At 35.1% G+C, this 205,827-nt stretch carries 205 protein-coding genes, 5 tRNA genes, 1 other RNA gene and 1 riboswitch; of the genes, 89 read left to right on the forward strand and 122 right to left on the reverse strand.

Annotated elements, in window-relative coordinates:
- Positions 1 to 107: 107 nt before the first annotated feature.
- From NCE97_RS08010 to NCE97_RS08040, 7 genes are all read right to left on the reverse strand, one after another.
- Positions 108 to 674, reverse strand: a complete 567-nt coding sequence (locus NCE97_RS08010; protein ID WP_353778502.1) for a pentapeptide repeat-containing protein — start codon at positions 672 to 674, stop codon at positions 108 to 110.
- Positions 675 to 879: 205 nt separating this feature from the next.
- Positions 880 to 1,092, reverse strand: a complete 213-nt coding sequence (locus NCE97_RS08015; protein WP_353778503.1) for a hypothetical protein — start codon at positions 1,090 to 1,092, stop codon at positions 880 to 882.
- A 262-nt stretch (positions 1,093 to 1,354) separates the two neighbouring features.
- Positions 1,355 to 1,705, reverse strand: coding sequence for a 50S ribosomal protein L19 (rplS, locus tag NCE97_RS08020; protein ID WP_353778504.1), 351 nt, complete (start codon positions 1,703 to 1,705; stop codon positions 1,355 to 1,357).
- Positions 1,706 to 2,027: 322 nt separating this feature from the next.
- Positions 2,028 to 2,756, reverse strand: coding sequence for an SDR family NAD(P)-dependent oxidoreductase (locus NCE97_RS08025; protein WP_353778505.1), 729 nt, complete (start codon positions 2,754 to 2,756; stop codon positions 2,028 to 2,030).
- Positions 2,749 to 3,078 carry a hypothetical protein gene (locus NCE97_RS08030; protein WP_353778506.1) on the reverse strand — a complete coding sequence of 110 codons (330 nt, stop codon included), beginning with the start codon at positions 3,076 to 3,078 and terminating at the stop codon, positions 2,749 to 2,751. Before NCE97_RS08030 ends, NCE97_RS08025 begins: the two co-directional genes overlap by 8 nt.
- Positions 3,079 to 3,092: 14 nt before the next feature.
- On the reverse strand, positions 3,093 to 3,770 hold the full coding sequence (gene trmD / locus NCE97_RS08035; protein ID WP_353778509.1) for a tRNA (guanosine(37)-N1)-methyltransferase TrmD: 678 nt from the start codon (positions 3,768 to 3,770) through the stop codon (positions 3,093 to 3,095).
- Positions 3,771 to 3,787: 17 nt separating this feature from the next.
- Entirely contained in the window at positions 3,788 to 5,782 is a 1,995-nt protein-coding gene (locus NCE97_RS08040; RefSeq protein WP_353778510.1) for an endonuclease, read from the reverse strand.
- A 191-nt stretch (positions 5,783 to 5,973) separates the two neighbouring features.
- Here NCE97_RS08040 and NCE97_RS08045 point away from each other — a divergent pair, with 191 nt between their 5' ends.
- A complete protein-coding gene (locus NCE97_RS08045) occupies positions 5,974 to 6,648 on the forward strand; it encodes a hypothetical protein (protein ID WP_353778511.1) in 675 nt (224 codons plus the stop codon).
- A 69-nt stretch (positions 6,649 to 6,717) separates the two neighbouring features.
- Here NCE97_RS08045 and NCE97_RS08050 read toward each other — a convergent pair whose 3' ends face one another.
- From NCE97_RS08050 to NCE97_RS08080, 7 genes are all read right to left on the reverse strand, one after another.
- Positions 6,718 to 9,024: a chorismate transformation FkbO/Hyg5 family protein gene (locus NCE97_RS08050; protein ID WP_353778512.1), complete on the reverse strand. Its 2,307-nt coding sequence runs from the start codon at positions 9,022 to 9,024 to the stop codon at positions 6,718 to 6,720.
- Positions 9,003 to 9,749 (reverse strand): ABC transporter permease, encoded by a 747-nt coding sequence (locus NCE97_RS08055; protein ID WP_353778513.1) that lies wholly within the window; start codon positions 9,747 to 9,749, stop codon positions 9,003 to 9,005. Before NCE97_RS08055 ends, NCE97_RS08050 begins: the two co-directional genes overlap by 22 nt.
- Positions 9,746 to 10,468: an ABC transporter ATP-binding protein gene (locus NCE97_RS08060; protein WP_353778514.1), complete on the reverse strand. Its 723-nt coding sequence runs from the start codon at positions 10,466 to 10,468 to the stop codon at positions 9,746 to 9,748. Before NCE97_RS08060 ends, NCE97_RS08055 begins: the two co-directional genes overlap by 4 nt.
- Positions 10,468 to 11,445, reverse strand: a complete 978-nt coding sequence (locus NCE97_RS08065) for an ABC transporter substrate-binding protein (RefSeq protein ID WP_353778515.1) — start codon at positions 11,443 to 11,445, stop codon at positions 10,468 to 10,470. Before NCE97_RS08065 ends, NCE97_RS08060 begins: the two co-directional genes overlap by 1 nt.
- Positions 11,446 to 11,630: 185 nt before the next feature.
- Positions 11,631 to 12,239, reverse strand: a complete 609-nt coding sequence (locus tag NCE97_RS08070; protein WP_353778516.1) for a tRNA (guanine-N1)-methyltransferase — start codon at positions 12,237 to 12,239, stop codon at positions 11,631 to 11,633.
- A gap of 133 nt (positions 12,240 to 12,372) precedes the next feature.
- Entirely contained in the window at positions 12,373 to 13,821 is a 1,449-nt protein-coding gene (locus NCE97_RS08075; protein ID WP_353778517.1) for a glyceraldehyde-3-phosphate dehydrogenase, read from the reverse strand.
- A gap of 163 nt (positions 13,822 to 13,984) precedes the next feature.
- A complete protein-coding gene (locus tag NCE97_RS08080; protein ID WP_353778518.1) occupies positions 13,985 to 15,400 on the reverse strand; it encodes a trypsin-like peptidase domain-containing protein in 1,416 nt (471 codons plus the stop codon).
- 137 nt (positions 15,401 to 15,537) lie between these two features.
- Between NCE97_RS08080 and dapF the strand changes: the two genes are divergently transcribed.
- From dapF to NCE97_RS08105, 5 genes are all read left to right on the forward strand, one after another.
- Positions 15,538 to 16,311 (forward strand): diaminopimelate epimerase, encoded by a 774-nt coding sequence (dapF, locus tag NCE97_RS08085; protein WP_353778519.1) that lies wholly within the window; start codon positions 15,538 to 15,540, stop codon positions 16,309 to 16,311.
- The gene (locus NCE97_RS08090) at positions 16,311 to 16,838 is read left to right on the forward strand and encodes a GNAT family N-acetyltransferase (protein ID WP_353778520.1); all 528 of its coding nucleotides are present in this window, start codon (positions 16,311 to 16,313) and stop codon (positions 16,836 to 16,838) included. The genes dapF and NCE97_RS08090 overlap by 1 nt, the downstream gene beginning before the upstream one ends.
- A complete protein-coding gene (mltG, locus tag NCE97_RS08095) occupies positions 16,838 to 17,881 on the forward strand; it encodes an endolytic transglycosylase MltG (RefSeq protein WP_353778521.1) in 1,044 nt (347 codons plus the stop codon). Before NCE97_RS08090 ends, mltG begins: the two co-directional genes overlap by 1 nt.
- A gap of 3 nt (positions 17,882 to 17,884) precedes the next feature.
- Positions 17,885 to 18,793, forward strand: coding sequence for a DUF2279 domain-containing protein (locus NCE97_RS08100; RefSeq protein WP_353778523.1), 909 nt, complete (start codon positions 17,885 to 17,887; stop codon positions 18,791 to 18,793).
- A gap of 110 nt (positions 18,794 to 18,903) precedes the next feature.
- Positions 18,904 to 19,563: a peptidoglycan-binding protein LysM gene (locus NCE97_RS08105; RefSeq protein WP_353778524.1), complete on the forward strand. Its 660-nt coding sequence runs from the start codon at positions 18,904 to 18,906 to the stop codon at positions 19,561 to 19,563.
- Positions 19,564 to 19,566: 3 nt separating this feature from the next.
- Here NCE97_RS08105 and NCE97_RS08110 read toward each other — a convergent pair whose 3' ends face one another.
- From NCE97_RS08110 to dnaA, 4 genes are all read right to left on the reverse strand, one after another.
- The gene (locus NCE97_RS08110) at positions 19,567 to 20,286 is read right to left on the reverse strand and encodes an SAM-dependent methyltransferase (RefSeq protein WP_353778525.1); all 720 of its coding nucleotides are present in this window, start codon (positions 20,284 to 20,286) and stop codon (positions 19,567 to 19,569) included.
- 2 nt (positions 20,287 to 20,288) lie between these two features.
- Positions 20,289 to 21,689: a PQQ-dependent sugar dehydrogenase gene (locus tag NCE97_RS08115; RefSeq protein WP_353778526.1), complete on the reverse strand. Its 1,401-nt coding sequence runs from the start codon at positions 21,687 to 21,689 to the stop codon at positions 20,289 to 20,291.
- 62 nt (positions 21,690 to 21,751) lie between these two features.
- Complete coding sequence (locus NCE97_RS08120; protein ID WP_353778527.1) at positions 21,752 to 22,201, reverse strand: low molecular weight protein-tyrosine-phosphatase; 450 nt, start codon at positions 22,199 to 22,201, stop codon at positions 21,752 to 21,754.
- 12 nt (positions 22,202 to 22,213) lie between these two features.
- Positions 22,214 to 23,641 (reverse strand): chromosomal replication initiator protein DnaA, encoded by a 1,428-nt coding sequence (dnaA, locus tag NCE97_RS08125; RefSeq protein WP_353778528.1) that lies wholly within the window; start codon positions 23,639 to 23,641, stop codon positions 22,214 to 22,216.
- Positions 23,642 to 23,797: 156 nt separating this feature from the next.
- On the opposite strand from dnaA, the gene NCE97_RS08130 reads away from it, so the two are divergent.
- A complete protein-coding gene (locus NCE97_RS08130) occupies positions 23,798 to 24,250 on the forward strand; it encodes an acyl-CoA thioesterase (protein ID WP_353778529.1) in 453 nt (150 codons plus the stop codon).
- Here NCE97_RS08130 and NCE97_RS08135 read toward each other — a convergent pair.
- The 4 genes from NCE97_RS08135 to NCE97_RS08150 are packed head-to-tail and all read right to left on the reverse strand — an operon-like array spanning position 24,247 to position 26,941.
- Complete coding sequence (locus tag NCE97_RS08135; RefSeq protein WP_353778530.1) at positions 24,247 to 24,855, reverse strand: IMPACT family protein; 609 nt, start codon at positions 24,853 to 24,855, stop codon at positions 24,247 to 24,249. The two genes, NCE97_RS08130 and NCE97_RS08135, sit on opposite strands and share 4 nt — an antisense overlap.
- Complete coding sequence (locus NCE97_RS08140) at positions 24,856 to 25,488, reverse strand: HAD family hydrolase (protein ID WP_353778531.1); 633 nt, start codon at positions 25,486 to 25,488, stop codon at positions 24,856 to 24,858.
- Positions 25,481 to 26,485 carry a bifunctional diaminohydroxyphosphoribosylaminopyrimidine deaminase/5-amino-6-(5-phosphoribosylamino)uracil reductase RibD gene (gene ribD / locus NCE97_RS08145; RefSeq protein WP_353778532.1) on the reverse strand — a complete coding sequence of 335 codons (1,005 nt, stop codon included), beginning with the start codon at positions 26,483 to 26,485 and terminating at the stop codon, positions 25,481 to 25,483. Before ribD ends, NCE97_RS08140 begins: the two co-directional genes overlap by 8 nt.
- Positions 26,486 to 26,941, reverse strand: a complete 456-nt coding sequence (locus NCE97_RS08150) for an LEA type 2 family protein (RefSeq protein WP_353778533.1) — start codon at positions 26,939 to 26,941, stop codon at positions 26,486 to 26,488.
- 55 nt (positions 26,942 to 26,996) lie between these two features.
- On the opposite strand from NCE97_RS08150, the gene NCE97_RS08155 reads away from it, so the two are divergent.
- The 5 genes from NCE97_RS08155 (at position 26,997) to NCE97_RS08175 (ending at position 31,905) form a co-directional block, all read left to right on the forward strand.
- Positions 26,997 to 27,488: a GNAT family N-acetyltransferase gene (locus tag NCE97_RS08155; RefSeq protein WP_353778534.1), complete on the forward strand. Its 492-nt coding sequence runs from the start codon at positions 26,997 to 26,999 to the stop codon at positions 27,486 to 27,488.
- Between the two features lie 4 nt (positions 27,489 to 27,492).
- The gene (gene prmC, locus NCE97_RS08160) at positions 27,493 to 28,365 is read left to right on the forward strand and encodes a peptide chain release factor N(5)-glutamine methyltransferase (protein WP_353778536.1); all 873 of its coding nucleotides are present in this window, start codon (positions 27,493 to 27,495) and stop codon (positions 28,363 to 28,365) included.
- On the forward strand, positions 28,362 to 28,943 hold the full coding sequence (locus NCE97_RS08165) for an LOG family protein (RefSeq protein ID WP_353778537.1): 582 nt from the start codon (positions 28,362 to 28,364) through the stop codon (positions 28,941 to 28,943). Before prmC ends, NCE97_RS08165 begins: the two co-directional genes overlap by 4 nt.
- A gap of 4 nt (positions 28,944 to 28,947) precedes the next feature.
- The gene (ligA, locus tag NCE97_RS08170; protein WP_353778538.1) at positions 28,948 to 30,942 is read left to right on the forward strand and encodes an NAD-dependent DNA ligase LigA; all 1,995 of its coding nucleotides are present in this window, start codon (positions 28,948 to 28,950) and stop codon (positions 30,940 to 30,942) included.
- Between the two features lie 228 nt (positions 30,943 to 31,170).
- Positions 31,171 to 31,905 carry a hypothetical protein gene (locus NCE97_RS08175; protein ID WP_353778539.1) on the forward strand — a complete coding sequence of 245 codons (735 nt, stop codon included), beginning with the start codon at positions 31,171 to 31,173 and terminating at the stop codon, positions 31,903 to 31,905.
- On the opposite strand, the gene NCE97_RS08180 is transcribed toward NCE97_RS08175, so the two are convergent.
- The 3 genes from NCE97_RS08180 to NCE97_RS08190 all read right to left on the reverse strand — a co-directional run bounded on the left by NCE97_RS08180 (position 31,902) and on the right by NCE97_RS08190 (position 34,024).
- Positions 31,902 to 32,288 carry a DoxX family protein gene (locus tag NCE97_RS08180; RefSeq protein WP_353778540.1) on the reverse strand — a complete coding sequence of 129 codons (387 nt, stop codon included), beginning with the start codon at positions 32,286 to 32,288 and terminating at the stop codon, positions 31,902 to 31,904. The genes NCE97_RS08175 and NCE97_RS08180 overlap by 4 nt on opposite strands.
- 64 nt (positions 32,289 to 32,352) lie before the next feature.
- The gene (locus NCE97_RS08185) at positions 32,353 to 33,264 is read right to left on the reverse strand and encodes a metallophosphoesterase (protein WP_353778541.1); all 912 of its coding nucleotides are present in this window, start codon (positions 33,262 to 33,264) and stop codon (positions 32,353 to 32,355) included.
- 4 nt (positions 33,265 to 33,268) lie between these two features.
- Positions 33,269 to 34,024 (reverse strand): 5'-nucleotidase C-terminal domain-containing protein, encoded by a 756-nt coding sequence (locus tag NCE97_RS08190; protein ID WP_353778542.1) that lies wholly within the window; start codon positions 34,022 to 34,024, stop codon positions 33,269 to 33,271.
- Positions 34,025 to 34,095: 71 nt separating this feature from the next.
- On the opposite strand from NCE97_RS08190, the gene NCE97_RS08195 reads away from it, so the two are divergent.
- The 17 genes from NCE97_RS08195 to NCE97_RS08275 all read left to right on the forward strand — a co-directional run bounded on the left by NCE97_RS08195 (position 34,096) and on the right by NCE97_RS08275 (position 53,822).
- Positions 34,096 to 34,614 (forward strand): DUF6913 domain-containing protein, encoded by a 519-nt coding sequence (locus NCE97_RS08195; RefSeq protein ID WP_353778543.1) that lies wholly within the window; start codon positions 34,096 to 34,098, stop codon positions 34,612 to 34,614.
- Entirely contained in the window at positions 34,615 to 35,490 is an 876-nt protein-coding gene (gene dapA, locus NCE97_RS08200) for a 4-hydroxy-tetrahydrodipicolinate synthase (protein WP_353778544.1), read from the forward strand. It abuts the gene before it with no gap.
- Positions 35,491 to 35,615: 125 nt separating this feature from the next.
- Positions 35,616 to 36,428: an outer membrane protein assembly factor BamD gene (locus NCE97_RS08205; RefSeq protein ID WP_353778545.1), complete on the forward strand. Its 813-nt coding sequence runs from the start codon at positions 35,616 to 35,618 to the stop codon at positions 36,426 to 36,428.
- Positions 36,429 to 36,439: 11 nt separating this feature from the next.
- Positions 36,440 to 36,769, forward strand: a complete 330-nt coding sequence (locus NCE97_RS08210) for a DNA-directed RNA polymerase subunit omega (protein WP_353778546.1) — start codon at positions 36,440 to 36,442, stop codon at positions 36,767 to 36,769.
- A gap of 6 nt (positions 36,770 to 36,775) precedes the next feature.
- Complete coding sequence (gene coaBC / locus NCE97_RS08215) at positions 36,776 to 37,987, forward strand: bifunctional phosphopantothenoylcysteine decarboxylase/phosphopantothenate--cysteine ligase CoaBC (RefSeq protein WP_353778547.1); 1,212 nt, start codon at positions 36,776 to 36,778, stop codon at positions 37,985 to 37,987.
- On the forward strand, positions 37,980 to 38,867 hold the full coding sequence (gene porD / locus NCE97_RS08220; RefSeq protein ID WP_353778548.1) for a type IX secretion system protein PorD: 888 nt from the start codon (positions 37,980 to 37,982) through the stop codon (positions 38,865 to 38,867). Before coaBC ends, porD begins: the two co-directional genes overlap by 8 nt.
- A 61-nt stretch (positions 38,868 to 38,928) precedes the next feature.
- Positions 38,929 to 40,581: a DNA repair protein RecN gene (gene recN / locus NCE97_RS08225; RefSeq protein WP_353778549.1), complete on the forward strand. Its 1,653-nt coding sequence runs from the start codon at positions 38,929 to 38,931 to the stop codon at positions 40,579 to 40,581.
- A 50-nt stretch (positions 40,582 to 40,631) separates the two neighbouring features.
- Entirely contained in the window at positions 40,632 to 41,450 is an 819-nt protein-coding gene (locus NCE97_RS08230) for an enoyl-ACP reductase FabI (RefSeq protein ID WP_353778551.1), read from the forward strand.
- 16 nt (positions 41,451 to 41,466) lie between these two features.
- Complete coding sequence (locus NCE97_RS08235; RefSeq protein ID WP_353778552.1) at positions 41,467 to 43,200, forward strand: FG-GAP-like repeat-containing protein; 1,734 nt, start codon at positions 41,467 to 41,469, stop codon at positions 43,198 to 43,200.
- 124 nt (positions 43,201 to 43,324) lie between these two features.
- Positions 43,325 to 44,536 (forward strand): T9SS type A sorting domain-containing protein, encoded by a 1,212-nt coding sequence (locus NCE97_RS08240; protein ID WP_353778553.1) that lies wholly within the window; start codon positions 43,325 to 43,327, stop codon positions 44,534 to 44,536.
- Between the two features lie 106 nt (positions 44,537 to 44,642).
- The gene (locus NCE97_RS08245; protein ID WP_353778554.1) at positions 44,643 to 46,379 is read left to right on the forward strand and encodes a T9SS type A sorting domain-containing protein; all 1,737 of its coding nucleotides are present in this window, start codon (positions 44,643 to 44,645) and stop codon (positions 46,377 to 46,379) included.
- Between the two features lie 234 nt (positions 46,380 to 46,613).
- A complete protein-coding gene (locus NCE97_RS08250; protein ID WP_353778555.1) occupies positions 46,614 to 48,827 on the forward strand; it encodes a T9SS type A sorting domain-containing protein in 2,214 nt (737 codons plus the stop codon).
- 73 nt (positions 48,828 to 48,900) lie between these two features.
- Positions 48,901 to 49,902: a glycosyltransferase family 2 protein gene (locus NCE97_RS08255; protein WP_353778556.1), complete on the forward strand. Its 1,002-nt coding sequence runs from the start codon at positions 48,901 to 48,903 to the stop codon at positions 49,900 to 49,902.
- Between the two features lie 10 nt (positions 49,903 to 49,912).
- Positions 49,913 to 50,875, forward strand: a complete 963-nt coding sequence (locus NCE97_RS08260) for a CdaR family protein (RefSeq protein WP_353778557.1) — start codon at positions 49,913 to 49,915, stop codon at positions 50,873 to 50,875.
- On the forward strand, positions 50,872 to 51,456 hold the full coding sequence (gene coaE, locus NCE97_RS08265; RefSeq protein WP_353778558.1) for a dephospho-CoA kinase: 585 nt from the start codon (positions 50,872 to 50,874) through the stop codon (positions 51,454 to 51,456). The genes NCE97_RS08260 and coaE overlap by 4 nt, the downstream gene beginning before the upstream one ends.
- A 79-nt stretch (positions 51,457 to 51,535) precedes the next feature.
- Positions 51,536 to 53,107, forward strand: a complete 1,572-nt coding sequence (locus NCE97_RS08270) for a sensor histidine kinase (RefSeq protein WP_353778560.1) — start codon at positions 51,536 to 51,538, stop codon at positions 53,105 to 53,107.
- A 4-nt stretch (positions 53,108 to 53,111) separates the two neighbouring features.
- On the forward strand, positions 53,112 to 53,822 hold the full coding sequence (locus NCE97_RS08275; RefSeq protein ID WP_353778561.1) for a response regulator transcription factor: 711 nt from the start codon (positions 53,112 to 53,114) through the stop codon (positions 53,820 to 53,822).
- Positions 53,823 to 53,881: 59 nt separating this feature from the next.
- On the opposite strand, the gene NCE97_RS08280 is transcribed toward NCE97_RS08275, so the two are convergent.
- The 8 genes from NCE97_RS08280 to NCE97_RS08315 all read right to left on the reverse strand — a co-directional run bounded on the left by NCE97_RS08280 (position 53,882) and on the right by NCE97_RS08315 (position 63,788).
- A complete protein-coding gene (locus NCE97_RS08280) occupies positions 53,882 to 54,394 on the reverse strand; it encodes a YybH family protein (protein WP_353778562.1) in 513 nt (170 codons plus the stop codon).
- Positions 54,381 to 55,295, reverse strand: a complete 915-nt coding sequence (miaA, locus tag NCE97_RS08285) for a tRNA (adenosine(37)-N6)-dimethylallyltransferase MiaA (RefSeq protein ID WP_353778563.1) — start codon at positions 55,293 to 55,295, stop codon at positions 54,381 to 54,383. Before miaA ends, NCE97_RS08280 begins: the two co-directional genes overlap by 14 nt.
- A gap of 3 nt (positions 55,296 to 55,298) precedes the next feature.
- Complete coding sequence (locus NCE97_RS08290; RefSeq protein WP_353778564.1) at positions 55,299 to 56,129, reverse strand: ion transporter; 831 nt, start codon at positions 56,127 to 56,129, stop codon at positions 55,299 to 55,301.
- 27 nt (positions 56,130 to 56,156) lie between these two features.
- Positions 56,157 to 58,112 carry a DUF3858 domain-containing protein gene (locus tag NCE97_RS08295; protein ID WP_353778565.1) on the reverse strand — a complete coding sequence of 652 codons (1,956 nt, stop codon included), beginning with the start codon at positions 58,110 to 58,112 and terminating at the stop codon, positions 56,157 to 56,159.
- Positions 58,099 to 59,484 (reverse strand): exonuclease domain-containing protein, encoded by a 1,386-nt coding sequence (locus tag NCE97_RS08300; RefSeq protein WP_353778566.1) that lies wholly within the window; start codon positions 59,482 to 59,484, stop codon positions 58,099 to 58,101. The genes NCE97_RS08295 and NCE97_RS08300 overlap by 14 nt, the downstream gene beginning before the upstream one ends.
- Before the next feature lie 62 nt (positions 59,485 to 59,546).
- A complete protein-coding gene (locus NCE97_RS08305) occupies positions 59,547 to 61,712 on the reverse strand; it encodes an endonuclease MutS2 (protein ID WP_353778567.1) in 2,166 nt (721 codons plus the stop codon).
- Positions 61,713 to 61,751: 39 nt separating this feature from the next.
- Positions 61,752 to 62,984, reverse strand: a complete 1,233-nt coding sequence (locus NCE97_RS08310) for a M48 family metallopeptidase (protein ID WP_353778568.1) — start codon at positions 62,982 to 62,984, stop codon at positions 61,752 to 61,754.
- A 6-nt stretch (positions 62,985 to 62,990) separates the two neighbouring features.
- The gene (locus NCE97_RS08315) at positions 62,991 to 63,788 is read right to left on the reverse strand and encodes a TrmH family RNA methyltransferase (RefSeq protein WP_353778569.1); all 798 of its coding nucleotides are present in this window, start codon (positions 63,786 to 63,788) and stop codon (positions 62,991 to 62,993) included.
- An 80-nt stretch (positions 63,789 to 63,868) separates the two neighbouring features.
- Here NCE97_RS08315 and NCE97_RS08320 point away from each other — a divergent pair, with 80 nt between their 5' ends.
- A complete protein-coding gene (locus tag NCE97_RS08320; RefSeq protein WP_353778570.1) occupies positions 63,869 to 64,663 on the forward strand; it encodes a DUF6503 family protein in 795 nt (264 codons plus the stop codon).
- 11 nt (positions 64,664 to 64,674) lie between these two features.
- Positions 64,675 to 65,061 (forward strand): bacillithiol system redox-active protein YtxJ, encoded by a 387-nt coding sequence (gene ytxJ / locus NCE97_RS08325; RefSeq protein ID WP_353778571.1) that lies wholly within the window; start codon positions 64,675 to 64,677, stop codon positions 65,059 to 65,061.
- A 41-nt stretch (positions 65,062 to 65,102) separates the two neighbouring features.
- On the opposite strand, the gene NCE97_RS08330 is transcribed toward ytxJ, so the two are convergent.
- The 3 genes from NCE97_RS08330 to NCE97_RS08340 all read right to left on the reverse strand — a co-directional run bounded on the left by NCE97_RS08330 (position 65,103) and on the right by NCE97_RS08340 (position 68,232).
- On the reverse strand, positions 65,103 to 66,284 hold the full coding sequence (locus NCE97_RS08330; RefSeq protein ID WP_353778572.1) for a hypothetical protein: 1,182 nt from the start codon (positions 66,282 to 66,284) through the stop codon (positions 65,103 to 65,105).
- An 81-nt stretch (positions 66,285 to 66,365) separates the two neighbouring features.
- Positions 66,366 to 67,127: a LytR/AlgR family response regulator transcription factor gene (locus tag NCE97_RS08335; protein ID WP_353778573.1), complete on the reverse strand. Its 762-nt coding sequence runs from the start codon at positions 67,125 to 67,127 to the stop codon at positions 66,366 to 66,368.
- 1 nt (position 67,128) lies between these two features.
- Entirely contained in the window at positions 67,129 to 68,232 is a 1,104-nt protein-coding gene (locus tag NCE97_RS08340; protein WP_353778575.1) for a sensor histidine kinase, read from the reverse strand.
- 88 nt (positions 68,233 to 68,320) lie between these two features.
- Between NCE97_RS08340 and NCE97_RS08345 the strand changes: the two genes are divergently transcribed.
- The 4 genes from NCE97_RS08345 to NCE97_RS08360 all read left to right on the forward strand — a co-directional run bounded on the left by NCE97_RS08345 (position 68,321) and on the right by NCE97_RS08360 (position 71,594).
- Complete coding sequence (locus tag NCE97_RS08345) at positions 68,321 to 68,785, forward strand: hypothetical protein (protein WP_353778576.1); 465 nt, start codon at positions 68,321 to 68,323, stop codon at positions 68,783 to 68,785.
- A 227-nt stretch (positions 68,786 to 69,012) separates the two neighbouring features.
- Positions 69,013 to 70,056 (forward strand): DUF2911 domain-containing protein, encoded by a 1,044-nt coding sequence (locus tag NCE97_RS08350; RefSeq protein WP_353778577.1) that lies wholly within the window; start codon positions 69,013 to 69,015, stop codon positions 70,054 to 70,056.
- A gap of 9 nt (positions 70,057 to 70,065) precedes the next feature.
- Positions 70,066 to 70,731 (forward strand): hypothetical protein, encoded by a 666-nt coding sequence (locus tag NCE97_RS08355; protein WP_353778578.1) that lies wholly within the window; start codon positions 70,066 to 70,068, stop codon positions 70,729 to 70,731.
- Between the two features lie 2 nt (positions 70,732 to 70,733).
- Complete coding sequence (locus tag NCE97_RS08360; RefSeq protein WP_353778579.1) at positions 70,734 to 71,594, forward strand: TolB family protein; 861 nt, start codon at positions 70,734 to 70,736, stop codon at positions 71,592 to 71,594.
- 13 nt (positions 71,595 to 71,607) lie between these two features.
- On the opposite strand, the gene fahA is transcribed toward NCE97_RS08360, so the two are convergent.
- Entirely contained in the window at positions 71,608 to 72,888 is a 1,281-nt protein-coding gene (fahA, locus tag NCE97_RS08365) for a fumarylacetoacetase (protein ID WP_353778580.1), read from the reverse strand.
- A gap of 110 nt (positions 72,889 to 72,998) precedes the next feature.
- On the opposite strand from fahA, the gene glyA reads away from it, so the two are divergent.
- Positions 72,999 to 74,273 (forward strand): serine hydroxymethyltransferase, encoded by a 1,275-nt coding sequence (glyA, locus tag NCE97_RS08370; protein WP_353778581.1) that lies wholly within the window; start codon positions 72,999 to 73,001, stop codon positions 74,271 to 74,273.
- Here the strand turns inward: glyA and NCE97_RS08375 are convergent.
- The 5 genes from NCE97_RS08375 to NCE97_RS08395 form a co-directional block, all read right to left on the reverse strand.
- Complete coding sequence (locus tag NCE97_RS08375; protein ID WP_353778582.1) at positions 74,270 to 74,653, reverse strand: hypothetical protein; 384 nt, start codon at positions 74,651 to 74,653, stop codon at positions 74,270 to 74,272. The two genes, glyA and NCE97_RS08375, sit on opposite strands and share 4 nt — an antisense overlap.
- A gap of 52 nt (positions 74,654 to 74,705) precedes the next feature.
- Entirely contained in the window at positions 74,706 to 76,277 is a 1,572-nt protein-coding gene (locus NCE97_RS08380) for a hypothetical protein (RefSeq protein ID WP_353778583.1), read from the reverse strand.
- Between the two features lie 84 nt (positions 76,278 to 76,361).
- The gene (locus tag NCE97_RS08385) at positions 76,362 to 77,123 is read right to left on the reverse strand and encodes a carboxypeptidase-like regulatory domain-containing protein (RefSeq protein WP_353778584.1); all 762 of its coding nucleotides are present in this window, start codon (positions 77,121 to 77,123) and stop codon (positions 76,362 to 76,364) included.
- 73 nt (positions 77,124 to 77,196) lie between these two features.
- On the reverse strand, positions 77,197 to 77,586 hold the full coding sequence (locus NCE97_RS08390; protein ID WP_353778585.1) for an acyl-CoA thioesterase: 390 nt from the start codon (positions 77,584 to 77,586) through the stop codon (positions 77,197 to 77,199).
- On the reverse strand, positions 77,587 to 78,618 hold the full coding sequence (locus NCE97_RS08395; RefSeq protein ID WP_353778587.1) for a glutaminyl-peptide cyclotransferase: 1,032 nt from the start codon (positions 78,616 to 78,618) through the stop codon (positions 77,587 to 77,589). It abuts the gene before it with no gap.
- A gap of 134 nt (positions 78,619 to 78,752) precedes the next feature.
- On the opposite strand from NCE97_RS08395, the gene ffs reads away from it, so the two are divergent.
- From ffs to fsa, 4 genes are all read left to right on the forward strand, one after another.
- Positions 78,753 to 78,851, forward strand: an RNA gene (gene ffs / locus NCE97_RS08400) — signal recognition particle sRNA small type.
- A 58-nt stretch (positions 78,852 to 78,909) separates the two neighbouring features.
- Positions 78,910 to 79,713, forward strand: a complete 804-nt coding sequence (locus NCE97_RS08405) for an SDR family oxidoreductase (RefSeq protein WP_353778588.1) — start codon at positions 78,910 to 78,912, stop codon at positions 79,711 to 79,713.
- Positions 79,714 to 79,754: 41 nt separating this feature from the next.
- Positions 79,755 to 80,177 (forward strand): hypothetical protein, encoded by a 423-nt coding sequence (locus NCE97_RS08410; protein ID WP_353778589.1) that lies wholly within the window; start codon positions 79,755 to 79,757, stop codon positions 80,175 to 80,177.
- Between the two features lie 105 nt (positions 80,178 to 80,282).
- Positions 80,283 to 80,936, forward strand: coding sequence for a fructose-6-phosphate aldolase (gene fsa / locus NCE97_RS08415; protein ID WP_353778590.1), 654 nt, complete (start codon positions 80,283 to 80,285; stop codon positions 80,934 to 80,936).
- 48 nt (positions 80,937 to 80,984) lie between these two features.
- Here the strand turns inward: fsa and NCE97_RS08420 are convergent, their stop codons facing one another.
- A complete protein-coding gene (locus NCE97_RS08420) occupies positions 80,985 to 82,406 on the reverse strand; it encodes a thioredoxin domain-containing protein (protein WP_353778592.1) in 1,422 nt (473 codons plus the stop codon).
- Between the two features lie 158 nt (positions 82,407 to 82,564).
- Between NCE97_RS08420 and NCE97_RS08425 the strand changes: the two genes are divergently transcribed.
- Positions 82,565 to 84,190 carry an ABC-F family ATP-binding cassette domain-containing protein gene (locus NCE97_RS08425; protein WP_353778593.1) on the forward strand — a complete coding sequence of 542 codons (1,626 nt, stop codon included), beginning with the start codon at positions 82,565 to 82,567 and terminating at the stop codon, positions 84,188 to 84,190.
- Positions 84,191 to 84,228: 38 nt separating this feature from the next.
- Here NCE97_RS08425 and NCE97_RS08430 read toward each other — a convergent pair whose 3' ends face one another.
- The 3 genes from NCE97_RS08430 to NCE97_RS08440 form a co-directional block, all read right to left on the reverse strand.
- A complete protein-coding gene (locus tag NCE97_RS08430; protein WP_353778594.1) occupies positions 84,229 to 84,465 on the reverse strand; it encodes a putative signal transducing protein in 237 nt (78 codons plus the stop codon).
- Between the two features lie 385 nt (positions 84,466 to 84,850).
- Positions 84,851 to 85,219, reverse strand: a complete 369-nt coding sequence (locus NCE97_RS08435; RefSeq protein ID WP_353778595.1) for a hypothetical protein — start codon at positions 85,217 to 85,219, stop codon at positions 84,851 to 84,853.
- A gap of 84 nt (positions 85,220 to 85,303) precedes the next feature.
- Positions 85,304 to 87,853 carry an ATP-dependent Clp protease ATP-binding subunit gene (locus tag NCE97_RS08440; RefSeq protein WP_353778596.1) on the reverse strand — a complete coding sequence of 850 codons (2,550 nt, stop codon included), beginning with the start codon at positions 87,851 to 87,853 and terminating at the stop codon, positions 85,304 to 85,306.
- A 261-nt stretch (positions 87,854 to 88,114) separates the two neighbouring features.
- Between NCE97_RS08440 and gyrA the strand changes: the two genes are divergently transcribed.
- Together gyrA and NCE97_RS08450 are read left to right on the forward strand one after the other, a co-directional pair.
- Positions 88,115 to 90,643: a DNA gyrase subunit A gene (gyrA, locus tag NCE97_RS08445; protein WP_353778597.1), complete on the forward strand. Its 2,529-nt coding sequence runs from the start codon at positions 88,115 to 88,117 to the stop codon at positions 90,641 to 90,643.
- Positions 90,644 to 90,664: 21 nt separating this feature from the next.
- The gene (locus NCE97_RS08450; protein ID WP_353778598.1) at positions 90,665 to 91,930 is read left to right on the forward strand and encodes a tetratricopeptide repeat protein; all 1,266 of its coding nucleotides are present in this window, start codon (positions 90,665 to 90,667) and stop codon (positions 91,928 to 91,930) included.
- A 54-nt stretch (positions 91,931 to 91,984) separates the two neighbouring features.
- On the opposite strand, the gene NCE97_RS08455 is transcribed toward NCE97_RS08450, so the two are convergent.
- Both NCE97_RS08455 and NCE97_RS08460 read right to left on the reverse strand, forming a co-directional pair.
- The gene (locus tag NCE97_RS08455; protein WP_353778599.1) at positions 91,985 to 92,734 is read right to left on the reverse strand and encodes a C40 family peptidase; all 750 of its coding nucleotides are present in this window, start codon (positions 92,732 to 92,734) and stop codon (positions 91,985 to 91,987) included.
- Positions 92,735 to 92,744: 10 nt separating this feature from the next.
- Complete coding sequence (locus NCE97_RS08460) at positions 92,745 to 93,923, reverse strand: acetyl-CoA C-acyltransferase (RefSeq protein ID WP_353778600.1); 1,179 nt, start codon at positions 93,921 to 93,923, stop codon at positions 92,745 to 92,747.
- Between the two features lie 115 nt (positions 93,924 to 94,038).
- On the opposite strand from NCE97_RS08460, the gene NCE97_RS08465 reads away from it, so the two are divergent.
- The 4 genes from NCE97_RS08465 to NCE97_RS08480 all read left to right on the forward strand — a co-directional run bounded on the left by NCE97_RS08465 (position 94,039) and on the right by NCE97_RS08480 (position 96,553).
- The gene (locus NCE97_RS08465; protein ID WP_353778602.1) at positions 94,039 to 96,084 is read left to right on the forward strand and encodes an HD family phosphohydrolase; all 2,046 of its coding nucleotides are present in this window, start codon (positions 94,039 to 94,041) and stop codon (positions 96,082 to 96,084) included.
- 93 nt (positions 96,085 to 96,177) lie between these two features.
- A tRNA-Ser gene (locus NCE97_RS08470) sits at positions 96,178 to 96,264 on the forward strand.
- A 5-nt stretch (positions 96,265 to 96,269) separates the two neighbouring features.
- Positions 96,270 to 96,344, forward strand: a tRNA-Pro gene (locus NCE97_RS08475).
- Between the two features lie 135 nt (positions 96,345 to 96,479).
- Positions 96,480 to 96,553, forward strand: a tRNA-Arg gene (locus NCE97_RS08480).
- 146 nt (positions 96,554 to 96,699) lie between these two features.
- On the opposite strand, the gene NCE97_RS08485 is transcribed toward NCE97_RS08480, so the two are convergent.
- From NCE97_RS08485 to NCE97_RS08535, 11 genes are all read right to left on the reverse strand, one after another.
- Positions 96,700 to 97,164, reverse strand: a complete 465-nt coding sequence (locus NCE97_RS08485; RefSeq protein WP_353778604.1) for an SRPBCC family protein — start codon at positions 97,162 to 97,164, stop codon at positions 96,700 to 96,702.
- Between the two features lie 2 nt (positions 97,165 to 97,166).
- A complete protein-coding gene (locus NCE97_RS08490) occupies positions 97,167 to 97,631 on the reverse strand; it encodes a TspO/MBR family protein (RefSeq protein WP_353778605.1) in 465 nt (154 codons plus the stop codon).
- Entirely contained in the window at positions 97,628 to 97,795 is a 168-nt protein-coding gene (locus NCE97_RS08495) for a Lacal_2735 family protein (RefSeq protein WP_353778607.1), read from the reverse strand. Before NCE97_RS08495 ends, NCE97_RS08490 begins: the two co-directional genes overlap by 4 nt.
- A 13-nt stretch (positions 97,796 to 97,808) precedes the next feature.
- The gene (locus NCE97_RS08500) at positions 97,809 to 98,492 is read right to left on the reverse strand and encodes an SDR family NAD(P)-dependent oxidoreductase (protein WP_353778608.1); all 684 of its coding nucleotides are present in this window, start codon (positions 98,490 to 98,492) and stop codon (positions 97,809 to 97,811) included.
- Positions 98,493 to 98,537: 45 nt separating this feature from the next.
- The gene (locus NCE97_RS08505; RefSeq protein WP_353778609.1) at positions 98,538 to 98,768 is read right to left on the reverse strand and encodes a hypothetical protein; all 231 of its coding nucleotides are present in this window, start codon (positions 98,766 to 98,768) and stop codon (positions 98,538 to 98,540) included.
- A gap of 9 nt (positions 98,769 to 98,777) precedes the next feature.
- Complete coding sequence (folE, locus tag NCE97_RS08510; RefSeq protein WP_353778610.1) at positions 98,778 to 99,476, reverse strand: GTP cyclohydrolase I FolE; 699 nt, start codon at positions 99,474 to 99,476, stop codon at positions 98,778 to 98,780.
- Between the two features lie 96 nt (positions 99,477 to 99,572).
- Entirely contained in the window at positions 99,573 to 100,001 is a 429-nt protein-coding gene (locus NCE97_RS08515) for a hypothetical protein (RefSeq protein ID WP_353778611.1), read from the reverse strand.
- Positions 100,002 to 100,084: 83 nt separating this feature from the next.
- Positions 100,085 to 101,506, reverse strand: a complete 1,422-nt coding sequence (locus NCE97_RS08520; protein WP_353778612.1) for an SDR family oxidoreductase — start codon at positions 101,504 to 101,506, stop codon at positions 100,085 to 100,087.
- Between the two features lie 90 nt (positions 101,507 to 101,596).
- Positions 101,597 to 102,934 (reverse strand): ABC1 kinase family protein, encoded by a 1,338-nt coding sequence (locus NCE97_RS08525; protein WP_353778613.1) that lies wholly within the window; start codon positions 102,932 to 102,934, stop codon positions 101,597 to 101,599.
- Positions 102,934 to 103,590, reverse strand: a complete 657-nt coding sequence (locus NCE97_RS08530) for a TetR family transcriptional regulator C-terminal domain-containing protein (RefSeq protein WP_353778614.1) — start codon at positions 103,588 to 103,590, stop codon at positions 102,934 to 102,936. The genes NCE97_RS08525 and NCE97_RS08530 overlap by 1 nt, the downstream gene beginning before the upstream one ends.
- 63 nt (positions 103,591 to 103,653) lie before the next feature.
- The gene (locus NCE97_RS08535) at positions 103,654 to 104,325 is read right to left on the reverse strand and encodes an MIP/aquaporin family protein (protein ID WP_353778615.1); all 672 of its coding nucleotides are present in this window, start codon (positions 104,323 to 104,325) and stop codon (positions 103,654 to 103,656) included.
- Positions 104,326 to 104,431: 106 nt separating this feature from the next.
- On the opposite strand from NCE97_RS08535, the gene NCE97_RS08540 reads away from it, so the two are divergent.
- Positions 104,432 to 105,283 (forward strand): DUF2911 domain-containing protein, encoded by an 852-nt coding sequence (locus NCE97_RS08540; RefSeq protein ID WP_353778616.1) that lies wholly within the window; start codon positions 104,432 to 104,434, stop codon positions 105,281 to 105,283.
- A 53-nt stretch (positions 105,284 to 105,336) separates the two neighbouring features.
- Here the strand turns inward: NCE97_RS08540 and NCE97_RS08545 are convergent, their stop codons facing one another.
- The 9 genes from NCE97_RS08545 to NCE97_RS08585 all read right to left on the reverse strand — a co-directional run bounded on the left by NCE97_RS08545 (position 105,337) and on the right by NCE97_RS08585 (position 114,820).
- Positions 105,337 to 107,058 (reverse strand): sodium:solute symporter family protein, encoded by a 1,722-nt coding sequence (locus NCE97_RS08545; RefSeq protein ID WP_353778617.1) that lies wholly within the window; start codon positions 107,056 to 107,058, stop codon positions 105,337 to 105,339.
- A gap of 111 nt (positions 107,059 to 107,169) precedes the next feature.
- Entirely contained in the window at positions 107,170 to 109,692 is a 2,523-nt protein-coding gene (locus tag NCE97_RS08550) for a PIG-L family deacetylase (RefSeq protein ID WP_353778618.1), read from the reverse strand.
- Positions 109,693 to 109,849: 157 nt separating this feature from the next.
- Complete coding sequence (locus tag NCE97_RS08555; protein ID WP_353778619.1) at positions 109,850 to 110,371, reverse strand: mechanosensitive ion channel domain-containing protein; 522 nt, start codon at positions 110,369 to 110,371, stop codon at positions 109,850 to 109,852.
- A 45-nt stretch (positions 110,372 to 110,416) separates the two neighbouring features.
- The gene (locus tag NCE97_RS08560) at positions 110,417 to 111,367 is read right to left on the reverse strand and encodes a septum formation inhibitor Maf (protein ID WP_353778621.1); all 951 of its coding nucleotides are present in this window, start codon (positions 111,365 to 111,367) and stop codon (positions 110,417 to 110,419) included.
- A 35-nt stretch (positions 111,368 to 111,402) separates the two neighbouring features.
- Positions 111,403 to 111,993: a Maf-like protein gene (locus NCE97_RS08565; RefSeq protein ID WP_353778622.1), complete on the reverse strand. Its 591-nt coding sequence runs from the start codon at positions 111,991 to 111,993 to the stop codon at positions 111,403 to 111,405.
- A gap of 8 nt (positions 111,994 to 112,001) precedes the next feature.
- Positions 112,002 to 112,913, reverse strand: a complete 912-nt coding sequence (locus NCE97_RS08570) for a geranylgeranylglycerol-phosphate geranylgeranyltransferase (protein WP_353778623.1) — start codon at positions 112,911 to 112,913, stop codon at positions 112,002 to 112,004.
- A gap of 21 nt (positions 112,914 to 112,934) precedes the next feature.
- Positions 112,935 to 113,465, reverse strand: a complete 531-nt coding sequence (locus NCE97_RS08575) for a KdsC family phosphatase (protein ID WP_353778624.1) — start codon at positions 113,463 to 113,465, stop codon at positions 112,935 to 112,937.
- Entirely contained in the window at positions 113,455 to 114,213 is a 759-nt protein-coding gene (locus NCE97_RS08580; protein ID WP_353778626.1) for a Rossmann-like and DUF2520 domain-containing protein, read from the reverse strand. The genes NCE97_RS08575 and NCE97_RS08580 overlap by 11 nt, the downstream gene beginning before the upstream one ends.
- Before the next feature lie 19 nt (positions 114,214 to 114,232).
- Entirely contained in the window at positions 114,233 to 114,820 is a 588-nt protein-coding gene (locus NCE97_RS08585; protein WP_353778628.1) for a Crp/Fnr family transcriptional regulator, read from the reverse strand.
- Between the two features lie 76 nt (positions 114,821 to 114,896).
- On the opposite strand from NCE97_RS08585, the gene NCE97_RS08590 reads away from it, so the two are divergent.
- The 4 genes from NCE97_RS08590 (at position 114,897) to NCE97_RS08605 (ending at position 120,888) form a co-directional block, all read left to right on the forward strand.
- The gene (locus NCE97_RS08590) at positions 114,897 to 115,190 is read left to right on the forward strand and encodes a hypothetical protein (protein WP_353778629.1); all 294 of its coding nucleotides are present in this window, start codon (positions 114,897 to 114,899) and stop codon (positions 115,188 to 115,190) included.
- Positions 115,191 to 115,192: 2 nt separating this feature from the next.
- The gene (locus NCE97_RS08595; RefSeq protein ID WP_353778631.1) at positions 115,193 to 115,579 is read left to right on the forward strand and encodes a group III truncated hemoglobin; all 387 of its coding nucleotides are present in this window, start codon (positions 115,193 to 115,195) and stop codon (positions 115,577 to 115,579) included.
- Between the two features lie 120 nt (positions 115,580 to 115,699).
- Complete coding sequence (locus tag NCE97_RS08600) at positions 115,700 to 118,891, forward strand: cytochrome c biogenesis protein CcsA (protein ID WP_353778744.1); 3,192 nt, start codon at positions 115,700 to 115,702, stop codon at positions 118,889 to 118,891.
- Positions 118,892 to 119,094: 203 nt separating this feature from the next.
- A complete protein-coding gene (locus NCE97_RS08605; protein ID WP_353778632.1) occupies positions 119,095 to 120,888 on the forward strand; it encodes an amidohydrolase family protein in 1,794 nt (597 codons plus the stop codon).
- On the opposite strand, the gene NCE97_RS08610 is transcribed toward NCE97_RS08605, so the two are convergent.
- Positions 120,885 to 121,451, reverse strand: a complete 567-nt coding sequence (locus tag NCE97_RS08610) for a pseudouridine synthase (protein ID WP_353778633.1) — start codon at positions 121,449 to 121,451, stop codon at positions 120,885 to 120,887. The genes NCE97_RS08605 and NCE97_RS08610 overlap by 4 nt on opposite strands.
- A gap of 174 nt (positions 121,452 to 121,625) precedes the next feature.
- Between NCE97_RS08610 and NCE97_RS08615 the strand changes: the two genes are divergently transcribed.
- Complete coding sequence (locus NCE97_RS08615) at positions 121,626 to 123,032, forward strand: MATE family efflux transporter (protein WP_353778634.1); 1,407 nt, start codon at positions 121,626 to 121,628, stop codon at positions 123,030 to 123,032.
- On the opposite strand, the gene NCE97_RS08620 is transcribed toward NCE97_RS08615, so the two are convergent.
- Positions 123,033 to 123,212, reverse strand: a complete 180-nt coding sequence (locus NCE97_RS08620; RefSeq protein WP_353778636.1) for a hypothetical protein — start codon at positions 123,210 to 123,212, stop codon at positions 123,033 to 123,035. It lies immediately after the preceding gene.
- 45 nt (positions 123,213 to 123,257) lie between these two features.
- Between NCE97_RS08620 and NCE97_RS08625 the strand changes: the two genes are divergently transcribed.
- From NCE97_RS08625 to NCE97_RS08635, 3 genes are all read left to right on the forward strand, one after another.
- The gene (locus NCE97_RS08625; protein WP_353778637.1) at positions 123,258 to 124,433 is read left to right on the forward strand and encodes a trans-sulfuration enzyme family protein; all 1,176 of its coding nucleotides are present in this window, start codon (positions 123,258 to 123,260) and stop codon (positions 124,431 to 124,433) included.
- A complete protein-coding gene (gene bshB1, locus NCE97_RS08630) occupies positions 124,430 to 125,152 on the forward strand; it encodes a bacillithiol biosynthesis deacetylase BshB1 (RefSeq protein WP_353778638.1) in 723 nt (240 codons plus the stop codon). The genes NCE97_RS08625 and bshB1 overlap by 4 nt, the downstream gene beginning before the upstream one ends.
- Positions 125,153 to 125,216: 64 nt before the next feature.
- Positions 125,217 to 125,292 (forward strand) — tRNA-His (locus NCE97_RS08635).
- 114 nt (positions 125,293 to 125,406) lie between these two features.
- Here the strand turns inward: NCE97_RS08635 and NCE97_RS08640 are convergent.
- From NCE97_RS08640 to NCE97_RS08710, 15 genes are all read right to left on the reverse strand, one after another.
- Complete coding sequence (locus NCE97_RS08640) at positions 125,407 to 126,864, reverse strand: amidohydrolase family protein (protein WP_353778639.1); 1,458 nt, start codon at positions 126,862 to 126,864, stop codon at positions 125,407 to 125,409.
- A 245-nt stretch (positions 126,865 to 127,109) separates the two neighbouring features.
- Entirely contained in the window at positions 127,110 to 127,814 is a 705-nt protein-coding gene (locus tag NCE97_RS08645; RefSeq protein WP_353778642.1) for a hypothetical protein, read from the reverse strand.
- A 100-nt stretch (positions 127,815 to 127,914) separates the two neighbouring features.
- Positions 127,915 to 128,400, reverse strand: coding sequence for a hypothetical protein (locus NCE97_RS08650; RefSeq protein ID WP_353778643.1), 486 nt, complete (start codon positions 128,398 to 128,400; stop codon positions 127,915 to 127,917).
- A gap of 465 nt (positions 128,401 to 128,865) precedes the next feature.
- Positions 128,866 to 129,270, reverse strand: a complete 405-nt coding sequence (locus NCE97_RS08655; protein WP_353778644.1) for a hypothetical protein — start codon at positions 129,268 to 129,270, stop codon at positions 128,866 to 128,868.
- A gap of 112 nt (positions 129,271 to 129,382) precedes the next feature.
- Complete coding sequence (locus tag NCE97_RS08660) at positions 129,383 to 130,318, reverse strand: DUF6985 domain-containing protein (RefSeq protein WP_353778645.1); 936 nt, start codon at positions 130,316 to 130,318, stop codon at positions 129,383 to 129,385.
- Positions 130,319 to 130,468: 150 nt separating this feature from the next.
- Positions 130,469 to 130,999, reverse strand: a complete 531-nt coding sequence (locus NCE97_RS08665; RefSeq protein WP_353778646.1) for a DUF5655 domain-containing protein — start codon at positions 130,997 to 130,999, stop codon at positions 130,469 to 130,471.
- Between the two features lie 12 nt (positions 131,000 to 131,011).
- The gene (locus NCE97_RS08670; RefSeq protein WP_353778647.1) at positions 131,012 to 131,422 is read right to left on the reverse strand and encodes a DUF1761 domain-containing protein; all 411 of its coding nucleotides are present in this window, start codon (positions 131,420 to 131,422) and stop codon (positions 131,012 to 131,014) included.
- A gap of 65 nt (positions 131,423 to 131,487) precedes the next feature.
- Complete coding sequence (locus tag NCE97_RS08675) at positions 131,488 to 132,321, reverse strand: DUF6597 domain-containing transcriptional factor (RefSeq protein WP_353778648.1); 834 nt, start codon at positions 132,319 to 132,321, stop codon at positions 131,488 to 131,490.
- 21 nt (positions 132,322 to 132,342) lie between these two features.
- Positions 132,343 to 132,837, reverse strand: coding sequence for an SRPBCC family protein (locus NCE97_RS08680; RefSeq protein ID WP_353778649.1), 495 nt, complete (start codon positions 132,835 to 132,837; stop codon positions 132,343 to 132,345).
- Positions 132,834 to 133,376: a DinB family protein gene (locus NCE97_RS08685; RefSeq protein ID WP_353778650.1), complete on the reverse strand. Its 543-nt coding sequence runs from the start codon at positions 133,374 to 133,376 to the stop codon at positions 132,834 to 132,836. Before NCE97_RS08685 ends, NCE97_RS08680 begins: the two co-directional genes overlap by 4 nt.
- Before the next feature lie 25 nt (positions 133,377 to 133,401).
- Complete coding sequence (locus NCE97_RS08690) at positions 133,402 to 133,905, reverse strand: YybH family protein (RefSeq protein ID WP_353778652.1); 504 nt, start codon at positions 133,903 to 133,905, stop codon at positions 133,402 to 133,404.
- Between the two features lie 165 nt (positions 133,906 to 134,070).
- Positions 134,071 to 135,669 (reverse strand): M28 family peptidase, encoded by a 1,599-nt coding sequence (locus tag NCE97_RS08695; protein WP_353778653.1) that lies wholly within the window; start codon positions 135,667 to 135,669, stop codon positions 134,071 to 134,073.
- An 86-nt stretch (positions 135,670 to 135,755) separates the two neighbouring features.
- Positions 135,756 to 136,787: a M28 family peptidase gene (locus NCE97_RS08700; protein ID WP_353778654.1), complete on the reverse strand. Its 1,032-nt coding sequence runs from the start codon at positions 136,785 to 136,787 to the stop codon at positions 135,756 to 135,758.
- A 92-nt stretch (positions 136,788 to 136,879) separates the two neighbouring features.
- A complete protein-coding gene (locus tag NCE97_RS08705) occupies positions 136,880 to 137,206 on the reverse strand; it encodes an FUSC family protein (protein WP_353778656.1) in 327 nt (108 codons plus the stop codon).
- 3 nt (positions 137,207 to 137,209) lie between these two features.
- Positions 137,210 to 137,989 carry a DUF3108 domain-containing protein gene (locus NCE97_RS08710; RefSeq protein ID WP_353778658.1) on the reverse strand — a complete coding sequence of 260 codons (780 nt, stop codon included), beginning with the start codon at positions 137,987 to 137,989 and terminating at the stop codon, positions 137,210 to 137,212.
- Between the two features lie 194 nt (positions 137,990 to 138,183).
- Between NCE97_RS08710 and NCE97_RS08715 the strand changes: the two genes are divergently transcribed.
- Positions 138,184 to 138,268 (forward strand) — tRNA-Ser (locus NCE97_RS08715).
- 60 nt (positions 138,269 to 138,328) lie between these two features.
- On the opposite strand, the gene NCE97_RS08720 is transcribed toward NCE97_RS08715, so the two are convergent.
- Positions 138,329 to 138,832 carry a hypothetical protein gene (locus NCE97_RS08720; protein ID WP_353778659.1) on the reverse strand — a complete coding sequence of 168 codons (504 nt, stop codon included), beginning with the start codon at positions 138,830 to 138,832 and terminating at the stop codon, positions 138,329 to 138,331.
- 122 nt (positions 138,833 to 138,954) lie between these two features.
- On the opposite strand from NCE97_RS08720, the gene NCE97_RS08725 reads away from it, so the two are divergent.
- The 4 genes from NCE97_RS08725 (at position 138,955) to NCE97_RS08740 (ending at position 142,866) form a co-directional block, all read left to right on the forward strand.
- Entirely contained in the window at positions 138,955 to 139,590 is a 636-nt protein-coding gene (locus tag NCE97_RS08725) for an NAD(P)H-dependent oxidoreductase (protein ID WP_353778660.1), read from the forward strand.
- 30 nt (positions 139,591 to 139,620) lie between these two features.
- On the forward strand, positions 139,621 to 140,028 hold the full coding sequence (locus NCE97_RS08730) for a hypothetical protein (protein ID WP_353778661.1): 408 nt from the start codon (positions 139,621 to 139,623) through the stop codon (positions 140,026 to 140,028).
- Positions 140,029 to 140,032: 4 nt separating this feature from the next.
- Positions 140,033 to 141,229, forward strand: a complete 1,197-nt coding sequence (locus NCE97_RS08735; protein ID WP_353778663.1) for a DegT/DnrJ/EryC1/StrS family aminotransferase — start codon at positions 140,033 to 140,035, stop codon at positions 141,227 to 141,229.
- A 107-nt stretch (positions 141,230 to 141,336) separates the two neighbouring features.
- The gene (locus NCE97_RS08740) at positions 141,337 to 142,866 is read left to right on the forward strand and encodes a glycoside hydrolase family 16 protein (protein ID WP_353778664.1); all 1,530 of its coding nucleotides are present in this window, start codon (positions 141,337 to 141,339) and stop codon (positions 142,864 to 142,866) included.
- On the opposite strand, the gene ribB is transcribed toward NCE97_RS08740, so the two are convergent.
- The 6 genes from ribB to tpx all read right to left on the reverse strand — a co-directional run bounded on the left by ribB (position 142,863) and on the right by tpx (position 150,090).
- Positions 142,863 to 144,008, reverse strand: a complete 1,146-nt coding sequence (ribB, locus tag NCE97_RS08745) for a 3,4-dihydroxy-2-butanone-4-phosphate synthase (protein WP_353778666.1) — start codon at positions 144,006 to 144,008, stop codon at positions 142,863 to 142,865. The genes NCE97_RS08740 and ribB overlap by 4 nt on opposite strands.
- A gap of 32 nt (positions 144,009 to 144,040) precedes the next feature.
- On the reverse strand, positions 144,041 to 145,966 hold the full coding sequence (locus NCE97_RS08750) for an LptF/LptG family permease (RefSeq protein ID WP_503065991.1): 1,926 nt from the start codon (positions 145,964 to 145,966) through the stop codon (positions 144,041 to 144,043).
- A 64-nt stretch (positions 145,967 to 146,030) separates the two neighbouring features.
- Complete coding sequence (lolA1, locus tag NCE97_RS08755; RefSeq protein WP_353778668.1) at positions 146,031 to 146,672, reverse strand: outer membrane lipoprotein periplasmic chaperone LolA1; 642 nt, start codon at positions 146,670 to 146,672, stop codon at positions 146,031 to 146,033.
- Positions 146,673 to 146,691: 19 nt separating this feature from the next.
- Entirely contained in the window at positions 146,692 to 149,103 is a 2,412-nt protein-coding gene (locus NCE97_RS08760) for a DNA translocase FtsK (RefSeq protein ID WP_353778669.1), read from the reverse strand.
- Between the two features lie 103 nt (positions 149,104 to 149,206).
- Positions 149,207 to 149,581, reverse strand: coding sequence for a diacylglycerol kinase (locus NCE97_RS08765; protein ID WP_353778670.1), 375 nt, complete (start codon positions 149,579 to 149,581; stop codon positions 149,207 to 149,209).
- An 8-nt stretch (positions 149,582 to 149,589) separates the two neighbouring features.
- On the reverse strand, positions 149,590 to 150,090 hold the full coding sequence (gene tpx / locus NCE97_RS08770) for a thiol peroxidase (RefSeq protein ID WP_353778671.1): 501 nt from the start codon (positions 150,088 to 150,090) through the stop codon (positions 149,590 to 149,592).
- A 121-nt stretch (positions 150,091 to 150,211) separates the two neighbouring features.
- Here tpx and NCE97_RS08775 point away from each other — a divergent pair, with 121 nt between their 5' ends.
- The 3 genes from NCE97_RS08775 (at position 150,212) to NCE97_RS08785 (ending at position 152,198) form a co-directional block, all read left to right on the forward strand.
- Complete coding sequence (locus tag NCE97_RS08775; protein ID WP_353778672.1) at positions 150,212 to 151,264, forward strand: helix-turn-helix domain-containing protein; 1,053 nt, start codon at positions 150,212 to 150,214, stop codon at positions 151,262 to 151,264.
- A gap of 93 nt (positions 151,265 to 151,357) precedes the next feature.
- Entirely contained in the window at positions 151,358 to 151,711 is a 354-nt protein-coding gene (locus NCE97_RS08780; protein ID WP_353778673.1) for a hypothetical protein, read from the forward strand.
- Between the two features lie 13 nt (positions 151,712 to 151,724).
- Complete coding sequence (locus NCE97_RS08785) at positions 151,725 to 152,198, forward strand: YHS domain-containing (seleno)protein (RefSeq protein ID WP_353778674.1); 474 nt, start codon at positions 151,725 to 151,727, stop codon at positions 152,196 to 152,198.
- 53 nt (positions 152,199 to 152,251) lie between these two features.
- Here NCE97_RS08785 and pheT read toward each other — a convergent pair whose 3' ends face one another.
- On the reverse strand, positions 152,252 to 154,675 hold the full coding sequence (pheT, locus tag NCE97_RS08790; protein ID WP_353778675.1) for a phenylalanine--tRNA ligase subunit beta: 2,424 nt from the start codon (positions 154,673 to 154,675) through the stop codon (positions 152,252 to 152,254).
- A 118-nt stretch (positions 154,676 to 154,793) separates the two neighbouring features.
- On the opposite strand from pheT, the gene NCE97_RS08795 reads away from it, so the two are divergent.
- The 3 genes from NCE97_RS08795 to NCE97_RS08805 all read left to right on the forward strand — a co-directional run bounded on the left by NCE97_RS08795 (position 154,794) and on the right by NCE97_RS08805 (position 158,185).
- The gene (locus tag NCE97_RS08795; protein WP_353778676.1) at positions 154,794 to 156,008 is read left to right on the forward strand and encodes a TlpA disulfide reductase family protein; all 1,215 of its coding nucleotides are present in this window, start codon (positions 154,794 to 154,796) and stop codon (positions 156,006 to 156,008) included.
- A 95-nt stretch (positions 156,009 to 156,103) separates the two neighbouring features.
- The gene (locus NCE97_RS08800; protein WP_353778677.1) at positions 156,104 to 156,862 is read left to right on the forward strand and encodes a DUF5004 domain-containing protein; all 759 of its coding nucleotides are present in this window, start codon (positions 156,104 to 156,106) and stop codon (positions 156,860 to 156,862) included.
- Between the two features lie 96 nt (positions 156,863 to 156,958).
- Positions 156,959 to 158,185 (forward strand): Lcl C-terminal domain-containing protein, encoded by a 1,227-nt coding sequence (locus NCE97_RS08805; RefSeq protein WP_353778678.1) that lies wholly within the window; start codon positions 156,959 to 156,961, stop codon positions 158,183 to 158,185.
- A gap of 56 nt (positions 158,186 to 158,241) precedes the next feature.
- Here the strand turns inward: NCE97_RS08805 and NCE97_RS08810 are convergent, their stop codons facing one another.
- From NCE97_RS08810 to NCE97_RS08825, 4 genes are read right to left on the reverse strand one after another with little or no spacing between them, the layout of a single operon-like run.
- Complete coding sequence (locus NCE97_RS08810) at positions 158,242 to 158,964, reverse strand: head GIN domain-containing protein (RefSeq protein ID WP_353778679.1); 723 nt, start codon at positions 158,962 to 158,964, stop codon at positions 158,242 to 158,244.
- Positions 158,965 to 158,997: 33 nt separating this feature from the next.
- Complete coding sequence (locus NCE97_RS08815) at positions 158,998 to 160,095, reverse strand: hypothetical protein (RefSeq protein WP_353778681.1); 1,098 nt, start codon at positions 160,093 to 160,095, stop codon at positions 158,998 to 159,000.
- Positions 160,073 to 160,627: a hypothetical protein gene (locus NCE97_RS08820; RefSeq protein WP_353778682.1), complete on the reverse strand. Its 555-nt coding sequence runs from the start codon at positions 160,625 to 160,627 to the stop codon at positions 160,073 to 160,075. The genes NCE97_RS08815 and NCE97_RS08820 overlap by 23 nt, the downstream gene beginning before the upstream one ends.
- A gap of 10 nt (positions 160,628 to 160,637) precedes the next feature.
- On the reverse strand, positions 160,638 to 161,192 hold the full coding sequence (locus NCE97_RS08825) for an RNA polymerase sigma factor (protein ID WP_353778684.1): 555 nt from the start codon (positions 161,190 to 161,192) through the stop codon (positions 160,638 to 160,640).
- 228 nt (positions 161,193 to 161,420) lie between these two features.
- Here NCE97_RS08825 and lon point away from each other — a divergent pair, with 228 nt between their 5' ends.
- Positions 161,421 to 163,874 (forward strand): endopeptidase La, encoded by a 2,454-nt coding sequence (lon, locus tag NCE97_RS08830; protein ID WP_353778685.1) that lies wholly within the window; start codon positions 161,421 to 161,423, stop codon positions 163,872 to 163,874.
- 73 nt (positions 163,875 to 163,947) lie between these two features.
- Here lon and NCE97_RS08835 read toward each other — a convergent pair whose 3' ends face one another.
- Entirely contained in the window at positions 163,948 to 164,199 is a 252-nt protein-coding gene (locus NCE97_RS08835; protein WP_353778686.1) for a hypothetical protein, read from the reverse strand.
- A 230-nt stretch (positions 164,200 to 164,429) separates the two neighbouring features.
- Between NCE97_RS08835 and porQ the strand changes: the two genes are divergently transcribed.
- Both porQ and cmk read left to right on the forward strand, forming a co-directional pair.
- Positions 164,430 to 165,449: a type IX secretion system protein PorQ gene (gene porQ / locus NCE97_RS08840; RefSeq protein ID WP_353778745.1), complete on the forward strand. Its 1,020-nt coding sequence runs from the start codon at positions 164,430 to 164,432 to the stop codon at positions 165,447 to 165,449.
- The gene (cmk, locus tag NCE97_RS08845; RefSeq protein ID WP_353778687.1) at positions 165,449 to 166,153 is read left to right on the forward strand and encodes a (d)CMP kinase; all 705 of its coding nucleotides are present in this window, start codon (positions 165,449 to 165,451) and stop codon (positions 166,151 to 166,153) included. Before porQ ends, cmk begins: the two co-directional genes overlap by 1 nt.
- 26 nt (positions 166,154 to 166,179) lie before the next feature.
- On the opposite strand, the gene NCE97_RS08850 is transcribed toward cmk, so the two are convergent.
- Positions 166,180 to 166,557: a LysM peptidoglycan-binding domain-containing protein gene (locus NCE97_RS08850; protein ID WP_353778688.1), complete on the reverse strand. Its 378-nt coding sequence runs from the start codon at positions 166,555 to 166,557 to the stop codon at positions 166,180 to 166,182.
- A gap of 326 nt (positions 166,558 to 166,883) precedes the next feature.
- Here NCE97_RS08850 and rpsA point away from each other — a divergent pair, with 326 nt between their 5' ends.
- From rpsA to NCE97_RS08885, 7 genes are all read left to right on the forward strand, one after another.
- Positions 166,884 to 168,719 (forward strand): 30S ribosomal protein S1, encoded by a 1,836-nt coding sequence (gene rpsA / locus NCE97_RS08855; RefSeq protein ID WP_353778689.1) that lies wholly within the window; start codon positions 166,884 to 166,886, stop codon positions 168,717 to 168,719.
- 72 nt (positions 168,720 to 168,791) lie between these two features.
- On the forward strand, positions 168,792 to 169,907 hold the full coding sequence (locus NCE97_RS08860; RefSeq protein ID WP_353778690.1) for a helix-turn-helix domain-containing protein: 1,116 nt from the start codon (positions 168,792 to 168,794) through the stop codon (positions 169,905 to 169,907).
- Positions 169,908 to 170,017: 110 nt separating this feature from the next.
- Complete coding sequence (locus NCE97_RS08865) at positions 170,018 to 170,974, forward strand: T9SS type A sorting domain-containing protein (RefSeq protein WP_353778691.1); 957 nt, start codon at positions 170,018 to 170,020, stop codon at positions 170,972 to 170,974.
- Positions 170,975 to 171,159: 185 nt separating this feature from the next.
- The gene (gene pyrR, locus NCE97_RS08870) at positions 171,160 to 171,699 is read left to right on the forward strand and encodes a bifunctional pyr operon transcriptional regulator/uracil phosphoribosyltransferase PyrR (protein ID WP_353778693.1); all 540 of its coding nucleotides are present in this window, start codon (positions 171,160 to 171,162) and stop codon (positions 171,697 to 171,699) included.
- Between the two features lie 7 nt (positions 171,700 to 171,706).
- Positions 171,707 to 172,636, forward strand: coding sequence for an aspartate carbamoyltransferase catalytic subunit (locus NCE97_RS08875; RefSeq protein ID WP_353778694.1), 930 nt, complete (start codon positions 171,707 to 171,709; stop codon positions 172,634 to 172,636).
- A gap of 5 nt (positions 172,637 to 172,641) precedes the next feature.
- The gene (locus tag NCE97_RS08880; RefSeq protein WP_353778695.1) at positions 172,642 to 172,974 is read left to right on the forward strand and encodes a ribonuclease Z; all 333 of its coding nucleotides are present in this window, start codon (positions 172,642 to 172,644) and stop codon (positions 172,972 to 172,974) included.
- Positions 172,975 to 172,984: 10 nt separating this feature from the next.
- On the forward strand, positions 172,985 to 173,893 hold the full coding sequence (locus NCE97_RS08885; RefSeq protein ID WP_353778697.1) for a ribonuclease Z: 909 nt from the start codon (positions 172,985 to 172,987) through the stop codon (positions 173,891 to 173,893).
- Between the two features lie 3 nt (positions 173,894 to 173,896).
- On the opposite strand, the gene NCE97_RS08890 is transcribed toward NCE97_RS08885, so the two are convergent.
- From NCE97_RS08890 to NCE97_RS08900, 3 genes are read right to left on the reverse strand one after another with little or no spacing between them, the layout of a single operon-like run.
- Positions 173,897 to 174,667, reverse strand: a complete 771-nt coding sequence (locus tag NCE97_RS08890) for a hypothetical protein (protein WP_353778698.1) — start codon at positions 174,665 to 174,667, stop codon at positions 173,897 to 173,899.
- A gap of 11 nt (positions 174,668 to 174,678) precedes the next feature.
- Positions 174,679 to 175,107, reverse strand: a complete 429-nt coding sequence (locus NCE97_RS08895; RefSeq protein ID WP_353778699.1) for an SRPBCC family protein — start codon at positions 175,105 to 175,107, stop codon at positions 174,679 to 174,681.
- A 42-nt stretch (positions 175,108 to 175,149) separates the two neighbouring features.
- Entirely contained in the window at positions 175,150 to 175,563 is a 414-nt protein-coding gene (locus NCE97_RS08900) for a hypothetical protein (RefSeq protein ID WP_353778700.1), read from the reverse strand.
- Positions 175,564 to 175,618: 55 nt separating this feature from the next.
- Between NCE97_RS08900 and pdxH the strand changes: the two genes are divergently transcribed.
- Both pdxH and NCE97_RS08910 read left to right on the forward strand, forming a co-directional pair.
- Complete coding sequence (pdxH, locus tag NCE97_RS08905) at positions 175,619 to 176,266, forward strand: pyridoxamine 5'-phosphate oxidase (RefSeq protein ID WP_353778746.1); 648 nt, start codon at positions 175,619 to 175,621, stop codon at positions 176,264 to 176,266.
- 196 nt (positions 176,267 to 176,462) lie between these two features.
- Positions 176,463 to 176,960: a CAP domain-containing protein gene (locus NCE97_RS08910; RefSeq protein WP_353778702.1), complete on the forward strand. Its 498-nt coding sequence runs from the start codon at positions 176,463 to 176,465 to the stop codon at positions 176,958 to 176,960.
- 60 nt (positions 176,961 to 177,020) lie between these two features.
- Here NCE97_RS08910 and NCE97_RS08915 read toward each other — a convergent pair whose 3' ends face one another.
- The 4 genes from NCE97_RS08915 to NCE97_RS08930 form a co-directional block, all read right to left on the reverse strand.
- Positions 177,021 to 178,337, reverse strand: coding sequence for a DNA recombination protein RmuC (locus NCE97_RS08915; protein WP_353778703.1), 1,317 nt, complete (start codon positions 178,335 to 178,337; stop codon positions 177,021 to 177,023).
- Between the two features lie 62 nt (positions 178,338 to 178,399).
- Positions 178,400 to 179,185 (reverse strand): ABC transporter ATP-binding protein, encoded by a 786-nt coding sequence (locus tag NCE97_RS08920; protein ID WP_353778705.1) that lies wholly within the window; start codon positions 179,183 to 179,185, stop codon positions 178,400 to 178,402.
- On the reverse strand, positions 179,185 to 180,216 hold the full coding sequence (locus tag NCE97_RS08925) for a FecCD family ABC transporter permease (protein ID WP_353778706.1): 1,032 nt from the start codon (positions 180,214 to 180,216) through the stop codon (positions 179,185 to 179,187). Before NCE97_RS08925 ends, NCE97_RS08920 begins: the two co-directional genes overlap by 1 nt.
- Before the next feature lies 1 nt (position 180,217).
- Positions 180,218 to 181,360 (reverse strand): ABC transporter substrate-binding protein, encoded by a 1,143-nt coding sequence (locus NCE97_RS08930; RefSeq protein WP_353778707.1) that lies wholly within the window; start codon positions 181,358 to 181,360, stop codon positions 180,218 to 180,220.
- Positions 181,361 to 181,400: 40 nt separating this feature from the next.
- A riboswitch (cobalamin riboswitch) is annotated at positions 181,401 to 181,604 on the forward strand.
- A gap of 70 nt (positions 181,605 to 181,674) precedes the next feature.
- On the opposite strand from NCE97_RS08930, the gene NCE97_RS08935 reads away from it, so the two are divergent.
- Positions 181,675 to 183,606, forward strand: a complete 1,932-nt coding sequence (locus NCE97_RS08935; RefSeq protein WP_353778708.1) for a TonB-dependent receptor plug domain-containing protein — start codon at positions 181,675 to 181,677, stop codon at positions 183,604 to 183,606.
- A 9-nt stretch (positions 183,607 to 183,615) separates the two neighbouring features.
- Positions 183,616 to 184,185, forward strand: a complete 570-nt coding sequence (locus NCE97_RS08940; protein WP_353778709.1) for a PAS domain-containing protein — start codon at positions 183,616 to 183,618, stop codon at positions 184,183 to 184,185.
- A 69-nt stretch (positions 184,186 to 184,254) separates the two neighbouring features.
- Here the strand turns inward: NCE97_RS08940 and NCE97_RS08945 are convergent, their stop codons facing one another.
- On the reverse strand, positions 184,255 to 185,472 hold the full coding sequence (locus tag NCE97_RS08945; protein ID WP_353778711.1) for a T9SS type A sorting domain-containing protein: 1,218 nt from the start codon (positions 185,470 to 185,472) through the stop codon (positions 184,255 to 184,257).
- Between the two features lie 87 nt (positions 185,473 to 185,559).
- Positions 185,560 to 186,978, reverse strand: coding sequence for a GFO_1087 family putative carboxy terminal peptidase (locus NCE97_RS08950; protein ID WP_353778713.1), 1,419 nt, complete (start codon positions 186,976 to 186,978; stop codon positions 185,560 to 185,562).
- Positions 186,979 to 187,140: 162 nt separating this feature from the next.
- Here NCE97_RS08950 and NCE97_RS08955 point away from each other — a divergent pair, with 162 nt between their 5' ends.
- Genes NCE97_RS08955 through NCE97_RS08970 form a run of 4 tightly spaced genes read left to right on the forward strand, consistent with a single transcriptional unit; the run spans position 187,141 to position 189,317 of the window.
- Positions 187,141 to 187,650: a GFO_1088 family ECF-type sigma factor gene (locus NCE97_RS08955; protein ID WP_353778714.1), complete on the forward strand. Its 510-nt coding sequence runs from the start codon at positions 187,141 to 187,143 to the stop codon at positions 187,648 to 187,650.
- Positions 187,637 to 188,164: a PG0215 family putative anti-sigma factor gene (locus tag NCE97_RS08960; protein ID WP_353778715.1), complete on the forward strand. Its 528-nt coding sequence runs from the start codon at positions 187,637 to 187,639 to the stop codon at positions 188,162 to 188,164. Before NCE97_RS08955 ends, NCE97_RS08960 begins: the two co-directional genes overlap by 14 nt.
- 25 nt (positions 188,165 to 188,189) lie before the next feature.
- The gene (locus NCE97_RS08965) at positions 188,190 to 188,759 is read left to right on the forward strand and encodes a GFO_1090 family protein (RefSeq protein ID WP_353778716.1); all 570 of its coding nucleotides are present in this window, start codon (positions 188,190 to 188,192) and stop codon (positions 188,757 to 188,759) included.
- A gap of 6 nt (positions 188,760 to 188,765) precedes the next feature.
- A complete protein-coding gene (locus tag NCE97_RS08970; RefSeq protein ID WP_353778717.1) occupies positions 188,766 to 189,317 on the forward strand; it encodes a GFO_1091 family lipoprotein in 552 nt (183 codons plus the stop codon).
- A 41-nt stretch (positions 189,318 to 189,358) separates the two neighbouring features.
- Here NCE97_RS08970 and NCE97_RS08975 read toward each other — a convergent pair whose 3' ends face one another.
- From NCE97_RS08975 to NCE97_RS08985, 3 genes are all read right to left on the reverse strand, one after another.
- Complete coding sequence (locus tag NCE97_RS08975; RefSeq protein ID WP_353778718.1) at positions 189,359 to 189,553, reverse strand: hypothetical protein; 195 nt, start codon at positions 189,551 to 189,553, stop codon at positions 189,359 to 189,361.
- Positions 189,554 to 190,897 carry an adenylosuccinate lyase gene (gene purB, locus NCE97_RS08980; RefSeq protein ID WP_353778719.1) on the reverse strand — a complete coding sequence of 448 codons (1,344 nt, stop codon included), beginning with the start codon at positions 190,895 to 190,897 and terminating at the stop codon, positions 189,554 to 189,556.
- A 112-nt stretch (positions 190,898 to 191,009) separates the two neighbouring features.
- Positions 191,010 to 191,582: an adenylosuccinate lyase gene (locus NCE97_RS08985; protein WP_353778720.1), complete on the reverse strand. Its 573-nt coding sequence runs from the start codon at positions 191,580 to 191,582 to the stop codon at positions 191,010 to 191,012.
- Positions 191,583 to 191,622: 40 nt separating this feature from the next.
- Here NCE97_RS08985 and NCE97_RS08990 point away from each other — a divergent pair, with 40 nt between their 5' ends.
- On the forward strand, positions 191,623 to 192,096 hold the full coding sequence (locus tag NCE97_RS08990) for a heme-binding domain-containing protein (protein ID WP_353778721.1): 474 nt from the start codon (positions 191,623 to 191,625) through the stop codon (positions 192,094 to 192,096).
- A gap of 225 nt (positions 192,097 to 192,321) precedes the next feature.
- Complete coding sequence (locus NCE97_RS08995) at positions 192,322 to 193,611, forward strand: glycosyltransferase (RefSeq protein WP_353778723.1); 1,290 nt, start codon at positions 192,322 to 192,324, stop codon at positions 193,609 to 193,611.
- A 2-nt stretch (positions 193,612 to 193,613) separates the two neighbouring features.
- On the opposite strand, the gene NCE97_RS09000 is transcribed toward NCE97_RS08995, so the two are convergent.
- From NCE97_RS09000 to NCE97_RS09025, 6 genes are all read right to left on the reverse strand, one after another.
- Positions 193,614 to 194,351, reverse strand: a complete 738-nt coding sequence (locus NCE97_RS09000; RefSeq protein WP_353778724.1) for an FISUMP domain-containing protein — start codon at positions 194,349 to 194,351, stop codon at positions 193,614 to 193,616.
- Positions 194,352 to 194,492: 141 nt separating this feature from the next.
- Positions 194,493 to 195,320, reverse strand: coding sequence for an NmrA family NAD(P)-binding protein (locus NCE97_RS09005; RefSeq protein WP_353778726.1), 828 nt, complete (start codon positions 195,318 to 195,320; stop codon positions 194,493 to 194,495).
- Positions 195,321 to 195,342: 22 nt separating this feature from the next.
- Positions 195,343 to 195,846: an anthrone oxygenase family protein gene (locus NCE97_RS09010; RefSeq protein WP_353778727.1), complete on the reverse strand. Its 504-nt coding sequence runs from the start codon at positions 195,844 to 195,846 to the stop codon at positions 195,343 to 195,345.
- A 5-nt stretch (positions 195,847 to 195,851) separates the two neighbouring features.
- A complete protein-coding gene (locus NCE97_RS09015) occupies positions 195,852 to 196,253 on the reverse strand; it encodes a DUF5367 family protein (RefSeq protein WP_353778728.1) in 402 nt (133 codons plus the stop codon).
- Between the two features lie 91 nt (positions 196,254 to 196,344).
- A complete protein-coding gene (locus NCE97_RS09020; protein ID WP_353778729.1) occupies positions 196,345 to 197,199 on the reverse strand; it encodes an AraC family transcriptional regulator in 855 nt (284 codons plus the stop codon).
- A gap of 194 nt (positions 197,200 to 197,393) precedes the next feature.
- Positions 197,394 to 198,311 (reverse strand): hypothetical protein, encoded by a 918-nt coding sequence (locus NCE97_RS09025; protein ID WP_353778730.1) that lies wholly within the window; start codon positions 198,309 to 198,311, stop codon positions 197,394 to 197,396.
- 193 nt (positions 198,312 to 198,504) lie between these two features.
- Between NCE97_RS09025 and NCE97_RS09030 the strand changes: the two genes are divergently transcribed.
- Positions 198,505 to 198,954 (forward strand): hypothetical protein, encoded by a 450-nt coding sequence (locus NCE97_RS09030; protein WP_353778732.1) that lies wholly within the window; start codon positions 198,505 to 198,507, stop codon positions 198,952 to 198,954.
- Complete coding sequence (locus tag NCE97_RS09035) at positions 198,954 to 199,154, forward strand: helix-turn-helix transcriptional regulator (protein WP_503066009.1); 201 nt, start codon at positions 198,954 to 198,956, stop codon at positions 199,152 to 199,154. The genes NCE97_RS09030 and NCE97_RS09035 overlap by 1 nt, the downstream gene beginning before the upstream one ends.
- Before the next feature lie 77 nt (positions 199,155 to 199,231).
- On the opposite strand, the gene NCE97_RS09040 is transcribed toward NCE97_RS09035, so the two are convergent.
- The 5 genes from NCE97_RS09040 to NCE97_RS09060 all read right to left on the reverse strand — a co-directional run.
- Positions 199,232 to 200,422: a tetratricopeptide repeat protein gene (locus tag NCE97_RS09040; RefSeq protein WP_353778733.1), complete on the reverse strand. Its 1,191-nt coding sequence runs from the start codon at positions 200,420 to 200,422 to the stop codon at positions 199,232 to 199,234.
- A gap of 31 nt (positions 200,423 to 200,453) precedes the next feature.
- Positions 200,454 to 201,125 carry an SIR2 family NAD-dependent protein deacylase gene (locus NCE97_RS09045; protein ID WP_353778735.1) on the reverse strand — a complete coding sequence of 224 codons (672 nt, stop codon included), beginning with the start codon at positions 201,123 to 201,125 and terminating at the stop codon, positions 200,454 to 200,456.
- 137 nt (positions 201,126 to 201,262) lie between these two features.
- Positions 201,263 to 203,173 (reverse strand): OmpA family protein, encoded by a 1,911-nt coding sequence (locus tag NCE97_RS09050; protein WP_353778736.1) that lies wholly within the window; start codon positions 203,171 to 203,173, stop codon positions 201,263 to 201,265.
- 12 nt (positions 203,174 to 203,185) lie between these two features.
- Positions 203,186 to 204,103, reverse strand: coding sequence for a PorP/SprF family type IX secretion system membrane protein (locus tag NCE97_RS09055; RefSeq protein WP_353778737.1), 918 nt, complete (start codon positions 204,101 to 204,103; stop codon positions 203,186 to 203,188).
- Positions 204,104 to 204,115: 12 nt separating this feature from the next.
- The coding region (locus tag NCE97_RS09060; protein ID WP_353778738.1) for a T9SS type B sorting domain-containing protein at positions 204,116 to 205,827 on the reverse strand (1,712 nt) is incomplete at its 5' end.

Raw genomic sequence — 205,827 nt, forward strand, 5'->3', positions numbered from 1 at the left:
CCTTGCGAATATACAAAATATTAAGAGTTTTTTAGTCAATTTGCAATTAGACAAGCTGTAATTACCAATATGATAATTTTGATAGCGCCAAATTGAATATTTGCTAATTATTCTAAAATAATTTGATACTTTTTTAATAGGCCAGCGACTTCATCTCTTGAGAACTTGGCTTTTGTGAGTGTGTTTTGCTCTGGATCTATATCAAAATTGAATGAAGAGCGAAGGTCTGCCGCTTTTAAATTGGTATTATTGAATACCGCTCGGTTGAGATCGCACTTGGAGAAAATAGCATGTTCTAGATTCGCTTCTGTGAAGTCAGTTTCAATGAGTTTACAATTATTAAAGTGAGTTCTTTTAATGTCCAAGCTATAGAATGAAGCAAAATCGAGTTGACAGTTTGTAAAGGTAAATTCGATAATAAAATCGGAAGCTGTTTCAAACTTTACACCAATGAGCTTACAATCTTTGAAGTGTACATCTTTAAAAACAGTATTGGTTACATTACAATTGCTGAGATTGCAATCTATGAATTCGCATTCTAGAAACGTAATGTTAGAAATGTCTGAATTCTCAAAATTACAATTGGTAAAGGTACACGCGTCGTACTCACCTTTGTTAAGTAGAGTAGATGTAAAGTCTTGGTTTTTAAATGTTTGTTGATCGTGGAAGGACAAGTTTTGTAGCTTAGATTATATAAAAGACAAAAGCCATATCACTGTAGCAGTACTACTCTGACATGGCTTTTTTTGAAATGGTTCCGCGTGACCTATTTAACGTTGCCGTTAACCTCAGTTGATTCTCCGATGAGTTTCTCCCTTTTCGGTTCAAGTTTCACCTTTTCAATGAAACTTTTCTTAACTTTCAATATGCATTGACCTGTTAATACTTAGTTTCGTTAGTATTGTCTTTCTTGATCTCTTTTCGCTCATTCTTCGCTTGCGCGTCAAACCTGCTCCAAGACATTGCCTCGTCGTTTTCGTGTTCTCTTTCGTTCCCACTACTTTTCGGAAGCTTTCCACTTTTTCCGCTCTGCCTGCTTACACATGCTTCACTTTCCAAGCTTCTTGACTCGTCCGCTACACATGCATACACATGCTGCTTTCAAACCTCAAACTACAATACTTATAAAGAACGTTTCTTTATACAATTTAACATAAACTCGAAATAATTTTCAAAACCGAACTAGGTTCGTTGTTAATTGTTCAGCTAATATAGAACGACATTGCAAATTTCCAAATTTTTTAAGGTTTTAGATATTCACAAGTTTTACACCGAACTTATCAACATTTGTTAATAAAGAAAGCCCTGGATTACTCCAAGGCTTTCTAATGTTTTGAAAACGAAAGACTTCGTCTTATTTTCTAACTTCTTTAATTCTAGCTTTCTTACCAGTAAGACCTCTAAAATAGAAGATTCTAGCACGTCTAACTTTACCTCTTTTGTTCACTTCAATCTTTTGAAGTGCTGGTAAGTTGATTGGGAAGATACGTTCTACACCAATTGTACCAGACATTTTTCTGATGGTAAAAGTTTCTGTAGTACCAGATCCTTTACGTTGTAACACTACACCTTTAAAAAACTGTGTACGTGTTTTGTTTCCTTCTTTAATTTCGTAATACACTGTAATAGTGTCACCAGCTCCAAATTCTGGAAAATCTTTTCTTGTAACAAATTCGTCCTGAACAAATTTTACTAACGATTCCATTGTTTTATTTGTTTTCTATGGTTTGTCCGAAGCAACATTCACGATTCTCGTCAGAGGTTAATCCGAAATTGGCTGCAAAGATAATTAATAATCAGTAACTGGCAATTAATAATTACTTTTTTTAGTGTGTTCCTTTTGCGTCCTTTCCACTCCGCTCAAGGACTGTAAAAGTCAGGCTATTCGCTGTATCTTTTTACGTGTTCTTGATACAAAATGCTAATGCATGTCACTCGAACTGACGTAAAAAGGATTGAGTTTATCCTGAGCTTGTCGAAGGGCTACTATCCTTAACACGAGTTATTAAGAACTAATCATTGGTATGCTACATCCTTTTGTAAAAACTATTGGGTAGTGTTCTCAATAGCTTTCCAATGAGCCACCATCTTTTGGTAACGTATCCAATTCCTTTTTTCCGCTTTATGATTCCAAAAATTTGTTTGGCAGCTTTCTCCTTAGATGCTACCCAAAACTGTCCATCTCCTTTAGCCATAGCTGTATCTACAAACCCAGGACGAATGTCAGTAACATAAATTGGTTTCTTTGATTTTGTAGCTTTCTGTCGTAATCCTTCCAAATAATTTATTTGATAGGCTTTCGAAGCATTATATGCTGGTGCCATCCTGCTACCGCGTATGCCAGCTATAGAGCTTATGGCTACTAAATGTCCTTTGCCCTGCTTTTCAAAATAATTGAATGCCCAATCTACAATCTCGGTAAAGGCATTTACATTTAAAAGATTGGTTTTATGTTCTATGTCGAAATCTAGTTGGTCATTTAAATCACCTGTGCCAGAGCTCAATATCAAAAGGTCCAAACCGCCAAGGTCATTGACTAAATCGGTTAGCTTTTCTGAGTTGTTTTCGGTAGTACAATCGAAAGCACTTACTGCAAAGCGTTCAGGATTAATGTTTTTTAATGCGTATAATTCAAGTTTTCGTCTTCCAGTAACACCAACAACATAATCATGTGCCACAAGTATTCTTGATAAGGCATTTCCTATTCCAGAAGTTGCTCCTATGACTATTGCTTTTTTGATATATAGGTTACTCACTTTTTTTTAAATCATTAATCGCAAAGATGAAAAACCCTAAGGTAAAAACAAGAAATGCAAACATATTAAAGTAGGTCACCATAACCTGAAACTTCAAAAAATCCATATCGCTATCTTGAAAGCTGTTAAATAAAGGTAATATGGAATTAGCTAGCGTAGCCATAAGACATAAGAGACTACCCACTAAAAGCAATTTTGGACCAACTGATTTACGATACTTAGTAACGATAAAAATGCAAGCAACAATAATTACTATTTGAAATAGAGTTATCGCTATCCCAGCAATTGAAAAGTGTATTGCAGCGTTATTTATATTGTCCATATCTCTTTTTTTTATTACTCGTCTAGTAAATCTGGACGACGTTCTTGCGTGCGCTTGTAGGCTTGCTCTTCGCGCCACTTTTCGATTTCTGGGAAGTTACCGCTAAAGAGTATTTCTGGTACTTTCATGCCTTTGTACTCTCTTGGTCTAGTATAAATAGGTGGCGCCAACAAGTTATCTTGAAACGAATCGGTGAGGGCAGAAGTCTCATTACCCAATACACCAGGGATTAATCGAATCACTGCATCACACAATACTGCTGCGCCAAGCTCACCACCAGACAATACAAAATCACCAATGGAGATTTCCTTGGTAATAAAGGTATCGCGTACGCGTTGATCTACCCCTTTGTAATGACCGCAAAGAATAATAATGTTTTCTTTAAGTGATAATTGATTGGCAATACCTTGGTTTAAGGTTTCACCATCTGGTGTCATATAGATGATCTCATCATAATTGCGTTCGGTTTGTAGCTTAGAGATACACTTATCTATAGGTTCTATCATCATCACCATACCTGCACCACCTCCAAACTGATAGTCATCAACAGACTTATAGTTATCTGTCGTGTAATCTCTAAGATTATGAAAATGGACTTCTACCAAACCTGCTTCTATAGCACGTTTTAGGATGGATGCTTCAAACGGGCTTTTGAGCAATTCTGGTAAAACGGTTATGATGTCTATACGCATGATGCAAAGATGTAAATCTATTTTACTAAAAGCTTCTTAACTATTGATTTATTTTCAGATGTGATTTTGATAAAATAGATTCCACTAGCCACAGTTAAATCTAATTTACCCTCTGAGCTAACTTTTGTAGTTGACAATTTCCTTCCTTCAGAAGAAAACACCTCTATTTCAGCAAAGTTTTTAAGTTCAAAAATTTGAATACTATTTGTGGCTGGGTTTGGAAATATTTTTATTTGGGATAACGTATTGTCAGTAATACTTAAAGGTTGATCCCATGTGTCACCTACATTGTTACCCCAAATATATTCTACCAAATCTGGCTGATCAATAAATGGGTTCCTATTAAACTGCCAATTATATACGATATTATTCCTGTTCATTTCATAATCATCAGGAGGATCGTTTCGGTGCCAATCTAATAGTGTTGCTAAATCTCCTAATTGCCCAACCGTATCTGGAAAACCATCGACAACTTCTAATCCGTTATAACGGATTTCCATATACAAAACACTTCGGGCTACATCTCCATAAAAACTGCCTTGTGTCCCTGCTGGACCAGTGTATTGACCATAGTGTTGATTGCCTCTGATGCTATTTTCTGGCCCATCGGCAGCTCGTAATGCATGTGCATCTGAATTCCCATGGCGTAATGAATCGGCTTTAGTAGCCCAAAAAACATCTATTCCGTCAGCTATTTCATCTTCTTCAATGTCGTCAAAACCACCTCGAGATCTTGGATAGGTATGTTCTCTGTTCCACTTTCCATTGTTGTTCGAATCGGTTTGTAAATCTAATTTGGCTCGGCCTTGTTCTGTATACACTAACCAAACCTCATTACTGTTTAAAGGATTCTGATCTGCTTGCTTCAAAATATCAATAACGTCCGCATAGGTTTGCGCTCTTACAATATCTGGATCAGCAATAATATCCTGCAATGCTTGACGTAATTCGGTATCTGACAAGCCATCTAAACTATTATAATAGCCACTAGGTTGGGTGCTTTCTACGATACCAAATGTTGGATTTGTTGGTGTTCCCCAAGCTGCAACTGTGAAATCATTATCAACAACTCTCACTATCAAATTATTATTATATGGAATGAATGGTGTTGGTAAACTAGAAAACTGAATCTGCAATTCTTCATCACCTTCATCATCTGAATCATCAACTAGTGTTATTGTTGTTGATACTGAATTTTGACCATTCGGAATTGTAAGCGTAGTAGAACCAGTATAATCCGAACTATTAAACGTGCCATTATCTAATGATATGTCAAAAATAAGATCGGAAGATACATTAATATCAGAGGTAATGGTAATGTCAAAACTATTGCCTTCGTCATATTGCGTCATAACCGTTGACATGGTTAATGTATTGAACAAAACACCACTTCCATCATTCAAAGCTCTTGGTGTTGGCGTTGTGGACATATATGTAACATTATCATCCATATCTACAAAACGCTGAATTGAATTGGTATTATTACTTGGGCCTTCATTAATTTGTTCACTCACACCTAAAAGTGCCATTAGTGCAGCATCATCCGAATCGCTGGTATCATAGACTAGGGCATCTATCAAATTTGTTGTTGTTGCAAGAGTTCCTTCAGGAAAATCAAAATCGTTTGCTTGATAGATTGCAACAGCATCGGCACCATTCTGAATAACATTTGCAGAAATTATATGCTGCGGAAAAGGGGCAACTCCATTACTCCCAATAAGCAAAAGACCATTAACATCTGTGGTAAGCCCATCTAAATCAATTGTAAAATAGCTACTATCACCACCACTTGTTGATCCGTTAAAAAAGACGAGAACAAAACCATCTAAATCAAAATTCGGTGTGTCAGATTTAAGTTCTATAAATTCTTTGTCGTCTACACCTGGTGTATCGCAATCTAATTCATTTATAACCACCTGACCAATTGAAAATTGACTGAAGATTAATAATAAGAGTAACAGCGATGCTCTAGTGGTTAACTTTGGTAATGTAGTAAGGATCTCTTTACGCATACTACAAAGATGCGATTATTCTTTTGAATATGGAATAGGAGGTGGGAATTGGGTTTATACGTTCGTCTGCGATACAAATATATATTTATACTCCAAACATAAGCGAGATAGATATCTAGTTGATTAAATGAAAAAAATAATAACTTAATGAATTGAACGTTAGTTTTTATAATCACCAAAATTATCTTCATATGTATTCATTACGAATTCAATTACCTTTGCTTGTAGCCGTTTTGGTTTTATTTAGTTGCTCTAATTCTGATACTGATCCCGATCCTGAGTCTAATTTTTATGCACTAGCAGTAGGGAATTCCTGGGAATATAAATGGTATGGAGTCAGTAATGAAGGGAATCAAAGCGTAATTAGTGTCGAAGAAAATATTTCCATTACAGGAGTCGAAGACATAGGGGGTAACGTATTTTATAAATTCAGCCGGGTAATTTCTGGAAATCCCAATGGTATATATGCTTCCATTCCTGAGAATGGAGAACATATAGAGTACTACAGAGATTCTCTTGGTTTTTTAATTAATGATCAAGGATTAATAAAGTTTGCTAATTCGACAAATGAGGAGTTTCCGATAATCTATTATGATAATTTTGGGCATATTACAGATCCAGATGGCGGCGCGACCTTATTGGGAAGATTGTCGAACGAAGAAGTAGTTTACGAACTAGAAAATGAAAGTTTAAATTGCCTATTAATGACCACAAGAATTGAATATGATAACGGCATAGAAGCTCTTGCCAATAATCACATATATTATTCTAATGGTATTGGATTAGTAAGTGATGATATTGTGTGGGTTGCAAGTGAAAATAATGCTGGCTATAGAAGAGTATTAGTGAATTACAATATTCCTTAATTTTATAAATTGAGTTTTGGCTAGCTTTTACTAACACCTTACCGATTTGAAAATATTAGATATTTTTTACTAAAACCTTGCAGCTTCAATTTCTATCTGTAAATTTTTACGGCAAATGTCTGTTCTTAGATAAATATGGGGAACATCTTTAATAATTGGAGATAAAAACGTTTTTATTATTTCTAAATCGTGCTGCTCTTTTCCTGTGTAGTAAATTCTTATATAAGACATATTTCTCAAGGATATTATTCGTTCATTATTAGTCTTAAGTAAATCATATATACTTTCTATTGTGACGTTAGTTTGACTGAATATAATATTGTCTTCTTTGTGTGATTGTTCTTCCTTTATTGAAGAAGTCCCTGATATAAAAGTATAACCTCCCTCTTTATCAGTCGCTATTGATTTTCCTCTGTGGAATAATGGTTTATTGGGACCTTTAGTGACTTGTTGAGTATAGGTGAAGGGATCATTCTGAGTAGAAATTCTAAGATTTGTTATTTTATCATCAGGTATTCCTTTCATTGCAAATGCTGATAAGCTAAAATAGTTCTGAATTTGTACACCAACACCAGTAGCAGCTGGGTAGTTTTCCTTTTGAAGATTTAAGTTCTCAAAAACTTCCTGTCTTACCCCACAAAAAACATTGTAATTATCAACCTCACTTCCATCTTGAAATGAACTATGATTAATATCTCCAATATAATTCCACTGTCGAAAAATCTCTTTGTAATCTAAGCCAAGCTTTTCTAGTACTTTGCATAAATCCTGAAATGTGGTTTCTATTTTAGATTGTAAATCTATTCCGATAAAGTTTTCTTTACTTGATAAGAAGTATTCATGGATTTCATCAATTACTACTTCCGACACTCTATAATTGTGTAAATCATGATAAATAATATTACTATGCGAATATTCTGGGGATAGAAAAATTACCTCAATAGATATACTCATCTCAGGAACTTGAGGAATATAGTTAGTAGGGATTTTATTCGTTATATTACCGAATTTCTCAATTAGACTATCGAGTCTAAAATAATTCTTATCAAAGAAAATATTGATTAGTAAAATTTTTTTGTTTCCTATCAATTCAGAAAGTTGATCGAAACAATATTCAATCTGACGATTATTTGGAATTCCATTTGGAAGAATGTATTTAACTTTTCTAACGCCCTCAATTGCAGATAAAATTTCTCTGTAAAAAATCCTACGTGATTTAACACTCTGGTTAATGTGCTTTTTCTTGACTTCGTAGTAAAAAGGAAATGAGGTCAAATAGTTTTTATTAATTAAAAAACCTTTTGTATCTATATCATTATAAGGAATTAAATCATTAGTTTCTTTAAGTCGGTTACCTTCATTATCAAATAACACTATTTTTTCAATACTAGACTGAGGTTCAAAACAAAAAGTTAAAATTTCTCCTTTTGAGTGTATTCCTGTAGGGGAAATTACTCCTTTTAGTTTTTCAAAGAAACTTTTTTCAAGGTAGTTTATGATAAAAGGGTCTTCTGATTTAATTCCAAAGATATTATTAACTCCTGATTCTTGTGGTAATACAACATACTGATAAGCAATATCGTGAATAAGAATAAAATGGTTTTCTGACACATTTGAACTTTTCCAGATAATTGAGTTGTTTGATTCTCTATCTACTGTAATTTTATTGTCTTGTTCAAACTCCTTTATATAGTTTATAGCTTCAAATGAATTCTTTACTATTTTATAATCTTCATCAATAGACAGTTTTTTGAAAAAGTTAGGCAGCGTGTCTTGATGATTAGTTATCAATGTTACATTTATGTTTTTTATGTCAAAAGTTTTATCTACAACAGCTTTATATTCCTTATATCTTTTATGTGCAGAAAAATTTCCTATAAGTGGGTGGTAATCATATAGGTATATATAGAACGTTTTATCAGAATTTAATTCTGCTTTTTTAATCAAGCGTTGTAATGTGTCTGTGAGTTCTAGCAAAAATTCATCAAAACTGACTATCTGACTTTTTTGTTGCCTAAGTACATTATAAGAGACTATTAGCCCCCAGATACCTAGTTGTAATGTAAAGAAAATTGCAAGATGTACTATGAAGTTTTCTTCAATCCAGGCAAATAATTTTAGATTTTTCGGGTTATTTAAATAAAAAAAACTATTGAAAGAAATCCCCGATATAAGTATTGCGTAAAATAGACTAATTTGACCAGTATATTTTTTTAATTTCCAAGGAGAAAAAATATACTCTCTTTCGAATCTATTGAATTTTTCAATATACTTATTTTTGATAAAAATATATATTGCAATACACATCAATGATGTCAAAATCATTGGCCATATAATGAAAAAAATATTTTTTGCTATCTCCAGAATATCACCCATTTTTCAAGTTTTAAAAAAAGAACATTAATTAAGTATCCTAATATTCCTATCATTAGAACACCAGCGTACATATCTACAAATTGAAAACTCCTTTCAGAGTCTAGAATAAAAAAGCCTATTCCATTTCCACCAACAATCATTTCCACCGTTATTGCTAGTATTAGTGAGATTGCTACGGATATTTTTAGCCCTGTAAATATCTGAGGAAGTATAGATGGAAAAATAACGTTTTTTAATATTCTTCCTTGGTTAATATTGAATACTTTGGCTGTTTTGAGGAATTGTGGCTCAATACCGATTACTCCATCAATTGTATTTATTAATATTGGCCATAATGATCCAAAAAGGATTACAAAAATTTTCATCGTATCATCTATTCCAAGAAATAAGATCGCGATTGGAATCACAGATGCAGAGGGCAATGGCCTAAAGAATTCTATAATGAAATGAAAAAATTGATATATTTTTTTATTCGCTCCTAAAATTATTCCTAAAGGAACTGCAATCAGAGTAGCAATAAAAAAGCCTATAAAGCATCTATATATAGTTATTGAACAATGAATGATAAAATCAGATGTCCCTAAAAGGGATATAAGCTTTCCAATTATCAAAGATACTGGAGGGAAGTAAACCGGTGAGTTAGAACTTCTTGCGATTATCTCCCATAGAAGTATGAATAAAATTGGAATGATAAAAATTTTAAACTTATGTTTTATTTTATTCATTTACTATATAGATTTAGTAATTCTCGTTTATATTGATTGAATAGATTAGAGGTTGTTGTCTTTACTAAATTTCTTGGATATAAAATGTCAATATTTAATTGCTTAATGAAAGTTTTCTTAGTTTCACTTAAGTATAAAATTTTATTAGACAGAAAAATAGCCTCGTCTATATTGTGAGTGACTAGGACTATAGTTAAATTTAATTTCTCTCGAATCTCTAAAATCTCTTGCTGAAGATTGTTCTTAGTAAAAAAATCAATAGAACCAAAGGGTTCATCAAGGAACAATAAATCAGGTTCTTGCGCTAAAGCACGAGCTATGGCTACACGCTGTTGCATTCCGCCTGATAATTCTTTAGGAAGTTTTTTGCGGTGCTCATATAGCCCAACCATCTGTATATAATAATCACATTTATCCTGTATTTCTTTATTTTTAGATTCAAATGGGAAAATGATATTTTGTTGTACATTCATATGAGGGTAAAGGGAAGTGGAATAGTTTTGAAACACAGAAGAGCACTTGCAATCACAATCTATTTTTCCTTTTTCGGGCTTGAGAAATCCACTCAAAATATCCATAAGGGTAGATTTTCCACTACCAGATTTCCCAATAATTGAAATAAAATCTCCATTATACACTTTCAAGTTTATTCCTTTGAGAATTAATTGATCACCAAATGAATGATGAATGTCGATACATTCTAATAGTCTTTCTCCCATTAATTCAGTATGTCATTCATGGATAGTTCATTATTTATCCATCCTCTAGATTTAGTTTTATTTAGAATTTCACCAAAACTTTTTTCATCTATATCACTCCCATAGAATGGCAATACAATGTTTTTAACTTGATCAGGTTTTAGGCTTGTGTATTTCGTAATAATATATTCAAGTTCAGATCTATTGTTATTTGCGAAATCAGTTGCTTGAGATATAGACTTACGAAATTTTTCAACAGTCTCTTTATTTTTATTAATCCAATTGGCTTCCGCATTATAGGTGGAAATTTCCATTGAAGACATCACAGAAACAAAGTAATCACCAAGATTATTAACTTTTTCAGTTTGCATTGAAAATGTTACAAAAGGTTCAATTGAAGCTACGGCATCAACATTTTTGGAATCTAGTAATTGATACATTTGCGGAAAAGAGGATTCGACAAATTCAATGGTGGATGTATTTACTCCTGAGTCTTCTAAATAATTTAAAACAAATAATTCAACGATGTTTTTTCTTGTATTTACTGCAATTTTCTTTCCTTCTAGATCTTTTAGAGATTTTATACCAGAGTCTTTAAGAACTAATATTCCGGTTTCTTTATGATCTCTATTAGTTCTTGGGCCACCAGTAATAGGAATAAAATCTAGCCCACCATTATTTGCTAACATTACAGATACAACATTTGAGAAAGCGATATCAATACTACCTCCAGCTAGGGCTTCTAAAATTTTTGCCCCTCCTGTCATTTTCGTTAATTCTACTTCAAGACCATTTTCAGCAAAATAACCTTGTTCTTTTCCTACATATAGTTGTGCGCAATCTGCAATTGGAATATAGCCTATTCTTAGTTTTACTGGCTCAGATTCTGAAATAACTAAATCTTGAGGAGTGTCATTTTTTTCTAGTAAAAAATACCCTATCGTACCTAAAAGTATTAAAACAAGAATCAACCAAATGGTATTATGATTTTTTTTCATAGTTGTAAATTCTATTTTGATTATTTAATGCCAAGCTAATTTAGACTATAAAGCATAAGAAGTCAATACGTAAACCTACGTATATTAGGGAGTTACAAATAAAAAATCCGTAACTAGTGTTACGGATTCTATATTGTGATATGTTGGATGAGATCCTGAATAGAGTTCAGGATGACGTTGACTTTTTAGCTAGTGCCTTTCTGCTTATTGATTTCGTCTTGCAGTTGGCGACGTACTTTTTGTTCGCGTTCCAAAGCAGTTTTTCTATGCTCTTCAAACTCTTCTTCAACTTCAGATAGTTTGAGGTTGGCTGCCTTAGTGATTGCATTACTGTTTTTAAACTTATAGATAAAGAATAATAATAAGGCTAGGAGTGCAGCTACAATTGTCCACATAATGATATTGTAGTTGGTCTTGCTGGTTTGCATTCCCAATAACGCCATATTATTCTTTTCCTCATTCGTTGCTGTTAAGGTAGACTGTGTTGTGTTGAGATTTGCTTTAAGGTCATTAATCTCTTTTTCTTGAGTAGCTACAGTATGCCTAGTGTCGCTTAAGGTTTTCTTTAGTGTATTAATGGTATCGTTGGTGTGTGCTTGTAGTGTAACAAACATACTACGCTTTACGGCTTCGTAAGCTGAGCCATTAGTGCCTTTGAAATTCCCCGATTTTCTTAGAACAAACTCAAATTGGTCATCGATAGAACCTTGGTTTATAGATTCTGTTTCCTGTGCGTTGCTAAACTGAAAACTGATACAAAGAATAGCAAGAATGTATAGTTTAAGCGATTTCATCTATGGTTGGATTATGCTAATTAAATTTTGAACAATATAAGGATTTATCTCCTTTAATTTTTAAACAAATAGCCTCACTTTTTAGAGAGGCTATTGTATATACGATGATATATTTTATTTGGATGTTCCTCTACTAATAATACGTATAACGTCTTACTTTAGAAATATATTTTGCCAATCTAATTACCTGATGACTATACCCATACTCGTTATCGTACCATATATATAGGATCACATTTTTTCCATCTTCTCTAACGATAGTCGCTTTACTGTCATAGATAGCAGGAGCAGAGCTTCCAACAATATCACTAGATACCAATTCGTCGCTCATTTCGTATTTGATTTGCTCTACCAAGTCACCTTCAAGAGCATACTTTTTCATGATGGTGTTGATGCTGTCTAAGGTTGTTTCTTTTTCTAATTCCAGATTCAGAATCGCTAAAGATCCATTTGGTACAGGTACTCTAATGGCGTTAGACGTTAATTTACCTTCTAATGATGGTAAGGCTTTACTAACGGCTTTTCCTGCTCCAGTTTCAGTAATTACCATGTTTAAACCAGCAGCACGTCCTCGTCTGTATTTTTTGTGGAAGTTGTCTACTAAGTTTTGGTCATTCGTATAGGCGTGGATAGTCTCTAAGTGACCACTCTTAACACCATAAGAATCTTCCATGGCTTTTAGCACAGGCGTAATCGCGTTGGTTGTACAAGATGCAGCAGAGAAAATATCTACTTTGTTTGGATTGTTCTCTAAGTGATTTACACCATGTACAATATTTGGAACACCTTTTCCTGGCGCAGTTAATAATACTTTATCAACACCATTAGCTTTCAAGTGACGTGATAAAGCTTCTTCATCTCTAAAAGCACCAGTATTATCGATTACTAAGGCATTTTCAATACCATAAGCAGTATAGTCAATATCTTCAGGAGCGTTTGCCGAAATAATGTTTACAGTTGTACCATTGATCAATAATGCAGAATTTTCTGCATCGGCAACCACTGTACCTGAAAACTCACCATGAACCGAATCGTTACGTAATAAAGATGCACGCTTTTCTAAAACAGTTTCATTAATCGCACCACGTGTAACGATAGCTCTAAGACGTAACTGGTTTCCTTTCCCTGTTCTGGTCATCAACTCTCTAGCAACCAAACGACCGATACGACCAAAACCATAAAGAATAACATCTTTTGGTTGAATACTTTCATTCTTGTTTGCATCACGTAATTTGTCTGCAACAAATGCTGTAGCATTGTTGTAAGTGCTATCTTCTAAGTGATACTCATAAGTTAGTTTACCAATATCTAACTTCGCAGGAGGAAGGTCTAAAGCATTAATAGCTTGCGCGATCTCTACTGAATCGAAAATAGAGATTGGTTTTTGAACGAACTCACCAGCGTATTCGTGTAAGTTTAAAATATCACTAACAGTTCTGTCTATTAGTTGGTTTCTGAAAAGTACTAGCTCAATAGATTTGTCGTACCAAAGGTCGCTAACAATTTTGATGAATTCTACTGTAGCTCTTCTACGATCGGCCTGAAATGCCAATTCTTTTTCATATGTTCCGTTAAGGCTCATTACGTGTTGTTGTTTAGTTTGTGTTGTACCGTTTTGAACGGATTGAATTTTGGCGCAAAAGTAATATATTTCAAACGTTTTCGTAAACAATTTTTGAAAAATAAAACGACCCTTTGCAAGAGAGTTTGCAAAGGGTCGCTTACTATGTTATGTTTAAGGTCTATTACCTAAAATAATAGCTTTCTTTTTTACCTTGTGTATTTATGATTTCCAATGTGATTGGTTCGTATTCGGATCTAGAATCTAAAATCTTTCGAGCGTCCTCTAAAGAATACAATTTTGTATCATTAATGGACGTAATGATTGAACCTTCTTGGATACCATTCTTTCTCCAATAACTATACAACTTTTCATTAGACGTAAGCTTATTTAGCTTCAAACCATAGTCAATTTTATAATTTCTAAAATCTGACTTAGATGGTTCTTTTAGTGTCCCTATGATTGGAACCAAGATTGTAGAATTTTTAGTCAGCCTAACTGGAAGCACTCTTTCTCTACCATCTCTAAGAAGTGTGACATTGACAACATCATCAGGTTGCTTCGTTTTAAGATACCCGCTGAGGTCAGAGAATTTATTAATCTCGATTTGATCTAATTTTTTAATGATGTCTCCACTTTTGATACCAGCGTTATCTGCTCCAGAATTACTCTCTACTTCACTAACAAAGAAGCCTTCCGTTTGATCTATACCTAACTCATCAGCAGCTTTACTATTCAGTGTGCCACCTTGAACACCTAAAATTACATTCTGAACGCTACCAAACTCCATAATGTCGCTAATGACTTTTCTGGCAATATTACTTGGTACTGCAAACGAATAACCAACATAAGATCCAGTCTGAGATGAAATGGCAGTATTAATACCAATAAGTTCTCCATTAACATTTACCAGAGCACCTCCTGAGTTTCCAGGGTTTACGGCAGCATCAGTTTGAATAAATGATTGCTCTGAACGTCCAGAGAGATCACGAGCCTTTGCGCTAATAATTCCGGCAGTCACAGTCGAGGTAAGATTGAACGGATTACCTACAGCCAAAACCCACTCACCAATCTTGGCTTCATCTGAGTCACCAAATGTGGCATGCGGTAGATTTCCATCTGCTTCGATTTTCAATAAGGCGATATCTGTTCTTGGGTCTGTTCCTATAAGTTCAGCGGTAAAACTCTTATTATCATTGGTTGTGATACTAATATCTCTAGCACCATCAATGACGTGATTGTTGGTGATGATATAACCATCTGGTGAAATAATAACACCACTACCAGTCCCTACTTGTGCTCTTTGTGATTTTCTACCATAGAAAAAATCTTCAAACGAATTTGGAGCACTCACTATAGCCGTATTCTTTACGTGTACTACGGCATCAATAGTTTTTTCAGCAGCAGATACAAAATCTGGTGCTTCAGCAGGAAGATAATCGGTTTTTGTAGTGTTGTTTACAGGGAAATAAAGCGGTGTAGTATTAACATGTTCTACGACGGTTTCTTGTTGTTCTTTTTCAATGAAAAGCTTGTAAGCGCCAAGCGTCATTAATCCACCTAATGCAGAAACCAATACCAGTGTCAAAATCTTCTTCATGTTTTTAGTTTTTAGGTTAAATTTTCAGTCTCTATACAACGATTAAAATTACAGATTTATTGATTCGTTATTCTAACTTTAACGGCGTTTTAACAGCAATCTGTCTGCGTATAATGTTTATATTTGTGCTCTTAGAAATGAAACTAGAATTTTACAAATACCAAGGCACAGGAAACGATTTCATTATTATTGATAATCGTCAGAATATTTTCGACAAAAATGATACCAAACGGGTCGCAGAATTGTGCGACAGACGCTTTGGCATTGGAGCAGATGGACTTATTTTACTTGAAAGCCATCCAGATGTTGATTTTGAAATGGTATACTATAACGCTGATGGCAATCAAAGCTCTATGTGTGGTAATGGAGGACGATGTATTGTGGCTTTTGCTAAGTATTTAGGGCTTATTGAAAGTAAGGCAACGTTCTTGGCAATTGATGGTATGCATCATGCTTCTATAGAAGGTGATTATGTAAAGCTTCATATGAAAGATGTTTCATCTGTAAATAAGTTTTCGGATTATACACAGTTAGATACCGGCTCACCACATTATGTTACCTTGTCTAATGGTGTTGATGGTTTAAATGTAAAGCAATTAGGTTCAGAAGTAAGATATTCTGAAATATTCAAGGCAGAAGGTATCAATGTGAATTTTGTTGAACATCTCAAAGACAATGTATTTAAGGTTAGAACCTATGAAAGAGGTGTTGAAGATGAAACCTTGTCTTGTGGTACTGGAGTTACTGCTGTAGCCATCGCAATGAACTATATTGGGGAGACCGAAAAAAATATAGTAGAGCTCAAAACACCAGGAGGTGATCTACAAGTTATGTTTCAAAAGGAAGGCGACACTTATAGAGATGTGTGGTTGTGTGGTCTGGCTAAACAGGTTTTTAAAGGCTATTTATAATGAAAACCTTAAAAGGAGAACATATCTATTTAAGAGCTTTAGAGCCAGAAGACCTAGAGTTTGTTCATGAGATTGAAAATGATGAATCCATCTGGGAACTGAGCAACACGCAAACGCCATATTCAAAATACCTTATAAAACAATATCTCGAGCAAGCTCATAAGGATATATATGAAGCCAAACAATTGCGCTTGGTGGTTTCAAACTATAAAAATGATGTCTTAGGGCTTATCGATATTTTTGATTTTGATTTCAAAAATTCTAAAGCAGGAATAGGAATTCTGATAAAAGAAGAAAAAGACAGGAACAAAGGTATTGGTACAGAAGCATTGAAACTTCTAGTAAATTACTGTTTTACGCATTTAAAGTTGCATCAATTGTATTGCAACATAGCTGAAGACAATAAAGCCAGCCTTAATTTGTTTGAATCACAAGGGTTTCAAAGAATAGGATTAAAGAAGGATTGGAATTTTAATAGCGGTTCCTTTGAAGACGAATATTTATTACAACTTATAAATACTAAGTAATGTATATAAGAAAGATTTTATTGGCCATTGTTTTTATTGGTCTGGGAGTAGCAGCGTATTTTGCATATTTTGTGTACTCAGCAATGTTTACACCAAACACAGCTTTCAATAATGAACAGGCCTATATTCTTATTCCAACAGGAGCAGACTACAATGAGGTTAGAGAACAGTTAGAACCTTTGCTTATAGATATTGACAAGTTTGATGCTTTAGCAGAGCGAAAAAAGTATACTGCTAATGTAAAGCCTGGACGCTATATCATTAAGAAGGATATGAACAATAATGATATTATCAATTCAATCAGAAGCAATAATGTACCAGTACGAGTAGCCTTCAATAACCAAGCTTCACTTGAAAAATTAGCAGGAAGAATTTCCAATCAGATTGAAGTTGATAGTGCTTCACTTTATAATGCTATGGTAAATCCTGAATTCCTCAGCGAAAAAGGACTGTCTGAAGCCACAGCATTACAAATCTATGTACCAAACAGTTATGAAGTATTTTGGAATACATCTGCTGAAGGGTTCGTAAACAAGATGCATAAAGAGTATGAAAGATTCTGGAATAATAGTAGAACGAAGAAGGCTGAGGGCATAGGCTTGTCTAAAGATGAGGTTATGACTTTGGCGTCTATTGTACATGAAGAATCAAAGAAGAGAGACGAACAACCTAGGATTGCTGGAGTATACATGAACAGATTGCGAATCGGAATGGCTTTACAAGCCGATCCTACCTTGAAGTTTGCAGCTTATAAATTACCTAAGTATAAGAATACTATCATTAAACGCGTGCTCAATGTACATAAGGAGATTGAGTCGCCGTATAATACCTATAAGAACGCTGGATTACCTCCAGGTCTTATTACGATGCCAGATATTTCTGCAATAGATGCCGTTTTGAACTATGAAAAGCACAAATACCTTTATTTTGCTGCAGATGCTAAGCGTTTAGGTTATCATAAGTTTGCGAAAACATTGGCTCAGCACAATATCAATGCTAGAGCGTATCAACGTTACCTGAGTGCTCAAGGAATCAATAGATAATTGATGCATACAAGGTTATTCAATATAGTATTAGCTTTATTAATCTCTTCTGTTTCTTTTTCTCAATCTGGGTTTAATGAATTTCTTAAACCGAGTGATACATTAAATACGAAGCGAAAAAATGCAGTTTTAATTTCTGGAACTTCATTAGCAGGCTTAACGTTGGTTGGTCTCGACCGTTTATGGTACAAAGATTTCCCTAGATCTAGTTTTAATGCAGTAAATGATAATGACGAATGGCTACAGGTAGATAAAATAGGGCATCTATTCTCAGCTTATCAGCTAACTAGAGTAGGAGCAGAATCGTTCGAATGGGCAGGTGCAAGTAAAAACAGTCAATTGATATTTGGTTCTGCTTTAAGCCTGGGTTTTCTCACAACCGTAGAGATATTTGATGGATATTCCGCTGAATGGGGATTCTCATGGGGAGATTTTGCAGCCAATGCTTTGGGTTCTGGTATTTATGTTGGTCAAGAGTTATTATGGGATGAGCAAAGAGTAACGGTGAAGTATTCGTTTCATCAAACCAGTTTAGCACCACAAAACCCAGAAAAGTTAGGAGATGGCTTATTTGAAGAGTTTTTAAAAGATTATAATGGTCAGACCTATTGGTTGAGCGCCAATATTCACTCGTTTTTTAAAGATAGTAAATTGCCGAAATGGCTCAATATAGCCGTAGGATATGGGGCTGAAGGCATGCTGACTGGGCGATCAGACGCTTCAACTTTTTTTCCAAATCAAGATGGAACTCGACAATTTTACTTGAGTTTAGACGTTGATTTATCAAGAATACAAACGAATTCACGCTTTTTAAGGACAATTTTTTCAATAATTAATGTATTGAAAATCCCTTCACCAACCCTTGAATTTAGTAGCAAAAGAGGTACTGTAGTTCATCTATTGTACTTCTAAAAGACGCATTTAATCGAATAATTTTGAAATTATTTGAAATAGTTGTAGTTTTGCACGCTGAAAAATTGTAAAGCTCTGGGGAGTTTTTGCTTTACTAAAAATTAGCAGTTATGATTAAACAAAAATTTAATTATTTCGCAGTCCCTCTTGCAATTTGTACCGTGCTTGTTTTAGCATTGTACCCAAATTCAAAAGTAGATATGTCAAAGTATTCTACTGATGGGTTAGAACTAGACTTCACAGTTTCTGAAGGCATGGCTTATAATGCTGTTGAAGAAACTAAAGAAACGATCGAAGATTTTTCACCTTATTTAGGAAAAACGTACGTAGGATTTAAAGAAGCTTTAGGCTTTAAAGAATCTAGAGGAAACTATTTTACTGTAAATACTTATGGTTACTTAGGGAAGTATCAGTTTGGTGCTGAGACCTTAAAACTTATTGGTATTTATAACCCTTCAGTTTTCTTGAATTCTCCTGAATTACAGGAAAAAGCATTTTTAGCTAATGCTGAGCGTAATAAATGGATATTACGTAAAGACATTAAGCGATTTGTAGGTAAGCGAATTGGTGGTGTAGAAGTTACTGAATCTGGTATACTTGCTGCTGCACACCTTGCTGGTCCTGGAAGTGTGAAGAAATTTTTGAGAAGTTATGGTCAAAATAACTTTTCTGACGCTTTCGGAACAAGTATCAGAAGTTATATGAAGAGATTCTCTGGCTATGATACATCGTTCATAAAGCCAGATAAAAAAGCTAAAGCAAAGATTTAAACATTAAAAGTCTTTCTGAATAATAAAAATAGTAGGCCTCTTATGGAGGTCTACTTTTATTTTGGACCATTCCGAAGCTGTTGCGGTTTTAATATATTCAGTAGGTAATGTTAGGTCACACGCTACACAAATTCTAGTTTCAGGATGCAGAGATTTAGCTAAATCCTGTAGCATTTTATCATTTCTGTAAGGTGTCTCAATAAAGATTTGTGATTGATTTAATTGAACCGATCGCTTCTCCAACTCCTTTATTTTAGACCTTCGTTCTCTGGCATCTATAGGGAGATATCCATTAAAGGCAAAGCCTTGTCCATTCATACCTGAGCTCATCATTGCTAATACAATTGATGAGGGGCCAACCAGTGGAATTACTTTTATATTATTTTGGTGCGCTAGATTAACAATATCTGCTCCAGGATCGGCAATTGCAGGGCAACCAGCTTCAGAAAGTAACCCTATAGATTTTCCTTCCTTACACTCATCTAGATACGAGCTTATTTCGGATGGGTCTGTAAACTTGTTTAATGGTTTAAAACTTAGTTTGCCTTGTGATTTATTTGGGCTAACCCGTTTTATAAATCGCCTAGCTGTTTTTTCATTTTCAGCGATATAATCGTCGACCTGTTCAATAATCTTTTTAATAGAAATAGGGAGTACTTCTAAAGGAGGATTATCACCTAGTCGTGTTGGTATGAGATAAAGTTTTCCAGGGGTATTGGACATTATTAATCTATAATCAGCTTTTTAGTGGATTTTTCTCCATTAGGTCCGAATAACTCAACGATGTAAACTCCAGATAAAATATTGCTAGTATCTATCTTCAACTCTTGAGTGCCATTGGTGTCTAAGGTTAAAATTTCTTTTCCTAAAATGTCATAGATAGAGACGTTACTTAGAGACACACCGTTAAAATTAAAATTCAAGATACCTTTTACTGGGTTTGGATACATTTCGATATCAGATAAATTTTTATCATCGACACTAAGAGAACTATCAATAATTCTGTAAATGCTTCCAGAATCGATACCAGCTACAAAAACTTCTCCACCTACATCTTCTCCAAAACATGTCCAACCATTGCTACCAGATTGAGATAAAAAAGTTCTGTCCCACGTCGCACCATTTTCTTCTAAAACACCAATTTCATCACTACAATAATCAGCGAAAAAATATAATCCGTTTAGTGTAGGATACAAGCTTCCTCTATATCTGTAGCCTCCAGTAACTGAACATTTGAAAGCGCCATCAGCAAAATGAGAATACTGAGCAACTGGGAATGTTAGGGTAGAAGGATCTGGACATCCTGCAGTATTGAATGTATCATTGCCTTCATAGCATCTCCAGCCATAATTTAACCCAGCCTCAGTTGGAAGCACTCTATTGATTTCTTCGATATCAAATTGACCTACATCTGCAATCCATAAATCATTATTTAATCTGTCGAAAGAAAACTTCCATGGGTTTCTTAGACCATAAGCCCAAATTTCATCTAGGGCAGCACTATTTGAAACAAATGGATTATCGGCAGGAATCGCGTAATTGTTACCTCCAGCGGTATTATCTACGTCGATTCTTAATAATTTACCTAAAAGCGTATTGAGTTGCTGACCTTGGTTTTGTGGATCACCCGATGAACCTCCGTCACCACTTGCTATATACAAGTAACCATCTGGGCCAAATGCTAGATCTCCACCATTGTGATTAGAAAACAATTGGTTGAATGCTAAAATTATCAATTCAGAATCTGGGTCGGCAGAATCATCAGTGGTTCTGGTAAATCTAGATACAACTGTATTACCAGAGTTATTGATATAGTAAACATAGAAATAACCATTAGTAGCATATTGAGGATGAAATGCTAAGCCAAGTAAGCCTCTTTCGTCACCAATTCCACCTATGTTGTATACTTTTGAATCAATATCTAAGAAAGGAGTAGTGTTAACAGTACCATCGGCTTCAACAATACTGATAAAGCCTTCTTGTTCAACAACAAACAAGCGATCATCGCCAGCATGTTTAATATTTACAGGGCGATCTAAACCTGTAGCAAAAAGTTCGAGTTCTATGTCTTGAGCATAAGTGAATTGTAGCAAAAGACAGCAAAGCAATAACCGGGGAAATTTCATAGCTTAAGTTTTTTTAGGGTGTTATTGGGTTCTGAATTTACAAAAAAAAGATGAAACCTTACTTATAATGTTTTGGATACCACCTCACAAGCGTCATCTAAAAGTCTAAAAACATGTTCGAAATTTGAGAAATCTCCGTAATAAGGATCAGGAACATTTTTGTTCGAAACTGAATTTGTTTCTTCCAAAATCAACTTCACTTTCCCTATATCAGCATTGTTTCTGGCAAGCCTAATAATGTTGTTGTAGTTGGATTGATCCATGGCATAGATTCTATCAAAAGTATCAAAATCTTCTACTTTGAATTGCCTAGCAGACTGTCCGCTGATATCAATACCGTTTTGTTTGGCAACTTCAATCGATCTTGGGTCTGGTGATTCTCCAATATGATATGCAGCAGTCCCAGCTGAGTCTACATAAAAAAAATCTGAATCTAGTTTAGATTCCAGAATACCATGGGCTAATGGCGAACGGCAAATATTACCCAGACACACCATTAAAACTTTAGTCATAAGATATTGTTGTTAAAGCGATAGCTTTTTGGAAAGATCCTCAACGTATTTTCTGAATTGCTTATCTGTAGAAGATAGATTGTCTACGGTTTTGCAAGCATGTAGCACAGTAGCATGGTCTCGTTTGCCAATTTGCGAACCAATGCTAGCTAGAGATGCTTTAGTATACTTCTTAGCAAAGAACATTGCTAATTGGCGAGCTTGTACTATATGCCTTTTTCTTGTCTTGGATTGTAGGGTGCTTACATCCATTTGGAAATAATCTGAAACTACTTTTTGGATGTAATCTATAGAAACTTCACGTTTAGTGTTCTTTACAAACTTATCTACGATGTCTTTTGCAAGTCCTAAAGTGATTTCTTTTTTATTGAACGAAGACTGGGCTATCAATGAAATAATTGCACCTTCAAGTTCTCTAACGTTTGTTTTGATATTCTTGGCAACATACTCTATAATCTCCTCTGGCATTTCTACACCATCTCTGTAGAGCTTATTTTTCAGAATAGAAACTCTTGTTTCAAAATCTGGCGTTTGTAACTCAGCAGATAATCCCCACTTGAAACGCGATAATAAGCGTTGCTCAATATCTTGCATATCCACAGGTGCTTTATCACTTGTCAATATAACTTGCTTGCCGTTTTGGTGCAAGTGGTTAAATATGTGGAAGAATACATCTTGGGTACCAGACTTTCCAGAGAAAAACTGAACGTCATCAATGATTAACACATCAATAATTTGATAGAAATGTATAAAATCGTTTCTGTTGTTCTTTTTTACAGAATCTATGTATTGTTGAGTAAACTTTTCAGCAGAAATATATAATACAGTCTTTTCTGGATACTTGTCTTTAATATCTACACCAATTGCGTGAGCTAAATGGGTTTTACCAAGACCAACACCACCAAAAATTAATAGTGGATTAAAAGAGGTGCCTCCAGGTTTGTTTGCAACAGCGATTCCTGCATTTCTGGCAAGACGATTAGAATCACCTTCTAAGAAATTCTCGAAGTTGTAATTCGGGTTTAATTGAGATTCGATCTTTACATTTCTGATTCCTGGAATAATGAACGGATTCTTCAATTCTGGACTCTTATTGTTAAGAGGAATATCAACGTCTTGAGATTTTACTGCAGTACGATTTGAGCTTGGAATTTTTTCGGTAAATGGTTGCTTATTGCCATAGGTATTTTCCATCTTAATGACATATACCAACTTTGCATTTTCGCCTAGCTCTTTGGTGAGTGCTACCTTAAGGATTTTTACATAGTGTTCCTCTAACCATTCGTAGAAAAATTTACTCGGGACTTGTATGCTCAATGCATTGTCAGTAAGCTTAACTGCTACTATCGGTTCAAACCATGTTTTATAGGCTTGTGGTTGAATATTATCCTTAATAAAAGAGAGACAGTTATTCCATACCGATTGCGCAGTTACATTCATTCCCTGAGTTACTTTTTTTGTTGTTAGTTAGATTATAGATTAGCAAAAAAAAGAGAAATTTGAGTTTCTCTTGTAGGTTTTTAAGCATGACAAATATGTGAACAAAATTCTTAAAAAAAAAATCAAAATCTATTGAATTTTAAAATTTTTTTTCCCATGTTTAAACCGACACAAAATACAATTTTTTTTTCATTATTAGTGGTAGAAAATTATCATTCCAGTGAGACCCAAATAAGAATCCGATATGGAGAGACCGACCAGATGGGTGTTGTGTATCACGGTAATTACGTTCAATATTTTGAGATTGGAAGAACAGATTGGTTACGCCAATTTGGTTTCACCTATAAAGAGATGGAAGAGAATGGTATAATGCTTCCCGTTATATCACTAGCTGTAAGCTACAAGAAACCTGCATATTACGATGATCTCATAACGGTTGTAACGCGTTTGAAGAAACGACCAAAAGCTAGTATAGAATTTGAGTATGAGATTTTAAATGAGAAGAATGAAATAATAGCTACTGGAGAAACAGCTCTGGCTTTTATTGATATTGCTAGGAATCGCCCTACAAGATGTCCGGATTATATTTTAGACCAACTGCAAATTTAATCGTTAAGTGAAGTAATATCGACTTCGAAAATGGAGTTGAAAAGTTCAAAAATTCTTTCAGAATCTTTCTTTCTGACGGAAATTTTTATGCTACAAGTTAGTTCCATCTCCTGACTAACAATTGGTAGTTGATTTTCTTTGATCATTCGCATCACAATATTGAGTTTATTGTAATTGAATTTTAGAAGATAATAGTGGTCTATGGTGCGTTCAATTATTTTAGATTCTTCCAAAGCCATTTTAGCTCCAGTGCGATACGCATTAATCAAACCACTAACTCCTAATTTCACACCACCGAAATATCTAACCACAACTACTAAAACATTGGTGACATCGAAAGATTGAATTTGTCCATATATAGGCATTCCAGCACTGTTGTTAGGTTCACCATCATCATTAGCTCTGTAGGTAATGAATTCGGTACCGATTTGCCATGCATAGCACCAATGCCTTGCAGAGTGATGTTGTTTTTTTAAATTCTCGATATTTAATTTGATCTCATCTTCAGAAGTTATTGGAAATGCGTAACCAAAAAACTTACTGTTTTTATCTTTAAAGAGTACTTCTTCGGAATTTGATTCTATAGTCTTGTAAGTATCTTTCATTCAGAATAAATCCGCATTAATGGTAAACATATCGATAACGTCTTCACTGGTTTCGTCAATGTTCCAAGTGAGTATGCCTAATGCTGCAGCAGCATCAGTATTTTGCTTCGTGTCGTCTACAAAGAAACATTCATTAGCAATAAGATCGTTGTCTCTCAAAACAAACTCATAGATATCAGCATTGGGTTTTCGATAACCTATCTCTTGGGACAAATAAAATTTATCAAAGCAAGATTTGAACGCTTCATAAAACGGTACATGCGCTTTGATGTAATCGATATGAAGATCATTCGTATTACTCAACAATAAGAGTTTGTACTTGCCTTCAGCTTTAAGTTTCTGAATAAATTCCAAACGATATTCTGGAAAATCTTTGATGAGGCTATTCCAAACCTTTTTCACTTGTTCCTTGGTAACATCATTACTTAGGTCACTGTAAAATGATAAAAATTCTTCAGTTGAAATAAACCCTCGTTCATAGTCATCGTTAACTTTAAAGATTGATTTATTAGCCGCCTCAGGCTTTTCAGTAATGATATCGAAGCCAAATAATGTTTTAGTTCTTTCTATAGTGCCTTGCTTGTCTAGATTGATAAAGACATCTCCAAAGTCAAAAATTAAGGTTTTAATCATTCTTGTAAATCTTTAATACGTCTCCTTTGATCAAATGTTCTCCAGTTGGTTCGCTAGATAACATAGGAGCATGGATGCCTTCTTCGAAATTAACAGGCCCATAAAATACTCGAGCTTCGTCCCAAAGGTTTTCGTTTATAAATGTTTGTAATGTTTTAGCACCGCCTTCAATAATTACTGATTGAATGTTTTCTTGGTAGAGATACTTACAAACTTGTTCAGCTAAAGGTTTGATAAAGTCAATTGTATTGTTTGATATTACTAAAGTCTCAGCCTCAGAATTAAATATGTTATAAGATTTTGAAAGGCTATTGTCTTTATCTAGAACGACTCTTACAGGATTTAGCCCAGTCCAATCCCTTACGGTTAAGCTTGGATTGTCTTCTAACACTGTATTGGCACCAACCAAAATAGCATGTTCCTCGCTGCGCCATTTGTGTACCAGTTGTCTAGAAGGTTTATTGGTAATCCAGACGGGTTGCTTGGAAGCTTTAGTTCTAGGCGCAATAAAACCATCCATGGTTTGAGCCCATTTCAAAATAATATACGGACGTCTCTTGTTGTGAAACGTAAAGAAACGTTTGTGATGCATTCTGCATTCGTTTTCTAAAACACCAACAACAACCTCACATCCAGCATTTTTTAGTCGTTCAATACCACGGCCAGCAACTTCTTCATTGTCATCAACACTGCCAATAACTACTCTAGGGATTTGATTCTTGATGATAAGGTCACTGCAAGGAGGTGTTTTGCCATGATGGGAGCAAGGTTCCAAAGTAACATAAAGTGTCGAAGCTTTGAGAAGTGATTTATCTTCTACGGAGTTGATGGCATTGACTTCAGCATGAGGACCACCATAAGGACTCGTATAGCCTTCTCCAATAATCTTGTCATCATGTACTATTACACAACCCACCATAGGATTGGGTCTTGTCGTCCCTAATCCTTTTTTTGCAATCGCTATGCAGCGTTTTATGTAATAGTCGTAACTTTTCAATTAAAGTTTAATTTTTACATCCTCTGTTTTATCAACTTCATAAGTGTGTGAAAACCCAAGAACCTTATATTTTATATCGCCTTTGTATTGTACTTTAAGTTTTTGAGATAATAGACTTCCTAATAAGCCTCCTATACTTTTATTGCTGATAATACTATCTGTTGGAATGCTGACTTCTAAAGGGATTGTAAATTCATCTTTAGCAGGGACTTTAAACTCGTCAGAGACTAGCGTAGCCATCTCCACATTATTCACATAGACTTTAATACTTTCAGTGCTAAGCTTCCCTCCAATGTCATTCGGGTTCTTAAACATAGCATCTGCAGTTATCTCAACAGTAATATTATCTGCATCCTTTATTTTAATATTTGAAACACCAATAAACTCTGGTTTTTCCTTTACACTACAGCTTTGAAAACTTAGTACAATTGTTAATAATAATATGAAATTCTTCATCTTCATTTTTAAGTAATTAATGTATCTTCACTGACCACAAATCTAAAGTATTTTAATGAGTGAATCTAGTATTAACATAAGAGAGATTAAACCAGAAGATAATGCCCAGATGGAAGCCATTATTCGTGGTTGTTTCCACGAATTTGGTTTGCCACTTGTTGGAACGGCTTATGAAGATAACGAAACCCCACGCATGTATGAAAGCTATCAGAAACCAAACGAAATTTATTTTGTTATAGAGGATGCTGGAGAAGTCGTTGGTGGTGCAGGGATAAAACCACTCAAAGATTTTGAAGGTGATGTGTGCGAACTACAAAAGATGTACTATTCACCCAAAGTAAGGGGGAAAGGGCTAGGTAAGATAATGTTTCAAAAGTGCTTAGATGCTGCTAAAGACTTAGGTTACAAGCAATGTTATTTAGAATCTGCTTCACAACTCAAAGCAGCAATTCATATATACGAACAATTTGGTTTCGACCATTTGGATGGGCCTATGGGAAACACAGGTCATTACTCTTGTGGTGTATGGATGATTAAAGACCTTTAATAGGATGCGATTAAAGGATGTTAAAGAGATATTTAGAAAGGAATTAAAAGGAATCTATGCTGAAGAAGAAATAGATAATTTCTTTTTTATGGGTGTAGAATCGTTCTATGATATCGATCGTTTGCGACTAGCGCTCAATCCAGAAATTTCCATAGCCAAAGCAGAGCAAGAACCTATCCTTGAGGCACTTCATAATTTGAAGCAACAAAAGCCTATTCAATACATTCTTGGTGAAACGGAATTTTACGGACTACCTTTCAAGGTAAATAGTCACGTTCTTATTCCGCGCCCTGAAACCGAAGAGTTGGTAGATTGGATACTAAATGATACTAGCTTATTTTCAGATGGAGAAACCTTGAGGATTTTAGATATTGGTACAGGTAGTGGTTGTATTATAGTGTCACTAGCAAAGCATCTTTCAAACTCAAAAACCTTTGCGTTAGATGTTTCTAAAGAAGCACTTCGTATAGCAACAGAGAATGCTTCAAACAATAATGTTGCTGCAGATTTTATGGAAGTCAATATTCTTGAAGAAGGGAATTGGGACTTAATATTTGAAGACATGGAGTTTGATATCATTGTATCGAATCCACCTTATGTGCTTCAATCTGAAAAAGAGTTGATGAAGCCCAACGTCTTAGAGAATGAACCACATTTGGCGCTCTTTGTTGAGAATGATGACCCATTGTTGTTCTATAAAGTCATTTCTAGGTTTGCTGATAGGTATTTAAGTAATAAAGGTTGTTTGTATTTTGAAATCAATGAGGTCTTAGGAAATGACACAAGAGCATTATTAGAAGCAGATGGATTTAAGAACATAGAAGTTCGAAAAGATATATTTAATAAAGACCGAATGGTAAAAGCAATTAAAGCATGAACAGTATCTCAGTTTTTTGTGGAAGTAGTTTAGGAAGTGATCAAACGATTATTGATCAAGCGTATCAGTTAGGCAGTCATATGGCCAATAAGAATATAACTCTCGTTTATGGAGGTGCTAAAATTGGCATCATGGGTACAGTGGCGCAAGGCGTCATTGATAATCAAGGAAAAACAATTGGTATAATTCCTCACTTTTTATCGAGCAAAGAGATTATCCATGAAGATCTTACTGAGTTGATTCAGACGCAAACGATGCACGATCGCAAAGTCATTATTTACGAAAAAAGTGATGGCTTTATGGTTATCCCTGGAGGATTTGGCACTATGGATGAATTCTTTGAAATTGCTACTTGGGGACAACTCGGGCTGCATGGAAAACCGATAGGTGTTTTGAATATTAGTGGTTACTACGATTTCCTTTTGAAACAAAGTAAAGTGATGGTAGAACGCGGTTTTCTAAAACAGGAAAACCTAGACGCTATTTTGGTAGACGATTCTATTGAAGGATTACTCGAAAAAATGCATAATTTTAAACCATTGCCAATTCCAAAGTGGTTGAATTTAGATAGGGTGTAAAAAGATGACAATAAAAGAACAAATAGAAAACCTAAGAGACGAACTTCGTCAACACAATTATAATTATTATGTACTCGATAATCCAACGATTAGTGATTATGAGTTCGATATGAAGCTAAAAGCACTTCAAAAGCTGGAAGCTGATCATCCAGAATTTTACGATGCTAATTCACCGACTTTAAGAGTAGGAGGAGAAGTAACAAAGAATTTCAATACAGTAGTGCACGAACATCGCATGTATTCTCTAGATAATTCATACTCAAAGGAAGATTTGGAAGACTGGGAGAAACGTATCAAAAAACTGGTTGATGGCGACATTCAATATACCTGTGAACTTAAGTACGATGGTGCTTCTATGAACCTTACCTATGAAAATGGAAAACTGTTGAGAGCAGTGACAAGAGGAGATGGTGTACAAGGTGATGAGGTGACAACTAATGTAAAGACTATTCGATCAGTACCATTACAGTTGAAGGGCGATTATCCAGGAAAATTCGACATCCGAGGGGAAATCATTTTACCCCTAGAAGGTTTCAATAAGATGAATGAAGCACGTGTTGCTGAAGGCGAAGAACCATACAGGAACCCACGTAATACAGCTTCTGGAAGTTTGAAGTTGCAAGATAGTGCTGAAGTCGCCAAACGCCCATTAGAATGTTTCCTATATAGTATAAAAGGCAGTAATTTATCATTCTCAACGCAGTTTGAAGGTTTAGAGAAAGCCAGAGCTTGGGGCTTTAAAGTACCCAATGAAGCCAAATTGGTTAATTCCATAGATGAAATTTTAGATTATGTCAATCACTGGGATACAGAGCGACATAACTTACCCTATGAAATTGATGGCGTAGTGATTAAGGTCAATAATCTATATCAGCAAGAGGAACTTGGATTTACTGCTAAAGCACCACGTTGGGCAATGGCTTACAAGTTTAAAGCCGAACAAGTTTCAACAACACTCAACCATATTTCTTATCAAGTTGGGCGGACTGGAGCTATTACTCCAGTAGCTAACCTAGAACCTGTATTGTTAGCCGGAACCATTGTAAAGCGTGCTTCTTTGCACAATGCAGATCAAATAGAAAAGTTAGATATCAGGGAAGGTGATGAGGTATATGTTGAAAAAGGAGGGGAGATTATACCAAAAATAGTTGGCGTAGACCTAAGTAAGCGTCCAAATGATTCATTACCAACTAGCTATATTACGCATTGCCCCGAGTGTGGTACAGAGCTTATCAGAAAAGAAGGTGAAGCACAACACTATTGCCCAAATGATTTAGGTTGCAGTCCTCAGATTATAGGACGAATTCAGCATTACATTTCTCGTAAAGCTATGGATATAGAAGGACTGGGAGGCGAAACAGTTGCTCTTTTGGTTAATGAAGCCCTTATTAGTAATTGTTCAGATTTATATGAACTAACAGTTGAAAAGGTAATTCCTCTGGAGCGAATGGCCGAAAAAAGCGCTGAAAACTTAATTAATGGGATAGAAGCTTCAAAACAGATACCATTTGAACGAGTACTATTTGCTTTAGGAATTCGTTACGTTGGTGAAACTGTAGCAAAAAAGCTGGCTAAGCACTATAAAACTATAGACGCCATAATGGCTGCATCTTTAGAAGATTTAGTCGCTGTAGATGAAATTGGCGAAAAAATAGCAGAAAGCGTTGTAGACTTCTTTCAATCTGAAGCTAGTACAAACATTATTGAAAGATTAAAGTCTTTTGGAGTACAATTACAGCTATCCGAAGAAGCTTTAGCAAATCAAACCGATACGCTAAAAGGTAAATCTTTTGTGGTTTCTGGAGTATTTGAAACGGTGTCAAGAAATGAACTCAAAAAGCTTATTGAAGATAATGGAGGCAAAGTTGGGTCTTCAATTTCTTCGAAAACAAGTTATGTGGTTGCAGGAGATAAAATGGGTCCAAGTAAGCGTACAAAAGCAGAGCAATTAGGTATTCCTATTATAACTGAGCAAGAATTTTTAGCATTTTTGGAATAATCTTACAAATGCATTTCGTCGATTATTTTATCACTTACTTGTAGCTAACTACCTGATTTATATATTTGTAGGGATTTTAACCCAAATCTAAGAGCATTTAAAGCATAGCTAAAATGCTCAATTTCGTAAGAAAAAACGTTAAATATGTTAATTTTTATCGATTAAATGCATTTTTATTCGTTTAATTGATATTTATTTCTATATTTGTCTTTGTAAACCTACTTATAAATGATAATTAATAAAGTTATAAAGACTTTCTTAGTTGCCCTAAGTGTACTATTTATATTCTTTCAGATTACTGAATTCGAATATTATGCAGATATATCTCGTACTGCATTATTTGTACTGCTTACAATCTTATTCCTAAAGGAAAAGGATTGCAACTGTAGGTTTTTCTTATTCTTTTTAGTTGCATTCACATTAGCTCAAGTTATAGGGCTACTATCTTGGTATATTGTTATTGATTATGAAACCACAGTAGATTACTTCTATTATCTAAGTAATGGGCTGTACATTCTGTCTTATGTATCACTGATATTACAAGTTATTTCTTCAATGAATGTAAGAGAGGTAATGTCGCGTTTCTTTATTCATATTTTTATACTCATCGTACTAGATATATTCTGTGTATCTATTGTAACTGGAACTACACAAGGAGTTCTCAATTATACAGAATATACAATTGAGTTTATCTATAATACTGTAATCATGGTATTACTATCTGTAGCATTGATCAACTTTATGTACAGAGACGATAAGAAAGCCATGAACATGTTAGTTGCATCTATATTTATCGTATTCTCTGAAATTATACAGTTGGCATATTTCTATATTGCAGAGTATAAAGAACTAAATGTTATCTGTTCAGTATTTTTAGTACTAGCCTTTGTATTCTTTTACCTTCAAGCTAGATTACAGCACGAAGAACAAATAGATTTTTTCGAAGAGCATTTAAAGGCTTAATTAAATCGCTTGCCCAATACCGGAATATCTTTTCGATATAAAAATAGAACGATTGCAGAAAGGATAAATGTGACTACAGCTGTGTAGAATAATACACCACCATCATTTTTTACTTCAATGCCCAGTTGGGTTAAATGCATCATAATTGCACCTCCAATAATTCCTAAAGTAAGCGTTGCACCAAGCCAAACAGTTCTAGGTACCAATAATAAGATACCAGCGATAAGTTCTAGCACACCAATAATGATACGACCATTAGGTTCTAGTCCAACAGTTTCGAAAATATAGACACTATCTGGATGGGCAGTAAACTTAAAACGTAAGGTTTGTATTAGAATAACAGCAACTATAAGACGTAATGCAAAAGGAATATATTTTTTCATGATTTGTTTTGTTTAATGATTCCTTTGACGAAAAAAATACACTCAGTTTACAAATCGATAAAAATTAAACAATAATAGTTGCACCTTCCGATGACTTTTCTCCAGAGCTATCAAAGAAGAAATCTATTCGACCTAAATACAAACCAAAACAGCCTACCTGATTCACCAAAGTGTTTTGTCCAACGGTATTTTTAACAATAGTTGGCTTTGGTAAGAACGTATGTGTATGACCACCAATAATGAGATCTATGTCTTTGGTTTGCTCAGCAATTTTAAGGTCAGAAATACGCTCTGGATTGTTGCTGTAATGATACCCAAGATGTGATAAACAGACTATAAGATCACACTGTTCATCTTCTTTTAAAATGCGTGTCATCTCTTGCGAAGTTTCTAAAGGATCATTGTAAACGGTTTCCTTATATAAGTTCTTATCTACTAAACCTTCAAGCTGAACACCCAAGCCAAATATTCCTATTTTGATACCATCTTTGACGATAATCTTATAAGGCTTTACATGTGTATCCAGGATGGTATTTTTAAAGTCGTAATTCGCTGAAACAAAATCAAAATCAGCATGAGGAAGCTGAGCATAAAGACCATCAATACCATTATCAAAATCATGATTACCTATGGTGGCTAGATCGTATTTCAGTTTACTCATCAATTTAAATTCCAATTCACCACCATAATAATTAAAGTAAGGAGTCCCTTGGAAAATATCACCAGCATCCAATAATAATGTATTTGGGCTTTCTTTTCTTATAGAGTCAATTAAACTAGCTCTTCTGGCCACACCACCTTTATTGGCATTTCTTCCATCTTCAGGGCCAAAAGGATCTATGTGGCTATGCACGTCGTTTGTATGCAGTATTGTTATTCTCTTTTGTTTTGGAGCGAAAGATTGCATACCAAGCCCACCCATTCCTACTAAGGCAGTTGCAGCTGCTGTATGTTGTAAAAAATCTCTTCGTTTCATAAGTCTATTTTAATTGAATGAACCTTTCATCTGCCACTGGGCTTATCGTATCCACCTTTTTGAAATAATCAATCAAGGCATTTCTAATTTTATAATCTAAGACATATAAGCTATCATTAGTTTGAAAAAACGTCATGCGATCACCACCATTGTATAAGTAGTCATTCGTAGCAACCATATAATTTTTGTTATAGTCCACAGGTTCTCCTTGAATTTTTGCAGAGGCAACAAAAAACTCTCTGTCCAAGACTAGTTCTAGATTAGACACAGGATGTGCTCTTTTAGCATTTGCCAAATATTTCAAAAGTTCTTTAACCTGTTCACCTTTAAGGTCAACTACAACAATAGAATTTTCGAAAGGCATGACTTCGTAAGCTGTTCTTGTTGTGACATTACCCTTAGAAATAATTGATCGTATACCTCCATGGTTTAGTAATACAAAGTCAATATTATCTCCAGTCCTTGACTTAAAAATAGGGCTGGCTTGCTCATATACAATATCGGCCATTAAGTTACCAATGGCGGTATTAAACTCGCCATCAGTTTTTGAGTAAGTATCGACAGAATAGGCTAGTACACTATCTAAATCATTGTTTACATGCTCCCGGAAAGGTTTTATAAATGCTTCAATAGAGTCATCTGATTTTAATGCATCAGTAATTTCGATGCGTTTTCCCTCTATTCTATTTAGCTGATAGTCTTGTTTACAAGAGACAATCAAAACAATACTAGAAAGAAGTATAAGTTGTTTAAAATTCATTTAAAAACTGTAATTAGGTTAACAAAAATTTGCAATTGCTTTTGCTAAATTTGTCGAAAGGATAAATATAAATGATTTTAAAGGCTTTCAGGGAAAAATCCAATCAAAAATACATCAACAGTTTGTTAAACTCAAGAAAGGCTGTGTTTACAAATGATAAGGTGAAAACTATAGGTGTGTTATTGAACCTTGAAGAGTATGATGATTTTGAATCTTTTCGTTTGTATTTCAAAGAGTTAGGGCTTACATCTCCTAAGTCGAAAGTTGCTGCTTTTGTGAATGACGAAAAGAAAATCAACAACCTTTGGGATACCTATTTTATTCCTAAAAATTTTGGATGGAAAGGAAAGGTCAATAGTATCGACTTACAGACTTTCCTAGATACCGAGTTTGATGTTTTGATAAGTTATTTTAAGTCAGATATTCTTGAGCTTAATCTTATCACTGCATTATCTAAGGCAAAATTCAAAGTTGGGCTATCTGGTGTCGATGAACGATTATATGATCTTATTATTGATGTTGAGGTAAGACAGCAAGAGGTATTCAAACTAGAATTAAAAAAATATTTAACTGTATTAAACAAATTGTAAATGACGAAGTTCAAAGGTACTGGAGTAGCCTTAATTACACCTTTTAAAGAGGATTCGAGTGTGGATCATGAAGCACTAGCCAATGTAGTAAACTTTAATATTGAAAATGGTATCGATTATTTGGTAATCAGTGGTACCACAGGTGAAAGCGTTACGATAACGAAAGATGAGAAAAAGGCTATTGTTGATACTATTGTCAAGACAAATGCAGGTAGATTACCTTTAGTGCTAGGTATAGGTGGAAATAATACAGCAAATGTCATTGATGAAATTAAATCTACAGACCTAAGTAACATTGATGCATTACTTTCAGTAGCACCTTATTACAGTAAGCCTACGCAAGAAGGCTTATACCAGCATTTTAAAGCCATTTCAGAGAACTCTCCAATTCCGATTATAGTTTACAATGTTCCAGGAAGGACTTCAAAAAATATGGAACCAGAAACCACATTGAGGTTGGCCAGAGATTTTGATAATATTATTGCTGTAAAAGAGGCAGGAAATAATGTTCAGCAATATCTTGAACTTATAAAGGATAAGCCAGAGGATTTTTTAATTATTTCAGGTGATGACGATTTAGCACTTGGCGTAGTTTTGGCAGGTGGAGCAGGAGTAATTTCTGTTATTGGACAGGCTTTTCCTAAAGAGTTTTCAAACATGATTAGATTGGGGCTAGATGGAAATGCAAAAGAATCGTATACATTACATTTCAAACTTATGGAGCTTACTGGTCTTATCTTTTCTGAAAATAATCCAGCAGGAATCAAAGCAGTAATGGAAGCTCTAGGATTATGCAAGGATACCGTTAGACTGCCTTTGGTTACTGCAACAAGCGAGTTAAAAGCACGTATCAGAGAAGCGATAAAGAAAGTGTAATAGCCTAGTAAAAGTTAAATTTTGCCTAAAAGCTTATTAACTCATCAAAGAACTATTACTTTCGATTGAAATAATTGTTTTTATAATACGTTAAAATTGTGTAATTTTGCACCCTGTTTTTACCTATGAGAAAATACTTTGCAATATTTGGTCTTCTGTTGATGTTTAGCTCATGTAGCGAATTTCAAAAGGCATTAAAATCTGAAGATACTAAAACCAAGTTTGAGCTTGGGACTAAACTTTATGAAGAAGGTAAGTGGAACAAAGCAAACAGATTGTTTGCGCAAATCGTGCCTAATTATAGAGGGAAGCCACAAGCTGAGAAGTTGATGTTTATGTACTCCAATTCATTTTACGAATTGAAAGATTACCATATCTCGGGATATCAGTTCGACCGTTTTGTTACAGCATATGCAAATAGCGAAAAGGTAGAGCAAGCAGCATTTTTAGCCGCTAAGAGCTACTATCAGCTGTCACCTATTTATAGTAAAGAACAAGCAGAAACGATTGAAGCTATTGAGAAACTTCAATTATTTATAAACAGATATCCAGAATCTCAATATTTATCTGAAGCCAATGAAATGGTTAAAGAATTGGATTACAAGTTAGAGAAGAAAGATTTTGAGATCGGGAAGCAATACAACTATACAGCAAGAGTATCAATAGATTATTTAGCATGCATAAAGTCTATGGATAATTTGTTGTTGAAGTATCCTGGTACAACATTTAGAGAAGAAGCACTTTTCTGGAAGTTGGATTCAGCTTACAAACTAGCAGTCAATAGTATAGAAAGCAAGAAAGAAGAGCGTGTTAATACGGCACTAACGTATTATAACAACTACATGAAATCTGCTAAAGACGAAGAATTAAAGGAGCAAGCAAATCAGATGAATACTGAATTGTTAGAGCTTCAAAAACAATACAATACAAAAAGTTAAACGTTTTTGAAATGAAAGATTTAAAAAACACAAACGCACCAACAACTACGCTTACGTATGATAGAAATAACATAGATGAGCCTACTCAAAACATCTATGAGGCTATTTCTGTGATTTCAAAAAGAGCTGAACAAATCAATACAGACATTAGAAGAGAGCTTATTGATAAGTTAGAAGAGTTTGCTACTTACAACGATAGCTTAGAAGAAATCTTTGAAAACAAAGAGCAAATCGAAGTTTCTAAGTTTTATGAAAAGTTACCTAAGCCACATGCATTAGCTGTACAAGAGTGGTTAGAAGACAAGATTTACTACAGAAATACTGAGGATACTCAGGAATAATATAAGATGTCTATATTAAGCGGCAAAAAAATACTGCTAGGCGTAACGGCTGGTATTGCCGCTTATAAAACAGCCAACTTAGTCCGTTTATTTATAAAATCAGGTGCAGAAGTAAAAGTCATTATGACACCTGCAGCTAAGGACTTTATTACACCCTTAACCTTATCGACCTTATCAAAGAATCAGGTGCATTCTTCTTTTACTAATGAAGAAGATGAAAATGCGGTTTGGAATAACCATGTTGAGCTTGGTCTCTGGGCAGATTTATTTGTTATCGCTCCAGCGACAGCGAATACATTAGCTAAAATGTCTAGTGGAGTTTGCGATAATCTATTGATGGCCACTTATCTGTCAGCAAAATGCCCAGTATATTTTGCTCCAGCAATGGATTTGGATATGTACAAGCACAAATCCACTAAAAACTCCTTTGCTAAACTTTCAGAATACGGTAATATCATGATTCCTGCTACAAGTGGAGAATTAGCCAGTGGTTTGGTAGGAGAGGGCAGAATGGCAGAGCCAGAAGATATCGTTGAGTTTATTGAAAAAGATATCCTCAACAAACTTCCACTAAAAGGAAAACACGTACTGATCACAGCAGGGCCTACTTACGAAGCTATAGATCCAGTAAGATTTATAGGCAATCACTCTAGTGGTAAAATGGGATTTGAAATTGCCAAAGCAGCAGCCAACGCAGGTGCTGAGGTAGAGCTAATAACTGGTCCATCGAAGGAAATGGTCAGTCATAGCTTAATTAATGTTACTAGAGTAGTTAGTGGTGATGAAATGTATAATGAAGCTCATAAGCATTTCAATAGCACTGATATAGCGATATTATCTGCTGCCGTTGCTGACTATAAACCAAAGTTTGTTGCAAATCAGAAAATAAAAAAGAAGGATAGCTCGTTAACTATAGAGTTAGAAAAAACTAAAGATATTCTAAGATCGTTAGGCGAAATAAAGTCCAGTCAGTTTTTAGTTGGATTTGCTTTAGAAACTAATGACGAACTTGAAAATGCTAAAGGAAAATTGCAATCCAAGAACTTAGATTTGATAGTTTTAAACTCCTTGAATGATAAAGGAGCTGGTTTTGGAGTTTCAACAAATAAAGTTACTTTTATAACCAAGGCAGGAGAGGTGTTGGAAAATGGTTTAAAGTCCAAAACCGAAGTTGCCGAAGATTTAATAGCCTTAATTACAACAAAGATTCATGCGTAGAATTAGCATCATTATAGCACTCATTTCAAGTTTTGTAATAAACGCTCAGGAGCTTAACTGTGACGTTATTGTTAATGCACAACTTACAGGAAATGAAAACCTACAAGTCTTCAAAACCTTAGAACGTCAGGTAAAGGAATTTGTCAATTCTACAAAATGGACCAATAAAACATTCAAACCTCAAGAAAAGATTAATTGTAGTATGGTTATCACCATACAAGAAAATAGTTCTGATGCTTTTGAAGCAACACTTCAGATACAATCTTCTAGACCTGTGTTTAATTCATCGTATTCAACACCGATCTACAATTTCAATGATCAGGATTTCAATTTCACCTATTTGCAGTTTCAGAACTTTGTCTACAATCCGAACCAATTCGAATCTAACTTAGTATCAGTCTTAGCATTTCACGTGTATATAATTTTAGGATTGGATGCAGATTCTTTTGCACAAAATGGAGGAAGCGATTATTTTAGACAAGCTCAAATAATCATGAATTATTCTCAGCAAAGTAATTTGAAAGGCTGGAAACTAGAAGATGGTAGACAATCTAGATTTGCTTTGATCACAGATATATTATCACCTACATACAAGGAATTTAGAGACGTAATGTATAACTACCATTACAAAGGGTTGGACCAAATGGCAGAGTCTACTAGCAAAGCAAAAACCAGCATTGCGAGTTCATTAAACAGTCTTAATCCACTCAATCAAAGACGTCCTAATTCGTTTTTGATGCGCATATTCTTTGACGCCAAGTCTGAAGAAATCTTAGATGTTTTCTCTGGTGGGCCTAGCGTTAAAATCACTGACCTTCTTACAACCTTAAACAGAATTGCACCTTTGCATGCTTCTAAGTGGAAGGAGATTAGTTATTAACAGTCGTTTTATTTCTGAAAAAATGCAATTACTTTAGCATTACTAACCTAAGTATTGTTATTTGCTTACATCACTTTCCATAAAAAACTATGCGCTAATAGATAATCTAAGTGTAGATTTCAATAATGGCTTAACCATAATTACTGGTGAAACAGGCGCAGGAAAATCTATTCTTTTAGGTGGACTTATGCTTATTCTTGGAAAACGAGCAGACTTAAATATGGTCAAAGACACCTCTAAAAAATGTATTATAGAAGCTGTTTTTGATATCGCAAATTATAATTTAAAAACTCTTTTTAAAGACGAAGACTTAGACTACGAAGTTCAAACCATTATTAGGAGAGAAATATTGCCATCAGGTAAGTCTAGAGCTTTTGTAAACGATTCTCCTGTTACACTAGACATCTTGCAAAGACTTAGTGAACACCTCATAGATATTCACTCTCAACATCAAACATTAATACTCACGCAAGAGTACTACCAATTGCAGGTTATTGATGCTTTAGCTAATAATTCTGATTATTTAAAGTCATACAAATCACAGTTATCTGAATTAAAAGGGTTAAAGCAAGAATTGTTAAGGCTGAAAACTATTCAATCTGAAGCAGTAAAAGAAAAAGACTATAATGCGTTTTTGTTGAATGAGTTAGAAGAGGCTCAGTTGGTTAGCGGAGAATTGGCTACGCATGAAGAAGAGTATGAAATGCTCGATAATGTTGAATCTATTAAGTTACATCTATCAGAATCCAGTCAATTATTGAGTGACGATCAAGTAGGGATTTTGACTCAGTTAAGAACCTTGAGTAATTCAATGCAAAGTTTAAATTCAGTTTCTCAAGAGTATAGTAAGCTTTATGATAGAATACAAAGTGTGCTTTTAGAATTAGATGATGCTGCAGTAGATATAGATCGTTTGTTGGACGGTACAGAAGCTGATCCACAGCGATTACAATGGCTTACGGATAAAATCAATGTTATTAACGCCTTACTCCAGAAACACAATGTAAGTTCAGTCGATGAACTATTGGAGATTAAGGACGGTTTAGCAAAAAAAGTATCAGATACTGAAGGCTTAGATTCAGAAATAGAAGCTGTAGAATTAGATATTGCAGACAAAACAAAAGCACTGAATAATATATCTGAAACCATTAGAGGCAATAGACTCAAGGTCATTCCAGATTTAATCAATCAGTTGCAAGAATCGCTTAATGATCTTGGAATGCCTAATGCTCAATTCAAAATAGAGCTAAATCCTACTGAAGATTTTACATCAAGCGGACGAGACAGTATTGCGTTCTTGTTCTCGGCAAATAAAGGCGGTAATTTTAGTACACTAAAGAAATCAGCATCTGGAGGCGAGTTATCACGAATCATGCTGTCTATCAAGGCAATCTTATCAAATTATGAACATCTGCCTACTATCATGTTTGATGAGATAGATACTGGTGTATCAGGAGAGATTTCAAACAAAATGGGTGCAATTATGAAAGCAATGAGTAATAATATGCAAGTATTTGCCATTACGCATTTGCCTCAGATTGCAGCAAAAGGAGATTCACATTTTAAAGTATATAAAGAAGATATTAATGATATAACTCAAACTCAACTTACGCGACTCAGTCATGAGGATCGCATTGTTGAAATTGCTCAGATGCTCAGTGGCACTGAAGTTTCTGACTCAGCTATTTTGCATGCAAAAGAGTTATTGAATTAATAGTATCTTTGACACCAGAAAACTAACAACAAAAACTTAAATAGATTACAATGTCATATAACTTATTAAAAGGAAAAAGAGGAATCATATTCGGAGCTTTGGATGCAAACTCAATTGCCTGGAAAACTGCTGAACGTGTTCATGAAGAAGGTGGGACATTTGTGCTTACCAATGCACCAATTGCTATGAGAATGGGACAAATCAATGAGTTGGCAGAAAAAACGGGTTCTGAAATTATACCAGCTGACGCAACTTCTATAGAAGACCTTGAAAACTTAGTGCAAAAATCAATGGAGATACTAGGCGGTAAGTTAGACTTTGTATTACATTCCATAGGAATGTCTGTAAATGTTAGAAAAGGAAAAGCTTATACAGACCAGAAATACGATTGGACGCAAAAAGGTACAGATGTTTCTGCGATGTCTTTTCATAAGGTAATGCAAACCCTCTACAAAGCTGATGCTATGAACGAATGGGGAAGTATCGTGGCCTTAACTTATATGGCTGCACAACGCGTGTTCCCAGATTATAATGATATGGCAGATAATAAAGCATATTTAGAAAGTATAGCACGTAGTTTTGGATATTTCTTCGGAAGAGATAAAAACGTTAGAGTAAACACAATTTCTCAGTCTCCAACGCCTACAACTGCTGGGCAAGGTGTTAAAGGATTTGATGGATTTATAGCTTATGCTGATAAAATGTCTCCACTTGGAAATGCTACGGCTTTGGATTGTGCAAATTATACCGTAACTTTATTTAGTGATTTAACCAAGCGAGTCACGTTACAGAATCTATATAATGATGGTGGTTTCAGTAATATGGGAGTTAGCGATGCTGTAATGGATGCGTTTGTGGACAATCAGTAACTAACCAACCACATACATGAGAGGCGTAAAGAACATTGTAATTTTTCTGCTTTGTACATCTTTACACGCTCAAATTTCATTTGAAGAACAATCTTCCGCACTAGGGGTTACTAACGATCCTGGATTTATTATATTGGGAGGTGGTATAAGTTTCGTCGATTTTGACGGTGACGGATGGGATGATATTACTTTACCATCTGCTGATGGTGTTCCGCTACGATTTTACAAGAATTTTTCAGGATACTTTTTAGAGATTTTCCCGATCATTCCAGTAATCGATTATCAAACCAAAACAGTCAATTGGTTAGATTTTGATAATGATGGGGATAAAGACCTTTTTGTTACCAGTGATACACATGGTAACAGGCTGTATGAAAATACAGGAAATCTTATTCTTCAAAATATTACAGCAACCTCAGGACTTCCAATAGACAATTTGTATACCTATGGAGTGTCTTGGGGAGAAATAGACAACGATGGGTATTTGGATCTTTTCATTTCCAATAGAATTGTCACAGGCAATAACATAGCTAACTATCTATACAGGAACAACGGAGATGGAACCTTCACTGATGTTACAGTTGCATCAGGAATTGCTATTGAATATCAGCTTACCTTTTGTTCAGGGTTTTTAGATTACAATAATGATGGCTGGCAGGACATATATATTGCTAATGATAAAAATTCTCCCAACATCTTATATCGAAATAATGGAGATAGTACTTACACAGATGTAAGTTTTTCCACAGGGACAGGTGTAGTAATGGACGCTATGTCAGTTACAGTAGACGATTTCAATTCCGATGGCTTTTTCGATATATATGTTACCAATACCTATTTCCCTATAAGTGATCCAGGAGGAAATGTGTTTTTTAGGAATAATGGAGATGGTACATTTACAGATATAGCAAGTAGTTCTGGGACTATATTCAATAGTTTCGCATGGGGCTCGGTGTTTTTAGATGCAGATAATGATACAGATTTAGATTTGCATGTTAGCGGTATGTTTGATGGATCTTCACCAGGTTTGGTATCAACACTATTCTATGAAAACATTGGAAGTGAGACATTCACTACACCAAGTAATGCTGGGTTTTCTTCAGACGATTATAGCAGTTTTGCTAACGCCACAGGAGATATAGACAATGATGGTAAACCAGATATTATTGTATACAATAATAATACTCCACCTTCAATATACAAGAATACAACACCAACAGGTAATAATTATTTAGGTGTTGAGTTGGAAGGCGTAACGAGTAATAAAGACGGTGTGGGTTCTGTAATTGAAATAGGTATTGAAGACGATAAACAATATCGTTATATCATGTGTGGAGAAGGATACATGTCACAAAATAGCCTGAAAGAGATTTTTGGACTTGGACACAATACTGAAGTAGACTATGTAAAAGTAAAATGGCTTAGTGGTACAGAAGATATAATGTATAATGTCCAAGCAAATCAGGTTATTAAAGTAGTTGAAGGATCTACACTTTCTATACAAGATAATTTTTTACCAAAAATTAATGTTTTCCCTAATCCATTTGATGATGAAATACGTATAACTACATATAATCCTCTAACTAGTTTGAAGATTACCAATACACTTGGTCAATTAATATATAGTGAGGAGAATATTATGATTGTAAATTCTTACAAAGTTAATTTAAATATACCTTCTGGTTTATACACTTTGACCTTGGAAACCTTAGACAACACAGTCAAAAGCTATAAGATTATAAAAAAGTAAGAAAATACAACATAATAAGTATTTTGTCGGATTTATTTGCATTTTAACAAAATTATACTTTACTTTGACCACATAATTTGATGCGCAATAGCGTCATCTAGCTAACAAATTAAGTATTTGCCCCATGAAAAAAACTACTTTATTTGTAATACTTTGCTTAGCCTCATTCGTATTACATTCGCAAATTGACTTAACCCAAGATTTTGATAATGGAGCCCAAGGATGGGACACCAATACATTTTTCTTTATTAGTATAAACCCTTGTTCTGGGACATCAGCAAGAAAGAGTATCTTTTCTACTGCGACATCTGGTGATATGCAATCACCAAATGTAGTAGGTCAATCAAACGGAAATGATCTTAGCGTTAGCTTGGATTATAAAATTGTTGATTGGGGATTGGGAACGATTGCTACTCAACCTGGTTGGGGACATTTTGATATTCAGTATTCAACAGATGATGGATCTAACTGGGTTACTATCGAAACTATAGACGATAGTAATCATGTTACTTCGAATCAATGTGCAAACTTATCATATACAGTATCTGGAGGTAATATTCCTGCTGGCTCAGATTTTAAGTTTAGAATAAATGCTACATACGCATCAGGAGATTACTTTCTATATATAGATGACATTGTTATTTCTCAATCTACGAGTCAAGCACCACCAGTTAATGATGATATAGCTAATGCAATTACTTTGGAAGTTGGAGCAGTGTATGATGATCATAAAATTGATGGCACTGTACTTGGAGCTACTATGGATAGTCAATCTGCAGGATGTGGAGTAGATGGTCCAGGTGTATGGTACAGAGCAGTTGTACCAAGTAACGGATCTTTAATGTTAGAAACTGGTATGGATTCAAATGATACTTCAGGATTTGATTCTGTAATTGAAGTTTTTTCTGGGCCGATGAATAATTTGGTTAGTATAGGATGTAATGATGAATCAGATAATACTGAAGGAAATTATTCCTTAGTAGAGCTTACGACTCTAACTCCAGGCGAGATGATATATATTAGAGTTTGGGAAGATGGAGGTGATGAAGCAGAGCCATTTGCAATTTCTGCTTATGGAGATACATTAAGTATTGGAGAATCAGAGTTGGAGAATGTTACACTATTTCCTAATCCGATGAAGAATGTTTTAAATGTCAATTCTTTAAGTAACATAGATACGTTGGTCATTTACGATGTCTTAGGACAAGCAGTAAAAAAGATTAAAAATATTAATTCAGGCACACAATTAGATTTATCTAATTTAAGAGCTGGAGCTTACATCGCAGTATTGTCTATTGATAACGCTAAAAGAACAATAAAGTTGATTAAACAGTAAAATTGATAGTTTTATCGAGTTATGCCGCTTAATATTTTTTATTAAGCGGTTTTTTTTATTTTTGATATAATCACAGGTACTAGAAAGTTCCCTTAAAATGTAGACTATGCGTAAACATTACACGACTTTTTTTACTTGCCTCATCCTACTTTCGAATACATTAATAATCAAAGCACAAACCTATTTTGCAGAAAATGCTGCCGACTTTAGCGTAGATGATTATTGCGGAATTATATATTTGGGCGGAGGAATATCTTTCAACGACTTTAATAATGATGGTTGGGATGATATTACCATAGCTACTCAACAAGGAGATAATATTAAGATCTACGAAAATCAACAAGATGGCAGTTTTACTTTAGCTACAGAACTTATTCCTGAAAACTCACAACAGCATAAACAGGTTGTTTGGGTAGATTATGATAATGATTCAGATAAAGACCTTTTGATTACTAGTGATACCGGTATTAATAGGTTATATAGAAATGATAATGGTACATTGATCGATGTTACTATCATAGCTGGATTACCTTTGACTAGCTTAAGTACCTATGGTGCATCTTGGGGAGATTATGATAATGATGGATATTTAGATTTGTTTCTATCTAATAGAGGGGAGTTTATGTTCAGTCCTAACAGATTATACAAAAATAATGGTAATGGTACGTTTACTAATGTAAGTGACCAAGCTGGTATTAATTACAGTAGTGATCTATCATTTTGTGCTGCCTTTTTGGATTATGATAACGATGGATGGCAAGATATATATGTATCCAATGATAAGCCAGATAATGCAAATACACTATATAAAAATAATGGTGATGGAACATTTACAGATGTAAGTGAAGTTTCTGGAACTGACATTACTATAGATGCGATGACCGTTACAGTTGAGGATTTCAATTACGACGGATGGTTAGATATATATGTCACTAATGATGCTAATGGAAATGTACTGCTAAAGAATAACGGTGATGGAACTTTTACAGATATTGCAGAATCTACTAACACAATTTTTTATAGTTTGAGTTGGGGAGCTATATTTTTTGATGCCGATTTAGATGCCGACTTAGACCTTTACGTCAGTGGTTCATTAGACGGTAGTAATCCAAACTACCTCTCTGCAGCATATTTTGAAAACCAAGGAGTTACTTCTGGAACTTTTACGATTCCTGAAAATGCTGGTTTTATTGGTGATAATGGAGAAAGCTATTCCAACGCTCTTGGAGATGTAAATAATGATGGGTTACCAGAGATTGTAGTAAGTAATTCTAATTATGAGGATATTTTTCTCTGGGAAAACCAAACCACTACCAATAATAATTGGCTCAAGATAAAATTAGAAGGAACTACAAGCAATAGGCAAGGTGTAGGGTCTAGAATAGAATTAGGAGCAAATTATCAAACTCAATACAGATATACGTTGTGTGGAGAAGGATATTTAGGCCAAAACTCCGATTATGAATTTTTTGGTGTCGCAGACGCAACCAATATAGACTATATCAAAGTAACATGGCTTAGCGGGATAGTAGATGTATTATATGATGTAAGCCCTAATCAAGTGTTAGAGATTAAAGAAGGTGATAATCAATTGAACATTGAGGAAGAGGAGTATGTTCAAATTAATATTTACCCTAATCCTGTAAAAGATGTGCTGAATATAAAAGCTCGGAGTAATATTCAACTTATAACCATTCATAATATTATTGGGCAAGAAGTATATAGGTCTACTCACAATGCTACAGATTTAGAGCTTAATATGTCTCAATTAACGACAGGATCTTATTTTGTCAAAGTATCTACTGATAGTGCCTCAGAAACCATCAGGGTTTTAAAGCAATAACTTTTTCTTATATAATTTTTGATCGACTATAAATTCCCTTAAGAAATCTACTAGAGAACTGTATAAGAATAATATTTTAAAACACAGGCAAGTGTGCATTTCATCGTTTTTATTAGCACTTTGTCTAATCTCTAACTTGCTGTTAAAAAAAGGCTTAGGGTTTTTATCCTTAATTGTCAAAAAGTATATATATTGACTGCTTAAATCGCTAATTAATCACATAAACCTTTTTTTATGAAGAAAATTACTCAACTTTTTACTTTATTAACCGTGTGCTTTGCATTTAATGCGTATGCACAAGACACATGTGGTACTGCTGTAGCTGTGACTTCAGGAGTGACAAATACCACTACAATTACTGATGGTACTGGAAGTTCTGAAATGGCACCATCTGGTACAGATTCTGCGTGGTATACTTTTACAGCACCTGGAGACGGTACTATAGATGTATCTGCCTGTAATGGTGGAGCAGATACTGACTTAAGTGTTGGAACAGGAACTTGTGGGACATTGACTCCAATTGCTCAAAATGATGATGAGTGTGACTTAGGAACAGGTGACTTATGGGCTTCTGAAGTAACAGGCGTTTTAGTAAGTAACGGTGTTACTTATTATATTGAGTGGTCTGACGAATGGGAAGACGGACCTTTCGATTGGACATTAACATTTACACCTGCTCCAGCTTGTGGAGACCCAGAAGCTGTTACTGCAGATACTGTTACAGGAACGCAAATAGACTTTAGTTGGACAGCACCTACTTTTGGTACACCAACAGGATACAATTGGGAAATCCAACCAGATAATGTTGCTCAAGGGACGCCAGGAGCTTTAGCTACAGGAGTTGGAGTAGCTGGTTTAACAGATTCTTCAGGAGCTGTTTTGACTGCAGGTATGCCTTATGATCTTTATATTCAAACTGACTGTGGAGGAAGCGGAACTTCTAACTACGTTTTATTTGAATTCTCTACACCTGCACCACCACCATCTAACGATGAGTGTGCCAGCCCAATCAATGTTACTGTAAACCCAGAAGGTGATTGTACTTCGACTGTAACAACTGATCACACTAGTGCTACAGATAGTGGTGCGACTTATAGCTGTGATACATTTGGTACAAATATCGATACTTGGTATACCTTTGATGCACCAGCATCTGGGGATGTTGAAATAAGCGTTACTAATGGTACTCAGACTGGTACTTTTGAGTACGCAGTATTTGATGCTTGTGCAGGTACAGAAATTGATTGTGGAGGTGGAACTTCTGTTGTTAGCGGATTAACACCATCTACAACTTATGTTTTAGCTATATGGTATGACCAAGGCGGCGAAGGAGATTTTACACTTTGTTTAAGTGAAGGTCCAATGCCTCCTGCTAATGATGATTTTGCAAATGCTCAAGCATTAAACTGTAATGATAATATACTAGGATCTACATCTCTTGCAACTCTTGATGAAGACGATGCACCAGATGGTTTTGGAGCTGATATGGATGCACCAAATGTATGGTTCTCTTACACAGGATCTGGTTCTGCTGAAGACGTAACTATCGATCTTTGTCCTTCAGCTTACGATACTTCTGTATTAATCTATACTGGTACTTCTGGAAACTTAACATTAGTAGCTGGTAACGATGATAACGCTGCTGAATGTGGTGGTCAAGGTGGTACAACGAGATCTTACTTAACGTTTACTTCAGATGGTACTTCAACATACTGGATTGCTGTAGAAGGATGGAACTCTGGTAGTGTAGGTGATTTTGATCTTACTATTACTTGTGCTTCTGCTTGTTCTCCAGCTCAAGCTAATCAAGATTGTGCTAGTGCAATTGCAGCACCTTCTATTGGTACAGCATTTACAGCAGATAATACTTGTGCTACAGTTAATGCTGACCAACCTACTTGTGATTTATTTAACTCTATCGCTGATGTATGGTATACATTTACTGGTCCTGCTAGTGGTGAAGTAGATGTTACTACTGCTAATAGTATTTCTAATGGTACGCTTACTGCTACTGCGACTCACGTTGCTGTATATAGTGGTACTTGTGGAGCATTAACAGAGTTAGCTTGTAGTTCTGCTGATGAAGGAACGGTTAATGTTACAGGTCTTACAGATGGTGTAACTTATTATCTACAAGTTTGGAACAACGGATCAGAAGAGGGTACTCAAGAAGTAACTATTACTGAAGCACCTCTTTCTGTTGAGTCATTCGAAAACCAAAACGCGTTTACTTACTATCCAAACCCAGTTAAGAACACGCTTAACTTAAACGCACAAAATAACATTCAGAATGTTTCTATCTATAACATCTTAGGGCAGGAAGTATTAAGAACTTCTCCTAACAGTGTAGATTCAGTAGTTGATATGTCTGAATTAGCAAATGGATCTTATTTTGTAAAAGTATCGATTAATGATACTACTCAAACTATAAGAATTTTAAAGCAATAAATTTTTATACATATAAAATTTCAAAAGCCACCAATTGGTGGCTTTTGTGTTTTCTTTACTTATTTTTGTTGCCATGAGCAACATTGCGTTTTCTTTTATTATTCCCGTTCATAATCGCCCTGATGAAATAGAGGAATTATTACAAAGTTTTCTGAAGCTTGAAGGAAGCCTAGATTTTGAAATTGTTATTATAGAAGATGGTTCTACAAATCATTCTAAGCATGTGGTAGAAAACTATAATGAGCAATTGAACATTTCATATTACTTTAAAGAGAATTCTGGCCCTGGGTTTTCCAGAAATTATGGTATGCAAAAAGCTAAAGGTAATTACTTCATAATATTAGACTCCGACGTACTATTGCCACCGAGCTATTTAAATGCAGTTAAGAAGCGTTTAACCGAAAACTATGTTGATTGCTTTGGAGGACCAGATGCTGCACATAGTTCTTTTACATCGCTTCAAAAGGCAATAGACTTTACAATGACTTCTTTTATTACTACAGGAGGTATAAGGGGTGGGAAAAAGCAATTGCAAAAATTTCAGCCAAGAAGTTTTAATATGGGGATTTCAAAAGCTGCATTCGAGGCCTCTAAAGGCTTCGGAAGCATTCATCCTGGTGAAGACCCAGATTTGTCGATTAGGTTATGGAATTTGGGGTATAGTACGACATTAATTCCAGAAGCATATGTATATCATAAGCGACGTATCTCTTGGAAAAAATTTGCCCAGCAAGTTTATAAATTTGGCCTGGTGAGACCCATCCTTAATTCGTGGCATCCAAAGACAAGCAGTGTTATGTATTGGTTCCCTACAATGTTTAGCTTAGGGTTAATCTGTTCTGTGATACTATTGTTGCTTAAGATTACATTACCTATAAAACTATATGCAGTTTATTTCATTTTGATTTTTGTGTTTTCGTTGTTGAAGACTTATAGTTTAATTATTGCATTACAATCAGTTATAGCTAGTATTGTTCAGTTTTTTGGGTATGGTTATGGATTTTTAAAATCGAATTTTGTTCTGCATATATTAAAAAAGAAACCCGAGGTGTACTTTCCGAAACTATTTTTTTAAATTACAATAGATGATTCGGATACGTAGAAAAATATTAGATTTTGTTAGCAGAAAACAGGTAAAGCAGTTTATGGGCTTTGTCGTTGCGGCATTTATTTTTTTGATGCTTACTAAGCTTTCTCAATCCTATTCTAAGGAGATGTACGTAAATATCGATTTTACTAATGTTCCGCAAGAGCAAACAATAGTGAATGATAGTCTTAAGCTGCGTGCTGTTGTGAGAGCTATTGGGTTTAATATGCTGCCTTTAGAGTTTACTAAAAAAACATTACGCCTCAATGTGGACGAAGATGTTAGTGAAAGCAAAGGCTGCTATATATGGACTTCAGATAGAGGACAATATAAGATTGAAGAATTATTCGGAAGTAGTTATGAAGTCGTATCAATTACTCCGGATACTTTGATCTTTAATTATGAAAGAATGTCTACCAAGAGAGTTCCGGTTATTTTAAATGGAGACATTACTTATGCTCTGGGTTATGATAGTTTAGACTCAATAAAATTTTCTCCAGATTCAATTACATTTGTTGGAGCTGAATCTGCACTCAATGGTATACATTTTGTAAAGACTGAGTTATTGGAACTAACTGAAGTCAAATCTGATATAACGCAAAAGGTAAAGTTAGACAGATCTATGCTTTCAGATGTATTGAAGATGTCAGAGGAAGAAGTTAGCATTATCAATTCGATTGAAAAATTTACAGAAGGCAAAATTGAAGTACCAGTTCAGATTAATAATATACCTTCAAATATTAGTGTAAACTTTTTTCCAAAGGAAGTTAGTGTCACTTATAGGGTAGGACTAAAAGATTTTAAAGCTATTAAGGCTTCTGACTTTAGCATCGTTTGTGATTTTTCGGACTTAGAAAAAATGGGGACAAACAATTTAGTTCCAAGATTGGTCAAAGTACCAAAACAAGTAAAGAACGTTCGTATAAAACAATCGAAAATTGATTTTATAATTGTAGAATGAAGATTATAGGTTTAACAGGTGGAATAGGTAGTGGTAAAACCACAGTAGCTAATATGTTTAGCGAACTGGGAGCGCCAGTTTATATTGCAGATATAGAAGCCAAACTGTTGATGAATAGATCTAAGGTGATAAGGAGAAAACTAATCGCATTATTTGGAGACAAGGCTTACACTGAAGAAGGCCTTAATCGTTCCTTCATAGCATCAATGATATTCAAGGATAAATCTTTGTTAGATAATATGAATGCAATCGTACATCCTAAAGTAGCTTCACACTTTAAACGGTGGCTAAAAAAACAAGACGCACAATATATTATCAAAGAAGCCGCTATTATCTTTGAACATAATAAAGAAAAAGAATACGATTATGTAATTACTGTTGTGGCAGATAAAGAAGACAGAATTAAAAGAGTTTTAAGCAGAAAAGGCATGTCTAGAGCTAAGGCAGTTTCAATTATGGAAAATCAACTTGATGATGGGGAAAAGATAAAACGCTCTGATTTTGTCATTGTAAATGACTCACTTACAGAGACCAAAGAGCAAGTATATAAACTTCATAAAAAGTTGTCCTCTTTAACCTAAATAATTGCAATTTTAACATTTTTGTTAAGGTAAGGTTAAACAGAATATATGCTAAATGTTAAAATATTAAATTTGAACGATGAACAAAAGGCTATTCATCTTATTGGTGGTGTTAATGAGTTTGTCACTTATTGGGATAATTGCTGTACAAGCCTATTTTATTAATAACAGCTACCAAAACGAAGACAAACAATTTGAACTGAACGTAACACGTTCTTTAAGTTTTGTATCCAATGCATTAGAGGATAGAGAGTTTAAGTACTATTCTCGTAAGCTTAGCGAATATAAGAGGCGAGGCTTAACAGCAGATACAACGCAGATAAAGAGCTTGTTTATGGAGATACAAGATGAACAAAATGACGAAACCATTCAGTATCGTAACATCATTTCTGAGGAAAGTTACAAAGTGCCATCAACGTTCTTTGAAATAGGTATTGACAGTGTAGAGATTAGTAGTTTAACTAATGAACGTACTACAAGAGTATTAAAGCGAGACCCATTAGATGGTCAGTTGGTTGTGAATCCGGAAAAAACGTATACCGAGTTTTCCAATCTACCAGAAGTAGAGAAGAAGCTATTCGAAACAACGTTTAGAGATCGATTCAAAAACTATCCAATTTATAAGCGAATTTCTGCTAAAATAGTAGATCATCTGCTGAGCAAGAGACTAAAGCAGGATGGTATAAAACTCAATTTTGAGTTTGCCATTTATGACAAAGATCTAGCAACAAAAGTACAGTCAGATAATTTTGAATTGAATGAAGCCTATAACTATGGGGTTCCAATCTTTAGGGATAATAATAACAACAGTAACTATAACTTACTGATTAATTTCCCTGAGCGTCGAAAGTTCTTATTCTCAACAATCTTGGGAATGCTGATACTATCTGTACTATTTACTTCAATTATCATTTTGGCGTATTCTAGTGCAATTTATCAGTTAATAAAGCAAAGACAAATATCTCAGATTAAGACAGACTTTATTAATAACATGACGCACGAATTTAAAACACCAATCGCAACAATCAATTTGGCTTTAGATTCCATAAAGAACCCAAAAATCCTAAATGACGAAGATAAGGTGAAACGTTATCTGAATATGATTAAGGATGAAAATAAGCGAATGCATGCTCAGGTAGAAAATGTTTTAAGGATTTCTAAATTAGAGAAGAATGAGCTGAACATAAGTAAGGAACGACTAAAGCTACACGACATAGTAGAAGATGCGATTACGCATGTACAGCTTATTGTTGATGACCAAAATGGATACGTAAAAACACATTTTGGAGCTTTGAAATCGGCTGTTTTAGCAAATCAAACACATTTTACTAACGTTATTGTCAATATTCTAGATAATGCCATTAAATATTCGGACAATCCACCAGAAGTCGATGTATATACCGAAAATGTTGGGAACAATATATTACTAAGAATTGCTGATAAAGGTAATGGCATGTCTAAACAAGTACAGAAACGAGTGTTCGAGAAATTTTATAGAGAACACACAGGAAATGTACACAATGTAAAAGGCCATGGTCTTGGACTAGCTTATGTAAAGCGAATAGTTGAAGATCACCAAGGTCATATATCAGTTGAAAGTGAAAAAGGAAAAGGCAGTGAGTTTACAATAAAACTGCCATTAATATCATAAAATTATGGAAGAAGTAAATAAAAAGATCTTATTGGTAGAGGACGATCCAAATTTTGGAACGGTTCTTAAGGACTACTTAATGATGAATGATTATGATGTTGTTCATGCCAAAAATGGAATGGAAGGTTTTGAAAAGTTCAAGAAAGATGATTACGATCTCTGCATTTTGGACGTTATGATGCCTTACAAAGATGGTTTCACTTTGGCTAAAGAAATAAGAGAGAAGAATACAGATGTACCAATTATTTTCTTAACTGCTAAAGCCATGAAAGAAGATGTGCTAAAAGGATACAAGGTTGGTGCAGATGATTATTTGAATAAGCCTTTTGATAGTGAGGTGCTGTTAATGAAAATTAAAGCAATCATGCAGCGTAAGGCTACTGATTCTATTGCTGACAGTAAGCAATTTGAATTCAAGATTGGTCGTTTCGATCTTAACTCAAAACTTCGTTTCTTAAGATTTAATGGAGGAGAACCAATCAAATTATCGCCAAAAGAAAATGATTTACTTCGTCTTTTAGCTTTACATGAAAATGATTTAATGCCAAGAGAATTGGCGTTAACTAAGATATGGCGCGATGATAATTACTTCACATCTCGTAGTATGGATGTCTATATTGCGAAGTTGCGTAAGTATCTAAAACCAGATGAAAATGTTGAAATATTGAACATCCACGGAGAAGGTTTTAGATTGGTAATTAACCAAAACGCCTAGTGTTAATTAATATTCAGCCTCAAACCAGATAAAATCCAGCTTTAAGCTGGATTTTTTATTTAGTATTTGTCGTATTCATCGATACCATGAGCAGAATTGTATGATGCTTCATTGATCGTGTCATTTTCACTAGAGTCGTAATCTAGAATTATTTTCCATCTTCCATCTACTTTTTTATGTAGCACATGAAATTGACCGTAAAAGCTTCTTTCTTTTTGGGAACCTGGATTCATAGTAAGTTTATAAATACCTCTTTCAGAAGCAATGTTTTTATCAGCAATACGCTCAAAGAATCTAAACGAAATGGTGTGTTTTATAGAAGTATTATCTTTCCATCGATCCTTATAACCAGCCATATAAGCATCAAAAAAACGTATGGTCTTTTGATCACCAGAAACTCTGAGTAATGCAGGGTTGTGTATGGAAGCGAATAAGTCTGAATCTAACGTTTCAAATGCTTTACTGAAGGGTTCCCAGATTTGCTGATTTATCAACTTAAGTTCTTCAGTGTTTTGGGAAAATACCGAAAAGCTAAAAAAGAAAAGTAAGGATAATAGTCTAAGTGATTTCATTGATTCTATCAATTATAGTTTTTGTATCTGTAAGATAGTCAAACCAAATGATATTATCATTCTTTCTGTACCACGTTAACTGTCTTTTAGCAAAACGCCTGGTGTTTTTTTTAATTTCGGAAATAGCAAACTCCAAAGACCATTCATTATCAAAATAATTGAACAGCTCCTTGTAGCCTACAGTATTTAATGCATTTAAATGTCGCCTAGGAAAAAGCTTTTTTGCTTCATCTAGCAAACCTTCAGAAATCATTATATCTACGCGTCGATTTATTCTGTCATAGATAGTTTCCCGTTCCGCATTAAGCCCAATGGTAATCACTTCAAAATTTCTAGAGGTTCTTTTTCTGTTTAGAAAAGTAGAGTAGGGCTTTCCTGTACCTATAGAAATTTCAAGAGCTCTAATGACTCTGTGAGGATTATCAATCGCTATAGTTTCATAGCTTGCAGGATCCAGAGCTTTTAATTGTTCTTGCAATGTTTCAAGCCCTTCAGCATTGAGTTTGTCATTTAATTGCGAACGTATTTTCGGGTCTACATCTGGGAAGTCATCCAAACCATTTATTATAGCATCAGTATACAATCCAGAGCCACCGACTAGTATTACAACATCATGAGTTTTGAATAGAGATTCTAAACATTGAATGGCGTCTTTTTCAAATGTACCAACACTATAAGGATCTTCGATAGATTTGTGTTGAATAAAATGATGCTTGGCTCCAGCAAGTTCCTCTTCATTCGGAACAGCTGTTCCAATAGACATTTCCTTAAAAAACTGTCTGGAATCTGCTGAAATAATTTCTGTATTAAAATGTTGCGCAAGTTTAATGCTGAGAGCGGTTTTCCCAATTGCAGTTGGGCCAACTATAGAGATAAGATATTTTGTTGAATCGGAATTCAAAAACTATTCGTTAAGGGAGTGACCACAATTATAACAAAACTCAGCATCATCTTTATGCTTATCCTTCATGCAATTTGAGCAAGTTTGCGTATTGGTATTGACATTTCGTTTATTGACTTTGGTCATTTCAGAAGAAACTATTCCAGTAGGAATGGCGATGATACCATAACCCATTATCATAATCAATGACGCTATAAATTGTCCCAGAGGTGTAGCAGGAGCAATATCGCCATAGCCGACAGTAGTTAAAGTAACAATGGCCCAATATACACTTCTTGGAATGCTGGTAAACCCACTACCTTCCTCACTTTCTACTAAGTACATCACAGTACCTAATATGATACACAAGATGAGTACAAAAGATAAAAACACCGCAATTTTCGCTCTACTCATTTTTAGAGCACGAACAAAATTTGTGGATTCACCTATATATCTTGCCAATTTTAATATCCTGAATACTCTCAGCAAGCGAAGCGCTCTAAATGCTACTAAAGATTGTGAGCCTACGATGAAAAAAGATAAATACATTGGTATGGTAGAGAGGAAATCTACGATGCCATAAAAGCTAAAAATATATTTGCTTGGGCGCTTTACAGTAATTATTCTAGCAATATATTCTAAGGTGAATAATATTGTAACAATCCATTCAGCATAAAAAAGAAAATCATGATACTTTTCATCAAATTCAGTAACACTCTCCAGCATTACAAAGATAATACTGGCAATAATTACAACAAGTAGAACGACATCAAATAGTTTACCAGCAGGTGTGTCTGCTTCATAAATGATGTCGTGTAATTTAACACGCCAGTTCTTATTTGATGTATCTTTCATTAATTCAAAAGTAACTAAAAAACTACATTATTTCTTTTTCAAAACAATGAGAGCATTTTTTTGGGTATCAATAACTTTATTGAAAAACTCCTTTATATGTGGATAATATTCAGGAGGATATGCATACTGATTGAAACTTAGTTTCATGAAGATAAGTATATCACTTTCTTTTTTTGTTACATTAAATAGCAATTGCCCGCTGTTATTTGGCAATACAATACTAAACTCCTCAGGCAATTCTAAGACTTCATAAGCATCATTCAATTTTAGTTCTGCTTTATAGGTATAGTTGTCTTTATACCCAAAGTCTATAGGATAGGTACGTTCTTGTAGCTTAAATGGGTTCTGTTCAAAGAAACTAAACAAAAACGGATTAATGTACAGCTTATCACCAATAGCTTCAGTATCTATAGAAATATCAAATTTGTCTTCGAAGAGTTCTCCAGATTCTTTTCCATAGATGAGCTCGTGATTCTCAATAACAGCAGGTGAAAAATAGGAACCCATATATTTATTGTAATTCTCAGAACCTTTATAATATGAAGCTTTAACAGGTAATGCTTTATAATCAAAATATCTAGAACTTACAGAACCTTCAATAAGGTCTTCATCATTGAGCTGCAATTTCAAAGAATGTTGTATGTAAGACATCTTTTTGTAGGCAATATCAGTCCAATAACTACCATTTTTAAAATCAAACACACGACCATAACTGTTAAGGCAGCGATGCGGCAAAAGCCCAAAAGGCAAGTACTTGTCTGTAGCATCCAAAAAGTAAGTTTCGCCATCAATCTTTGCCTGTACAATTAGATAGTTGAATTCTGAAATGACTGGGTATAACTTTGTAGGAAGACCATTTTTTCTGGTGGAAATTAAAACAGGCTTGGCATCTATACCTTTTGCATGAAGGGCATTCAATAATAGAATATTAATTTCTGTAGCTGTACCAGATTTATTCTTTACAAGTTGCTTGATAGATTTTTTTGAAAAGAGTTTGTACTTTTTATTCCATGCGAAATTTTTTTTGATATGCTCAAAAATATTTTTAGCCATTTTGATTTCACTATCGTGCGGAATAGCATTTGTAATGGACGAGACACTAGATTTTTTGTAAAAATGACTACCAAGGTTGGGTTCTGATTTTATCTCCTTATCAGCATCTTTCCAATTCTTAGTGTATTTATTAACGCTTCCATCGAAACCCGTGAAAGTCGATAACTCAAATTCAATTTTTGATAAGAAATTTTCTTTTGCAGTCATATAATCCTCTTCTATAAAAGCTGGAATATCGACCATGATGTACTTAGCAATTGCACAGCTAGCATAAGCACTTCCACTAGATAAGCATTTCTTTTTTATAGACTTGTCGTGTGATTTTAGTTTTAAATCGCCTTTTAGTTTGATATTGTATTCCCAATTTCCAGGAATACTAGTGTTATACTCACTGTATAGTTTTGGAATTTTACTCTGGAAACTCCAAGGATAATAGTTGAATCTAAATGGAGACTCAAAAGTATAACTGTATGTTATTACTGAGCCTTCCTTAATATTTGGAATGGCAAATTTTACCACATCATGGTTCTTATCATATTCCTCAGTATAGATGTCTGATTTTTCGAGCTTGGTTGCTATGATTTTCGAGCCATTATACTCATATGATGTTGCCTTTATTTTTGAAACTTTTTCTTTGTTGCTCTTGTTCTTATAAAGTACTACTGTAATATTGCCTTCATCAAAAGCATCCTTGTCAATGATCTTGATTTTACGCTTAATTTCTGTTGTTAAATTATAAGTATTTCTGTCGATATAGCTATTGCCATATTCATAGATTACTAGTGCTTTAGCTGTAGAATCTAAAGCAATAGTATTCTCTTTTAAATCTTTTTCAATAACATGATATTCAGTATGATACTGGTCATTTTGAGCATTTAAGAGAGATGTAAGAAATAGAATAAATAGACTAGTCGTTCTAAGGCGTTTCATTAAGATTTAGGTTGATGATTTTTAGGTTTTTATTTTTTCGAAGATAGGCCTGAATAATATGCTGAGTATCTCTGTTGTTTTGCATTGGCGTAATGATAGACTCCAGAACATCAATGTTATTTATCTGATAATTAAGATTGAAGAAACCTAGTCCTCTAAATACACCATTCTCTATTAAAATTGCTGAACGCTCATCAACATCTCTACCTTTATCAATGATTACCAAATTTTTACTTTCGTAACTGTTCTTATCAATAATTTGAGTTACCCTTTTGTTATAGCTTTCGCTATCTTCCTCTTGTATACAAGCGCCATCACAAGTTTTAATAGAGTAATTGAAGCACGCTGAACTAGTTTTGTAAACTCCAGTTAACTTTTGACAGAGATTGAAGTCTTCTACAATTTTATTCATAAAGCTCTTAGCACTCTGTCGATTACTAAATGTTGTAATTGGTCGTTTCTTACCATTGGCCTTATCAATCTTTAAATTGATATACCCTTGTGGATCAACAAAGCTGAATAACCCATGGGTGAAAATAGTACGGCGCAAAGCTCGATTAAAGATGGGTTTATTCTTTTTAATTTCCTCACTCTCCTTAAGTAATGCTACCAATTCACTACCAGTGGCTTCATAAGTAACCGCTACAACTTGCATTTGTATCTTCTTGGACTTTGGCGCTTCACTAGTAAAGTGTTGATTGATTCGCTTCTTTATATTCTTGCTCTTACCGATGTATATAATCTCTCCATCTTCTTTATGAATATAATAGACTCCTGTCACAGAGGGTAATTGCGAAATGATATCTATGTGGCGTGGTTCTAGTTGACGTTTGGGCTCTTTTCTAACAGATTCCTGAATAATCTTCTTCTCAGTATCCTTAGCCAATAACATTTGAAAAAGTTTTACAGTAGCTTGAGCATCACCAGAAGCTCTATGTCTTTCACTGACTGGGATTCCAAGAGCTCTAGAAAGTTTCCCCAAACTATATGAAGCTTGATTAGGGATAAGGTCTTTTGCTAATTCTATAGTGCAAAGCGTTTTGCGTTCAAACTCAAAACCTAATCTACTAAACTCAGTTCTTAAAACCCTGTAATCGAAGTTAGCATTGTGCGCAACAACAATACAACCTTCTGTTATCTCAACAATACGTTTGGCAACCTCATAGAATTTCGGCGCATTTCTTAACATAGCATTATTGATGCCAGTAAGATTTACAACGAATTCCTGAATATCTCTTTCAGGATTAATAAGACTTATGAATTGGTCTACAACCTTGTGACCATCGTATTTATAAATTGCAATTTCGGTGATTCCTTCTTCATTATACTTCCCTCCAGTAGTTTCTATATCGAGAATTGCGTAATTGGTCATTAATAGATTTTAGTATTTAATTTAAAGATAAAGATAATTTACAAACGAAGGCAAGCTAAAATTTATTTGACAGATTCAACCAATTCCAGTTGTTCAACACTAACATTGGTTGTAAACACGCCATAGTTTACCAAGGCCTTGTTTTTCTCCAACTTGTCGATGGTGCCAACGGCTTTGCCATCTTCTAGTCGTACACGATCACCAACTTTAAGTACAGGCTTTGGTTTAGGAGTTTCCTCAACCTGTTTTTTTGCAGCTTTCTTTCGTTTGCGTATAACATCAACCTTCTTTTTAACATCTTGCTTTACCTGTTGCTCTTTGGCTTTTAAGGCTTTCTTTTCTTTTATAGATTGACGTTTGCGTTTAGAGTTTTCTATTTGAACAAGTTTGAAAAGTTCAGCCATAAGCTCACGCTTACGTTTATTTTCAAAATATGTTTCGGCAAGATCATTAACTTTTTGCCCTAGATAAATAAGACGCTGATTACTATCGTAAAGCTCTTGGTAGTTTTCTAGTTTCTTCTGAATCTTTGCATTGATGTGTTCCATTTTATCAACTTCGGCCAACTTCTTTTGCTCGTTAGCTTTTAGTGAACGTTCAGTTTTTTCAAGTTTTGAACGTTCTTTCTGAAGTTTTGCTATGGTTCTGTCGAAACGAACTTTACCGCGTTCAATTTTTTTCTTTGCTTTATTGATTAAGCTATATGGTATCCCATTCTTCTGAGCCACTTCAAAAGTAAAAGAACTTCCTGCCTCTCCTAATATAAGCTTGAACATAGGTTCTAGACTACGCTCATCAAACATCATATTGGCATTTTGCATATATGGCAATTCGTTGGCCAATACCTTCAAGTTGGAGTAGTGGGTGGTTATAATGCCATAAGCTTCTCGGTTATAGAATTCTTCTAGGAATGTTTCAGCCAAAGCACCACCAAGTTCAGGATCACTTCCAGTTCCAAATTCATCTATTAGAAAAAGTGTATTGGAATTACATTTTCGAAGGAAATAATTCATTTGTTTGAGCCTATAGCTGTAGGTGCTCAAATGATTTTCTATGGATTGATTATCTCCAATATCTGTTATAATACGGTCAAATAGACAAACAGTACTTCTTTCGTGTACAGGAATAAGTAATCCACTCTGTAGCATCAGTTGGAGCAGTCCAACAGTTTTTAAGGTGATACTTTTTCCACCAGCATTAGGGCCAGAAATTACGATGATTCTGTTTTCAGGATTCAGAACAATACTTTGTGGAAATGTTTTTAACCCTTGAGAGGCATTAGAAACATAAAGTAGTGGATGATATGCATCCTTTATATCATAAACTTTTGAATCACTCAGTTTAGGTAATAGCCCATTAATGGTTTCAGCATATTTAGCTTTGGCACTAATAACATCTGTCGCAATGAGAAAATCCTGATAATCGTTCAGAAGACTTCTGTAGGGTCTTATAGTCTCTGTAAGTTGCCTTAGAATCTTTTCTACCTCTTGCTTCTCTTCATATTCCAAATTATTGAGTGCTCTTGTATGCTGAAATGTAGTTTCTGGTTCTATATAAACGATGCTACCAGTTTTACTGCCACCAAGTATAGCGCCTTTTACTTTGCGACGATACATGGCCTTAACTGCAAGTACTCTTTTATTTTCAATAACAGTCTCTCTAATATCATCGAGATAATCTAAAGTAGTGTAGCTGCTCAAAGCTGCATTGAAACTTTGATTGATTTTCCCTCTTACAGATTCAATCTCTTTTCTTAGCCTGTGGAGTTCTTCAGAAGCTTTGTTTTTTACATCCCCAAAACGATCAATTATAGCCTCAATATTGTTGATAATATCTTTTGTGAATTTTACAGTTGATGCGTTTTGATTTAGAGTTGGGTAATACTCTTCAAACTTTTTGTAAAAAAGAATAAGTTCATTGCTTATTCTAGAGATAGCGGCTAGTTTCTTGAAACCAAAGGGTTCTAAAAAAGAATTTTCAATTCCTAAAAGTTGAAGTTCTTTCGTTATTGTATCAAAACCATGATTAGGAATTCTATTTTCATTAGAAAAAGAAGCGATGTACTCATTGGTTAAATTAAGATGAAGCGTAATGTCTTCTTTGCTTTCAAAAGGTACAATAGCAAGAGTAGCCGACTTGCCTAAGCCAGTAACGCAGAATTCGGAAACCTGTTCTAAAACAGCGTTGAATTCTAAATCTTGTAATGTTTTGCTGTGTATGTTAATCAACACTTTCGCTTTTGAAATCGAAGCGCAAAGTTAAGGAATCTATTTAAGTAGATTCTTCATACGTTCTAATAAAGTTGGGTGTGAATAATGTACAAAAACATAAGCAGGGTGAGGTGTAAGGTTACTCAAGCTATTTTTATTCAACTTTTTGAGACCAGAAACCAAAGGTTCTGCTTTGTATGTGTCTTTAGCATAATTGTCTGCCTGATATTCAAACTTTCGAGAAATGTAATTCATAAGCAAGCCAGTTATTGCTGAAATAGGAGAGTACAAAAGCCCAAATGCAATTAGCCCAACATGAAAACTTGGAATTTCTACACCAAGTGCATTTGACAATAACGGATTGGATATAAAAATAGAAAGGATGAATAAAGTCAATCCAGTCAATAGTACAGAAGCAACAAGATTGAATATGATGTGTTTTCGTTTGTAATGACCAACTTCATGAGCTAGTACAGCTACAATTTCATCATCTTCAAGGTCATTAACCAAGGTGTCGTATAGTGTCACGCGTTTTTCTCTACCAAAACCAGAGAAATACGCATTGGCTTTAGTACTACGCTTTGAGCCATCGATAACAAAAATATTCTTCAAATTAAAGCCAACGGTTTTGGCATAATCTGCTATCTTTTCTCTAAGTTCTCCAGCTTCTAGAGGTGTTTGTTTATTGAATAATGGAACAATGAGCCTCGCGTAGAACATATTCATGAATAATGTAAACGCAGTTACAATTCCCCAAGCATATAACCAAAATTGGTTTCCAGTAAGTTGGTAAAACCAAATAATCAAAGCCAGAATTCCTCCGCCGATGATAGCTGACATTAATAAGCCTTTAATCTTATCTGTGATAAAAGTTGTTTTGGTTGTTTTGTTGAAACCAAATCGCTCTTCGATAACAAAGGTTCGGTAGTAAGAAAATGGAGTCGAGATAATATCACTTCCTAACATAATAATGCCGAAGAAGATAAGCGCAATAAGTACTGGATGCTCAGTATAGCTTCTTGCTATATTATCGACAAATTCAAAACCATCAAAAAATAAAAATCCTAAAGTAAGCGCAAGTGAAAATAGTGAACTCCAAATCCCGAAGTTGTAATTGGTACGTTTATACTTCTGAGATTTTACATACTCATCTTCGTCATAAACATCATTTAGCTTATCTGGGATTGGGTCATTGTAATGCTTTGCATTGAGAGCGCTTAAAACCTTATCAACAATAAAGTTTACGATTATAATGCCTATGATAATGTAAAAGAGTGTCGTTGCGGTCATATAAGATTAATTAATTTTAGAGCGCTGGCGTATAGCTTCAAAAATAAGGATTCCTGCGGCAACTGAGACATTCATGGAATCGATAACGCCTTGCATAGGTATGATAATATTCTGAGTAGAAGCATTGAGCCAATCTTCCGATAATCCAGTGGCTTCTGTACCAACAACTATCGCTGTAGATTTGGTATAGTTTTCAGCAGTATAATTATTAGAAGCTTGCAAAGCAGCACAATAGATATTGATGTTATTAGCTTTCAAGTAATCAATGACTTCGGAAGTAGTTCCAACAGCTATAGTATTGGTAAAAACGCAACCTACACTAGACCTTATGATATTAGGATTGTACAAATCACTTTTTGGGTTAGCAATAATAACAGCATCAACATTTGCAGCATCTGCTGTTCTGAGTAATGCGCCAATATTTCCTGGTTTTTCAGGCGCTTCAGCAACAAGAATCAAAGGACTATCACCTAGATTCAGTTGATCTAAATGATGATTTTTTGATTGGGCTACAGCAACAACACCTTCGGTAGTATCTCTATGTGCCAACTTCTCATAAACCTCTTTCGCGATTTCAATACAATCAATATTGTATCTCGATAAAGCATTTGCTTCTGTTTCAGAAAATAAGTCTGGAACAAAAAGTAATGTTTCAATGGTGTAGCCACCTTTAATAGCTAAGGATAATTCTCGCTTCCCTTCAATAAGAAAGGTGCCAGATTTCTTTCGTTCTCTGGATTTTTCCTTAAGCTGAACGAGTTGTTTGATGAAGCTATTTTGTGTGCTAGTAATTATTTTATGCATATACGCCACAAAAGTATGGTATTAGATTGTAATTTTACAGTAATGCTTACGTCCAAAGCCTAAATATTATAATACTAACTATGAAAACCAATACAATTTTTATCTGCTTGCTTTTACTTGTTATGTCTTGTAAAGACAACAAAACTGTAGAATCTCCTGTTAACTATGAGGAAGAACAACTCGATGTAACTACAAGTGTTTACCCAGAAAACATTACTAAAGTTTTTGAAGCGCATGGAGGTCTCGATGCTTGGAAAAAATCCAATACTTTAGTGTTTGCTATGGAAAATCCTGAAGGTGTAGAAACGACTACTACTGATTTGAAAAATAGACGTTCTTTGATAGAAACAGAAAAATTCAAAATTGGTTTTGATGGTAATGAAGTATGGATGGTTGATGAAGAAAAGGCATATAAAGGAAATCCTAAGTTCTATTATAACCTAATGTTCTATTTCTATGCTATGCCTTATGTGTTAGCAGATGATGGTATTGTCTATGAAGATGTAGAACCTTTAGAGTTTGAAGGGAAATCATATCCTGGTATTAAAATAGGATATGAAGCTGGAGTAGGAGAATCACCAGAAGATGAATATATTTTGTACTACAATCCTGAAACCTATCAAATGGAATGGTTAGGATATACAGTAACGTTCTTTAGTAAGGAAAAGGATACTAATTTCCGTTTTATAAAGTATGATCAATGGGAAGATTTAGCAGGAATGAAATTGCCTAAAGCTATTCAATGGTATAATTATGAAGGTAGTACCGTAAAAGACATGCGTAACGAATTGAAATTTACAGGAACCAGTGCAAGTGCTGAGTCTATGGCAGATTCATTTTACGCTAAACCTGAAGGTGCAACAGTAATAGAATAAACAAGAAGCTTATGGGATTATTTAATAAAATATTTGGAGCATCAGAAACTAAGGAAGAAAAAGCATTGCCTTGGATTCCTCTCAATTCTTTATCGCAACTCGATGAGATTGTGGAGAAGTCTAAGACCAAACCACAGTTTATTTTTAAGCACTCCACTCGTTGTGGTATAAGCCGAATGGTTATCAATGGACTTATTGTGAATTATGAACTGACCGAAGACCAAGCAGATCTTTACTATTTAGATCTGTTAAATTTCAGACAGGTTTCAGATGAAGTAGGTTATAAGTTTCAGGTGATACATCAGTCACCACAATTACTGGTCATAAAAAATGGAATAACCGTAGCCCATGCATCGCATGGCGCCATTAATAATATAGATTTGGAGCGATTTCTATAATTAAAACAAAAACTCCCAAGAAATTCTTGGGAGTTTTTTATTTATCCTCTTAAGTCGTAGGAGCGGAGAATAGACTTTAATTGATATTTTAAATCTTCTCCTGCATCATAAACCATTTGCTCATTACTTGGGAATTGTACAAACCTTAATCGTAACAATTCTCTGTCTCTTGGCAATAAAGCCCTACGATCTCCTCTCATAGTTCCAAATTGGTTTTCAAAAACAAACTCTGTATCAATTGGGAAACTTTCAAGCAACCTGTTTGCTTTCAAGTCTGTAAAGACCACATTTGCTATGACCTGAGTAGACTTGGATTGATTGTGCTCAAAGAATCTAGCTCTGGCAGTAATAATCTTATCAACCTTTATATCATTACCAAGACTGTCTTTAGCCACGTTGCCATCTTCATCCAAAAGGTATTCCCATCCATCGACAATTTGCTTTTCTCTCAGTAGTTGTCTTTCAAAAACATGCTCTGGCGAAATATTGATTCGTTTCAATTGAAGACTCATAGCATAATCATAGGTGAAATCTTCAGTCGAGGTTGTATGGTAGTTTGTCCAAAATTGGTTCAAACCATACGTATTAAAATCCAACAGCTCGTCTTCTAATCGCTTTGGAATAATCTGATGTGTTTGATTTTCTATAGCAACCAAAACGTGATCAGTTCCTTTTGCATGTGCTTCAACCAGTAAATCTCTGGTTTCTTCAAAATTTGGATTAATTTGCTCTATATAGGCAAAAATATCATAAGCTTCACGAGCATTGTATTTATCATCAGAATCCAATAAAGTAATTCCTTTATCAATTAGGTAATCCGATACTTTATACCTGTAATCAACAATATTTTCTGTAAAATCCTTGAAGTTTAGATTCAAGGTTTTATTTCCAATTTTTAGTGGTAGTACAGGCTTAATAGCATTTTGACGTGCTTCTAAGTCTAAATAGATATCGAAAATACGCTTGTAATGCTCAGGATTTCCATCTTTCTCTAAATGAGAAATCGCTTGTAGATCTCTGTCTACGGCTTTGTAATAAGCATCTTCTAACATGGCAACATAGGCTTGCTTACGTTTTTTGTGCTTATTGCGTTCTAGCTTCTTTAAAGCATTGGTAATTGCCTGATCGTAATTACCTGCGTGTAATTGCTTTTCGATGTGCTTCTTTCCAACACAAGAAACAAGTACCGAAAAGACTGCAAGAATGAGTACTAATTTTTTCATCGTATTGGGTTTTAGTTTAATTATATCTAATGAAAACCAATTAGTGTGCCAAAAATGAAAATAGCGCTCAATCATGCAGTATTACTGCTCATTTAAGTACGCGCCAATAATGCTTTTATAAGTTCTAGACGATTCTAAAACCGTCCCGTCTTTTAGAAGAAATTTATACTCATTATTACTTAAGTAATGGCACTGTTTTATGTAGAACTTATTGAGAATGATAGATCTATGAATTCTTAAGAATTGACTTGGATCCAAAGTTTCATGCAGTGTATTTAAGGTGGATCTATATAAGAAGGTTTTACTTGCGGTATAAAGTTTTACATAGTTGCCATCACTTTTAAGATAAGTGATATCATCTACATAAATAGTTGTTAACCTACCACGCTCTTTTATGCTGAACTCTACTTTGTATGCTTCCTCATTGGATTGATAATTTCTTATCAAGGCTTTAATCTTGTGTTCTAAATCTGAAGCACTCTGTTGTTGTTTTAACTCAAAAATTCTGCTTAGAGAGGTCTGTAAGCGGTCTTCATCGAAAGGCTTCAAGAGATAATCAACTGCATTGATCTCAAAGGCTTTTAGCGCATAAGCATCATAGGCTGTTGTGAATATTACATAGGGTTTTACTCGGAGTTCAGATAAGACTTCAAACCCATTATAATCTGGCATTTGAATGTCCAGAAAAACGAGATCAGGTTCTTTTATAGGAATCACATCAAGTGCTTCTTTTCCGTTTCTACATTCACCAACCATAACCATATTATCATAGGGCTTCAGAAGTTTTAATAAACGTTGGCGTGCAAGGTATTCATCGTCTACTATAATATATCTCAACCTCATATTAGCTAATAATTGGCATTCCTATTTTTGCTATGTATACTTGATCTGTCTTCTTTTGAGCATTAAAGACAAAACGATCTTTATAGAAAGATTGCAGTCGCTTTTTTATGTTTTCTAACCCAATTCCTGTGCTGCTCTTTTTTGAAACTTTGTCATCATTATAGTTGTTGGAGATTTCCATGAAAAGCAGATTCTCATTGACATCTGAATTGAATTCTTGCTGAATTCTAATAACAATCTCACTTTGTTCAGAAACATTGATGACACCATGCTTGATGGCATTTTCAACTAATGGCTGAAAAATCATTGTAGGAACCTTCATGTCCAAAGTATCTTTTGAGATTGAATAACTTATTGTCAACCGATCCTGGTAACGCATTTGTTCTAAATCGAGGTAATCTTGTATAAACTTCATTTCCTCTGCAACGGTTACCATTTGGTGTGTGTCATACTCCAATACTCGACGTAATAAATCTCCCAATTTGCTGAGCATAGCCTGCGCATTTTTGGTATTAATATCTATCATAGAAGCGATAGAATGTAGGGTGTTAAATAAAAAGTGTGGTTGAAGCTGCATTCTCAAAGCATTTAGCTGAGCAGCGATAAGGGCTTTTTGATTAATAATATATTTTTTTTGGTAATCGATAGCAAAGAAAAAAGCAGAAATAAATAAGAGTTCTATTAGACTCGTAAAGCTACCTATGATTAAAACTGTTTGGTTGTTTTGTCCAAAAAAATCCTTTAGATACCCACTATTCAAATAGTTTACAAAATCATCAATTCTAGAACTTGCTGTATTGTGAAAAGCAGCGATTAGGATACAGGCTATACAGATTACAATTATTCTGGTAAGATTAATCTTAGTCTCCTGAATTGTTTTAACCAGAACATAGATCACAGGTGTTAATAGAACCCAAAGAAGATTCTTAATAAGGATTTTTAATGAGTTCAGTTTCCAACTAAAGTCATAATTCAAATCATTAATGATATGAGATGTGTAAGCTTTTAGAATTAAAAAGACGCTCACGAGCAGAGCAACTACTATGATTTTTGGAAGCGCAATAGGTAAGTTCCTGTAAGACAATTTATGTTTCCTAAAACTCAATTTGAAAGTAGTTATGGTGTTAAATTTAATCTAAATGTAGCTATATTTATTGTATTCGTTTGTTTCTTGTATCTACAAAACCTGTATCATGAGACTAAAACTATTTTTACTACTGAGTTGCCTTGCTATGAGCCTTTCTAGCTGTAAGACAGAAAAAAAGACACCAGAGACAAAAGACTCATCTTTAAAACATATTAGCGAACTCACGTACATGGATATTTATAGGTTATTATATAACAACAATAACGGTGGTTTTGATGCTCATGGTGATTTGTATGGACAAGAGGCAGCTTCATTTTTAAACTTAGTTGAAGAGCCAAGTCAATGTGGCAAATCACTTTATTTGGTAAATACTTCTGATAAAACCATCGAATTAGCCTTAGAGGCTACTTTCAATTTTCCATCCAATCCAAATAACGAAATTGTTAGAGCTTATAAAATTCAACCTTCAGAAAAAATTTCTATCGGAAACTCCATGTTGTGTTACGACAATGAGGAATATCTCATCGGTAAGAAAATAATTTCAGCTGGGTTTCAAAAGCCTAATCAATAACTCACTTTATTGTTATCATCTTTCCTTAGCATTATTCAAAAGTATATAGGTCTTACTGTAGCTTAAAGCAAAATGTGATGAAAAGTTCGTATTGTGACTAAACACATCTACAGTGCGTTTTTTATTTCTGTTTAACCGATAATCACAATTTTAACCATCTACCACAATACGCTATGAGTACTTAGTGTTGCAAAATATTTTTGCTTTAAACATTAATACTTAAAACGATGAAAAACTTTAAAACAAGATTATTATTTATTGCCCTATCGGTACTTTTATTACCAATACATTCTCAAAATGTAACGCTACCTAGAGTGAGTCAAAGCGCTACAGTTTCCCAAAGATTAGGATTGTCTGATGTTACAATTTCTTATCATAGCCCTAGTGTGCAGGGAAGAAAAGTATTTGGAGGTATTGTTCCTTATGGTTCTGTTTGGAGAGCGGGAGCAAATGAGAATACTACGATTACGTTTACACACGATGCTAAAGTAGAAGGTCAAGCTGTTCCGGCTGGAGTTTACGGTCTTTATATGTTACCTAGCGAAGGAAGTGTGAAGGTATTACTTTCTAAATACAGTAAATCTTGGGGGTCTATAGCACCAGCAGAACAAGATTTAGTTTTGAATGTAACTGTAACGCCTGTTGAAATTCCTTTCCAGGAGTGGTTAAGTTTTGATTTTGTAGACAGAGGTGCGAACAGTTTAACTGCTGCACTACAATGGGAAACAACTAGAATACCATTTAAGATTGAATTCGACATTAAAAATGTTGTTGTTGACAATATGAGAGCTGAATTGAAGGGGCCGGCTGGATTCGGCTGGAGAGGACATATGCAAGCTGCAAATTACTGTTTACAAAACAATATAAACTTGGATGAAGCAATGACGTGGATAGACCAATCTATAGCTAGTAGTAAAGGGTTTAGCAATTTGGTAGTTAAAGCTGGGTTATTAGCAAAGAAAGGACAAGTGGCCGAATCTGAAAAAGTAATGGAAGAAGCCATACCTACAGGAAATGGTTATCAATTAAACAATTATGGATATCAACTGCTTGGACAGGGCAAAACTAAGAAAGCAATAGAAGTATTTAAGTTAAACGTAGAGCGCAATCAGAATCACCAATTCATTTGGGGCTTCACTGATAGTTTAGCTGAAGCTTACCTGAAAGATGGTGATAAGAAAAAGGCTTTAAAATACTATAAAGAAGCTAGAACAAAAGCACCACAAAATCAACATGCATACTTAGACGGCGTTATAGCTGGAATTAAATAACCTAATATCATGAGATATTTTAACTTAATCGCAACACTTCTTATTTGCATAACCGTAACTTCTGTTTTTGGGCAGAAAAAGATTGAAACTTTCAGCTATAAAGGCAAGAATCATAATTATATTATTCAATTGCCTGAAGATTTTGATGCCTCAAAAACGTATCCTGTGTTAATAGGGCCTTCAGAAGTCAAATCGCTAGAAGACGAGAGTTTTTATTGGAGAGGAAATTCCAATACTCAAGGATGGATTCTTGTGAGTTATCCAATTTATAGCGCAACAGGTAGAATAGGAGAGGTAAAAGCTTTTTTAGGGCATTTAAAAGAGCTGTATAATGTTGAAGGGGATAAGTTTCATGCAGTATGTTTTAGTGCAAACAGCTCAAGTATTTTTGAGTTAGTCATGCAAATTCCTGAGTACTTTAAAGGCATTACAGGAATGGCTGGTAATCCAAGCAATAGCAATAAGGAGTCATTAAAACGATTGAAAGGTTTGAAGGTGCAATTTGTAGTTGGAGATCGAGATACCTATTGGATGCGTGCTGCAGAGCAAAGCCATTCAATATTAAAAGGGCATGGAGTAGACAGCAAGTTAGAGATTATTAAAAATGGTCAACATGTAATGGAACCATTGATTGGAAAAGGCTTTTTAGATAAAGCAAATCGGTTGAGAAACTAGCTATGAGATTATTTATTTACCTAACAATTGTACTAGTTTCGTTATTTGATATACAGGCTCAAAACTATCAAGTTTTATACACGGAACAGATTAACAATAATGACAACATTGTACTTATGAATTTAGACGGTAAGTCTCATCACCTTACCAGTCATAATCGTAAGGATAGTAGTCCAATGATGTCTCCAGACGGTAAATATTTAGTGTTTACTTCAGAGCGTGTTGGCTGGTGGAAGATATGGAAGATGAATATTGCAGAAAAGACTTTCACCCAGCTAACAAACTCTAGTAATGCAGAATATAATCCAAGTTGGTCTCCAGATGGGAAATCAATTGTATTTGTTAGCACCAGAACAGGAAAGCAAGAGATTTTCGTGATGAGTAGTGTAGGGGGCAACATAAAGCGCATAAGCGGATCTGGAGCGTCTAATGTAATGCCTTATTGGGGACAGGATAATTATATTTATTATTCATCTAAAATCGATAGTTATTATCAAATAGTGAAATGTTTGCCAGATGGCACAAAAAGAGAAGTGTTGACTAGTGGCAATTCTAATAAACTGATGCCTAGAGTTTCAAGAGATGCTTCAAAAATTCTTTATTATGGTGATGAGCATGGTAATGTGGAGATTTACCGGCTAGATATTCCAGAGATGACCTCTAAACGATTAACCAATCATCCATTGATGGATATGCGTGCCAATTGGTCTCCAGACGGACAATGGATAGTTTTTGAGAGAGGGAATAAGAGTGATAATCATCATGTATACATCATGGATGCAAATGGAGATAACCAAAGGCAATTAACATTCAAAAATTATAATTATTCACCTTCGTTTTCTACAATAAAACTGAAAGATTAAAGCGTCTTTACGCTTACTTTTCCCAGACTGGTAATAATTGAGTAGATACCTCGCCAAAACCTATTCTGGTGCCATTGTTTTCACAATATCCACGCATTATTACAGTATCGTAGTCGTTTATAAACTTGCGTTCTGAGCCATCACTCATCTTTAGTGATTTTTCTCCACGCCAGGATAATTCTAACATCGAGCCGTAGGAATCCTCAGTTGGTCCAGATATAGTACCACTACCCATCATATCACCAGAATTAACTGGACAACCATTAACAGTATGGTGTGCTAGCTGTTGAGCCATATTCCAGTACATGTACTTAAAGTTAGACTTACAGACTGTAGTTTCTTTTGCGCCTTTTGGTTGAATGGCTACTTCGAGGTTAATATCAAAACTCTTCTTGCCTTTGTATTGCAAGTAAGGTAGCTGTGGTTTTTTTGGTTTTGGGCTCTCTACTCTAAATGGCTCAAGAGCATCTAAAGTTACAATCCAAGGTGATATAGAAGATGCAAAATTCTTCCCTAAGAATGGTCCTAATGGAACATATTCCCATTTCTGAATATCTCTTGCGCTCCAATCATTAAACAATACCAATCCAAAGATATAATCCTCAGCTTCTTCAATAGGAATTGGTTCTCCTAGATCATTGGCATCAGTTGTTATAAAAGCCATTTCCAATTCAAAATCTACAAGCTTGCTTGGACCAAATACTGGTGCATCTGAATCATTAGGAAGTGTCTGACCTTTAGGTCTATGGATAGGAATATCTGTAGTAATTATTGAAGAGCTTCTTCCGTGATATCCAACAGGTAAATGTAACCAGTTTGGCATCAATGCATTCTCTTTTCCGCGGAACATAGTACCTACATTTGTAGCATGTTCTATACTAGCATAGAAATCGGTATAATCACCAATTTGCACAGGCAATTGCATTTCGATTTCATCTAATCTGAAGAGTACAATCTCTTTATGCTTCTTGTTGTTTTTTAATGTAGAATTTTCAGCATCAAAAATTTCAGCAATACGATTTCTTACCAAGCGCCATGTTTTACGACCATCAGCAATAAAATCATTTAATGTATCCTGTAGGAAGATATCATCAGTCAGTGGAATACCGTCAAAGTATCCTAATTGATGCAAAGCACCTAAATCTATGGCTGTATCACCAATTCTAGTCCCAATAGTTACGATATCTTCTCTGGTGAGGAATACACCAAAAGGAATATTCTGAATGGGGAAGTCAGAATTTTTATCGACGTGTAACCACGATTTTCGATCCGGATTATTTGCTGAAAGCGGCATATTAGTAGATGTTGATTAATTGTTTATAATTTTATATCAAATATATGTTTTTTGGAATATAAAACTAAGGTATTTCTTATTTTTGAAAAACTTTTAACCAAACATAAAAAATGCAGCGAGATCAACAGATATTTGAGCTAATTCAGGCAGAAAAAGAACGCCAAACTGAAGGTATTGAACTTATAGCATCAGAGAACTTTGTAAGCGACCAGGTTATGGAAGCAGCAGGTTCAGTATTGACTAATAAATATGCTGAAGGCTACCCAGGGAAGCGTTATTATGGAGGATGCGAAGTTGTTGATGAAGTAGAACAAATCGCTATAGATAGAGCAAAAACTTTATTTGGCGCTGCTTGGGCAAATGTACAACCGCACTCAGGAAGTCAGGCGAATACAGCAGTGTTTGCAGCTTGCCTTAAGCCTGGAGATACTATTCTTGGTTTTGATTTGTCTCACGGAGGTCATCTTACACATGGTTCGCCAGTAAACTTTTCTGGTAAGTTATACAATCCTGTATTTTATGGTGTTGAAAGGGAAACGGGTCGTATAGATTATAATCATGTTGCTGAAGTTGCAGAGAAAGAGCGTCCAAAATTAATTATTGCTGGTGCTTCTGCGTATTCTCGTGATATGGACTTTAAGCGATTTAGAGAGATTGCAGATAGTGTTGATGCTCTGTTACTTGCGGATATATCTCACCCTGCTGGATTGATTGCTAAAGGTATTTTGAATGATCCTTTACCACATTGTCATGTTGTAACGACTACTACACACAAAACTTTGCGTGGGCCTAGAGGTGGTATGATAATGATGGGACAAGATTTTGAAAACCCATTTGGTATAACACTGAAGAGTGGCAACCTAAGAAAAATGTCTTCTTTATTAGATTCTGGAGTTTTTCCAGGAAATCAAGGTGGACCATTAGAACATATCATTGCAGCAAAGGCAATTGCATTTGGAGAAGCATTAGAAGATGATTTCATGCATTATATTCTACAAGTTCAGAAGAATGCAAAAGCTATGGCAAAAGCATTTGTAGATAGAGGTTATCATATTATCTCTGGTGGTACGGATAATCATATGATGCTTATCGACCTCAGAAATAAAGATATTACAGGTAAAGACGCAGAACAAGCTTTAGTGAAGGCCGATATTACAGTAAATAAGAATATGGTTCCGTTTGATGATAAAAGCCCGTTTGTAACGTCTGGAATACGTATCGGAACACCTGCGATAACAACCAGAGGTCTCAAAGAAGATGATATGGAAGGTATTGTCTCACTTATTGATGAGGTTATTATGAATCATCAAGACGATAGCAAATTAGAGGCTATAGCTGAAAAGGTAAATGCTATGATGAGTGGTAAGCCTCTATTTGCCTACTAGCAAAACGGATTCATATACAGAATATCTAAGACTCCCAATACTAAGGCAATATCACCTACAATGACTTTGTAAGGTTGAATTTTGTTTGATAGTTTCACCAATGTATTTCCAATAGCTGGAACTCCAGCAAGACGCTGAGGTAACAATAGCAAACCACATGCAATACCTACCAAAGCAAAGATGATACATTTCCATTTGAAAAGGTATAATACACCAATAATAAGTGTGGCAAAACCTATTACCGCATTGAAGGGTTTTAGCTTAGCAGCTAGATTATTGAAGAAGTTACTTTCACCATCCAAGCGGTCTAAATGACTAATGGCTAGCAGTATTCCAGCACAAATGCAGGCAATTTCAAAAGCTAAATTGATAAAATACATGGTAGTAATAGAATTAATTAACTACCTAAATGTAATAATTTTTTCTGACTGATTAATCTTCGAAAGTTATGCTTTGGTAAGCACCAATATCTGGTGAAGCTGTTCTATTAACATTAAGAATGTCCGTAGGAACTTGTCCTGCAAAAAATAAGTTTCCTTGCATATTGGCAGCTGAATCCTCTCCAATGATTAAGTCATTATTGAAAGGGTCTCTAAATTCTGGATCATCATTAAAGATGCAGTTCTCGTATAACGCAGCATTATCAAAATCATAGTTATTTCCGGTGAAACTGTTATTGTCGAAGCGCAATAAGCAATTCGTGAATTTAAAATTGAATGCACTATCTGAGTCTTCATCTAAGATGAATTCAGGATTATCATTACCGAAAATGATACAGTTATTGAAATTAGCTTCTTGCAAATCATTTGTAACGACACTATTATCTTCCTGAACCAAAAAGTTATTCAATAATACAGATGGAAATTGTCTAAAACTATTATTCCAATAGTTAGCTAAGGTTGAATGCGTAAAATTATAGCGACCACCAACAGTTCCCGCAAAAGAAGATTGCCCTGAACTATTAATTACCACATTTTCCCCTCGTATCGATGTAGCTCTACCAAGAATACCAAAATTACTGGAGTTGTATATTTTAGAATTATTAATGTTCAATTTATAGTTTGGCTCGCTTTGATTGCCTTCACATAAGATTCCAGCTGAGGCATTTTTAATAGTAGCAAAGTTGATTTCGTTATCAACACTTCCAGGGAATAACCATATTGTACCCCATTGCCCGGGGACATCTTCGAATAAAGGTTCTAAACGATCACCTTCAAAAATAACTTCATTTTCTAGTAATTCTTGGTCATCACTAAATGCTCCGTTTACTTTCAAGCTTCCACCAGAAGTTACAATTAAACCTGAGTTGGCATGGAAGTGCACTCTAGCACCAGGATCTATATTGAGCTCGTCACCATCGTCTACCGCGGCATAACCATAAATTACATAAGGTTTCTCATTTGTGAACGTTAGCTCGTCATCCTCTAAGAACCTACCTTGTAATGTAGTCTCATCATCTGTACCATCACCATCCACATCGAAGGTTAAAGTCTCTATAATGCCTTGCGCATCTCTTTCTGGAAATATAAAAACTGCATCTCTGATTAAGGTAACCAGCTCTACTTTTTGTTGATTGCTTCCTGAATCGAATTCTATAGCATCAGTGTATAAAAACTCTAAGTCCGATATTGGTGCTGTATCTGTATTATAGGTAGTTTCAATAAAGATGAATAAGCTATCATTGGCTAATAATTCAACATTATCAAAGACCTTACCTTCATTTGGTCCTTCTTCACCAGTCATACCATCGACATTCATTCTGTAAAACGAACTCGCGCCTCTTGTTAATTGAATAGTTGGAATGACAATGTCGTCATCACTTCTGTTGTACACTTTGAGGTTGTAAGTGCTAGATCCTATATTGGTAAAGATGGTGTCTAGATAAACCGTATCCCTTGAAAACTCAAGGTTTCCTGTACTAGGTGAAAAATCGAAATCTTTTCGACAAGAACTCCAGAACAATAAAATTATAAGTGTAAGGCAAAAATATAGGATTCGTTTCATCAATGTAGTCTCAATTATGGTCTAAAAATATAACTTTTGATTTAAAGGTATATTGTAAAAACGAAAAGAATTGGGAGTAGTTTTTTAATCTTTTACGATTTGTTCCTTTTTAAAATCATCAATAATCTTTAAAAACTCCTCACTGTTCTGAATCATAGCTTCTAGTAAATACATCTCTCTACTCTTTTTAAGCAAATTACCAGACATCTGTTTTGCTTCACAAAATTCATAAAATAAAGGCAGATAATTTTCTGGAATACTGAGATCATTCAACAAAAAAGATTTATTAATTAAAGAGTTTTTAGCTACGAGCGAGTCAATTTGATTATAGCTTATGGGTTTTATAACTGGCGTTTTTCTTTTCTTTTTAAACAGTTTTGATACCATACCAATAATGGCAAATAAGTCAGGACCTTTTAAGCCATTTCCAGAGCTGTAAAGATGTGGATTACGTTTGATGTCATCTTTAATTATTTGCTGTAATTCAGAGTTGTATGTTTCTCCTTTGAACGCAGGTTGTTTAGGCTCATTGGTTAGCACAACTTCATCTAGTTGCTGAATATCTTTTTTGAGTTCTATAACTAAAGATTGGTCAAAGTGTTTCTGTTTTACTACAAAGTTCTGATTATGGTGAAACAAGGATTCAATACTTATAGTATCATTTACTGAGGCTTTAATGCTGAAGTTACCTTGGTCATCACTTCCTGTAACAATGTTTTGTGTTTTGTTCAGAATTTTTGCGCCTTTTATAGTAGTTTGACTATCATAAATTTTCCCTTTTAAAACTTGGGCATTAGCAGTAATAGAAAGTAGTACTATGAATAGTAGGAGTACTCTTTTTGACATCTGTATTAATTTACGCACAATCAAATAAAGCGTAAAAATGGTTAAGGTTATTCGGTATTGTGAAAAGATTAACTTAGTTGAATAGAGTAGCTATTTCTTCCGTTATTCTTGCAGGCTTCTTGGTAGCAATACTCATCAAACACCACTTGGTTTCACAGGTCACCAAAAGATTGTTGTTCTGCTTGTTGTAGATGTTTACAATTCTGGTTGAGGTAACGCCTTTAGATTCTGAAACGTAAGTTTTTAGAAGTAATTTATCATGCAATAAAGCAGAAGACTTGTATTCTATATTGTGGCTAATAACTACCCAGAAATAATTTCTAAGCAATGCTTCGTTAGCATTCTTCAGCCAATGCGTTTTAGCGATGTCCTGTACCCATTGCAGGTAAACAACATTATTTACATGATTAAGGTCGTCTAAATCTTCCTGTGATACTGTGAGTTCTTGTTCAAAGACTTGCATTTACTCAACAATTTTCACCTCAAACAACTTATCCCAACGCTTACCAGTAACAAAAATAGTCCCAGTTTCAGTATTGTATGCTATACCATTGAGTACATCTAACCCTGCATGTTGCTTAACCTTGTTTTTCAGAGGTGTAAAATCAATAACGGCTTCAACAGCACCATTACTTGGATTGATAATAGCAACACCATTACGTTGATAAATATTAGCGTAGATTTTTCCATCTATCCATTCTAGCTCGTTAAGGCTAGGAATCTTTCCTTTATTCGTATATACTTGGATAAATTCACCTTCAGTGAGATTCTGTACATTGAGTGTCCAGATGTTTTCTGTGCCATCAGATTTGTATAGACTCGTACCATCATTACAAATTCCCCAACCTTCCTTGCTTTTTCCGTACTTGAAGCTGCTGGTTTTTTCAAAAGATGCCAAGTCATAAATAAAGCCAGTGCCTTCTTTCCAAGTTAATTGATAGATATTATTGTTTAGAATTGTAAGTCCTTCACCAAAAAAGGAATCGGACAAATCTATATTCTTTAATACATCGCCAGTTTTGTAATCTACCATACGCAACTTAGATTCACCATACTGCCCAGTACTTTCGTAGAGTTGTCCATCGTGGAACTCAAGACCTTGTGTATAAGACGTAATATCGTGAGGGTATTCGTTGATAATTTCAAAATTAAGCACCTTAGGTTGTTGATTATTGAGTACAGTAAGCGTAGTTTTTACAACTTCAGAATTATCATCATAATGTACAATAGCTGTAATCGTTTGTTTACCAAGCTTAACGTCTTCTAATGTAGCGTTGGCATCAATATAAGCATCACCAAGTTTAAACTCAGTTTTAGTAATGTCTAGATTTTTTGGATTTGAAATCGAAAGATTTAAGGCTTCACCCAAGACAACCTTGTTTCCTTTAGCATTTGTATTTATTCTGAAATTAGTTTTATTTCCTGAAGAATTTCCGCCACAAGAGAACAGTAACAAGGTCAACGATATGGTAAAGAAGTATTTAAGAAAAGGCATTTTTTTTGAAATTTTTAGCAAGGTATTTAATTCGATTTTCTAATACGCTATATAAAGTGAAAATTTATTAAAAAATTATAATAAATAGGTTAAAAAATAATTGTCAAAGTATGAAAAGGTTGTATCTTTGCAGCCGGCAAGTCCTACACAACCAGCTCCTGCTTAATCCTCCAGGGCGGGAACGCAGCAAAGGTACGCGGTCGTAGCGGTGTGATGTAGGTAGCTTGCCTTTTTTTGTGCGCTTTTGTTACGTATAAAGTTGTATTTTTAGCTTCAATATTTATGAACTCTATGTCCAAAATTGTATTAATTACAGGCGGTTCGTCAGGAATTGGAAAGTCTATTGGAGAATACCTTCTTGAAAAAGGCGAAAAGATATATGGTACAAGTCGTAATCCAGACAGATATAAAGATTCGAAGTTTCCATTACTGACTTTAGATGTTGCTGATAAATCTACTATAGATAATTGTGTGAAGCGTATTATTGAGCAAGAAGGACGATTGGATGTACTTATCAATAATGCAGGTGCAGGAATTACTGGGCCAATAGAAGAAATCCCTGAAGAGGAAATTAAGGCAAATTTCGAAACCAATTTTTTCGGACCTATTAATGTAATCAAAGCCATTTTGCCTTCGATGCGATCTCAGCGACAAGGACTTATTATCAATATTACATCAATTGCTGGTTATATGGGACTCCCTTTTAGAGGTGTATATAGTGCCAATAAAGGAGCACTAGAGATTCTTACAGAAGCTTTTAGAATGGAACTCAAGGATTTTAATATCGCTATGACTAATGTAGCTCCAGGAGATTTTGCTACCAATATTGCAGCAGGACGTTATCATGCTCCTGTTACTGAAGATTCGCCATACAAGAATACCTATGGTCCGGTATTAAAGGCTATCGATGAGCATGTTGACGATGGTAGCGATCCAATGGATGTGGCGAAACTGGTTTATAAGATCATGAACACTAAGCATCCTAAGGTTCATTATAAGGTTGGTGCTTTTATGCAAAAGTTCTCCATTGTACTTAAGCGAATTCTACCCGATAAGGTTTACGAAAAATTATTATTGAATCATTACAAGTTGTAAAAGTTGGAATAGTATTTGTGCTATAACGCAAAAATTAGCACATGACTTCAAAACTACTTCGACTCTCTCTTATTTTTAGCTTTTTCACATTTTTTGGTTGTGAAGAAATTTTTGAATGTATCGTTAATATACATCCTCAACTTCCTGATAAGGAATTGAAAACGGGTTTCATCTACAATTACTACTATGATACTATTCATGCGGAGATTAATAATCAGCCAAGTGATAATAATTACCACTATTATTTTACGATTGACGATAATCTACCTCCAGGGATAGATGTGTATGTTGATTATAGAACAGTCATTATTGAAGGTGTTCCAGAAGCAGCAGGAGATTTCATCATAAACATATACTTACAAGTAGAACATAGAGATGTTTATGATTGTGAAGATGAACCAGGAAATTGTGACCATATATGTTCAGATAATACGACAGAAGAATATAGACTCCGCGTTTTATAGAATAGCAAATATGTTTGTTAATAGATGTTGAAAAGTTTATAGCTTAAAAAGCTTTTATTAGTTGTAAATTCGCAGCATTAAAACACAACTACAACGAAGATATCTATGAAATTTTTTATTGATACTGCAAACCTAGATCAGATAAAAGAAGCACAAGATTTAGGAATTCTTGATGGTGTAACTACGAATCCATCGTTAATGGCTAAGGAAGGCATTACAGGTCATGATAACATCATGAAACATTATGTTGACATTTGCAACATTGTGGATGGCGATGTTTCTGCTGAAGTGATCTCAACAGACTTTGAAGGCATGGTGAGAGAAGGTGAAGCTTTAGCAGAGTTACATGAACAAATTGTCATCAAATTACCAATGATCAAAGATGGTGTAAAAGCGTGCAAGTATTTTTCTGATAAAGGCATAAAAACCAACGTTACTTTAGTCTTTTCTCCAGGGCAAGCGATTTTAGCTGCAAAAGCAGGAGCAACGTATGTGTCTCCATTTATTGGACGTTTGGACGATATTTCTACAGATGGATTAAATCTTATTTCAGAAATCAGACATATCTATGACAACTATGCTTACGATACACAAATTTTAGCAGCTTCTGTGCGTCATACGATGCATGTTATTGACTGTGCAAAAATTGGAGCAGATGTTATGACAGGACCTTTGAGTTCTATCATTGGACTTCTTAAGCACCCATTAACAGATATTGGATTAGAAAAGTTCCTTGCCGATTACAAAAAAGGAAATTAGAAAATAAATAATAGTACTTAATGAAGAAGCTCCTTTTTGGAGCTTTTTTTATTGAACCAATTGAGCTAGTTTATGACTAAACTTCTCACCAAATAAGTTAGCGTTAGACTTAACGATAGTCTGATCATCTTTTAGAATAATAACTTTGTCAATAGAGCCAACACCAAAGATCTTTTTCCCGTCTTTAGGAAACTTAAATCGATACTCATTATCCGTAGGGAATTCAAACTGATCTAACGTAGATTTCCAGTACTTAGAATTATCTTCATTAACGTTAATAGCTATGAAATTGACTTCAGGAAACAATTCCTTAAGTTTTAATGCAGTATAGTGACTGTTGCGGTAGTGCATCTTAAAGTTAGAATTCCAGAAGTAAATCACTGTAGGAGCATCTATTAAGGTTTCCAGTTCAATTGGGTTACCATTATAGTCTATCAGTGTAGTATTAGGTATTTTGTTACCAGGCATAAGCTTTTTTAATGAATATGCTAGTTCTTTAATTTCAGACTTGTCTTCTTTATTAGAGCTCTTGGACAAGTATAATTTTAATAAATCTTCTGAGACTAAATAATCATCACTTCTGTAGATAAACTCCCTAACTGAATATTTCAACAGGTTGTTCTTGATGTATTCATTAGTAATGAGACTATCTATAAGCTCTAGCTTTGCAACATTGTATGGTTTTGAATAACGATTAAACTCCACATGAGAATGATCGTCTTTATAATAACTATATAACGCTAGGTTATTAAAATGCCAGGATAAAAATCTATTATAGGTGTAGGTATCACCTAGATAATCGGCATCATAATCTATTTTTTTTCTGAAGTCATAAAAAGACTCAGGTAGATCCTTAACATGTACTAAACGATTATAACCAAAATATCCAAAAGGATAGATTTCACGATTAGCGTAGTGGTTATAGTTAATTCTGGCTTTGGCTATTTTCACAAAAAGATCAGAGCAAGGCTTCTTTTCTAAAAAAGTTTCAAGTGTTTTCAAACGATCTTTTCGTTTTTCTTCCATCAACTCATCAAAAGCTTCTGGCTCTAGCTTACAGTAATCTACAAGCTTTTTGTTTTCAACTTCATTATTCAAAAAGTCTTTGATGAAGAAATTATTCTTTTTAGAACCTAATCCCGAAAAAACTAAAGACTCATCAAAGTCGAAAGTATTTAACCTTATCATAAGGCTATCCATAGGCTCCATTACAATCATCTGATACTCGCCACCATGAGTAAATATGTAAATACCTGGATTTACATCTTTGATTTTGTGAATGAATCGGTTGTTCTTATCAAGATAAATAGTGTCTTCAGCTTTCATCTGAGGACTATGAAGCGTTACAAAATCATTATTTGGGTTAATGATTTCTCCACCAAAATATGCAAAATCGCCTTTCTCTGTAACATCAGATTTACATCCAAATACAGTTAATAGGGCAACTATAAAAATCGTAAGATACCTCATAAGGTGTTCACGGATTAATTCCTTAACTAACAAAAATAGGAGTTGTCTTTGATTACTGTTGTTAATGCGCTGTTAAATATTAGGGTGTATTTTAATGGATTGAGCTTCCTGTTATGCTTACATTTTTCTACTTTTGCAGCGAATTTAAAAAACAGGATATGTTATCAGTTTCAAATCTTTCGGTGCAGTTTGGAAAACGCGTCCTTTTTGATGAAGTTAATACAACTTTTAATCAGGGGAATTGCTATGGTATTATTGGAGCCAATGGTGCAGGAAAGTCAACATTTTTAAAGATTTTATCTGGGAAGCAAGACGCTACCTCTGGTCATGTACACCTAGAGCCTGGTAAGCGAATGTCAGTCCTAGAACAAAACCACAACTTATATGATGAGCATACGGTTTTGGAGACTGTCATTATGGGTAACAAACCATTGTTTGACTTAAAATCGCAAATTGATGCGCTCTATGCAGATTATACAGATGAAAATGCAGAGAAAATAGGGGAGTTGCAAGTACAATTTGAAGAGATGAATGGTTGGAACGCAGATAGCGATGCTGCAGCGATGCTTTCAAATTTAGGTATCAAAGAAGATTTACACTATACTATGATGGGTGATCTAGATGGTAAGCAAAAGGTACGTGTGTTATTGGCGCAAGCACTTTTTGGAAATCCAGATGTCCTTATCATGGATGAGCCTACCAATGACTTGGATTACGAAACTATTTCTTGGTTAGAGAATTTCTTGGCTAATTATGACAACTGTGTCATCGTTGTATCTCACGACCGTCACTTTTTAGATGCTGTTTGTACACATATATCTGATATAGATTTTGGAAAAATCAATCATTTTTCGGGGAACTATACGTTTTGGTATGAATCTTCTCAATTAGCTGCTAAGCAAAGAGCACAGCAAAACAAGAAAGCAGAAGATAAGAAGAAAGAGTTAGAAGAGTTTATTAGAAGATTCTCTGCTAACGTTGCAAAATCTAAGCAAGCGACAAGTAGAAAGAAAATGATCGATAAGCTTAATGTAGCAGACATCAAGCCTTCGAGTAGACGTTATCCCGCAATTATTTTTGAGCGTGAGCGCGAAGCTGGTGATCAAATTCTTAACATCGATGGACTTTCTGCTTCTATAGACGGAGAAGTTCTTTTTGATAAAGTAGATATTAACCTTGCAAAAGGAGATAAAGTAGTTGTGTATTCTAAAGACTCTAGAGCTACGACGGCATTTTATCAGATAATAAATGGTAAAGAAAAAGCAGATTCAGGGAATTATGCTTGGGGAGTTACTACCTCTCAGTCTTATCTTCCATTGGACAACAGTGAGTATTTTGATAATAAATTGACTTTGGTTGATTGGCTTCGTCAGTGGGCAACTACAGAAGAAGAACGCGAAGAAGTTTACATTAGAGGATTCCTTGGTAAAATGATCTTTAGTGGAGAAGAGGCCTTAAAAACTTCTGATGTATTATCTGGAGGTGAAAAGGTGCGTTGTATGTTGAGTAGAATGATGATGATAAGGGCTAATGTAGTTATGTTGGATGAACCTACAAACCACCTTGATCTAGAAAGTATTACAGCGTTCAATAACTCGCTTAAGAATTTTAAAGGAACAGTACTTCTAACGACGCATGACCACGAGTTTGCTCAGACTGTTGGGAATAGAATTATTGAATTGACTCCAAATGGTGTCATAGATAGATATATGACATTTGACGAGTACATGAATGATAAGAAAATAAAAGAACAGCGCGAAAAAATGTATGCTGTTAATGTATAAGTAAATTGAAGGCATTCAGCAAGTAATCTTGCTGAATGCTAGATTTGCATTTCACTTTCTATAGAGCTAACGACTTCGACAGCTCTATCATATTCATCTTGACTTACTAATACATCTTGAATGCCTTGAGATAGCATTCCATAACCAGCTAATCTCGCGGATTCGTCTTCATCTTTCACAATGGGATTTATCCCTCTTGCATTTAGCTCAATAATTATACGCTGAGCAATAATGAAGTTACCGGAATATACTTTTATAAAATCTTGTGTGCTCATAGTAAATAAGAATTAGGTTATCACTATAAGATACGAAAAAATGATGATAAATTAAAATGGAGTAGTGCTAGAATGTTGAATTACAAATGAATAACAGTAAAAATCTACATTGAATTAACAAATGTTAAGATTTTAACATTATTGTTTAACTTTACAGTCATTAAAACTTGAATTCCGTAAGATACATTAGACACTAGTGAAATGCGTGTTAAAATGCATTTACGATTTTTACTTTGTTCAATATATTCGTATATTTGTTAAACAAAAAAGGTGAATTACCATTAGGTTTTATTATCTTATGTGAAGATTAATTGGATTATTTTCATTAATTTGATTGATTTAAGTTAGGTTGTATGAGGGTCTTTGTTCCGCAGAGACCCTTTTTTTATGCGCTTATTACATGGTTTGCCCATTCAATTGCTTCGGGCAGTGTGTCAAAAATCTCAAAGGGCTTATTAAGGAAAAGTTTTTCAATTTCTGCATTACTTTTTGCTTTATAATCTTTTGATATTACAGCAAACCCAGCAAGATTAGAGATTTTTGAAGTTTCTTTATATATAGCAGGATCTACGGAATAGGAATTTATTCTATGAGTAAGATATACAAAGGGTCTATTTCTATAATACGTGTCAGAAATATTGATTAAAATTTGATTGTGTTCAGGCGTTAAATGCACGCCCTCATTGATTTCCACAACCATGTAATGATCATAGATATGCATTATACAGAAGTCGAATTTTAGCACATCGGTCATATCTAAAGTTACTAATTGTCAGGATTTTAAGCAAAAAAAACACCTACGTTAACATAGGTGTTTCGATATATGGTAAGAAAAAATCTACGATTCGGCAGGCTTTTCTGACTTTTCTATTGTGATGATTAAATCTTCAGACTTTGAACTATGGTCCATTACTATTTTATCGCCTTCAACAATTTGAGAATTAATGATCTCTTCAGCTAAAGCATCTTCAATATACTTTTGAATTGCTCTTTTTAAAGGTCTTGCACCATATTGTTGATCAAATCCTTTGTCTGCAATATAGTCCTTAGCCTTTTTAGTAAGCTTAAGCGTATATCCAAGATCTTTAATTCTGTTTATTAATTTAACAAGTTCAATATCTATGATCTTATTGATGTGAGATTTTTCAAGAACATTAAAGACAACCACGTCATCAATTCTGTTCAAGAACTCAGGAGCAAAGGCTTTCTTCAAAGCATTTTCAATAATACTTCTGGCATTATCATTTGCTTGTGCTTCTTTCGCCGAAGTTCCAAAACCTACACCTTGACCAAAGTCTTTTAGTTTTCTAGCGCCTATGTTAGAAGTCATAATGATGATAGTATTTCTGAAATCTATTTTTCTACCTAAACTATCAGTAAGATATCCATCATCCAATACTTGCAAGAGCATGTTAAAGACATCTGGATGAGCTTTTTCTATTTCATCTAGTAAAACTACTGCATAAGGCTTACGTCTTACCTTTTCGGTTAATTGACCTCCTTCTTCATACCCAACATATCCTGGAGGCGCTCCAATTAATCTTGAAATGGCAAACTTCTCCATGTATTCACTCATGTCAATTCTTACGAGAGCATCTTCGCTATCAAATAACTCTCTTGCCAAAACTTTAGCTAATTGCGTTTTTCCAACACCAGTTTGACCTAAGAAAATGAAAGAACCAATCGGTTTATTAGGATCTTTTAATCCGGCTCTATTACGTTGTATCGCTTTCACAACTTTAGCTACAGCTTCATCTTGTCCAATAACTTTACCTTTAATTAATTCAGGTAATTGAGCCAATTTGTTACTTTCGGTCTGAGCTACTTTATTCACAGGAATTCCTGTCATCATAGAAACGACATCAGCTACATTATCTTCTGTAACTACTTCCCTGTGTTGTTTGGACTCTTCTTCCCAACGCTCTTGTGCAGAAGCTAACTCTTTTTCAATACGTTTTTCATCGTCTCTTAACTTGGCAGCTTCTTCGTACTTCTGCTTCTTTACAACAGAGTTCTTAGTCTCTTTTACTTCTTCGAGTTTCTTTTCAAGTTCAAGAATTTGCTTAGGTACATCAATATTAGTGATGTGAACTCTCGATCCTGCTTCATCTAGAGCGTCTATAGCTTTGTCTGGTAAGAAACGTTCAGTCATATATCTATTGGTAAGTTTTACGCAAGCTTCAATAGCGGCATCTGTATAATCAACATTGTGGTGTTCTTCATACTTACCTTTTATATTGTTTAGAATCTGAATCGTTTCTTGAACAGTAGTTGGTTCAATAAGTACTTTCTGGAAACGACGCTCTAAGGCACCATCTTTCTCAATGTATTGTCTATATTCATCTAGAGTCGTAGCACCAATACATTGAATCTCACCTCTCGCTAGTGCAGGCTTAAACATGTTAGAGGCATCTAAGCTTCCTGTAGCGCCACCAGCGCCAACAATGGTATGAATCTCATCAATAAAAAGAATTATATCATCGTTCTTCTCTAATTCATTCATAACAGCTTTCATTCGCTCTTCGAACTGACCTCTGTATTTTGTTCCTGCTACCAAACTTGCAAGATCTAGAGTTACCACTCTTTTGTTGAATAGTATCCTTGAAACTTTTCGTTTTACAATCCTTAGTGCTAAGCCTTCAGCAATTGCAGACTTACCAACACCTGGCTCACCAATAAGTAGCGGGTTGTTTTTCTTACGTCTACTCAAAATTTGAGACACACGTTGTATTTCCTTCTCTCTACCAACAACAGGGTCGAGTTTTCCTTCTTCGGCTAATTGCGTAAGGTCTCTACCAAAGTTGTCAAGAACAGGTGTCTTAGATTTTTTGTTGGTCTTGGTCTTTGATTGACCAAAAGGATTTTGTTTCGCATCATCATCTTCATTCATATCATCATCTGAAAAAGATTCTGCTTTTGGAGTATCTAAATAATCGTCTTCGCTTGTAATCATAGATTTAAATTCTTCTTTTACATTATCATAATCCACACTGAGTTTGTTTAATAACTTTGTGGTAGGATCATTTTCATTTCTTAATATACATAATAGAAGGTGAGCTGTATTTATGGATGTGCTTTGGAATAGTTTCGCTTCTAGAAATGTTGTTTTAAGAGCGCGTTCTGCCTGACGTGTAAGATGTAGGTTCTTCTTCTCGTTAGACGTTGTAGTAATACTTGGATTTGCTGGACTTAGGATTTCAACCTTTCTTCTCAAATGATTTAGGTCAATATCTAAAGCGCTAAGAATATCGATAGCTTTACCATTGCCATCTCTCAATAATCCTAACATTAAGTGTTCAGTTCCAATAAAATCATGGCCAAGACGTAATGCTTCCTCTTTGCTGTAAGCAATAACGTCCTTGACTCTTGGGGAAAAATTATCATCCATAATAAACTCCTTTCTGCATTAAAAATAATTAAATTCATTAACAATAGGACAAAAACTGTACCTTAAATAAATGAACATAGCTAAGAGAGTAAAAAAACATTAAAAACCCAATGGGTTTAACACCTTACTTATTAACTAAAAACACCCTCAAATTTGTTAATAAATTCTCTCTAAAAATGTGTCGTATTTGCCTATAAAACCTAACGAATTAGTTATATTAGCACGTTTATAAAAAATCAGAAAAATAATTATTGAAATACTATGGCAGAAGGCGAAAAACTAATTCCAATTAATATTGAAGATGAAATGAAATCGGCTTACATAGATTATTCTATGTCAGTCATTGTGTCACGTGCTTTACCAGATGTTAGAGATGGTCTAAAACCCGTTCATAGACGTGTTCTTTACGGGATGCACGAGCTAGGTGTTAGATCTAACACAGCACACAAAAAATCTGCAAGAATAGTTGGTGAAGTTTTAGGTAAATACCATCCTCATGGTGATACTTCAGTTTATGATACTATGGTGCGTATGGCTCAAGAATGGAGCTTGCGTTATATGTTGATAGACGGACAAGGAAACTTTGGTTCTATAGATGGTGACAGTCCTGCAGCAATGCGTTATACAGAAGCACGTATGCGTAAGATATCTGAAGACATGTTGGCAGATATTGATAAGGAGACTGTAGATCATAAGTTGAATTTTGATGATACGCTTCAGGAGCCTACTGTACTTCCTACAAGAATCCCTGGGCTACTTGTTAATGGAGCATCAGGTATTGCAGTGGGTATGGCTACCAATATGCCACCACATAACCTTAGTGAAGTTGTTGATGGTACTGTTGCATATATCGATAATAACGATATTGAAGTTGATGAATTGATGACATACATCAAGGCACCAGATTTCCCAACAGGAGGTACTATTTATGGATATGATGGTGTAAAGGAAGCTTTTCAAACAGGAAGAGGAAGAATTGTTCTTAGAGGAAAAGCTGAAATTGAAGAAGTAAATGGTAGAGAGTGTATTATAGTTACCGAAATACCTTATCAAGTCAACAAGGCAGACATGATTAAGAAAACTGCTGATTTGGTTAACGATAAGAAACTCGATGGTATTTCTTTGATTCGTGATGAATCTGATAGAAATGGTATGCGAATCGTTTACGTATTAAAGCGTGATGCCATTCCTAACATTGTTCTAAATAAATTATACAAGTACACTGCATTGCAATCGTCATTCAGTGTAAACAATATTGCTTTAGTAAAGGGAAGACCGCAATTACTCAACTTAAAAGATCTTATCCTTCACTTTGTAGACCATCGTCATGAAGTTGTTGTAAGACGTACCAAGTATGAACTTCGCAAAGCTGAAGAGCGTGCACACATCTTAGAAGGGTTGATTATTGCTTCAGACAATATTGATGAAGTTATCGCACTAATCAGATCTTCGGCTAATGCTGATGAAGCAAGAGAGAAGTTGATAAAGCGTTTTGAGCTTACAGAGATACAAGCCAAAGCAATTGTAGAGATGCGTTTGCGTCAGCTTACAGGTTTAGAACAGGATAAGCTACGTGCTGAATATGATAGCTTGATGAAAACCATAGAAGATCTTAAAGATATCTTAGACAAGAAAGATAGACGAATGGATATCATCAAAGAAGAACTTCTTGAGGTTAAGCAGAAATACGGAGATGACAGACGTTCAGTTATTGAGTATGCCGGAGGCGACTTAAGTATTGAAGATATGATTCCAAATGAGAAAGTTGTCATTACGATTTCTCATGCAGGTTATATTAAGCGTACCTCTTTAAATGAGTACAAAACTCAAAATAGAGGAGGTGTAGGGCAAAAAGCTTCAACAACTAGAAATGAAGATTTCCTAGAGCATCTTTTTGTGGGAACAAACCACCAATACATGTTGTTCTTCACACAAAAAGGGAAATGCTTCTGGATGCGCGTTTATGAGATTCCAGAAGGAAGTAAAACTTCAAAAGGAAGAGCTATTCAAAACCTTATTAATATAGAGCAAGATGATAAGGTAAAAGCATTTATCTGTACTCAGGATCTTAAGGATGAAGATTATATTAATAGTCATTATGTAATCATGGCTACTAAGAAAGGTCAAGTAAAGAAAACATCTTTAGAGCAGTATTCTCGTCCAAGAACTAATGGTATCAATGCCATCACTATTAGAGAAAATGATGAGCTATTAGAAGCAAAACTTACTACAGGAGACAGTCAAGTTATGTTGGCCGTGAAATCTGGTAAGGCAATTCGTTTCGAGGAAGAGAAAACAAGACCGATGGGACGTAATGCTTCTGGAGTAAGAGGAATCACTCTTGCTAATGATGCCGATGAAGTTATAGGCATGATTGCTGTAAACGATATGGAAAGCAATATCCTTGTTGTATCCGAAAAAGGATTCGGTAAGCGAAGTAGTTTAGAAGATTATAGAATTACCAATAGAGGTGGAAAGGGTGTAAAAACCATTTCTATTACAGAAAAAACTGGTAACTTAGTGGCTATTAAGAATGTAACAGATGAAGATGATCTAATGATTATCAATAAATCTGGAATTGCCATTAGGATGGAAGTTAATGATTTGAGAGTAATGGGTCGTGCCACTCAAGGTGTGAAACTTATTAATCTTAAAAACAGTGATTCTATTGCAGCAGTTGCTAAGGTGATGAAAGACGAGAATCAAGAAGAGGATGAAGCTGTTGAAAATCAAGAGGATAGTGATAATGGCACAACAATTGATAATTCTCAGACCGAAGACAATAATTAATACTAAACAAAATAACTTAAAATGAAAAAACAATTAATATTCGCCCTTTCTTTAAGCTTAGGATTATTTTCTTTTGCTCAGAAGAATGAAATAAAAGCAGCAGAAAAGGCAGTAAAGAATAATAATTTCGCTGAAGCTAGATCTGCAATAAATTCAGCTGAAGGATTATTATCTAATATGGATGAAAAGACTAAAGCAAAATTCTATTTGCTTAAGTCTAAAGCTTTCTTTGCTAATGGAACTGCTAACGATTCAGACATTAATACTGCAATAGAAAGTATAGAAACTGCTACATCAATGAATAACTCCAAGTATAAGGCTGAAGTTGCTGAATTAAAAGGAGCTATGTTAAATACGTTTCTAACCAATGCTAATTCAGCTTTGAGTTCTAAGCAATACATGAAGTCTTCTAACTCTTTCGATAGAGCATATAAGCTTTCACCAAAGGATACTTTGTATTTATACTATGCAGCATCTACTGCCGTAACTGCTCAAGATTATGACACATCATTAAAGTACTATGAGCAATTAAGAGATATAGGGTATGAAGGTGTAGGATATGAATATACAGCAACCAATAAAGAAACTAACGTTGTTGAGAAGTTCGATAATCAAGTTATGAGAGATGCTTCCGTAAAGTCAGGGACTCATATTGCTCCAAAAGAAACTAAAACTGAATCTAAATCGGCTGAGATAATTAAGAATATTGCTTTAATCTACGTATCTAAAGGTGATAATGAAAAGGCTATTGCTGCTATGGGAGATGCTAGAAAAGAAAATCCAGATGATTTAGGTCTATTGTTGACTGAAGCTAATGTGTATCTTAAAATGGGAGAGAAGGACAAGTTTAAAAACTTGATGGAGCAAGCGACTCAGATGGATCCTGACAATGCGGAATTACAGTACAACCTTGGTGTTATTGCTGCTGATTCTGGTGATAAAGAAGCTGCAAAAACGTATTATGAAAAAGCAGTAGAGTTAAACCCAGACTATGGAGATGCTTATACAAACCTTGCAGTTTTAATATTAGATCAAGAAGCTGAAATTGTTGAGGAAATGAATTCTCTTGGAACCTCTGCAGCTGATGATAAAAAGTATGATGAGTTACAAGGAAAGCGTAAAGACTTATTTAGATCTGCTATTCCTTACCTAGAAAAATCTTTATCCTTAAATCCTAAGAATATAGATATCATGAAAACCTTAAAGAATATCTATAGTAGTATTGGAGATACAGATAAGTATAAAGAGTTTAAAGCACTAATCGAATCTGCAGAATCAGGTAACTAACCTGTTCTGTTTATTAGTACATAAAAAAAAGCTGTTCATTTCGAACAGCTTTTTTTATACTATCTTTTTTATGACTCTGAGCTTGTGAGTGTGTGTTCGCTCATCAACGTTGTATATGCCTGAATGATCCAAACGATCTATTCTCACTTTTCCGTGAGCATGGATGATGTAATTATCTTCCATAATAATTCCAACATGTACAATATTCCCTTCGTTGTTATCAAAGAATGCTAAATCACCAGGTTCGCTTTCTTCAATAAAACTAAGCGCTTCTCCTTGAGTGGCTTGCTGAGATGCATCTCTTAGTAGCTTATAGCCATTCAATCGATAGACCATTTGGGTTAATCCAGAACAATCAATTCCAAAAGGAGTTTTTCCTCCCCATAGATAAGGTGCGTTCAAATAAAGAAATGCGGTTTCTATTAGATTTGATTTGTCAGACTTAGGCTCTTCAAGATTGCTATCAAAACGATGGTTTAATAACTCAAGACCATTTAATGTAGAACCTATAGGAATAGGATATAATTGATCTTGTTCATCCTGAATATATTCAACTAAGTGATTTGATAACTGTGGCGTTGCACTATCTAAGTTTGAATAGTTCTCCTCTGAAACTTCTAGATATTGCTTGTTGTCAATCCAGCCTTCATAACGATCGTAAGCAATCCTTATTTTACTCCAGGACTTACGTTTTTCAATAACTTTAAAATGTTCACCATAAAGTACTTGCGAGACCATTTCCGAAGTATCAGAAGGCTCCAATCTCATAGGCACAATGCCAAGATTACAAATACCGTACAGCATTAAGGAAAAGTTAGTTACGCTCTAGTACCACAGCAGAAGCTCCACCACCACCATTGCAGATAGCAGCAGCACCAAGCTTAGCATTATTTTGATCTAACACGTTTAATAATGTAATAAGAATACGAACACCAGAACATCCTAATGGATGACCTAGAGATACAGCACCACCATTTACATTGACATTAGAATCATCTAGACCTAATATCTTCATGTTTGCCAATCCTACTACAGAAAACGCCTCGTTGAATTCAAAATAATCAACATCATTAATATCTACATTTGCTTTAGCCAAAGCTTTAGGTAACGCCTTAGCTGGAGCAGTTGTAAACCATTTTGGTTCATGTGCAGCATCAGCATAACTCTTTATAGTTGCTAAAGGTGTAAGACCTAATTCTTCTGCTTTTGCTCTGCTCATCAACACCATAGCACCAGCACCATCATTTATGGTTGATGCATTAGCAGCAGTTACAGTACCATCTTTTGTAAACGCAGGTCTAAGATTAGGAATCTTTTCTAGTTTTACATTTGTGTACTCCTCATCTTTAGAAACCACAACTGGCTCACCTCTTCTTTGAGGAACTTCAACAGGAACGACTTCATTATCAAATTTACCATTGTCCCAAGCATCAGCAGATCTCTTATAAGATTGAATCGCAAAAGCATCCTGGTCTTCTCTAGAAAACTCATATTCGGTAGCACAAGCATCCGCACAAACTCCCATAGCATTTTGGTCGTATACATCTACCAAACCATCTTTCTGCATACCATCTTCCATTTTCACAGGGCCAAATTTGCTAGCGCTTCTTGCGTGATAATAATGCGGAATAAGACTCATGTTTTCCATACCACCAGCAACAACAATATCAGCATCTCCAAGTTGAATAGCTTGTGCACCTTGCATAACGGCTTTCATACCAGAAGCACAAACTTTATTAATTGTAGTACAAGGCACTGTATCTGGAATACCAGCAAAAATTGCTGCCTGACGTGCTGGAGCTTGTCCTGTTCCGGCTTGTACAACATTTCCCATGAGAACCTCTTCAACTAAATTTGGATCTAAATTTATTTTATCTAGAGCACCTTTTATAGCAACAGCACCAAGTTTTGGAGCTGGAACACTAGATAGAGAACCCAAAAAACTTCCTATTGGTGTACGTACAGCGGATACAATAACTACGTCTTTATTCATTATTATTTATTTAAGTTTTGATGCTGCGAAATTAATCATTTTTTTACAACTAATTGCCTACAGAAATGCCCTAAACCTATATAATTTATTACATTTGAATTTATACGTTCGCCAGATGAATACATTCATTAACTATTGGTATAAGAATCACTCACTTATCTATAAAGTACTCTTGTTTTTGGGTACTACATTTATGATTGTATATCTGTTTCCGAAAAGTGGGAAATTTAAATACAATTTCGAAAGAGGTAAGCCCTGGCAATCCGAAAATCTTTACGCACCTTTCGATTTTGCGGTTATAAAAAGTGATGCCGAAGTCAATAAGGAACAACAAGATATAGAGTCGAATAGTGTTATTTACTTCAATATAAATAGTGCTATTAGCCCTTCAGTAATAGCCGATTATGACAACAAGTTTGAAAGCGTTTTTACAGATTCATTACTTCAGAATAAAAGAGCATTATATACCACAGGTAAAGAGGCTTTAGAGGATTTGTATCGTGTTGGGGTTTTGGATCAGGACTATGATTATACAGATGATAAGAAGGTGGTTTTGCTGGATAATCAAGTAAGAAAGGCAACCGTTAACTATTCTGATCTTACAAAGTTTGATGCCTATCGAAGTCTTATCAATAGAAGGCTAAGTCAACGTAATCTTCTACAACATGAAACTGAAGTTTTATCGCTCTTTTTTGATGTAATGAAGCCAAATTTATCCTTCAATGAATCTCTTACTAATAATGCCTTAGAAGAAGAACTGAAATCTATTTCATTAACTAGAGATATTATTGAACGGGAAACCCTTATTGTGTCTAAAGGTGAAGTGGTTGAAGGGGATACTTACAATATTTTAAAATCATTAGAAGCGGAATATGAATCTCAAGTATGGAGCGAATCCAACTACTATTGGGTGGTCTTTGCCTACACATTATTAGTAGCTTTAGCATTACTTATGCTATTACTTTTCCTGAGGAAATATCGGATAGATGTTTTTGAAAACAACATCAAAGTAACGTTCATATTCTTCAATATTCTTTTAATGATTGTGCTTACGGTGCTTGTCATTAACTACAATGTGCGTTACCTGTACATAGTGCCTTTGTGTATTCTTCCTTTGGTCTTAAAAGCCTTTTTTGATGCTCGACTAGGATTGTTTGCACATGTACTTACTGTACTGTTATTAGGATTTATTGTGCCCAATAGTTATGAGTATATGTTCCTGCAAATCATTGCAGGTATCGTTACAATATTGACTGTTTCAGAATTATACAAACGTGCAAACCTGTTTATATCTGTTGGGCAGATTACGCTAATTTATATCATTGCCTATTTTGCATTTTTCGTAATTCATGAAGGCAATGTTGTTAACCTGAAGCTAGAAACCTTTGGACTATTTATTCTTTGTGGATTGGCAACACTTTTTGTTCAGCCACTAATCTATATGTACGAAAAGATATTTGGCTTGGTGTCCGATGTATCCCTCTTAGAACTGTCTGACACGAATTCTAAATTATTGAAAGAATTATCAAATAAAGCTCCTGGGACGTTTCATCATTCATTAAATGTTGCAAACTTAGCTGAAGCATCAGCAAATGAAATTGGTGCAAATTCTATGTTGGTTAGAGTAGGTGCTTTATATCATGATATAGGAAAGATGAAGAACCCTTCATTCTTCACAGAAAACCAATCGACAGGTATCAATCCACATGATGAATTGTCTGCAGCTGAAAGCGCAAGGATTATCATTGATCACGTATTACATGGTATAGAGATTGCTAAGAAGAATAACCTGCCAGATAGAGTTATAGATTTCATTAGAACGCATCATGGGACTAGTTTGGTCTATTATTTCTATATGAAGGAAAAAGCTGTTAATGAGAACGTGGATGATTCAGACTTTAGATATGAAGGTCCAAATCCATTTAGTAAAGAAACGGCAATATTGATGATGTGTGATAGTGTAGAAGCCGCTTCAAAAAGTTTGAAAGAACCAACATCCAATAAAATTGATGGCTTTGTAGAGACGATAATTAATAAACAAATGGAGGAAGGTCAGTTCTTGAATGCTAATATTACTTTTAAGGAGATTCAACTGATTAAGAAGGTCTTAAAAAAGAAGTTGGCCAACATGTTTCACCTTAGAATAGAATATCCAGAATAAGTACTGCAAAAAAGTTTAAAATTGTTTGCGTTCTAGTAGATGATGAATTACATTTGCATCCGCTAAATGCGAAACGTTCATATAATTTGAATAGGAGAGGTGCCAGAGTGGTAATGGAGCAGATTGCTAATCTGTCAACGCGTAAGTGTTGCCCGGGTTCGAATCCCGGTCTCTCCGCCAGTTTTCGGGGTGTAGCGTAGCCCGGTTATCGCGCCGCGTTTGGGACGCGGAGGTCGCAGGTTCGAATCCTGCCACCCCGACAAATGAAGCTCAAAAGGTCTTGTAGAAAGTTTACTTTCTTAAAAGAGCTAAGAGATTCATTGCATTGAAGCTAAGCTTCAATTTGCAACCACATATTTTCAGGATCACTGAACATAGTGAAGTAATCCTTGAAGGGTCGCGTAGCTCAGCTGGATAGAGCATCTGCCTTCTAAGCAGACGGTCACAGGTTCGAATCCTGTCGCGATCACGAATAAATCAAAAAGCAAGCAAAAACATAAAGCTTGCTTTTTTGTTTTTGTGGGTTTTTGGTTTTCAAAGCGGAACGCTTTGGATCATAAAATAATCCTGTACGATTATATTACTCACTTCTATTAAGAAGTGGCTTTTTTTTAACTATTTTAAATTCCCAAAAACTTCAATAAGCTTTTCCTGTCTATAAGCAAAGATTTCTTCAAGCTTAGGTTTCACAATGATTGGATGCATGAGTTGACCAAGCCAACCAAACGGTAATTTGTAGTCAATGATATCTTCCATCTCTACACCGCCTTCAATAGGTTTAATGAAGTGCTTATGATGCCAAAGTGCATAAGGTCCGAAGCGCTGTTCGTCTACAAAGTATTCTTTATCGACCACATGAGTGATTTCGGTAACCCACTTGGTTTTTATACCTAAAACTGGTGTAACAATATATTGTATAATCTGACCTGGATACATCGGTCGATCTGCTCCAGATAGAATATTAAAACCCATATAATCTGGAGTAATGGTTTTTAGATTTGTAGGATCTGATAAGAAGTCCCAGGCTTGTTCGATGCTAATTGGAAGTTTTTGTGTTTTATGTAATCTGTAAATTTTCAATATTAATTGTATAAAGCGATATAAAGGTTTAAAGATATGGCAATGCAAAGCCAGAGTATATAAGGTAATAGCAGTAGTCTAATGCTTTTCATTTTATCAAACTGAAACTGAAAAAAATAATATAGAATCACAATGAGTAATGCAACGAGTACTATTAGTCCTAGATTAATTAAATGTTGATTGAAGAACACATAATTCCAGCTTACATTAAGCAGAAAAGCAATACTGAATATGACTACAAAATAGGACATCTTAATGTTCCCCAACAAGTAACTAAGGTAAATGGAAAAACAAATCATGATTGTCGTCCAAGCAAAGCCAAATACCCAGCCAGGAGGTGTCCAAGGGGCTTTGTTGAGATTCAAGTACCATTCTGTTTGAGGGCCATTCGCCATAAGCCAATTGCATATAGCCAGACCACCAAAGTTGATGAATAAGAATAGGATTATGAGTATTAATTGCTTCACGATTGCAGTGCTTCTATTTGTTTCAATACATCTTCAGCTTCAGCATATTTCTTGTCACTTTCGGCTCTGTTTATAGTAGACAGCTTATGCCACTCGGACATTAGTTTTTCATAGCGCTTTTGTAGCTTTTCGGCGTCTGATTGTTTTTTGAATAGTCCAAACATGTGTTTAGTGTTTTTATATTTTAAAGGATACAATACCACAGTCGAGTTCAAAGACTTGACCTGAGATTGAGTTGCTTTTATCTGAGAGTAGGAAGCTAGCCATGTCGGCAACATCAGTTGGGTTGAGATACTTTTTTAGAGGATGCCTAGCCACCATTTTTTCTCTCATAGCATCGTTTCTTAAGATCTTTTCTGCCAACTCAGTGTCAGTTACCGTTGGTGCTATGGCATTAATTCTTATGGTTGGTGCTAGTTCTGCACCAAGGGATTTTACAAGACCCTCAACACCCGATTTAGACGTAGCTATACTGGCATGGAAAGGCATGCCGAGTTTAGAGGCCACAGTACTAAACAAAACTATCGACGGATTAGTGCCTTGCTTTAATGCCTTCAAATAATGTTGAATACTCTTTACAGCACCAAGGACATTGATTTCAAAATCTGCTTTAAAATCATCTAAGCTCAATCTACCGATGGGCTTGAGGTTGATACTCCCTGGACAATATACCAGACCATCCAAAGCATCAATCTCTGGAAGGGCATCGGTTGTTACATCCAAACTATAATGACTTAAGTTTGGATGCTGTATTTGTGGTGACGTTCTGCTTATATTAATGACCTTATGTGTATCTATAAGCGCAGTAATAATAGCACTACCAATACCTTTACTGCCACCGATGACGAGTATGGTTTTCATGATAATAGTTTATAAAAAATGCCATCAAGATGATGGCATTTCTTGTTATATAGCTTCGGTTAATGGCCTACCTTTGAGGCGTTTTTCTATCTTTTGTTTAATCACTGTTAAACGCTTCATGATATCCATTATATTTTGATCTTTATTTTTCTTGTAGATTTCATTAAGACCAAGAATTAAAGCCTTAGCTTCTCTTGAAATCTTAACTCTATCACTGGTGGATAAAGACCTTCTTTTTTCTTGCTCAAACTCTAGAGCTCTTGCGACTAAATCCATATGTATATATTAATTGTTGATATAATTCTGTAATTCTGTAATTTTTTCAGGTGTATTGAATTGTCCACCATAAAATGATGTTATGGTAGACGATGTATCGTCTTTAACACCTCTAGATGATACACAAAGATGTTTGGCATCAATAATGACAGCAACATCTTGTGTGTCCAATATTTCCATAAGCTCTTGAGCGATCTGGTTCGTTAATCGCTCTTGCACTTGAGGACGCTTTGCGTAGTATTGAACAATGCGGTTGAGCTTAGATAATCCGATAACTTTTCCAGAGGAAATATAAGCCACGTGTGCTGTCCCTATGATTGGTACAAAATGATGCTCACAATTAGAGTAGAACGTAATGTTTTTTTCTACCAACATCTGATTGTACTTGTATTTATTATCAAATAAAGCGACTTTTGGTTTGTTCTTAGGGTCTAAGCCAGAGAAGATTTCTTCAACATACATTTTGGCAACACGTTTTGGAGTGCCTTTGAGAGAATCGTCGGTTAAATCTAAGCCTAGAATATCCATGATTTCTGAAAAGTGAAACGCAATCTGTGCTTTCTTTTCTTCATTTGAAAGTTTGAATGCATCTGCATGCATTGGCGTTTCCAAACCTGTGTATAGATGGTCATCACCTATATCTTCAATAGTAAATCCATTGAGTTTGTGTCCGTTCTTTTTGTTTTTAGTGAATTCTAATGTTTTCATATGGTCTTTTTAATGTGCTGTCTTCATAAGCAAAGCACTGTGTTGTTCTTCCTTTCTGTCGTTATCGCTTAGTATAACTTTCTATTGTGGAATCGACTATCTAAACTCTAAAGAATGATCCATATTACTTTCAAGCTTTAGTTTTGTGAGCTTTTTAAGAAAGTTTTTGTTTTCTTTAAAAGTTTTACTGTCCCTAAAGTGAATGAATTTTCCTTGAGAATGAAAGCTAATTCCATTGATTTTATAAATAACTAAATGGTAATAAGGAATAGCCCATGTGTAACGTGTTAACCCTTTAGTGAAATGCATAAGGATGCCATGAGGTCGTAATTCGATACTACCATAATTAATATCAGATATAGCATTGAGATAGGACGACAAATTTGGGCTTACTTCATCAATAATCATTCGTTTTGAGCCTATTCCTCCTAATCTTAAAGATTGAAACAGAGAAAATGGCTTGCCAACTAAATCATTAATAAGTTGCTTATGCTCATCATTTCTATATGTTGTATCCAAAATCATTACCCAAATATAATTAATGTTTAACTATTTTTAAAATAAGTTAAACAAAAATTAACATTTAATGCTAGATTGATAGCTAGGAATCATCTTTTTTCTGCTAGTGCATTGATCATCCCATTAAACACAAAGCCGTGAAAAGGCAATACCATAAACCAATAGAGTCTGCCAAGTACACCTTTTGGTCTAAAAACCGCACGTTGAAACAACTTGTTCTTTACGATTTTGAACTCCAGCCAAGCTTCCCCAGGAAGTTTCATTTCTGCAAAAAGTAGTAGTCGTTTTTGTTTTTTATCTGCTAGTAAGACACGCCAGAAATCAAGAGGATCACCAGGTTCCAGATAAGTTTTGTGGGTTCTTCCTCTTCTTAAACCAACACCTCCAAATAGTTTATCTATATAACCACGGATTTTCCAGAGCCAATTAAAACTATACCATCCATTGGTTCCGCCAATACTCCATATTTTGTTTATGGTATATGTTTCATCAGTAATAACTCTAGATCGGATGTCTTTGAAGCATCCGAAACTTGGAACTTCAATATGTTTGGATAACTGGTCGTTAAAGTTGCCACTGCTAACCGCATCCTTCCAACTAGATATGACAGCATTCTGCTGAATCTTTTGAAAGGCAAGATTGACCGCGTCCCTATATGGAATGGGTTTAACATTGGTTATAACGTTTATGTTACTGGGCTTACCTATGACTTCCACTTTCATGCTATCTACAAGAGCTGTAGCCAGCTTGAATGAGGTTGAAGTCACAAAGTATAACCAATATGAAGACAGTCTTGGGGTTAACACTGGAAGGGTAATAATGTATCGTTTAAGTCCTCGTACTTCTGCAAATTGAAACAGCATATCTTTATAGGACAAGATTTCCGGACCAAAAATATCGAAGGATTTTCCATATGTTTCCTGTTGTTCTAGAACGCCAACCAAATAGTTAAGTACATCTCTAATGCCAATAGGCTGAGATTTGGTGTGAAGCCATTTGGGTGTAATCATAAATGGCAGTTTTTCTACAATATCCCTTATGATTTCAAAAGATGCACTGCCACTACCTACGATAATGCCTGCTCGTAAGGTTGTAAGATGGTAGTTATTGCTTTTCAAGGTTTCTTCTACCATGAGTCTAGACCGTAAATGTTTTGATAGGGTTTTGTCATTGACGATTCCACTAAGGTAGATCACATGCTTACACTTAGTACTTTCGACCAAGGTCTTGAAGTTTTCGGCGCACTGCCGTTCCAGTGACTCAAAATCTTCTGAGGGGTTAGACATAGAATGTATGAGGTAATAGGAAGCGTCAATATCTTGAGGCAGTACAGAACTTCCTGGGGACAAAAAGTCTATTTTGATAAAAGATACAGAAGGATGGTTTTCGATCTCATCTGGAATTCGACTCAAATCACGAACACAACAGACTAATTGATGTCCTTGCTCTAGGAGTTTTAGAGCTAGTCGCTTGGCAATATATCCGGTTGTTCCTGTGATTAATATTTTCATAATACAGATTAGTCATTTTAGCCTGGCTTTGGATAGCGAACATGAAGACAATTTTCGAAATTAGACAAGCCGATGCTAGTTAAATTGTTATTATGAAATCTTTTGTAAAGGTTCACTTGTCAGCGTTTGGAAATTGTTTATTGTTATCGCTTTAGCTTTAAGATCAAACATGAGGTTATAAAGTCCAAAAAACGTTCTGTTGATATAAATAAAATGCTTGGACCCTCTGTTGCCATTCATTTTACGGAGTTCGGTATTCTTGCTATATTTTTCTCCTAATTCAGCAATTCTCTGGAAGAATTGTTCGTCAGAGAAATCAAAGGTGTCAGAATGGAATGGTAGGGTAAAAATAGTTAACATCTCATGGAACATGTCTGTAAAGAACTCTACTTCTTTAGCTGTATCATCCATTCTTAGAATTTCTAAATCATATAGTTTTGATTTAAAATGCTCAATGTTATCTAAGCTTTCCTTCTTTGCTAATTCAAAGTACGGAACGTAAAACTCTTCAGGTATAGTTTTCATACACCCAAAGTCCAAAACAATCAATTCACCTTTTGGAGAAATTAAGAAGTTACCTGGATGTGGATCGGCATGTACTTTATTCAACACATGGATTTGGTACATATAAAAATCCCATAAGGCCTGACCAAGTTTTTGTGACAAATCGGTATCTGTATTATGTAATACAAATTCCGACAGATGTTCTCCATTCATATAATCCATGGTTATGATCCGCTCGGAAGACAAATGCTCGTAATAGTCTGGAAACTTTAGGTTTGGAATATGTTTACAGGCATCTGCAACCGCCTTGCTTTGCTCGACCTCTAGTATATAATTGGTTTCTTCAATGAGTTTATGCTCAACTTCTTTGAAATATTTGTCTGAGTCTGCACCTTTTATATTAAACATTTTGATGGCTACAGGTTTTACCAATGCTAAATCTGAAGCAATGCTTTCTGCAACGCCTGGGTATTGGATTTTCACAGCAAATTTTTTCCCATCCTTTTCAGCGATATGGACTTGACCAATACTCGCTGCATTTACAGACGTTGCGTTGAAAGCATCAAATAGTTCATTTGGGTGTTTCCCAAAATATTTTTTGAATGTTTTTATAACTAATGGTGGCGATAGTGGTGGTACAGAAAATTGTGCTAGGGAAAATTTTTCTACATAAGCCTTTGGTAAGATACTTTTTTCCATGCTTAGCATTTGTGCAACTTTCAGTGCGCTTCCTTTCAGCTTTTTGAGACCATCATAAATATCTTCAGCATTGTTTTCATTGAGCCGTTCTTTGGCTACTGCTTCAGAATTAACGAGCTTATCTCCATAGTATTTGAGATAGTTGACACCAACTTTAGCTCCTGTCTGAACTAATTTGCTTGCTCTTTGAATTTTTGTGGTAGGTATGGAGTCTAATGTTTTCATTAATTCATTTGTACTTTTTCTTTAAATAAAAATTTACCGAAATCAATAATGCTACTCAAAGGTCTAATATCAATGAGATCTAGGCTGGCATTGATTGATTTTTCGATAAAAATATCGGTCTTCTCAAAATTTGGTGAAGAATCATCCATCCAAAATTTCATAGTGAGTAATAATTGTATCCAGGCAGATTCCTTTAATGATTTCGATTGAACTTTACTCAGTCGTTCTTGCTTTATTTCTGGCAGATTGAAGTTTAGCTTGTCTACATAATCCGTGTATACTTTCTTCAGCATGGAAAGTGTTTGTAAGGATTTGAGAGGTGAAAGGTTCTTGTTTAAAGCATAAATTACGTAACTGCGATTGGCTGTTAGTAACTCAAAAAAAGTAAAGTGGAAACTTAGCAGCTTATTCCTTGAGTCAAAATTACTGTAGTCTTTGTTCTGTTCTAGGAGTTCAAGAGTTTTGTGAAAAAAGACCTTGAAAATGGTTTTTTCGAGCTCATCAAAATTAGCAAAATAGCCATAAAATGCTGCTTCTTCAAAGTTGTTTAACTTGGCAAACTTGTAAATGGACTCTGGATGATTATTGTGCTCTAAAGCATATTCCATATACATGCTTATAAGCTTTTCAGAAGTAATAGATTTCTTTTTAGCCATAATGTGATATTATGGTCAAAGATACAAAATGTTTAACTTATTTAAATAAAAGTTAAACAAAAATTAACAATCGTCATCACAGCAGTTATCGTCTTTAACTAGTTTACAACTAAATACTGCTAACAAGGCTCCGATAAAGGGAGCAGTGAGGTATAGCCATAAGTGCTGAAGATTACCTGATATGACAGCAGGTGCTAAAGATCTAGCTGGATTCATTGAAGCTTTCGTCATTGGTCCGGCGAACATGGCTTCTAAGAGGATAACGCCTCCAACGGCAATTGCTGCCATTGTACCAATTTCCTTGCTTCCTGTAGAAACGTTGATAATGACAACCATCAAGAAGAAGGTAAGTATGAGTTCAAGTACAAAAGCTTTATAGGGCTCGAACCCTTCTGCGGGATAGGTATGTCCATAACTATTACTTTCAGGAAAAAGAAACCAAAGCAATCCTATGGCAATGAAAGCACCTATTGTTTGAGCAATAATATAAACGGGAACGTTCTTCCATGGAAATTTTTTAGCATAAGCAAAACCGATAGTAACAGCTGGATTGAAATGCGCACCTGAGATTTCACCAAAAGCGTAAATCATTGCCATCACAATCAATCCCCAGGTTATGGCAACACCAACGTGAGATATACTACCATTTGTAATTTCGTTAATCGTCATAGCACCACAGCCACAAAATACCATCCCAAAGGTGCCTATGATTTCTGATATAAGTTGCTTCTTCATGCCTACAAAAGTAATTACTCTTAATTTAAGTATTTGTTAACAATTCACGGTTTTGCTAATGCTTAACTTTATGCCACTTAAAAATTAAACATTAATACTAGTCAAAATGAAAAAACTATTCCTTTCTTTTTTAGTTGTTGCCTTAGCGTTTTCAGTTAATGCTCAGGTAGAAACGCCACAACCGAGTCCTTTTAGCAAGATAGAGCAGAAGGTAGGTTTAACTGATATTACTATTGAATATTCTCGCCCAAGTGTAAAGGGTAGAAAGATATTTGGAGCTTTAGAACCTTATGGAGGCAATGTTTGGAGAACAGGTGCTAACAAAAACACTACAATTACATTTAGTGATGATGTTACAATTGCTGGACAAACGGTAAAAGCTGGTTCTTATGCAATCTATACTAAATTAAATTCTGCTAAGCAGTGGGATGTAATGTTCTACGCAGATACTAACAATTGGGGAACACCACAAAATTGGGACGACTCTAAAGTAGTTGCTACAGCCAAGGTAGACGTTATGGAAGTTCCTTTTGTTGTTGAAACATTTACTCTAGATATCAACAATATTACTAATGGTAGTGCAACGTTAGATATGATTTGGGAAAAGAGCTATGCTGCGGTTCCATTTACTGTACCAACAGAATCTAAAGTACAGGCAAGCATTGATAAAACTATGAATGGTCCTGGAGTTGGTGATTACTATAATGCTGCTGTATATTATGTAAGTGAAGGTAAAGATCCTGCACAAGCTAAAAAATGGATCGATAAAGCGCTTAGCATGGTAGAAACACCACGTTTTTGGCACTTAAGACAGAAATCATTAATTTATGCTGCTGCTGGAGATAAAGCTGGTGCTATCAAAGCTGCTAAAGCTTCTTTAGCTGATGCTGAAAAGTCTGGTAATGCTGGATATGTAAAAATGAATAAAGATTCTCTAAAAGAATGGGGAGCTCTTTAATCTAGAACACAGAAGAAAATATATAAAGCGCAACTTTTAAAGTTGCGCTTTTTTTATGCTAAATCTGTTTTGTTTCTGGATAATGTTTGTAGAAGAACCGCAATCACAATAACAATAATGCAACCGACAAAATTCAACCATAAGTACGGAAGTGTTATATGTCCAAATTCGTTAAGTAAGAACAAGCCAAAAATGATAACTTGAGTAATAATAGCACCAACAAACACAGCATTTCCTCTGACAAACTTAAAGAAGAAGGCTAACAAGAAAATCCCTAAAACATTACCATAGAATATAGAACCGATAATATTAACGAGTTCAATAAGGTTTTCTGCTAAGTAAGCCACACAAGCAACAATAATGGCTAAGATTCCCCAAGCCAAAGTAAACAACTTAGTGACTTGTACCATTTGGGTTCCGTTTAGTTCCCTGTTCACGTTTCTACGATACAAGTCCATAGCAGTAGTGGACGCTAAGGCATTCAATTCGCTTGCAGTAGACGACATTGCAGCACATAAGATTACAGCTAGTAGCAGTCCTATTAAGCCTCTAGGTAGATTATTCAGAATAAAATGTATAAAGACATAATCCTTGTCATTAGATTCAATCTTTAGGTCTTTCTCTTCAGCTACTTTATCAATAATCAGTTTTGCTTCAGCTCTTAATTTTGATTCGTCTTCATTTGCTGCCTTAATAGCTTCAACAGTTGTGTCACTTCCAGTTTCAAGATAGTCAGTAATTAAAGCCTGCTTTTCTTTCTGAATGGTTTCTTGTTGCCTTTGTAGGTCAGAATATGATTGGTAATATGATGTATTTGCAATTTCAGTTTCTGCTTGCGGATTAAAATTTATTGGTGATGTATTGAATTGGTAAAATACAAATACCATGATACCTACCATAAGGATGAAGAATTGCATTGGTACCTTTAATAGTCCATTAAATATCATACCCATTCGCATCTCCTTAACGGATTTACCAGAAAGGTAACGTTGTACCTGACTCTGATCTGTACCAAAGTAGGAGAGTGCTAGAAAGGTTCCCCCAATAATACCACTCCAAAAGGTGTATCTGTTTTCTAAGCTGAATGAAAAGTCGAGAACTTCCATTTTACCACTGGCTCCAGCAATATCAAGTGCTTTACTAAATGTAATACCTTCTGGCAATTGACTAATAATGATGAAAAAGGCGATAAACATTCCTGTGAATATTACACCCATTTGATGTTTTTGAGTAATACTAACAGCTTTCGTACCTCCAGAAACTGTATAGATAATGACCAGAATTCCTATGATAATATTGAGGATAGTCAAGTTCCAACCTAATACAGCGGAGAGAATAATCGCTGGTGCAAAAATGGTAATTCCTGCTGCCAAACCTCTTTGAATTAAGAATAGGATTGCAGCAAGAGTTCGGGTTTTTAGATCGAAACGGGATTCTAAATATTCATAAGCCGTATAGACCTTAAGGCGATGGTATAACGGAATAAACACCATGCAGATAATAACCATTGCTATTGGCACTCCGAAATAGAATTGCACAAAGCCCATTCCGCTGTGAAAGGCTTGTCCTGGTGTGGATAAGAATGTAATGGCACTGGCTTGTGTCGCCATTACGGATAGACCTATAGTCCACCATTTGGCCTCATTACCTCCCTTTATATAATCTTGTACATTTTTATTCTTCCTGGTTTTCCAGGTTCCATATATAACAATAGTCGCTAAGGTGAGAATAAGGACAGTCCAATCTTCCCAATGTAATTTTTCGAATACAGACATACTATGAGAAGGATTGGGTGATTAGATAAAATAGAATGATATATATAGCATTTGCAACCAATACAAGTGTGTATAGATTGTTCCATTTATATTTGGTAGGCTGGTCGTTCATTAGTCTTCTAATTTCTTTTCGGTTGAAATATTATCTTTTCCTATCGATAACATATTGGCAAACAGGCGATAGGCTCCAGGAACTCCAGCAGGAAACTCTCTAAAGAAACTCAACCCTGTATAGATGTAATGTCCTTTGCCATGTTTTGCTACTAATAAACTACCTTCTTTAGGAGATTCTCCTTTATCATTCATGGAGAGGATTGGCGTAAACTCGTCTCCCCATTCATCAGGGAAATATAATCCTCGTTCTTGTGTCCAGCCTTCAAAGTCTTTGGAAGTGATTTTATTTGGGTAATTAAGAACAGGATGGTTGGTGTCCAAGAGTCTAACTTCTGCATTTTCGTCAGTAACTCGAGATCTTGATAATTTTAGATCATAAGGTGCTAACTGATCTACTTTCAGCCTAAAGCTTGTATTGTATTGCACAATAAGGTTACCACCTTCTTTAACGAAATCAAATAGTTGTTCTTGTTTAAACTTTAAATCATCTATCGTGTTATAAGCTCTAATACCTATCACTACGGCATCTAGCTTACTTAACAATTCTGGATTTATATCCTTTGGATCTATAGTGACGACATTATACCCAATCTGCTGAAGACTTTCTGGTACAACATCTCCAGCACCTTGTATATACCCTATATTTTCTCCTTTTTTCTGAATGTCTAGCCGAACTACTTTACTTTCGTTGGGAAGTAATACCGTTTGAAATGGAATGTGGTTGTATTCAATCTCTACAAGCTTTTTATCATACGTTTTGTCGCCAACTGTGACAACTGGATTTAGGTAACCTTCACTTTGGTTAGGCGGTGGAATAACAGTGAACACTAGTGTTTGTTCTTCGCCTTTATTTTTCAAGCTTACTTTTTGAATGTTTGGGTAAACATTCCAATCGTTAGGATGTTTAATGGTTACTTCACCTTCGATATTATCTTTACCTGCCTTCACTATTACAGTAATATCTTTTTGTTGACTATTTTCAAAAATGAAAACCTGTTCCGTAATACTAGAAGTTACCTGAGGAATAATTTCAAAAGGTTTGTAGAGTTCACCTTTATCAGGTTTAGAGTAGCGATATACAACTGGTTTAGTAAAGGTTATTGGTGTGTTATTGATAAGAAGATTGAAATCAACATTATAAACTCTAGGTGTTTCAGGTTTACCTATAAACCTTTCTTCAGCTTTATACATACCCAAACTTCCTTTTTCCTTTAGCCAATATGGAGTCGTTTCATCTGCATCAGTTTTTACTGTAAACACATCCTGAAAGTTCAGTTTTTGGTTATTAGCTAAACTCATATCTTTTTTTACATTCACAGCATTTGGCATATTGAAACTTTCTAAAACCATGTTTGCATCACTTCGGTTTAACGCTTCAATATTTACGCTTACAGTTTCTCCTTGAGTAGCCCAATTGTTACTTGCTGAAGCTTCTAAATACAATCCTGAACAAGCCTCTATTATTGACTTTAATTGTTTGGTTTTTATAGACTTCCAGTGCTTGTCTTCAACTTTTGATAGAAGTTGATAAGCTTCCATTAATTTTGGTAAGTGTGAAGCTGGATTTCTAAAATCGAAATTGTTTTCAACCTCATATAGAATGTCTCCAATTGCCTTTCCGCCTTTAATTCTGTTCCAGGTTGTATCGATGCCTTCAAATACACTCGAGCTTCCATTTAGAGGTTCTCCTTTCAGGAATTCAATATATTCACTTTGTTCACCCCTGGTTGTTGGACGACCAAATCCTTGACATAAGTGCTGACTACTTGCTATTGATGCTAATTCATTATTAGAAAGCCCTTTCAACGGATAGTATACTCCGATATCGATACTTAGCATATTGCTCTTGTCTGCCTTTTCAAAATTCTCTCTGCTGCCATAGAACCACCAGCCAGTATTAAAGAATAAACGTTTTGGCTGCCAAAGTTCTGTTTTATTGAGTTGGTCAGGATAAGATGATGGATTGTTTACTAGGTCAAAAGCTTCCATGCTCAATAGAGCAGAAGCTGTATGATGCCCATGAGTTCTACCTGCTCGTCTATGATCAAAACGATTAATGATGACATCTGGTTTGAATTGTCTTATTGCTAACACGACGTCACTAAGTACTTGATCTTTATCCCAAATGTCCATAGTTTCGTCTGGATGCTTAGAATATCCAAAATCATTAGCTCTGGAGAATCTTTGTTCACCACCATCTACACGTCTTGCGGCTAATAACTCTTGAGTTCTGATGACTCCAAGTAACTCTCTAATCTCTGGACCAATTAAATTTTGCCCGCCGTCACCTCTGGTTAAGGACAGGTAAGCCGTTCTGGCTTTAACATTGTTTGCCATATAAGCAATTAACCTTGTATTCTCATCATCTGGATGAGCAGCAACATAAAGAACAGAGCCTAAAAAGTTTAGCTTTTGAACCGCTTCAAAAATTTCTGAACTACTAGGTTTTTCGGGTTGTTGTGCTTTGGCTAGGTTAAGCGTTATACAAGCTAATAACAGGAGTATAGTTGATTTTCGCATGACGAATTATAGTTAGCAAAACCAAATATATATAAAGATGATAACTGTCAGCTAGGATTTAATGTTTCTTTAACTTGTTTGGGTATTGGGTATTGGGTGTTAGGTGCGGAATCACTATGTCGTTTTAATGCCTTTTACCAAAAACCTAAAACCAAGACTACTTATCATAGGCGTCTTTCTCGAGAAGCGAAACAGCTTTTTGCAGCAATAGGTTATTCGGATAAGTTACTAGTTCACCATTATCCTTACGAACATGTAGCTGAAACGAACGGATATCTTCTATGATTCCTGTAACCTCATAATCCTTATCATGAATTTGAATTTTGTCACCGACTTTATATGGAAACGAAAAGAACATCACAATACCAGATGTAACATTACTTAGTATGGACCAACCTGCAAAAAGTGTAATTCCTAAAACAGCAAAAACAGACGAAAATACGACGATTAAGTCTTCCATCTTAAGACCAAGCACAAAAGCTTCAATAAGCAAAGCAATCAGAAGGAAGGTAACGGTGACATAGCGTCCAATTAAGCGAATACGGCCTATGTTTTTACCTTTTTGACTGGCAGAACGCCTTATAAGAAGTCTTACAAATAGCTGAATTATGAATAAAACACCAAAAACGATGATGGTGTTTATAATCTCACTCCGATAGTTGGTAAAAAAGTGCTCCATGTATCTTCATTAAGATATTCAAAGATAGTTAGGAATAATGAAAACTTACTCAAGTAACAATGTTTTTCTCATGCTTTCATCTGCATTACTGTTTTTACCCCAATATGCGGATTTGATAGTCTTGAGTTTTGTTGCTTTTGTAGTCATCATTTTGGCATTCGGACCAAATCCACTTTTGAAGGATTCTTCCCAGCCAACAATCTCATGAGGAAACTCTGGATTAAAGTTTATTGTCAACGTTCTATCCAGTTCAGGATAACTGATGGAATAAGAATTGTTTTTGAGTTCAGCATTGGCTTTGTAGGCTTTTAAAGAAGCGTGTCTTAATCTTGAAAATTCAAAAGATGGGACAATCTCTATAGAACCCACTGGCAATGATTTTGGATTAATTCTCAATTGTGTCCATAACTCGTTTTCTAGAATAGCTTTACTAAGCGTAAAATCTTGGTCGGCTTCACTCTGAAAGTAGGAGTGTGACTTTATCTCGAATTGCTCCTTATTGTTTAATTGAGAATATACATGACCGCACCACTCTTGTACAGAGCAAGTAACTTTTATAGCATGTTGATTGTTGGATACAGGGAAAAACGTACTCTGCATTATGGAATAAGGGTATACTCCTGTATAAAAGTTTTTAGTAGCATTGAGTTTTAGCACAGGAATATTATCAGGATTACTGTAATCGGCTTTAACCTGAAGGTTTTTATCAAACTCTTCGGTTACGTAAACTAATACAGCATTACCTTGTCGCAGTTCACCATAGCGTGCTTGTTCTAGTTTAAAAGACGTTATTTCCGCTTCACCAGCATACCAATACGATTTGAAATCTTCGCTAAGTGGTTTGGCAGGCTTTTGAACTGAACTACTATTAGTTTCTTTTGGTGTGTGTTCGGCTATGGTTTTCGTTTCGGAAGTTTTTGGTTTGCACGATACTAAAAAACAAAGTGCTAGACCAAAACTTAAAATGTTCAGGCTGTGTGATGGTTTCCTTTTCATAGTACTACATTTTATACTATAAAAATACGAACCAATTAGCCATTTACGATACTGTTTAACGTTTTATAAACAAGGTGAGTTGGTAATCCCATCACATTAAAATAGGAGCCTTCAATATGCGTTACACCAATATACCCAAACCATTCTTGTATTCCGTAAGCACCTGCTTTATCGTATGGGTTGAAAGTGTTAATATAATACTGAATCTCTTTATTACTAAGTTCCTTGATGGTGACTTGGGTTGTGGCGTAAACTGTCTTCTGAAATGTTTTGGTTTTTATACAAACCGAAGTTATAACTTCGTGTGTATTGCCACTTAAAGATTTGATCATTGCAAATGCTTCTTCAGCATTTCTTGGCTTTCCGAGTGCTTCATCATTGTGCCAAACAATAGTGTCGCTTGTGATTAGGATATCATTATCTTTTAGCTCATTTTCAAAAGGAAGTGATTTTAGCTGCGCTAGATAGTTAGTGATTTCAAAATGCCTAAGTGTAGGAGGATATTCCTCTTTAACGGGTTTGAGTCGAATTTCGAAATCTAAACCCAAATCTCTAAAGAAGTTTTGCCTTCTTGGAGACCCAGAAGCTAGTATGACATTATAATCCTTAAGTTTTTCTTGAAGCATTTCAAATTCTATTTCAGAATAAATTGATATAGCAATAATGATAAAAGTCCAGTGAGCATTACCAATTTAAGCATTGTACTGATATGTTTATAATTTGCTTTTGAGTCTGCAGTGTATATTTTGATGACAACATAGATTAAAGGCGCTACAACCAACACCAAGAAATATATAACAGCTTCTATTTTGTGGTATAGATAGGTGATAACATAATAGGTAATAACTCCTATCGGTACTAACGAAAGCACAAATGCTACTTTCTTGGCTCTATCTCTTCCAATAGCTATTGGTAATGTATTAGAACCCATTTTATGGTCACCATCGACATCTTCTATATCCTTTATTAATTCTCTGATGAGGTTGATCATGAAAGCGAAAATTGCATAATCGAAAATGATATCGAAGAATGTAATCTGTGTAGCTCTGTTATCTACAGTCATTACTGGTAAAAGCTCAAAAATCCCAACAATTAATAGGGTAGAAGCAACGACAATAGATATTATAATATTTCCTACTAAGGGTAAATGCTTTAGGTATGATGAGTAAACATACAGTATGGCTGAAATCGCTACAAAGATTGGGAAGAGTACACTTTTACCAACTACTTGAGAAATGTAAAAACCAAGCCCAACACCAACAATATTCAGGGCTATAAATAAATTAAAAGCCGCCTTTTCACTAATCGATTTCCCTATCAAAACCTTATTAGGCTTATTGATGGTATCTGCTTCGATATCAAATAAATCATTAATGACATACCCGGCAGCAGCAATGCATAAACAAGTTAATACTAAAAGGGCAAACCCATAATCATTGAGCGTTGTAGTAACGTTAAACGGTTCAAAGAGCGCATATTTTATAAGATACTGCGTAAGCGCAATCAGTAATAGGTTCTTCCAGCGAATAAGATTAAGATAGTTCAATTGTAATTGTTTATGGATAAATTAATCATACTTAGCATCAAAATTGCTATTCCATTTTCCTTGTACTTTCAAGACTTGTTCAATAACATCTCTAACACAGCCTTTACCACCATTCTTGTGTGATACATATTTTGAAATAGCTTTAATTTCTGACACAGCATCTTGAGGGCAACAAGGTAATCCTACTAGTTTCATAACGGGAAAATCTGGAATATCATCTCCCATGTAGAGAACTTGCTCAGGTTTTATATTGTAAATGTCCAAATACTCATCTAGCTGTTCAATTTTATTGTGTGCTCCTAGGTAGATATCAGTAATGCCCAATCCTTGTAAACGTTTACGAACCCCTTCGTTCGATCCACCAGAAATGATACAAACATTAAACCCTGCATCTATAGCAGTTTTCATGGCAAAACCATCTTTGGTATGCATGGTTCTCAGCATTTCTCCAGAGGTTGTTAATGTAATGGTTCCGTCTGTGAGAACACCATCGACATCAAAAATGAATGTCGTAATATTATGCAAGTATTCCTTATAACTCTTATCGTCCATGGGTTTGTTTTATGGATTTGGTTAGTAATTCGTATATGGCTTTGTGCTGTTCATTCTCAAGTAGCTTCAAATGACGCTTTATGGTTTTCTTATCATTGCGTTTGGCTGGGCCAGTCTGTGCCATATATGGTGACATATCCTGAACCTTTTTTGCAGTCTCTAAAATTAGAGGTTTCAGAATATCAAAATTAATCGATTTAGCATCACTAATCTCATGAGCAATACGATACAACTGATTTGCAAAATTGTTAACATAGACTGCAGATAGGTGTAGTGTTTGCCTTTGCTCAGTAGAAATTTTATAATTAGGACTTCCAATCGCTACCGCAAGGTCTTTTAATAGCTGCAAGTTCTGTTTCTCTAAGACTTCGATACATATTGGGACATTAGAAAAATCAATTTCAGAATGTTTAGAGAATGTTTGCAAAGGGTAAAAGACACCACGTTGGTTCTTTTTATCTAGATCGTGTACATTAACACTTCCAGAGGTATGCACTACCAAACGATTTTCAAAAGGAAGCACTTTGGACAATTCTGAAACAGCATCATCACTAATAGCCAGGACATATATATCTGCTTCTTTAAGTTTGGAGAGATCATCCACAATTTCGACATCATTTTTATAAATCTGCAAATTGGACAAATCTCTGTTATACCATTGCGTAATAGTTACAGAATCAGATTTACGAAAAGCTTTGTAAAGATGAGTGCCAACATTCCCAGCACCAAGTATCACGACTGAAATCATGCTGCTAAAATAACCATATTTAAATATATACCTTGCGTTCTTTGATGTATAATTTTTTCGACGATTCTAGCTTTTTAATGGCCCGTATTACAGTCTCTACACGCAGTCCAGTAAGCTCAGAAATTTGTTGTCTGGTAAGTTCTACTTCATAAAGCGTTGAACTGCCAGAACTCTGCTTTAAGTGATTTAGCAAGGTCATGATACGATGCTCTGGTGGATACACAGAAACTTCTTTCATGATTTTAGCCTTGTAGAACATGCGTTTCGAAAGTAACTTGGTAAAATTCAAGTGAATTTCAGGATAAGCTTTTAAAACCTCAAAGAAAACCTCTTTTGGAAGCACATAGATGGAAGTGTCTTTGGTACAAATGCTAGAAGCAGGATATTCAAAATCTCCAAAAAGGGGAGGTTCAGCAAATGCTTGTCCGTCTTCAAAATAACCTTGTACAAACTCTTTTCCATCTTCGGTAAGATTAAACATCTTGATATTTCCAGAACTTATTTGAAAATAAAATTGAGCCGTTTCTCCTTCAATGAAAAGCACATCTCCTTTGTGGTGTTGCTTTAGTGTAGCATTATAGTTTTCGAGTATTTCAACAGGAATCATGGGCTTATGATTTGAATCATAAAAAACCAAAGATAAAGCAATGAACTTTGCTCACATAATATAAAATCATAATCAGATGAATTATTACAGTAAGTTTTTACAGGATTTCAAATCGAGATATACTATTTACATCCCATTAACGATTATTCTACAAAGTTGCATAGGTTCTGTCGCTGCGATGTATATACTAATGAATAGTGCTAACGGTACATTTTTGTTTTTTGAATTAACTATTTGTGTTGTATTGAGCATGAGTTACAATGCTGCAGTTTTAGCACAGTTGAATTATAAGATGGTATTTAATTTGCTAGTGGCTTCTATTCTGGGAAATATTTTGCTAATTGCAATAAACCTAGTTAGATTAGCTTAAGTATGAATAAAAGCGACATTAGCACCAAAGATGATATCCATACACTGGTATCTAAGTTTTATGCCAAGGTAAGGCTACATGATACTCTCGGTCCAATTTTCAATACAGTTGTGAAGGATTGGGATGATCACTTAGAGCGAATTACACTGTTTTGGGAATCGAATTTATTCTTTCGCACCAAATATTTCGGTAATCCTTTAGAAGTTCATACGAGAGTTGATCAGCGCTTCAATAATAGCATAACACAAGATCATTTTGGGCAATGGCTCAATTTATGGATAGAAACGATCGATGAGCTACATCAAGGTGACTATGCAGATAAGGCTAAATTTAGAGCACGTAAGATGAGTACTTTCTTATATATGAAAATCTTTGAAAACAGACATTGATGTCTTAAGGCTTCACGAATTTGTTAAATACTCAAAGTCCTGTTAAAAACATTGAAAAACCATAATTTATCTAGGTAAAAAGCCGTAAATTTGCACGACCAAAAATTCGAAGAATTTGCTATGCTAAAGAACCTGTCCAAAATTCTTTTCTCAACCAAACTTACTGCTGTATTATTTATTGTTTTTGCTGTTGCGATGGCTACGGGTACCATACTCGATAGAAATATGGATACGTCGCCGACACCATACACCAGAACATTAATCTATAATGCGTGGTGGTTTGAAGCCATAATGGGCTTTTTCATTATTAATTTCGTTGGAAATGTTTTCAGATTTAAGCTTTACAGAAAAGAAAAATGGGCAACATTTATTCTTCACCTAGCCTTTATTTTCATTCTAGGAGGTGCTTTTATCACTCGCTATTTTGGTTATGAAGGGATGATGCCAATTCGTGAAGGCGCTTCAGAAAGTACATTTCTTTCACAAAAAACTTACATCTTAGGTCGTGTCATTGGAGATTATAAAATCAATGGCGTGCTTCAACAACGACGCATCGAAGAAGAAGTCGATTTCTCCGAACGTTTAGATAATGAATTCAAAAAAACTTTCGATTATGGAGATGAACAAGTTACCATTGAATTAGAAAAATTCATCCAAGGTGCTGAGAAAGACATTAAACCAGATGACAATGGTGAATCTTATTTAAAGATTGTTGAGTCAACTGGAGGACAACCACATAACCATTTCCTTAAAGATGGACAGGTACAAAGCATTCATGGCGTATTGATTTCATTGAATAAGCCTATGGATGGTGCCATTAATATCACTAATGATTCTTTGGGGCTTAATATCAATTCTCCTTTTGAAGGTGAATATATGCAGATGGCAACAGGGAATACAGGTGCTTTGGTTAAAGATAGTATTCAGCCATTAATGTTGAGGTCTCGTTACATCATTGGAAATATGCAAATCGTATTTCCAAAGCCTGTTGTAACCGGAACTTTTGATATTGTAAAGAAAGCGAGAATTCTTAAAGGCGATGCACAAGGAATGGTGCTAAAGGTTTCGGCAAATGGAGAAACCAAGCATGTTAATGTTCTTGGAGGTCCTTTTCAATCTAATCCATATGAAGAAGTAAAAGTTGGAGGACTAGATATCGCATTACAATATGGTGCTAAGGTGCTACAATTGCCTTTTGATGTGAAGCTGAATGACTTTATCGCGCCAAAACGACCAGGAACTGATAACGTCTACGAATCATTTGAAAGTAAGGTCACTGTACTCGATAAAGACAAGGGCGATTTTGATTATCATATTTACATGAATAATATTCTGGATCATAGAGGATATCGTTTCTTCCAGGCAGATTTTGATCCAGATGAAAAAGGAACAGTTCTTTCCGTGAATCATGATGCGGCAGGAACCTGGGTCACTTACATAGGTTATTTTATGTTATACTTTGGCTTAATGGCTATTCTTTTTGCGAAGCATACACGCTTTGACGATCTAAGAAAACAATTAGAAAAAGTAAAAACTAAGAAGTCCAAAATAGCTACAATGGTAGCTTTGCTATTGAGTGTTATGCTTTCTGCACAAACACACTCGCAAGATGATGGACACGAGCATTCAGAAGTTACTACAACTCAGATTGATTCCATTTTGGTCGCCAATGTTACTCCAGAAGATCATGCAGCTAAGTTTGGTGCCTTGGTGATTCAAGACTTTAACGGTCGCATGAAGCCTATGGATACCTATGCTTCAGAATTGCTTAGAAAGTTGAGCAAAAATGAAACTTATGCAGGACTTAATGCCAACCAGATATTACTCTCTATGCAAGAGAGTCCACAGTTATGGTATAATGTTCCTATCATTTATCTGAAGAAAAGAAAGGGCGATTCCATACGAAAGATTATCGGTGTTTCAAAAGATGAGAAATATGTAAGACTTATCGATTTCTTTGATGAGCGTCTCAACTATAAATTGGATCCATACTTAGAAGAAGCATATTCTGCACAAATTCCGAATGGATTTCAAAAAGAATTCAAAGAAACAGATCAGCGTGTTAGTTTATTGTTCAATACTATAGAAGGGCAGACCTTAAAGATTTTTCCTGTTCCCGAAGATGACAATAACACTTGGATATCATCTCACGATTTCAGAAGAGAAGGTTATCGCGAAACCATTAAGGATAGTCTCTATGGAAACTTCATTAATAATGGATTTAGTGCCTATCTCTTAACGCTAAACCAAGCCAAACAAACTGGAGATTTTTCTAAGGCCGAAAGTTTATTGGAAGGCATTAAAAAGACACAACAAAAGATTGGAGCAGAGGTGATGCTTTCTGATGAGAAGATAAATTCTGAAATTCGTTACAACAAGTACGATATCTTCAAAAAGCTGTTTAGTTGGTACATGTATGCAGGTACCTTGCTATTCATCATCCTTATCGTGAAGATATTCAATGATAGAAGTAAACTGCTTAGAATTTTATCCTATTCATTTCAAGGAGTTATTATTCTACTCTTCTTGATGCATACTGCAGGTCTTATTTGGCGTTGGACGATCTCTGGTCATGCACCTTGGAGTGACGCATACGAGTCTATGATTTATGTAGCATGGGCAACTATGTTTTTTGGATTAGCCTTTGGTCGTAAGAGTGCTTTAACTATTGCGGCAACTGCATTTGTAGCCTCAATGATTTTAATGATCGCACATTGGAACTGGATGGATCCTTCCATTGCTAATCTTCAGCCTGTACTAGACAGTTATTGGCTAATGATCCACGTGGCAGTTATTGTGGCAAGTTATGGGCCTTTTACACTCGGAATGATATTGGGTGTTGTAGCGCTGATACTAATGATATTCACCACTAAATCCAATAGAGAAAAAATGCTGTTGAATGTTAAGGAACTAACCATCATTAACGAAATGGCATTGACAGTTGGACTAGTGATGCTTACCATTGGTAACTTCCTTGGAGGTATGTGGGCCAACGAAAGTTGGGGACGTTATTGGGGCTGGGATCCAAAAGAAACTTGGGCGCTTATTAGCATTATGATTTATGCATTTGTTATACACATGCGATTAGTTCCTGGACTTAGAGGTCGCTGGTTCTATAACCTAATGTCTATTCTTGCTTTTGGTAGTATTTTAATGACTTATTTTGGCGTTAACTTTTATCTGTCTGGTTTACACTCTTATGCTAGCGGAGATCAAATACTTAGTTTCCAATTTATAGCTGGTGCTCTGGTAATTATTGCTATACTGGCTTCAGTGGCGTATTACAAATACAAATTGCACTATAAGAAATAGATTTTTGTTTATTTCTGGCTAATATTGTTTACCTTTAAATATTCCCTTAGGTAGCTCTACATTTCTGTAGTTAATTAATTACTGTTGAACGATATGGTCGCTTAAGTGACCTAAAGAAGTATTTTCAAAATATACCTGTATTACGGTATGCTTTTGAATGTGATTAATTAGTAATATTGAATCAAGCTTAAGACATAAATAGAATGAGCAAAAAGAATCCAATAATCAATTGTCATGCACACGTTTTTACTGGAGATTATGTACCGCCATATCTAGCTAAGACATTTTTAATCTGGCCGTTTTATTACTTATTATCGCTTAGAGCGGTGATAAATTGCTTGAGATGGTATCACAATAAGATTAAACCATTTTTCTTTACTAACAAAGTCAAAAAGATTAAGAGATGGTTCTATGAATCAGAAATATTCTTTAGGCGTAATTATCTACTAGGCACAATTAAAAGACTAGCTGAGATTTATCTTATTGTCTCTATTCTCTTCTATGTTGGTTTATGGCAATATGACATTACTGAACCTCAAGATACACTTATTGGTAAGTGGGTTGTGAAAGCGCTAATTTTTATAAAAGATAGCGGCTGGATTATTGTTGTTCCTAAGTTATGGCTAAAAATTCTCTACTTAGTACTTGTGCTAATAGTGTTTAAGTCGATACGAAACCTAGCAATTTCAGTACTCAACATTTTCAAAATATTGCCAGGGAAAAATTTTAAAAAGCTATTCTCGAGATATGTTCAGATAGGAATGTTTTCAAAATATAAAACCCAAAGTAGAATCTATCAACAACTCGAAAAGCAATATCCTCAAGATACAGAATTCATAGTACTTCCCATGGATATGGAGTATATGCAAGCTGGGAAATTAAAGCCAGAGTTTACCATAAATTCTCAGATGGAAGGTATACTGAAAATCAAGAAAACAAATAAGGAGACTTGTCATCCATTTGTTTTTGCTGAACCAAGCAGAATGAAGGATAAGGCGTATTTTGATTATGAAGTTGATAAAAGCACTGGAGAAGTGTCTTTGGTAAAAGGATGTCTGGTGCAGGAATATCTTGAAGAGCATGACTTCGCTGGAATTAAAATGTATCCTGCTCTTGGGTATTATCCATTTGATGAAGAATTACTACCACTTTGGAAATATTGTGTGCAAAGAGATTTACCAATAATGTCACATTGTATTAAAGGGACAATATTTTTTAGAGGTAAGAAAAAATCTGAATGGGATGAGCATCCAATTTTTACTGAAGGTAAGATTGACGAAGCTATGCGAAAGACCACTGAGCATGATAAAAAGTTGGATTTCGATATTGATGCCGATTACATTCTTGAAGACGGAAAGCCTCTGTACCTTAATGAGATTAAGAATGTAGACTTCTGTAATAATTTTACACATCCGCTAAATTACTTATGCTTACTGAATGATGAACTGTTGAAGAAAGTAGTTAGTCAAACTAAAGATCCACGAATTATAAATATCTTTTATGATAATGATGGCGAATATCGCGGAGAAGGGTTATCAGATTTAAAAATTTGTTTTGCCCATTTTGGAGGTGATGACCAATGGAAACGTTTCTTGGAAAGTGATAGAGATAACTACACCTCGCAGTTAGTCCTGAAACCAGATAAGGGAATCGATTTCTTTATGAATGCTTCAGGTAAGCCAAGTCCAGGGAAATTGGCATATGTATGGCGTTATGTAGATTGGTATTCTATTATTTGCAGCATCATACTTCAGCATAAAAATGTATATGCAGACATTAGTTACATTTTGCACGATGAGATCATACTACCACTTCTTAAACAGACACTTGCTAATGATAAGCTTCAAGAACATGTGCTATATGGTAGTGATTTCTATGTCGTTAGAAACCATAAAAGTGATAAAGAATTATTAGCAGATATGAGAGCAGGGCTTTCTGAAGTAGAATTCGATCAAATCGCTAGAGAAAACCCTAGGGCATATCTTAACTTGGATTAAAGCTCAATAGGTTTTGCTTCACCAGAAAGGATATCTAGTTTGTAATCTCCAACTCTAACTCGAACAAGCCTTAACGTTGGAAACCCAACTGCAGCTGTCATTTTGCGAACTTGCCTAAACTTACCCTCGTTTATAGTAACACTAATCCAGGATGTAGGGCCATGCTTTTCATCTCTTACTTTCCGATTGGCAATTGGATAAGGCTTTAACGTATCTATTCTGGTGACTTTGGATTGTTTAGTAATATAAGATTCACCATTAACTGTAATAGATATACCATTTTCAAGTTTGTGTATAGCATGGTCAGAAATAATGCCATCGACTAAAACATAATATTCCTTATCAATGGCACTGCTATTAATGTAATCACTCACTTTGCCATCAGTTGTCAATAATAAAAGTCCTTCACTTTTCTGATCTAGGCGACCAATAGCCATGATGCCTTTAGGAAAATCATGCAACTCTCCAAGTAGCCATTTGTTTCGTCGCTTCTTCTGATTATTAACAAATTGACTAAGGTAACCAAAGGGTTTATGAAGCATAAAATGTGAGTGCTTTGTCATGTAGGCAATTTAAGTTATTTCAGAAATAATGAAACATTTTTTTGTAATTTGAAAAAAATCCCTCAGATTTGCATCTATGATTGATTAAGCTTACTTCCGGTTCTGTCGATTTTATCGACCCTTAGACATCAAACAGGCAATGTTTGATATTCTCTATATATTTATAATTCAATCATGACATCACAAATACCATCAATAAAACAACTATTAAAATATTTTAAAATTGCTGTAACTGGCAAGGAACAAAACTTTACTTCTGGCAGTATACGTAGAGCAATCTTTATGCTTTCCATTCCTATGATCTTGGAAATGCTCATGGAATCCATCTTCGCTGTTGTAGACATTTTTTATGTTTCCAAAGTTAGTGTCAATGCAGTAGCCACAATTGGTTTAACAGAATCTGTGGTAACACTCATCTATGCTGTAGCGATAGGATTGAGTATGGCAGCCACAGCAGTAGTGGCAAGGCGAGTTGGCGAAGAAGACTTAGAAGGTGCTTCGCAAGCTTCGGTACAAGTCATTTTCTTAGGCGTTGCAGTAGCTGCAATAATTAGTGTTATTGGTATCCTATTTCCAAAGGAAATTTTAGGCTTAATGGGAGCAGAGCAAGATTTAATAGAAGAAGGATACGGCTATACTCAAGTACTATTGGGAGGTAACGTTACTATAATGCTACTGTTCTTAATCAACGCTATCTTTAGAGGTGCTGGTAACGCTTCAATAGCAATGTGGACTTTGATTTTATCAAACGGACTCAATATTATATTAGACCCAATTTTCATTTTTGGTTGGGGACCTGTGCCAGCATTTGGAGTTGAAGGGGCAGCGATTGCTACGACAATCGGTAGAGGTACAGCAGTAGTATTTCAACTAGCCATTTTATTCTATGGTTGGAGTAAAATCAAAGTAACTGTCAGAGACTTGGTTATTCGTGCTCAAGTGATGCTAAACCTCGTAAGAGTCTCTCTTGGAGGTATTGGTCAGTTTTTGATCGGTACGTCGTCTTGGGTATTCTTAATGCGTATAATGAGTGAGTTCGGTAGTGAAGTTTTGGCTGGATATACTATTGCCATAAGAGTAATGATTTTTACGTTGATGCCAGCTTGGGGAATGAGTAACGCTGCTGCTACCTTGGTTGGTCAAAACCTTGGCGCGAAACAACCCGATAGAGCGGAAACTTCAGTATGGAAAACAGGAAAGTACAATGCCGTTTTTATGGCGCTTGTCTCTATTGTTTATTTAGTGTTTGCCAAACAAATCATTATGTTATTCAACAAGGAACCAGATGTGGTAGAATACGGCGCATTATGCTTACGTATTATAGCAGCTGGTTACGTTGCTTATGGTTATGGAATGGTCGTTATTCAATCTTTTAATGGGGCAGGAGATACCAAAACGCCTACATGGATAAATTTTATATGCTTTTGGTTGTTCCAATTGCCTTTTGCTTATGTTGCCGCTGTAAGTCTGGATTTAGGTCCACAAGGCGTCTTTTGGGCGATTACCTTAGCAGAAGTACTTATAGCTGTTATCGGTATTTGGTGGTTTAGAAAAGGAAAGTGGAAAACTGTTCAAGTTTAGTTAGTCTTGCGAATCGTTTGCGTCTAAGTTATCGTCATTAATACTAGCTATTAGTGTTAGAATAATGAAGATTACTGAACATCCTAATGCTGAAAACCAGAATAGCCAGCCCAGTAATAAACTAATCAGTGCTCGAAAGTAAATATTTCTTATGAGGTTCATGAAAGAAAATAATAGCATGTAAATATATATAGTTTCGTAATTTTAAGGACAGATAAATTTATCATGAAAAAGAATAAATTAGGTATAAATACAATTTGTACGCATGTAGGTGCTATTGAAGATAGGCAATTCAAAGGTGCAACATCTCCTATTTATTTATCGTCTTCCTATGAATTTATGGACGTAGATGTGAAGCGCTATCCGAGATATTTCAACACGCCAAATCAAGAGTACTTGGCTAAAAAGATTGCAGCCTTAGAACATGCAGAAGCTGCATTGCTATTTGGTTCAGGAATGGCAGCGATTAGTTCTACGTTGTTTGCGTTTTTGAAGGCTGGAGATCATGTCGTAGTTCAGAATGATATTTATGGAGGTACTAGAAATCTAATTGCTAAACAATTCGATAAGTACAATATCTCGTATACATTCACCAACGGACTTTCAGTTGAAGATTTTCAGGATGCTATTCAAGCTAATACAAAACTGGTTTATATTGAAACGCCATCCAATCCTTTATTGAAGCTGGTTGATCTGGCTGCAATTGCGTCACTATGTAAAAGAGAAAGTATTATCAGTATTATTGATAATACCTTTGCGACGCCTGTCGTTCAAAATCCAGTTGACTTCGGAATTGATATCGTTGTGCATTCTGCAACAAAGTACTTTGGAGGTCATTCGGACCTTTGCGCAGGCGCTGTGGCAGCATCTCAAGAGCATATTAACAAAATATGGGAACTGGCTAAAGATTTTGGAGGCAGCTTAAGCGATTTTACGGTTTGGATGCTAGAACGTAGCTTGAAAACTCTGGGGATTCGTGTAAAAGCACAGCAGCGTAATGCTAAAAAGCTTGCAAAGTTTTTGAATAAGCATGAAGCTATTTCTAAAGTCTATTATCCAGGTTTGAAATCGCATCCTGATTATGACTTGGCGAAACAACAAATGCGAGGTTATGGTGCTATGTTGTCTTTTGATATCATTGAAGAGCTTAATGCCAAAGTATTTCTTAAGGCCTTACAGTTAATAAAACCATCAATGAGCTTGGCTGGTATTGAAAGTACCATGATATTGCCTGCTGAAGCATCGCATGCATTATTGTCTAAAGAAGAGCGCTTGGAGCAGGGCATAGGTGATAACCTCATAAGATTCTCTGTAGGTATAGAGGATAAGAATGATTTAATAAACGATATTGAAACTGCATTATCTATAATTGCAGAAGGTAAATTAGTAAACACAATATGAAATTAGATATACTAGCTATAGGTGCACACCCAGATGATGTAGAATTGGGTTGTGGTGCTACAATTGCTAAAGAAATTGCAAATGGAAAGAAGGTTGGAATCATAGATCTCACCAGAGGAGAACTTGGAACCAGAGGTACTGCAGAGACTAGAGATGAGGAAGCGACAGATGCTGCAAATATTCTTGGTGTTTCTGTAAGAATAAACATGGGATTTGCAGATGGCTTTTTTGTGAATGATAAGCAACACCAAATAGAGCTCATCAAAGAAATACGCAAGTATAGACCAGAGATTGTACTGTGTAATGCCATAGAAGATCGACATATCGATCATGGTAGAGGTAGTAAGTTGGTCAGTGATGCATGTTTCCTAAGTGGACTTGTAAAGATAGATACTAAGCATGATGATGTAGATGGTTGGCAAGACCCTTGGCGACCAAAGTTTGTGTATCATTATATTCAATGGAAAAATTTGGAACCAGAAATTGCAGTAGACGTTACTGGCTTTATAGATAAAAAGATGGCAGCTGTTTTGGCTTATAAAACCCAATTCTTTGATCCAGATAGTAAAGAACCTGAAACACCAATTTCTAGCAAGAATTTTACAGATAGTATTAAGTACAGAGCCAGAGATCTTGGTAGATTAATTGGCACAGAGTATGCAGAAGGGTTTACTGTAGAGCGATATCCTGCAGTGGATAGTTTGTTCGATTTGAAATAATTTTAGTCGAAAAGGTTTTGTAAAAACAAGACAAAACAATTACATTTGCAGTCCTAATTTAAATGGTGGTTGTAGCTCAGTTGGTTAGAGCGCCTGATTGTGGTTCAGGAGGTCGTCGGTTCGAGACCGATCTTCCACCCAAAATAAAAGCCTTTCAGTTATCTGAAAGGCTTCTTTTGTATATAGTGTTTTTAGATTTAGTGGTAACGTCTCCAACTATGAATCGTTTTAATGGCTTATGCAAATTGATTGACTTAGTCTTTTGTGTTTAACAATTTATTTAATTCTGTCTTACTTAAATATTGTCCTCGTTGAACTAGTCCACTTATCGTTAATGTGTTTTCAATGTTTTTCATTGGGTTCTTGTCAAGGATTAAAATGTTTGCAGTTTTACCTTCTTCAATAGTTCCAAGTTCATCCTCGCGTTCAACATATATAGCAGGATTCAAAGTAGCCGTTTGCAAAGCTTCCAACTCGGTAAAACCAGCTTTAACAAAAAGGGCTAGTTCATCATGTAATGTAAACCCTGGATATATATTTGGATTACTAGTATCTGTCCCTGCTAAAAATTTAGAGCCATTATCCAACATGGGCTTTAAATAAGACATTGTTAGTTCAAAAAAAACTTTCTCAACTTCACTTGATTCTTTACTAGCTACTAAATAGGATGGTGCTCCATCTTCTGTTATGTCTCCAAACCAGTACTCTTGTTCTTCCTTTGGAATGTATTTTAACCTTGGATCATGCTTAAAAATAGAATCAATTTCTTCATTGACAATATAAGATTTCAAAAGTGATAAGGTCGGACAAAACCAAGTGTTCTCTGATTTTGTGATAGTAAGAATATTATCTTTTAAGTTGCTGTCAAAGGCTTCAAGAAAAGCTTCTGTATACGTATTAATATCTAAATCTTTATGGGTGTTTATAAAAGATTTATAATCAGCAATACCATGCTCTAATCCTATCGAATGTTCTATGCTCTTTTGGCCAGCTAAGATTCCTTCTTCCGCTGTGACTTGCAATGGAAGGTGTCCTGCAAATTTAAAGTCTAACTTCTTGCACTCATCTGCAATGGCCTGATAGGTCTCATAACTGAGGAAATTATAAACCTTTACAAAGTCATATCCTTTCTCATAATATTCCCTTACCAGTTTGCGGCCTTCTTCGGGATTTGAGGCCACTCTGGCTCCTGGCCAAGTTTCACCTGGCCCATCGGTTATTGGGCTAGAATAAAGAAATTCAAAACCTCTATAAAATCCATCCTTCCTATTTTTTTTGATGTCTTCGATTCCCTTATCTGAACCATGCATACATCTTAATCCTGTAATTCCTAAAGCAGTGTATCTATCCAGTACCCAATCCTTACCCCATAGATGAGCGTGCATGTCCCACAAACCAGGGATGATGTATTTATTACTTGCATCAATTAGGGTGTCAGTAGTCCTTAAGTCCTTATCGTGGTGGGTGATTTTCAGAATTTTATCCTTATTAATCCAAATGTCACGATGTTCTAGAATTTCTCCTGTTTTTACATCTATGATATTGCCGTTTGAAACAATTGTATGGTTAACTACAATATCTTCTTGACATGAGAGCCCCAAAAGAAACAATGCTAATATTAATGTTAGTTTAATTTTCACTGATTTTGAAGTAAGTCCAACGGTTTGTGTATAGTTTTCAATTATAGAAATCACCGAAATAAAGTTAGTCATTTAGTTTTCGCATAAATCACAATGTCCTACTAAATTCATTAATACTTTAGTACAGTTTTCGATTTTCGTTCATATTTCGCCCAATGTAATTGTATATACAATATATGCAAATTTATAAGTATAATCCCGCATACTCTAGGTTCGAAATATAGAAGCCTTTCAGTATTCTGAAAGGCTTCTTTTGCATATAGTGTTTTAGATTGAGCAAGTGACACTAGGAGTTAAGCTTATTATTGTATGAGGCTTTATAGACCATTTTTGCTTTTCCAATTACTCATTGTCGTTGGATGGTTATTATCAGTAGGATAATTCTGATTTATAAAGTCTAGTTGTTTTAATGTTAGCAGTACAAACATCCCATCATTGCCACAACTAATTGGATAAAACTGTTCGTCCGAATTTTGTCTCTTCAGTTCTGCGTTCAACATTTCTATGAAATTTACATAGGCAATTCCCCAATCAAGATCTGAAAATGGTCCATCGAAGGCTATATATTCAATCCCGTTCAGTTCGATCGTATGTTTCCAGTTGTTCTGACCTTGCAGGCTATTTTCATATGCAAATTCTAATTTCAGGTCAAGTTTTTCAAACGTCGGTTTTACTAGGTTTAAATATTCTGTTAGTCCACCTGTTTCAAAAAGTTCTTCACAGTCTATCCAATGGAAGCGGTTATCCATAAAATACAATGTTTCTCCACGCGTAGGGCCTTGAAAGAAATTCAAGTCCGTGTATGCTTTCTCAATATCAAACTTAACCGTATCCAATTCAGATTCTTTAGTCAAACTGAAATACCCTAACTTTTCTAATTCTGTTACTACTTCTTTTCCGCTTAGTTTCTTTTGAATTGCTTTCTCTGGATTTTGATTTTTGATTTTAGAAACCGTATTATCTTTTTTGGAATTACAGGCTAAAAATGTGAGAAGCAATATGGTTAGAAAAATATGTTTCATTGAGTTTTGTAAGATTGTTAACAATGGTTTTAGTATCATTCCGTAGTAACAACCAATTTAGCAAAAAGACTTGATAAACTGTGTTAGAGATTCATCTGGATTAGTTATGCATGTTATTAGTTACTGTGATTTTTGTTACAATATTTTTGTAATATTCTAAAATCAACTTACTTGAAAATAATTCAAATTCGAAATTATATGAATACTTATTGGTCTGTTTTTGTGGAATTCCAAATACTTTTTGAAAATCTTGAATAGTAGAACCAATTTTTAATTCGTTTTTAAACGGAAAAGACTCTAGGCTAGTCTCAAAATGATATATTTCAAAGCCATTTGTTCCAAAAGTCCAAGTTGAATCCGTTTTGAAGACCGAGGATTTCATCTCTGCTATTTTTTCTCCTTTGTGCATGTATTTACAGTCGTAGTATACTCTCACAGAGATTTTTAAATTATAGGGGTTTTGATTTTCACTGGTTTTACATTCAATTTCGTATTGAAGATTGTTTATTATCAAATTATTTCGTGGGTCTTTAAGAAAATCCTTAACTACAATGGTATCAATTACAATATTCGAGTCTGTGTTCAATCCATTTTGACTTTTCTTATAGGTACAATTAATAATACAAGTCAATGTTAATATTAAAGATATTTTTTTAATCAAAGGTGTCATAATTACAGCTAATGGTCCTCAGTAATAGGTAATTATTTTTTGCTTACAGTATTAAACCACAATGAATTATAACCATTGTTTGTGCATCAGTTTTTATTTGTCATACCAGGAGTAAACTAACTCGGTTATTTCTTCGACATTATTTTCACTAATAGTAAGTCCATAAGTTGTAATTAATTCACTCGATATTACTCTTTTAATTTTCTCCAAGTCGTAACCATTTTGTAGGTCAAGAATTAGTTTTCTACTCAACTTTTTAAAAGAATGACTGTCGCCAGATAGCATAATGTCCGTCTGATATATGATTTTACTTAGTGCATTAATATTTTGTTCGTCAAGAATTTTCACTTAGTTTCTTTATGTAGTTATAAAAACTTAATGTTATTCTGGAATAGGATCTCCTTCTCCAGGTTTTAAAATTGAAAACGCCCAATCGGTAGATTTTGGAACATTTAATTTATCGAGCCACTCTCCACCTAATCCAGCAACTTGTATTTTATTATCAATTACTTCTAACCCTTCTGTTTCTCCAAAGAAGAATTGAATTCCGTTGTCGAGCGCAACACCCATTGTGTCTGGTATTTTAAATACATAACTTTCGTTTGGCTTAATTATCACTTTTTCATTTGCACTAATTGAATTTGCAGTTTCATTGAAAATAAAAATGTTATATACTTTCCCTGTCGCATTATATGTTTCAGGTTTGATAGTTTCTCCGCTATAATTTGGATTAATATAAACCTTATTATTTTGTGTTTCTTCGCTCTCGTTCTGCTTATTTTCCATTTTTGATTTACATTGGAAAAAGAAAATTGTGACAAGAGCCGATATGTATACTAAATGTTTTCTGTTTTTCATTTTTTAATTACGTAGAATGGTCTCAAATAAGAACAGTGATTTAAGACCACAGTTTTTTCCACCAAGATTTACTTTTGTTATTACTACTGTTTTCTAATTTACCACTTGCCTTATCATTGTTTTCAGGAATTATTTGCAGCTGGCTTTTTTCTTTATTCTCAAATTGGCTCAATAATTTATCTTCCTCATCTAGTTTGTCATATGCGTCAGCCTCAGTTAAGTGTCCATCTTGATCACTAATTCTGGTCAATTCTTTTCCTTGTCTGAAGACCAATTGGAGTCCATGTTCTTGTTCCCATTCACATTCACAAGTTACATTAACATAAATGTCTTCATCTCTTCGGTGTCTTCTAGTTACATATATATCTTGGGCGTAAATAAAATTCCATATTTTATTTTTCTCTTTGATATCCCAAAGTGGTTGGTCAGCTTCATCATATCCAATAGCATTTAGGAATTCCATACAATTCTGATATGCAAGTTCACTGAGCTTTAGCCTGTCATTAGTTTTCTTTTCCAAGAATAACTTTAAAGCTTTATCAGCCTCATCTATAAATCTCGAGTCGTTTTCGAGAATCAAGTCCATAAATGTGATTTTCAGTTTTTTATGGTCAAAGAATGGGATTTCTATAGGTTCACTTTCCCACCAATCATCGAATTGATCATTTTGGAACAGAGTTCCAATTACTTCACTTGTTATAAAATTTCTTGAGTTAGATTCCCATTCGTTCTCAAAATCAGTTTTTGAGATTTCAAACTCATTAAATTCTTCTAAATCCAATTCTTGATCACCTAAACCTCCATACTTGTCTTCAGTATTGTTTTTACTATATTTTAAAATAACTCCATTATCATATTTTTCGATCTGTCGTAATGGGAAACCTGTCTCATCTGTTTCAAAAAAAAATGTAGAAAAGCCCCAATCATTAAATTGATCACCCCTTTTTTCGGTCCATTTTCTCTTGAAGTATTTCATAAGTTATTATTTTCCTAGGTTTGCTCCCAAGGTATATGCATTCGCAATATATATAAATTTATAACTATAATACTGTATGTTTAAGTTTCAAAATATAAAAGCCTTTCAGGTAACTGAAAGGCTTAGTTGTTTTTATAGTAAAGCTTAATGCTATTCTGATTTTTCATACGCTTCTTTTAGCCATTCTATAAGTTCAGTGTCTACATCTTCTACAGTATTTAATCGCACTCTATGCGTACACATAGAACCAAATGGACCCGAATTCTCAAGACGCTCAGTAAGGGCTTTTCCTTTTAGCTTTAAACCTAAATCGATGCGTGTTTTGGTTGCAGGTTTTATTAATGCAAATTGTCGTTTTCTAATACAGCTCACACTATCTTTTTTTGGAGTGACTGTGATATCATTTCCAAACTCATTAATTTGTTCTAGAAGCTTTTCGTAAATCGGCTTTAAGTGTTCTTTTCCTTTGTATTGGTTGGTTAATAGGCTTTCATCATCTATAGAACCAGCATCCGATTTTCTGGCTTTTAGAGATACAAAATTTGCGTATCCGTGAGTGAAACCATGTTCAGATTTTAAAAAGTCTACAATAGCTTTGTGCTTTTCAATCTTTGACGCTTTTACAACGTTTATCCAGTGATCTATTGGTTTTCCAGTTTTTTCAAGTATTCCTTTTTCCATTGTTTTATGTTTTTACCAGGCACCAAGTATAGCGCCCATTAGTGTTAATGCTACGATGCAGTATCCTGCATTTATTATATATGCTTTTAGTGATTTCATTTCAAATAGGTATAGTATTCCGAGCATTGTGGCTACCCAACCAAAACCTGTAAAGAAACCAGCTAGAGTTCCAAATGTTACATCTGCCTCAGATCCAATGAACATTTCTAAAATCAATGCTGCAATACATGCGAGGAGTAAGGAGAGTCCAAAAGTTTTTGGGACACTTCTCTTTTTTAAATCTTCTTCGGTAACACCAAATTCGGTCATCCAGCCTTTCCCAAATAGTGGTCCATACCAGATGCCTCCAATTAAAAATGATGACACCGCAGCTACTATAACCGAAAGCCAGTTAATGTTTTCTACTGCTGTTGCTAAATCCATAAATCATAATGTTTTAAATTAAAGTACAAGTCTACTTTAATCTAATTTTACTGGATAGTAAAAAATTAACCTTGCCTGTCTAAGGGGAAGAAATTCTTCTCTTCATCGTTATGAAAGTTCTGTTGTATGAACTTTTGAGGGTTTATTCCCGAGAAGTGTTTGAACTCTTTTATAAAGTGTGATTGATCTGCATATTCGCATAGATAAGCAACTTGTGACCATTCAATCTTTTCTGTTTGATGAATTTGTTGTAGAATTTCATTAAATCGTAGAATTCTCTGGTAATATTTTGGCGTTAAGCCTACATATTTTTTGAATTGATCTATGAGATGCTTTTGCGTTTTTGAATAGTCTTGAATGATCTTATGATAGTTTGCGACAGACTCGGTTTGCAATTTTTCTAAGACACCCAATAATTCAGTAGGAGGAATTCGATCTTCTTGAAATCTATTAGCAAGCCAATTCTCAGCTACTTCAAATTTTTCTTCTGAGGTTGCCTTAACTAAGATATCTTCTCTTAGTGTCAAGATTTCGGTTCCAAATACCTGTTCTGCTGGGACTACTTTGTCATTTAGTTCTTGAATAGGAACATGGAAAAACGGATAGGCTCCATAGGGTTTAAACTGAATGACGAACATTTCGGATTTTTGGTGCGCAGAAATTGAAATGTAATTTTTGTGCATTCCAGACACCCAAACTTTTGTAAATGTATTGTTCGGTTTCAGGGTTTCATTATCAAAGGTATTTCGAACAAAACCATCTAATTCAAAGATGATGAAGATATGCCCTGTTGGCACTACACGTTCAATAGAATGATCTGGAACAAAGTCTTTAAAATGAAAAATGGATTCAATGTAGTTGCTTATAGTTCCTTTTATGTCATGTGTTTTAAAAATCATTAGCTGTATTCAGTTTGAGTTCTATTGATTCACAAAAGTTTCGTTTAGCACAGTTGTTTCTCTTAAGTCAACGTTCTGTTCGATTACAGATTTTAGGTTGGTGAGAAAGAACACCCAACATACGCAGCAATTTATAAATGAAAATTCATTTTCTGCTGTTGGATTTAAGTTTTTCTGATGTAGATGCAAAATAGTACTGCCGGATTCATGTCTTTCTAAACTGAATAGAACTGTAAAATCTTTACCAAACGTAAATTCGAAATAGGAGTCATTCTCAGAAGCAATAATTTCACCTTCAATTTGAAAATCCTTTTGCCATTTCCATAGATATGCTGTTCCGCTTGAAGGTACTTCGGTAGCGCTTAGTTGCTCATTTTGGCTTGAAAACTTTACGTTTCCAAGAAACCAAGATTCCAATCCTTGAGCAGTCGCTACACATTGATAAACATCTTTAATTGTTGTATGTAGCAATATTTTGTGGCTGAATTCACTTTTTGAAAAATCTTCTTGCCTCATAATAAACCCGCTTTAAATTTTAGTTTTAGAGGTTTTAAACACCCTGGTAAATCCATAGCTCGTCTCCAAACGGTTAGCTGCGAAATGTGATTGGTTTCGTGCCAGGCAGCCATAAAGTGGATGACTTCAAGTTTGGTAGGAAAAACGGTATCAAAAGACCAGTTCATCTTTTCCTGAAGAAACTCTTCACTACGATCGTTGAGCAAATCGATTTGTCTTTTGTGGCTTTCCAGATACTTTTTTAATAGCGCTTCTTTGGTAGGGTATAGGGTTTCGTCTGCTTGTGGAGTTCTAGGATCTCCAGGACCTGTTCTTCTAAAAACCTTAATCCACGCTTCTGGAGTTGTATTCTTATCACCTAATATTTCGCATGACATTTCTGAAGCATCATAAAGATGTCCAATAGTCCATGCTGGATGATTTTCTATGCCTTTAGATGGAATGATTGACATTTGACTATCTGGAACATCTTCGACCAATAATTTTAGGTGTTCTTCATTTAAGCGTAAAGACTTTTTTATTAATTCTATTGGATTCATAAGATCTTAGCTGCAAATTGAGTAGTTACTTATTTTCAAAATAAAAGTCTGTCCACATAGACCTCCAGATTTTCCAGGAATCATCTGATTGTTTCTTGTAGATTGTAGTATTAATGCCTTTTTGAAGCATTCCGAAACGGATAGTATCTTTTTGATAAGTCCAGTCGAGTATTGAGTTATGAGTAGAAATAGCCAAGGTATCTAATACTTTCAAACTAATGATTTCGGTTTGAAAATCGTGAACTGTGGTTACCGAACTATCCTTTGGAAACCAAAACTTTTGTATTTCAGATTTTCCTTCAACAGGACTTAAACCACTTGGTTGTATACGTGCGTCTTCTTCTAGAAGATTTAGTATTTTATCTTCATCCATTTGCAACCATCCATCGACATAGTCTTTATGAACTTGTATTATGGCTTGCTCTTCTTTGTCAATTGACTCTTTTGATTGTTCTTTATTACAACCAACACACAAGCATAATATAAATAATGATAAAAAAATATTTGAGAAGATTCTATCTATTTTCATGTTTATTAATATGAGTTTAAGTATTTGAATACCATTTAAGCGTATGCTCTAATATAGTAAATATGTAGAAGTATTCATTAGAGGGTTTTTAGAGGATTAAATAACAAAAAAAAGCCTCCCAGTAATCTGAAAGGCTTTATAGTTTTTTATAGAAAAAAAGCTGTTTTATTCGCTAGCTTCAGCTTTATCCACTACGATACGTTCATCACGGTTGGCTAATTCCCAAGCAGTATGAAATACTAATCGCGCTCTATTCTCAAGCAAATCATATTCGATTTTATCTGGAGTATCGGTTATTTTGTGATAATCATCATGGGTACCATTGAAATAGAAGATTACTGGGATATTATTCTTTGCAAAGTTGTAATGATCTGATCTGTAATAGAAACGATTTGGATCATTTTCGTCATTGTACTTGTAGTCCAACTCTACATTGCAATATTTTAAGTTTACGTCTTCTGAGATGTTATGTAACTCTGTACTTAGCTTGTCACTACCAATGAGGTAAACATAGTTCCTATCTCCAGTTTTGCGTTTGGGATCAACACGACCGATCATATCTATATTTAGATTGGCAACCGTGTTTTCTAATGGGAAAATCGGATCCATATCTGTGTAATATTTTGAGCCTAACAAGCCTTTTTCTTCACCAGTGACATGTAAAAACAAGATTGAACGTTTTGGACCGTGACCATTTTTTTGAGCTTCTTTAAAGGCTTCAGCAATTTCTACAACCGCAACTGTACCAGAGCCATCGTCATCTGCACCATTGAAAACTTCTTTATTTTCATCTACACCGACGTGATCTAAATGTGCAGATATCACGACAATTTCATCAGGCTTTTCTGAGCCCTCAATGAATGCTACTACATTTTCTGAAGTGAAATCTTTAGATGAATTTTCAATATCAATAGTTAAGTTTGCTGTAATTGATTTTGGAGTATGGTCATTAACGATTTTATCATAAATTACTTTAGCAAATACACTATCTACTAAAAAGAAAGGTGCATTTTTTCCATTGTCTTTTAATGACATTCTCCCGCCTTGTGAAGCATAGGAGGTCGAAGAATTATATATTGTTGAATAATAAGTAGCATACCTTGGAAAGATAGCTTCATCCATAAGTAGTATAGCTCTAGCACCTTTATCTCTCGCCAAGTTACGTTTAGAGAACATAGATTGTCTACCACCAGACCATTTTGTTGGCTCGGCTGTACCAGTAGTAACGTAAGTTCCGTCTTCGTTCTTTGCTTCTCCAGCTTTGATTAGAACGACTTTATCTTTTACATCGAGGTCTTTATAATCTGAATAGCCTTCAGACTCAACACCGTATCCAGCATAGACAACATCGCTAGCTGTTATAGTTTGTGTAGTGCCGCCCAAAAGGCAAAATTGGTGATCGAAAGGAGCGAAGTTTCTATCATTAATGGTTATTGTTGTTTTTGCGACTTGTCGTTTCTGCAAAGGCACTTCTTGGAAATAATCGTCACCCTTCAAAGGACTAGGAATTTCCATGGATTGATACTGTGCTTTTAGATATTCTACGGCTTTCTTTTGACCTGGCTCACCAGTCTCTCGACCTTCAAACTCATCAGAAGCATAGACATAAAGCATGTCTTTTATTTCATCTGCAGTAATGGTTTCGGCATAGACCACAGGATCCGCAGGAGCATTATTTTTTTCTTTAGAGACTTTGTTATGTGCTGATGGACCACAACCTGTAATTAGTAAACCAGCAGCTAGAAGTGCAAAAATTGATTTCATTTTTAATTAGTCTTTTTTATGGATAAGCACAAATTTAACCTTTGTATGAGGTTAATGGCTTATGGTTTAACACTATTTTAAAAAAATTAGAGTTTTTCTGGTGAAAGGCGCAATTCTGAATTTGCTAAATACCATGCCGTTGTAAAGATTAGCTTAGTACGTTTTGCCAGTAAATCATAGTTAATCTTATCTGGTGTGTCAGTAGGTTTGGAGTAATCTTCGTGTTCTCCGTTGAAATAAAATATAACAGGGACGCCTTGTAGTGCAAAATTGTAATGATCAGACCTGTAGTAATAGCGGTTGAGATCGTCGTCTGCGCTGTAGGTATAATCTAACTCCAAATTTGTGAATAACTCATTTGCTTTTTCAGAGACATAATGAAGCTCAGTACTAATACGATCGGCTCCAATGATGTATATGTATTCATCATCGTTTTCGTGCCTTCTATCGGTTCTTCCAATCATATCTAAGTTTAAGGCCGCTACTGTATTTACTAAGGGGAATACTGGGTTTTCTGTGTAATATCTAGAGCCATATAAACCGATTTCTTCTGCGGTCATATGCATGAAGGCTATACTTCGTTTGGGTCTAAATCCATTTTGCTCTGCGAGTTTAAAGGCTTGTGCCATTTCTAAAATCGCTGATGTTCCTGAGCCATTATCATCTGCACCCAAGTAAATTTCACCATTAACAATTCCCTCATGGTCTGAATGTCCAGAAATGATCACAACTTCTTCAGGATAAACTTCACCCTCTATATAGGCGATCACATTTTGAGAATCGTTATAGCCTTCAGGGAAATACTCGGAGGGTACTGTCTGGTAGTATTCGTTGTCTGAAATTGGCGACCCAATATTGTGCTGTTGGTAGAAGTTGCGTAGGTAATTACATGCTTTGTTATGGCCTTCTTCACCTGTTTTTCTACCTGTAAATTCTTCAGAAGCAAATTTTTGTATATGGAATTCTAGCTCGTCTACAGTAATAGTATTCGCATATTTTTCTATAGTATCTTGCTGCTCAAAAACAATACTTTGTTTTAAGTTCTTTACTTTTTCACTATATCTTAGTTCTGTACACGAACCAACTAAAAATAAGGCAGAAAGGAAATAAAATTTCATGGATTAATAGACAATTTCTAGCGTTCAAAGAACGTAAAAAAAAAGGTAACTCGGAAGAATTACCTTACTTTATTGTCCTGAAAATCATATTGCTAGTCAATTTCGAGATCATTGAGCTCTTCAATGGCTTCTTCTTCAGATTTTTTCTCTAATTCTTCAATTTCTTGAGTGTCTCCAAGTTCAGTCTTTTCGAATATGGCTTTGTATGTTGTTACTGTAAGTGAAATAATAGTCAATAGAAATATATACTGAATAACTTTCTTAGAGGCATTTTGCTTTTTAGAAAGATAGATCAAAACAAAACCAATAAGTAGTGCCAATACTGCTGGTCCTGCAGAAACCTTGTATAAAGGCGTTACAGATAGTACCACTGCTAATATTGAAACAATAAACCCTAGAACGATTAAAAACTTTCTCATCTCTTAGTATTTTAGTCCTGTTGCTGATTTAATTTTTAATTCTCCACTTCCTACAGGAATCTTGAATTTTGCATATACTGGGACTTTATTTTCGTCTGCTGTAAGCCATAATAAATTGGCGTTGCTACCTTTAAGAACGTCATTATTACTTATAGATAAGGCTAGTTTGTAGCATTCCTTTCTACCAAGATTGGTATTGATGGTTTCCTTATTAATATACTTTATCACCACATTGTGTTCCTTATTGTCAAAAATAACCTTAAACGATTGGCTGTCACCAGGATTGGCTTTGTGGATATCCAAATTTCTTATATGATATAACGTTGAGACCAAGTCTTTTGTTGAAGCTCCAATACTGAGATTCTTTTTCTCTTCCCAAAATTTGCCATCCTTTCTCCTTTTCTTTTTTAGACTTTGAACGGTTTTGGTTTTATGGTTGAATTTGTATTGCATAAACTTATAGTAGCCGCCTTCATTAATATCTCTTTTGTATAGGTAAGGGGTTAACGTGGTAGGGCTTACGTAGCTTTCGTACAAATCTCTAATCTTGAAAAACCCATCAAAACTCTTATAGGTAGTCGCTTTGCATTTTAGCCGTAATAGCGTGGACTTAGCGGTTTTTACCTCACTGGTTTGCATCGTGACTTCCGCTATATCTGTTAATAGACCAGACATGTTGTATGAAGCTGTAAAAACTAAGTTTTCTCCTGCGGCTATCGTTTTATTTTGCTGGGCATACAACGATGTTGTAAGTGCTAGTAAGACTATAAGGATAGGTTTCATTAGTGTTTGTTTAAATGATTGGGTACGCCTTATGGCATATAACGCATTAACAAGCATATATTGTGCCGAAAATACAATGTAAAAGATTTTAAAGCTAATTTTTTGTAATACAATTAAGTTTTTTTGAAGGCCTTAAAAAAAGTGATATTTCCTTTGGCGACATTAAAAAAGCATTTTATATTTGCATCCGCTTAGGAGGAATGGCAGAGTGGTCGAATGCGGCAGTCTTGAAAACTGTTGAGGGTCACACCTCCGGGGGTTCGAATCCCTCTTCCTCCGCGAAAAGAGCTTCTATTTTAGAAGCTCTTTTTTATTTATGCTATTTGTACCTGTTATACACTACTGATTAGATAATCTAACTTTTTCCATATTAATAGAATACGCTTGAATGAGCTTAGAAAAAAAGCCAGAACTAATGTTGCTAAAATAGTATTCATTAGATTTCCTATCCATTATGTAATAGCTAGAAGTCGGGAGGTGTCTTGTCTCAATTTCGCCTGTTAAGTTACTATAACTAGTACTTCTCATGCTACCTGCATTGTAGTCAAATAAGTATCTGTATTTATCTCTATCATCATACTTATGGGAATAAACATCAGATTGTAATACAAATTCATACTTTCCTTTGTAATTCTTTTTTATATGCTTTCTCATGTAATTATCTCGACTATTTCTCCCTTTAAGAACACAGATGAGAACAGTATCATCTTTTCCAAAATCGGCAGGAATAGCCCCATTTTCGACAGTCATTTTTTTAGATGCACTACCTTTTACAATTGCTCCGCAAGAATTTAATAAAAATGGGATTGTTACAGTTAAAATAATGAGTTTGATATGTTTCATACTTGTAATTTTTTGTCAAGCCGTAAAACTAAATAATATTTATACATAATTATATTGTTAACATTAATTCCTAATTGAATAACGGTTGTCTTTATTAGCGTATTTTTGCAAAAAATAAACGTATGAATCTCATAGAAAGCTTACAGTGGCGCTATGCCACCAAAAAGTTTGATAACAATAAAACACTCTCTAAGAATAAATTAGAACTAATAAAAGAAGCATTTAACCTTACAGCCACGTCGTATGGCTTACAGACCATAAAGCTTTTGGTTGTTGAAGATAAAGCCATCCGAGAGCAATTGGTTGAGCATTCTTATGGACAACATCAGGTAGTTGATGCATCACATTTATTAGTAATTTGTATTCAGGATGATATAGAAACAGAAGATGTTGATTCGCATTTCGATAATGTAAAATCTGTGCGTTCTACTCCAGAGCATATCCTTAAGCCATTTAGAGAAAACCTAAAAGACATGGTCGCCAATATGTCCTTAGAAGAGCAGCAAGAATGGTCTATAAAACAAGCCTATATAGCACTTGGTAATCTAATGACGGTCTGCGCTATAGAGCGTATAGACAGTTGCCCAATGGAAGGCTTTTTACCAACCGAGTTTGACAAAGTGCTTAACCTTAAGAAGCTAGGTTTAAAGTCAGTATTATTGCTTCCAGTAGGCTACAGGGCAGAAGACGATATGTTCGCATCCTTTAAGAAGGTGAGAAAGTCAATTGCGGATACTGTGATAGATTTCTCGGTTTAATCGTTATATTTGTTTCAAACATTGATTACTATGAAAAAGTTACTTGTTATTCTGTTTATTACTGTAAGCTATTTTGGCTTTTCCCAAGACAGTAATGCCTTTAAGTCTATAAAAGAGACTTCTATTGAAGCGACTAAAAGCAATAAATCGATACTCTTAGTATTCACGGAATCTGCTAAGGATTACAAATACATAGCAGATAAATTAAGTGGACTTAGCGCAACATTTGTAATGCATCATGTTGATAGAGCTGAGAATAATGGCTTAACACAAGAGCAAAACATGCTTAATCAGCGTTTGGTAACGCATTACAACAAGACCAACACATATCCTTCAGTGTATGTTCTTGATAAGCATGCTTCACGTACGGGAGAATCTTTATTGAATCTTTCTGAAGCTGAAATAACTAAATTTTCAGAATCCCTTAAAGCTCATTAATTAAATGCCAGGATTTGAACTGTTTGGTGATCTGGAGCGCAAACATGTAAATGATGTTCTAGACAATGGCGTTCTTATGCGCTATGGTTTTGATGGTATGCGTAATGGGTATTGGAAGGCCAAAGAATTAGAGTCAGAGATTGAAAAGACTTTTGGTGTTGAACATGCACAATTAGTATCTAGCGGTACAGCTGCTGTTTCTGTAGCTTTAGCTTCCGCTGGAATTGGAGCAGGAGACGAAGTGATTATGCCTACATTTACCTTTGTTGCTAGTTTTGAAGCCATAATGATGGTCGGAGCGACGCCAATTTTAGTAGATATAGACGATACCTTAACCTTAGATCCTGAAGCAGTAAAAAATGCGATTACACCAAAGACCAAAGCGGTTATGGTAGTTCATATGTGTGGTAGTATGGCAAACCTAAATGCTTTAAAAAGTATCTGTGACACCCATAAACTCACACTAATTGAAGATGCTTGCCAAGCTATTGGAGGCACTTACAACAATAGAGCACTAGGTAGCATAGGTGATCTAGGTTGTTTCTCCTTCGATTTTGTAAAGACCATTACCTGCGGAGAAGGCGGCGCAGTAATTACCAATAACAAAGACTTCTATACCAACTCAGATCATTATAGTGATCATGGACACGACCATGTTGGAAATGATCGTGGCGCTGAAACACATCCGTTTTTAGGCTATAACTTCAGAATATCTGAGCTCAACGCTGCCGTTGGATTAGCGCAAATACAGAGACTTTCAGAGTTTTTGGAGATTCAGAAGAAGAATTATACAGTCCTTAGAAATGCTTTATCTCAAATCCCTGAAGTCACTTTTAGAACAGTTCCTGAAGGCGGCGAGGAGAGTTATGCATTTTTGAATTTCTTCTTACCAGATTTAGAAACCTCTAGACGTGCTTCAAAAGCACTTAAAGAAGCAGGCGTGGATGGCTGTTTTCATTACTATGATAACAATTGGCATTACGTTCGTAAATGGGATCATTTAAAGAGTGCTACATCACTTTATCCAGTGTCTAATGAGGTAAAAGAAGGTTTAGCCTATTTATCGGAAAAGGACTTTAGCCAATCCGACCATTTTATTGGGAGAAATATCTCTGCGTTGATAAAATTATCCTGGACAGAAGAAGAGGTGAAAGATCGTGCTCAAAGGATGGTCGAGGCAATAACATCTGCTATAAATTAAGTTTTACACTACTATTTTTCAACAAAGATTATGCTTGTATAGTTTATGTATAGGCTGAAAATTTGCGGTGACTAGAGAATACCTCTAGCTTAGATGAAAATTAAGTTATGAAGGTCTTTTTAAAGCTGGTATTTTGTTTTATGGTAAGTATATCCTATTGCCAACAGACTCCAATTGATTTTTCTGATAATGCTTTGCATAATTTTAGTGTTTGGGGAGGTAGTACATTTGCTATAGTTCCTTCGCCTACAGATGCAAGTAATCCTACTGGAGAGTTCTTCCGTTCAAGCTCATCCGATCCTCAAGGACAGTATTTAGATTTAGTTGTGCCTATTGATTTAGATGTTGAAGACGTTATCACGTTAGAATTTTATGCCTTTGACCCTAATCCGCATAATGTAGTTGTACGATTGGAAAATGGTACTAATACAGATGTAGAAATTGGTGTTCCGGTTACATCACAAAATACTTGGACAGAATTAAGCTTCGATTTTTCTACCGTTGGTGGGACAGGTCAATATAGTCGGTTAGTAATTAGAATAGATGATGGCAGCACAGTTCCTGGTGCTTTTCGTATAGATAATATTAATGATGGATCGGTAGCAGTTAATCCTAATGAATTGGATGTAATCTATACTGATTTAGTATGGTCTGATGAATTTGATAGTACAGGACCAATTGCTGTAAATGCATCCAAATGGCATCATCAAACTTTTGGACCCAATGGAGGACAATGGTTCAATGGAGAGCAGCAGCACTATACTGATAGATTGGATAATTCTTATGTGGAAAATGGGTATTTGAATATTGTAGCCAAGAGTGAAACCTTTACACAAGATGGTGTGACACTAAATTATACCTCAGCTCGATTAAATTCTAAGTTTGCGTTCACCTACGGAAGGGTAGACGTAAGAGCCAAATTACCAGCCGGTGATGGTACGTGGCCAGCGATATGGACTTTGGGTAAAAATGTAAACGAAGTAGGGGCTTATTGGCAAACACAAGGATTTGGGACAACGACATGGCCAGCATGTGGCGAAATAGATATTATGGAGCATGGATTAGGAGCTGTGAATGATACTTCGAGTGCGATACATACACCATCAAGCTCTGGAAATACAGTAAATACGGCATCTCAATTAATTAGCGATGTTGCTAATAATTTCCATGTGTATTCTGTGAATTGGTCGCCAAATCAAATTACATTTTTAGTAGATGGTGTTGGTTTTTATACCTATAACCCACCAGTTAAAGATGCTAGCACTTGGCCATTTGATTTAGAACAATACCTCATCCTTAATATTGCTATGGGAGGCATCGCTGGAAATATAGATCCAAGCTTTACGCAAAGCCCTATGGTCATTGACTATGTAAGAGTTTATCAAAATCAATTGAGTACTGAAGAAATCACAATTAATGATTTTAGAATTACACCAAACCCTGCTTCAGATTATATCAATATTTCTAGCGACTTGGATATTGATTCCGTTGAAATATACAACATGCTAGGTCAACGTATGCTGAAAACAAATAGTAACACAAACCGCCTTAATATCACTAATATTGAATCAGGATTGTATATACTGAAAATTCATGCAGGTAATGCAACAGTAAGTAATAAGATTATTATCAATTAATAACTGATCGTCTCAACTATTTCTAGACCATAACCAATCATACCAACTCTTGGTTTTTGTTCACTATTGGTCATTAATCGTAGTTTAGAAACATTTATATCGTGCAGTATTTGTGCACCGATACCAAAATCCTTAACATCCATAGGCATTCTCGGTGCTTTCACAATCTTGTTTGAAACTTGAGACGCTTTCAAAATACCTAAACGATTCAACAGATTTGTAGACTTAGGCTGTTGGTTGATAAAAATAATAGCGCCAGATCCAGCATCATTGATAACCTTGAACATGTTATCGAGTTTCTTGTCAGCATTATTAGTCAAGGTACCCAAGATATCATTATTAACAAGCGTAGAGTTTACACGTGTCAACACAGGATCATCTGTATTCCATGAACCTTTAGTTAGCGCAATATGAATCTGATTATTCGTAGTCTGCTGATATGCTCTTAACCTGAATTTTCCAAAACGGGTTTCAATATCGAAATCTTCTTTCTTTTCAATTAAAGAATCATGCTCCATTCTGTAAGCCACTAAATCTTCAATAGAAACGATTTTGAGGTCAAACTTCTTGGCAACATCCATAAGTTGAGGAAGACGTGCCATTGAACCATCTTCGTTCATGATTTCTACAATAACACCAGCAGGTTTTAGCCCAGCCAAACGCGCAAAATCAATAGCGGCTTCAGTATGCCCAGTACGTCTTAAGACACCACCTTCTTTTGCAACCAAAGGAAATATATGTCCAGGACGAGCCAATTCAAATGGCTTAGTATCATGGTCTATTAATGCATGAACAGTTTTTGCACGATCACTTGCTGAAATTCCTGTCGTCACACCATTACCTCTTAAGTCTACAGATACCGTAAAAGCCGTTTCCATAGGGTCAGTATTGTTGTTGACCATCATGTTGAGCTCAAGGTCCTTGCAGCGCTTCTCAGTTAAAGGCGCACAAATAAGACCTCGTCCATGAGTCGCCATAAAATTGATCGTCTCTGGAGTAACCTTTTCGGCAGCAGCTAAAAAATCACCTTCATTCTCTCTATTTTCATCATCAACAACGATAATGACTTTGCCTTGACGAATGTCTTCAATGGCTTCTTCTATGGTATTTAAAGTAATGGTATCTTCCAAAATTGCAGTCATAACTTAGTATTGCAGAAGTGCAAAGATATGGCTTATTCTATATTTTCTATAAAACTTTTATTAAAGTCTTGCTTGGCTTTAAACTTGTTGAATAATAATTCGATAGGATAGAAGGGAAGGCTAAGAAATAATAGTAAAGGATTCATCCTCTTGTCTTTTCTATCGATGCTTTTATAGAATTCGGAATAATAATAATGAGACACTACAAAGTAAATAGCGAATATGACAAAGCTTATGATTCCAAGATCTCTTGAAGCATCAGCAAGTTGTGGCATTTTGTTATTCTTGAAAACGAAATGTAAAACAATTAGTATAGCGCCAATAGCAAAGGATACTAAAGCAGTTTTTGAATAATCAGAATAATCAATAAAGAGCTTTTTTGAAGTACTAAACTTAGTATTCAGGTTTATTCCTTTTTCTTCTAAAGTATCAAAGCTTACTTTTCTGGTTCTCAACTCGTGAAGTGCTATATCTTGTGCACTTTTATCGTATTCAAACTGAAAAGGATCCTGTACAACAGCAATTAACTTGTCTTCATTTAGAGTTTGAAAATAGCTGTAATCAATACCATCTTCATTTATGAATCGTTTTTTAGCTCTTTTACTAAACAGTCTACGGATCGGATCTAAGATGATATCTAACTCAAACAGACCTCTGTCTTTTGTAGCTCTATTAGTGAGATAAACACTAAGCGGTAACATGATTAATGTCGATAACCAAGTCGCCAAAGCAGGATCAAAAGAATCATTTTTTGCACTATTCTTTGCAAAGATTCCAATGAAATGATAGGTTAAGAACAATAATACAGCGACTACCATAGGCAATCCAATACCTCCTTTTCGTATTAATGCGCCTAGTGGCGCGCCAACAAAGAATAGGATAATGCAGGCTAGTGGTAAAACAAACTTTTCGTGCAATGCAATTTTATGCTGATTGAGCCACTTCTTCTCTAAAGAATCAGATTTTTTATTAGAATCTAATATTTGGTTTGTACTATTGGCAGAGTTCAACGCAAGGCTAATAATGTTAGCTTTTTGCTTGGTGTTGAACAAGTCCATGATATTGCCATCATATATAGTATCCTTATCTGGAGTAATATTTTTATTTAAAGTCCCAATGGAACTTCTGTTGTATAATGTGGTAGAAAATGTATTTAGTTTTTCATCTTTTCTACCTGCTAAACTATCTATGGTATAGTTGAGCCCAGAAACAGTAAGCATGTTGTAGCGACTGTCAATTTTTTTCTCTTCGTAATCGACTTCATTCAAGCCTTCGAGATCTACATTAATCGTGTAGGTTTCGAAACTGCTTTTAGCATGTGGCTTTTTTTGATTCTTTTTGGGGTCCTTGCTAAAAATCTCATCGTAATAATTTCCATTCTTCAGTTCTAATTGTAGAATGTTAGAATTTACGCTGCTTATTAATTCGCCTGTTTCTGCAACAATAACAGTAAGGTTTTTTTGACTTGCTGCTTTTTTCTTGTGAATGATAACGTCCTTAAGGTATTGCCCTCTATCTCCACTTTTTTCTCTGACCTTAATATTGATGGTGCCAATTTCATTAAACTGTCCTGCAGCGATTGCCATTGCTGGCTTTTCCTTGGCAATATTCTTCCTTAGGTTATAGAAATTGAAATTGGCTACTGTAATGACATTATTGGCAAAAAAGAATACACCAATAGCCAGAATTAGAATAAAGACACTGAGACCTCTCATAGCTCTTTGCAATGATATCCCTGTAGACTTCATCGCGGCAAACTCGTAGTTTTCAGCAAAACTACCAAAGACCATGATAGAGGATACTAAAATGGTTAATGGTAATATGAGTGGAATAAGTGTTGGAGTTACATAAGTTAGGAACTTAAGAATCACTCCAAAATCTAGATCTTTACCTGCCAGCTCTGAGATGTATAACCAAACCGCTTGCAAAACAAAAATGACCATGAAAATGAAGAACACGCTCAAAAATGTTTTTAAGTAGGTGGTGATTATATACCTATCGAGTATTTTCACAATGTATAACCTAGTCTATCTTATTGATGTAGTAATCGGCATATTTGCCTTCGTCAAAAGTAAATAAGGTTTTTGAAATGGGCTGATTTGTTTTAAAAGAATTAACAGTCAACGTTGTTTTTGTTCCGTTTTTGCCAATCTCAATTAGGTTGTAGATATGTTTTGTATTTGCATCAATACCTAACAAAACTTGCTTTATTTCTGAATCTGTATCGATAGGAATAAGTTTTACATACTGAACTTTTCTGCCTTTTACGTTTTGAACGATATCCATGGCGTAGTTATAACCATTTTCGTAGAACGATAACATTTCACTTGGTGTGATGGTGTTTTCTTCTTCAGAATTTTCGGAAGAAATGGTTACTTCTTCATCTTCCGGACTAATAGTGTACATGGTTTTACCATCATAAATTCTGGTAACACCTAGAATATTGAGGTAATACTTTTCACCTTCAATGACTACATCACCTCTTGTTTCTTGGTTAATGTTTTCGCTTACATTAGTTAAAACGTATTTAAAATCTATTGAAATATTGTCATAAGATTTCACTTTGCTACTAACTTCATTCAATAAGGCTTCTGCTTTGGCTGCATCTTGAGAGTAGCCAAAAAACACAGTAAGTAAAGCTAAAACTGCGATTGTCTTTTTCATGATCTTTAATCTAATCGTATTATTGTTTTTCGTTTTCTAATAATTGTTCTAAAGCTAACAAATCTGGAACCAAAACTTGTCTGGCTTTACTACCTTCAAAAGGACCTACAATTCCTGCAGCTTCCAATTGATCTATCAAACGGCCAGCTCTGTTGTAGCCTAATTTGAGTTTTCGTTGCAGTAAGGATGCAGAACCTTGTTGTGCTGTGACTATGATTTCTGCTGCTTCTTTAAACAATTTATCTCTATCTGCGATATCTATATCAAGACTTGTGCCACTTTCTTCACCAACATATTCTGGTAAAAGGTGCGCATTTGGATATGCTTTTTGAGAGCCAATAAATTCAGTGATTCGTTCTACTTCTGGAGTGTCTACAAAAGCACATTGTATACGAATCATATCATTACCTTGGGTATATAGCATATCTCCACGACCTATTAATTGATCTGCACCAGAGCCATCCAAAATAGTTCTGGAGTCAATTTTTGAAGTCACCCTAAATGCAATACGCGCAGGGAAGTTGGCTTTAATAATACCAGTAATAACATTTACAGATGGTCGTTGTGTTGCGATGATTAAGTGAATACCAATTGCCCTTGCAAGTTGCGCTAAACGTGCTATTGGTGTTTCTACTTCTTTACCAGCCGTCATGATAAGGTCAGCAAACTCATCAACAACCAGTACAATGTATGGTAAAAATTGATGGCCATCGTTAGGATTTAGCTTCCTTGCTTTGAACTTAGCGTTGTATTCTGATATATTTCTACAGAATGCATTTTTTAGCAATTCGTAGCGATTATCCATTTCTATACAAAGCGAGTTCAGTGTATTGATCACTTTGGTGTTATCTGTGATAATAGCATCTTCACTATCTGGAAGTTTAGCTAAGTAATGTCTCTCAATCTTATTGAATAAAGTAAGTTCAACCTTTTTTGGATCTACCAAAACGAATTTTACTTCGGCTGGATGCTTTTTGTAGAGTAGAGAAGTCAATACCGCATTCAATCCAACAGATTTACCTTGTCCAGTTGCACCAGCCATTAATAGGTGAGGCATCTTTGCCAAATCTACCACTAGTGTTTCGTTACTAATGGTTTTTCCTAAAGCAATTGGTAATTGCATCTCGGACTTTTGGAATTTCTGAGACGCTATTACTGAGTGCATCGATACTATCGTAGCCTTCTTATTTGGTACTTCTATACCAATGGTTCCTTTTCCAGGGATTGGTGCAATAATTCTAATACCCAATGCTGCAAGTGATAAGGCAATATCGTCTTCTAGGTTTTTGATCTTGGATATTCTTACACCAGCTTCAGGAACAATTTCGTAGAGTGTTACTGTAGGCCCTATTGTTGCTTTGATGCTAGAAATACCAATTTTATAATTGTTCAGCGTTTCTACAATACGGTTCTTGTTTTCTTCGAGCTCTTCTTTATTTATAGTGATGCCTTCGGTATCGTATTGTTTCAATAAATCTAAAGGTGGAAACTGATATTTGCCAAGTTCTAGAGTTGGGTCGAACTGTCCAAAGTCTTCTACTAACTTATCTGCCAGATTATCGGTTTCTGACTTTTCTTCTTTAATCGTTTCAACTTCAATATCTACCTTAGGAGTTTCAGGTTCTGGTTCTACGACCTTAATCTCCATTTCTGGTTCTTCTTTAACAACCTTTTCCTTAGGTGAAGAATGATGCTTTATTGTGGGCTCGAGGTTTTCTAAAGGAATTTCAAAAGCAGACTTTATTTCCTCTGCTTCTTCAGTTAGTGCATTGTCAATAGGAACTACAACCTCTTCTTCTGTATTGGTTTCAAAAGAATCTAATTCAGACTTAATATCTCGTTTTGCACTTTTGAAGAGATTTACGAACGTCTCTCCAGTAACTTTAAATCGTATTGCAGCATAGGCAATCAATCCAAATAGTAGGAGTAGAGCGGTACCCAATTTGCCTATGTAATCCTGGAAGAACGAATTCATTTCATAACCAATAGTTCCACCAAGCATGTCATACTTATGTGCAAAGAAGCCGAAAAAGATAGATAGCCAAATTACTATTAGTGTTCCCCAAATCCAGTGTTTGCGAAGCTTAGCTTTTTTGAGATCTAGAGTGACATAGATACCAGAAAGAAAAAATAAGCCAGAGAATATAAATGAAGCAATACCAAAACCTCTGTTGATAAACAGGTCGCTTAACCAGGCTCCTCCTTGGCTGATCCAATTTTTATAATCACCAGAACGCTCAGGAAAGCTTGTCAGGATGCTTTGATCTTCTTTACCACTAAATAGATGAGATAAAAAGGATACAAAAAGCAGGACACCGAAAATAATCAATAAACTGCCTAGGACGAGTTTTTGTTGGCTTGATAATTTAAAGGTAAGTGATTTAAGCTTTGGTTTGTTCTTGGTTTTTCTTTTGCTGGTCTTTTTCGCCATTAATCCCTTTTAATTAAAACAAAAATACAAATTACAGTTATTAACGGTGTTTTATTTTAAAAAATTGCTGACAAGATATTCACACTCACTATTATTCCACTGATTAAGCAATAATCTTTGGTAAGTAAATGAATCCTGCGACAATTGTAGCAGTTATCGCTGCAATAAAAACAGCACCAGCAGAAATGTCTTTGATACGACCAATTTTTTGGTGATGCTCTGGGTGAATAAAATCTGCAATGTATTCTATAGCTGTGTTGACACCTTCAATACTCATTACCAAACCAATCATACTGATTTGTAGAATCCATTCAAAGTTTGAAATCTTAAAATAAAATCCAGCCACTGTTACTGCAATTGCTATAAAGACCTGAATCTTAATGCTGGCTTCTGTTCTTACGAGATAGATAGCACCCTTTAAGGCATAGCCAACACTCTTTATTCTATTTACTAAAAAAGATTCTTTCTTTTGTGTCATGTCGTAGACTATGATAATGCTGAAAGTGCAGCGTCATAGTTTGGTTCGTTTCCAGTTTCAGGCACTTGCTCTGTATGTGTAACTGTACCATCAGAATTCACAATAACTATGGAACGAGACAACAAACCTTCGAAAGCACTATCTGCAAATGTAACACCGTAGTTATTACCAAACTCCCCAGTTTTAAAATCTGAAAGTGGGATAACATTTTCTATACCTTCTGCACCACAAAAACGTGCTTGAGCAAACGGAAGATCTTTTGAGATACACAATACTACGACATTGTCTAATGATGCAGCTTTTTCATTGAATACTCTTATGGATTGTGCACACACTCCAGTGTCTACGCTAGGGAATATATTTAGTACTAATTTTTTTCCTGAATAATCTGCCATTGTTTTGCTAGATAGGTCTGTAGCTGTTAGTGCAAAATCTGGTGCTTTTGATCCAACTTCTGGTAAATTACCAACTGTATTTGCAGGATGTCCTCCTAATGTGATTGATGCCATTATTTTAGTTTAAAATTTTGAACCATAAAAATACATATTATTTGAAGCTTATGAGTACAAAAAAGAATAATGTTAGGTTTTAAAGTTATGTCGCACTAAGACTATGTATTAATCAACTAAAATGGTCAGTAAGTTTACTCCAGAAATAGGCAAAGTTTATTTTGTAAATGACTATTCCATGTATCAAATCCTATCTGGACATGGCAGTATTGAAGTAGATTTTAAAACGTATTTAGATTGGGAAGACAAGATTATTTTCCTCGAAAAAGGTCAATATATAAAGTTCTTATCTGAAGATTTTGAGGTAAGAAAATTTGTTTTCGATGATGAGATTATGTTTAGAAGTAAGGACGTAAGAGTACTTTTTAAACACCTAATTTCATTGGGATACATAAACTTCAAGGAATGTGAAGATTGTCACAGTTACCTCACTAATACCGTATTTAGCGATGCTACGAGCGATATTATAGATATGTCTTCAAAACAATGGTATTGGCAAAACCCTTTTCATGCTAATAAAGATGAATACCATTTAATTTTTGATGTTAAGGAGGTCATAGATACAGAATACAACAATAACCTTACTAATGATGATGTAGTCGCTTTGATTGGAGACAAAGGCTATAAAGGACAGGCGTTAGTTAAAAATAAAGTAGGATTGTCCGTAAAAAACTTATTGCTGAACAAACGCATTCTGGAAGGACAAAAACAGTTGGCATTTACAGATAAACCAGTTCAAGAAATTGCTGATGAACTTGGATATAACGATACAGCTTATTTCAATAAAATATTCAAAGTTAAATCTGGAGTTTCTCCTTTAAAATTCCGAAGCGATTTCGAATTTGATGAACGAGAAACATTTGTCCAGGATATCTTGGAGTTACTCAAAACATATCATACGTCTGAGCATCAATTAGGTTTCTACGCAGACAAGATGCATTTATCTGTCAAAGCCTTATCGAAGAAAGTCAAGACTAAACTGAACACATCATTAGGACAGTTGATCAGAGCAGAATTAATTCATACTGCAAAGCAAAAACTACTCGAAGGAGCTCAAGTTAATGACATAGCTTTTCAACTTGGGTTTGAAGAATCGAACCACTTCACTACATTTTTCAAAAAACATACAACATTCTCACCAACACAATTTAGAGAAGAAAAAGTACAATTATAAGCGTCTTTTTTGTAGCTAATTAGCCCTTATTCATTCAGAAATTTGCCTTGTAAATACAAATCAAGGTTTGTTTAATCTTAAAAATTAAAAAGAATGAATATTAAAAATTTAGTTACACAAATGGATGGCATAGTGGCACAAGGTGCTATAGTAGATGCTGTCAAACAATTTTTTGCAGACAATGCAACAACTTCAGATTTTGGAGGCGTAAAAACATCCAATAAGCAACAGATGGTTGAGAAAATGGAAGGCTTTGCTGGTGCTATCGCTGAAGTGAATGGTATTACTCACCATCACTCAATAGTTGATGGAAATGTATCAGCTTCTGAATTCACATTTGATTTTAAAATGAAGGATGGAAGTGATATTTATTGGCATGAAGTTATCCGTCGTATCTGGAATGCTGAAGGTAAGGTAATTCAAGAAGAATATTTTAACGCAAATTAAAACACAAGAAATAATGAAAAATATAATTAAAACAATGCTGTTGGTTATGACATTTATAACAGCAATAACGGTAGAAGCGCAAGATAAAAAAGCTAATAACATAGACAACAGTAATATTGCTTTACAAGGCTATAGTCCTGTGTCATATTTGGATTTAGGAATTGCTCAAAAAGGATTAAAGCAGTATAAGTCTGAACACAATAAGATTGTATACTATTTTACGTCTGAAGATCAGAAGAAAGCTTTTGATAGCAATCCAAACAAGTACTTACCTCAATATGGTGGTTACTGTGCTTTTGGTGTGTACGCAGGTGCAAAATTTAGACCAGACCCAAATAAATTCATTGTTGAAAACGGAAAGTACTTTTTGTTTTTATACAATATAGAATTGGATGCTCAGCAATTATGGTTAGCTGAAAATAACCATAAGAAATTAGTTGCTACTGCGAATAAGAACTGGTCAAAGTTGAAGAGTACTTATAACTAAAAGAGGAATTGTCTAAAAATCAAAAACCCTTTCAAGTTTGAAAGGGTTTTTATTTATCTTAATTCTGCGCCAAGCTTACTTTCAAAATTATTCTGAAGCTTGGACATGATTTTATCAATTTGCTTATCAGTTAGCGTTTTGCTTTCATCTTGAATGATAAAACTCACGGCATAACTCTTTTTGCCCTTTGGAAGATTCTTGCCTTGATAGACATCAAAAAGGTTTACATCTTTTAATAGCTGTTTCTCTGTCTGCTTAGCAATTGTATATATTTCTTCGAAAGATGTGTTGTCATCTAACAATAAGGCGAAGTCTCTGCGAACTTCAGGGTATTTAGAAATCTCATCAACCTTTACTGGTTTTCCACTAATAACCTTTATCACATTATCCCAATTGATATCTGCATACAATACTTCCTGATCTATATCAAAAGCTTTCAGAATAGATTTCTTTACCAAACCAAACTCCACAAGCCTAATCTTTCCAAAACCTAATGATAAGCCTTCACTAAACTGATCATTCTTTATTGGTGATGCTTTAGCATTATTGATGCCTAAGCGCTCCAATAATGCGATCAGTATACCTTTGAAGTAGAAGAAGTCTCCTTTTTTTGTCGCATCGTACCAACTTTCAGAAGCACGATTACCTGTAACTAATAACGATAGATGTTTGTATTCTTCGCGCTTTTCGTAGTTATGGTAGGTTTTCCCAAATTCGAACAGCTTAAGATCTTGCTGCTTTCTATTGATATTATGTGAGATGGCTTCTAAACCACTATACAACATGCTTTGCCTTAAAATTGCAAGATCGTTGCTCAAAGGATTTAGCATGGTAACATTATGTTCCGCCTTTAAGGATTCAGTCAGCTCAATATAATCTGGAGTCGTTAATGAGTTTGATAGGATTTCATTAAAACCTTGTGCAGCTAACTGATTTCCTACAACATTCTGAATATTGTGATCTTCAATCTTTGTTGAATAAGAGATAGATGCATTCAGTTTTTCAGTTGTGTTTATGTTATTGTATCCATATACACGTAAAACTTCCTCAATCACATCAGCTTCGCGCTGCACATCATTTCTGTATGCAGGAACTGTAAGCCCTAAGCCAGTTTCAGTAACATTATTCACCTTTATATCAAGAGAAGTCAAAATACCTTTTATAGTCTCTCTTGGAATTTCTTCTCCTATCAATTTCTTAGCGTTTTCAAAACTCAATCGTACCTGAAAATCTTCAATCTTGTTTGGATACATGTCTATGACATCACTAGTAATTTCTCCACCAGCTAATTCTTGAATGAGCAGTGCGCAACGTTTTAGAGCATATTCAGTAATGTTTGGATCGATACCACGTTCAAACCTAAACGATGCATCGGTATTGAGTCCATGACGTTTTGCAGTCTTTCTTACAGAAACAGGATCGAAATAAGCACTTTCTAAGAAAATATTGGTAGTCTCTTCAGTAACACCAGAATGTATGCCTCCAAAAACACCAGCGATGCACATTGGCTTCTCTGCATCACAAATCATAAGATCATCTTCATGCAATTCGCGTTCTACTTCATCTAAAGTGATAAACTTTGTACCGGCTTTTAGAGTTTTTACGACAACTTTGTTCCCAGAAATTTTTCTAGCATCAAAAGCGTGTAGAGGCTGTCCAAGTTCATGAAGTACATAATTCGTAGCATCGACAATATTGTTGATAGGAGAGAGGCCTATGGCTTTTAATCTATTCTGAAGCCAAGTAGGAGATTCTTCAACCTTAAGTCCAGAAATAGTAACACCGCAATAGCGTGGAGCTCTTTCTTTATCCTGTACATCGACATCAATCTTTAGCATTCTATTATCTGTGTGGAATGCACTAACTGAAGGCGTGATTAATTCGAGATTTGTTTCATGTTGAAGTAGCCCAGCTTTAAGGTCGCGAGCAACTCCAAAATGACTCATGGCATCAGCACGATTTGGAGTAAGACCAATTTCAAATACATGATCATTTTCAACATCAAAAATATCTGCTGCAGGAGTACCGACTTTAAGAGCATCGTCCAAGACCATAATACCATCATGTGATGATCCTAAGCCTAATTCATCCTCGGCACATATCATTCCATGGCTTTCTTCACCACGAATCTTACCCTTTTTTATCTTCCATGCTTCACCTTCTGGAGTATACAATGTAGTGCCTATAGTTGCTACAGGAACTTTTTGCCCTTTAGCTACATTTGGCGCACCACAAACGATATGTAGAGGAGATTCTCCTCCTACGTCTACAGTTGTAACTTTTAATTTATCTGCATTAGGATGTTTTTCACACGTTAAAACCTCTCCAACGACAATCCCTTCTAATCCGCCTTTTACAGATTGAAACGTCTCAATACCTTCTATCTCTAAACCAAGATCAGTTAGTAATTCTCCAGTTTTTTCAGCACTCCAGTCTGTGTTTATAAATTGCTTTAGCCAGTTATATGATATCTTCATTTGTTGTAAATAGCTTGAAACCGCAAAGATAGCAAACCTGTTTTCTTAATGAAATGTGATAATGCTTTTTTATGTAAGCTTTTTATTGTTATTTCGATTCATGTATAAAAATATAGATATGAGACTTTTTACAGCCCTTTTGGTATTTGTTCTTATCGTTGGATGCAAGCAGGATTTTTCGGAGACATTAAAACCTGGATCTTACCGTGTAATGATGGATCTTAGCGATAACCAAGTACTGCCATTTAATATTAGTGTTAAAGAGGGGAGTGTCATAAATATTTATAACGGAAAAGAAGTAATCACTACCGATTTAGTTACTTTTTTTAATGATTCTATAAAGATTAATTTCCCAGTTTATGAGGGCTACATTGTTGGAGCTTACAAAAATGGTAATATCACCGACGCGAAGTATATAAAGGAAAGCCTTAATAGAATTGTACCAGTTAGATTTATGTATGGGGAAAACAATAGATTTATAGATCGTTTGGAACCAAAAGTTGATGTTACTGGAGAATGGGAGATGAATTTTATTGAAGAAGATGGTTCTAGTTATACAGGTAAAGGAATTTTTGAACAAGTGGAGCATGGTATATTGCGAGGCACAATAAGAACTACTACTGGTGACTATAGATATTTAGATGGTGTAACATCGAAGGACAAAATTAAGCTGTCTACATTCGATGGAGCTCACGCTTTTTTATTCACAGGTAATGTTAAGGATTCAGTTTTGGAGGGTACGTTTTATTCTGGGAATCATTACAAGGCTAATTTTACTGCAACACGTAATGATAATTACGAATTACCAGATGCGAATAGCTTGACATACCTTAAAGAAGGATACGATAAGGTAGAATTTAGCTTTCCAGATGAAAATGGTACTATGGTGTCCTTGGAGGATGAACGTTTCAAGGATAAGGTAGTTTTGGTGCAAATTATGGGAACTTGGTGTCCAAATTGTTTGGATGAAAGCCGTTTCTATTCAGAATACTATCAGGAACATGCCAATGAAGATTTAGAAATCATAGCTTTAGCTTTTGAGTACGCCAAGACTGAAGAGAGAGCGATCAACAATATTAAACGATTACGAGAGCATACTGGGATTACATATCCTATTCTTTTGGCTCAGGTTGGGACATCGAGTAAGTCCAAGGCTAATGAAAAATTACCAATGCTAAATCATGTGCTTAGCTACCCAACAACCTTATTCATTGATAAAAAAGGAGAGGCTAGGAAAATCCATACAGGATTCAATGGTCCAGCTACTGGAAAAAAATATACCGAATTCGTTACCGAGTTTGAAAGCTTTGTAGACCAGTTACTCAAGGAATAAATGTTATTAAATAATTTGCTTGTAGGCTAGTGTAACTTTTCCTTGGCAATAATATTCTAAAAATTGCATTATGTTTGTAGAATAAAATTATTGTTATGAAGAGAATTTTTGCCCTTGTTTCATTCCTGTTTTTATTTACAGCAATTACTTGTGATGATGAGCCTTTAGATAACGGAATAGAGGCTAATAACCAAAATCCTGATGTTACTTGTGAGCAAGCAATATTGGATGTTGCTGATGCTGCTCTAGCATTTATAAACCTTACAGAAGATGATGAGAACTATACTGAACTCTGTTTGGATTACAGAGATGCATTAGAAGTACAACTTGCCGCATGTGGAGATTCAGAAGGCGCGATACAAGCTGCAATAGATGCTTTAGGAGATTGTGGTGATGATGGTAATGGGCAAACAGAAGTGGATATAGTTGGCACTTGGCAATTAACAGCCTGGATAGGTGAGGAGCCAATAGACTTAAATAACGACGGAACAGAGAATATTGACTTCTTACAGGAAATGGACTGTTATAACAATGAATTTTTAGAGTTCAATGCAGATGGTACTGGAGTTTCTACAAATAACTCTTATGCAGATATTCTTATAGAAGGAGAAATAGGAGATAATAATACAGTTGAGTTTTCAGTAGACTGTATCATAGAGTTTGAAGAATCCTCTTTTACTTGGGAAGAACAAAACGGAAATTATGTTCTTACAGTTAATGGCGACGCCCTTAATGCGACCAAAGATGGTAACGAACTTAGTATTTTTATTGAAAGCGGTTTTGTCGTTGTTGATAGTGAAGATTTAACAGTTACAATTACTCAAGACTTAACGTTTGTGTATACAAAACAGTAAAAAAATAGACACTTAAGAAAAGCCACTCAACCGAGTGGCTTTTTTGATTCATAAAAAATGTTAAGTTTGTATACGCTAAATCAATCTAAATCTATTATGAAAAAAATACTTTCGCTTTTTGCTTTTTTATTTCTATTCGTAGCAATAACCTGTGAAGATGAACCATTGGATGAGGGTATTGAGGGTAATCAACAGAATAATACGTCTTGCGAGCAGGCCACTTTAGATGTTGCAGATGCAGCACTTGCTTTTACCAACATAATAGATGGTAATTATACTGAACTATGTACGGATTATGTGAATGCTCTAGAGACTTTGATCGAAGCATGCGGAGACCCTGACGGTTCCATACAACAGGCTATTGATGCTTTAGGAGATTGTCAAGATCCAGAGACTTTTAATGATTGTGAAGCTGCTGAAAACGCAGCTAACCTTGCTCAAATTAATCTAGAGAATGCGCCAGATGAAGAATATGGAAACTTTTGTACAGTTTATATCGCAGCTCTAGAAAATCAGATTGCAGAATGTGGAGATGCAGATGGAAGTTTACAAGCCATTATTGATGGTTTGGGAGATTGTTCGAGTGTTCAAAACGATGATTGCGAAATGGCTACTCTAGGTGCAGAAACTGCACAAGCCGAATTAGAAAATGCGACAAGTGATACATATAATGCAATGTGCTCAGCTTATATAGCAGCACTACAAGAGCAAATTACGGCATGTGGAGATCCAAATGGAGACATACAAGCAATAATAGATGATTTAGGAAATTGTGAGGCTCCTACTGCCTATGAGATAGGAGATATTGGACCAGGTGGAGGATATGTTTTTCATGTAACTAACGGAGGTATGAATGGTCTAGAAATAGCACCGAGCTCTACTGAGTTTCAAACTCAATGGGGTTGCTATAATATGGCTATATCTGGAACATCGAGCGATGTAGGTTCGGGACAGGCTAACACAAATATTATCTTGGATTTCCACAATAACATCGATTTTTACAATAACCCAGAGCAATGTCAGGAATTTGTTAACCCGGTTGGTGTGATACAAAGTACAGGTGATGTCGCAGCTAAAAATTGTGACGATCTTGTTTTTGGAGGAAAGGATGATTGGTATTTACCTTCGATAGGAGAGCTTTCATTGGTTTATGATAATCTTGTAAGCCAAGGCCTAGGAGACATATCTGAAGGTGCATTTTGTAGCTCTACGGATGATGACTCCGAGGTTCGTAGAATGTGGGTAATCTTTTTTGAAGAAGGAAATACTACTACACTCTGGAAATATGATTTATGGGATTATCGAGCGATACGCTCCTTCTAAATATAAAAAGCCTCTCAATTCTGAGAGGCTTTTTTTGTAACCATGTTTTATGACAATTAATTACTAATGCTTCCTGAACCTGAAACTTTAGTGTCTTCTTTTTCTGGGTTTCCTTTATACTCTATATCTCCCGACCCAGAAACTCGGGCTTTAAGGCTTTTTCTGCTTACCACTTCTGCATCTCCAGAACCAGCAACAGAAACTACTGTATTATTTGCTTCTAGATTGAAACCATGAAAGTCTCCAGAACCTGCTACACGAGCGTCTAAATCGTTTGTGTTTCCTTTGAGTGTTAAATCTCCAGAACCAGAAACTGCTCCTTTAACTTTTTGTGTATTGATATCTAATATGACATCACCAGATCCTGCAAGAGCTACAACCAGGTCGTCAGATTTAATTACATCTTTATTGTAAAGATCTCCAGAACCCGATAGGGCTACAACACTGATATCCTTGAATGGGATAGTTACTTTGATAGTTTTGTTCCAGCTAGTCTTAAGATTCACATTATTCTTAGTCTTTACTATAAGTTTATTGTCTTTAACTTCAGTAATAATGTATTCTAATAGATTTTCTTCACCTTCAATGGTTAGCTTTCCTTCCTCACCTGCAACTAAGATATAGTCAAAAGAGCCAGCACACTTTACAGCGTCATAGTCACTTGTTGTTCTCGAAATAGTGGTCATATTACCATTTCCTTTGATTTTCTTTCCCCACAATTGTGCATATGATAAGCTTACACTGAGGATTGCAATTACTGCTAAGATTGGTTTTTTCATTACTGTTCGTTTTTTGTTGTTATATAATTATTTCTATCGTTGTTCAAATTTTACACTACCATATTCTGAATTGATCTTAACAGTGTTGCCAGAATTTGCATTTCCACGATACCCTTGGTAGTATTTACTGCTAGACTCTACACGCTTTTTATTAAACTGAAAACCTTCATAGCCTTTTAAACCAGCATACTCTAAATCAATCTCGAAACTGAAGTTGTAGCCAGGATCGTATCCAATTTTTATGCCAGCATAGTCAGACTGAATAGAGATATCTCCTGCATTTGGTCCCATTCTGCCAATAACAATAGAACCGTAATCAGCTTTCACTTCTACATCATCATATACTTCGTCAAGTCTCAAGCTCAAATAGTCTCCATTTCCAGAAATACTGTTTAGTTTACCAATAGACATGGTATTATAGTCACAGTTATAGGTTATATCTTCTGCGATTTCTATAGTAGACTTAGTGTAATCTGCATTTATATCTAAGTCCTTGGCTTTTGCAATAGTATAGCTGCTGTAATCTGCATTAATAGAGGCAGTATTTACATATTCGAAATAGCAGTTATTGGTATAATCAAAAGTAAGTTTGTTGTTTTCTGCCATTAACTCTTGTGTGGTGATTTTTCCATAGTCACAGTTGATTTCTGCTCTACCTTCTAATTTTTCAAGATCAATGCTACCATAGTCATTATTAAGGTTAACATTATTGGACATCGGCATTTTTACAACGTAGTTGATCTCCATTTTTACCTTATTCTTCTTACTCCATTTCCACCAAGAATTAGAATTTTTCTTATTGAACATCGTTTCTGCAGCTACCCAGTCGTTCGATGCAGAAAACTTAACATCGATGTCATCAAGGCGTTCTTGGACCTTCTCTTCATCATTCCCATTAGTTTTGATGAAGACTTCAACAACAATTCTGTTTTCGTCCCAAGTATTAATGTCTAAGTTGCCATAAGCGTTATCCACTTTGAATGTTGCATTAGAGCTAACATTAAACTCTTTTTTAATGGTTTTTTCTTTAGTATGCTTTCCGTTCCACTTATCTGGGTTTGTATTTGCAACCGATAAGCCAGGAATTAACAATAGCACTAAGGCTAATCTATATAGTAATGTTGCTTTCATTGCTTATTTCTTTTGAAGTTTTAGTTTGTTCTATATAATTAAGTACGGTTTGTAATAATTCGATACGATTTTGAAAGTTTGTAATCATAGCATAAATAACACGTCTATCATTTCCACTTTCCGTTAGGTCGATTTTTAATTTTTCATAATCATTTTCGAGTCTAGAGATACGATCCATAGCATCGTTAATAATCAACTCTGTTTCTGGAGTACGCTCAGCCTCTAACTTTGCAATTTCACTGTTTAAAGTAACTGTGAAAAAATCTTGAGTCTTAGAATATTCTGGTGAGATACTCGCTAGGTCTACAACTTCGGGATCCTGATTAAAAACCCCAAATAATCCTAAGCATATAACTAAGCTTGCAGCTACAGCTAATAGTGGTCTCCAATACGTTTTTGATGATGAAGTCGTTGTATTGTTATCACTTTCAAGCTTCATCAAGAATCGTGCTTCATGACCATCGTTTGGTATCTCGATATCAAACTCGTTTTGTAAGTTATCAAACATAGTTTCGATTGTATCTTTGTTCATGTTCTTATATTTAACCAGTTGGCTCTAATTTTCGTCTTAATCTATCTTTTGCTCTAGAAATCATTGTTCTGCAATTCGCATAACTAATGTTCATTATTTCACAGATTTCTTCATAATCATAACCTTCAATTAGATGAAGTGATAATCCAATTCTGTAGTTGTCTTTCAATAGGTTCATACTATCCAAAATCTGCTTTGCTTTAACTGAGGTAAAATCCTTATTATCGCTAGCATTTTCTTCTCTTTCATCTTCTACCTTATACAGTACGTCATCTATCGGAACAGTATAGCTCTTTTTGTTATAGTCGAGGATACTATTGTTGACCACTATTCGTTTTAACCATGATCCAAATGTCGATATTTCTTTAAGCGTATCTAATTTGGTAAATGCTGTCAAGAACGAATCTTGCATAATATCCTCAGCTTTATAACTGTCCTTTACAATTCTAAAGGCTGTGTTATACATTGCCTTGTAATAGCGCTTGTAGATTTCCATTTGTGCACGTTGGTCACCTAGTTTACAAGACGATAATAACTGTTCTATATTTTGATTGGTTGTGGTCAAAAAAACAAATGTTTATTCTAAAGAGAGGTTATACGATTCATTGTTACACTTTTAATAAAAAAACTTTGGGTCTGCATATGGAGAATTGGCACAACAATTGAAATTATATAAAGGTAATCAACTTGAAACAATGCGTAACTTGTTGATTTTCAGATTAAATTTGAAAAAAGTAAAATTTTGAAACCCTTAAGTTCTGTTATTTTGATGACAGAATGACCTAAAAATATTATGGCAAAATCTAAATTTAAAATGCTTGACAGTTTGTCATTACAGGATTTTGATGAAAATTCAGAATTAATTCCTTTAATGACTCCCGAAGATGAAGCTGAAATAAATAACGAAGTTCTTCCCGAAGCACTTCCTATCCTTCCTTTACGAAATACAGTATTATTTCCTGGTGTAGTTATTCCTATTACAGCAGGTAGAGATACATCGATAAAACTGATTAATGACGCTAATAAAGGCAGTAAAGTTATTGGAGTAGTTGCTCAGAAGGATGAAAGTGTAGAAGATCCTACAAAGAAAGATATCTATAAAACAGGAACTGTAGCTAGGATTCTTAAGGTATTAAAGATGCCAGATGGAAATACTACTGTAATCATTCAAGGTAAGAAACGATTCCAGATTGATGAAGTCATCGCTGAGAAACCTTATCTGAATGCTACCATCAAAGATGTCCCTGAAGAAAAGCCTGCCCCTGATAATGAAGAGTTTGGAGCCATTATAGATTCTATTAAGGATATGGCACTGCAAATTATTACAGACAGTCCAAACATTCCAACAGAAGCTTCCTTTGCAATTAAGAACATAGAAAGTAATTCATTCTTAGTGAATTTCGTGTCTTCAAACATGAATTTATCAGTTAAAGATAAACAAGAATTACTTGAAGTTAATGATCTTAAAAACAGGGCTTTAAAAACTCTAAAATACATGAATTTAGAGTTGCAAAAGTTAGAGCTAAAGAATGATATTCAGTCTAAGGTGCAAAGTGATTTAAATCAGCAGCAACGTGAATATTTCTTGCATCAACAGATGAAACAAATTCAAGAAGAACTTGGAGGCGGTGTATCTTCTGGTGAAGAGATCGAAGATATGCGCGCTCGTGCTAAAGACAAACAATGGGACGATAAAGTTGCAGAACATTTCAATAAAGAATTGGCCAAAATGCAACGCATGAATCCACAAGTTGCTGAGTATTCTATACAACGTAATTACTTAGACTTGTTTCTGGATTTACCTTGGAATGAATTTAGCGAAGATCAATTCGACTTGAAACGCGCTAAAGATATTCTAGATCGCGACCATTATGGACTAGATGATGTTAAACGTCGTATTATAGAATACCTAGCTGTATTAAAGCTTAGAAACGACATGAAATCTCCAATTCTTTGCCTTTATGGACCTCCAGGAGTTGGTAAAACCTCTTTAGGAAAGTCCATTGCAGAAGCGTTAGGTAGAGAATATGTGCGTATGTCTTTAGGAGGCTTGAGAGATGAAGCAGAAATTAGAGGGCATCGTAAGACTTATATAGGTGCTATGCCTGGGCGAATTCTTCAAAGCCTTAAAAAAGCTGGAACATCAAACCCAGTTTTTGTGCTCGATGAAATAGATAAATTGTCTAATAGTCACCAAGGCGATCCATCTTCAGCAATGCTAGAAGTATTAGATCCTGAACAAAACAGTGAATTCTACGATAACTTCTTAGAGATGGGATTCGATTTATCGAAGGTGATGTTCATTGCGACTTCAAATAGTCTCAATACCATTCAGCCAGCATTAAGAGATCGTATGGAGATTATTAATGTAACAGGATATACCATTGAAGAAAAAGTAGAGATTGCTAAGCGACACCTGCTTCCAAAGCAATTAAGCGAGCATGGTTTAGATGAAAAGGCTTTAAAAATAGCAAAGCCTCAACTAGAGCGTATCGTTGAAGGATATACCAGAGAATCTGGAGTTAGAGGCCTAGAGAAGCAACTCGCAAAAATGGTGAGATATGCTGCCAAGAACATTGCGATGGAAGAAGATTATAATGTCAAAGTGGATAACGAAGATATTATCGAAGTCCTTGGAGCGCCAAGATTAGAACGAGACAAATATGAAAACAATCATGTTGCTGGAGTAGTCACAGGTTTGGCATGGACTAGAGTAGGAGGCGATATTTTGTTTATAGAATCAATTCTTTCAAAAGGAAAAGGAAACCTCACGATTACAGGAAATCTAGGCAAGGTAATGAAAGAATCTGCTACTATAGCCATGGAGTATATCAAAGCTAATGCGGATAATTTTGGTATAGATGCAGAAGTTTTTGAGAAGTACAATGTACATATTCATGTTCCAGAAGGTGCTACACCAAAAGATGGTCCTAGTGCTGGAGTTACAATGCTTACCTCTTTAGTATCGTTGTTCACACAACGAAAAGTAAAGAAAAGCTTAGCCATGACCGGGGAAATTACACTTAGGGGAAAAGTTTTGCCTGTAGGCGGTATCAAAGAAAAGATTCTTGCTGCCAAGCGTGCGAAGATCAAAGAAATCTTGTTGTCTAAAGAGAATAAGAGAGATATTGATGAAATTAAACCAGAATATCTAACTGGGTTAACATTCCACTATGTTTCAGATATGAGTGAAGTGCTAGATATAGCCATCACGAATCAGAAGGTTAAAAATGCTAAAAAGCTATAATTATAAGCCTCGGTACTGCCGAGGCTTTTATTTAGAACTTCTTTGATTTATTTTTAGTCGAGGCGCTTAACTTTTATTCTATTGTTTGGCTTCTCAAAATGAATTCGTCAAAAAGTATTTGTTCATTTTGCTCTTCAAGCGACATTTCAGATAACTTTAAATCGCTCATTCCTCTCGGAGAATAAAAAAATGTTTTCCAAATGGGCCTGTGCTTTATAAAAAGGTGTTTCCCTCCGAATTCATCATGTATGTAAATTCCAACCCAGAATTTCAACAGTATTAAAATTATAGTTACCAATATCAATATTCTGATTTTTCTTTTCAATTCGTGAGCTTTATCAAATGTATATTATGGTGTGAGTAGTTAGAATGGTTTTCATTGAAACTTTATGCTGATTTCATGTAATTACATAAATATAAACAATAAACATGCATAAGTGGTTTTTTACTTTTGAGGTATTGTATAAATGATTTTAAATAACCTATCCCTTTTCATCTAAAAAATAAATCTCGCATGCAATCGTTTTAAAATAGATTTAGTTACTTTGCATGCTTATGTTGAAGAGGGTTACCACAATCTGCTTGTTCTTTTTCTCAGTATTACTTACTGCTCAAGTAGGAGGTGAGTCCACGTACCAATTTCTCAACTTAGTATCTTCGCCTAGACAAGCCGCTCTGGGAGGGAAAGTAATTACTAATTACGATTACGATGTTACCTCTGCGTTATACAATCCAGCCTCAATCAATGTTGAAATGGATAACCAATTGGCTGTAAATTATTCAAGTTATTTAGGAGGCATCAGCTATGGAACCATTGCGTATGCATATACTTGGGATAGACGTGTGCAAACCTTTCATATAGGAGCTACATACATTAATTATGGTGATTTTGACGGTTACGATATTAATGGTGTTCCGACAGGATCTTTCACAGGAAATGAAGCAGCGTTATCATTTGGGTATTCTTACAATGTTCCTTTTACGGATTTTTATATTGGTGCCAATGCAAAGCTGATCACTTCAAAATTGGATATCTATAATTCATTTGGAGGTGCTGTGGATGTAGCTGCAATGTATATCAATGAGGACTTAGAATTTCACGCTGCGCTTACTGTAAGAAACTTAGGAGCTCAGTTCAAGACCTATGCAGGGCTTACTGAAACATTACCATTAGAGATTAACTTCGGAATGTCTCAAACCCTCGAAAATGTTCCTATTCGTTGGCATCTTACATTTGAAAACCTTCAAGCTTGGCCGATTTCATTCTCAAACCCAGCCAGAGCTACTACAGACTTAGATGGCAATCAAACTCAAGAAGAGGTAGGTTTCTTTGGAGAACTATTGCGTCATACCATAGTTGCTGCCGAAGTATTTCCAGATAGAGGCTTCAATATACGCTTAGGCTATAATTTTAGAAGGGCAGAAGAATTACGTATATTAGATCAGCGAAATTTTTCAGGATTGTCATTTGGATTAGGACTGAAATTTAACAAAATGCGATTTAGCTACACTCATGCAAGGTATGCTAGTGCATCTAATACTAACTTCTTCGGATTACAAATAGATTTACGTTAATGCAAACGATTACCATTGCTATCGATGGATTTTCTTCAACAGGTAAAAGCACAGTGGCTAAACAACTGGCTGAAGCTTTAAAATATGTGTATGTAGATTCAGGAGCCATGTATAGAGCTGTAACGCTTTATGCTATGCAACAAAAATTTATTGTTGCTGAATCCTTTGATGAAGATGGATTGATTAATGCTTTGGATAATGTGCTTATCTCGTTCAAGTATAATGAAGAAAAGGGATTTGCGGAAGTCTATCTCAATGGTGAGAATGTTGAAAAAGAGATTAGAACCTTAGAAGTCTCCAATTACGTTAGTACGGTATCTACAGTTCCTGAGGTAAGAAGGAAACTGGTAGAGCAACAGCAAGAAATGGGAGCTAATAAGGGTGTGGTTATGGATGGTAGAGATATTGGCACAGTGGTTTTTCCAGATGCTGAACTGAAGATATTTATGACGGCTTCGGCAGAAACTAGAGCACTGCGCCGCTATAGAGAATTATTGGATAGAGGTGATGATATAGAATATGAAGACGTGCTTCAAAATGTAGTTTCTCGAGATTATATAGACAGCACACGAGAGGATTCACCTTTAGTCAAAGCAGAAGATGCTATCGAATTTGATAATTCTAACTTATCCATAGAAGATCAGTTTGAAAGAATTCTCAATATGTCCAGAGATATTATTGGGCAAAAAAAAAGCGACTCCTAGAGCCGCTATCTTCCTAAATTAAGTTTTTACAAATTCGGGATAATCAATTCCTGATCTGGATAAATTAAATCCGGATTTTTCAGAATATCTGAATTTGCTGCAAAAATATCTTTGTACTTCATGGCATCTCCATAATATTGCTTTGCAATTTTCCCAAGAGTTTCTCCAGAAGTTACAGTATGTCTGTGATATACACTTGTGTCAGCAACATCAATATTTGCCATTATATCTGCAGGATTATCTCCACCAATAGCTTTGATTTTGTCCCAAAGTTGATCTTTTTCATATTGTGTTTTAGCAGTGCCCTTAATCTTTAAGACGCCATTGTCTTCTGACACTTCTCCATTTTGAATCTCAAGCGCTTGACCTAAATCTAACACGTCTTGATATTTAGCTTTAACCATAATTCTAAGTTTTTAAATTAACAGGACGATAAATATATCAAATTCATTATCAATTAGTAACATTTTTTTAAGCCATTTTTTAACAATTATCAATTTTAATGATTAGCCTTCAAAACGTTGAATTTTTTACATTTTTTAGGTACAGCTAATGAGAAATACATCTTTTGTGTATCTAGTTTGGTAATCAAATAATTAAATTGTAATTTTGCGCTCCTTTTTTAGCGAAATAATGGTCGAGAGAAAGGAAAAACTATAAACAAACAATAACACTTCTATGTGTATTGCTTAATCGACCCGAAACACATAGAATACAAATTTTATCAGCAATGGCTGAAAACAAAACAAAACAAGCTGAAGTTGAAGCAACTGAAGCAGTATCTGTAGAGGCTCCTGTATTATCTGAGGCTCAAACTAATCCAGAAAAATTCTTAAAAGAGTTCGATTGGCACAATTACGAAGAAGGAATTGAGCAAGTTGAAGACAAGAAATTAGCAGAATTCGAAAAATTAGTTTCTGAAAATTTCGTAGACACTCTAAATGACGAAGTTGTAGAAGGTGTAGTAATTCACATTACGGATAGAGATGCAATCATCGATATCAATGCAAAGTCAGAAGGTGTTATCTCTCTTAACGAATTCAGATACAATCCAAACTTAAAAGTAGGAGACAAAGTAGAAGTATTAATTGATGTACGCGAAGATGCTACAGGTCAGTTAGTATTGTCTCACAGAAAAGCTAGAGTAATCAAAGCTTGGGATCGTGTAAACGCAGCTCACGATTCTGGTGAGATCGTAAACGGTTTCGTAAAGTGTAGAACTAAAGGGGGTATGATCGTTGACGTATTTGGTATCGAAGCGTTCTTACCAGGTTCTCAAATCGATGTGAAGCCAATTAGAGATTACGATCAGTACGTAAATAAAACTATGGAGTTCAAGGTGGTTAAGATCAACCACGAGTTTAAGAACATCGTAGTATCTCACAAAGCGCTTATCGAAGCAGATATCGAAGAGCAGAAGAAAGAAATCATCGCTCAATTAGAGAAAGGTCAAGTACTAGAAGGTGTTGTGAAGAACATTACATCTTACGGTGTATTTATTGACCTTGGTGGTGTAGATGGATTAATCCACATTACAGACTTATCTTGGTCTCGTATCAACCATCCAAATGAAATCGTTGAGCTAGATCAAAAACTTAACGTTGTAATCTTAGACTTCGATGAAGACAAGTCTAGAATCCAGTTAGGTCTTAAGCAATTAAGCAAGCATCCTTGGGAAGCTTTAGCTGAAGACGTTAAAGTTGGTGATAAAGTAAAAGGTAAAGTAGTTGTTATTGCAGACTATGGTGCGTTTGTAGAAGTAGCTGAAGGTGTTGAAGGATTAATTCACGTTAGTGAAATGTCTTGGTCTACACACTTACGTTCAGCTCAAGATTTTGTTTCAGTTGGAGATGAAGTAGAAGCTCAAATCTTAACTTTAGATAGAGAAGAGCGTAAGATGTCACTTGGTATTAAGCAATTGACTCCAGATCCATGGACTGATATTACAGGTAAATATCCTGTAGGATCTAAGCACACAGGTAAAGTGCGTAACTTTACTAACTTCGGTGTATTTGTTGAATTAGAAGAAGGTATTGACGGATTGATTTACATTTCTGATTTATCTTGGACTAAGAAGATTAAGCACCCAAGTGAATTCTGTGCTGTAGGTGATGAGTTAGAAGTTATCGTACTTGAGTTAGATGTTGAAGGACGTAAGCTAAGTTTAGGTCACAAACAAACTACTGAAAACCCTTGGGATAAGTACGAGACTGAATTTGCATTAAACACTGTTCATACAGCTGCTATCTCTGAAGTTGTTGACAAAGGTGCTACAATTCAATTCAACGAAGATATCGTTGCATTTGTACCATCACGTCACTTAGAAAAAGAAGATGGTTCTAAGCTTAAGAAAGGTGAAGAAGCAGAATTCAAAATCATTGAGTTCAATAAGGACTTTAAGCGTGTAGTTGCATCTCACATGGCTGTTCATAAAGAAGAAGAAGCTAAGATTGTGAAAGCTGCTGCCAAGAAAGCTGCTAATGCTGCTGCAGAAGCGAAGCCAACTTTAGGTGACGCTAACGATGCGCTTCAAGCACTTAAAGATAAAATGGACGGAAAAAAATAATTTCTTACCATTTATAAAATAAGTAAGCCTCTCAAAATTTGAGAGGCTTTTTTTATCTTTATAAACCAACCAATGACATTTAATGTATATAGCATATTAATTATTGCTGGAATAATACAAGGTCTAATCTTTACCATTATTGTTCCATTTACCAAAAAGTATCAGGCTAGAAGTACCTACTTTTTGGTTGCATTACTATTTAGTTATTCGTTCAGTAATTTTCAATATGTTATACCATACATAGGACTAATGCCGCTACTGGATATGTACGCTTACATTTTTTTGCCAGTAGCATGGTTTGTTCCTCCAACGATGTATTTATTTGTAGTGTTTTTTCTATACCCAGAGAGGAACATAAAACTCAAAGACAAATTACTTTATCTCCCTTTTTTAATTTTAGCCATTATTGCTCTAATCTTTAGAGCCAGAGTGCTACTTGGCTACGATACCATAGATCCAATCAACCCGATTTACAGGATTGTTGTAGTTTATCAGGAATTTCTTGCAATATTCTATAATATAACTGTGCTAATTCTAACCTTTATAATGATTTATAAATATGAGAAGCGCCATAATCAATTCAACAAAAACCACGTAAGACGAGATCTCAAATGGTTGAAACTTACCCTAGCCTTAATTCTCTTTTTTACTTTGCTATGGAGTGTTTTGGTAATTAGAAATACATTTATAAATAATGAAACCAATTTTGATAATTTATGGTTGGGTATGACAGCACTAATCTATTGGTTTGGACATGTAGGTGTTTATAAGTATGGTATTTTATCAGATAGAATTAAGATTAGAAAGTATAATTTGAAGATTGCGAATGATAAAATTACAATTCCAACTAAAAATTCCATTATACTAAAGTTTGAAAAGTTAATGAAGGATGAAAAAGCATTTTTGGATTCTAATTTGACTTTAGATGATGTAGCTCAGAAATTACAAATTAGTACTGCACATCTATCTCGTTCTTTAAATAATGAGTTAAATATAAGTTTTACGGATTATGTAAACATGCTCAGAGTGGAAGAAGCTAAGTCTTACTTAACCAATAGTGCTTTTAACAATTATACTATAGTAGCTATAGGATTAGAAGCAGGGTTTAACTCGCGCTCCTCGTTCTTCAATGTGTTTAAGAAATTTACAAATCAGACACCATCTGCCTTTAGAAGAAATTCCAAGTAAAAAGAGCTCAGTTAATAAAATGAATCCAAATTTTTGACAATATCAAAATTCTGGATATCAAATATATAAGTAATTGTTTCTTAGAGTAGTCAATTTTAAAACTACTCACAATGAAAAAAATTATGTTAAGCGCTGCATTATTATTTGCAGCCATTTCTTATGCGCAAGATGGGTTTCCGTTTATCCCATCTGAGACCGTTGCTGAAGGTTCACCAGTTACACTAAACCTAAATGATGTTGGTGATAGTGCTGGTTTAATACCAGATGTTTATACTACCTTACGCCTTGTGACAGATTGGGTGTCAGTCTCTGGCAATCCTCAACCTGAAGAAGCTTCTATTGAAGTAATTACCACAGCTGGTAGTGTTACATTATCACCAGCAACAATTATTACAGAACCAAATCCGGGAATTAGCAGACTTAAGTTTCTCGTAGCACTTCCAGGAAATTACTTGCCGCAAAATGATGGCTATTTAGACGTTATTTTAAGACAAACAGGAACCGGAACAACAGCAGATTGGAACAGCATATTTATTGAAGTGCTTCCATGCGATCCTCCTATAGCATCAGTTTCTGTTGCAGAAGATTGTGCTAATGATCAGTTTTATGTAGATGTTAACATATCAGATATAGGTTCATTTGGTCAATGCGAAATCTATGATGTAGATTTTGAATATTATGTTTTTGTAACAACACCAGGTATGTATACAGTTGGTCCTTATAGTACAGATTTTGGTAGAGAAATTACAGTTGCAGGACATACTTCATCAGGATGCGTTTTGCTTTATGAAAACGTTGGGATAGATTGTGATAATCTTAGTGTAGATTCATTTGATAAAACGGAAATAAGCTATTATCCAAATCCGGTTACAGAATTCCTAACGCTTAGTACAGATCAGGCTATTCAAGAAATTAAACTATATAACTTAACAGGGCAAATAGTATATAGACAAAAGCTAAACTCCAGCAACTATAAGCTAGATATGTCTTCATTTAATTCTGGAGTCTATTTTATAGAAGTAAGATCTAATTCTGGTAAGAATACCCTAAAAATTCTTAAAGAATGACTGTGAGTAGTTCTATTAGGATTTGGAATTGAGATTGCAGAAATTTTGCAATCTCTTTTCTTTTATTAGCAATCAGTAATTCATCCATAAATTTCAAAGCAAATTTTAATCTTGTTTTATACTGACTTTGCAAGGTGAAGTTTTAAAAAATTGCATTAACTTTGCAGCACGATACGTTCAGATATATGAGCAAAAAGGTATTACTTAATACAAAAGAAGTTGACATCACCCTTCATAGACTAGCCTGTCAGCTTATTGAAAATCATGATAATTTTACCGAAACTGTTTTAATTGGCATTCAGCCAAGAGGGAAATTTTTGGCCAATCGCTTAGCAAAAATGCTCAGTGAAGACTATAAGATCAAAGATGTAAAACTTGGGCATTTGGATATTACGTTCTTCAGAGATGATTTCAGAAGAGGGGAGAAACCACTAGAAGCCAACACCACAGAAATTGATTTTATTGTAGAAAATAAAAAAGTGGTTTTCATTGATGATGTTTTATATACAGGACGTAGTATTAGAGCAGCATTAACCGCAATACAGTCATTCGGAAGACCAAAAGAAATAGAACTCTTAGCGCTAATCGATAGACGATTTAGCAGACATCTTCCTATTCAGCCAGATTATAGAGGGCGTCAAGTAGATGCGATCAATAATGAAAAAGTGGTAGTGCAATGGCAGGAGAATGATGGAAAAGATATGGTATACTTAATTAATAACTAAATAACGAATGAGCGAGTTAAGTGTCAATCACTTATTAGGAATAAAATATCTAAACAAGGCAGATATTGATCTTATTTTTGAAACTGCAGATCAATTCAAGGAAGTCATCAATAGACCAATTAAAAAAGTACCTTCGCTTAGAGACATTACTATTGCTAATCTGTTTTTTGAAAACTCAACACGTACCAAATTATCTTTCGAGCTTGCTGAAAAACGTCTTTCAGCAGATGTTATTAATTTTTCTGCATCACAATCTTCAGTAAAAAAAGGAGAAACGCTTATTGACACTGTCAATAATATCCTTTCCATGAAAGTAGATATGGTTGTAATGCGTCATCCAAATCCAGGAGCTGGAGTATTTTTATCGCAACATGTAGATGCCAGTATTATTAATGCGGGAGATGGTGCGCATGAGCATCCTACTCAAGCCTTGTTAGATACCTATTCAATACGAGAACGTTTAGGTTCTGTAAAAGGCAAAAATGTTGTTATTGTTGGAGATATTCTACACAGTAGAGTAGCACTTTCAAACATATATGCGTTACAATTATTAGGCGCTAATGTTATGGTTTGTGGACCAAAGACCTTATTACCAAAATATATTGGTAACTTAGGAGTAAAAGTCGAAACCAATCTGATGAAAGCTTTAAATTGGTGTGACGTCGCTAATATGCTAAGAGTCCAGAACGAAAGGATGGACATAAGCTATTTTCCTTCAACTAGAGAATATGCACAGCAATACGGTGTTACCAAAGCTATATTAGACAGTTTGGACAAAGACATTACAATAATGCACCCAGGACCTATTAATCGTGGTGTTGAGATCACGAGTGATGTTGCAGACTCTAAGCAAGCCATAATCTTGGATCAAGTAGAAAATGGTGTCGCTATTAGAATGGCTGTTATTTATTTGTTAGCATCAAAAATTAAACACTGATAAATATGATATTCAGTAAAGATGGAACAACTACTATTATTACGCAAGAACGTGCAACAATAGCTGAGTTGGTAAGAAAAATACAAGAGACCTATTCCAAGGTAAAATACGATAATATTATTGTTAACCTCAGTAGTTTGGGAAAGGTGTCGCTAGAACAAATTATTGAGTTTTTACAAGTCTCTAACGAACATCGTGGCTCTAAGAGGTCGTTTGTTATTGTGACTAATAAGATCAGTATAGACGATATTCCAGACGAACTTGTAGTAGTACCAACACTTCAAGAAGCCTATGACATCATTGAGATGGAGGAGATGGAGCGTGATTTAGGGCTTTAAGTTTTTATATATGAAGCTAACCATACTCGGCTGCTATAGCGCTACACCACGTACTAATACAAACCCAACCTCACAAGTTTTAGAGATTAGAAATAACATGTTTCTTATCGATTGTGGCGAAGGCACTCAAGTAGAGTTGAGGCGCAATAAGGTGAAATTTTCACGCATTAAGCGCATTTTTATTTCCCACTTACATGGCGATCATGTGTTTGGTTTGGTTGGTTTGATTTCTACATTCAGACTACTTGGACGCGAAGCCGATTTGCATATTTACGCACCAAAGGGACTCAAAGAAGCTATAACTCTACAAATGAAATTGGCTGACTCTTGGACCAATTATCAGCTTATTTTTCATGAATTAACTTCAGATGCATCTGAGCTTATTTTTGAAGATGATAATGTTGAAGTGTATACAATTCCTTTAGACCATCGTGTGTACACCAATGGTTTTTTGTTTAAAGAGAAAGAAGGAGAGCGCAAACTGAATATTGGAAAAGTACTCGAAGCCAATGTTGACAAGGCTTACTTCAGAAAGCTAAAGCAAGGCTTTGATGTGATTAGCGAAAATGGAGAACGAGTTAGAAACGAAGACGTAACATTACCACCAAATAAACCAAAAAGCTACGCATTTTGTAGTGATACAGCTTACAAAGCGGATATTGTGCCAATCATTAAAGATGTCGATGTGTTGTATCACGAATCTACGTTCCTTGAAAAACATGAACGCTTGTGCGAACCTACAAAGCATAGTTCAGCAAAGCAAGCAGCTTCAATAGCCAAACAAGCCAAAGCTGGTACTTTGATTTTAGGACATTACTCTACACGCTACGATGATTTGAGTGCTTTTAAGGAAGAAGCAGAAACTATTTTTGAAAGAGTGCTTTTGGGTGATGATGGAAAGGTGTTCGACTTTTCTTAAGGCTTACTTCTTATACGCTAATAAATAAGTAACATAGCTAGGGCCAGATTTTACCTTGTCTACTTTCCAGATGTAATCGTTATAACCTTCAACCTTAGTAATCAATTGATTTAATTCTTTGATAGAGTAGGTGCGCAAAACAGATACAATACCATCCCAGCACACTAACAAAGGAAGTATAGGAATAAAATACGTAAATAGTATTCTTCCAAGTTTAAATGGTCTAATGAATGGTGTTAAGAGTAAAACATTTAGAGGTGATAATAACATAAAGATTATACTCTTCAAGTTGCGTTCTTGAGCCTCGAAAATGGCAATACTACTGCTAGAGTCCACCACATTTTGTAAAATCTTTTGCGCTTGCTGAGGTTTGAAATGATGTAAAGACAAGAACTGAGTCCGCAGACCATCCAAGTGTTCAGGAACATTGAGTGCATCCACAGAAGTACTTATAAAATCTATATTTTCGGCTTGTTTGGCAGTTCTCTGAAAAGCTGGAACGTTCGGATAATAATCCGTAAGTAATATTTTTAAATCTGGTTTTTGTTCTAGGAGATGAGTGTTCAATTTTAGTAATCCACCACCGCCACCAGAAGCCAAATCTATTATAGTATTTGTTTTAGAACTTTCTAAGCCTTCAATCAATATAGGAACGATTGGCTTATAGATATCAAACTTGTTTGAAATAAATTGAAGGTAATCCGTCATATAGTTTCTCAGTAGAGACGGAAACCATTTCAAATCTTCAAATTCAAATAAATGTAGTCTTCCCAAACTAATTAAGTCTAATTTTTTTCAGCAAAATCTTTAAATAAGTTCATCCATTTTAGGACTTGTTTTTTAAACATACCTGGAAACAACTTTGCTAAGAGTTTCAAAATAAAACCTTTCATTATGGTATAATCAATCTCAGAGTGGTAACGTGTTGTGCTATCATCTAGAGCTTCAAAAGAGACCTTCATGGTATTTGTCATGTGCTTGTGCTCATAGAGCCCTAGAAACTCTTCAGGAAGATTACTTTTCAGAATAGTTTCCTTCAAGTCAAACTTTTCATAGACCATATTAGAAACGGCACCTTCTTTTCCAGCTTCACCAGAAATAAGTTCTTTAGATCTAAACCCTTCTTGAACATGTTCAAGATTATCGGGATCCATAAATATGTCTACGACTTTATCGACTGGAGCATTGATATCTACATGACAACTGAATTTCATGAGCGAAAAATTAAATATGGTTAGTTATATGTTTTAGAACTTTTAATTAAGCTCTTTTAGATTTTGAACCCAATCAATGGCACGCTCCAGACTATCTGACCTCTTAATGCTAATTGCAGCCATTTTCTTTTCTATGTTGGCACTCATATAGGTTGAATCTCTATAGCTTACAATAGAAGCCGCAAACAAGATACTATCATCTTCATCAAAGTATGACCACAAGATTGGCTCTATAGAGTAGGAGTTTACTCGATTGGCAATATAGGCTAAACGCTTATGATTACCATAGTGATTCCTAAGTGAATCCAAAAGATCATCTAACTTTTCCCTATCAAAATGAATACCCTCATTCACTTCCATAATAAAGAAATCGTCACAAAGGTATAGGTCAGCAAAATCCAGAACCTTTTTTTGGCTAGAGAGTGATTTTTGATACGGGGAATTCTCAAATCGCATGGTTAGTCATGAAATTGATACGAAAACAAAATAAATGAATTATTTTCGTATTACAATGGAAAAAGACCTAAGCAACTACAGAAAATCTTACGAAAAAGGCGAATTACGCCTTAAAGATGTACCAGGAAACCCTATGGAATTGTTTCAAAAATGGTTCCTCCACGTCGATGCACATTTCCCTGAAGATGAGACCAATGCTATGACCTTATCGACAATTGGACTCGATGGTTTTCCGAAGAGTAGAGTAGTGCTGCTAAAGAAGTACACTTACGAAGGATTTATTTTTTACACCAATTATAAAAGTGAAAAAGGCAAAGCTATAGAAGCTAACCCAGAAGTCTGTTTGTCTTTTTTCTGGCATGGTGCAGAACGACAAATCATTATAAAGGGTAGGGCTGAAAAGATTTCTGAAAACCTAAGCGATGGCTATTTTGAGTCTAGACCAAAAGGAAGTCAGCTAGGTGCTTTGGCCTCACATCAAAGTGAAGTTATACAAAGTCGCGATGCTTTAGATGATAAGCTTAAAGCATTAGAGGATGAATATGATAGTAAGGAAGTACCTAGACCTGAATATTGGGGAGGCTATATTGTAAAGCCAATTGAATACGAATTTTGGCAAGGTCGCCCAAATCGATTGCACGATAGAATCCGATATCAACTTCAGGAAGATTTCGATTGGAACATTGATCGATTATCTCCATAATTACTTTTAAAATCAGGCTTAACGGTTTAAAAACATCGATGAAATGCTTGATTTTTTCTTTTAAGTGTGCATTTCGTCGATTATTGACATTAAAAATCGATGAAATACATGCTTTTCATCGATTTTAACATTTCTTTAACAAAGAAACTTTCCCCTGCTTATAAATTAGCAGTACCAAATCTAAAATAAACCTACAATGAAAGTTTCTACTATGTTGCCAATTTTGGCAATAACTGCATTGTTAAGCTTAACCTCCTGTTCGACGGAAAGCATTCCAGACAACAATGCTGATGCGCTAAATTTACAGCAAGCTCCTCCTGCTAAGATCATAGAAATTGAGATCTTAGAAAGAATAAACGAACATAGAATTAGTATTGGTTTAAACGCTTTACAGAATCATGATGTTATCAAATCTGTTGCGTTTACACATACTGACTATATGATTGAGGCAGACAATGTATCTCACGATAATTTTTTCCAACGTAAAAGTAGTTTAGAGGCTCATGCTAATGCCACTAAAGTATCAGAAAACGTTGCGTATGCATTTAGTTCAGCAGAATCTGTTGTAAATGCATGGATTAATAGCGATGGTCATAGAGCCAATATAGAAGGAGATTATACAGACTTTGATATATCAGCCGAAAAAGACGAAGAAGGCGACTGGTATTTTACGAATATATTTATTAAGCGTTAAGGCGCTTATAAGTTGATTGATAGCCCCAAAAAAGCCGCAAGTTATTTGCGGCTTTTTTAGTTATTCTTCTTCAGCGCGTTTCAGGATACTATCTGGAAGTGCCTTTTTTGCTTTAGCTCCCATTTTCTTAAGTTTTTCAACACTGGTTATTAAATTGCCACGACCTTCAACAAGTTTGTTCATCGCCGCCGAATAATCTGTTTTTGCAGCATCAATCTTTTTACCAACACCAGTAAGGTCTTTAACTAAACCTTCAAACTTATCGTAAAGCGCACCTGCTTGCCGCGCAATTTCTATGGCATTGCGTTGTTGCTTCTCATTATTCCACATTGTATCGATCGTTCTAAGCGTAGCAAGAAGCGTTGTAGGTGTTACGATAACGATATTCTTTTCGAAAGCTTTGTTGTATAAGCTATTGTCTTCATTTAAAGCCAATGCGAAAGCAGGCTCAATTGGGATAAACATCAATACAAAATCTGGAGATTCAATATCGTACAGATCTTGATAGTTACGTTCGGATAATTGATCGACATGCTTCTTTATAGAATTGACATGGGCTTTTAAGTGTGCTTCTTTATCGTCGTCCTCAGAGTTTACATATCTGTTATAATCCGTTATAGATACTTTGGAATCGATAACCATCTTTTTGTTATCAGGTAAATGAATGACCACATCTGGCAACACTCGAGTTCCGTCTTCTAACTGAAAGCTTTGTTGTACAAAATACTCTCGGTCTTTTTCTAAACCAGATTTCTCCAAAACGCGCTCCAAAACCAATTCACCCCAATTTCCTTGCGTTTTACTGTCTCCTTTGAGTGCTTTAGTAAGGTTGGTAGCTTCTTTGGTCATTTGCATATTCAGATCCTTAAGGCCAAGTAATTGCTCTTTTAAGGCTGAATGCATGCTGATGCTTTCCTTCTGTGATTTATCGACCTTTTCTTCGAAGGTTTTAATCTTCTCTTGTAGCGGGTTAAGAATCTGCTTTATATTCTCTTTATTTTGAAGCGTAAACTTTTCAGATTTTTCATCAAGGATTTTGTTAGCCAAGATCTCAAAGTCTTTCCTTAATTGTTCCTGACGTTCTTCTAGTTCTTTATCGCGTTTCTGATTTTGTACTTGTAAGTTTTCGTATTCTGTATTTCGTCTGGTTAGCTCGGTATTCAGAAAATCCTTTTCTCGTCTTATCTCTTCTTTGTCATACTCAAGTTTAGATAAATTATCTTTAAGCTCATTTATGGTTGCATTCAACTGATTTTGGCGTTCTTCTAAAGAACTTTGTTCACTTTTACTCTTCAGTTTAGTAAACAGCATACCTAGGTAAGCACCAATACCTGCTGATATTAATATAGCTAAGATTAGAATTAAATTGTCGTTCATGTAAAGCTTTGAATTTATCCAAAGATAAATTTTTAAAGGATAGAAAGTAGTGCTAATGAAGATTACTTTTTAACACGGAAAGCACCTGAATTTTTATCAAACAAAATCAAGTCCTCAGGGAATAATTCATTAAGAACACCAGACGATATCAAGTCGCTTGGTGTTGCTTGAACGGTTCTGTCATTTAGCATCACAATTATGGAATCGCAAAGCTGCAACGCCAAATCGATTTCATGTGATGAAAAGAGAATCGTCTTATTTGTGGACTCTGTAAGATTCTTTAATAATTTCAGGATATAAGCCTTGTGATACATATCTAGATGCGTAGTTGGCTCATCGAGAATGATAAGGTCTGTATCCTGTGCTAAAGCTCGTGCAATCATTACTTTTTGCAATTGACCATCACTAAGTTCAAAACACTTTCGGTGTTTTAACTCATCAAGGTTTATGGCGTTTATGGCATTTTCAACAATGCTATTATCATTTTCAGAAAGACTGCCTATCCAATTGGTATAAGGTTGCCTTCCTAATGCAACGAGTTCAAAAACGGTTAAATTTTTTGAAGCCAGATGTTCGGTAAGCACTAGACTCAGAACCTTTGATAAATCAATATTGGAATAGTGCTCAAGATGCTTGTCTCTAAGGCTTATGGTACCGCTCAAAGGTTTCTGTACCTTGGTTAAAGTTCTCAACAATGTAGACTTTCCAATACCATTGGCACCAATAAGTCCTACTAACTCACCTTGCTTCAATTCAATATTAATATCAGACGAAATAATTGATGTATCCTTCTTGCTGGAATACCCAATGGCTAAGCTTTCAGTATGTAAAACCAATTGTTCTAACATTAAAAAATCATTTTTCGTTTTCTAACTAACAACCAAATTACGATAGGCGCTCCAAATAATGAAGTAATAGCATTAATAGGTAACACAAAATCGCTTGTTGGAAGCTGCGCAATACTATCACAAATCAACATTATAATAGCTCCAAATATTAGTACAGCTGGCAATAATACTTTGTGATTGGATGTGTTGAATACTTGTCTGGTAATATGTGGAATTGCTAAACCTATAAAGGCTATAGGTCCTGCAAAAGCTGTTATGGTTCCTGCCAATAAACTTGTAGCAATAATGATTAGAAAGCGACTCTTCCTAATATTCAGCCCTAGGCTTTGTGCGTAATTTTCACCAAGTAATAGAGAATTGAGCGCTTTTATAGATAAGATGCTAAGAAACAGTCCGAGAATGTATATGATAAAGAAAATAAGCAATTCATTCCAGGATAAATTCCCTAGGCTTCCAAAGCCCCAAAAAATGTATTGTTGCAATTGTTCCGCAGAACTAAAATAGGAGAGAACGCTTACAACTGCTGCTGTGATGCTACCAAACATGAGTCCAATAATCAGTATGGCCATAGTGTCTCTTATTTTTGAAGACACCACCATAACAGATAGTAATACTAAAAAACTTCCTAAACTGGCAGCAATGATAATACTCCATTTAGAAAGCATTACGGTTGAAAACCATCCGCCAAAAATTCCTGCACCCAAAATAATAATGGCAACTCCAAGGCTAGCTCCAGAACTAATTCCTAACACAAAAGGGCCAGCTAAGGGGTTTCTAAATAATGTTTGCATCAATAATCCCGAAATTCCTAAGCCAGAACCGACCAGCATTGCCGTAATGGCCTTTGGTAAGCGGTAATTCTGAATGATATATTCTTTACTAGTATAGTCTGAAGGCTTTACTAAAAAACTATCTATTATTTCTGAAAACGATATCGATACAGAACCTAAGCTAATGTTAATGACGAAGCATATTATCAAGACGATAATGAGCAACAAAAAGCTTAAACGATATGATCGTAAGGATAACAACTTATTCTAATGGTTTAAAGAAAAAAGGTTGGTAGTCATTCAATAATTGAGGATGGCACACTTTGATGATATCTTTCAACACTAAGTCTGGTCGGGCTATTCCCAATTCATAATATAAGACACCTCCAGTTTTCCCTGTGGTATTGGAAAAGGTATAAATACTTTTAGTTTTGAACGCTTCAAACTGAGTATAATGCTCATTAGCTTTTTCTAAAGCCTTATAGCTAGTATAATACGATGGACTAAGCCAAAGTTGAGCGTTTTGCCCTTTTTCTAGTACGGTTTCAAAACTTAAAGCTAAACTACCATTAGTAGTGGTGTCTTCCCAAAGGTAATTCACATTAGCATCTTTCAAAAACTGAGCTTCAGGACTTGCACCACTTGGTAAATACCAAACATCTTTGTGCATGGCTCCACTCAAAACTGTTGGGCGTTCCGTAACGTTTTTTGTTAAAGTCTTCGCATCATTATAATTCTTTTCAATAGACTTGAATATAGAATCGGCTTCTTTCTGTTTGTTGAATAAAACACCAAAAACCTTTATCCATTCTGCTTTTGCTAGAGGAGAGGCTTCAACCCAGTCACCATTATAGATTACAGGAATCCCTGCTTTGGTAATGGTTTCAAAGGTTTTATTAACTCCATCAACACCAAAACCGACAACGACATCTGGATTTAACTCTAATAAAACTTCAGTATTAATGCCTTCATTTTTCCCTAACTCACGTACACTACCATTATCTATTCGAGCTCTGGTCTTTTCTGAAGAGATATAATCACTACCTGGAAAACCTACTAAGTATTCTTCCATCTCAAGCAATTCTAAAGCAGGAATATGAGTTGTTGATGTCACGACTATATTTTCAACAGGCGTTAGGATAATACCATCGAACTCATCTTTATTGAGCGTTGTTGAAGCTGCTTTTTGCCTATCAACTAGTGCATATTTAAAGACTTTTTCAGATTCTGGCCAAGGTTCCTTTATAGTCAAGAGCTTTAATTCCTCGAAAGATTGAATTGTAAACCCTTTAGCGTAAGTAGTTCTATAAGGTGTATAATCAAAATCTACTGAGAGTGTTTTCTTCTTTTGGTCTTTGCCACAGGCAAGAAAAATCAGTAATAGAAGGACAATAGCTTTTTTCAAAATAGTCTGATTGTTTGCTCAAAAATAAGATTAAAAGTGTAATTTCGCATCGAATTTTGGTTTCATTCGGTATATCCGAATGGATTAAAAGGGAATCTGGTGAGAATCCAGAACTGTTCCCGCAACTGTAAGCTTAGTCACATCGTGATGCTTACTACTAACTTCAAAACCACTGATTCAAAAGAATTGGGAAGGTAAGTAGTAAGACGCAAGTCAGGAGACCTGCCACTATTCAGCAAAAAATAAGTCAAACTTTCGGGATAAAAGTTTACGTATGAAAATCATACTATTCTCGAGTAATTCGTAATTAAAACATGAACAACAGAACTACAGTTCTTGCTGCGGTATTTGGTATTACAACCGCATTTGGAATGGCACAACAACAAAGCGATTCCTTGAACATTGAACAGCTAGATGAAGTCGTTATCACTGATTCCAAGTTCAAACTAAAAAGAGAAAACTCTGGTAAGGTCATTACCAAGATTACACAAGCAGATCTTAAGGAGCGACAAGGTCAGTCCATTGCTGAGATTATTAGTACTACAGCTGGTATCGAAATTAATGGCGTTCGCAGTAATGCAGGGCAAAACCTTAGTTATTTTGTCAGAGGCGGTAGAAACCGACAGGTAGTCATCTTAATTGACGGAGTACAGCTAAGTGATCCGTCACAGATTTCTAATGATTATGATCTAAGATTGCTAAACTCTAATCAAGTTGAATCTATTGAGATTCTGAAAGGTGCTTCTAGTACTTTATATGGAACTGGTGCAGCGACAGCAGTAATCAATATTAAGTTGAAAGAGGCGGCAAAGGATAAGGTAAACATTGCTATTAATAGTAGTTTTGGAACCAATCAAGCTGAAGATAATTCAGACTATCGTATCGAGGATTTTAGAAACTCAGTAAGCCTTAATGGTAATGTCGATAAGTTTAACTACTTGGTAAGCTTTGGGCATCAATTTACAGATGGCTTATCGGCAATAGCTTCTGGTACAGAGTCCGATGCATTCAATAGTTACAATGGGAATGTGAAGTTTGGATATAAGTTTTCAAACAAATTCAAAGTCAATGTATATGCAAGCATAGACAACTTTAAAGCAGATTTTGATGATAGTTTTGGAATGATTGACACAGATGATGTTTCCGAAACTGATCAATACAGATTTGGACTAAGTTCAGAATACAAATACAATAAAGGAAGTGTTACTGTAAATGCCGCTTATAATAATGTAGAGCGCGATATCATGTCTGGTTTTCCATCGCAGTTCAATGCGGAGAGTATTACTGTAGATGCTTTTAACCGTTATAACTTTAACGATAAATTCTACACTGTTCTTGGAGTTAATGTCCAAGATCAGAACATGGAGCAGTTCTCAATTCCTTTTGGAAGTAATGATTTTGCACAAGCCATCGATCCAGAACTTGCAAAATTCACTAATATAGATCCTTATGCTAATGTGGTCTATGTTACTGATTTTGGTTTGAACATTAATGCTGGACTAAGATTGAACAACCATAGCGAGTATGGCTCACATTTGGTATACAGCATTAACCCGTCATATAAGAAAGACACTAATTTTGGATACATCAAAGGTCTGGCAAGTTATAGTACTGCGTTTATTGCACCATCGTTATTTCAACTCTTCGATCCTTCATTTGGTAATGTAGACTTAGATCCTGAAGAAAATGCTACAGTTGAAGTAGGTATAGAGCTTGGATTAGAAGACAAGGGAACATTTAGTGTTGTGTACTTCAATAGAACAGAAGACAACTTTGTTGACTTTGTGGATACAGGGAATTTCATATTCCAATACAGAAATATAGGAGAATCGTTTACTGCTAGCGGATTTGAATTCACTGGAAACTATAAGTTCTCTAACACATTTAAGATTGCAGCAAATGCAACATATACCAAAGTTGATGATGATTTGAGCATCAGAATTCCGGAATTGAAGATTAATTCTAGATTGGATTATAAGCCTTGTGATGAAACCTTATTAAGCCTATCGTACCAGTTTAATGGCGATAGAGATGATGTATTCTTTAATACAACGACTTTTGCAAGCGAAACGGTGACATTGGAGTCGTTCAGTCTGTTAGATTTTTATGTAAGCCATAATGTCTTAAAAAACAGAATGACGGTATTCGCTAATATTTCTAACATACTTAATGAAGAGTATCAAGAATTGTTAGGCTTTACAACAAAAGGGCGTAACGTCACTGTTGGTTTCAATCTAAATTTATAATTGAGCATCATGAAGCATAATCTTTATGATATGATGGCGCTAGATATTTACTTGTCCTCGTTGAGTGATAGTGAATATGACGCTATCAAGGATGAAATACAAAGCGATGCGCATAGCAGTATGCCTCCTTTGTTGAGCTGGGACATCTATAGTGAAGGCTATACACAACAAATGGATGAGGCACAGCGTGAGCAAGATATCATTAAGGTGATTTCTATGGCTAAAAAGCTAAACTGGAAGAATGATATCAATCGTATCTTCGATAAGGAGCAGTTTGATGCCATTTTAGTAACCGATATCAATCAGAGGATTATTTGGGTAAATCAAGGGTTTACTACAATGACAGGTTATGCTAAGTCTGATGCTATAAACAAAACGCCTAGGTTCTTACAGGGCGAAGAAACGTCTGAAAACACAAAAAGAAAAATTACAGCTAAACTAAAACGTAACAAACCATTCACCGAGGTTATTACTAACTATAGGAAGAATGGTACACCTTATCAATGTGAAGTAAAGATATTCCCTTTATACAATGATAAGACAACGCATTTCATTGCTCTAGAACGAGAAGTGGGATAACAATTGAGTAATAAAAAAGCCGCGGTCACTGAGCGAAGTCGAAGTGCGAGCGGCTTTTTTTAGTGTTATCTAGGAGATATAATTCCTATCCTTCCTTTTTTTTCCTATCTGTCTTTCAAATTGATCATTAATATGAACAGCATATCTTCCTGCAGGTAGGTTTGATATATCTACATTTAATGTTGAGCCACTAAAGTTCATGTTAATGACTGGTGTAAACAAAGTAGAACCTCCAGTAATATTATATAATTTCAAATTAGTGTTTTGTGTATTTTGAGTATAATCAAAAGGGATTTCTATACTATTAGTTGGGGTTAATTGCAGTGATATTCTACCAGTAGCATTGGTATACTGAAATTTTATTTTAGCTATGTTATCATCCTCATTTGATTCAGAAATGTTGTTATCTGGATCTACATGAATAAACATCCAATAATCTGTATTGGGTTCTAGGTCTAATAGCGAAATATTGTCATAAATAAATTCAGAGAACGAATCTGTAGTTTCAGAATTTGCATCAATAAATCCACCATTCCCACTTCTAAAAAAATATACATCTTCATCTAAGCCTTCTGGATATGCTTCTTCACCAGTAGAAACATAAATATCATATGGAGAGGTTGAAATATTTAGACCACCATTATTTTCAATTACAATGTTGAAATCATGTTCTTCTCCAAACTCCAATATAGGAACATTATTGTTAAAGTTATTAGATGTATTGTATGTAGTCCCATCTACTGTGACAGATAATTCTGTTACTTCTAGATTGATAGAATTATTTCCATTTCCACCTTCACTACATTGAAAATCTACCACCAAATGCCCTGAAGGACCATAAATATTATTAGGCACTACCATTTCTAGATAATCTCCTTGGAGGAAACCACCAAAATACCAAGGGATGTATTGAACTATTGTCAATCTCATTGAAACACCTGGTTCATCCTCTGCCCAAGGTTTAGTTAAACATTCAAATTCACTATTTGGATCAATTGAGAAAGCTTGATATATATAATTACCGTCTAATGAATATGAATATTCCTCTGGATTAATAATTCGTGTACTTTGTATACTTCCATTTGGCCTTACAAGCTCAAACTTGTATCTATAATAAAATGAAGTTGGTGTTACTGGGTATTCAGGAGTGCCATTTCTGAGTATATCAGTGCAATATACCCAATTATATTTTTCAGTCACAACATTAAAGCCAGAACCAATTCCGTTACATTGAGAGTAAGAGTAGTAACTCAAAATAACAATAACAAATAATAAAGTTTTTTTCATAATAGATTTGTTTTAAATTAAAAATGTAGTAAAAGTACTACATTTTTAATTTGAGATAACATTAAATATTATGAAATAATTCTATTATTAATTAGTTGTAGGAGCAACAAACATTTCCTGTTCAAAAGGAACTGCGCCATGCTTAGAAATAACTCGAGTTGGTGATTCAAATTCTCCAAATCGTCCAATACCTTCTATATCTGCTAAAGCAGCAGCTAAAAGTGGTTCGTTGACATCTCCAAACGAGCCAAGATTCAAAACATTTTCTTGTATTGTGATATTTGCAGGAATACCAGTATTTGGTACCAATTCATCATTGACATTGGAAGAATTACCTAATAATGGCTGCATCGCATAAGTGTGGTTTGGATTTGCGTCCATCTCACTAGTTAGAGTAGGGGAATCATATATAGTTTGTGAAAACTGAGGCTTCCCTTCTGTGGTAGTTCCTATTTGCACGACACCATCAGACAAATAAGGTCTTAAACTATTGATCATTAACTCGCTTGCAGAAGCCGTTTGGCCAGTCGTTAAGATGTATACTTTATCTAAATTCAAACTGTTAAAATCGTTTACAAACAGAAAATTAGAGTTTAGCTCTTGTAGCGTTTCATTATAGAATAGTTTGGTAAAGATTTCTCCTGTATGTTGTCCAGTAATCATACTACCTAGAGCAGCAGCAACATCGACACGACCTCCACCATTATAGCGTAAGTCTAATACTAGATGCTGTACATTGTTAGCAGCAAATTCACCAAAAGCAGCGTTGAGTTCATTAACAAAATTAGCTCTAAACCCTCTGTACATTATATAACCAACATTTTCACCATTGAGGTCAATGATGTTTGTTGTATTTACGGGGTTTTCAGTAAATGTTGTTTTCGTTAAGGCTACAGTATTCCCATTTGTTGTAAAGTCATCATCAGTGACTTCAGGAGTACCATTATCATCATAGTCTGCAAAATGTAGTGTATAAGAGTCACTCGCTAACAAATCGTTGATGTTATTAGCAGTTAAGGTGACACCATCAATTTGGTTAAAATAATCGCCACGTTGAATGCCAGCACTTTCACCAGGGCTTCCTTTAGCTACCATGCTAACTACCAATATTGCTTCGGCTGAATTAGAAGGGTTTTCGAAAGCAAAAAAGCGTAATCCATTAGATATCGATGTACCTTGAAGCGCTTGTTGTAGTGCAATATAATCTGGAACTAATATGCTGAATCTATCAATAGTTTCACGTTCAAAAATTAAGCTTTCAAACAAATCATTTGGGGTTGCAAAACCTTCTAAGTAGTTTGTGTATTCTTCATCAGAAGAAAAACGATCGTCTGCCAAATCATCAATTTCAGACTTGTATAGGTAGACAACATTTAAGGCTTTCCAAATAAAATCTTTGACTTCTAGATCGGAAAATTGAATATTGTCATCAATATCGTCGTTAAAACATGCGGTAATAATAAATGCACTAAGACATAGTAGGATAATCGCTTTGTAAGTTTTCATTTTCTCTTTCAATATTTTTATTAGCAACAATAGTAGGTTGGTCTTATAAACCCTAAATTTACTTACATTATTGTGTAAATAAAAAAATATTGTAACAAAAATAAAAGTGGCTCGTCGTAATAATGAAACGGCGAAATAAAAGCGGTTTTTAACCAATCGAAAATGACACAGGCTGATTTTGTAAAATTAGTAATGCCCTTTAAAGACAAGGTCTTTAGACTCGCGAAGAGGCTCTTGGTTTCTCGAGAAGAAGCCGAAGATGCAACTCAGGAGATTCTTTTGAAATTGTGGAACAACAAGCAAAAGATCGAAGAGTATAAAAATGTAGAGGCATTTTCTATGACAATGACAAAGAATTTTTGTTTAGATCGATTAAAATCTAAACAAGCACAAAATCTAAAGATTGTACATAGCAACTATCAAGATCATAATGTGTCATTACAAAAACAAGTTGAAACGAATGATAGTATAGATTGGGTATCTAAAATCATTGAAGAGTTACCAGAGCAACAAAAAATTATCATTCAGCTTAGAGATATAGAACAATATGATTTCGATGAGATTGCTGAAATGCTGGACATGAAACCAACAGCGATACGAGTAGCACTCTCGAGAGCTAGAAAAACAATAAGAGAACAATTAACTAATACGCATCAATATGGTATTAAATAATATAGAACAACTGTTAGAAAAGTATGAAAATGCTGAGACTTCTATAAAAGAGGAGCAAGTACTTCGTGAGTATTTCTCGCAAGATGAAGTAGAGCCTCACTTAGAGCCTTATAGAGCAATGTTTCAATACTTTCAACAGACAAAACAAGAACACTATACTAAAGACGTTCCATTAAAAACTAATAGAACAAGACGATTGTATCAATGGATTTCTGTCGCAGCAGTAGCAGTTCTTATGGTTGGGTTTTATTTCCAGCAACCTTCTGAACAAGAAAAGCAGGATGCGTTATACGCCTACAACCAAACTAAAGCAGCATTAGAATTGTTGTCATCTAATTTTAGTGGAGGAAAAGAAAGTATGAATTTACTGAGTGTAGCCTCTACTAATATAAATGAAGGCATTTCTGGAATGGGAGCTTTAAACGTGGCCACTTCAAATCTTGAAAAAGGCGCACAACACATGAATTACGTTAGTGAATTCTCAAAACAAACAAACAAATTATTAAAGAATTAAAAACAAAATTAAATTTAAGTAAACCATGAAAAAGTTAGTTTTAATCTTAGCTGTAATCTTAGTACCAGTATTGTCTTTTGGGCAGAGTATTTTTGATAAATATGAAGACCTAGATGAGGTAACTTCGGTTGTAGTTAACCAGAAAATGTTTAAGATGTTGTCTCAAATGGGAATTGATGTAGATGATCCTGAAGCACAACAATATATTGATATGGCTGAAAAAATCACAGGTCTTAAAGTATTTACGACTGGAGATGAGAAAATTTCAGCAGATATGAAAGCCACTGTAGCTAAATATTTAAAGAGTTCTTCTCTGGAAGAGTTAATGAGAATTAAAGATGGAGATCAAACTGTAAAGTTTTATGTAAAAGAAGGTAAGGATGAAAACCATGTAAAAGAGTTGTTGATGTTTGTTGATGGTATCAAAGAGATGACGAAAGGACAAGACATTGAAATCAACGGCAAGAAGCGTGAGATCGAAACAGTATTATTAACGCTTACTGGAGATATCGACTTAAGACAAATCTCTAAATTAACTCAGAACATGAATGTTCCTGGAGGAGATAAATTAAAGAAAGCTCAAAAGAAAAACTAATTGAGCATGATTGCATTAATCAAAAGAACAGTATTAATATTAACCTTGATTGTGGCTTTTACGAGCTGCAATCAAGGTCCTACGTTACAAACCTATTATGTCGATAATGAGTTAAAACCTGGGTTTACAACACTAGATGTGCCAGCTAGTTTTGTAGATATAGACCAAACTACATTGACTGAGGAACAAAAGGAAGCGTATAACTCAGTAGATAAACTGAATATGCTAGCTTTTGTTTTAGATCAAAACAATGAAGAGCAGTACAAAGTAGAATTAGCTAAGGTTAAAACTATTCTCAAAGACCCAAAGTATCAAGAATTGATGCGAGGTGGAAACTCAACAGACGGAAAGTTTCAAATAAAATATATTGGTGGTGAAAATGATGATGAGATCGATGAGTTAGTCATCTTCGGATCCGCAAACGAAAGAGGATTTGCATTGATAAGAATTCTTGGAGACAATATGAATCCAAGCAAATTGATGAAATTATCTTCAGTCATTCAGAATGCAGATTTCAAAACATCTGATGCCAATCAATTTTTAGATTTTTTTAAATAAACTGGTAATTATTTAAAATGTTAATAGTGAGACCATCAACATTATTGTTGGTAGTTTTCTTTGTCTTCAGGTTTTGTGAGCATGGAGATCAATACGAAAAGGAATAGCGTCGCAAATGCACCAAACAAAATGGCTTTGATAATAAGATAATCGAGCACATTAAAGATTCCGGCCACTAGGAAACCAATAGATACCAGACCAGTTCCAATCAACGCTAAATAATCTCTGTTTATCATTTATATTCCTGTATAATTACTCGGTGTAATCTGTTTTAACTCTTGCTTAATTGCTTCCGAAACATCTAAAGTATCAATAAAACTCGAAATTGACTCTTTTGTTACCTTTTCGTTAGTTCGCGTAAGACCTTTCAACGCTTCATACGGATTTGGATATCCTTCACGTCTCAATATGGTTTGAATCGCTTCAGCAGCAACTGCCCAGTTGTTTTCTAGATCTTCTTCAAACTTTTCAGCATTAAGCAGTAATTTATTCAATCCTTTCAAAGTTGATTTAAATCCAATTATAGTATGTCCAAAAGGCACACCAACATTACGTAACACCGTACTATCTGTAAGATCACGTTGTAGACGCGATATAGGTAATTTTGCAGACAAATGTTCAAATATTGCATTGGCGATACCTAGATTTCCTTCACTATTTTCAAAATCAATCGGATTCACTTTATGAGGCATTGCCGAACTTCCTATTTCACCTTTTTTAATCTTTTGCTTAAAGTAGTCCATAGATACATACGTCCAAATATCTCTGTCCAGATCTATGATGATAGTATTGATGCGCTTCAAGCAATCAAATAAAGCCGCCATGTGATCATAATGCTCTATCTGTGTTGTTGGGAATGAATGCTGTAAGCCAAGTTTCTCTTGTACAAATTTTGTCCCAAAGGCTTTCCAGTCTATGTCTGGATATGCGACCTTATGCGCATTGAAATTACCCGTTGCACCACCAAACTTGGCAGCACTAGGGATATCATTTAGTAAATTGAATTGTTCCTTTAAGCGTACCACAAAAACCTCAATCTCTTTACCTAATCGAGTAGGCGAGGCTGGCTGACCATGAGTTCTGGCAAGCATAGCTACTTCTGCCCATTCTGTAGTTAGGGCTTCCAGCTTTTTAAGCACTTTAAAGTATTCAGGAACATAGCTGTCGTTCATAGCTTCCTTAATACTCAAAGGAATTGCAGTGTTATTGATATCCTGAGAGGTTAATCCAAAATGGATAAACTCTTTGTATTCAGACAGACCAAGCGCATCAAATTGTTGCTTAATGAAGTATTCAACAGCCTTCACATCATGATTGGTCACCGATTCAATCTCTTTTATCGCTTGCGCATCTTCAGCAGAAAAGTCAGTGTAGATCTTTCTCAGCTTATCAAATACAGTAGCATCTATGGATTGTAGTTGAGGTAAAGGAATTTCGCAAAGTGCAATGAAGTATTCAATTTCAACTAAAACACGATACTTTATAAGCGCTTCTTCTGAGAAATAATTGCCTAATTCTGAAACCTTATTTCTATAACGTCCATCGATTGGAGAAATAGCATTAAGTGATGACAATGACATGAATTGTGGAGGTTTGATTTTTAAAGGCGTAAAGATAGTAGTTTTTAGTGGATAGGGATTAGGAAAAAGGCATTAGATATTCATTTTTATTTACAGTCTAATCCCTAACAACTTATCCCTTATTCCTTGATTTAATCTTTTTAATAATATGCTTCGCTCTAGCCTTAAAACCAGAACTCTGCATCTGGAAGTCACGTTCTAGAATCAAGATCAATTCTGGGTGAATCCAATCGTAATCCTGACCAAGTAAATACAAAGAATTCATGGAGTAGGCCTTAGGTGCAATCTTTTCATCATTAATCATCCAGTCAAAGCAATTTTCAATAACACGCTCTTTAATGTCTGATGTCAAAGCATTTTTTATTTGCGCATCGCCTTTGTAATAGGCTTCTACGAGATATTCACAGATCTTAGCCATTGGTCGAACAGCAGGATCGAGATGGACGCGATGCATGTCTTTGGTAATTCGATCAATATGCGGCAGAATAGCATGTAATTGTTCTCTGGCTACAAACTCCAATAGCCAAGCAGCTCTTGCAGAATGCTTATCATCAACCTTAAATAGAATGTCTAAAACCTGAGGTAATAACTCAGGATTATTGATTACCAAATGCGCATACTTTTGGCGATTTTCTCTGGAATGGTTAACATAAGTTAATTCTTGATATAATTGGTCTGTAGTCAACGGATTTTACCTATTTTTAGGTTTCTAAATTAATCAAATTATGAAAATCGTTAAACGTATTTTAGTCTTTCTTCTTATTGTGCTTATTATCATGCAATTCTTCGGGCCAGATAAGAATGAAGGGGATATTGCTAGCATTGATGCCTTTATTGCTGATACTAATCCACCACAAAGCGTACATGAAACCTTAAAGAATGCTTGCTTCGATTGTCATAGTGATTTTACACGTTATCCTTGGTACAATAACATTACACCTGTAAACTATTGGATTGATGGGCATATAGATCATGGTAAAGGACATTTCGATGTATCCAAATGGGATAGTTACTCAACAAAGAAAAAAGATCACAAGCTCGAAGAGTTGATCGAAATGGTCGAAGACAAGACAATGCCTCTAAATTCTTATACCTGGACACATGGCGATGCACGTCTTACAGATGCGCAAATCAAAGATATGGTAGAATGGGCTAAAGGTGTACGCATTAAATATAGCTTGGAGCCAAAGCCAGAATAATTTCTAAACACCAATGTCAAAATTCTAAATTCCAATACATTTGAGTTATTAATTGGAATTAGTTTTTATGATTCGTTTTAATGTCAGTTCGAGTGATTTTGAGGAACGAAAAATTGTATCGAGAACTGTTTCAATGAAAAATTCTTATTCTCGATATAAATTTTACTCATATTGAATCATGAAATTCACTCTAATTGACGAATTTTATCAATCATTGATATCAGTTTGAAAAATTTATTAATCATAGGTCACGTATGGCCAGAACCAAAGAGTTCAGCAGCTGGGAGCAGAATGCTACAACTTATGGACCTCTTTTTGGAAGATGGTTACACTATAACTTTTGCATGTGCAAACAAGAAAACCGACAATGCGTTCGACTTACCTTCGCTAGGCATTACGGAAACTGTCATAGAACTGAATCACTCTAGCTTTGATACCTTTATTTCTGAACTAAATCCAAGTATCGTAATGTTTGATCGGTTTATGACAGAAGAGCAGTTTGGTTGGCGTGTTGTTGAGCAATGTCCAGATGCACTTAGAATCTTGGATACTGAAGATTTACATTGCCTTAGAAAGGGCAGAGCACAGGCCGTAAAGGATGACAAGCCATTTGACAAGTCATACCTATTTAATGATACAGCTAAGCGTGAAATCGCTAGCATTTATCGCTGTGATTTAAGCTTGATTATTTCTGAAGCTGAATTACAAATTTTGAAGGAAGATTTTAATGTTGATGAAGCTTTATTGCATTATATCCCATTTCTTCTAGAACCTATTACACCTGAAACTATTGAAGCCCTACCAGCGTTTGAAGCACGACAAGACTTTATAACCATAGGAAACTTTCTGCATGAACCTAATTATGATGCTGTATTGTACTTAAAGCAAACTATTTGGCCATTGATACGACAGCAATTACCAAAAGCGAAGTTGCATGTCTATGGTGCTTATACCTCACAAAAGGTAGGGCAATTACACAATGAACGTGAAGGATTTCTAGTGCATGGTTTTACAGATGATGTCAATACAGTGATGCAACATGCTAGAGTCTGTTTAGCACCACTGCGTTTTGGTGCTGGATTGAAAGGCAAGCTCATTGATGCTATGGTAAATGGAACACCTTGCGTCATGACAAGCATTGCTTCGGAAGGTATGTTTGGAGAGCTTCGGTCATTGAGCGAAGTCGAAATGAGCGAAGGAACTGACCCTGATCGGAGTCGAAGAGTTAACAGTGGTGATTTCGTATCAGACACTCCCAAAGACTTTGCTCAAAAAGCAGTAGAACTATACAATGAAATAGAATTATTTAAAAAATCACAAAATATTGGTTATAAGGTAATTAATAATGACTTTGTAAAGTCAAAGTTTAATATTGAATTTACATCCAAAATTAACTTATTAAACTCTAATTTAAAGGCTCACAGACAGCAAAATTTCACTGGGCAAATGCTGCATCACCATACCTTGCAAAGCACTAAATATTTAAGTAAATGGATTGAGGAAAAGAACCAATAAAGCTATTCCTTAATGCATCGAACAGCCGCACCAATTTTTATAGAATTATCTAAAAACAAAATAGCATCTTCGTCAAATAGCGAAACCATCGTTCTGGTTTGTACATCTAAATCGACGTCAGTTGTTGCCCAAGTGCTAATCAATTCGGCAGCAGTTGGACCACCCAAAGTATTTACGTAACCATTTGGTAAGCCTCTAAAACCATATAGATCGGTACCATTGCCACTAGAAGTAATCCAACCTGAATCAGATTTTAACGCATCAGCTTCATTGCCAGCATTACCATTGCTTATAATGTAGTTTTGTAATTCTATAAAATCTTGAACTGTTGGGATTCTCCAACCTTCAGGAGCAAGTTTACCGCTTTCTATAGCCAAGTGATTGTACATGGCACCATAATAATCGAATGGTAATTCATCTTCGTGGACGTTGTTTAAATCGTTTGTATCTGCCCATTGGTAAAAGGCTTCCGGTTGGTTAAAGTTTAACCAGTTATTACCGTGTGCATCAAAAGAATACATGGTTATTGGTGTACCGTCATTATAGCTTGTTGTTTTTAAGTTTTCTAGCATCCATATTTGATCACCAATAGTGACTGTATTGTAGACATTGCCATCAGCATCAGTAACGGTTTCTGCAAGGCCTTCAGTAGGGTTAGGGGTGTTGTTAGTATCAGATGTGCATTGTGTAAATGCAACTAAGCAAAAGGCTAGAAGTAGGAGTTGAGCATTTTTTTTCATGAGTTAGTCTTGTTGATTTTATTATAAAACAACTGAATTTCTTTTTCTCCTGACTTTCCAGTAAAACCTCTAAGCAAAAAAACCGAGGATAGTATATCTCGTTTAATACTTTCCTCGGTTTATTCTACGACTTAGATGAATCTAAAGACTATCCCATACTCCAGATGAAGCAGCATCTTCTGCATATTGTCTAAAGCTGATAGGCTCCCTATTAAGAACTTTCTTAATGTCTTGGGTGATTTCTGAATTACTTGGATTTCCTAGTACTTCAGTAAACAAGTATTCAATCAGCCAGATGAAATCTTCAGGAACTTGTTGTTGTCTCATCGCTTCCACGTAAGATGTGATACTGATTCCGGTAAATTGTATGTCTCGTCCGCTTACTTCAGAAATTATAGCTACAGCTTCCTTAAAGGTTAAGCCTTCAGATCCGGTTAGTTCATATATTTTGCCATTATGCTTATCATCAGTTAATGCTTTAACTGCAACTTCGGCGATATCATTGGCATCTACAAATGGGATTTTCATTTCAGAAAATGGCAAAGCAACATGCCCTTCTAATATGCCTTCAACCAAAAAGTTCTCACTGAAATTCTGATTAAACCAATTTGCTCTCACGATAGTATAATCAAGGCCTGAGTGGATGACAACTTGCTCACATAATTGCGCTTCTTTTTCTCCTTTGCCCGAAAGTAGCACTAGTTTTTTCACGTTATTCCTTTTGGAAACTTTCACTAAGGTCTCAATGGCTTCTAAAGCACCTGGTACAGCTAAGTCTGGTTGATAGGTTATATAAATAGCATCCATTCCTTTAACTGCTTCAGACCACCCTTCAGAATTGTGCCAATCGAATGCTGGATGTCCTCCTCTAGATCCAACTCTAACATTGTGATCTAATTGCTGTAATAAGTTTACGATTCGTTTTCCGGTTTTTCCGGTTCCTCCGATTACTAAAATGTTTTTTTTCATGATTATTGTTTTTAATTATTATTTATGATGTTTGATTGGATAATAGAAGCCCAATTAGGAGCAGTACAAATGATCCAATAGAACTGAATGTTCTGACCAAGTGCCACTGTTTCCATGGATTTTCAAACTTTTGGCGAAGTACTTTTAACTCTTCTGTAGAGGCTAAAGCCAAATCTGTCTTATCAAGGATTTCGTTTAGCGGAATATTCTTCAATACGGTTACTAGAACAACTCCAACGATAAATAGTATTGCTGCGCCATGAAAAACCCATGATGACTTGTCTGGACTTTGGTATTTTAGGTAAACAAGGATTAGATTACTGATAAATGGTCCAAAGAATACTATGATAAATGCTGGGTTGATAATCGACCTGTTCATTTGCTGAAATGCTAATAAAAAACCTCCGTCATCCATTTGTCCTATACCTGGAGTAACAGCGTTGGTCCATGTAAAGCATAAACCTGCAGTTAGTCCAGTTAAAATGATCGTTATAAATACTAATGCTGTTTCTAAATTGAGTTCCATTTTGATTATGCTTTAATAGTGTTAGTTTTTGGGTAGACCTTAATGTAGTAGTAGAGCACAGCCACACCAACGAGTTCTAATGCGATTATCCAAAACCCTTGGTCAGTAAAAAAAGTGTAATGATTTCCACCATTTGGAATGACAAAAAGCGGAACCGTAATTATGGCATCTAGAAACGCCGCAACAAGTAAGAATATCATGCCTACAAAGTAACCATGTATGTTACTACCTTTCTTATAGTATAGATGTGCTCCAAGCCACACTAATGGCATTACAACAGTAAACAATACTATGTTGGCTTGTTGATTTGGATCTTCCAGGATTTGAAACTGAAATGAAAGTGTATAGAAACTGACCGCTAAGCTCCAGATTCCTATACCGATTAAAATAGCTTTGATAGTTTTCATGACTTATAATTTTTGATTACAAGACAAAACTATATCAGCGTGTCGAGGACTATTTATTCAAGAAGAAGTATGATTTGTTCAAAAAGACGAACTATTTAATTTGACTAGGTCTGTAGCCAAACTTTTTTGCGAAAGCGTTAGAGAAAGAGCTTAAGCTGTCATAGCCAACGTGCCAAGCCGCTTCCTGGACTGTTGCTTGGTTGTTGCTAATAAGACCATGAGCAGTTGTTAAACGTTCATTCTGTAGGTACTTAAACACAGGTAATCCAAAAACTTCTTTAAATTCTTTTTTTAGTTTGGTGGTGTTCAAACCCAGAGTTTTGGAAAGTTCAGTTAATGAAGGAGGATTGTCTAGATTATTGGATAAAATCTCTTTTGCCATTTCTAAACGTTTTTTATCAATGGATTTGAATCCCTGTGTATGATTGAGTGCCAATTGGCCAAAGAAGTGTGACAACAATGCTGTGATTTGACTTCTGAAAAACATCATTTTAGTTTTTCCTGTGTATGTAATATTGAAGAGCCTATCGACAATTTGATGCATGTCTGGAGTCATAAAAAAACTTGGTCCTTCAACATAATGATCTGTAGGGTTTACCAACTTACCTAAAAGTTCTGAAAACAATTCACCTTCTTGATTGGGAAGATTTTGCAAGTTTCTTGTAGCTGTAGCAATGACAATACATTCAAGAGGATTGTCTTTAGTGACGGTATGGATACAATCGACATGTTCATCTGCAAAGAAGGAGAGCGCCAAACCTTTGGTGTAATTGAACTCACGACTCCCTGTTGGAGATTTCATTTCTAGGTTGACATTACCAGAGCCATAAAACGCAACAGCAATAACGGGTTCATCAAACCTACAAGAATCTTTAATTACGTCCTTAGAGAAGGCTGTCTCAACCAAAATTGTAAAATCATTGATATCAATAATATCTCTAGTCATCAGAATTAATGCGTTATAGCCTTAACGAAGTTCGTCTTTAATTACTTAAATGTCAACTTTTCAATTTAATATTGACCAAAAGTTATAGACAGCCATAGATATTGGTCTCTTGATTTTATAGATCAACGTATTAGACTATGTTGATTGAGGGGGAGAAAGGGTAATACACCTCAAGCTGAACAGTGTTAAAGATATTATATTTTTATCATCCAAAGTAGAGGAATAGCAAACAGAATAAATACAGTAAACATTGCGAATATCATAATTCCAATTGGATTTGTTGGAATGTCTGGGTATGGGACATCAATTTTGTCCCAAACATCAATAGAAGCTTCCTCTACATTATATATTTTTTTAATTTCCCCATTATTGTACAGTTCATTAACCTTGTTTTTAAATTGTATTCCATATTTCTTTTTCCACTTTTTGAAAGAATAGTATTTACTCAATTCAATGTAAAAACCAAAAGGAAGAACTAGAAAAATAAGACCAAAAAATACCAAGCCTACCCAATAGAATATTTCTTGAAGAGGTTTGGGTAAATAATTAATAGCAATCTGATTAGAATTTTCATTAGGTTGATTCAGCTTTTTATAGTCGATTACACCATCAATAATTTCTCGTTCATTTAACATTATTTCTAACTTTCTATTATTGCTTGTGATTTGTTCAGCATATACAGTAACATCTATTTTCTCATTTTCACGCCATTGTACGAAACTGAAAATGACATCATTATTTATTCTATTCATGCTGTATGGAAAGTCATTTTCTGATATATTAAAATCTATGAGTTTGAATCCTTCATTTAGCTTAAAGGTTAAATAATCCCCTATAAGATTTTTACTCGTCCCAGTGCCAATTATTGTTTTAGACCCTGTATTTCTAATAGTTGCATTTAGTTTCCATAGATTAGTAATTAAACTATCCTTATAATAAAAATTTGACTCTAAATTTTTGACCCTTGGCAGACTTGTTAGGTTTTCGTTAGTTATTTCAAGAATTTCTAATTTAGGATTGTTTGATTTTATTTGATATATATAACTTAATACTGCAACTATACCTGCAACGATGGTAACGATAGTTACTAAATTCTGTATTGATTTTTTCATTTTTATTTTACTGTTTCTAATATATGCAATTGATTTTAACTAGTTAAATATCAATAATTTAATTCAAAAACAAGTTAAAAATTCTTGCCAGTTATCAACAATCAATGAACAGAACTTGTATAATTCAACAATGTAAAGTATATTTGTCATATAGTAAAAATAATTTGTCTAAATAATAAATATATTTGTCATTATGAATAAAGAGAGTTATATGCAGCGCGAGCAAAGGGCTTTACAGAAATTAATCAACTTTAGGTTGCCACGTACGTTTATGACCATAGGTCTATTATTGGCTGTGGTTGCTGTGGTATTTATGTTTTTTAGAACCACTTTATTTGGAGAAGATTCAGAGATAATCAAATCGAGTTTGCAAAAGGTGTTACTGGTTGGTATGTTGCTAATGTCTATTTCTAGAGATAGGGAAGAGGACGAGATGACCATACAATTACGTATGCAATCCTATGCTTGGGCCTTTATTACTGGTGTCATCTATGCTTTGGTAATGCCTTATGTAGAGTTTGGCGTGTCTAGTGTGTTGAATGCAGACAACGAAACCTTTACCAATCTTGGTGATTTTCAGGTATTGGTATTTATGTTATTGGTACAACTGATGTGCTATCACACTCTTAAACGCTATAGATAATGCAGAATCGTATCAAAATAGAACGTGCCATTCTCAACATAACACAAGATGAGTTGGCAAAACGTATAGGCGTGAGTAGGCAAACAATAAATTCCATAGAGGCTAATCGTTATGTACCATCTACAGTATTGGCCTTAAAGTTATCTGAGGTTTTTGGTAAACCTGTTAATGAATTCTTTTCGTTAAGCGAGGACGATTAAACAGTTAGGACACTTTCATCAAATATCATCAATCAAAAAACGACTGTTTAGTCATATAAGTGGGAGGAATGTTAGTATCATTCCTTCCATGCTTTATAGACTTCTGACTCAACAAGGGGCAGTAAAATATTTTCGCCATTCTCATCCACTTCTTCAATAAAAACTATCAAGTCTTGCTTTACATAGTCTCCAGAGTCTATCAACTGTTGTAAAAGCTCTACAGCTGTTTCGTATTTTTCTTGCTCAGTTAAGACAGCGATCTTACCAGAATAGGCACCAAAAAAGCCATAATTATCGATAATGTAATCGTAGTGCTCTAATGCTTTAGCTTGTTCACCCTTATTATAGTATGTATGCGCTTTGAGAATTCTTACAAAATCATCTTCTGTTAACTGTTCTAATTCATCAATGTATTCTATAGCCTTATCATAATCTTCTAGTAAGGAGTAATAGTCTATATAAAGAATGTTGAGGGTTTCGTCATTGGGAAATAGAGACATTATTTCTTCAATTGATGATTTATAAATTTCCAGGTCATAATTGACTGCATATTGTAATTTCACTAAAAGCAAAGCTTTGTTCTTGCTCAGATCACTTTTTACTTTGCTAATCTCTTTGTATGCTTTTTCAAACTGACCGCTTTGTTGATATTCTACTGATTTCTGAATATGTTCAAACTCTTTTATTTTATCATCTAATGTAGATTCAGATGAAAATAAGTTACGCTTTGGAAATGCAAATAAACCAAAACGAGCTATGGTATTGGCAAAATGTTCACCAGTAAGGTAAACATACATATCATTGAACTTTACTTCTCCATCCTCAACACTGACGCTATAATCATGGTAATTAATACCTTCTAATTCTGAAAAAAAGCGGAATAGCATATAATAGGTCTGCTCATCGTCATCGTAACGGACTTTAATAAAGTCGTAATAAGCACCTTCATTGTATTGATGAATTATTTTATTTGGAAACGACTCTAGACCTTGACCAAGCCCACTAATGAAGCTTTCGACGTATTTATTAAAGCCAAAAGAATTCATGTTCTTACGGACTTTATTATTAAAGTTACCGATATCCCAAAGATTAAGATAGTCCTGAGCATTTCCTTCTTCAATACTAGATTGAATGGCCAAAGCCAAATCGATAACTTTTGATTCATTTTCGTCGCTTTTGATAATAACTGGAGCCTTCTTTTCAGCAGAACATGAAAAGTTTAAAGCACAACTAAACAAAATAAAGCTTATAACGATTAATTGTTTCATATTAGAAGTTGGTTTTGATTGGGTTGAAGATTTATAGTGAATTTATAAATTTCTGAATTCCTTTGGTTGCAGACTCCGCAATGGTAATCACACTTTGGTCTCTTACTAAAGCAGGGTTTGGGTCGATATAATAGATTGGTGCCTTTGGTGGTGCATAATGCATTAAACTCGCCGCAGGATAGACTTGTAATGAAGTGCCAATAATCAATACAATATCGGCCGTTTCACAGATAGAGACTGCTTTCGGAATCATAGGCACTGCTTCACCAAACCATACAATGTGTGGACGCATCTGGTATCCTTTTTGGCATGTGTCGCCAAGATTAATATCTCCAGTCCAGTCCATGACATCAAATTCATCATAAGTACTTCTGGCTTTCAATAATTCACCATGAAGATGCAACACGTTACTGCTGCCAGCACGCTCATGGAGATCATCAACGTTTTGAGTAATGATGGATATCTTATAATTTTTTTCAAGCTCAGCTAAAGCTAAATGCGCTGCATTGGGTTTCACCTCATGCAACTGTCTACGACGTTGGTTGTAGAAATCTAATACCAAAGCTGGGTTAGCCCTAAAACCTTCAGGAGAAGCAACCTCCATAACATCATGGCCTTCCCAAAGTCCATCAGCATCTCTAAAGGTTTTGATACCACTTTCGGCACTCATGCCAGCACCAGTTAAAACGACAATATGTTTCATACTGGAAATATAGTAAAATAGGAGGGTAGATACCTAATAAAAAAACTAAAGTGCGCTGAGGGTACAACACACTTTAGTAGAGGGGCTTAACGATTACTGGTTAAGCTCATTGTTATTTTGGGTTTTGCAAACAACAATTATTCTTTCACAATATAGAAGTACGAGCGTCTGTTTAGTTGGTGTTCTTCTTTAGTACACTTCACACCATTAGAACATTTGTTCAATAATTGAGACTCTCCATATCCTATAGCACTTTCGATACGGTTTTCGTCAATACCACGTGAGATGATATAATCTCTGGTAGATTTTGCACGTCTGTCAGAAAGCTTCATGTTATAACGATCGCTACCACGGCTATCGGTATGTGATTCAATCTTAATGACCATATTTGGATGCTTACGTAAAACATCTACAATGTTTTCTAGTTCATACTGTGCATCAGTTCTTATGTTCCACTTATCAAAGTCGAAGAAGATAGGATTGATCACAATTTGGTTATCCTGAATCAGAGGAATTAGATTTAAGTCAGCTTTAGTAACCTTATCATTTTCATCATCAGTAATGACCATTTTCTGGTCTTCTTTATAGTCTGGCTTGGTACCTACAACAGTCACAGTTGTATTACACTCTACATCTTCAAACTTGTATGAACCATCGCTTCCTGTACTTACTGTTGCGATAACTTTACCAGTTTTGTCAATCAGTCTTACTTCAACATCTGGCAATACATCATTGGTCTTAGCATCTCTAGCAATACCTTCTATAGTTTGTGTACACTTGTAAGCGTTGAAACCATAGATGTCATCATTACCATCTCTGTTAGAAGAGAAGTATCCAAACTTATGCTCATCTTCAGAGTCGATGAAGAATGCAAAGTCATCGTAACCACTATTGTATGGTGCACCTAAGTTTTCAGGTTCTGAAGTATCACCTTTAAGGATGTTTGATTTAAAAATATCTAATAATCCAAGGTTTAAGAAACCATCAGTAGAGAAGTACAAAGTACTGTCCTTAGCTACGAACGGGAACATCTCACGACCTGCAGTATTAATGCTTTCTCCTAAGTTTTGAGGATCTCCGTAAGAACCATCTTCATTAATATCTACAACATAGATATCTGTTTGCCCAAAACCACCATCGCGGTCAGACACGAAATATAACTTCTTATTATCTGGGCTCAATGTTGGGTGACCAGTTGAGAACACTTCATCATTGAATGGTAATTCTTTAATATTTTCCCAGCTACCATCTTCTAAAGTAGCTTTATAGATTTTAAGGTGCGTAGTTCCTTTTTTATCGTATTCTAGTTTGTTGCGACTGTTTACATTATCTCTAGTGAAATACATTGTATTCCCATCATTGGTAATGGCTACAGAAGCTTCATGATAGTCTGAATTAACTTTTGATGAGGTTATCATTCCAGCAGAACCAAACTTAAGTTTTCCACCTTCTTCCTTTTCAACAGTTACTTCATATAGATCTAAGAATGGCTCATCGTTCCAGGTATAGGTTTTATTACCTTCACCACCACGAGCAGAGGCAAAGTATAACTTACCATTGTGGATATAAGATCCAAAGTCTGAATTACCAGAATTGATTGGTAATGCTTCAACATTCACGATTAGTTCTGGATTGCTTTCAGCAAGTTGACTGTAAATGCTTACGTCATCTGCATCGTATTTAATTCGGCTATCTCCAGCTTGAATTTCTTTGAAGGTATTCAACCAGGTATTAGCTTCTTCATACTTTCCAACAGAACGTAACGACTGAATGTATTTATAAATCACTTCAGGGTTTACCTTACTGTATTTATTCACAGCTTTACCATACCACAGTGCAGCTTTCTCTGAATTGGAATTATTGTAATAACAATCACCAAGACGTGTTAGCACATGCTCGCTGCTATCACCTTTACGAACTGCCTCTTCGTAAAGCTCACTGGCTTTGATATAGCCATAGTTGCTAAAAAACTTATCAGCTAATTTCTTTTGCGCGAACAATCCTGAACTGCAAATGGCAAAACATAATATTAGTACTCTTGTTTTCATAGTGATAGTCTATTAGAAGTATCTTGGGGATTTTATACGTTTACTCTTAAATATCTCGAACATCACAAGGACCTCATGGGTTCCACTTGTGTAAGGTCTAAGGTCAGATATTGGATATTCGTATGCATAACCAATACGTAATTGCTTTGAGACCTGGAAATCTGCAATACCACCCAGGGCACCAGCTTGCTCATTAACTCGGTATCCACCACCAATCCAAAACTTCTCATAGAATAAGAAATTGGCAGTAATATCGAACGAGATAGGCGCTCCATTAGTTGCTTTTACTAAGAAGGCTGGTTTTAGTTTAGTGTTTGCACCCAAATCGAATACATATCCACCTGTGAAATAATAACTCACACGCTCTAGGGCAGCAAAGCCATCATCTCTATTGAGGTCTGTAGTAAGGATTCTAGGCGCAGAAAGTCCTAAATACCATCTGTTACTGTGTAAATAAGCACCAGCACCAGCGTTGAAGTTCCAACGGTCTTTAACACCAAATATCGTTGGGTCAAAAGATTGATCGTTTTGGAATTCTGCATCTAGTCCATAGTGCGTGAAACCACCTTTTACTCCAAAGGCAAGTTTCGTACTTTCACTAACGTTGATGGTATAGGAGAAGTCACCATAGATGTATGAAAAGTTTTCATAACCTAATTCATCATTAATAAATGACAGTCCTAAACCAACTTTTTCGTTTCGCATAGGAGCGTGCACAGAAAGTGTTTGCGTTATTGGACCTCCATCGAGACCAACCCACTGACTTCTGTGCAAACCAACTACACTGAGGGTCTCTCTACTTCCTGCGTAGGCAGGATTGATAGAGATCGTGTTGAACATATACTGCGTAAATTGCGGTAACTGCTGTGCAACTGAGCTAAAGCAAGTGAACAGTATAAAAGCTGCTATGTAATACTTTATTAACTTCATAGGTTAAGTTTTTTATTTTGTAGCTACGTAGATTGGACCAGCAAATGGTTGCAATCCACTGTTTCTTAAATTCACAATATAATAGTATGTTCCTGTTGGAACTGTATCTGAGTTTCCAATTGAAGCCTTAGATGATCTAGCATCCCAATCGTTTTGATAGTTAGTACTAGAGAATATCTCAGCACCCCATCTATTAAAGATTTGTACTTCAACAGTAAATCCACACGTCTCAATTCCTGTAACTGTAAAGAAGTCATTTACGTTGTCTCCGTTTGGTGTTACAGCTTTAGAGATAATTACATCTTCTTGTCCACATGGTAATACAATACAATCGTCATCTAATGTGATTGTTGCTTCTACTGTAGTAGGACAAGCACCACCAACAGTATATGAGAATACATAGTCTCCAACTTCTAATTCGAATGGATTAAATAAGTTTCCATTGATTGTTGCGTTTCCAGAAACTACTTCCCAAGTACCATCTGTTGGGAAATCTCCACTTAATAGATCGAATAGATCAAAGTCAAAATTATCTCCAATACAAAGGTTTTCGTCTGTCGTTGTAATAGTATCTACAAGGTTTACAGTAATTGTTTGTGTATATGTATTTCCATTACCACAATCGTCAGTCACTGTCCACTCTCTGATAATCATATAATCTGAAGTATCATCCGTTTGTGTAGACGTTTCTTCGAATGTTACGGTCATGGCATCTGAACATGAATCTTCGAAAACTAATTCTGGAATTTCAGGAATTTCATCACATTCTACAGTTACATCTTCTAATTCACCAACTAATACAGGTGCAGTAGTATCTTGAACTGTTATAATTTGAATATGAATCGTTTCATTACCACATTCATCAGTAGCAACCCATGTTCTAGTAATAATTTGCTCACCATTACAAGTACCATCTTCTTGAGTCTCTGTGAAGTCTAATGTAGCTTCACTACAGTTATCAGACACAGTAAGCTTAGCAGTTACCGGAATATCATCACACTCAGCAACAACATCTTCAGGAAGTGCTTCATTGAACGTTGGTCCAGTAGTATCTTGAACAACTATAGTTTGTGTATGAGATGTACCATTTCCACAAGCATCTTCAGTAGACCAAGTACGTGTTATTGTAAACTCTCCTGCACAGTCACCTTCTTCTTGAGTTTCAGTAAATGTAACTGGTGTGTCACCATCACAGTTATCTGAAGCAGTAAGCGTTGGTACCTCAGGAAGTTTATCACATTCCACAGTAGCATCATTTGGAAGCGCTTCATTGAATGTTGGAGCAGTAGTATCTTGCACAACAATAGTTTGTGTATGGGATACTGCATTTCCACAAAGATCTTCAGCAGTCCAAGTACGAGTAATTACATACTCTCCCTCACAACTTCCATCTTGTTCAGTCTCTTCAAATATTATTTTAGCTTCAAAACATGAATCTGTAGCAGTTAATGTCACAGCATCAGGAACGTCATCACACTCTACTGTTGCGTCAGTAGGTAATGCTTCGTTAAATACTGGAGCAGTTGTGTCTACTACATTTACAGTTTGAATATGAACGCTTTCATTACCACAAGCATCAGTCGCAGTCCAAGTACGGGTCAATACAGACTCTCCAGGACATGAACCAGCTTCTTCACTTTCGTTAAACGTTACCGTAGCATCACCACAATTATCTGAAGCTGTCAATGTTTCAGCATCAGGAACTTCATTACATTCTACAGTAA

This window comes from Winogradskyella sp. 3972H.M.0a.05 (genome assembly GCF_040493455.1).
In the GTDB taxonomy this organism is placed as follows: domain Bacteria; phylum Bacteroidota; class Bacteroidia; order Flavobacteriales; family Flavobacteriaceae; genus Microcosmobacter.

What these genes read in the sequence shown, in the direction of transcription:
- NCE97_RS08950 (WP_353778713.1), bottom strand. Translation starts at nt 186,978, where the DNA reads ATGAAAACTTACAAAGCGATTATCCTACTATGTCTTAGTGCATTTATT.
- NCE97_RS08915 (WP_353778703.1), bottom strand. Translation starts at nt 178,337, where the DNA reads ATGAACGACAATTTAATTCTAATCTTAGCTATATTAATATCAGCAGGT.
- coaE (WP_353778558.1), top strand. Translation starts at nt 50,872, where the DNA reads ATGAAGATTATAGGTTTAACAGGTGGAATAGGTAGTGGTAAAACCACA.
- NCE97_RS08300 (WP_353778566.1), bottom strand. Translation starts at nt 59,484, where the DNA reads ATGACCAATTACGCAATTCTCGATATAGAAACTACTGGAGGGAAGTAT.
- NCE97_RS09050 (WP_353778736.1), bottom strand. Translation starts at nt 203,173, where the DNA reads ATGAAAACAAGAGTACTAATATTATGTTTTGCCATTTGCAGTTCAGGA.
- NCE97_RS08515 (WP_353778611.1), bottom strand. Translation starts at nt 100,001, where the DNA reads ATGATTTTGGATACAACATATAGAAATGATGAGCATAAGCAACTTATT.
- NCE97_RS08615 (WP_353778634.1), top strand. Translation starts at nt 121,626, where the DNA reads ATGACATCACAAATACCATCAATAAAACAACTATTAAAATATTTTAAA.
- NCE97_RS08535 (WP_353778615.1), bottom strand. Translation starts at nt 104,325, where the DNA reads ATGAAGAAGCAACTTATATCAGAAATCATAGGCACCTTTGGGATGGTA.
- NCE97_RS08605 (WP_353778632.1), top strand. Translation starts at nt 119,095, where the DNA reads ATGAGCAAAAAGAATCCAATAATCAATTGTCATGCACACGTTTTTACT.
- NCE97_RS08295 (WP_353778565.1), bottom strand. Translation starts at nt 58,112, where the DNA reads ATGAAACGCCTTAGAACGACTAGTCTATTTATTCTATTTCTTACATCT.
- NCE97_RS08405 (WP_353778588.1), top strand. Translation starts at nt 78,910, where the DNA reads ATGTCCAAAATTGTATTAATTACAGGCGGTTCGTCAGGAATTGGAAAG.
- NCE97_RS08595 (WP_353778631.1), top strand. Translation starts at nt 115,193, where the DNA reads ATGAATAAAAGCGACATTAGCACCAAAGATGATATCCATACACTGGTA.
- NCE97_RS08970 (WP_353778717.1), top strand. Translation starts at nt 188,766, where the DNA reads ATGATTGCATTAATCAAAAGAACAGTATTAATATTAACCTTGATTGTG.
- NCE97_RS08165 (WP_353778537.1), top strand. Translation starts at nt 28,362, where the DNA reads ATGAACAGTATCTCAGTTTTTTGTGGAAGTAGTTTAGGAAGTGATCAA.
- NCE97_RS08625 (WP_353778637.1), top strand. Translation starts at nt 123,258, where the DNA reads ATGAAAAAGAATAAATTAGGTATAAATACAATTTGTACGCATGTAGGT.
- NCE97_RS08455 (WP_353778599.1), bottom strand. Translation starts at nt 92,734, where the DNA reads ATGCTGTACGGTATTTGTAATCTTGGCATTGTGCCTATGAGATTGGAG.
- NCE97_RS08330 (WP_353778572.1), bottom strand. Translation starts at nt 66,284, where the DNA reads ATGAAAAAATTAGTACTCATTCTTGCAGTCTTTTCGGTACTTGTTTCT.
- dnaA (WP_353778528.1), bottom strand. Translation starts at nt 23,641, where the DNA reads ATGAATGTAACTGCGCAATCGGTATGGAATAACTGTCTCTCTTTTATT.
- NCE97_RS08315 (WP_353778569.1), bottom strand. Translation starts at nt 63,788, where the DNA reads ATGCATAAAATAATTACTAGCACACAAAATAGCTTCATCAAACAACTC.
- NCE97_RS08800 (WP_353778677.1), top strand. Translation starts at nt 156,104, where the DNA reads ATGAAGAGAATTTTTGCCCTTGTTTCATTCCTGTTTTTATTTACAGCA.
- NCE97_RS08420 (WP_353778592.1), bottom strand. Translation starts at nt 82,406, where the DNA reads ATGAGGTATCTTACGATTTTTATAGTTGCCCTATTAACTGTATTTGGA.
- NCE97_RS08600 (WP_353778744.1), top strand. Translation starts at nt 115,700, where the DNA reads ATGCTAAAGAACCTGTCCAAAATTCTTTTCTCAACCAAACTTACTGCT.
- NCE97_RS08135 (WP_353778530.1), bottom strand. Translation starts at nt 24,855, where the DNA reads ATGAAAGATACTTACAAGACTATAGAATCAAATTCCGAAGAAGTACTC.
- NCE97_RS08880 (WP_353778695.1), top strand. Translation starts at nt 172,642, where the DNA reads ATGATATTCAGTAAAGATGGAACAACTACTATTATTACGCAAGAACGT.
- NCE97_RS09040 (WP_353778733.1), bottom strand. Translation starts at nt 200,422, where the DNA reads ATGAAACAATTAATCGTTATAAGCTTTATTTTGTTTAGTTGTGCTTTA.
- bshB1 (WP_353778638.1), top strand. Translation starts at nt 124,430, where the DNA reads ATGAAATTAGATATACTAGCTATAGGTGCACACCCAGATGATGTAGAA.
- NCE97_RS08575 (WP_353778624.1), bottom strand. Translation starts at nt 113,465, where the DNA reads ATGGACGATAAGAGTTATAAGGAATACTTGCATAATATTACGACATTC.
- NCE97_RS08660 (WP_353778645.1), bottom strand. Translation starts at nt 130,318, where the DNA reads ATGAAATACTTCAAGAGAAAATGGACCGAAAAAAGGGGTGATCAATTT.
- folE (WP_353778610.1), bottom strand. Translation starts at nt 99,476, where the DNA reads ATGAAAACATTAGAATTCACTAAAAACAAAAAGAACGGACACAAACTC.
- NCE97_RS09025 (WP_353778730.1), bottom strand. Translation starts at nt 198,311, where the DNA reads ATGAAAAAATCAATACAGAATTTAGTAACTATCGTTACCATCGTTGCA.
- trmD (WP_353778509.1), bottom strand. Translation starts at nt 3,770, where the DNA reads ATGCGTATAGACATCATAACCGTTTTACCAGAATTGCTCAAAAGCCCG.
- porQ (WP_353778745.1), top strand. Translation starts at nt 164,430, where the DNA reads ATGTTGAAGAGGGTTACCACAATCTGCTTGTTCTTTTTCTCAGTATTA.
- NCE97_RS08705 (WP_353778656.1), bottom strand. Translation starts at nt 137,206, where the DNA reads ATGAGAAAGTTTTTAATCGTTCTAGGGTTTATTGTTTCAATATTAGCA.
- NCE97_RS08380 (WP_353778583.1), bottom strand. Translation starts at nt 76,277, where the DNA reads ATGAAACGAATCCTATATTTTTGCCTTACACTTATAATTTTATTGTTC.
- NCE97_RS08955 (WP_353778714.1), top strand. Translation starts at nt 187,141, where the DNA reads ATGACACAGGCTGATTTTGTAAAATTAGTAATGCCCTTTAAAGACAAG.
- rplS (WP_353778504.1), bottom strand. Translation starts at nt 1,705, where the DNA reads ATGGAATCGTTAGTAAAATTTGTTCAGGACGAATTTGTTACAAGAAAA.
- NCE97_RS08530 (WP_353778614.1), bottom strand. Translation starts at nt 103,590, where the DNA reads ATGGCTAAAAAGAAATCTATTACTTCTGAAAAGCTTATAAGCATGTAT.
- NCE97_RS09035 (WP_503066009.1), top strand. Translation starts at nt 198,954, where the DNA reads ATGCAGAATCGTATCAAAATAGAACGTGCCATTCTCAACATAACACAA.
- NCE97_RS08710 (WP_353778658.1), bottom strand. Translation starts at nt 137,989, where the DNA reads ATGAAACCTATCCTTATAGTCTTACTAGCACTTACAACATCGTTGTAT.
- NCE97_RS08140 (WP_353778531.1), bottom strand. Translation starts at nt 25,488, where the DNA reads ATGATTAAAACCTTAATTTTTGACTTTGGAGATGTCTTTATCAATCTA.
- fsa (WP_353778590.1), top strand. Translation starts at nt 80,283, where the DNA reads ATGAAATTTTTTATTGATACTGCAAACCTAGATCAGATAAAAGAAGCA.
- NCE97_RS08580 (WP_353778626.1), bottom strand. Translation starts at nt 114,213, where the DNA reads ATGATTTCAGTCGTGATACTTGGTGCTGGGAATGTTGGCACTCATCTT.
- NCE97_RS08620 (WP_353778636.1), bottom strand. Translation starts at nt 123,212, where the DNA reads ATGCTATTATTTTCTTTCATGAACCTCATAAGAAATATTTACTTTCGA.
- NCE97_RS08350 (WP_353778577.1), top strand. Translation starts at nt 69,013, where the DNA reads ATGAAAAACTTTAAAACAAGATTATTATTTATTGCCCTATCGGTACTT.
- NCE97_RS08410 (WP_353778589.1), top strand. Translation starts at nt 79,755, where the DNA reads ATGACTTCAAAACTACTTCGACTCTCTCTTATTTTTAGCTTTTTCACA.
- NCE97_RS08495 (WP_353778607.1), bottom strand. Translation starts at nt 97,795, where the DNA reads ATGTTTGGACTATTCAAAAAACAATCAGACGCCGAAAAGCTACAAAAG.
- NCE97_RS08670 (WP_353778647.1), bottom strand. Translation starts at nt 131,422, where the DNA reads ATGGATTTAGCAACAGCAGTAGAAAACATTAACTGGCTTTCGGTTATA.
- NCE97_RS08055 (WP_353778513.1), bottom strand. Translation starts at nt 9,749, where the DNA reads ATGAATAAAATAAAACATAAGTTTAAAATTTTTATCATTCCAATTTTA.
- NCE97_RS08290 (WP_353778564.1), bottom strand. Translation starts at nt 56,129, where the DNA reads ATGAAAGATACATCAAATAAGAACTGGCGTGTTAAATTACACGACATC.
- NCE97_RS08080 (WP_353778518.1), bottom strand. Translation starts at nt 15,400, where the DNA reads ATGAAGAAGATTTTGACACTGGTATTGGTTTCTGCATTAGGTGGATTA.
- NCE97_RS08935 (WP_353778708.1), top strand. Translation starts at nt 181,675, where the DNA reads ATGAACAACAGAACTACAGTTCTTGCTGCGGTATTTGGTATTACAACC.
- NCE97_RS08130 (WP_353778529.1), top strand. Translation starts at nt 23,798, where the DNA reads ATGTTTAAACCGACACAAAATACAATTTTTTTTTCATTATTAGTGGTA.
- NCE97_RS08520 (WP_353778612.1), bottom strand. Translation starts at nt 101,506, where the DNA reads ATGAAAATATTAATCACAGGAACAACCGGATATATTGCCAAGCGACTA.
- NCE97_RS08545 (WP_353778617.1), bottom strand. Translation starts at nt 107,058, where the DNA reads ATGTCTGTATTCGAAAAATTACATTGGGAAGATTGGACTGTCCTTATT.
- NCE97_RS08900 (WP_353778700.1), bottom strand. Translation starts at nt 175,563, where the DNA reads ATGCGATTTGAGAATTCCCCGTATCAAAAATCACTCTCTAGCCAAAAA.
- NCE97_RS08585 (WP_353778628.1), bottom strand. Translation starts at nt 114,820, where the DNA reads ATGATTCCTGTTGAAATACTCGAAAACTATAATGCTACACTAAAGCAA.
- ytxJ (WP_353778571.1), top strand. Translation starts at nt 64,675, where the DNA reads ATGGGATTATTTAATAAAATATTTGGAGCATCAGAAACTAAGGAAGAA.
- pyrR (WP_353778693.1), top strand. Translation starts at nt 171,160, where the DNA reads ATGAGCAAAAAGGTATTACTTAATACAAAAGAAGTTGACATCACCCTT.
- NCE97_RS08735 (WP_353778663.1), top strand. Translation starts at nt 140,033, where the DNA reads ATGCCAGGATTTGAACTGTTTGGTGATCTGGAGCGCAAACATGTAAAT.
- NCE97_RS08640 (WP_353778639.1), bottom strand. Translation starts at nt 126,864, where the DNA reads ATGACTAACTTTATTTCGGTGATTTCTATAATTGAAAACTATACACAA.
- NCE97_RS09030 (WP_353778732.1), top strand. Translation starts at nt 198,505, where the DNA reads ATGAATAAAGAGAGTTATATGCAGCGCGAGCAAAGGGCTTTACAGAAA.
- NCE97_RS08785 (WP_353778674.1), top strand. Translation starts at nt 151,725, where the DNA reads ATGAAAAATATAATTAAAACAATGCTGTTGGTTATGACATTTATAACA.
- NCE97_RS08555 (WP_353778619.1), bottom strand. Translation starts at nt 110,371, where the DNA reads ATGGAGCACTTTTTTACCAACTATCGGAGTGAGATTATAAACACCATC.
- NCE97_RS08945 (WP_353778711.1), bottom strand. Translation starts at nt 185,472, where the DNA reads ATGAAAAAAACTTTATTATTTGTTATTGTTATTTTGAGTTACTACTCT.
- NCE97_RS08355 (WP_353778578.1), top strand. Translation starts at nt 70,066, where the DNA reads ATGAGATATTTTAACTTAATCGCAACACTTCTTATTTGCATAACCGTA.
- NCE97_RS08465 (WP_353778602.1), top strand. Translation starts at nt 94,039, where the DNA reads ATGAATACATTCATTAACTATTGGTATAAGAATCACTCACTTATCTAT.
- NCE97_RS08335 (WP_353778573.1), bottom strand. Translation starts at nt 67,127, where the DNA reads ATGAGGTTGAGATATATTATAGTAGACGATGAATACCTTGCACGCCAA.
- NCE97_RS08590 (WP_353778629.1), top strand. Translation starts at nt 114,897, where the DNA reads ATGAATTATTACAGTAAGTTTTTACAGGATTTCAAATCGAGATATACT.
- NCE97_RS08685 (WP_353778650.1), bottom strand. Translation starts at nt 133,376, where the DNA reads ATGAATCCAATAGAATTAATAAAAAAGTCTTTACGCTTAAATGAAGAA.
- NCE97_RS08560 (WP_353778621.1), bottom strand. Translation starts at nt 111,367, where the DNA reads ATGAAAAGGAAACCATCACACAGCCTGAACATTTTAAGTTTTGGTCTA.
- NCE97_RS08090 (WP_353778520.1), top strand. Translation starts at nt 16,311, where the DNA reads ATGAAAACCTTAAAAGGAGAACATATCTATTTAAGAGCTTTAGAGCCA.
- NCE97_RS09005 (WP_353778726.1), bottom strand. Translation starts at nt 195,320, where the DNA reads ATGAAAAAAAACATTTTAGTAATCGGAGGAACCGGAAAAACCGGAAAA.
- NCE97_RS08240 (WP_353778553.1), top strand. Translation starts at nt 43,325, where the DNA reads ATGAAAAAAACTACTTTATTTGTAATACTTTGCTTAGCCTCATTCGTA.
- NCE97_RS08645 (WP_353778642.1), bottom strand. Translation starts at nt 127,814, where the DNA reads ATGAAACATATTTTTCTAACCATATTGCTTCTCACATTTTTAGCCTGT.
- pdxH (WP_353778746.1), top strand. Translation starts at nt 175,619, where the DNA reads ATGGAAAAAGACCTAAGCAACTACAGAAAATCTTACGAAAAAGGCGAA.
- NCE97_RS08260 (WP_353778557.1), top strand. Translation starts at nt 49,913, where the DNA reads ATGATTCGGATACGTAGAAAAATATTAGATTTTGTTAGCAGAAAACAG.
- NCE97_RS08805 (WP_353778678.1), top strand. Translation starts at nt 156,959, where the DNA reads ATGAAAAAAATACTTTCGCTTTTTGCTTTTTTATTTCTATTCGTAGCA.
- ribB (WP_353778666.1), bottom strand. Translation starts at nt 144,008, where the DNA reads ATGACTGCAATTTTGGAAGATACCATTACTTTAAATACCATAGAAGAA.
- cmk (WP_353778687.1), top strand. Translation starts at nt 165,449, where the DNA reads ATGCAAACGATTACCATTGCTATCGATGGATTTTCTTCAACAGGTAAA.
- NCE97_RS08110 (WP_353778525.1), bottom strand. Translation starts at nt 20,286, where the DNA reads ATGTCCAATACCCCTGGAAAACTTTATCTCATACCAACACGACTAGGT.
- NCE97_RS08205 (WP_353778545.1), top strand. Translation starts at nt 35,616, where the DNA reads ATGAGAAAATACTTTGCAATATTTGGTCTTCTGTTGATGTTTAGCTCA.
- NCE97_RS08245 (WP_353778554.1), top strand. Translation starts at nt 44,643, where the DNA reads ATGCGTAAACATTACACGACTTTTTTTACTTGCCTCATCCTACTTTCG.
- NCE97_RS08965 (WP_353778716.1), top strand. Translation starts at nt 188,190, where the DNA reads ATGAAAAAGTTAGTTTTAATCTTAGCTGTAATCTTAGTACCAGTATTG.
- NCE97_RS08695 (WP_353778653.1), bottom strand. Translation starts at nt 135,669, where the DNA reads ATGAAATCAATTTTTGCACTTCTAGCTGCTGGTTTACTAATTACAGGT.
- NCE97_RS08115 (WP_353778526.1), bottom strand. Translation starts at nt 21,689, where the DNA reads ATGAAATTTCCCCGGTTATTGCTTTGCTGTCTTTTGCTACAATTCACT.
- NCE97_RS08310 (WP_353778568.1), bottom strand. Translation starts at nt 62,984, where the DNA reads ATGACCGCAACGACACTCTTTTACATTATCATAGGCATTATAATCGTA.
- NCE97_RS08505 (WP_353778609.1), bottom strand. Translation starts at nt 98,768, where the DNA reads ATGGATTTAGTCGCAAGAGCTCTAGAGTTTGAGCAAGAAAAAAGAAGG.
- NCE97_RS08760 (WP_353778669.1), bottom strand. Translation starts at nt 149,103, where the DNA reads ATGGCGAAAAAGACCAGCAAAAGAAAAACCAAGAACAAACCAAAGCTT.
- NCE97_RS08195 (WP_353778543.1), top strand. Translation starts at nt 34,096, where the DNA reads ATGATTTTAAAGGCTTTCAGGGAAAAATCCAATCAAAAATACATCAAC.
- NCE97_RS08975 (WP_353778718.1), bottom strand. Translation starts at nt 189,553, where the DNA reads ATGATAAACAGAGATTATTTAGCGTTGATTGGAACTGGTCTGGTATCT.
- NCE97_RS08180 (WP_353778540.1), bottom strand. Translation starts at nt 32,288, where the DNA reads ATGAAAAAATATATTCCTTTTGCATTACGTCTTATAGTTGCTGTTATT.
- NCE97_RS08700 (WP_353778654.1), bottom strand. Translation starts at nt 136,787, where the DNA reads ATGAAATTTTATTTCCTTTCTGCCTTATTTTTAGTTGGTTCGTGTACA.
- NCE97_RS08100 (WP_353778523.1), top strand. Translation starts at nt 17,885, where the DNA reads ATGCATACAAGGTTATTCAATATAGTATTAGCTTTATTAATCTCTTCT.
- NCE97_RS08050 (WP_353778512.1), bottom strand. Translation starts at nt 9,024, where the DNA reads ATGGGTGATATTCTGGAGATAGCAAAAAATATTTTTTTCATTATATGG.
- NCE97_RS08460 (WP_353778600.1), bottom strand. Translation starts at nt 93,923, where the DNA reads ATGAATAAAGACGTAGTTATTGTATCCGCTGTACGTACACCAATAGGA.
- NCE97_RS08960 (WP_353778715.1), top strand. Translation starts at nt 187,637, where the DNA reads ATGGTATTAAATAATATAGAACAACTGTTAGAAAAGTATGAAAATGCT.
- NCE97_RS08795 (WP_353778676.1), top strand. Translation starts at nt 154,794, where the DNA reads ATGAGACTTTTTACAGCCCTTTTGGTATTTGTTCTTATCGTTGGATGC.
- prmC (WP_353778536.1), top strand. Translation starts at nt 27,493, where the DNA reads ATGCGATTAAAGGATGTTAAAGAGATATTTAGAAAGGAATTAAAAGGA.
- NCE97_RS08120 (WP_353778527.1), bottom strand. Translation starts at nt 22,201, where the DNA reads ATGACTAAAGTTTTAATGGTGTGTCTGGGTAATATTTGCCGTTCGCCA.
- NCE97_RS08390 (WP_353778585.1), bottom strand. Translation starts at nt 77,586, where the DNA reads ATGCAAGTCTTTGAACAAGAACTCACAGTATCACAGGAAGATTTAGAC.
- NCE97_RS08235 (WP_353778552.1), top strand. Translation starts at nt 41,467, where the DNA reads ATGAGAGGCGTAAAGAACATTGTAATTTTTCTGCTTTGTACATCTTTA.
- NCE97_RS08550 (WP_353778618.1), bottom strand. Translation starts at nt 109,692, where the DNA reads ATGCGAAAATCAACTATACTCCTGTTATTAGCTTGTATAACGCTTAAC.
- NCE97_RS08820 (WP_353778682.1), bottom strand. Translation starts at nt 160,627, where the DNA reads ATGAACAAAGATACAATCGAAACTATGTTTGATAACTTACAAAACGAG.
- NCE97_RS08250 (WP_353778555.1), top strand. Translation starts at nt 46,614, where the DNA reads ATGAAGAAAATTACTCAACTTTTTACTTTATTAACCGTGTGCTTTGCA.
- NCE97_RS08175 (WP_353778539.1), top strand. Translation starts at nt 31,171, where the DNA reads ATGATAATTAATAAAGTTATAAAGACTTTCTTAGTTGCCCTAAGTGTA.
- NCE97_RS08345 (WP_353778576.1), top strand. Translation starts at nt 68,321, where the DNA reads ATGAGACTAAAACTATTTTTACTACTGAGTTGCCTTGCTATGAGCCTT.
- NCE97_RS08435 (WP_353778595.1), bottom strand. Translation starts at nt 85,219, where the DNA reads ATGACCGATGTGCTAAAATTCGACTTCTGTATAATGCATATCTATGAT.
- NCE97_RS08765 (WP_353778670.1), bottom strand. Translation starts at nt 149,581, where the DNA reads ATGACACAAAAGAAAGAATCTTTTTTAGTAAATAGAATAAAGAGTGTT.
- NCE97_RS08360 (WP_353778579.1), top strand. Translation starts at nt 70,734, where the DNA reads ATGAGATTATTTATTTACCTAACAATTGTACTAGTTTCGTTATTTGAT.
- NCE97_RS08030 (WP_353778506.1), bottom strand. Translation starts at nt 3,078, where the DNA reads ATGGACAATATAAATAACGCTGCAATACACTTTTCAATTGCTGGGATA.
- NCE97_RS08895 (WP_353778699.1), bottom strand. Translation starts at nt 175,107, where the DNA reads ATGAAATTCAGTTGTCATGTAGATATCAATGCTCCAGTCGATAAAGTC.
- dapA (WP_353778544.1), top strand. Translation starts at nt 34,615, where the DNA reads ATGACGAAGTTCAAAGGTACTGGAGTAGCCTTAATTACACCTTTTAAA.
- NCE97_RS08680 (WP_353778649.1), bottom strand. Translation starts at nt 132,837, where the DNA reads ATGAGGCAAGAAGATTTTTCAAAAAGTGAATTCAGCCACAAAATATTG.
- NCE97_RS09045 (WP_353778735.1), bottom strand. Translation starts at nt 201,125, where the DNA reads ATGAAACATATTGTCGTTTTAACTGGTGCTGGCATGAGTGCCGAAAGT.
- glyA (WP_353778581.1), top strand. Translation starts at nt 72,999, where the DNA reads ATGCAGCGAGATCAACAGATATTTGAGCTAATTCAGGCAGAAAAAGAA.
- NCE97_RS08060 (WP_353778514.1), bottom strand. Translation starts at nt 10,468, where the DNA reads ATGGGAGAAAGACTATTAGAATGTATCGACATTCATCATTCATTTGGT.
- NCE97_RS08940 (WP_353778709.1), top strand. Translation starts at nt 183,616, where the DNA reads ATGAAGCATAATCTTTATGATATGATGGCGCTAGATATTTACTTGTCC.
- NCE97_RS08730 (WP_353778661.1), top strand. Translation starts at nt 139,621, where the DNA reads ATGAAAAAGTTACTTGTTATTCTGTTTATTACTGTAAGCTATTTTGGC.
- porD (WP_353778548.1), top strand. Translation starts at nt 37,980, where the DNA reads ATGCGTAGAATTAGCATCATTATAGCACTCATTTCAAGTTTTGTAATA.
- NCE97_RS08425 (WP_353778593.1), top strand. Translation starts at nt 82,565, where the DNA reads ATGTTATCAGTTTCAAATCTTTCGGTGCAGTTTGGAAAACGCGTCCTT.
- NCE97_RS08450 (WP_353778598.1), top strand. Translation starts at nt 90,665, where the DNA reads ATGAAAAAACAATTAATATTCGCCCTTTCTTTAAGCTTAGGATTATTT.
- NCE97_RS08275 (WP_353778561.1), top strand. Translation starts at nt 53,112, where the DNA reads ATGGAAGAAGTAAATAAAAAGATCTTATTGGTAGAGGACGATCCAAAT.
- NCE97_RS08875 (WP_353778694.1), top strand. Translation starts at nt 171,707, where the DNA reads ATGAGCGAGTTAAGTGTCAATCACTTATTAGGAATAAAATATCTAAAC.
- gyrA (WP_353778597.1), top strand. Translation starts at nt 88,115, where the DNA reads ATGGCAGAAGGCGAAAAACTAATTCCAATTAATATTGAAGATGAAATG.
- NCE97_RS09000 (WP_353778724.1), bottom strand. Translation starts at nt 194,351, where the DNA reads ATGAAAAAAAATGCTCAACTCCTACTTCTAGCCTTTTGCTTAGTTGCA.
- NCE97_RS08440 (WP_353778596.1), bottom strand. Translation starts at nt 87,853, where the DNA reads ATGGATGATAATTTTTCCCCAAGAGTCAAGGACGTTATTGCTTACAGC.
- NCE97_RS08040 (WP_353778510.1), bottom strand. Translation starts at nt 5,782, where the DNA reads ATGCGTAAAGAGATCCTTACTACATTACCAAAGTTAACCACTAGAGCA.
- NCE97_RS08740 (WP_353778664.1), top strand. Translation starts at nt 141,337, where the DNA reads ATGAAGGTCTTTTTAAAGCTGGTATTTTGTTTTATGGTAAGTATATCC.
- NCE97_RS08990 (WP_353778721.1), top strand. Translation starts at nt 191,623, where the DNA reads ATGAAAATCGTTAAACGTATTTTAGTCTTTCTTCTTATTGTGCTTATT.
- NCE97_RS08780 (WP_353778673.1), top strand. Translation starts at nt 151,358, where the DNA reads ATGAATATTAAAAATTTAGTTACACAAATGGATGGCATAGTGGCACAA.
- rpsA (WP_353778689.1), top strand. Translation starts at nt 166,884, where the DNA reads ATGGCTGAAAACAAAACAAAACAAGCTGAAGTTGAAGCAACTGAAGCA.
- NCE97_RS08675 (WP_353778648.1), bottom strand. Translation starts at nt 132,321, where the DNA reads ATGATTTTTAAAACACATGACATAAAAGGAACTATAAGCAACTACATT.
- NCE97_RS08920 (WP_353778705.1), bottom strand. Translation starts at nt 179,185, where the DNA reads ATGTTAGAACAATTGGTTTTACATACTGAAAGCTTAGCCATTGGGTAT.
- NCE97_RS08210 (WP_353778546.1), top strand. Translation starts at nt 36,440, where the DNA reads ATGAAAGATTTAAAAAACACAAACGCACCAACAACTACGCTTACGTAT.
- NCE97_RS09020 (WP_353778729.1), bottom strand. Translation starts at nt 197,199, where the DNA reads ATGACTAGAGATATTATTGATATCAATGATTTTACAATTTTGGTTGAG.
- NCE97_RS08810 (WP_353778679.1), bottom strand. Translation starts at nt 158,964, where the DNA reads ATGAAAAAACCAATCTTAGCAGTAATTGCAATCCTCAGTGTAAGCTTA.
- NCE97_RS09015 (WP_353778728.1), bottom strand. Translation starts at nt 196,253, where the DNA reads ATGAAAACTATCAAAGCTATTTTAATCGGTATAGGAATCTGGAGCTTA.
- dapF (WP_353778519.1), top strand. Translation starts at nt 15,538, where the DNA reads ATGAAACTAGAATTTTACAAATACCAAGGCACAGGAAACGATTTCATT.
- mltG (WP_353778521.1), top strand. Translation starts at nt 16,838, where the DNA reads ATGTATATAAGAAAGATTTTATTGGCCATTGTTTTTATTGGTCTGGGA.
- NCE97_RS08850 (WP_353778688.1), bottom strand. Translation starts at nt 166,557, where the DNA reads ATGGTTAAAGCTAAATATCAAGACGTGTTAGATTTAGGTCAAGCGCTT.
- NCE97_RS08665 (WP_353778646.1), bottom strand. Translation starts at nt 130,999, where the DNA reads ATGGAAAAAGGAATACTTGAAAAAACTGGAAAACCAATAGATCACTGG.
- NCE97_RS08075 (WP_353778517.1), bottom strand. Translation starts at nt 13,821, where the DNA reads ATGAGCCTTAACGGAACATATGAAAAAGAATTGGCATTTCAGGCCGAT.
- NCE97_RS08815 (WP_353778681.1), bottom strand. Translation starts at nt 160,095, where the DNA reads ATGAAAGCAACATTACTATATAGATTAGCCTTAGTGCTATTGTTAATT.
- pheT (WP_353778675.1), bottom strand. Translation starts at nt 154,675, where the DNA reads ATGAAGATATCATATAACTGGCTAAAGCAATTTATAAACACAGACTGG.
- NCE97_RS08525 (WP_353778613.1), bottom strand. Translation starts at nt 102,934, where the DNA reads ATGAAAACATTAGACTCCATACCTACCACAAAAATTCAAAGAGCAAGC.
- NCE97_RS08610 (WP_353778633.1), bottom strand. Translation starts at nt 121,451, where the DNA reads ATGACAAAGCACTCACATTTTATGCTTCATAAACCCTTTGGTTACCTT.
- NCE97_RS09010 (WP_353778727.1), bottom strand. Translation starts at nt 195,846, where the DNA reads ATGGAACTCAATTTAGAAACAGCATTAGTATTTATAACGATCATTTTA.
- NCE97_RS08720 (WP_353778659.1), bottom strand. Translation starts at nt 138,832, where the DNA reads ATGAAACATATCAAACTCATTATTTTAACTGTAACAATCCCATTTTTA.
- NCE97_RS08540 (WP_353778616.1), top strand. Translation starts at nt 104,432, where the DNA reads ATGAAAAAACTATTCCTTTCTTTTTTAGTTGTTGCCTTAGCGTTTTCA.
- NCE97_RS08065 (WP_353778515.1), bottom strand. Translation starts at nt 11,445, where the DNA reads ATGAAAAAAAATCATAATACCATTTGGTTGATTCTTGTTTTAATACTT.
- NCE97_RS08045 (WP_353778511.1), top strand. Translation starts at nt 5,974, where the DNA reads ATGTATTCATTACGAATTCAATTACCTTTGCTTGTAGCCGTTTTGGTT.
- ligA (WP_353778538.1), top strand. Translation starts at nt 28,948, where the DNA reads ATGACAATAAAAGAACAAATAGAAAACCTAAGAGACGAACTTCGTCAA.
- NCE97_RS08280 (WP_353778562.1), bottom strand. Translation starts at nt 54,394, where the DNA reads ATGAAATCACTTAGACTATTATCCTTACTTTTCTTTTTTAGCTTTTCG.
- purB (WP_353778719.1), bottom strand. Translation starts at nt 190,897, where the DNA reads ATGTCATTGTCATCACTTAATGCTATTTCTCCAATCGATGGACGTTAT.
- NCE97_RS08500 (WP_353778608.1), bottom strand. Translation starts at nt 98,492, where the DNA reads ATGAAAACCATACTCGTCATCGGTGGCAGTAAAGGTATTGGTAGTGCT.
- NCE97_RS08885 (WP_353778697.1), top strand. Translation starts at nt 172,985, where the DNA reads ATGAAGCTAACCATACTCGGCTGCTATAGCGCTACACCACGTACTAAT.
- NCE97_RS08105 (WP_353778524.1), top strand. Translation starts at nt 18,904, where the DNA reads ATGATTAAACAAAAATTTAATTATTTCGCAGTCCCTCTTGCAATTTGT.
- NCE97_RS08255 (WP_353778556.1), top strand. Translation starts at nt 48,901, where the DNA reads ATGAGCAACATTGCGTTTTCTTTTATTATTCCCGTTCATAATCGCCCT.
- fahA (WP_353778580.1), bottom strand. Translation starts at nt 72,888, where the DNA reads ATGCCGCTTTCAGCAAATAATCCGGATCGAAAATCGTGGTTACACGTC.
- NCE97_RS08655 (WP_353778644.1), bottom strand. Translation starts at nt 129,270, where the DNA reads ATGGAAAATAAGCAGAACGAGAGCGAAGAAACACAAAATAATAAGGTT.
- tpx (WP_353778671.1), bottom strand. Translation starts at nt 150,090, where the DNA reads ATGGCATCAATCACATTAGGAGGACATCCTGCAAATACAGTTGGTAAT.
- NCE97_RS08375 (WP_353778582.1), bottom strand. Translation starts at nt 74,653, where the DNA reads ATGTATTTTATCAATTTAGCTTTTGAAATTGCCTGCATTTGTGCTGGA.
- NCE97_RS08395 (WP_353778587.1), bottom strand. Translation starts at nt 78,618, where the DNA reads ATGCCTTTTCTTAAATACTTCTTTACCATATCGTTGACCTTGTTACTG.
- lon (WP_353778685.1), top strand. Translation starts at nt 161,421, where the DNA reads ATGGCAAAATCTAAATTTAAAATGCTTGACAGTTTGTCATTACAGGAT.
- coaBC (WP_353778547.1), top strand. Translation starts at nt 36,776, where the DNA reads ATGTCTATATTAAGCGGCAAAAAAATACTGCTAGGCGTAACGGCTGGT.
- NCE97_RS08320 (WP_353778570.1), top strand. Translation starts at nt 63,869, where the DNA reads ATGAAAACCAATACAATTTTTATCTGCTTGCTTTTACTTGTTATGTCT.
- NCE97_RS08185 (WP_353778541.1), bottom strand. Translation starts at nt 33,264, where the DNA reads ATGAAACGAAGAGATTTTTTACAACATACAGCAGCTGCAACTGCCTTA.
- NCE97_RS08865 (WP_353778691.1), top strand. Translation starts at nt 170,018, where the DNA reads ATGAAAAAAATTATGTTAAGCGCTGCATTATTATTTGCAGCCATTTCT.
- NCE97_RS08860 (WP_353778690.1), top strand. Translation starts at nt 168,792, where the DNA reads ATGACATTTAATGTATATAGCATATTAATTATTGCTGGAATAATACAA.
- lolA1 (WP_353778668.1), bottom strand. Translation starts at nt 146,672, where the DNA reads ATGAAAAAGACAATCGCAGTTTTAGCTTTACTTACTGTGTTTTTTGGC.
- NCE97_RS08190 (WP_353778542.1), bottom strand. Translation starts at nt 34,024, where the DNA reads ATGAATTTTAAACAACTTATACTTCTTTCTAGTATTGTTTTGATTGTC.
- NCE97_RS08230 (WP_353778551.1), top strand. Translation starts at nt 40,632, where the DNA reads ATGTCATATAACTTATTAAAAGGAAAAAGAGGAATCATATTCGGAGCT.
- NCE97_RS08690 (WP_353778652.1), bottom strand. Translation starts at nt 133,905, where the DNA reads ATGAAAATAGATAGAATCTTCTCAAATATTTTTTTATCATTATTTATA.
- NCE97_RS08150 (WP_353778533.1), bottom strand. Translation starts at nt 26,941, where the DNA reads ATGAAGAATTTCATATTATTATTAACAATTGTACTAAGTTTTCAAAGC.
- NCE97_RS08775 (WP_353778672.1), top strand. Translation starts at nt 150,212, where the DNA reads ATGGTCAGTAAGTTTACTCCAGAAATAGGCAAAGTTTATTTTGTAAAT.
- NCE97_RS09055 (WP_353778737.1), bottom strand. Translation starts at nt 204,103, where the DNA reads ATGAAGTTAATAAAGTATTACATAGCAGCTTTTATACTGTTCACTTGC.
- NCE97_RS08155 (WP_353778534.1), top strand. Translation starts at nt 26,997, where the DNA reads ATGAGTGAATCTAGTATTAACATAAGAGAGATTAAACCAGAAGATAAT.
- NCE97_RS08270 (WP_353778560.1), top strand. Translation starts at nt 51,536, where the DNA reads ATGAACAAAAGGCTATTCATCTTATTGGTGGTGTTAATGAGTTTGTCA.
- NCE97_RS08385 (WP_353778584.1), bottom strand. Translation starts at nt 77,123, where the DNA reads ATGTCAAAAAGAGTACTCCTACTATTCATAGTACTACTTTCTATTACT.
- NCE97_RS08070 (WP_353778516.1), bottom strand. Translation starts at nt 12,239, where the DNA reads ATGAAATCGCTTAAACTATACATTCTTGCTATTCTTTGTATCAGTTTT.
- NCE97_RS08430 (WP_353778594.1), bottom strand. Translation starts at nt 84,465, where the DNA reads ATGAGCACACAAGATTTTATAAAAGTATATTCCGGTAACTTCATTATT.
- NCE97_RS08565 (WP_353778622.1), bottom strand. Translation starts at nt 111,993, where the DNA reads ATGCTTCAAGAAAAACTTAAGGATTATAATGTCATACTAGCTTCTGGG.
- NCE97_RS08910 (WP_353778702.1), top strand. Translation starts at nt 176,463, where the DNA reads ATGAAAGTTTCTACTATGTTGCCAATTTTGGCAATAACTGCATTGTTA.
- NCE97_RS08725 (WP_353778660.1), top strand. Translation starts at nt 138,955, where the DNA reads ATGAATCTCATAGAAAGCTTACAGTGGCGCTATGCCACCAAAAAGTTT.